Annotated in this window: 211 protein-coding genes (2 of these 211 only partly in view); 153 read left to right on the forward strand and 58 right to left on the reverse strand. The window is 70.8% G+C overall.

Annotated elements, in window-relative coordinates:
* The 3 genes in view from zwf to tkt are tightly spaced (at most 56 nt apart) and all read right to left on the reverse strand, a layout consistent with a single transcriptional unit that may run on beyond the window.
* On the reverse strand, window positions 1-685 hold the start of the coding sequence (zwf, locus tag ABH935_RS11160; protein WP_370377967.1) for a glucose-6-phosphate dehydrogenase. The gene continues 860 nt to the left of window position 1, outside the view; the window shows 685 of its 1,545 coding nt (coding positions 1-685); the start codon lies at window positions 683-685; the stop codon falls past the left edge of the window.
* 56 nt (window positions 686-741) lie between these two features.
* A complete protein-coding gene (tal, locus tag ABH935_RS11165) occupies window positions 742-1,842 on the reverse strand; it encodes a transaldolase (RefSeq protein ID WP_370377758.1) in 1,101 nt (366 codons plus the stop codon).
* A 27-nt stretch (window positions 1,843-1,869) separates the two neighbouring features.
* Window positions 1,870-3,996 (reverse strand): transketolase, encoded by a 2,127-nt coding sequence (tkt, locus tag ABH935_RS11170; protein WP_370377759.1) that lies wholly within the window; start codon window positions 3,994-3,996, stop codon window positions 1,870-1,872.
* A gap of 311 nt (window positions 3,997-4,307) precedes the next feature.
* Here tkt and ABH935_RS11175 point away from each other — a divergent pair, with 311 nt between their 5' ends.
* The 4 genes from ABH935_RS11175 (at window position 4,308) to ABH935_RS11190 (ending at window position 8,092) form a co-directional block, all read left to right on the forward strand.
* Window positions 4,308-5,294 (forward strand): heme o synthase, encoded by a 987-nt coding sequence (locus ABH935_RS11175; protein ID WP_370377760.1) that lies wholly within the window; start codon window positions 4,308-4,310, stop codon window positions 5,292-5,294.
* 32 nt (window positions 5,295-5,326) lie between these two features.
* On the forward strand, window positions 5,327-6,529 hold the full coding sequence (gene manA / locus ABH935_RS11180; protein ID WP_370377761.1) for a mannose-6-phosphate isomerase, class I: 1,203 nt from the start codon (window positions 5,327-5,329) through the stop codon (window positions 6,527-6,529).
* Window positions 6,530-6,629: 100 nt separating this feature from the next.
* Complete coding sequence (locus ABH935_RS11185) at window positions 6,630-7,166, forward strand: SigE family RNA polymerase sigma factor (protein ID WP_370377762.1); 537 nt, start codon at window positions 6,630-6,632, stop codon at window positions 7,164-7,166.
* Complete coding sequence (locus ABH935_RS11190) at window positions 7,163-8,092, forward strand: hypothetical protein (protein ID WP_370377763.1); 930 nt, start codon at window positions 7,163-7,165, stop codon at window positions 8,090-8,092. The genes ABH935_RS11185 and ABH935_RS11190 overlap by 4 nt, the downstream gene beginning before the upstream one ends.
* A 98-nt stretch (window positions 8,093-8,190) precedes the next feature.
* Here ABH935_RS11190 and ABH935_RS11195 read toward each other — a convergent pair whose 3' ends face one another.
* The 5 genes from ABH935_RS11195 to ABH935_RS11215 all read right to left on the reverse strand — a co-directional run bounded on the left by ABH935_RS11195 (window position 8,191) and on the right by ABH935_RS11215 (window position 13,130).
* A complete protein-coding gene (locus ABH935_RS11195; RefSeq protein ID WP_370377764.1) occupies window positions 8,191-9,495 on the reverse strand; it encodes a heme A synthase in 1,305 nt (434 codons plus the stop codon).
* Between the two features lie 7 nt (window positions 9,496-9,502).
* Window positions 9,503-10,222, reverse strand: a complete 720-nt coding sequence (locus tag ABH935_RS11200; protein ID WP_370377968.1) for an ABC transporter permease — start codon at window positions 10,220-10,222, stop codon at window positions 9,503-9,505.
* A 113-nt stretch (window positions 10,223-10,335) separates the two neighbouring features.
* Entirely contained in the window at window positions 10,336-11,262 is a 927-nt protein-coding gene (locus tag ABH935_RS11205) for an ABC transporter ATP-binding protein (protein WP_370377765.1), read from the reverse strand.
* A gap of 70 nt (window positions 11,263-11,332) precedes the next feature.
* Entirely contained in the window at window positions 11,333-11,971 is a 639-nt protein-coding gene (locus ABH935_RS11210; protein WP_370377766.1) for a hypothetical protein, read from the reverse strand.
* A 127-nt stretch (window positions 11,972-12,098) separates the two neighbouring features.
* Entirely contained in the window at window positions 12,099-13,130 is a 1,032-nt protein-coding gene (locus ABH935_RS11215; RefSeq protein WP_370377767.1) for a LacI family DNA-binding transcriptional regulator, read from the reverse strand.
* A 184-nt stretch (window positions 13,131-13,314) separates the two neighbouring features.
* On the opposite strand from ABH935_RS11215, the gene ABH935_RS11220 reads away from it, so the two are divergent.
* The 20 genes from ABH935_RS11220 (at window position 13,315) to ABH935_RS11315 (ending at window position 35,124) form a co-directional block, all read left to right on the forward strand.
* Window positions 13,315-14,613 (forward strand): ABC transporter substrate-binding protein, encoded by a 1,299-nt coding sequence (locus ABH935_RS11220; RefSeq protein ID WP_370377768.1) that lies wholly within the window; start codon window positions 13,315-13,317, stop codon window positions 14,611-14,613.
* A 43-nt stretch (window positions 14,614-14,656) separates the two neighbouring features.
* Window positions 14,657-15,538 (forward strand): carbohydrate ABC transporter permease, encoded by an 882-nt coding sequence (locus tag ABH935_RS11225; RefSeq protein WP_370377769.1) that lies wholly within the window; start codon window positions 14,657-14,659, stop codon window positions 15,536-15,538.
* On the forward strand, window positions 15,535-16,476 hold the full coding sequence (locus tag ABH935_RS11230; protein ID WP_370377770.1) for a carbohydrate ABC transporter permease: 942 nt from the start codon (window positions 15,535-15,537) through the stop codon (window positions 16,474-16,476). The genes ABH935_RS11225 and ABH935_RS11230 overlap by 4 nt, the downstream gene beginning before the upstream one ends.
* A 69-nt stretch (window positions 16,477-16,545) precedes the next feature.
* Entirely contained in the window at window positions 16,546-17,889 is a 1,344-nt protein-coding gene (locus ABH935_RS11235; protein ID WP_370377771.1) for a glycosyl hydrolase, read from the forward strand.
* Between the two features lie 4 nt (window positions 17,890-17,893).
* Window positions 17,894-20,926: an alpha-mannosidase gene (locus ABH935_RS11240; RefSeq protein WP_370377772.1), complete on the forward strand. Its 3,033-nt coding sequence runs from the start codon at window positions 17,894-17,896 to the stop codon at window positions 20,924-20,926.
* A 3-nt stretch (window positions 20,927-20,929) separates the two neighbouring features.
* Window positions 20,930-21,940, forward strand: coding sequence for an L-glyceraldehyde 3-phosphate reductase (gene mgrA, locus ABH935_RS11245; RefSeq protein WP_370377773.1), 1,011 nt, complete (start codon window positions 20,930-20,932; stop codon window positions 21,938-21,940).
* A gap of 139 nt (window positions 21,941-22,079) precedes the next feature.
* On the forward strand, window positions 22,080-22,994 hold the full coding sequence (locus ABH935_RS11250) for an ROK family protein (protein ID WP_370377774.1): 915 nt from the start codon (window positions 22,080-22,082) through the stop codon (window positions 22,992-22,994).
* A gap of 179 nt (window positions 22,995-23,173) precedes the next feature.
* On the forward strand, window positions 23,174-23,842 hold the full coding sequence (locus ABH935_RS11255) for a DUF4328 domain-containing protein (protein ID WP_370377775.1): 669 nt from the start codon (window positions 23,174-23,176) through the stop codon (window positions 23,840-23,842).
* Between the two features lie 84 nt (window positions 23,843-23,926).
* Window positions 23,927-24,670 carry a helix-turn-helix transcriptional regulator gene (locus tag ABH935_RS11260; protein WP_370377969.1) on the forward strand — a complete coding sequence of 248 codons (744 nt, stop codon included), beginning with the start codon at window positions 23,927-23,929 and terminating at the stop codon, window positions 24,668-24,670.
* Window positions 24,667-26,079, forward strand: a complete 1,413-nt coding sequence (gene sufB, locus ABH935_RS11265; RefSeq protein WP_370377776.1) for a Fe-S cluster assembly protein SufB — start codon at window positions 24,667-24,669, stop codon at window positions 26,077-26,079. The genes ABH935_RS11260 and sufB overlap by 4 nt, the downstream gene beginning before the upstream one ends.
* A gap of 72 nt (window positions 26,080-26,151) precedes the next feature.
* The gene (gene sufD, locus ABH935_RS11270) at window positions 26,152-27,393 is read left to right on the forward strand and encodes a Fe-S cluster assembly protein SufD (RefSeq protein ID WP_370377777.1); all 1,242 of its coding nucleotides are present in this window, start codon (window positions 26,152-26,154) and stop codon (window positions 27,391-27,393) included.
* Window positions 27,390-27,716: a non-heme iron oxygenase ferredoxin subunit gene (locus tag ABH935_RS11275; protein WP_370377778.1), complete on the forward strand. Its 327-nt coding sequence runs from the start codon at window positions 27,390-27,392 to the stop codon at window positions 27,714-27,716. The genes sufD and ABH935_RS11275 overlap by 4 nt, the downstream gene beginning before the upstream one ends.
* A gap of 7 nt (window positions 27,717-27,723) precedes the next feature.
* On the forward strand, window positions 27,724-28,482 hold the full coding sequence (gene sufC / locus ABH935_RS11280) for a Fe-S cluster assembly ATPase SufC (RefSeq protein WP_194897643.1): 759 nt from the start codon (window positions 27,724-27,726) through the stop codon (window positions 28,480-28,482).
* Between the two features lie 5 nt (window positions 28,483-28,487).
* Complete coding sequence (locus ABH935_RS11285) at window positions 28,488-29,744, forward strand: cysteine desulfurase (protein WP_370377779.1); 1,257 nt, start codon at window positions 28,488-28,490, stop codon at window positions 29,742-29,744.
* A gap of 19 nt (window positions 29,745-29,763) precedes the next feature.
* A complete protein-coding gene (sufU, locus tag ABH935_RS11290; protein WP_370377780.1) occupies window positions 29,764-30,234 on the forward strand; it encodes a Fe-S cluster assembly sulfur transfer protein SufU in 471 nt (156 codons plus the stop codon).
* Window positions 30,231-30,554 (forward strand): metal-sulfur cluster assembly factor, encoded by a 324-nt coding sequence (locus ABH935_RS11295; RefSeq protein ID WP_012786480.1) that lies wholly within the window; start codon window positions 30,231-30,233, stop codon window positions 30,552-30,554. Before sufU ends, ABH935_RS11295 begins: the two co-directional genes overlap by 4 nt.
* A 221-nt stretch (window positions 30,555-30,775) precedes the next feature.
* On the forward strand, window positions 30,776-31,303 hold the full coding sequence (locus ABH935_RS11300) for an NUDIX domain-containing protein (RefSeq protein ID WP_370377781.1): 528 nt from the start codon (window positions 30,776-30,778) through the stop codon (window positions 31,301-31,303).
* Between the two features lie 90 nt (window positions 31,304-31,393).
* Window positions 31,394-32,992 (forward strand): ABC-F family ATP-binding cassette domain-containing protein, encoded by a 1,599-nt coding sequence (locus tag ABH935_RS11305; RefSeq protein ID WP_370377782.1) that lies wholly within the window; start codon window positions 31,394-31,396, stop codon window positions 32,990-32,992.
* Between the two features lie 909 nt (window positions 32,993-33,901).
* Complete coding sequence (locus ABH935_RS11310) at window positions 33,902-34,120, forward strand: helix-turn-helix domain-containing protein (protein WP_012786483.1); 219 nt, start codon at window positions 33,902-33,904, stop codon at window positions 34,118-34,120.
* A gap of 227 nt (window positions 34,121-34,347) precedes the next feature.
* The gene (locus ABH935_RS11315) at window positions 34,348-35,124 is read left to right on the forward strand and encodes an enoyl-CoA hydratase/isomerase family protein (RefSeq protein WP_370377783.1); all 777 of its coding nucleotides are present in this window, start codon (window positions 34,348-34,350) and stop codon (window positions 35,122-35,124) included.
* A 1,288-nt stretch (window positions 35,125-36,412) separates the two neighbouring features.
* Here ABH935_RS11315 and ABH935_RS11320 read toward each other — a convergent pair.
* The gene (locus ABH935_RS11320; protein ID WP_370377784.1) at window positions 36,413-37,216 is read right to left on the reverse strand and encodes an SGNH/GDSL hydrolase family protein; all 804 of its coding nucleotides are present in this window, start codon (window positions 37,214-37,216) and stop codon (window positions 36,413-36,415) included.
* Window positions 37,217-37,221: 5 nt separating this feature from the next.
* Window positions 37,222-37,362: a hypothetical protein gene (locus ABH935_RS11325; protein WP_370377785.1), complete on the reverse strand. Its 141-nt coding sequence runs from the start codon at window positions 37,360-37,362 to the stop codon at window positions 37,222-37,224.
* Between the two features lie 87 nt (window positions 37,363-37,449).
* Here ABH935_RS11325 and ABH935_RS11330 point away from each other — a divergent pair, with 87 nt between their 5' ends.
* A complete protein-coding gene (locus ABH935_RS11330) occupies window positions 37,450-39,402 on the forward strand; it encodes an ABC transporter ATP-binding protein (protein WP_370377970.1) in 1,953 nt (650 codons plus the stop codon).
* A 65-nt stretch (window positions 39,403-39,467) separates the two neighbouring features.
* Here ABH935_RS11330 and ABH935_RS11335 read toward each other — a convergent pair whose 3' ends face one another.
* A complete protein-coding gene (locus ABH935_RS11335) occupies window positions 39,468-40,043 on the reverse strand; it encodes a transposase (protein ID WP_370377786.1) in 576 nt (191 codons plus the stop codon).
* Window positions 40,044-40,340: 297 nt separating this feature from the next.
* On the opposite strand from ABH935_RS11335, the gene ABH935_RS11340 reads away from it, so the two are divergent.
* A complete protein-coding gene (locus tag ABH935_RS11340) occupies window positions 40,341-41,312 on the forward strand; it encodes a hypothetical protein (protein WP_370377787.1) in 972 nt (323 codons plus the stop codon).
* On the opposite strand, the gene ABH935_RS11345 is transcribed toward ABH935_RS11340, so the two are convergent.
* Both ABH935_RS11345 and ABH935_RS11350 read right to left on the reverse strand, forming a co-directional pair.
* The gene (locus ABH935_RS11345) at window positions 41,293-42,198 is read right to left on the reverse strand and encodes an SURF1 family protein (RefSeq protein WP_370377788.1); all 906 of its coding nucleotides are present in this window, start codon (window positions 42,196-42,198) and stop codon (window positions 41,293-41,295) included. The genes ABH935_RS11340 and ABH935_RS11345 overlap by 20 nt on opposite strands.
* A gap of 61 nt (window positions 42,199-42,259) precedes the next feature.
* Window positions 42,260-43,255: a DMT family transporter gene (locus tag ABH935_RS11350; protein ID WP_370377789.1), complete on the reverse strand. Its 996-nt coding sequence runs from the start codon at window positions 43,253-43,255 to the stop codon at window positions 42,260-42,262.
* 70 nt (window positions 43,256-43,325) lie between these two features.
* Here ABH935_RS11350 and ABH935_RS11355 point away from each other — a divergent pair, with 70 nt between their 5' ends.
* Complete coding sequence (locus ABH935_RS11355) at window positions 43,326-44,699, forward strand: PLP-dependent aminotransferase family protein (RefSeq protein WP_370377790.1); 1,374 nt, start codon at window positions 43,326-43,328, stop codon at window positions 44,697-44,699.
* Window positions 44,700-44,751: 52 nt separating this feature from the next.
* On the opposite strand, the gene ABH935_RS11360 is transcribed toward ABH935_RS11355, so the two are convergent.
* On the reverse strand, window positions 44,752-45,606 hold the full coding sequence (locus ABH935_RS11360) for an SDR family NAD(P)-dependent oxidoreductase (protein WP_370377791.1): 855 nt from the start codon (window positions 45,604-45,606) through the stop codon (window positions 44,752-44,754).
* A 129-nt stretch (window positions 45,607-45,735) separates the two neighbouring features.
* On the opposite strand from ABH935_RS11360, the gene ABH935_RS11365 reads away from it, so the two are divergent.
* Entirely contained in the window at window positions 45,736-46,359 is a 624-nt protein-coding gene (locus tag ABH935_RS11365; protein ID WP_370377792.1) for a PadR family transcriptional regulator, read from the forward strand.
* A gap of 40 nt (window positions 46,360-46,399) precedes the next feature.
* Here ABH935_RS11365 and ABH935_RS11370 read toward each other — a convergent pair whose 3' ends face one another.
* From ABH935_RS11370 to ABH935_RS11390, 5 genes are all read right to left on the reverse strand, one after another.
* Window positions 46,400-46,681, reverse strand: coding sequence for a hypothetical protein (locus ABH935_RS11370; RefSeq protein ID WP_194916051.1), 282 nt, complete (start codon window positions 46,679-46,681; stop codon window positions 46,400-46,402).
* 108 nt (window positions 46,682-46,789) lie between these two features.
* A complete protein-coding gene (locus tag ABH935_RS11375) occupies window positions 46,790-48,109 on the reverse strand; it encodes a hypothetical protein (protein WP_370377793.1) in 1,320 nt (439 codons plus the stop codon).
* 239 nt (window positions 48,110-48,348) lie between these two features.
* Complete coding sequence (locus ABH935_RS11380; RefSeq protein WP_370377794.1) at window positions 48,349-49,302, reverse strand: GNAT family N-acetyltransferase; 954 nt, start codon at window positions 49,300-49,302, stop codon at window positions 48,349-48,351.
* Window positions 49,303-49,387: 85 nt separating this feature from the next.
* Complete coding sequence (locus tag ABH935_RS11385) at window positions 49,388-50,134, reverse strand: cyclopropane-fatty-acyl-phospholipid synthase family protein (RefSeq protein ID WP_370377795.1); 747 nt, start codon at window positions 50,132-50,134, stop codon at window positions 49,388-49,390.
* A 51-nt stretch (window positions 50,135-50,185) separates the two neighbouring features.
* Window positions 50,186-50,866 (reverse strand): TetR/AcrR family transcriptional regulator, encoded by a 681-nt coding sequence (locus ABH935_RS11390; RefSeq protein ID WP_370377796.1) that lies wholly within the window; start codon window positions 50,864-50,866, stop codon window positions 50,186-50,188.
* 89 nt (window positions 50,867-50,955) lie between these two features.
* Here ABH935_RS11390 and ABH935_RS11395 point away from each other — a divergent pair, with 89 nt between their 5' ends.
* The 7 genes from ABH935_RS11395 (at window position 50,956) to ABH935_RS11425 (ending at window position 57,835) form a co-directional block, all read left to right on the forward strand.
* Entirely contained in the window at window positions 50,956-51,756 is an 801-nt protein-coding gene (locus ABH935_RS11395; RefSeq protein WP_370377797.1) for an acetoacetate decarboxylase family protein, read from the forward strand.
* Window positions 51,746-52,642, forward strand: coding sequence for an SDR family NAD(P)-dependent oxidoreductase (locus tag ABH935_RS11400; protein WP_370377798.1), 897 nt, complete (start codon window positions 51,746-51,748; stop codon window positions 52,640-52,642). Before ABH935_RS11395 ends, ABH935_RS11400 begins: the two co-directional genes overlap by 11 nt.
* Window positions 52,643-52,652: 10 nt before the next feature.
* A complete protein-coding gene (locus ABH935_RS11405) occupies window positions 52,653-53,978 on the forward strand; it encodes an amidohydrolase family protein (RefSeq protein WP_370377799.1) in 1,326 nt (441 codons plus the stop codon).
* Window positions 53,978-55,240, forward strand: coding sequence for an amidohydrolase family protein (locus ABH935_RS11410; protein WP_370377800.1), 1,263 nt, complete (start codon window positions 53,978-53,980; stop codon window positions 55,238-55,240). Before ABH935_RS11405 ends, ABH935_RS11410 begins: the two co-directional genes overlap by 1 nt.
* A 337-nt stretch (window positions 55,241-55,577) precedes the next feature.
* Window positions 55,578-56,666 (forward strand): serine protease, encoded by a 1,089-nt coding sequence (locus tag ABH935_RS11415; protein ID WP_370377801.1) that lies wholly within the window; start codon window positions 55,578-55,580, stop codon window positions 56,664-56,666.
* Between the two features lie 116 nt (window positions 56,667-56,782).
* On the forward strand, window positions 56,783-57,214 hold the full coding sequence (gene mscL, locus ABH935_RS11420) for a large conductance mechanosensitive channel protein MscL (RefSeq protein WP_370377802.1): 432 nt from the start codon (window positions 56,783-56,785) through the stop codon (window positions 57,212-57,214).
* 126 nt (window positions 57,215-57,340) lie between these two features.
* A complete protein-coding gene (locus ABH935_RS11425; RefSeq protein ID WP_370377803.1) occupies window positions 57,341-57,835 on the forward strand; it encodes a DUF1003 domain-containing protein in 495 nt (164 codons plus the stop codon).
* 8 nt (window positions 57,836-57,843) lie between these two features.
* On the opposite strand, the gene ABH935_RS11430 is transcribed toward ABH935_RS11425, so the two are convergent.
* Entirely contained in the window at window positions 57,844-58,728 is an 885-nt protein-coding gene (locus ABH935_RS11430; RefSeq protein WP_370377804.1) for a D-alanyl-D-alanine carboxypeptidase family protein, read from the reverse strand.
* A 71-nt stretch (window positions 58,729-58,799) separates the two neighbouring features.
* Entirely contained in the window at window positions 58,800-59,573 is a 774-nt protein-coding gene (locus ABH935_RS11435; protein ID WP_370377805.1) for a LuxR C-terminal-related transcriptional regulator, read from the reverse strand.
* Window positions 59,574-59,812: 239 nt separating this feature from the next.
* Here ABH935_RS11435 and moaA point away from each other — a divergent pair, with 239 nt between their 5' ends.
* Together moaA and ABH935_RS11445 are read left to right on the forward strand one after the other, a co-directional pair.
* On the forward strand, window positions 59,813-60,802 hold the full coding sequence (gene moaA, locus ABH935_RS11440; RefSeq protein ID WP_370377806.1) for a GTP 3',8-cyclase MoaA: 990 nt from the start codon (window positions 59,813-59,815) through the stop codon (window positions 60,800-60,802).
* A gap of 127 nt (window positions 60,803-60,929) precedes the next feature.
* The gene (locus tag ABH935_RS11445) at window positions 60,930-61,736 is read left to right on the forward strand and encodes an isocitrate lyase/phosphoenolpyruvate mutase family protein (RefSeq protein ID WP_370377807.1); all 807 of its coding nucleotides are present in this window, start codon (window positions 60,930-60,932) and stop codon (window positions 61,734-61,736) included.
* A gap of 62 nt (window positions 61,737-61,798) precedes the next feature.
* Here ABH935_RS11445 and ABH935_RS11450 read toward each other — a convergent pair whose 3' ends face one another.
* From ABH935_RS11450 to ABH935_RS11465, 4 genes are all read right to left on the reverse strand, one after another.
* Window positions 61,799-62,023 carry a hypothetical protein gene (locus tag ABH935_RS11450; protein ID WP_370377808.1) on the reverse strand — a complete coding sequence of 75 codons (225 nt, stop codon included), beginning with the start codon at window positions 62,021-62,023 and terminating at the stop codon, window positions 61,799-61,801.
* 201 nt (window positions 62,024-62,224) lie between these two features.
* Window positions 62,225-62,641, reverse strand: coding sequence for a DUF3099 domain-containing protein (locus ABH935_RS11455; RefSeq protein WP_370377809.1), 417 nt, complete (start codon window positions 62,639-62,641; stop codon window positions 62,225-62,227).
* Between the two features lie 97 nt (window positions 62,642-62,738).
* Window positions 62,739-64,172 (reverse strand): metallopeptidase TldD-related protein, encoded by a 1,434-nt coding sequence (locus ABH935_RS11460; protein WP_370377810.1) that lies wholly within the window; start codon window positions 64,170-64,172, stop codon window positions 62,739-62,741.
* Window positions 64,169-65,680, reverse strand: coding sequence for a TldD/PmbA family protein (locus ABH935_RS11465; RefSeq protein ID WP_370377811.1), 1,512 nt, complete (start codon window positions 65,678-65,680; stop codon window positions 64,169-64,171). The genes ABH935_RS11460 and ABH935_RS11465 overlap by 4 nt, the downstream gene beginning before the upstream one ends.
* 157 nt (window positions 65,681-65,837) lie before the next feature.
* Here ABH935_RS11465 and fabG point away from each other — a divergent pair, with 157 nt between their 5' ends.
* The 8 genes from fabG to ABH935_RS11505 all read left to right on the forward strand — a co-directional run bounded on the left by fabG (window position 65,838) and on the right by ABH935_RS11505 (window position 73,810).
* Window positions 65,838-66,542: a 3-oxoacyl-[acyl-carrier-protein] reductase gene (gene fabG / locus ABH935_RS11470; protein WP_370377812.1), complete on the forward strand. Its 705-nt coding sequence runs from the start codon at window positions 65,838-65,840 to the stop codon at window positions 66,540-66,542.
* A gap of 2 nt (window positions 66,543-66,544) precedes the next feature.
* Entirely contained in the window at window positions 66,545-67,315 is a 771-nt protein-coding gene (gene fabI / locus ABH935_RS11475) for an enoyl-ACP reductase FabI (protein ID WP_370377813.1), read from the forward strand.
* Window positions 67,316-67,651: 336 nt separating this feature from the next.
* Window positions 67,652-69,202, forward strand: a complete 1,551-nt coding sequence (locus tag ABH935_RS11480; protein ID WP_370377814.1) for an MFS transporter — start codon at window positions 67,652-67,654, stop codon at window positions 69,200-69,202.
* Between the two features lie 303 nt (window positions 69,203-69,505).
* Complete coding sequence (locus ABH935_RS11485) at window positions 69,506-70,327, forward strand: MerR family transcriptional regulator (RefSeq protein ID WP_370377815.1); 822 nt, start codon at window positions 69,506-69,508, stop codon at window positions 70,325-70,327.
* A 299-nt stretch (window positions 70,328-70,626) separates the two neighbouring features.
* Window positions 70,627-72,375 carry an MFS transporter gene (locus tag ABH935_RS11490; RefSeq protein WP_370377816.1) on the forward strand — a complete coding sequence of 583 codons (1,749 nt, stop codon included), beginning with the start codon at window positions 70,627-70,629 and terminating at the stop codon, window positions 72,373-72,375.
* Between the two features lie 186 nt (window positions 72,376-72,561).
* Window positions 72,562-73,017, forward strand: coding sequence for a MarR family winged helix-turn-helix transcriptional regulator (locus ABH935_RS11495; protein ID WP_370377817.1), 456 nt, complete (start codon window positions 72,562-72,564; stop codon window positions 73,015-73,017).
* 80 nt (window positions 73,018-73,097) lie between these two features.
* Window positions 73,098-73,304 carry a hypothetical protein gene (locus ABH935_RS11500; protein ID WP_370377818.1) on the forward strand — a complete coding sequence of 69 codons (207 nt, stop codon included), beginning with the start codon at window positions 73,098-73,100 and terminating at the stop codon, window positions 73,302-73,304.
* Complete coding sequence (locus tag ABH935_RS11505) at window positions 73,304-73,810, forward strand: histidine phosphatase family protein (RefSeq protein ID WP_370377819.1); 507 nt, start codon at window positions 73,304-73,306, stop codon at window positions 73,808-73,810. Before ABH935_RS11500 ends, ABH935_RS11505 begins: the two co-directional genes overlap by 1 nt.
* A 6-nt stretch (window positions 73,811-73,816) precedes the next feature.
* Here ABH935_RS11505 and serB read toward each other — a convergent pair whose 3' ends face one another.
* Window positions 73,817-75,130, reverse strand: a complete 1,314-nt coding sequence (gene serB, locus ABH935_RS11510; RefSeq protein WP_370377820.1) for a phosphoserine phosphatase SerB — start codon at window positions 75,128-75,130, stop codon at window positions 73,817-73,819.
* Between the two features lie 134 nt (window positions 75,131-75,264).
* Between serB and ABH935_RS11515 the strand changes: the two genes are divergently transcribed.
* Window positions 75,265-75,714, forward strand: a complete 450-nt coding sequence (locus ABH935_RS11515) for a DUF3592 domain-containing protein (protein ID WP_370377821.1) — start codon at window positions 75,265-75,267, stop codon at window positions 75,712-75,714.
* An 8-nt stretch (window positions 75,715-75,722) separates the two neighbouring features.
* Here the strand turns inward: ABH935_RS11515 and ABH935_RS11520 are convergent, their stop codons facing one another.
* Window positions 75,723-76,499 (reverse strand): hypothetical protein, encoded by a 777-nt coding sequence (locus ABH935_RS11520; protein WP_370377822.1) that lies wholly within the window; start codon window positions 76,497-76,499, stop codon window positions 75,723-75,725.
* A 144-nt stretch (window positions 76,500-76,643) separates the two neighbouring features.
* On the opposite strand from ABH935_RS11520, the gene ABH935_RS11525 reads away from it, so the two are divergent.
* The 3 genes from ABH935_RS11525 to ABH935_RS11535 all read left to right on the forward strand — a co-directional run bounded on the left by ABH935_RS11525 (window position 76,644) and on the right by ABH935_RS11535 (window position 79,196).
* Window positions 76,644-77,483: an ABC transporter ATP-binding protein gene (locus tag ABH935_RS11525; RefSeq protein WP_370377823.1), complete on the forward strand. Its 840-nt coding sequence runs from the start codon at window positions 76,644-76,646 to the stop codon at window positions 77,481-77,483.
* A gap of 68 nt (window positions 77,484-77,551) precedes the next feature.
* On the forward strand, window positions 77,552-77,971 hold the full coding sequence (locus ABH935_RS11530; protein ID WP_194918469.1) for an NfeD family protein: 420 nt from the start codon (window positions 77,552-77,554) through the stop codon (window positions 77,969-77,971).
* A gap of 172 nt (window positions 77,972-78,143) precedes the next feature.
* Window positions 78,144-79,196, forward strand: a complete 1,053-nt coding sequence (locus ABH935_RS11535) for an SPFH domain-containing protein (RefSeq protein WP_370377824.1) — start codon at window positions 78,144-78,146, stop codon at window positions 79,194-79,196.
* Window positions 79,197-79,993: 797 nt separating this feature from the next.
* On the opposite strand, the gene ABH935_RS11540 is transcribed toward ABH935_RS11535, so the two are convergent.
* Window positions 79,994-80,962, reverse strand: coding sequence for a DMT family transporter (locus tag ABH935_RS11540; RefSeq protein ID WP_370377825.1), 969 nt, complete (start codon window positions 80,960-80,962; stop codon window positions 79,994-79,996).
* Between the two features lie 307 nt (window positions 80,963-81,269).
* Between ABH935_RS11540 and ABH935_RS11545 the strand changes: the two genes are divergently transcribed.
* From ABH935_RS11545 to ABH935_RS11585, 9 genes are all read left to right on the forward strand, one after another.
* Window positions 81,270-82,085: a sulfite exporter TauE/SafE family protein gene (locus ABH935_RS11545; protein WP_370377826.1), complete on the forward strand. Its 816-nt coding sequence runs from the start codon at window positions 81,270-81,272 to the stop codon at window positions 82,083-82,085.
* 370 nt (window positions 82,086-82,455) lie between these two features.
* The gene (locus ABH935_RS11550) at window positions 82,456-82,890 is read left to right on the forward strand and encodes a GNAT family N-acetyltransferase (protein ID WP_194918475.1); all 435 of its coding nucleotides are present in this window, start codon (window positions 82,456-82,458) and stop codon (window positions 82,888-82,890) included.
* Window positions 82,891-83,145: 255 nt separating this feature from the next.
* The gene (locus ABH935_RS11555; RefSeq protein ID WP_370377827.1) at window positions 83,146-84,432 is read left to right on the forward strand and encodes a precorrin-6Y C5,15-methyltransferase (decarboxylating) subunit CbiT; all 1,287 of its coding nucleotides are present in this window, start codon (window positions 83,146-83,148) and stop codon (window positions 84,430-84,432) included.
* Between the two features lie 842 nt (window positions 84,433-85,274).
* Window positions 85,275-88,952, forward strand: a complete 3,678-nt coding sequence (gene cobT / locus ABH935_RS11560; protein ID WP_370377828.1) for a nicotinate-nucleotide--dimethylbenzimidazole phosphoribosyltransferase — start codon at window positions 85,275-85,277, stop codon at window positions 88,950-88,952.
* Between the two features lie 58 nt (window positions 88,953-89,010).
* The gene (gene cobA, locus ABH935_RS11565) at window positions 89,011-90,228 is read left to right on the forward strand and encodes a uroporphyrinogen-III C-methyltransferase (protein WP_370377829.1); all 1,218 of its coding nucleotides are present in this window, start codon (window positions 89,011-89,013) and stop codon (window positions 90,226-90,228) included.
* A 121-nt stretch (window positions 90,229-90,349) separates the two neighbouring features.
* Window positions 90,350-91,024: a hypothetical protein gene (locus tag ABH935_RS11570; protein WP_370377830.1), complete on the forward strand. Its 675-nt coding sequence runs from the start codon at window positions 90,350-90,352 to the stop codon at window positions 91,022-91,024.
* An 81-nt stretch (window positions 91,025-91,105) separates the two neighbouring features.
* Window positions 91,106-92,119 (forward strand): aldo/keto reductase, encoded by a 1,014-nt coding sequence (locus ABH935_RS11575; RefSeq protein WP_370377831.1) that lies wholly within the window; start codon window positions 91,106-91,108, stop codon window positions 92,117-92,119.
* 9 nt (window positions 92,120-92,128) lie between these two features.
* Window positions 92,129-92,734 (forward strand): TetR/AcrR family transcriptional regulator, encoded by a 606-nt coding sequence (locus tag ABH935_RS11580; protein WP_370377832.1) that lies wholly within the window; start codon window positions 92,129-92,131, stop codon window positions 92,732-92,734.
* Between the two features lie 16 nt (window positions 92,735-92,750).
* On the forward strand, window positions 92,751-93,557 hold the full coding sequence (locus ABH935_RS11585; protein WP_370377833.1) for a TrmH family RNA methyltransferase: 807 nt from the start codon (window positions 92,751-92,753) through the stop codon (window positions 93,555-93,557).
* A gap of 321 nt (window positions 93,558-93,878) precedes the next feature.
* Here ABH935_RS11585 and ABH935_RS11590 read toward each other — a convergent pair whose 3' ends face one another.
* On the reverse strand, window positions 93,879-94,331 hold the full coding sequence (locus ABH935_RS11590; protein WP_370377834.1) for a WhiB family transcriptional regulator: 453 nt from the start codon (window positions 94,329-94,331) through the stop codon (window positions 93,879-93,881).
* A 1,124-nt stretch (window positions 94,332-95,455) separates the two neighbouring features.
* Here ABH935_RS11590 and ABH935_RS11595 point away from each other — a divergent pair.
* From ABH935_RS11595 to ABH935_RS11605, 3 genes are all read left to right on the forward strand, one after another.
* Window positions 95,456-96,511, forward strand: coding sequence for a transcriptional regulator (locus tag ABH935_RS11595; protein ID WP_370377835.1), 1,056 nt, complete (start codon window positions 95,456-95,458; stop codon window positions 96,509-96,511).
* Between the two features lie 164 nt (window positions 96,512-96,675).
* A complete protein-coding gene (locus tag ABH935_RS11600) occupies window positions 96,676-98,163 on the forward strand; it encodes an FAD-dependent oxidoreductase (RefSeq protein ID WP_370377836.1) in 1,488 nt (495 codons plus the stop codon).
* 4 nt (window positions 98,164-98,167) lie between these two features.
* Complete coding sequence (locus ABH935_RS11605) at window positions 98,168-99,115, forward strand: TIGR03621 family F420-dependent LLM class oxidoreductase (protein WP_370377837.1); 948 nt, start codon at window positions 98,168-98,170, stop codon at window positions 99,113-99,115.
* A gap of 99 nt (window positions 99,116-99,214) precedes the next feature.
* Here the strand turns inward: ABH935_RS11605 and ABH935_RS11610 are convergent, their stop codons facing one another.
* Complete coding sequence (locus ABH935_RS11610) at window positions 99,215-101,410, reverse strand: MMPL family transporter (RefSeq protein WP_370377838.1); 2,196 nt, start codon at window positions 101,408-101,410, stop codon at window positions 99,215-99,217.
* A 139-nt stretch (window positions 101,411-101,549) separates the two neighbouring features.
* Here ABH935_RS11610 and ABH935_RS11615 point away from each other — a divergent pair, with 139 nt between their 5' ends.
* The 4 genes from ABH935_RS11615 to ABH935_RS11630 all read left to right on the forward strand — a co-directional run bounded on the left by ABH935_RS11615 (window position 101,550) and on the right by ABH935_RS11630 (window position 106,411).
* Entirely contained in the window at window positions 101,550-102,293 is a 744-nt protein-coding gene (locus ABH935_RS11615) for a trans-aconitate 2-methyltransferase (protein WP_370377839.1), read from the forward strand.
* Window positions 102,294-102,355: 62 nt separating this feature from the next.
* Window positions 102,356-102,862 carry a nucleoside-diphosphate kinase gene (locus tag ABH935_RS11620; protein WP_370377840.1) on the forward strand — a complete coding sequence of 169 codons (507 nt, stop codon included), beginning with the start codon at window positions 102,356-102,358 and terminating at the stop codon, window positions 102,860-102,862.
* 244 nt (window positions 102,863-103,106) lie between these two features.
* Window positions 103,107-105,608, forward strand: a complete 2,502-nt coding sequence (locus ABH935_RS11625) for a Tex family protein (RefSeq protein WP_370377841.1) — start codon at window positions 103,107-103,109, stop codon at window positions 105,606-105,608.
* Between the two features lie 167 nt (window positions 105,609-105,775).
* On the forward strand, window positions 105,776-106,411 hold the full coding sequence (locus ABH935_RS11630; protein WP_370377842.1) for a class I SAM-dependent methyltransferase: 636 nt from the start codon (window positions 105,776-105,778) through the stop codon (window positions 106,409-106,411).
* A gap of 3 nt (window positions 106,412-106,414) precedes the next feature.
* Here the strand turns inward: ABH935_RS11630 and ABH935_RS11635 are convergent, their stop codons facing one another.
* Together ABH935_RS11635 and ABH935_RS11640 are read right to left on the reverse strand one after the other, a co-directional pair.
* The gene (locus ABH935_RS11635) at window positions 106,415-107,257 is read right to left on the reverse strand and encodes a site-2 protease family protein (protein ID WP_370377843.1); all 843 of its coding nucleotides are present in this window, start codon (window positions 107,255-107,257) and stop codon (window positions 106,415-106,417) included.
* 169 nt (window positions 107,258-107,426) lie between these two features.
* Window positions 107,427-109,964 (reverse strand): DEAD/DEAH box helicase, encoded by a 2,538-nt coding sequence (locus ABH935_RS11640; protein WP_370377844.1) that lies wholly within the window; start codon window positions 109,962-109,964, stop codon window positions 107,427-107,429.
* 82 nt (window positions 109,965-110,046) lie between these two features.
* Between ABH935_RS11640 and ABH935_RS11645 the strand changes: the two genes are divergently transcribed.
* Window positions 110,047-110,625 carry an HIT domain-containing protein gene (locus tag ABH935_RS11645; protein WP_370377845.1) on the forward strand — a complete coding sequence of 193 codons (579 nt, stop codon included), beginning with the start codon at window positions 110,047-110,049 and terminating at the stop codon, window positions 110,623-110,625.
* 4 nt (window positions 110,626-110,629) lie between these two features.
* On the forward strand, window positions 110,630-111,034 hold the full coding sequence (locus ABH935_RS11650; RefSeq protein WP_370377846.1) for a thiol-disulfide oxidoreductase DCC family protein: 405 nt from the start codon (window positions 110,630-110,632) through the stop codon (window positions 111,032-111,034).
* An 82-nt stretch (window positions 111,035-111,116) separates the two neighbouring features.
* On the opposite strand, the gene ABH935_RS11655 is transcribed toward ABH935_RS11650, so the two are convergent.
* Both ABH935_RS11655 and ABH935_RS11660 read right to left on the reverse strand, forming a co-directional pair.
* On the reverse strand, window positions 111,117-113,306 hold the full coding sequence (locus ABH935_RS11655) for an elongation factor G-like protein EF-G2 (protein WP_370377847.1): 2,190 nt from the start codon (window positions 113,304-113,306) through the stop codon (window positions 111,117-111,119).
* 191 nt (window positions 113,307-113,497) lie between these two features.
* On the reverse strand, window positions 113,498-114,178 hold the full coding sequence (locus tag ABH935_RS11660) for a FadR/GntR family transcriptional regulator (RefSeq protein ID WP_370377848.1): 681 nt from the start codon (window positions 114,176-114,178) through the stop codon (window positions 113,498-113,500).
* 93 nt (window positions 114,179-114,271) lie between these two features.
* Here ABH935_RS11660 and leuA point away from each other — a divergent pair, with 93 nt between their 5' ends.
* The 5 genes from leuA (at window position 114,272) to ABH935_RS11685 (ending at window position 120,073) form a co-directional block, all read left to right on the forward strand.
* Window positions 114,272-116,059 carry a 2-isopropylmalate synthase gene (gene leuA / locus ABH935_RS11665; RefSeq protein WP_370377849.1) on the forward strand — a complete coding sequence of 596 codons (1,788 nt, stop codon included), beginning with the start codon at window positions 114,272-114,274 and terminating at the stop codon, window positions 116,057-116,059.
* Window positions 116,060-116,206: 147 nt separating this feature from the next.
* Window positions 116,207-116,824, forward strand: coding sequence for a phosphatidylinositol phosphate synthase (gene pgsA, locus ABH935_RS11670; protein ID WP_370377850.1), 618 nt, complete (start codon window positions 116,207-116,209; stop codon window positions 116,822-116,824).
* Window positions 116,825-116,907: 83 nt separating this feature from the next.
* Window positions 116,908-117,870: a phosphatidylinositol mannoside acyltransferase gene (locus ABH935_RS11675; RefSeq protein WP_370377971.1), complete on the forward strand. Its 963-nt coding sequence runs from the start codon at window positions 116,908-116,910 to the stop codon at window positions 117,868-117,870.
* On the forward strand, window positions 117,867-119,054 hold the full coding sequence (locus ABH935_RS11680; protein ID WP_370377851.1) for a glycosyltransferase family 4 protein: 1,188 nt from the start codon (window positions 117,867-117,869) through the stop codon (window positions 119,052-119,054). Before ABH935_RS11675 ends, ABH935_RS11680 begins: the two co-directional genes overlap by 4 nt.
* Window positions 119,055-119,056: 2 nt before the next feature.
* Window positions 119,057-120,073, forward strand: coding sequence for a protein kinase family protein (locus tag ABH935_RS11685; RefSeq protein ID WP_370377852.1), 1,017 nt, complete (start codon window positions 119,057-119,059; stop codon window positions 120,071-120,073).
* A gap of 18 nt (window positions 120,074-120,091) precedes the next feature.
* Here the strand turns inward: ABH935_RS11685 and ABH935_RS11690 are convergent, their stop codons facing one another.
* Window positions 120,092-120,799, reverse strand: a complete 708-nt coding sequence (locus ABH935_RS11690; RefSeq protein WP_370377853.1) for a hypothetical protein — start codon at window positions 120,797-120,799, stop codon at window positions 120,092-120,094.
* 37 nt (window positions 120,800-120,836) lie between these two features.
* On the opposite strand from ABH935_RS11690, the gene ABH935_RS11695 reads away from it, so the two are divergent.
* From ABH935_RS11695 to ABH935_RS11760, 14 genes are all read left to right on the forward strand, one after another.
* On the forward strand, window positions 120,837-121,358 hold the full coding sequence (locus ABH935_RS11695; protein ID WP_370377854.1) for a CGNR zinc finger domain-containing protein: 522 nt from the start codon (window positions 120,837-120,839) through the stop codon (window positions 121,356-121,358).
* Window positions 121,359-121,411: 53 nt separating this feature from the next.
* Window positions 121,412-121,954 carry a hypothetical protein gene (locus ABH935_RS11700; protein ID WP_370354623.1) on the forward strand — a complete coding sequence of 181 codons (543 nt, stop codon included), beginning with the start codon at window positions 121,412-121,414 and terminating at the stop codon, window positions 121,952-121,954.
* A 207-nt stretch (window positions 121,955-122,161) separates the two neighbouring features.
* A complete protein-coding gene (gene pdxS, locus ABH935_RS11705) occupies window positions 122,162-123,073 on the forward strand; it encodes a pyridoxal 5'-phosphate synthase lyase subunit PdxS (RefSeq protein ID WP_370354622.1) in 912 nt (303 codons plus the stop codon).
* Between the two features lie 3 nt (window positions 123,074-123,076).
* On the forward strand, window positions 123,077-123,685 hold the full coding sequence (gene pdxT, locus ABH935_RS11710) for a pyridoxal 5'-phosphate synthase glutaminase subunit PdxT (RefSeq protein WP_370377855.1): 609 nt from the start codon (window positions 123,077-123,079) through the stop codon (window positions 123,683-123,685).
* Between the two features lie 28 nt (window positions 123,686-123,713).
* A complete protein-coding gene (locus ABH935_RS11715; RefSeq protein ID WP_370377856.1) occupies window positions 123,714-124,469 on the forward strand; it encodes a YebC/PmpR family DNA-binding transcriptional regulator in 756 nt (251 codons plus the stop codon).
* 125 nt (window positions 124,470-124,594) lie between these two features.
* On the forward strand, window positions 124,595-125,107 hold the full coding sequence (gene ruvC, locus ABH935_RS11720) for a crossover junction endodeoxyribonuclease RuvC (RefSeq protein WP_370377857.1): 513 nt from the start codon (window positions 124,595-124,597) through the stop codon (window positions 125,105-125,107).
* A gap of 99 nt (window positions 125,108-125,206) precedes the next feature.
* The gene (gene ruvA / locus ABH935_RS11725) at window positions 125,207-125,833 is read left to right on the forward strand and encodes a Holliday junction branch migration protein RuvA (protein ID WP_370377858.1); all 627 of its coding nucleotides are present in this window, start codon (window positions 125,207-125,209) and stop codon (window positions 125,831-125,833) included.
* Window positions 125,834-125,839: 6 nt separating this feature from the next.
* Window positions 125,840-126,853 (forward strand): Holliday junction branch migration DNA helicase RuvB, encoded by a 1,014-nt coding sequence (ruvB, locus tag ABH935_RS11730; protein WP_370377859.1) that lies wholly within the window; start codon window positions 125,840-125,842, stop codon window positions 126,851-126,853.
* A 294-nt stretch (window positions 126,854-127,147) separates the two neighbouring features.
* Entirely contained in the window at window positions 127,148-127,669 is a 522-nt protein-coding gene (yajC, locus tag ABH935_RS11735) for a preprotein translocase subunit YajC (RefSeq protein WP_370377860.1), read from the forward strand.
* 169 nt (window positions 127,670-127,838) lie between these two features.
* Window positions 127,839-129,779 (forward strand): protein translocase subunit SecD, encoded by a 1,941-nt coding sequence (gene secD, locus ABH935_RS11740; protein WP_370377861.1) that lies wholly within the window; start codon window positions 127,839-127,841, stop codon window positions 129,777-129,779.
* Window positions 129,779-130,951 (forward strand): protein translocase subunit SecF, encoded by a 1,173-nt coding sequence (gene secF / locus ABH935_RS11745; RefSeq protein WP_370377862.1) that lies wholly within the window; start codon window positions 129,779-129,781, stop codon window positions 130,949-130,951. Before secD ends, secF begins: the two co-directional genes overlap by 1 nt.
* A 71-nt stretch (window positions 130,952-131,022) precedes the next feature.
* On the forward strand, window positions 131,023-131,595 hold the full coding sequence (locus ABH935_RS11750; protein WP_370377863.1) for an adenine phosphoribosyltransferase: 573 nt from the start codon (window positions 131,023-131,025) through the stop codon (window positions 131,593-131,595).
* 441 nt (window positions 131,596-132,036) lie between these two features.
* Window positions 132,037-134,730, forward strand: a complete 2,694-nt coding sequence (locus ABH935_RS11755) for a bifunctional (p)ppGpp synthetase/guanosine-3',5'-bis(diphosphate) 3'-pyrophosphohydrolase (RefSeq protein ID WP_370377972.1) — start codon at window positions 132,037-132,039, stop codon at window positions 134,728-134,730.
* A gap of 371 nt (window positions 134,731-135,101) precedes the next feature.
* Window positions 135,102-135,659, forward strand: a complete 558-nt coding sequence (locus ABH935_RS11760; RefSeq protein ID WP_370377864.1) for a DUF3592 domain-containing protein — start codon at window positions 135,102-135,104, stop codon at window positions 135,657-135,659.
* A gap of 158 nt (window positions 135,660-135,817) precedes the next feature.
* On the opposite strand, the gene ABH935_RS11765 is transcribed toward ABH935_RS11760, so the two are convergent.
* A complete protein-coding gene (locus tag ABH935_RS11765) occupies window positions 135,818-137,062 on the reverse strand; it encodes a DUF349 domain-containing protein (RefSeq protein ID WP_370377865.1) in 1,245 nt (414 codons plus the stop codon).
* A gap of 252 nt (window positions 137,063-137,314) precedes the next feature.
* Window positions 137,315-138,130 carry a peptidylprolyl isomerase gene (locus ABH935_RS11770; RefSeq protein WP_370377866.1) on the reverse strand — a complete coding sequence of 272 codons (816 nt, stop codon included), beginning with the start codon at window positions 138,128-138,130 and terminating at the stop codon, window positions 137,315-137,317.
* Between the two features lie 208 nt (window positions 138,131-138,338).
* Between ABH935_RS11770 and ABH935_RS11775 the strand changes: the two genes are divergently transcribed.
* The 5 genes from ABH935_RS11775 (at window position 138,339) to ABH935_RS11795 (ending at window position 143,474) form a co-directional block, all read left to right on the forward strand.
* The gene (locus ABH935_RS11775) at window positions 138,339-139,034 is read left to right on the forward strand and encodes an MBL fold metallo-hydrolase (RefSeq protein ID WP_370377867.1); all 696 of its coding nucleotides are present in this window, start codon (window positions 138,339-138,341) and stop codon (window positions 139,032-139,034) included.
* A gap of 17 nt (window positions 139,035-139,051) precedes the next feature.
* On the forward strand, window positions 139,052-140,314 hold the full coding sequence (gene hisS / locus ABH935_RS11780) for a histidine--tRNA ligase (protein ID WP_370377868.1): 1,263 nt from the start codon (window positions 139,052-139,054) through the stop codon (window positions 140,312-140,314).
* Window positions 140,311-142,125: an aspartate--tRNA ligase gene (gene aspS, locus ABH935_RS11785; RefSeq protein WP_370377869.1), complete on the forward strand. Its 1,815-nt coding sequence runs from the start codon at window positions 140,311-140,313 to the stop codon at window positions 142,123-142,125. Before hisS ends, aspS begins: the two co-directional genes overlap by 4 nt.
* 92 nt (window positions 142,126-142,217) lie before the next feature.
* Window positions 142,218-142,976: a hypothetical protein gene (locus ABH935_RS11790; protein ID WP_370377870.1), complete on the forward strand. Its 759-nt coding sequence runs from the start codon at window positions 142,218-142,220 to the stop codon at window positions 142,974-142,976.
* A gap of 27 nt (window positions 142,977-143,003) precedes the next feature.
* Complete coding sequence (locus tag ABH935_RS11795) at window positions 143,004-143,474, forward strand: pyridoxamine 5'-phosphate oxidase family protein (RefSeq protein WP_370377871.1); 471 nt, start codon at window positions 143,004-143,006, stop codon at window positions 143,472-143,474.
* A 79-nt stretch (window positions 143,475-143,553) separates the two neighbouring features.
* On the opposite strand, the gene ABH935_RS11800 is transcribed toward ABH935_RS11795, so the two are convergent.
* A complete protein-coding gene (locus ABH935_RS11800; protein WP_370377872.1) occupies window positions 143,554-144,381 on the reverse strand; it encodes a YitT family protein in 828 nt (275 codons plus the stop codon).
* Between the two features lie 93 nt (window positions 144,382-144,474).
* On the opposite strand from ABH935_RS11800, the gene ABH935_RS11805 reads away from it, so the two are divergent.
* Window positions 144,475-146,037: a PLP-dependent aminotransferase family protein gene (locus ABH935_RS11805; RefSeq protein WP_370377873.1), complete on the forward strand. Its 1,563-nt coding sequence runs from the start codon at window positions 144,475-144,477 to the stop codon at window positions 146,035-146,037.
* 25 nt (window positions 146,038-146,062) lie between these two features.
* Complete coding sequence (locus ABH935_RS11810; RefSeq protein ID WP_370377874.1) at window positions 146,063-146,620, forward strand: GNAT family N-acetyltransferase; 558 nt, start codon at window positions 146,063-146,065, stop codon at window positions 146,618-146,620.
* A 40-nt stretch (window positions 146,621-146,660) separates the two neighbouring features.
* On the opposite strand, the gene ABH935_RS11815 is transcribed toward ABH935_RS11810, so the two are convergent.
* Both ABH935_RS11815 and fetB read right to left on the reverse strand, forming a co-directional pair.
* Window positions 146,661-147,332 (reverse strand): hypothetical protein, encoded by a 672-nt coding sequence (locus tag ABH935_RS11815; RefSeq protein ID WP_370377875.1) that lies wholly within the window; start codon window positions 147,330-147,332, stop codon window positions 146,661-146,663.
* Window positions 147,333-147,465: 133 nt separating this feature from the next.
* Window positions 147,466-148,227, reverse strand: coding sequence for an iron export ABC transporter permease subunit FetB (gene fetB / locus ABH935_RS11820; RefSeq protein ID WP_370377876.1), 762 nt, complete (start codon window positions 148,225-148,227; stop codon window positions 147,466-147,468).
* 145 nt (window positions 148,228-148,372) lie between these two features.
* On the opposite strand from fetB, the gene ABH935_RS11825 reads away from it, so the two are divergent.
* Window positions 148,373-148,693, forward strand: a complete 321-nt coding sequence (locus ABH935_RS11825; RefSeq protein ID WP_370377877.1) for a cupin domain-containing protein — start codon at window positions 148,373-148,375, stop codon at window positions 148,691-148,693.
* Here the strand turns inward: ABH935_RS11825 and ABH935_RS11830 are convergent.
* Window positions 148,690-149,361 (reverse strand): ATP-binding cassette domain-containing protein, encoded by a 672-nt coding sequence (locus ABH935_RS11830; protein WP_370377878.1) that lies wholly within the window; start codon window positions 149,359-149,361, stop codon window positions 148,690-148,692. The two genes, ABH935_RS11825 and ABH935_RS11830, sit on opposite strands and share 4 nt — an antisense overlap.
* A complete protein-coding gene (locus ABH935_RS11835) occupies window positions 149,358-150,143 on the reverse strand; it encodes a GNAT family N-acetyltransferase (protein ID WP_370377879.1) in 786 nt (261 codons plus the stop codon). The genes ABH935_RS11830 and ABH935_RS11835 overlap by 4 nt, the downstream gene beginning before the upstream one ends.
* A 65-nt stretch (window positions 150,144-150,208) precedes the next feature.
* Between ABH935_RS11835 and ABH935_RS11840 the strand changes: the two genes are divergently transcribed.
* From ABH935_RS11840 to ABH935_RS11870, 7 genes are all read left to right on the forward strand, one after another.
* Window positions 150,209-151,600 carry a replication-associated recombination protein A gene (locus ABH935_RS11840; RefSeq protein WP_370377880.1) on the forward strand — a complete coding sequence of 464 codons (1,392 nt, stop codon included), beginning with the start codon at window positions 150,209-150,211 and terminating at the stop codon, window positions 151,598-151,600.
* Window positions 151,601-151,720: 120 nt separating this feature from the next.
* A complete protein-coding gene (locus tag ABH935_RS11845; protein WP_194907910.1) occupies window positions 151,721-152,146 on the forward strand; it encodes a DUF948 domain-containing protein in 426 nt (141 codons plus the stop codon).
* Between the two features lie 8 nt (window positions 152,147-152,154).
* Window positions 152,155-152,457: a hypothetical protein gene (locus ABH935_RS11850; RefSeq protein WP_370377881.1), complete on the forward strand. Its 303-nt coding sequence runs from the start codon at window positions 152,155-152,157 to the stop codon at window positions 152,455-152,457.
* A gap of 114 nt (window positions 152,458-152,571) precedes the next feature.
* On the forward strand, window positions 152,572-155,241 hold the full coding sequence (gene alaS / locus ABH935_RS11855) for an alanine--tRNA ligase (protein WP_370377882.1): 2,670 nt from the start codon (window positions 152,572-152,574) through the stop codon (window positions 155,239-155,241).
* Window positions 155,242-155,478: 237 nt separating this feature from the next.
* The gene (gene ruvX / locus ABH935_RS11860) at window positions 155,479-156,006 is read left to right on the forward strand and encodes a Holliday junction resolvase RuvX (protein ID WP_370377883.1); all 528 of its coding nucleotides are present in this window, start codon (window positions 155,479-155,481) and stop codon (window positions 156,004-156,006) included.
* A complete protein-coding gene (locus ABH935_RS11865; protein ID WP_370377884.1) occupies window positions 156,006-158,051 on the forward strand; it encodes an endolytic transglycosylase MltG in 2,046 nt (681 codons plus the stop codon). Before ruvX ends, ABH935_RS11865 begins: the two co-directional genes overlap by 1 nt.
* 10 nt (window positions 158,052-158,061) lie before the next feature.
* Complete coding sequence (locus tag ABH935_RS11870) at window positions 158,062-158,883, forward strand: shikimate dehydrogenase (RefSeq protein WP_370377973.1); 822 nt, start codon at window positions 158,062-158,064, stop codon at window positions 158,881-158,883.
* Between the two features lie 41 nt (window positions 158,884-158,924).
* Here ABH935_RS11870 and ABH935_RS11875 read toward each other — a convergent pair whose 3' ends face one another.
* The gene (locus tag ABH935_RS11875; RefSeq protein WP_370377885.1) at window positions 158,925-159,782 is read right to left on the reverse strand and encodes a class I SAM-dependent methyltransferase; all 858 of its coding nucleotides are present in this window, start codon (window positions 159,780-159,782) and stop codon (window positions 158,925-158,927) included.
* Between the two features lie 49 nt (window positions 159,783-159,831).
* Between ABH935_RS11875 and ABH935_RS11880 the strand changes: the two genes are divergently transcribed.
* Window positions 159,832-160,413, forward strand: coding sequence for a TetR/AcrR family transcriptional regulator (locus ABH935_RS11880; RefSeq protein WP_370377886.1), 582 nt, complete (start codon window positions 159,832-159,834; stop codon window positions 160,411-160,413).
* A 1-nt stretch (window position 160,414) separates the two neighbouring features.
* Here the strand turns inward: ABH935_RS11880 and ABH935_RS11885 are convergent, their stop codons facing one another.
* The 4 genes from ABH935_RS11885 to ABH935_RS11900 all read right to left on the reverse strand — a co-directional run bounded on the left by ABH935_RS11885 (window position 160,415) and on the right by ABH935_RS11900 (window position 165,021).
* Complete coding sequence (locus ABH935_RS11885) at window positions 160,415-162,331, reverse strand: serine/threonine-protein kinase (RefSeq protein WP_370377887.1); 1,917 nt, start codon at window positions 162,329-162,331, stop codon at window positions 160,415-160,417.
* Window positions 162,332-162,393: 62 nt separating this feature from the next.
* A complete protein-coding gene (locus ABH935_RS11890; protein ID WP_370377888.1) occupies window positions 162,394-163,374 on the reverse strand; it encodes an ATP-binding cassette domain-containing protein in 981 nt (326 codons plus the stop codon).
* 5 nt (window positions 163,375-163,379) lie between these two features.
* Entirely contained in the window at window positions 163,380-164,171 is a 792-nt protein-coding gene (locus ABH935_RS11895; RefSeq protein ID WP_370377889.1) for an ABC transporter permease, read from the reverse strand.
* Between the two features lie 55 nt (window positions 164,172-164,226).
* Complete coding sequence (locus ABH935_RS11900) at window positions 164,227-165,021, reverse strand: ABC transporter permease (RefSeq protein ID WP_370377890.1); 795 nt, start codon at window positions 165,019-165,021, stop codon at window positions 164,227-164,229.
* A gap of 140 nt (window positions 165,022-165,161) precedes the next feature.
* On the opposite strand from ABH935_RS11900, the gene aroC reads away from it, so the two are divergent.
* The 7 genes from aroC (at window position 165,162) to nusB (ending at window position 170,693) form a co-directional block, all read left to right on the forward strand.
* Window positions 165,162-166,391, forward strand: a complete 1,230-nt coding sequence (gene aroC / locus ABH935_RS11905; RefSeq protein WP_370377891.1) for a chorismate synthase — start codon at window positions 165,162-165,164, stop codon at window positions 166,389-166,391.
* On the forward strand, window positions 166,388-166,888 hold the full coding sequence (locus ABH935_RS11910) for a shikimate kinase (protein WP_370377892.1): 501 nt from the start codon (window positions 166,388-166,390) through the stop codon (window positions 166,886-166,888). The genes aroC and ABH935_RS11910 overlap by 4 nt, the downstream gene beginning before the upstream one ends.
* Window positions 166,885-168,000, forward strand: a complete 1,116-nt coding sequence (gene aroB / locus ABH935_RS11915; protein WP_370377893.1) for a 3-dehydroquinate synthase — start codon at window positions 166,885-166,887, stop codon at window positions 167,998-168,000. Before ABH935_RS11910 ends, aroB begins: the two co-directional genes overlap by 4 nt.
* A complete protein-coding gene (gene aroQ, locus ABH935_RS11920; protein ID WP_370377894.1) occupies window positions 167,997-168,467 on the forward strand; it encodes a type II 3-dehydroquinate dehydratase in 471 nt (156 codons plus the stop codon). Before aroB ends, aroQ begins: the two co-directional genes overlap by 4 nt.
* A gap of 24 nt (window positions 168,468-168,491) precedes the next feature.
* A complete protein-coding gene (locus ABH935_RS11925; protein WP_194907958.1) occupies window positions 168,492-169,631 on the forward strand; it encodes an aminopeptidase P family protein in 1,140 nt (379 codons plus the stop codon).
* 61 nt (window positions 169,632-169,692) lie between these two features.
* Complete coding sequence (efp, locus tag ABH935_RS11930; protein ID WP_370377895.1) at window positions 169,693-170,256, forward strand: elongation factor P; 564 nt, start codon at window positions 169,693-169,695, stop codon at window positions 170,254-170,256.
* Window positions 170,256-170,693 (forward strand): transcription antitermination factor NusB, encoded by a 438-nt coding sequence (gene nusB / locus ABH935_RS11935; RefSeq protein WP_370377896.1) that lies wholly within the window; start codon window positions 170,256-170,258, stop codon window positions 170,691-170,693. Before efp ends, nusB begins: the two co-directional genes overlap by 1 nt.
* 69 nt (window positions 170,694-170,762) lie before the next feature.
* Here nusB and ABH935_RS11940 read toward each other — a convergent pair whose 3' ends face one another.
* Window positions 170,763-171,686: a phosphotriesterase gene (locus ABH935_RS11940; RefSeq protein ID WP_370377897.1), complete on the reverse strand. Its 924-nt coding sequence runs from the start codon at window positions 171,684-171,686 to the stop codon at window positions 170,763-170,765.
* Entirely contained in the window at window positions 171,683-172,099 is a 417-nt protein-coding gene (locus ABH935_RS11945) for a carboxymuconolactone decarboxylase family protein (RefSeq protein WP_370377898.1), read from the reverse strand. Before ABH935_RS11945 ends, ABH935_RS11940 begins: the two co-directional genes overlap by 4 nt.
* Before the next feature lie 87 nt (window positions 172,100-172,186).
* Here ABH935_RS11945 and ABH935_RS11950 point away from each other — a divergent pair, with 87 nt between their 5' ends.
* Window positions 172,187-172,753: an ABATE domain-containing protein gene (locus ABH935_RS11950; protein ID WP_370377899.1), complete on the forward strand. Its 567-nt coding sequence runs from the start codon at window positions 172,187-172,189 to the stop codon at window positions 172,751-172,753.
* Window positions 172,754-172,872: 119 nt separating this feature from the next.
* Window positions 172,873-173,763 (forward strand): alpha/beta fold hydrolase, encoded by an 891-nt coding sequence (locus ABH935_RS11955; protein ID WP_370377900.1) that lies wholly within the window; start codon window positions 172,873-172,875, stop codon window positions 173,761-173,763.
* 744 nt (window positions 173,764-174,507) lie between these two features.
* On the opposite strand, the gene ABH935_RS11960 is transcribed toward ABH935_RS11955, so the two are convergent.
* Entirely contained in the window at window positions 174,508-175,062 is a 555-nt protein-coding gene (locus tag ABH935_RS11960; protein WP_370377901.1) for a transcriptional regulator, read from the reverse strand.
* 332 nt (window positions 175,063-175,394) lie between these two features.
* On the opposite strand from ABH935_RS11960, the gene pyrR reads away from it, so the two are divergent.
* The 8 genes from pyrR to pyrF all read left to right on the forward strand — a co-directional run bounded on the left by pyrR (window position 175,395) and on the right by pyrF (window position 185,366).
* Window positions 175,395-175,964, forward strand: coding sequence for a bifunctional pyr operon transcriptional regulator/uracil phosphoribosyltransferase PyrR (gene pyrR / locus ABH935_RS11965; RefSeq protein ID WP_370377902.1), 570 nt, complete (start codon window positions 175,395-175,397; stop codon window positions 175,962-175,964).
* The gene (locus ABH935_RS11970) at window positions 175,961-176,983 is read left to right on the forward strand and encodes an aspartate carbamoyltransferase catalytic subunit (RefSeq protein WP_370377903.1); all 1,023 of its coding nucleotides are present in this window, start codon (window positions 175,961-175,963) and stop codon (window positions 176,981-176,983) included. Before pyrR ends, ABH935_RS11970 begins: the two co-directional genes overlap by 4 nt.
* Complete coding sequence (locus ABH935_RS11975; RefSeq protein WP_370377904.1) at window positions 176,980-178,272, forward strand: dihydroorotase; 1,293 nt, start codon at window positions 176,980-176,982, stop codon at window positions 178,270-178,272. Before ABH935_RS11970 ends, ABH935_RS11975 begins: the two co-directional genes overlap by 4 nt.
* Window positions 178,269-178,823 (forward strand): hypothetical protein, encoded by a 555-nt coding sequence (locus tag ABH935_RS11980; RefSeq protein WP_370377905.1) that lies wholly within the window; start codon window positions 178,269-178,271, stop codon window positions 178,821-178,823. Before ABH935_RS11975 ends, ABH935_RS11980 begins: the two co-directional genes overlap by 4 nt.
* A complete protein-coding gene (gene carA, locus ABH935_RS11985) occupies window positions 178,820-179,968 on the forward strand; it encodes a glutamine-hydrolyzing carbamoyl-phosphate synthase small subunit (RefSeq protein WP_370377906.1) in 1,149 nt (382 codons plus the stop codon). Before ABH935_RS11980 ends, carA begins: the two co-directional genes overlap by 4 nt.
* Window position 179,969: 1 nt before the next feature.
* Window positions 179,970-183,275, forward strand: coding sequence for a carbamoyl-phosphate synthase large subunit (carB, locus tag ABH935_RS11990; RefSeq protein ID WP_370377907.1), 3,306 nt, complete (start codon window positions 179,970-179,972; stop codon window positions 183,273-183,275).
* 90 nt (window positions 183,276-183,365) lie between these two features.
* Window positions 183,366-184,496 (forward strand): quinone-dependent dihydroorotate dehydrogenase, encoded by a 1,131-nt coding sequence (locus ABH935_RS11995; protein ID WP_370377908.1) that lies wholly within the window; start codon window positions 183,366-183,368, stop codon window positions 184,494-184,496.
* Between the two features lie 24 nt (window positions 184,497-184,520).
* Entirely contained in the window at window positions 184,521-185,366 is an 846-nt protein-coding gene (gene pyrF / locus ABH935_RS12000; RefSeq protein WP_370377909.1) for an orotidine-5'-phosphate decarboxylase, read from the forward strand.
* 54 nt (window positions 185,367-185,420) lie between these two features.
* Here the strand turns inward: pyrF and ABH935_RS12005 are convergent, their stop codons facing one another.
* Entirely contained in the window at window positions 185,421-185,852 is a 432-nt protein-coding gene (locus tag ABH935_RS12005; protein ID WP_370377910.1) for an SRPBCC family protein, read from the reverse strand.
* Window positions 185,845-186,210 carry an MmcQ/YjbR family DNA-binding protein gene (locus tag ABH935_RS12010; protein ID WP_370377974.1) on the reverse strand — a complete coding sequence of 122 codons (366 nt, stop codon included), beginning with the start codon at window positions 186,208-186,210 and terminating at the stop codon, window positions 185,845-185,847. Before ABH935_RS12010 ends, ABH935_RS12005 begins: the two co-directional genes overlap by 8 nt.
* 157 nt (window positions 186,211-186,367) lie before the next feature.
* Between ABH935_RS12010 and ABH935_RS12015 the strand changes: the two genes are divergently transcribed.
* A complete protein-coding gene (locus ABH935_RS12015) occupies window positions 186,368-187,012 on the forward strand; it encodes a TetR/AcrR family transcriptional regulator (protein WP_370377911.1) in 645 nt (214 codons plus the stop codon).
* Between the two features lie 96 nt (window positions 187,013-187,108).
* Here ABH935_RS12015 and ABH935_RS12020 read toward each other — a convergent pair whose 3' ends face one another.
* Window positions 187,109-187,606 carry a dCMP deaminase gene (locus ABH935_RS12020; protein WP_370377912.1) on the reverse strand — a complete coding sequence of 166 codons (498 nt, stop codon included), beginning with the start codon at window positions 187,604-187,606 and terminating at the stop codon, window positions 187,109-187,111.
* Window positions 187,607-187,932: 326 nt separating this feature from the next.
* Here ABH935_RS12020 and ABH935_RS12025 point away from each other — a divergent pair, with 326 nt between their 5' ends.
* Complete coding sequence (locus tag ABH935_RS12025) at window positions 187,933-188,613, forward strand: HAD family hydrolase (RefSeq protein ID WP_370377913.1); 681 nt, start codon at window positions 187,933-187,935, stop codon at window positions 188,611-188,613.
* Window positions 188,614-189,237: 624 nt separating this feature from the next.
* Here the strand turns inward: ABH935_RS12025 and ABH935_RS12030 are convergent.
* The gene (locus ABH935_RS12030) at window positions 189,238-190,197 is read right to left on the reverse strand and encodes a RecB family exonuclease (RefSeq protein ID WP_370377914.1); all 960 of its coding nucleotides are present in this window, start codon (window positions 190,195-190,197) and stop codon (window positions 189,238-189,240) included.
* 134 nt (window positions 190,198-190,331) lie between these two features.
* Here ABH935_RS12030 and ABH935_RS12035 point away from each other — a divergent pair, with 134 nt between their 5' ends.
* The 7 genes from ABH935_RS12035 to ABH935_RS12065 all read left to right on the forward strand — a co-directional run bounded on the left by ABH935_RS12035 (window position 190,332) and on the right by ABH935_RS12065 (window position 198,819).
* Window positions 190,332-191,618, forward strand: coding sequence for a site-2 protease family protein (locus ABH935_RS12035; RefSeq protein ID WP_370377915.1), 1,287 nt, complete (start codon window positions 190,332-190,334; stop codon window positions 191,616-191,618).
* Window positions 191,619-191,627: 9 nt separating this feature from the next.
* Window positions 191,628-192,737: a tRNA (adenine-N1)-methyltransferase gene (locus tag ABH935_RS12040; protein WP_370377916.1), complete on the forward strand. Its 1,110-nt coding sequence runs from the start codon at window positions 191,628-191,630 to the stop codon at window positions 192,735-192,737.
* Between the two features lie 749 nt (window positions 192,738-193,486).
* A complete protein-coding gene (locus ABH935_RS12045) occupies window positions 193,487-194,446 on the forward strand; it encodes a carbohydrate ABC transporter permease (RefSeq protein WP_370377917.1) in 960 nt (319 codons plus the stop codon).
* An 86-nt stretch (window positions 194,447-194,532) separates the two neighbouring features.
* Window positions 194,533-195,876, forward strand: a complete 1,344-nt coding sequence (locus ABH935_RS12050) for an extracellular solute-binding protein (RefSeq protein ID WP_370377918.1) — start codon at window positions 194,533-194,535, stop codon at window positions 195,874-195,876.
* The gene (locus ABH935_RS12055; RefSeq protein WP_370377919.1) at window positions 195,873-196,745 is read left to right on the forward strand and encodes a carbohydrate ABC transporter permease; all 873 of its coding nucleotides are present in this window, start codon (window positions 195,873-195,875) and stop codon (window positions 196,743-196,745) included. The genes ABH935_RS12050 and ABH935_RS12055 overlap by 4 nt, the downstream gene beginning before the upstream one ends.
* The gene (locus ABH935_RS12060) at window positions 196,738-197,499 is read left to right on the forward strand and encodes an HAD family hydrolase (RefSeq protein WP_370377920.1); all 762 of its coding nucleotides are present in this window, start codon (window positions 196,738-196,740) and stop codon (window positions 197,497-197,499) included. Before ABH935_RS12055 ends, ABH935_RS12060 begins: the two co-directional genes overlap by 8 nt.
* Before the next feature lie 27 nt (window positions 197,500-197,526).
* Window positions 197,527-198,819, forward strand: coding sequence for an MBL fold metallo-hydrolase (locus ABH935_RS12065; protein WP_370377921.1), 1,293 nt, complete (start codon window positions 197,527-197,529; stop codon window positions 198,817-198,819).
* A gap of 168 nt (window positions 198,820-198,987) precedes the next feature.
* On the opposite strand, the gene ABH935_RS12070 is transcribed toward ABH935_RS12065, so the two are convergent.
* Entirely contained in the window at window positions 198,988-199,290 is a 303-nt protein-coding gene (locus ABH935_RS12070) for a ferredoxin (protein ID WP_370377922.1), read from the reverse strand.
* 334 nt (window positions 199,291-199,624) lie between these two features.
* On the opposite strand from ABH935_RS12070, the gene arc reads away from it, so the two are divergent.
* The 9 genes from arc to ABH935_RS12115 all read left to right on the forward strand — a co-directional run bounded on the left by arc (window position 199,625) and on the right by ABH935_RS12115 (window position 209,462).
* Entirely contained in the window at window positions 199,625-201,409 is a 1,785-nt protein-coding gene (gene arc, locus ABH935_RS12075; RefSeq protein ID WP_370377923.1) for a proteasome ATPase, read from the forward strand.
* Between the two features lie 208 nt (window positions 201,410-201,617).
* Window positions 201,618-203,129: a depupylase/deamidase Dop gene (gene dop, locus ABH935_RS12080; RefSeq protein WP_370377924.1), complete on the forward strand. Its 1,512-nt coding sequence runs from the start codon at window positions 201,618-201,620 to the stop codon at window positions 203,127-203,129.
* Between the two features lie 171 nt (window positions 203,130-203,300).
* Window positions 203,301-203,510 (forward strand): ubiquitin-like protein Pup, encoded by a 210-nt coding sequence (locus ABH935_RS12085; RefSeq protein ID WP_370354493.1) that lies wholly within the window; start codon window positions 203,301-203,303, stop codon window positions 203,508-203,510.
* A gap of 75 nt (window positions 203,511-203,585) precedes the next feature.
* Complete coding sequence (prcB, locus tag ABH935_RS12090) at window positions 203,586-204,452, forward strand: proteasome subunit beta (protein ID WP_370377925.1); 867 nt, start codon at window positions 203,586-203,588, stop codon at window positions 204,450-204,452.
* Between the two features lie 66 nt (window positions 204,453-204,518).
* A complete protein-coding gene (gene prcA, locus ABH935_RS12095; protein WP_370377926.1) occupies window positions 204,519-205,379 on the forward strand; it encodes a proteasome subunit alpha in 861 nt (286 codons plus the stop codon).
* A gap of 81 nt (window positions 205,380-205,460) precedes the next feature.
* Complete coding sequence (gene pafA / locus ABH935_RS12100; RefSeq protein WP_370377927.1) at window positions 205,461-206,822, forward strand: Pup--protein ligase; 1,362 nt, start codon at window positions 205,461-205,463, stop codon at window positions 206,820-206,822.
* A gap of 341 nt (window positions 206,823-207,163) precedes the next feature.
* Window positions 207,164-208,165, forward strand: coding sequence for an FKBP-type peptidyl-prolyl cis-trans isomerase (locus tag ABH935_RS12105; RefSeq protein ID WP_370377928.1), 1,002 nt, complete (start codon window positions 207,164-207,166; stop codon window positions 208,163-208,165).
* A 78-nt stretch (window positions 208,166-208,243) separates the two neighbouring features.
* Window positions 208,244-208,618, forward strand: coding sequence for an FKBP-type peptidyl-prolyl cis-trans isomerase (locus ABH935_RS12110; protein WP_370377929.1), 375 nt, complete (start codon window positions 208,244-208,246; stop codon window positions 208,616-208,618).
* Window positions 208,619-208,832: 214 nt separating this feature from the next.
* Entirely contained in the window at window positions 208,833-209,462 is a 630-nt protein-coding gene (locus tag ABH935_RS12115; protein ID WP_370377930.1) for a LysE family transporter, read from the forward strand.
* A gap of 45 nt (window positions 209,463-209,507) precedes the next feature.
* Here the strand turns inward: ABH935_RS12115 and ABH935_RS12120 are convergent, their stop codons facing one another.
* Both ABH935_RS12120 and ABH935_RS12125 read right to left on the reverse strand, forming a co-directional pair.
* Complete coding sequence (locus ABH935_RS12120; protein WP_370377931.1) at window positions 209,508-210,104, reverse strand: anti-sigma factor domain-containing protein; 597 nt, start codon at window positions 210,102-210,104, stop codon at window positions 209,508-209,510.
* A 73-nt stretch (window positions 210,105-210,177) separates the two neighbouring features.
* Entirely contained in the window at window positions 210,178-211,227 is a 1,050-nt protein-coding gene (locus tag ABH935_RS12125; protein WP_370377932.1) for a DUF3866 family protein, read from the reverse strand.
* Between the two features lie 143 nt (window positions 211,228-211,370).
* Between ABH935_RS12125 and ABH935_RS12130 the strand changes: the two genes are divergently transcribed.
* The 8 genes from ABH935_RS12130 (at window position 211,371) to ABH935_RS12165 (ending at window position 219,765) form a co-directional block, all read left to right on the forward strand.
* On the forward strand, window positions 211,371-212,486 hold the full coding sequence (locus tag ABH935_RS12130; RefSeq protein WP_370377933.1) for a helix-turn-helix transcriptional regulator: 1,116 nt from the start codon (window positions 211,371-211,373) through the stop codon (window positions 212,484-212,486).
* Complete coding sequence (locus ABH935_RS12135; protein WP_370377934.1) at window positions 212,483-213,454, forward strand: helix-turn-helix transcriptional regulator; 972 nt, start codon at window positions 212,483-212,485, stop codon at window positions 213,452-213,454. The genes ABH935_RS12130 and ABH935_RS12135 overlap by 4 nt, the downstream gene beginning before the upstream one ends.
* Window positions 213,451-214,329 carry a hypothetical protein gene (locus ABH935_RS12140; RefSeq protein ID WP_370377935.1) on the forward strand — a complete coding sequence of 293 codons (879 nt, stop codon included), beginning with the start codon at window positions 213,451-213,453 and terminating at the stop codon, window positions 214,327-214,329. Before ABH935_RS12135 ends, ABH935_RS12140 begins: the two co-directional genes overlap by 4 nt.
* A gap of 8 nt (window positions 214,330-214,337) precedes the next feature.
* Window positions 214,338-214,547 carry a hypothetical protein gene (locus tag ABH935_RS12145; RefSeq protein ID WP_370354504.1) on the forward strand — a complete coding sequence of 70 codons (210 nt, stop codon included), beginning with the start codon at window positions 214,338-214,340 and terminating at the stop codon, window positions 214,545-214,547.
* 75 nt (window positions 214,548-214,622) lie between these two features.
* Window positions 214,623-214,847, forward strand: a complete 225-nt coding sequence (locus ABH935_RS12150) for a translocase (RefSeq protein WP_370354505.1) — start codon at window positions 214,623-214,625, stop codon at window positions 214,845-214,847.
* Between the two features lie 15 nt (window positions 214,848-214,862).
* Entirely contained in the window at window positions 214,863-215,828 is a 966-nt protein-coding gene (tatC, locus tag ABH935_RS12155; protein WP_370377936.1) for a twin-arginine translocase subunit TatC, read from the forward strand.
* Between the two features lie 78 nt (window positions 215,829-215,906).
* Window positions 215,907-216,845 carry a diacylglycerol kinase gene (locus tag ABH935_RS12160; RefSeq protein WP_370377937.1) on the forward strand — a complete coding sequence of 313 codons (939 nt, stop codon included), beginning with the start codon at window positions 215,907-215,909 and terminating at the stop codon, window positions 216,843-216,845.
* Between the two features lie 64 nt (window positions 216,846-216,909).
* Window positions 216,910-219,765 carry a DEAD/DEAH box helicase gene (locus ABH935_RS12165; RefSeq protein ID WP_370377938.1) on the forward strand — a complete coding sequence of 952 codons (2,856 nt, stop codon included), beginning with the start codon at window positions 216,910-216,912 and terminating at the stop codon, window positions 219,763-219,765.
* Between the two features lie 261 nt (window positions 219,766-220,026).
* Here the strand turns inward: ABH935_RS12165 and ABH935_RS12170 are convergent, their stop codons facing one another.
* Window positions 220,027-220,950, reverse strand: a complete 924-nt coding sequence (locus ABH935_RS12170) for a 5'-3' exonuclease H3TH domain-containing protein (protein ID WP_370377975.1) — start codon at window positions 220,948-220,950, stop codon at window positions 220,027-220,029.
* 151 nt (window positions 220,951-221,101) lie between these two features.
* Between ABH935_RS12170 and ABH935_RS12175 the strand changes: the two genes are divergently transcribed.
* The 8 genes from ABH935_RS12175 to ABH935_RS12210 form a co-directional block, all read left to right on the forward strand.
* Window positions 221,102-221,257: a hypothetical protein gene (locus ABH935_RS12175; RefSeq protein WP_370377939.1), complete on the forward strand. Its 156-nt coding sequence runs from the start codon at window positions 221,102-221,104 to the stop codon at window positions 221,255-221,257.
* Window positions 221,258-221,428: 171 nt separating this feature from the next.
* Window positions 221,429-222,616 (forward strand): ABC transporter substrate-binding protein, encoded by a 1,188-nt coding sequence (locus ABH935_RS12180; RefSeq protein WP_370377940.1) that lies wholly within the window; start codon window positions 221,429-221,431, stop codon window positions 222,614-222,616.
* Entirely contained in the window at window positions 222,613-226,050 is a 3,438-nt protein-coding gene (locus tag ABH935_RS12185; protein ID WP_370377941.1) for an ATP-binding protein, read from the forward strand. The genes ABH935_RS12180 and ABH935_RS12185 overlap by 4 nt, the downstream gene beginning before the upstream one ends.
* Before the next feature lie 13 nt (window positions 226,051-226,063).
* Entirely contained in the window at window positions 226,064-226,561 is a 498-nt protein-coding gene (locus ABH935_RS12190) for a roadblock/LC7 domain-containing protein (protein WP_370377942.1), read from the forward strand.
* Window positions 226,558-226,983: a DUF742 domain-containing protein gene (locus ABH935_RS12195; RefSeq protein WP_370377943.1), complete on the forward strand. Its 426-nt coding sequence runs from the start codon at window positions 226,558-226,560 to the stop codon at window positions 226,981-226,983. Before ABH935_RS12190 ends, ABH935_RS12195 begins: the two co-directional genes overlap by 4 nt.
* Window positions 226,976-227,560, forward strand: coding sequence for an ATP/GTP-binding protein (locus tag ABH935_RS12200; RefSeq protein WP_370377944.1), 585 nt, complete (start codon window positions 226,976-226,978; stop codon window positions 227,558-227,560). The genes ABH935_RS12195 and ABH935_RS12200 overlap by 8 nt, the downstream gene beginning before the upstream one ends.
* 107 nt (window positions 227,561-227,667) lie before the next feature.
* The gene (locus tag ABH935_RS12205; RefSeq protein ID WP_370377945.1) at window positions 227,668-228,237 is read left to right on the forward strand and encodes a hypothetical protein; all 570 of its coding nucleotides are present in this window, start codon (window positions 227,668-227,670) and stop codon (window positions 228,235-228,237) included.
* A 189-nt stretch (window positions 228,238-228,426) separates the two neighbouring features.
* Window positions 228,427-229,566, forward strand: partial view of an RtcB family protein gene (locus tag ABH935_RS12210; protein WP_370377946.1) — the 5' portion only. Its footprint extends 69 nt past the window's final position; the window shows 1,140 of its 1,209 coding nt (coding positions 1-1,140); its start codon is at window positions 228,427-228,429; its stop codon lies beyond the right edge, outside the window.

Below are 229,566 nucleotides of genomic sequence, written 5' to 3' on the forward strand. Positions count from 1 at the left end.
TCGGCTCGAACATCTCGTTGGCGAACCGCAGCGCCAGGATGTTCTGGACCGTCTCCTTGCCCAGGTAGTGGTCGATCCGGAAGACCGACTTGGGCGGGAACACCGAGTCCACGATGGCGTTCAGCTCGCGGGCCGAGGCCAGGTCGTGGCCGAACGGCTTCTCGATGATGACCCGGCGCCAGGAGCCCTCCGGGCCCTGGTCCAGGCCGACCTCGTGCAGCTGCTCGACCACGCCGGGGAAGAACTTCGGCGGGACCGACAGGTAGAACGCGTGGTTGCCGTTGGTGCCGCGCTCGGCGTCCAGCTTGTCGATGGTCGCCTTCAGCTCCAGGAAGGCCTGCTTGTCGCCGAACTCGCCGGAGACGAAGCGGAAGCCCTCGGAGAGCTGGCTCCAGACCTCTTCGCGGTACGGGGTCCGCGCGTGCTCCTTGACCGCCAGGTGGACCTCCTCGGCGAAGTCCTGGTCGGCCCAGTCCCGGCGGGCGAACCCGACCAGGGCGAAGCCCGGGGGCAGCAGCCCCCGGTTCGCCAGGTCGTAGATCGCCGGCATCAGCTTCTTGCGGGACAGGTCGCCGGTGACGCCGAACATCACCAGGCCGCAGGGCCCGGCGATGCGCGGCAGGCGGCGGTCGGCGGCGTCGCGCAGCGGGTTCGCCGTGCCGTCGCCGGCCTGCTCGTGCGACAGCAGCGCCTTCTCGGCTTGGGAGAGCTGGTAGCCCTGGTGGCTGTTGCTCTTGTCACTCACCGGAGCTTGTCCAATTCGCCCTGGACCGAGTCGAGGAGTTCCTTCCAGGAGACCTCGAACTTGTCGACGCCCTCGTCCTCCAGCAGCTGGACGACGTCGTCGTAGGAGACGCCGGCGGCGGCCAGGTCCTCAAGGACCTTGTGGGACTCGGCGTAGTGCGCGCGGATCGAGTCCTCGGACGGCTTGCCGTGGTCGGCCTCGGCGTCCAGGGTCGCCTCCGGCATGGTGTTCACCACGCCGCGGGTGATCAGGTCGTCCACGTACATGGTGTCCACGTACGCCGGGTCCTTCACGCCGGTGGAGGCCCACAGCGGACGCTGCGGCTTGGCGCCGGCGGCGGCCAGGGCCGTCCAGCGGTCCGAGGAGAAGACCTCCTCGTAGGCCTCGAAGGCCAGGCGGGCGTTCGCGACGCCGGCCTTGCCCTTGAGTTCGGTCTTTCCGAGCTTCTCCAGGCGCTTGTCGATCTCGGTGTCCACGCGGCTCACGAAGAACGACGCGACCGAGGCGATCTTGGTCAGGTCGTGGCCGTTCGCCTTCGCCTGCTCGATCCCGGCCAGGAACGCGTCCATCACCTCGCGGTAGCGCTCCAGCGAGAAGATCAGCGTCACGTTCACGCTGATGCCTGCGCCGAGCACCGCGGTGATGGCCGGCAGGCCCTCGCGGGTCGCCGGGATCTTGATGAACAGGTTCTCCCGGTCCACCAGCCACCACAGCTGCTTGGCCTCGGCCACGGTCGGCGCGCTCTGGTGCGCCAGGCGCGGGTCGACCTCGATCGAGACCCGGCCGTCCTGCAGGTCGGAGGCGTCGTAGGCGGGGCGCAGCACGTCGGCCGCCGCGCGCACGTCGGCGGTGGTGATCATGCGGATCGCCTCGTCGACGGTGACCCCGCGGACCGCGAGGTCTGTGAGCTGCTCGGTGTAGACCTCGGAGCCGACGATGGCCTTCTGGAAGATCGTCGGGTTGGTGGTCACGCCGACCACGTTCTTCTCGGCCATCAGCGAGGCCAGGTTGCCGGACTGCAGGCGCGCGCGGGACAGGTCGTCCAGCCAGATCGCGACCCCGGCTCCGGACAGCGTGTCCAGATTCTTGTTCGTCATCTCGTCTTCTCCCTCTTCACCTAAAAATCAAGCGCCTGCGGCGGCCAGGGATTCCCGGGCCGCGGCCTCGACGGCCTCGGCCGTGATGCCGAACTCGCGGTACAGGGTCTTGTAGTCCGCGGAGGCACCGAAGTGCTCCAGCGAGACGCTGCGGCCGGCGTCGCCGACGTACTGCTTCCAGCCGGCGCCGACCCCGGCCTCGACCGAGACGCGGGCCTTCACGGCCGTCGGCAGGACCGACTCCTTGTAGGCGGCGTCCTGCTCCTCGAACCACTCGGTGGAGGGCATCGAGACCACGCGGGTCGGGATGCCGTCGGCCTCCAGCGCCTCGCGGGCCTGGATCGCCAGCTGCACCTCCGAGCCGGTGCCGATGAGGATCACCTTCGGCGCGCCGCCGCTGGCCTCGGCCAGCACGTAGCCGCCCTTGGCGGTGCCCTCGATCGCGTCCAGCGAGGAGTTCAGCGCCTCGTGGTCGTAGGTCGGGATGCCCTGGCGGGTCAGCGCGATGCCGACCGGGCCGTGGTCGTCGGTGCCGGTGTGCTTCTCCATCAGGGCCTTCCAGGCGCCGACGGTCTCGTTCGCGTCGCCCGGGCGGACCACGGTCATGCCCGGGATCAGCCGCAGCGCGGCGACGTGCTCGACCGGCTGGTGGGTCGGGCCGTCCTCGCCCAGGCCGATCGAGTCGTGCGTCCAGACGTAGGTGACCGGCAGCTTCATCAGCGCGGCCAGGCGCACCGCCGGGCGCATGTAGTCGGAGAACACCAGGAAGGTGCCGCCGAACGGCAGCGTGTTGCCGTGCACCGCGATGCCGTTGAGGATCGAGCCCATCGCGTGCTCGCGGATGCCGAAGTGCAGGATGCGGCCGTAGGGGCTGGACTCGCCGAACTCGGTCTCGCCGTAGACCGCGGGCAGGAACGACTTGCCGCCCTTGATCGTGGTCAGGTTCGACTCCGCGAGGTCGGCCGAGCCGCCCCACAGCTCCGGCACCGACTCGGCGATCGCCTGGATGATGGCCTCCGACGCCTTGCGGGTCGGGACGTCCTTGCCCGGCTCGAAGGTCGGGAGCTTCTCGGCCCAGCCGGCCGGCAGCTCGCGCTTGGCGATGCGGTCGAACTCGCTGGCGCGCTCCGGGTTCTTGCCGCGCCAGGCGGCGAACTCGGTGTCCCAGGCCTTGTGCTCGGCCGCGCCGCGCTCGCCGACCTTCCGGGCGTGCGCCAGGACGTCGGCCGGGACGTCGAAGGTCTTGTCCGGGTCCATGCCCATGACCTTCTTGGTGGCCGCGACCTCGGCCTCGCCGAGCGCGGCGCCGTGCGCCTTGCCGGAGTTCTGCAGGTTCGGGGCCGGCCAGCCGATGATGGTGCGCAGCCGGATGATCGAGGGGCGGTCGGTCTCCGCCTCGGCCGCCAACAGCGCCTGGTGCAGTTCCTCGACGTTCTCGTGGTACTCGCCGCCGGCCAGCCAGTCCACGTGCTGCACGTGCCAGCCGTAGGCCTCGTAGCGGTGCAGCACGTCCTCGCCGAAGGCCACCTTGGTGTCGCCCTCGATGGAGATGTGGTTGTCGTCGTAGACCACCACGAGGTTGCCGAGCTTCTGGTGGCCGGCGATCGAGGAGGCCTCGGAGGTGACGCCCTCCTCCAGGTCGCCGTCGGAGGCGAAGACGTAGATGTTGTGGTCGAACGGCGAGTCGCCCGCCGGCGCGTCCGGGTCGAACAGACCCCGCTCGTAGCGCGCGGCCATCGCCATGCCGACCGCGTTCGACAGGCCCTGGCCCAGCGGGCCGGTGGTGACCTCGATGCCCTTGGTGTGGCCGTACTCCGGGTGGCCGGGGGTGAGCGAGCCCCACTGGCGGAAGTGCTTGAGGTCCTCCAGCTCCAGGCCGAGGCCCGAGTAGTACAGCTGGATGTACTGGGTCAGCGAGGAGTGTCCGCACGAGAGCACGAAACGATCCCGGCCGGCCCAGTGCGGGTCGGCCGGGTCGAAGCGAAGGTGCCGCTGGAAGAGCAGGTAGGCCGCCGGGGCCAGGGACATCGCGGTACCGGGGTGGCCGTTACCGGTGTTCTGGACCGCGTCCATGGCCAGGGCTCGGACGGTGTCCACAGCGCGCTTGTCCAAGTCGGTCCACTCGAACGGGGTTGCGGTGCTTGCGGTGCTCACCGGAAGCGCTCCTTCGCAGTTCACGCGCCGAGGCCCCACGCTCGGGTACAGCCGGTGGGACCCCTGCGCAACATGATTCAGATCTCGTTTCGCCAGCCTACTCGGACCTCAGAGGCATCGCGTTCCCAGTCAGCAGGTGGACGCGTACGCCCGGGCTAACCCTTAGTGAACAGCAGTGGTGGAGTCCTCATATACCTGCGCGGCGTATTTGATCTACGACGCTTGGACGACTCAATGCGCGATAAGGCGACCCGGCGCGAAAGCTGCGAGGGCGACGGTCTAAAGTTGCGTGTTGTCCGAATCAGGCATCCATGGAGGACGGGCTTTTGACCACGGTCGAGACTCCCCCGGCCACGGCTCCGTCCCGGACCGTCACTCCCTCTGTGGAGCCGGTGGGGGCAGACCGCGGCGGGCACACGATGGCGGTCGTCAAGGCCTACGTCGCCCTGACCAAGCCGCGCATCATCGAGCTGCTGCTGGTCACCACCATCCCGGTGATGTTCCTGGCGCTGCGCCACGTGCCGGCGCTGTGGCCGGTGATCGCCGTGACGATCGGCGGCTACCTGTCCGCCGGCAGCGCCAACGCGCTGAACTGCTACGTGGACCGCGACATCGACGCCGAGATGCGCCGCACCCGGCGCCGCCCGGTGCCGGCCGCGTCGGTGACGCCGAAGAACGCTCTGGTGTTCGGGCTCGTGCTCGGCGTGGTGTCCACGCTCTGGCTCGGGTTCGCGGTCAACTGGCTGTCCTCGGGCCTGGCGCTCGCGGCGAACGCCTTCTACGTGCTCGTCTACACGATGCTGCTCAAGCGGCGCACGCCGCAGAACATCGTCTGGGGCGGCGCGGCCGGCTGCTTCCCGGCGCTGATCGGCTGGACCGCGGCGACGGACCGGCTGGCGTGGGCGCCGGTGGTGCTGTTCATGGTCGTGTTCCTGTGGACGCCGCCGCACTTCTGGGCGCTGGCCATCCGTTACCGCGAGGACTACGCGGCGGCGAACGTGCCGATGCTGCCGGTGGTGGCCCCGGCCCGCGAGGTGACCAAGCAGATCGTCTGGTACTCCTACGCGACCGTGGCCTGCTCGCTGCTGCTGTGGCCGATCGGGCACACCGGCCTGGTCTACCCGATCGCGGCGGCCGTGCTCGGCGTGGTGTTCCTGGTCGAGGCGCACCGCCTGGACCTGCGGGCGCGCTCGGGCAAGGACGGCGTGGCGCTGCTGCCGATGCGGCTGTTCCACTTCTCGAACATGTATCTGGCGCTGCTGTTCGTGGCCGCGGCCGTGAGCCCGCTCGTTCACTGAGGGTTCACTGAGGCACCTGTACCCTTTCCAGGGTGTATCGGCTCACCAACACCACGCAGCACTACGCCTGGGGATCGCCCAGCGCCATCAGCGAACTGCTAGGCCGCGAGCCCTCCGGGCAGCCGGAGGCCGAGCTGTGGATGGGCGCGCACCCGACGGCGCCGTCCCGCATCGACGGCGGTGAGGCCACGCTCCTCGACTTCGTCTCCGCCGACCCGGTGGGGATGCTCGGCCCGCAGGTCGCGGCCAGGTTCAAGAACCGGCTGCCGTTCCTGCTCAAGGTGCTGTCGTCGGCGAAGGCGCTGTCCATCCAGACGCACCCCACACGCGCGCAGGCCGAGGCCGGCTACGCCGCCGAGCAGGAGCGCGGGCTGCCGGCCGGCGACCCGAACCGCAACTACGTGGACGACTGGCCCAAGCCGGAGATCCTGATGGCGCTCACCGCATTCGAGGCGCTGGCCGGCTGCCGCACCGCCGAGGACGCGGAGCGCGTGCTCGCCGAGCTCGTCGAGCTGGGCGCCGACGCGCTGGACCCGGTGCGGGCGGCGCTGGCGGACCGGCCGGAGCCGGCCACCGTGGCCGCCGCCATCGGCCGGCTGCTGGAGTGGCCCGCGGACACCCGCGAGGTCCTGGTGGCGGGCGTCGTCGAGGCCTGCCGGGTCGGGGCGGACAAGGGCGGCGAGCTCGCGGAGGATTTCGCGGCCGTGCTGCGCGTCGCCGAGGACTTCCCCGGCGACATCGGCCTGGTGGCGATGCTGCTGATGAACCGGGTCGTCCTCAAGCCCGGCGAGGCCATCTTCCTGGAGGCCGGCGGGCTGCACGCGTACCTGCACGGCACCGGGATCGAGCTGCTCGCCAACTCCGACAACGTGCTGCGCGCCGGGCTGACGCCCAAGCACATCGACGTCGCGGAGCTGCTGCGGGTGATGGACGCCTCGGTCCCGGTCCCGGTGCGCCACGGCACGGCGATCGCCACGGGCGTCGAGGAGTTCGACACCCCGGCGCCGGAGTTCCGTCTCTACCGGGCCACCCTGGACACCGGCACCACGCTGCGCGCGGAGATCCCCGGCACCGGCCCGCGGATCGTGCTGGCGCTGTCCGGCGAGGTCGAGCTACGCGGGACTCGGGGGGCGCTGACGCTTACTCAGGGTGAGTCGTGCTTCGTGCCGGCGCGCGAGGGGCGGGTCGAGGCCTCCGGGATCGCGGAGCTCGTGGTGGCGGCGCCCGGCGTGTAGGAGTCGGCCGGAAAAAGTTCCCAGCCCGAGCAACCCCGCGCTCGGGCCGACCCCTCAAGGACCGGTGACAGAAGTTTGAGTCGGTCGGAGGGGACAACCCATGGCGCGGGGAGACAAGGCGGCCGTCGAGGAGGAACTTGAGCACTTCGTCCAGGGACGGTATCTGGCGCTGCGCCGCACGGCGTACCTGCTGTGCGGGGACTGGCATCGGGCCGAGGACCTCGTCCAGGGGACGCTGGTCAAGGTGGTGGTGGCCGCGCGGCGGCGCCATGTGGAGAGCCTGGACGCCTACTCCCGGCAGGTACTGTTGCGGACTTTCCTGGAGGAGAACCGCCGGTTGTGGCGGCGGCGGGAAAAGTCGTGGGCGGAACCGCTGGAGGTCGTGGACGGTGCCGGCGGGGACAGCGATCTCAAGCTCACGGTGCTCTCGGCATTACGCGGACTCGCCCCCCGGCAGCGGGCGGCGGTGGTGCTCCGCTACTGGGAGGACCGAAGCGTCGAGGAGACCGCGGCCCTGCTCGGCGTCTCACCGGGGACGGTGAAGAGCCAGAGCGCCAGGGCTCTCGCCGCGCTGCGCGTGGCGCTCCAGGATGACCGGCTCGGACTCGGGATCGGCTCGGAAGGAGCCATGGAATGAACGAGAACGAGATCAGGGATGTGCTGGGTGCGGGGATCGGCGAGGAACCGCCTGTCGTCGGCGGGCCGACGGCGGTGTTCGCCGCCGCGCGCTCGCGGGTGGTGCGGACCCGGGCAGTCACCGGGACGCTGAGCGTGGCGGCGGTGCTGGGCGTGGCGGCCGGAGCCGTGGCGCTCAGCGGCGGGTCCGGCGGGGCATCGGAGCGGACGAATACAGCCGGCGGCGGGGCGTCGGCGGCGTCGCGGCCGGGGACCGGCGTGCCGAAGACGGATCAGTGCCCGACCAGTGGGACCGGCGACGTCCCGGCGCTGTCTGCGGGGGCGAATCCGGCGCGGGAACCCGAGGGCCAGGTGCCGCTGGACCCGCGGTCGGTGACCGAACTGCTGAAGACGGCTCTGCCCTGCGGGACGCCGACGGCGTACGTCGGGGAGGACCACGCGTCGCCGGGGCAGGACGGCGTCGACCTGTACGGCGCGGTGGAGGTGACCGACCGAGCCGGAGTGGGGTCGGTGTCGGTCTCGGTGGTGCAACACAGCCAGGACCAGAAGCGGCTGCTGGAGTGCGGGGTCCGGCGGTCCGCGGACCGTGCGACCGTGTGCGAGAACACCGTCACCCAGGACGGCACCACCATCGTGCTGGAGGAGGCGCCTGACAAGGAACGGGGCGGGCTCGTGCGCACAGCGACGCTGCTGTTCGCCGACGGCCATGAGGTGATGATCGAGGCGCAGAACAGGAACCTGAAATTCTTCCAGAAGGCCGGGACGTCGGCGACCCGTGCGGTGCCGCCGCTGACCCTGGACCAGGTCCGGGCGCTCGCGGTCGACACGGCCTGGCCGCTGACCGTGTCGCGGGACTTCGCGGAGCACGCGAAGAAGGATCTGGTCGGCTACGTCGATGGCAATACGGTCCGGCCACCGGTCGGCTGAAGCGCCCTGACCGCATAGGAATCGGATCAAGAGAGAAAGTGTCCCCGGCCCGCGAGAATCGGGCCGGGGACACTGCTGTACAGGCTATACGGGCTCCGTCAGGCCACCGCCGGGGCAGCCTTGCGCTCGCGCATCGCGAGCAGCACCCGCCAGGTCCCGGCCCAGACGATCGCCGCGCCGAACATGTGGATGCCGACCAGCAGCACCGGCAGGTGCGTGAAGTACTGGACGTAGCCGATCACGCCCTGCGCCATCAGCAGCAGGAACAGGTCGCGGACCGCGGTGAGGACGCGGGGCCCGGCGCCGGTCGCCTTCAGTCCGAACCACAGCGCCACGGTCAGGCCCACGACCAGGAAGACCAGGTCGGCGTGCAGCTGCGTGGCGTTGGCGGGGCTGAGCGGGAAGCGCTTGTTGCCCGGGTCGCCGAGCTTGGCGCCGGAGTGCGGGCCGCTGCCGGTGACGATGGTGCCGGCGATCAGCAGTGCGCCGACGCCGACGGTGAGGACGTAGCCGAGCTGGCGCAGGACGGGCTGGACGGTCGGGATGGGCTCGTTGTCGTTGGGCTCGCGGCTGCGGACCCACAGGACGTAGGACAGCGCGACCATGCCCAGCGAGACCAGCATGTGCAGGGAGACCCAGATCGGGGCCAGGTGCGTGCGCACCGAGATGCCGCCGATGACCGCCTGCACCACGACGCCGACGAAGAGCGTCCAGGACAGCTTGTTCAGCACCGCGCGGCGCGGGTGCCAGCGCATGCACGCGATGATCGCGGCGCCGACGGCCACCGACACCGCGAAGGTCAGCATGCGGTTGGTGAACTCCACGACGCCGTACGCGCCGAGCCGGCTGGTCGGCACCAGGCTGCCGTCGGTGCAGGTGGGCCAGGTCGGGCAGCCCAGGCCGGAGTCGGTGAGGCGGACCGCGCCGCCGGTGACGATGATGCCGATGTTGGCGACCAGCGCGGCGAAGCAGGTCCAGGTCAGGATCGCCGGGGTGGTGCGCCAGGCGATGATCCGGGCCAGGAGGTTGGTGGGGGCCGGGGCGGCGGGGCGCGAGGCGGTGGCCGATGGCTCGCCGGGCGCCCGGGCGGCCGTGCGTGAGGTGCTCGCTGGCTCGGCGGTCGCAGACTCGGCCGGGGCTGCGGAGCGTGAGGCGGCGGATGCGGGCGCCGGGGCCGGAGCGGCGGTGTCGGCGGCGGCGAGGTCGGCCGGGGTAGCGGTGCGCGAGGTGCTCGCCGGCTCGGCGGTCGCGGACTCGGCCGGGGCTGCGGCGGCGCTCAGAGTGCCGGTCGTGTCTGCGGGGGCGGCGGAGTCGGCGCCGGCACGCTCAGCCTGAGCCGGCACCTTCGCCTCGCCAGCCGGGGCCGTGCTGCCGGCCGGGGCGTCCCCGGCGGTCTGCGTCATCGTCCTGCTACTCCCACTTGAAGGTGCGGGCGGCCACCGCGATCGCGGCCACCGCCCACGCGGCGAGGATACCGACGTTCGCCCAGGGCAGCGTGGCGCCGTGCTGGAGCACGTCGCGCAGGCCGTTGGTGAGGGCGCTGATCGGGAGGGCGTCGAGTACGTGGCGGACGCCCGACGGGAACTTGGACAGTGGGATGATCACTCCGCCGCCGGCCAGCAGCAGCAGGAACACGAAGTTCGCCAGGCCCAGTGTGGCCTCGGCGCGCAGGGTGCCGGCCATGAGCATGGCCAGGCCGGCGAAGGTGCCGGTGGCCAGGACGATCAGGAGCGCCACCGCCAGGGGGTTGCCGTGCGGCTTCCAGCCCATGGCCAGGGCGATCGCCGACAGCAGCGCGATCTGGATCACCTCGACGCACAGCACGCACAGCGCCTTGGCCACGATCAGCCCCCAGCGCGGCAGTGGCGTGGCGCCCATGCGCTTGAGTACGCCGTAGCGGCGTTCGAAGCCGGTGGCGATGGCCAGCCCTGTGAACGCCGTGGACAGCACCGCCGCGCCGAACAGGCCCGGGGCGTAGAAGTCGATGCGCTTGCCCGGGCCGGTGGTCGCGACCAGCGACTCCCCGGAGAACAGGACCATCATCAGGGCCGGGATCACTATGGTCAGCAGCAGCTGCTCGGGGTTGCGGAGCATCAGGCGGACCTCGTGCGCGGCCTGCGCGAGGATCATGCGGGAGGCCGGGGCGGCGCCCGGCTTCGGCGTGAAGCTCAGGGCCGCGGCCCGGCGGGTGCCGTGCACGGCGCCGGTGTCGTCGGCCGTGTCGTCGGCGGAGGCGGTGGTCGTCAACGGAGGTCCCGTCCGGTGAGATCGAGGAAGACGTCTTCGAGGGTACGGCGTCCCACGCTCAGTCCCTGCGGCATCACGTCCTTGGCGGCGCACCACGCGGTCACCTTCGCCAGCACGTCGGGGGTGATGTCCCCGGCGACGGTGTAGCCGCCGGGCGGCTGCTCGACGGCGGTCAGGCCGGCCGGCAGCAGATCGAGCAGCCCGGCCAGGTCCAGGCCGGGCGGTGCGGTGAAGCGGATCGCGGTGTCCGCGGTGCCGTTCGCCGCGGCCAGGCCCGCCGGGGTGTCGTGCGCGATCACCCGGCCGGAGTCCACGATCGCCACCGTGTCGGCCAGCCGTTCGGCCTCGTCCAGCAGGTGCGTGGTGAGCACCACGGTGACGCCGTCGCGCCGCAGCTGCTCGATCAGCTCCCAGGTGGCGTGCCGGGCCTGCACGTCCAGGCCGGCCGTGGGCTCGTCCAGGAACACCAGCTCCGGCCGCCCGACCACCGCCAGCGCCAGCGAGAGCCGCTGCTGCTGGCCGCCGGACAGCCGCCGGAACGTGGTCCGGCCGGCCGAGCCCAGGCCCAGGCGCTCGATCAGCGCGTCGGTGTCCAGGGGGTTCGCGTAGAGCTTCGCGGTGTGCTTCAGCATCTCCGCGGCGCGCACGCTGGGATAGATGCCGCCGGACTGCAGCATCACGCCGATCCGCGGCCGCAGCCGCTCACCCTCGGTGACCGGGTCCAGCCCGAGCACGCGGACGGTGCCGCCGTCGGGACGGCGGTACCCCTCGCAGCACTCGATCGTCGAGGTCTTGCCGGCCCCGTTCGGGCCGAGCACGGCGGTGATGGTCCCGGTCTGCACGCGCAGGTCCAGGCCGTCCACCGCGGTCTTGGAGCCGTACCTCTTGACCAGGCCGGTCACTTCTACGGCTGGTTGTCCCATAGCGGTGATTCTACGAAGCCGACCTGTGGTCCTTCGTGCCGGGTCTTGCTGTTAAGTGCGCCACACGCTCTCAGGTCCCGGGCCGCTTGATCGGGTTGGACGTCGGCAGGTCGAGCTCCACGACCTCGAACTCCTCCAGCGCGATCAGCTGGACACCCTCCTTCATCTGCTCGAACGCCGCCTTCCGGATGGCGGCCTGCGGGCCGCGCGAGGCCGCGAGCGCGTCCATGTCCTGGAAGATCGTGCTGACGCCGGCCATGCCTCGGGCCCGGTCCAGGAGCAGAGCTGCGCCCTGGAAGCCGTCGAGGGACTGCAACCGGGGCAGGCCGATCTCCTTGAACGCCTGGACGAGCCGGTCGGCATGGTCCGGGGTGAACGCCATGCGCTGGAGCCGGAAGCCGCCGCTGGTCGCCGAGGCCGGCCGGCTGTAGGCCGCGGCTTCCAGGTTCGTGGTGGTGATCGTCGAGACGAACCGCGCCAGCATGTCCGTGCGGCGGTCGCGGAGCTGCTCGTCGCTGTCCTTGAGGGCTTGTTCGGTCTCCCACCAGGAGCCGGTGAGGATCTTGCCGAGCGTGCGGTCGGCGAAGATCCCGATGCCGTCGAACCCGGGCTGCTCGGCCATCATCCCCGGGACCGCTTTGGCGATCACGTCCAGGGCCGGGCCGACGTCCGTCGGGTCGCAGGTGATGTAGAGGCTGCGGACGAACATGATCGTCCTCCCATCCTGTTCCGATAACAGCGCAGTCCAGGCGGGGTCTGCGCGCAAGCGGGCGTGGGCTGTTCGTGGGAGCTCACCGGCTGTTACTGAACCGGTTCACCAGGTTCGCTGAACCGGTTCATGCCCTCCGCTCGGTGTAAGGGGCGCGAGTGCTCTCCCGCACCGTGAGCCGGGGCGTGGCGCTCTGCACGTCGCGCACCGAGCCCGGCTCGTCGACCGCGGCCAGCAGCATCGCCGCGACCTGCCCGCCGAGTGCGAACGTGTCCCGGTGCAGCGCGGTGATCCCCGGGTGCACGATGCGGGTGAGCAGGGAGTCCTCGAAGGAGACCACCGACAGGCCGGCCGGCACGGCCACCCCCATCTCGGCGGCCACCGCGAGCCCGGCGACCGCCATCACGTCCGAGTCGAAGATCAGGGCGCTGGGCCGGTCCGGGCTGCTCAGCAGTGCGCGGGTGGCCGAGGCACCCTGGGCGTCGCTGAAGTCGGTGGGGACCGAGACCGCGTCCACCAGGTGCAGGCGGCGGGCGGCGTCCTTCAGCGCGCGGATGCGGCGGCGGGTGTGGTGGAACGCCTCGTCGCCGGCGACGTGCGCGATACGTCGGTGGCCCAGCGCCGCGAGGTAGTCGACCAGGGACAGCATCGCCTCGCGGTCGTCGGCCCACAGGCTGGGCAGCGTGCCGTGGCCGCCGGGGCCGCCGATCACCACCGCCGGGACGCCGAGGTCTTCCAGCACCGGCACGCGCTTGTCGCGGTGCTGCAGGTCGACCAGCACGAAGCCGTCCACGTGCCGCTCGGAGGTCCAGCGCCGGTAGACCTCGATCTCGGCGGCGGTGTCCTCGACGATCATCAGGTGCAGCGCCACCGAGCGCGCCGACAGCCCGGCCTGGAGCCCGGCCAGCAGCAGGCCGAAGAACGGCTCGGCGCCGATGGTCTGCGCCGGGCGCGCGACCACCAGCCCGACCGCGTCGGCGCGGGCGCCGCCGAGCGCGCGCGCCGCCTTGTGCGGCCGCCAGTTCATCTCCGAGGCGACGCGAAGGATTCGCTCCCGCGTGGCGGGGCTTACGCCAGGGCGGTCGTTCAGCGCGAACGATACAGCGCTCTTCGACACCCCGGCGCTTCGCGCGATGTCATCGATGGTGGGCCTGGTCACGGTTCGGTATCCCTTCCCCGGTGGGGGTCGTCTCGCCCCTTGACACCCCGGATGACCAAGAGCATAGTCCCATTCCACTAGAGCGGTTTAGTAAAACTCTCGTGAACGAGAGAGCACTCCCTGAACGAAGCCAGTACCGATCCCCAACACCGATCCCTCACACGGAAAGCCGGGAGTCATGAGCATGCGCAGGACCACAGCGGTATCCGCCATAGCCGTCGCCGCGACGCTGCTGGCCGGCTGCGGCGTCGGAAGCAAGTCCTCGTCCACGGACGCGAACAAGACCGTCTCCACCACGGCCGCGCTGTCCGGCAGCATCACGTTCCAGACCTGGTCGCTGAAGAACGACAAGTTCACGCCGTACTTCACCAAGCTGATCGCCGACTTCAAGGCGGCGCACCCGGGCACCGACGTCAACTGGATCGACCAGCCCGGCGACGGCTACCCGACCAAGGTGGCCAGCCAGGTCTCCACCGGCAGCCTGCCGGACGTGATCAACCTGCCGCCGGACATCGCGCACGCCGTGGCCAAGACCGGCAACCTGCTGGACCTGAAGCAGAACGTCCCGACGCTGGCGACGGACTACGTCAAGAGCGGCCTGGCCGCCTACAACTACCAGGACATCTCCGGCGGCTCCCAGGACTTCGGCTTCCCGTGGTACCTCGGCACGGACGTCAGCTACTGGAACAAGACGATGATGGCCAAGGACGGCCTGGACGCGAGCAACCCGCCGAAAACCTTCGACGACCTGGTCGCGCAGGCGAAGACCATGCACGACAAGTCCGGTGGCAAGGACTACCTGATGTCCCGCGCGCCGGGGCTGTCCGACATCGCCAACACCGGCACCAAGCTGCTCACCGCCGACGGCACGAAGTTCGCCTTCAACACCGCGCCGGCCGAGGCGATGCTGGACAAGTACACCGCCGCCTACAAGGCCGGGTACCTCCCGTCGAACGTCCTGGACAACAGCTACGAGGGCAACTCCGCGCTGTTCAGCAAGCAGCAGGTGGCCTGGACCACCGGCGGCGGCAACCTGATCACCAGCCTGAAGCAGGACAACCCGACGCTGGCCCCGAACGTGCTCCCGTCCCCGGCGCTGGACACCGCGCCGCTGTACGTGCAGGGGCTGTCGGTCGCCAGCAAGAGCAAGAACCTCCCGCTGGCGCTGGCCTTCGCCGAGTTCGTGACGAACAACGAGAACCAGGTCGCCTTCATCAAGCTGGCCCCGGGCTTCCTGCCGGGCTCGGCCGCCTCGGCGAACGACCCGCAGTACAGCAAGAGCGACGGCACGCCGCAGGGCGACGCCGCGGTGATCGCGTACAAGGACATGCAGACCGCGGTGAACTTCACGCCGCCGATCTGGACCGACGCGATGAACACGATCCTGAACCAGGAGATCGCCAAGGCGATGACCGGCAAGGAGAGCTCGAAGCAGGCCCTGGACAACACGGTGAACCAGGCGAACGCGCTGCTCACGCAGTGACGTGTGTCCCGTAGGCCTGAGATAGGAAGCAGCGAGGAAACCGATGAGGTCCCACCGGTTCTACACCCCATGGCTGTTGATGCTGCCGGCGCTGGTATGGCTCGCGCTGTTCAGCGTGTGGCCGGCGATCAACACCGTCACGTTGTCGTTCACCAACGTGCACCAGCTCACCGGTGGGCACTTCATCGGTCTCAAGAACTACTGGCTGCTGTGGCACGACCCGCACATCCGGGACGCGGTGATCAACACCATCGTCTTCATGGTGATCTGCGTCCCGCTGCTCACCCTGCTTCCGCTGCTGCTGGCCATGCTGGTGCAGCGGAACATCCGCGGCATCGCCTTCTTCCGGACCGCGTTCTACTTCCCGGTCATCGCCTCGGCCGTGACCGTGGCGCTGATCTGGAAGTGGATGCTGGACGACCGCGGCCTGTTCAACAACCTGCTGCAGACCATGGGCGTGGTCCACAAGACCGTCCCGTTCCTCACCGACCGGTGGCTGCTGCTGCTCAGCGCCATCGCGCTGACGGTGTGGAAGGGCCTGGGCTACTACATGCTCCTGTACATGTCCGCGCTGGGCAGCGTGCGGCGGGAGCTGCACGAGGCCGCCGCCGTGGACGGCGCCGGGTCGGTGCGCCGGTTCTGGAGCGTCACCGTCCCCGGGGTGCGCGGCACCATGATCCTGATCGCGGTGCTGATCGCGGTGAACGCCATGCGGGTGTTCAGCGAGCTCTACATCCTCGGCGGCGCCACCGGCGGCGTCGGGGGCCAGGACGTGTCGATCGTGATGCTGGTGCAGCAGGCCGCCTCCGGCAGCGACGGCCGGCTCGGCTACGCCAGCGCGATCAGCGTGTTCCTGTTCTTCCTCACCGCCATCCCGCTGTTGTTCCTGACCCGCCTGAACAAGAACAGCCAGGAGGAGTCGTGACCGCGACCACCGCCGAGGACAGCCGCGAGCGCGAGACGCGCGGGAAGCGGCCGGCGCGCCGTGGCACCGCGGTCCGGCATCCGGACCGCAAGGGGCGCTCGCCCATCTTCGACGCGCCGACGCCGCACGGGCTGGTCCTGCGCTACACCGCGCTGGTCATCGTGCTGCTGATCTCGATCGGCCCGATGCTGTGGGAGCTGTCGACCTCGCTGAAGAGCAAGGCCGAGGACGTCTACACGCAGAACATCCAGCTGCTGCCGCACCACCCGACGCTCGGCAACTACGGCGAGGTGCAGAACACCATCCCGGTGTGGCACTTCGCGGTGAACTCGCTGACCGTGGCCGTCATCAACGTCACCGGCAACGTCATCGGCGCCACGCTGGCCGGCTACGTGCTGGCCCGGCTCAAGTTCAAGGGCCGCAAGCTGCTGCTCGGGGTGTTCGTCGCGACGCTGATCCTGCCGGCCGAGGTGACGATCATCTCCAAGTTCCAGATGATCACCAGCATGGGCCTGGGCGACTCGATCCTCGGGGTCTGCCTGCCGGACATGATCGCCATGACCAACGTGCTGCTCATGCGCAACGCGTTCATGGCGCTGCCCAAGGAGGTCGAGGAGGCCGCGATCATCGACGGCGCCACCGTCCTGCAGCGGATGCGCTACGTCGGCCTGCCGTCGGTCAAGGGCACGCTGAGCGTGATCTCGATCTTCGCCTTCATCGGCGCCTGGGACGACTTCCTGTGGCCGCTGCTGGTGTTGCAGAGCCCGAACAAGCTCACCCTCACCGTCGGCCTGTCCTACCTGAACGGCCAGTGGTCGCACGACCCGCGCACCATCGCCGCCGGAACCATGATGGCGCTGCTGCCGATCCTCGCGCTGTTCCTGATCTTGCAACGGTACTTCTTCCGAGGCGTCGCGGAGGGCGCCATCAAGGGGTGACGCCCTCCTGGTCCGAAGACATCTGACTTGCCACCGCACGCCCCGCACACACGAGGACCCGCTCCGGCCATGACCGTAGTTCCGCCCCGTCCGCCGTCCCCGCAGCTCCCGACAACGCACACCGAGCCGACGCACCCACAGTCGGCGCACTCCCAGTCAGCGCACTCCCAGCCGGCGCCCCGCTTCGGCGTCAACTACACCCCCAGCGTTGGCTGGTTCCACCACTGGCTCGACTTCGACCTGGACGAGGTGCGCGCCGACCTGGACTCGATCGCCGGGCTGGGCCTGGACCACGTGCGGGTCTTCCCGTTGTGGCCGGTGTTCCAGCCCAACCGGACGCTGATCCGCCCGCGCGCCGTCGAGCAGTTGGTGGCGCTCGCCGACGCCGCCGGCGAGCGCGGGCTGGACGTCAACGTCGACGGTCTGCAGGGCCACCTGTCCAGCTTCGACTTCCAGCCGGCCTGGGTCAGCACCTGGCACCGCCGGAACATGTTCACGGACCCCGACGTGGTCGCCGGCGAGGCCGAGTACCTGCGCACGCTGGCCTCCGCGCTGGCCGACCGCCCGAACTTCATCGGCATGACGCTCGGCAACGAGACCAACCAGTTCTCCGGCGACCCGCATCCGGATCCGGACCGCATCACCCCCGCGCAGGCCGCCGCCTGGCTGGACCGGCTGCTCGCGGCCTGTGAAGAAGGCGCGCCGGGCAAGCTGCACCTGCACTGCTCCTACGACGCCGCCTGGTACCTCGACGACCACCCCTTCACCCCGGGGCACGCCGCGCGCCAGGGCGCCGCGACCGCGATCCACTCCTGGGTCTTCAACGGCACGCAGCAGCGCTACGGCACGGACTCCACAGCCGTGGCGCACCACGCCGAGTACATGATCGAGCTGTCCAAGGCCTGGGCCACCGAGGCGCACCGGCCGGTGTGGCTGCAGGAGGTCGGCGCTCCGCAGCCGCACATACCGGCTGACAAAGCCGCCGATTTCACCCGGGCGACGGTAGCGAACGCGCTTGACTGCCCGGACCTGTGGGGCGTCACGTGGTGGTGCTCGCACGACGTGAGCAAGGACCTGGCCGACTTCCCCGAGCTCGAATACCGCCTCGGGCTGCTCACCAATTCCCGCGAGCCCAAGCCGGCCGGACTGGAGCTGGCGAAGATCGTCGGCGAGGTCCGGGAGCACTGGGCGCCGCCCGCGCCGCGGGCCGTCGGCCTGGTCGTGGACCTGCCGGAGGAGGTCACGGCACGGGCCACATGCGGTCCCGGCGGACGCTACTACGAAGCCTTCATGCATTTATTAGCAGAAGGTGCGCGGCCCACAGCTGTACTGGCCGGGCTCGCGGGGGATAAGAATCACTTGACTGCGCGCGGCATCACCGAGGTGCTGGCCGTCGAGGACGTTTGGAGCTAAAGCGATGCACGATAACCGGTCCTTGGTGGAACACCGCCTGAAGCGCGTCCTGGAGGAGCGCATCACCCCGGCGATCTACCCGGAGTCGGTGCCGTTGACGGGGTCGATCTGGGTGGCGCCCGGCGAACCGGTGCCGGTGGCCGAAGGCCTCGCCGCGCCGCGCGAGCCGGTCGCGGTCGGCGACCGCTGGGGCGCGCCGTGGGGGACGAGCTGGCTGACGGTCGCCGGGACGGTGCCCGCGGAGTGGGCGGGCAAGACCGTCGAGGCGATCATCGACCTCGGATTCGACAAGAACATGCCCGGCTTCCAGTGCGAGGGGCTGGTCTACCGGCCCGACGGCTCGCCGGTGAAGGGCCTGAACCCGCGCAACCAGTGGGTGCGCGTGGCGGACCGGGCGGCCGGCGGCGAGGACGTGCTGCTGCACGTCGAGGCGGCCTCGAACCCGGTGATCCTGGACTACCACCCCTTCCTGCCGACGCTGCTCGGCGAGAAGGAGACGGCCGGCGACGAGCCGCAGTACCGGCTGGAGAAGCTGGAGCTGGCGGTCTTCGACGAGACGGTCTGGAACCTGGTCGCCGACCTGGAGGTGCTCGGCGAGCTGATGGCCGAGCTGCCGGAGGACTCGGCGCGGCGCTACGAGATCGTGCGGGCCGTGGAGCGCGCGCTGGACGCCGTCGACCTGCAGAACGTGAACGCCACCGCGGCCGCCGCGCGCGAGCGGCTGGCCGAGGTGCTGGCCAAGCCGGCCGTGCCCTCGGCCCACCAGATCTCCGCGGTGGGCCACGCGCACATCGACTCCGCGTGGCTGTGGCCGCTGCGGGAGACGGTCCGCAAGGTCGCGCGCACCACCGCGAACATGACCAACCTGCTGGACTCCGAGCCCGAGTTCATCTACACGATGTCCCAGGCCGCGCAGTACGACTTCATCAAGACCCACCGCCCCGAGGTCTACGAGAAGGTCAAGAAGGCGGTCGCGGACGGCCGCTTCGTGCCGGCCGGCGGCATGTGGGTGGAGTCGGACACGAACATGCCCGGCTCGGAGGCGATGGCCCGGCAGTTCGTGCACGGCAAGCGCTTCTTCCTGGACGAGTTCGGCGTCGAGAACGACGAGGCCTGGCTGCCGGACACCTTCGGCTTCGCCGGCGGCCTGCCGCAGATCATCAAGGCGGCGGGCTCGAAGTGGCTGCTGACCCAGAAGATCTCCTGGAGCCAGGTCAACAAGTTCCCGCACCACACCTTCCTGTGGGAGGGCATCGACGGCACCCGGATCTTCACGCACTTCCCGCCGATCGACACCTACAACTGCTCGATGAAGGGCAGCGAGATCGCGCACGCCGCGCGCAACTTCAAGGACAAGGGCCGCGCCTCGGTGTCGCTGGCCCCGACCGGCTGGGGCGACGGCGGCGGCGGGACCACGCGCGAGATGGTCGCCAAGGCCAGGCGGATGAAGGACCTGGAGGGGTCGGCGAAGGTCGCGTGGGAGAAGCCCGCCGACTTCTTCGCGAAGGCGGAGGCCGAGTACAAGAACCCGCCGGTGTGGGTGGGGGAGCTGTACCTGGAGCTGCACCGGGCCACGCTGACCAGCCAGGCCGGGACCAAGCAGGGGAACCGGCGCAGCGAGCAGCTGCTGCGGGAGGCCGAGCTGTGGGCCGCGACCGCGGCGGTGCGGAACGCCTTCGAGTACCCCTACGCCGCGCTGGACCGGATCTGGAAGACGGTGCTGCTGCACCAGTTCCACGACATCCTGCCGGGGTCGTCGATCGCGTGGGTGCACCGCGAGGCGGAGAAGACCTATGCGGCGGTGGCGGACGAGCTCGACAAGGTCATCCGGGACGCGCTGGCCGCGCTGGCCGGCGAGGGCGACCGCGAGGTCGTGTTCAACTCCGCGCCGCACGGGCGGTGGGCGACTCCCGCCGGCGGTGCAAGAATCGCCGCCGAGCCCGACGCCCGCGTGGCGCCGACGGCCCGCGAGGGCGGCGGGTTCGTCCTGGACAACGGCGTGGTGCGGGCCGAGATCGACGGGCGCGGCCTGCTGGTGTCGGTGGTCGACATCGAGAACGGCCGCGAGACCGTCGCCCCCGGTTCCCCGGCCAACCTGCTGCAGATCCACCCCGATTTCCCCAACATGTGGGACGCCTGGGACGTCGACGAGTTCTACCGCAACACGGTCACTGATCTGACTGAGGTCGACGAGCTCAAGGCTCTGTCCGGTGGAGTGCAGGTCAGCAGGAGTTTCGGAGCTTCGCGCGTGGTTCAGCAGCTGTCGCTGGCCCCGGGTTCGAGGCGGCTGGACATCAGCACCGAGGTCGACTGGCACGAGACCGAGAAATTCCTCAAGCTGGCCTTCCCACTGGACGTCCACGCCGATCGCTACGCCTCGGAGACCCAGTTCGGCCACATCTTCCGTCCGACCCACACCAACACCTCGTGGGAGGCCGCGAAGTTCGAGGCCTGCAACCACAAGTTCGTGCACTTCGAGGAGCCGGGCTGGGGTGTGGCGCTGGTCAGCGCCTCGACCTACGGCCACGACGTGACGCGCACGGTCCGTGCGGACGGCGGTACCACCACGACCGCGCGGATCTCGCTGCTGCGCGCGCCGCGGTTCCCCGACCCCGAGACCGACCAGGGCAAGCACTACTTCCACCACTCGCTCGTGCCGGGCGCGTCGATCGGCGACGCGGTGCGTGAGGGCTATGCGCTCCCCACGAACCGCCGTGCGGTGGAGGGCGGCGAGCGCGACGTCACCCCCCTGTTCACCATCGACGACGACGCCGTCGTGGCCTCCGCGATCAAGCTCGCGGACGACCGCAGCGGCGACGTGATCCTGCGCGTCTACGAATCGCACGGTGGCCGGGCCTCGGCGCGCGTCACGCCGGGCTTCGGTTTCTCGGGCTTTGAGATCTGCGATTTGCTTGAGCGGCCGATCACCCGAGAGGGTGTGAGCGTGGCCACAGACAACGATGGACTCCGTCTGGATCTGCGGCCGTTCCAGCTCGTCACGCTCCGCTTCGCCCGCACGACCGGTTCGGAGGCCTGAACCATGAACGTCCTTCCCACGTACGCCGCCGACCCGGAGCGCTACGACGACCGGATGCCCTATCGGCGCAGCGGGGCCAGCGGGCTGAAGCTGCCGCTGGTCTCGCTCGGGCTGTGGCACAACTTCGGGGACGGCAAGCCGATCGAGGACCAGCGCGCGGTGCTGCGGCGGGCCTTCGACCTCGGCGTGACGCACTTCGACCTGGCGAACAACTACGGGCCGCCCTACGGCTCGGCCGAGACCAACTTCGGGCACGTGTTCGCGCAGGACTTCCGGCCGTACCGGGACGAGCTGGTGATCTCCACCAAGGCCGGGTACGACATGTGGCCCGGGCCGTACGGCGAGTGGGGCTCGCGCAAGTACCTGCTGGCCTCCCTCGACCAGTCGCTGACCCGAATGGGCCTGGACTACGTCGACATCTTCTACTCGCACCGCTTCGACCCGGAGACTCCGCTGGAGGAGACGATGGGCGCGCTGGCCTCGGCGGTGCAGCAGGGGAAGGCGCTGTACGTCGGCATCTCCTCCTACAACTCCGAGCAGACCCGCGAGGCCGCGGCGCTGCTGCGCGGCATGGGGGTGCGGGCGCTGATCCATCAGCCCTCGTACTCGATCCTGAACCGCTGGATCGAGGAGGACTCGCTGCTCGACGCGACCGCCGAGACCGGGATGGGCTGCATCGCGTTCAGCCCGCTGCAGCAGGGGCTGCTGACCTCGCGGTACCTGGACGGGACCATCCCGGCCGGCTCGCGGGCGTCGATCGGCCGCTTCCTGTCCAAGGACAACCTGACGCCGGAGGTCCTGACCAAGCTGCGCGGCCTCAACGAGCTGGCCGGCAAGCGCGGGCAGAGCTTGGCGCAGATGGCCACGCAGTGGGTGGTCCGCGACCCGCGGATGACCTCGGCGCTGATCGGCGCCTCGTCGGTGGCGCAGCTGGAGGAGAACGTGGCCGCGGTGTCGGGGCCGGAGTTCACCGCCGAGGAACTCGCCGCGATCGACGAGCTGGCGCTGAGCTAGCAGTCGGCCGCCGAGACCTCAGCGGTTTTGCAAGCCGCCGCCGAGCCGGGGATCCTGAGCCCCCGGCTCGGCGGTTCGTCCGTCCAGCAGGCCGATCCGTGCAGCTGGCCAAAACGTTTTCCGACCCACCGGAGGAAGTGTGTACGCGGCCATCGACATCGGCGGCACCAAGATCGCGGCAGGGCTGGTCGACGCCGCGGGCGAGCTGCTGGCCCGGCACGAGCGGCCGACTCCCGCCACCGAGCCGATGACGGCGGTCGACGACCTCCTGGCGGCCCTGACGGCCGAGCCCGCCTGGGCCGAGGCCGTGGCCGTGGGCATCGGCAGCGCCGGACCCATCGACGCCGCCAAGGGCACCGTCAGCCCCCTGAACATCCACGCCTGGCGGGACTTCCCGCTGGCGGCACGGGTCGCGGACCGCACCGGCCTGCCGGTCACCCTGGCCGGCGACGGCGTCGCCATGGCCGCCGGCGAGCACTGGCGCGGCGCCGCGAAAGGCCGCGAGAACGTGCTGTGCATGGTGGTCTCGACCGGCGTCGGCGGCGGCCTGATCCTCGGTGGTCGACTGCGCCCCGGCCCGAGCGGCAACGCCGGCCACGTCGGCCACATGTGCGTGGAGCTGGACGGCCCGCCGTGCCCGTGCGGCGCCCGCGGCTGCGTGGAGGTCATCGCCAGCGGCACCGCGATCGCGGCGCGCGCGGTCAGCGAGGGCTGGCAGCGCCCCGGCGGCGGCCCCGCGTCGGAGGCCACGGCCGCCGAGGTGGCGGACTCCGCCCGGGCCGGCGACCCGATCGCCCTGGCCTCGTTCGACCGCTCGGCCAAGGCCCTCGCCGCCGCCATCGCCGGCACCGCCGCGCTGGTGGACATGGAGGCCGCTGTGATCGGCGGCGGCGTGGCGAAGTCGGGGGAGCTGCTGTTCGGGCCGCTGCGCGAGCACCTGAAGGAGTACGCGCGGCTGTCGTTCACCCGCGACGTGACGGTGCACCCGGCCGCGCTCGGCGGGGACGCGGGACTGATCGGTGCGGCGGCTTTGGTGCGGGACGTGGAGGTCTAGGGGATTCAGCGCCGTTCGACTGCGCAACGGGGATCGACAAGCGGGTCGGCTGCTGCTTAGGATTCAGCGCTCATCATCGCCTTTCGACCTGCGGAGACAAGAGAATCGTGAACTGCCCGGCTTGTGAGCTTGCTGCCCCCGCGGGCGCGGTCGAATGCTCCCGTTGCGGAGGTCGGCTGGTGCCGTCCCCCGCCGAGTTCGCGACTCCGCATCCCGGGTATGGCCTGAATCCCGGGTATGGCCTGAATCCCGGGTACGGCGCGCCCTACCAGCAGGCGCCGTCCCCGGTGAGCGGTCTGGGGAGGGTCCTGACAGGGTTGCTTTTCATCTCGGCCATCGGTCAGGCGGCGCTGGTCGCCCTCACCGGGACCAGCGGCGCCAGGCAATTGGTGACGGTTCTCAACCTGCTTCTCTTCACAGGGATAGCAGTGGTGTTCCTCGTTTGGTTCTACCGTGTCCGTAAGAACGCGGGCATGTGGGGGCCACAGAGCCGCTCGCAGGGCTGGACGATAGGTGCCTGGTTCACCCCGGTGGTCGGCCTGTGGTTCCCGGTGCAGATCATGCGGGACGTCTGGCGCGCCTCCAGCGTCGCACCGGGCGACGGCGTCGCCGTGTCCCGGCTCGCCGCCGGCTGGTGGGCGTGCTGGATACTGGCCTGGCCGACCGGCTACCACACCTACACTCTCCACAGCACGGGAGCGGACGGCTCCGAAACGGTCACCCACCAGGTGAGCTTCTTCCTGGACAGCACCTTCGCCAGCGCGCTGTGCCTGGGCGTCGGGGCGATCCTGATGGAGCGGATGATCACGAAGATCACCGCGATGCAGACCGCGCGCGGGGTCGCGTGAATTTGGTCACATCCCCGTGACTTATTAGGTCTCCCTTACTTGGTACCGGGGAACGAATAAAGGCACACTGGTGTTGTGGAAAGCGTGCAGAACCCGAGCGTGAGTGCGTCGTCGTCCGCCGACGACGCTTCTGACGTGCACGTCGGCACGCGTAACCGGGTCGCCCGCAGCATCCTGGCCAACGGGCCCTCGACCGCGGTGGATCTCGGCAAGCGGCTCAAGATGACGCCCGCCGGTGTGCGGCGTCACCTGGATGCGCTGTTGGCCGAGAATCTTGTCGAGGCGCGGCAGCAGCGGACGTACGGGCAGCGGGGACGCGGCCGGCCGGCCAAGGTCTTCGCGCTCACCGATCGCGGCCGGGGTGTCTTCTACCAGGCGTACGACCAGCTGGCCGTCGACGCGCTGAAGTTCCTCGCCGACAGTGCGGGGTCCGCGGCGGTCGAGGCGTTCGCGCGCAAGCGCGTGGCGGAGTTGGCCGACCGGTTCCGGGAGCGGATGGAATCCGTGCCCGCCGAGGAGCGGCCGGCCCTGCTGGCGAAGCTTCTCACCGAGGACGGCTACGCCGCGGGCCTGCGGGAGACCGGCATGGCGCCCGCCGCCGGCGAGCAGCTGTGCCAGCACCACTGCCCGGTGGCGCACGTCGCCGAGCAGTTCCCCCAGCTGTGCGAGGCGGAGACCGAGGTCTTCGCCGAACTGCTGGGCACGCATGTCCAACGACTCGCGACCATCGCCCACGGCGACGGCGTGTGCACGACCTTCATCCCGATGACCGTCTCAGCCACCGGGACCAGCAAGAGCATTGAGGTTTCCGGAGGGAACGCGCTATGACCACCACCTCGCACGAGCAGCTCGAAGGCCTCGGTACCTACGAGTACGGCTGGGCCGACTCCGACGTCGCCGGGTCCACCGCGCGCCGCGGCCTGAACGAGGACGTCGTCCGCGACATCTCCGCGAAGAAGAACGAGCCGGAGTGGATGCTTGAGATGCGGCTGCGCGGTCTGCGGCTGTTCGAGAAGAAGCCCATGCCGGTGTGGGGCGCGGACCTCGGCGGGATCGACTTCGACAACATCAAGTACTTCGTGCGCTCCACCGAGAAGCAGGCGGAGTCCTGGGACGACCTGCCGGCGGACATCAAGAACACCTACGACAAGCTGGGCATCCCGGAGGCCGAGAAGCAGCGGCTGATCTCCGGTGTGGCGGCGCAGTACGAGTCCGAGGTCGTCTACCACCAGATCAACAAGGAGCTGGAGGAGCAGGGCGTCATCTTCCTGGACACGGACACCGCCCTGAAGGAGTACCCGGAGCTGTTCCGCGAGCACTTCGCGACCGTGATCCCCACCGGTGACAACAAGTTCTCCGCGCTGAACACCGCGGTGTGGTCCGGCGGGTCCTTCATCTACGTCCCCAAGGGCGTGCACGTCCAGATCCCGCTGCAGGCCTACTTCCGCATCAACACCGAGAACATGGGCCAGTTCGAGCGGACGCTGATCATCGCCGACGAGGACTCCTACGTCCACTACGTCGAGGGCTGCACCGCGCCGATCTACTCCTCGGACTCGCTGCACTCGGCGGTCGTGGAGATCGTGGTGAAGAAGAACGCCCGCGTGCGCTACACCACCATCCAGAACTGGTCGAACAACGTCTACAACCTGGTCACCAAGCGCGCAGCCGCGCAGGCCGGCGCCACCATGGAATGGATCGACGGCAACATCGGCTCCAAGGTCACCATGAAGTACCCGGCCGTCTGGCTGCTCGGCGAGCACGCCAAGGGCGAGACGCTGTCCGTCGCCTTCGCCGGCGAGGGCCAGCACCAGGACGCCGGCGCCAAGATGGTGCACGCCGCCCCGCACACCTCCTCGACCATCATCTCCAAGTCGGTGGCCCGCGGCGGCGGCCGCACCTCCTACCGCGGCCTGGTCCAGGTGCAGGAGGGCGCGCACCACAGCAAGTCCACCGTGAAGTGCGACGCGCTGCTGGTCGACACCATCTCCCGCTCGGACACCTACCCCTACGTGGACGTCCGCGAGGACGACGTGGCCATGGGCCACGAGGCGACCGTGTCCAAGGTCAGCGAGGACCAGCTGTTCTACCTGATGAGCCGCGGGATGACCGAGGACGAGGCGATGGCGATGATCGTGCGCGGCTTCGTCGAGCCGATCGCCCGCGAGCTGCCGATGGAGTACGCGCTGGAGCTCAACCGGCTGATCGAGCTGCAGATGGAGGGCGCGGTCGGCTGACGCCGGCGGCCGCCCAGATCCTTCTTCAGCACAGACCTTTCACGAATCACTAGCCACGAGTACGGGACATCGATGTCTGATCCGCAGAATTTGATGGGCGCACAGAACCAGGTCGGCTCCAAGACCGCCGCAGCAGTGACGGTGAACGAGCCCGGCGCCGGCAACCGCCTCGCCGGCCCGGGCACCGGCCGCGCCGTGAGCCAGCCGACCGACGCGCGCGTGGAGCGCCACACGTCCTTCGACCCCGCGGACTTCCCGGCCCTGACCGGCCGCGAGGAGGACTGGCGCTTCACCCCGCTGAAACGGCTGCGCGGGCTGCACGAGTCCCCGACCGCCGACGGCAAGGTCGCGGTCGACGTGGTGGCGAGCGAGCCGGTCGTGGTGGAGACCGTGGGCCGGGACGACGCCCGGCTCGGCAAGGCCGGCCTCCCGGTGGACCGCACCTCGGCGCTGGCGTGGGCCGGGTTCACCGAAGCGACCGTCATCACCGTCCCGCAGGAGGCCGAGGTCGCCGAGCCGGTGCGCGTGACGTTCACCGGCACCGGCGGCACCGTGTTCGGCAACGTGCTGGTGGACGTGAAGCCGTTCGCCAAGGCCGTCGTGGTCCTGGACTACCAGGGCAGCGCGACCTACTCGGAGAACGTGCAGATCCTGGTCGGCGACAGCGCCGACCTGACCGTCATCGCGCTCCAGGACTGGGCCGACGACGCCGTGCACCTGTCACAGCAGCAGGCCCGGCTGGGCCGGGACGCGCGCCTGCAGTCCATCAACGTCAGCTTCGGCGGCGACCTGGTGCGGCTCACCCCGCGGGTGGCGTACACCGCGCCCGGCGGCGACGCCGAACTGCTCGGCGTGTACTTCGCCGACGCCGGCCAGCACCTGGAGGCCCGGCTGCTGGTCGACCACAGCGCCACGCACTGCAAGTCCCGCGTGACCTACAAGGGCGCCCTGCAGGGCAAGGACGCGCACACGGTCTGGGTCGGCGACGTCCTGATCCGCGCGGAGGCCGAGCAGACCGACACCTACGAGCTGAACCGCAACCTGGTCCTGACCGACGGGGCGCGCGCCGACTCGGTGCCGAACCTGGAGATCGAGACCGGCGAGATCGTCGGCGCCGGGCACGCCAGCGCGACCGGCCGCTTCGACGACGAGCAGCTGTTCTACCTGCAGGCCCGCGGCATCCGCGAGGACGAGGCCCGCCGCCTGGTGGTCCGCGGCTTCTTCGCCGACGTGATCGGCCGGATCGGCATCCCGGACGTCCAGGAGCGGCTGATGGCGAAGGTGGAGACGGAGCTCGCCGGAGCCGTCGCATGAGCCAGACCGAGACCTGGACGCGCGTGTGCGGCGTCTCGGAGGTGACCCCGGACCAGCCCAAGGCGGTCGTGGCCGGCGACGTCCCGGTGGCCGTGGTGCTGCACGACGGCGAGTTCTACGCGATCCACGACGTGTGCTCGCACGCCAACGTGGCCCTGTCCGAGGGCGAGGTCGTGGACTGCGAGATCGAGTGCTGGCTGCACGGCTCGATGTTCGACCTGAAGACCGGCAAGCCCTCCAGCCTGCCGGCCACCGAGCCGGTGCCGGTGTACCCCGTGAAGATCGAAGGCGATGACCTGTACGTCGCCGTCAAGGAGGCGTAGAGAAGTCATGGCGACTTTGGAAATCAAGGACCTGCACGTCACTGTCGAAGGCGAGAACGGCCCGCGCGAGATCCTGCGCGGCGTCAACCTGACGGTCAAGGAGGGTGAGACGCACGCCATCATGGGCCCCAACGGCTCCGGCAAGTCCACCCTGGCCTACTCGATCGCCGGCCACCCGAAGTACACCATCACCTCCGGCACCGTCACCCTGGACGGCGAGGACGTCCTGGCGATGACCGTGGACGAGCGGGCCCGCGCCGGCATGTTCCTGGCCATGCAGTACCCGGTGGAGATCCCCGGCGTCACGGTCTCGAACTTCCTGCGCACCGCGGCCACCGCGATCCGCGGCGAGGCCCCGAAGCTGCGCACCTGGGTCAAGGAAGTCAACGGCGCCATGGAAGCCATCCAGATGGACAAGGCCATGGCCGAGCGCAACGTCAACGAGGGCTTCTCGGGCGGTGAGAAGAAGCGCCACGAGATCCTGCAGATGGAGCTCCTGAAGCCGAAGATCGCGATCCTCGACGAGACCGACTCCGGTCTGGACGTGGACGCGCTGAAGACCGTCTCCGAGGGTGTGAACCGGGTCCGCGAGTCCGGCGAGGTCGGCACGCTGCTGATCACGCACTACACGCGGATCCTGCGCTACATCAAGCCGGACTACGTCCACGTCTTCTCCGACGGCCGCATCGTGGAATCGGGTGGTCCGGAACTGGCTGACAAGCTGGAATCTGAGGGCTACGAAAGCTACGCCAAGGCTGGAGCCTGATCCTCATGGGCATTGACGCTCAGTTCCTCGACACGGACGCGATCCGCAAGGACTTCCCGATCCTGCAGCGCCTGGTGCACGGCGACAAGCCGCTCGTGTACCTGGACAACGCGGCGACCTCGCAGTCGCCGCAGCAGGTGATCGACACCATCGTCGAGTACTACTCGCTGCACAACGCCAACGTGCACCGCGGCATCCACGTGCTGGCCGAGGAGGCCACGGCGCTGTACGAGGGCGCCCGCGACAAGGTGGCGGCCTTCATCAACGCCCCGCGCGAGGAGGTCGTCTTCACGAAGAACTCCTCCGAGGCGCTGAACCTCGTGGCCAACGTGCTCGGCTGGGCCGGCGAGCCCTACGGCATCCGCCCCGGCGACGAGATCGTCATCTCGGAGATGGAGCACCACTCCAACATCGTGCCGTGGCAGCTCACCGCCGAGCGCGTCGGCGCGAAGCTGCGCTGGTTCGGGATCACCGACGAGGGCCGCCTGGACCTGTCGAACCTGAACGAGCTGATCACCGAGCGCACCAAGGTGGTCTCGCTGGTCCACATCTCCAACATCCTGGGCACGGTCAACCCGGTCGAGACCATCGTCAAGCGCGCGCACGAGGTCGGCGCGCTGGTGGTCCTGGACGCCTCGCAGTCCGCACCGCACCTGCCGCTGGACGTGCAGGCGCTCGGCGCCGACTTCGTCGCCTTCACCGGCCACAAGATGCTCGGCCCGACCGGCGTCGGCGTGCTGTGGGGCCGCCGGGACCTGCTGGAGGAGCTGCCGCCCTTCCTCGGCGGCGGCGAGATGATCCAGACGGTCACCATGGAGAAGTCCACGTACGCGGGCCTGCCGCACAAGTACGAGGCCGGCACCCCGCCGATCGCCGAGGTGATCGCGCTGGGCACCGCCGTGGACTACCTCAACGGCATCGGCATGGACAAGGTCGCCGCGCACGAGCACGCCATCACGGAGTACGCGCTCAAGCGCCTCCAGGAGGTCGAGGGTCTGCGGATCATCGGCCCGGCCACGAACGAGGACCGCGGCGCGGCCATCTCGTTCACGCTCGGCGACATCCACCCGCACGACGTGGGCCAGGTGCTCGACGAGCACGGCATCGCGGTGCGCGTCGGCCACCACTGCGCGCGGCCGGTCTGCGTGCGGTTCGGAATTCCTGCGACCACGCGGGCGTCGTTCTATCTGTACTCCACGCCGGCCGAGGTCGACGCCCTCGTCGAGGGCCTGGACCAGGTGAAGCGGTTCTTCGGAGTCTGAAGGCGTAAGGGAGCAGGAGATGCAGCTGGAATCGATGTACCAGGAGATCATCCTGGACCACTACCGCCACCCGCACCACAAGGGTCTGCGCGAGCCGTTCGCGACCCAGGTGCACCACGTCAACCCGACGTGCGGTGACGAGGTGACCATGCGCGTCGACCTCGACGGCGACGTGATCAGCGACATCTCCTACGAGTCCCAGGGCTGCTCGATCAGTCAGGCCTCGGCGTCGCTGATGGCGGACCTGCTCATCGGCAAGTCCGTCGAGCAGGCGCGCGAGGTGCAGGAGACCTTCCTGCGGCTGATGCAGTCCAAGCTGGACGGCCCGGAGTTCGCCGAGGAGCACGAGGAGGTGCTGGAGGACGCGGTGGCGTTCGCCGGCGTCGCCAAGTACCCGGGGCGCGTGAAGTGCGCGCTGCTGTCGTGGATGGCGTGGAAAGACGCGACCGCGCAGGCATTGGACGACACAGAGAGTGGTGTGAAGGCATGAGCACGACCGAACTGGCGCCGGTCGAGGACGTCACCGAGGCGCTGCGCGACGTGGTGGACCCCGAGCTCGGGATCAACGTCGTCGATCTGGGCCTGGTCTACGGGCTCACGGTCGACGACGCCAACATCGCCGTCGTCGACATGACGCTCACCTCGGCGGCCTGCCCGCTGCAGGACGTCATCGAGGACCAGATGCGCATGGCCCTGGACGGCCTGGTCGCGGACTTCCGGGTGAACTGGGTGTGGATGCCGCCGTGGGGTCCGGACAAGATCACCGACGACGGCCGCGAGCAGCTGCGGGCCCTCGGCTTCAACGTCTGATATCAGCGGGCTGCGTTAACGGCGCGTAAAAACTGGCCGCCCGATTCTTCTGGAATCGGGCGGCTTTTTCCGTGTATCGCAGGCCTTTCCTCTGCTGCCTTCTGCGGATGCATGTGCATTCGCAGGCGCGGAAGTCTTGCGTAAACGACGGTACGTGTGGGTAGGTTGGTACCTGTTACAAGTAACGGGATGGTCAAGACCCGCGTACTAAGGGGGAGCCTGTGTCCGGGATCCGGAAGGCGACTGACAAGGGCCGTGAGTCGTGCCTGCTCGCCGTGCACCTCATTCTTCAGCGGCCCGACGACGAGCGCGTGCTCCTGGGGCTGCGCAAGGGTGCCGTGTGGGGTTCCGGCCGCTGGCACGTGCCCGCCGGCCACGTCGAGCCCGGCGAGGACGCCGTGCAGGCCCTGGTGCGCGAGGCGCGCGAGGAACTCGGCGTCCGCATCGACCCCGGCGACCTGGAGCACGCGGTGACGGTCCACCACCGCGAGGCCGACGGCGAGCCGCGCATGCAGCTCTTCTTCGCGGCCAGCCGCTGGTCCGGCGGCCCGGTGAACGCCGAGCCCACCAAGTGCGAGAAGCTCGGCTGGTTCACGGTCGACGACCTGCCCTCGGCCACGGTCGGCTACACGCGCACGGCGCTGAGCTCCTGGCACGCGGGCCGCTCCTTCGCGGTCTGCTGGCGCGACAGCAAGCGCGTGGACCGCGGTTTGGGCTCGCGCCTGATCGCGGGCCTGCAGGCGATCTGACCCACTTCACCGGTTCCATAAGCGATCCGGGTCACAGCGCACAAAAACGCGTTCATAGACAGTGCTCCCCGCACCGTAAAATGGTGCGTTGTGATCACCGCAACCGACGTCGAGCTCCGGGCCGGCAGCCGCATCCTGATCGAGAAGGCCTCCTTCCGAGTGGGTCCCGGCGACCGCATCGGCCTGGTAGGCCGCAACGGCGCCGGCAAGACCACGCTCACCAAGACCCTGGCCGGTGAGACCATCCCGGCCGCCGGCACCATCAGCCGCTCCGGTCCCGTCGGCTACCTCCCCCAGGACCCCCGCACCGGCGACCTCGACGTGATCGCCCGCGACCGCATCCTCTCCGCCCGCGGCCTGGACGACATCCTCCGCCGCATGCGCGAGAACGAGAAGCGCATGGCCTCCGTCGACCCGGCCACCCACGAAAAGGCGATGCGCCGCTACGCCCGCCTGGAGGACGAGTTCATCGCTGCCGGCGGCTACGCCGCCGAATCCGAGGCCGCGACCATCGCCTCCGCCCTGGGCCTCCCGGACCGCGTGATGAACCAGCCCCTGCACACCCTCTCCGGCGGCCAGCGCCGCCGCGTCGAACTGTCCCGAATCCTCTTCGGCGACAACGAGGTCCTCCTCCTCGACGAGCCGACCAACCACCTCGACGCCGACTCGATCGTCTGGCTGCGCGAGTTCCTGAAGACCTACAAGGGCGGCTTCATCGTCATCTCCCACGACGTGAACCTGGTCGAATCCTGCGTGAACAAGGTCTTCCACCTAGACGCCAACCGCGCCGCCATCGACTACTACAACATGGGCTGGAAGCTCTACCTCAAGCAGCGCGAGGACGACGAACGCCGCCGCAAGCGCGAACGCGCCAACGTCGAGAAGAAGGCCGCAGTCCTGAACGCGCAGGCCGACAAGATGCGCGCCTCGGCGACCAAGACCGTCGCAGCCCAGAACATGGCCCGCCGCGCCAACCGCATGCTGGCCGGCCTGGAGGAGGTCCGCCAGTCAGACAAGGTGGCCAAGCTCCGCTTCCCCACCCCAGCCCCGTGCGGCAAGACCCCCCTGTTCGCCACCGGCCTGTCGAAGTCCTACGGCTCACTGGAGGTCTTCACCGACGTCGACCTAGCCGTCGACCGCGGCTCCAAGGTCGTCATCCTCGGCCTGAACGGCGCCGGCAAGACCACCCTCCTGCGCCTACTCGGCGGCGTCGAGAAGCCGGACACCGGCCAGGTCGAGGAGGGGCACGGCCTCAAACTCGGCTACTACGCCCAGGAGCACGAGACCCTGGACCCAGAGCGCACGGTCCTGGAGAACATGCGCAGCGCGGCACCGGACCTGGACCTGATCGCCGTCCGCAAGACGCTGGGCTCATTCCTGTTCTCCGGCGACGACGTCGACAAGCCAGCCGGCGTACTGTCCGGCGGCGAGAAGACCCGACTGGCGCTGGCCACCCTGGTGGTCTCGACGGCGAACGTCCTCCTCCTCGATGAGCCCACCAACAACCTGGACCCAGCCTCCCGCGCGGAGATCCTCGGCGCCCTCGGGACATACGAGGGCGCCGTGATCATGGTGACCCACGACGAGGGCGCGGTACAGGCACTGAACCCGGAGCGGGTGATCCTGCTACCGGACGGCGACGAGGACCTCTGGAGCGAGCAGTACCTGGACCTGGTGTCGCTGGCCTAGCACACGGCGACGGACCCACCACACAACGCGACCGGCAGGCGCCAGCCGAGCACGTCCTTCGTCGTGTCCGACCGGACCACGCGGGGTGTTGGTTCTGGGTCCCTCGCCGCGTCGGCGGGCGAAGCCAACCTGGCCGGTTTGGCGGTGTCCAGCCGGACGGAGCCGGACCACAGCAGGTGTGATCCGGCTTGACGCCGCCGAACCGGGCTGGTTCCGTAAGGCGACGACGTGGCGAGGGGCACAGAACCCTGGTGACCACAAGCAGCGACCGCCAGCAGTCAGCGCGGCGCAGGCAACAGCGGACAAGAAGCCGACCAGTCGCGGGCCGCCGCCGAAGTGCCGGACGCTCGGGTCGCCCCCTCGCTGTAGAGCGCCCGCCGGAGGCCTCAAGGTGCCCACCACGCCCGACGATTGCCGCCTACGACATGCGCAGTGACTCGGACCGACGCGCGGTCGTGAACACGAAAACCGGCAGCCGCCAGCGCAACATGCGGGGCACCACCGAACTGCGCCACCCCGCGAGGCCATCAAACCCTGTGCGAAGCCGTAAAAAGCCTCTAAAACCACAAACCAAACCGCCGCCGTCCCCCATCACCGCCAGTGCCTCCAACGCCGCCGCCCCCACTACCGCCGCCGCCCCAGCACCCCGCCTCCCACCCCCAACCCTCCCCACCCAGGCCCACCACCCCCACCCAACCCCCCCACCCCCCCACCCCGGGACCTTTCATCGTGGGCTGATTCATCCCGAGATCCGAATCCCCCGATAACCCCACAAACCACCATGATCTACTAGTCACATCGAGCGACGTGACATTGATGTTATGGGCAACATCGCCGAATCGGTGGCCAAGAGCGCTGCGAGGGGTGATCATGTGTACCTAGAGCGCACATCCACTCCAGGAGGCACGTGTGGCCGAGACTCTCAAGAAGGGCAGCCGGGTGACCGGCGACGCGCGGTCGCAGCTCGCGACCGACCTCAAGGCGAAGTACGAGGCGGGCGAGTCCATTCGCGCCCTCGCCCAGTCCACCGGGCGTTCGTACGGGTTCGTGCACCGGATGCTCAGCGAATCCGGTGTGACGCTTCGGGGCCGGGGCGGCGCGACGCGCGGCAAGGCGAAGACCGCCTGACCAGGTCGTATTGGCCGGGCGGAGGTCGGGCAGCCGACCGGTGACGAAGGGGCGGGGTGCGTGATGGGCACCCCGCCCTCTTCTGTGTCCGCGCCGTCCTTCTTCCTCGCTCCAGGCCGAGTCCGGACGCGGCGGACACCTCTATTGTCGGGTACTCCGCTGGCGCAACAAGTTACCCGCGAGTAGTCTCGCTCTTCGGCACCGTTCGCACGGATTCGGGAGAGCGCATGAGCTGGGAAGACACCGCACGTCAGGCCGCCGAGGCGGGCATCGACGTGCTGCTGGAGGGCGAGGCCGCGACGGTCGCCCTGAACCGGCCGGACAAGCGCAACTCGCAGACCCCTGAGTTCTGGGCCGCGCTGGCCGCGATCGGCGCCGCTCTGCCGGGCACCGTGCGCGTCGTGGTGCTGCGTTCCGAGGGCAAGTCCTTCTCCGCAGGCCTGGACCGCTCGATGTTCGAGAACTTCGCCACCTTCGCCGCGGCCTCCGACGAGGAGGTGGACCGCACCATCGAGGGGTATCAGGAGGCGTTCACCTGGTGGCGTCGCACCGACCTGGTCACCGTCGCCGCGGTCCAGGGGCACGCCATCGGCGCCGGCTTCCAGCTCGCGCTGGCCTGCGACATCCGCGTCGTCGCCGACGACGTCCTGTTCTCCATGAAGGAGCCGGCCCTCGGCCTGGTGCCGGACCTGGCCGGGACGCAGCCGCTGGTCGACGCCGTCGGCTACTCGCGCGCCCTGGAGATCGTGGCCACCGCGCGCTACGTCGACGCCGAGGAGTCCCTGCGCATCGGCCTGGCCAACCACGTCGTCCCGCGCGGCGAACTGCACGCCGCCGCGGCGAAGCTCGCCGCCGACCTGCTGGCCAACCCGCGCGGCGCGGTCACGGAGTCGAAGGCTCTGCTGCGGTCAGCGGCGGGGCGTCCGTATGACGAGCAGCGGGCTGCGGAGCGGGCGGCTCAGACCCGGCGCTTCCGGGACCTGGCCGGGACGGGAGAGTCCTGACCACCCACTGCCGCGACCGCCAGAAGTCCGCGACCAGCATCAACGCCATCGGGTACATCGGCACGAAGTAGCGCAGCGAGGTGCGCCCGGTGGCGTCCAGGATGCTCAGGAACGCGCAGGCCAGCGCCGAGCCGACGACCATGGCCGCGTAGACGTTCCGGAACCGCCACACGATGCCGGCCGCGGTCAGCAGCCACAGCACCTGCAGACCGTGGTCGCCGGCGAACGCGCCCCGGAACTCCCGCGCGAACATGTCCACGACCAGGCCCGGGACCTTGCCCAGGGTCTGGCTCAGGTGCGCCTGGACGTAGGCGGTGTTCCCGAGGTGGTTCACCTCGGAGTAGTGCCGCAGCTCGTTGAACGGGAACAGCGCGGTCACCAGGCCCACGGCGACCACCCCGACGCCGCCGGCGACCAGCGCCGGCCGGCTCCAGACGTTCGCCTTCCCCCAGCTCTTGGTACCGATCGCGGTCCACAGATACGCGAACACGATGGCCGCGGCCGGCACCGGCACGCTCTGCCGGGTGAAGGCCAGCACCAGCAGCAGGACCCCGATCCAGATCAGGTCGCTGCGCGAGGTCTGCCGCTCCAGCGGGAGCCGGGTGACGATCAGGACGATGAGAAGCGCGGCCAGAGACTCGGTGTAGATGCCGGTCTGGAAGAACCAGAAGGCGTACGCGATCTGGTACAGCACCAGCATCGCCAGCGCGAGCTGCGCCCCGAACAGCCGGGTCAGCAGCCGCATCGTGACGAACAGGAACGCCGCCGCGCACAGCCACGACATCACCCAGATGCCCTTCGCGCCGAACATCCAGACGAACGGCACCGCCAGCGCCGAGTAGAAGAAGCGCGGCGCCTCCAGGTCGTACTCCCCGGCGCCCGGCTGCCCGGCGACGCCGGTGAGCGTGCCGCGGATCCGCCCGACGGTGCCCTCCTGGTGGAAGAACACGCCGGTGAGCCGCAGCGCGTCGTCGGTGGAGTGCCCGGCGAACTTCAGCGCGGCGGCGACGTAGTAGAGCGCGTCGCCGTCCCACAGCGTCACCCGGCTGTGCCACCACCAGTACTCGGTGACGAACACCGCCAGCAGGATCAGCCACGCGGCGGTGGGGACGTCGCCGCGGGCCCGCAGGCCGAGCCGCCGGAGCGTGGCTGTGTCCATGGGAGGGGCCTGCCAGTCGGTCGCGGTGGGGAGCGGACCGGGCCATCTTTGTGGACGGCGCGGGTCCGGCACAACTCCGTGGCCTGAGTCGGCCGGTCCGGCAGAACTCCGTGCCCTGAGCCGCACCGCCTACGCCTGCGAGCCCTCCACCACCAGCGTCGGCTCGGGCCGCTTGGCCGTCCGGCCGTCCCCCGAGGACTTCCCGGTGATCCGGCGCCCGATCCACGGCAGCAGGTAGATCCGTATCCACCGCAGGTCCTGGCGCCGGGCCTGGAGCCACGGCTTGGGCCGGGCCGGCGGAAGCGCCGCGCGCCAGTCGAAGCTCGGCTCCGCGCCCAGCGCCTGCAGCACGGCCTCGGCGACCCGCCGGTGGCCCTCGGGGGAGAAGTGCAGCCGGTCCTCGGCCCACATCCGCGGGTCGTCGAAGACCCGGGCCGTGAACAGGTCCACGACCACCGCGCCGTGCGACTCGCCGAACGCGTCGACCAGCTCGATCAGCCGGTTGACGGCGGGCATCAGGCGCTGCGAGCCGCGCATCCGGCGGCGCGGGTCGGTCGGGCGGAACAGGACGATCGTGGCCTTGGTGGTGGCGAGCTGCGCGAAGCAGGACCGGACGCTGGCCTCGACCGCCGCCATGTCGCAGCGCGGCCGCAGCACGTCGTTCAGCCCGCCGGCCAGCGTGATGAGGTCGGCGTTCATCGTCGCCGCGACCGGGATCTGGTCCCGCTCGATCTGCCCGATCAGCTTGCCGCGGACCGCGAGGTTCGCGTACCGCAGATGCGGGTCGTCGGCGGCCAGCCGCTCGGCCACCCGGTCGGCCCAGCCCCGGAACGAGCCGTCCGGGAGCGTGTCGTCGCACATGCCCTCGGTGAAGGAGTCCCCGACCGAGACCATGACCTTGCCCTGGTGGGCGCTCAGTGTCGTGAAGTCCATGGTGGCTAGATCCTAGCGGCGGTAGTTTCCAGTCCGGCGAGGGTGTCCACCGGGGTGGAAGGCAGCCCCGCCACCTGCACCTCCGAGCTGTTCGCCGACAGCGCACGCAGCTCGTCTTCAGAAAACGAGTCCGGAGGGTTCACCATGGCTGAAGGCTATGGGAATGGCCGTGCCGCCTCACGGCATTTATGCCTGACGGGGATTCACGACTTTAGGGAGCTGCACGCGTGTCGATGGGTGGTGGGATGGGCTCGCCGGGCATGATGATGATGCGCGGGGCCCGTGGCCGGAACGACAAAGAGATCCTGAACCACAAGCTCGCGCCGGGGACCATCAAGCGGATCTTCAAGATCGCCCGGCCGTACCGGGTGCTGATCAGTGTCTTCCTGGCGATCACGATCGTCGACGCGGTGCTGGTGGTGCTGCCGCCGCTGCTGGCGCAGAAGTTGGTCGACAGCGGTGTGCTCAAGGGCGACCGGGCCGTGGTCACGAAGCTGGCGCTGATCATCGCCGTGGTCGCGGTGGGGGACGCGGTGGCCTCGCTGGTGAACCGGTTCCTGTCCTCGCGCATCGGCGAGGGGCTCATCTACGACCTGCGGACCCGGGTGTTCGCGCACGTCCAGCGCATGCCGATCGCCTTCTTCACCCGCACCCAGACCGGCGCGCTGATCTCCCGGCTGAACAGCGACGTCATCGGCGCGCAGCAGGCCTTCACCTCGGTGCTGTCCAGCGTGCTGTCGAACGTCATCAGCCTGGTCCTGGTCGCCGGGACCATGTTCTACCTGTCCTGGCAGATCACCGTGCTCTCGCTGGCCCTGCTGCCGGTCTTCCTGATCCCGGCCCGCCGCGTCGGCAAGCGGATGCAGGGCCAGGTCCGGCGCCAGATGCAGCTGAACGCCGACATGTCGGCGATGATGACCGAGCGCTTCAACGTCTCCGGCGCGCTGCTGGCCAAGCTGTTCGGCCGGCCCGCCGAGGAGGACGCGGAGTTCGCCGAGAAGGCCGCCGGGGTGCGCAACGCCGGCGTCAGCATCGCGCTGACCGGCGCGTTCTTCAGCACGGCGCTGAGCCTGGTCGCCGCCCTGGCCACCGCGCTGACCTACCTGATCGGCGGCCACCTCGCGATCAGCCACTCCATCACGCTGGGCACGCTGATCGCCCTGGCCGCGCTGCTCGGCCGGCTCTACGGCCCGCTGACCGCGCTGACCAACGTCCGCATCACGGTGATGTCCACGCTGGTGTCCTTCGACCGGGTCTTCGAGGTCCTGGACCTGGAGCCGATGATCAAGGAGAAGCCGGACGCCGGCGTGCTGCCGACCGGGCCGGTCGCGGTCGAGTTCGACGACGTCGCCTTCCGCTACCCGACCGCCGAGGAGGTCTCCCTGGCCTCCCTGGAGTCGGTGGCCCGCCTGGACCAGGCGCCCTCGGCGCAGGTGCTGGCCGGCGTGACCTTCACCGCGGCGGCGGGGGAGATGGTGGCCCTGGTCGGCCCCAGCGGCGCCGGCAAGACCACGATCACCTCCCTGGCGAACCGCCTCTACGACCCGCAGTCGGGCGCGGTCCGCATCGGCGGCACGGACATCCGCGACGTCACGCTGGAGTCGCTGCACGCCACGGTCGGCACGGTGACGCAGGACGCGCACATGTTCCACACCACGATCCGCGCCAACCTCCTCTACGCCCGCCCCACCGCCACCGACGAGGAACTGACCGACGCCCTGCGCGACGCCCAGATCCTGGACCTGGTCCACAGCCTGCCCGACGGCCTGGACACCGTGGTCGGCGACCGCGGCTACCGCCTGTCCGGCGGCGAGAAGCAGCGCCTGGCGATCGCCCGCCTGCTGCTGAAGGCACCGAGCGTCGTCGTCCTCGACGAAGCCACCGCGCACCTGGACAGCGAGAACGAGGCCGCGGTCCAGCGCGCGCTGGCGCGGGCGCTGCGGGGCCGGACGTCGCTGGTGATCGCGCACCGGCTGTCGACCGTGCGCGACGCCGACCAGATTCTGGTGGTGGACGGCGGGCGGATCGTCGAGCAGGGGCGGCACGAGGAGCTGCTGGCTGCGGATGGGCTGTATGCGGAGTTGTACCGGGTGCAGTTCCAGGGGCAGGAGGGCATGCGGGGTGGGGAGGCGGAGGCTGATGCTGAGGCCGAGCCCGCGCCGGAGGTGGCTGCGGCTGCGGGGTGATGGTGGCGGCGGCTTGACCGCGGGCTTCGGCGCGGCGGTGGCGCCGCGTGAAACGAGCCCACCCCCTACCGGCTCTTCCTCAGCGCCGTGAACCCGAACTCCATCGCCACCGGCGAGGGCTGCCGGATCAGCGTCGTCGACCGCGGCCGTCGCGCGACTCGCGTCTCGCCCTCTGCGGCGCCGGGGCCGCCGTTGGTGATCACTCGGTCGAAGTCGATGCGGCGCGCTTCGGGGATCTCCTCGCGGAGGACCTGGGCGATGTCCGTCCAGATGCCCGCTCGCTGCCAGTCGCGTAGGCGGCGCCAGCATGTCATTCCGCTGCCGTACTCCAGTTCCTGGGGTAGCTTCTCGAAGCCGATGCGGCGGCCGAGGACCACCAGGATGCCGTTCAGGACCGCGCGGTCGTCCAGGGGTTTGCGGCCCGGGTTTCGGCGGCGGCGGGGGCGCTCGGGGAGTAGGGCGCTGATGCGCTCCCACGCGCGGTCGGTGACCATCGGGTCTTCGGGGGCGGTGCGGCGCAGGCGTGTCAGCGTGTTGTTGCCGCCGGGGGCGGTGGCGGGGTCGCGGCGTGGGGCCGGAACCCCCAGGAGCACCGCGCTGTGGACATCCGGCGGTTCAGTGCGCGGCGCGTTGTGGGGCACGTATCGCCCAACGCGGTCGAAACAGCAGACGTCACGCTTTCGGGTCGCTTGTCACCCATTGGAGGCAGACGGAAGCGCCCCGTGGCGTTACCCTGTCCGATGGTCCACTCGATGAGAGACCTGAAGGGATACCTGGCGCTTATACGCCGAAAGGACTAGGTGGGGACTAGATCGGTACGGTTCGGCAACCGAAGAGCCCGGGCTTTCGTCAAAATATTGAGTGCGGGGAGCGATCGCGGGTAGCCGGGGGCTGCTTCGCAATCCGGTACGACGACTCTCTCTTGGGGGGATCCGCAGGTGGGAACGAACGGACGCCACGCCGCCGAGGCTCGTAGGAGCTGGCCGGAAGGGGACCCGGTGGCGGTGGCGATGGTCGGCCTGCTCGACGTGGAGCTGCGCCGTCGCGGCTGCGCGTGGTCGATCGTGGAGGAGGGGCTGATCGAGGTCTACGGCCCGCACCGCGGCCGCTGGCCGCTGGCCGCCCTCAAGCGCCGGATGGAGGTGGCCGAGAAGGCCGACTGGCCGGAGATGGTCGAGGAACTGGTGCTGACCCGCGTGGACCCCTCAGGGTTCTACGCCAGTTCGGTGTCCCTCACCGGCGACCACGACTCGGAGTGGGCCTCGGTCCGCGGCCGGATCCGGGCCCGGCTGTTCGGCGGCGACGACGCCGACTCCGCGGCGCTGGCCGGGATAGAGCACCGGTTCTGCGCCGACGGCCTGGTGGAGGTCCTGGAGCTGGTCCCGCCCTCGCCGCTGCGCGACCCGCTGGGCGCCGGCGTGCGCTGGTACCGGCCCGAGGAGGGCCCGGTCGCGTACGGGGATCTGGCGCGCTGGAAAGTGACCGCGCGCGAGGCGTACCGGACGGCGCGGGAGAACGTGCGCCGCGAGGGCCTGCTGGAGACCCGGCTGCTGGAGGCGGAGGGCGTCAGCATCACGGTGGTGCGCGGCGGCTCCGGCTACGCGCCGACGCACTCCTTCTGGCTCCCCGACTACGTGTCCGTCGACAGCAACGGCGCGCTGGTGGTGATACCGAACCGCGGACTGTTCGCGGCGCACCCGGTGCGCGGACCGGAGGCGGTGGCCGCCGCCGAGGGCATGCTGCGCCTGGCGCGGCGGCAGTACGAGACCGGGCCGGGCCCGGTGAGCGATCAGCTGTTCTGGTGGCGGGACGGAGTGCTGTACCGGCAGGGCTCGCGCCGGGCCGAGGACGGGATCCGGTTCGAGCCGACGCAGGAGCTGGCGGACGTCCTCAGGGCGCTGGCGCGGTAGCGGGGGCGGCGGGCGCGTCGGCGTCTTCCGCCTCCTCGTCTTCTTCCTCGGCGTCCCCGGCGTCCTCGTCGTAGTCGTCGTAGTCGTCCTCTTCAGCCGCCTCGGCGGCCTCCCGGTCCCGGTGCTGGGCCTCGCGCCGGATGATCGTCACCCAGCCTCCGGCCGCGATCACACAGAACAGCCACCACTGGAACCAGTAGGACAAATACGGGCCCTCGTCCAGCGACGGTGCGTCCACCGGCGTGATCTGTACCCCTGCGGAATTCGTCGCGGAGTCAGCCGGCTTGGAGGTGATCACCTCGGCGTACCCGCCGCGCAGCTGGAGCCCGGTCTTGGCGGCCAGCGCGTCGGTGTTGATCAGGCTGATCTGCCCGGCCGGCAGGCCCGAGGTGACGTCCCGGATGCCGGTGTTGCCCTTGGTCTCGGACTGCTGCAGCCGTCCGGTGACGGTGACCGTGCCGGCCGGCGGCGCCGGGATCGCCGGCGACTGCTGCTCATCGGAGTCGACGGTCGGGATCCAGCCCCGGTTGACCAGGACGGACGTGCCGTCCGCGAGCGTCATCGGGGTGATCACCCAGAAGCCCGGGTTGCCGTTCTCCTGGTGGTTGCGGGCCAGGAACTGGTGCGCGGTGTCGAAGGTCCCGACCAGCGTGAGCTGCTTCCAGCGGGCCTTCTGCGGCACCGGGGCGCCCACCGCGTCGGTGTCCTCGATCGGCACCGGCGGGGCGTTCATCGCGGTCCTGATGACGGCGTTCTCCGCGGTGCGCTCGTGGTAGCGGCTTCGCTGCCACATCCCCAGGCCGATGAAGGAGGGGATGAGGATCAGCCAGATCAGGACATGAAGGCGGATCCAGCGCCAGGAGAAGACGAAACGGTACCGAGACACAGCCTGACGCTACCCGACGTCCCCAAGCGTGCCGGAGGCAGGTCGCACTCACCTTCCGGCCTCAACTCTTCGCCAATCCGACGACGATCCCCGCCACCACGACCGCCACCCCCGCCAGCTGCGCGATCCCCGGCGTCCCCACGCCGAGCGCGGCGCTGGCGGCGCAGGCCGCGACCGGCACCGTGCCGATCAGCAGGCCGGCGCGCTGCGGCCCGAGGCCGTTGAGCGAGCGGTACCAGAGCAGGAACGCGCCGACGGTCAGCGGGAGCGCGAGGTACAGCAGCGCGGCGGTCTCGGTGAGCGTGGGCACCCGCAGCATCGCGGTGCCGTCGGTGGCCAGACTCGCGACCAGCAGCGTCGGGACGGCGATGACGGTGACGTAGGCCGAGACCCGCAGCTCGCCGAACTTCGGCAGCAGCGGCACCGCCAGCAGCGAGAACAGCGCCTCGCAGGCCAGCGTCAGGACGGCGAACACGATCCCGGCCGCGCTGCCCGGCCCGAAGCCCTGGACCATCGCGCTCCCGGCGACCACCAGCCCCGCCGCGCCGATCGCCGGCCCCTTGCGCAGCCGGTGGCCGTGGCCGCCCTTGGTGACCAGCGGCCCGGCGAGCGCCAGCACCAGCGGCGAGCACGCCACGACGCTGCCGAGCGTGGCGGCGTCGGTGTGCTGGAGCGCGGCCAGGACGAACACGTTGAACAGGACCAGGCCGGTCGCCGACAGCAGGGTCAGCTGAAGCCACTCGCGGGCGGTCGGCCGCGGGCGGGGCGGGCCGCCGCGGCGCACGATGACGGCGAAGACCGCGGCGGCGAGGGTGTAGCGCAGGGCCTGGCCGCCGAGGACCGGGTAGCGGGTGAGGTGGGCGCTGACCGCGGTGGAGGCTCCGAGGACTGACATGGCCAGGGCGCCTTGGAGGACGTGGCGGGTGGCGGGGCGGGGGCGCCGCGCCGGGGATTGAGTGCTGCCGGTGGTGGCGGTGGCGGGGCGCGCCGGGGCCGGAGCTTGGGCTTGGGCGCCGGTGCCGCTCCCCGCACCCACCTCACCTGTGATCGTGGACATGCTGCGAGGCTAGGATCGGATTGGTCTGCGAGTAAGAACCAATCGGCGGCGCGAAAAGGGGACCAATCCGGTGGCCGAGATCCTGGTGACCGTCGACCGCACCGCCGGCCGCCTGGTCGAGCAGCTGGTCGTCGGCCTGCGCGACGGCATCCGCGCGGGCCGCATCGCCGGCGGCACGGTCCTGCCGCCGAGTCGGCAGCTGGCGGCGGAGCTGCGGTTGTCGCGCGGGCTGGTGGTCGAGGCGTACCAGCAGCTGGTCGCGGAGGGGTACCTGCTCAGCCGCACCGGCGCCGGGACGTGGGTCGCGGCCGGGCACGCGGTGGGGGAGCGGGCCGCGGCGCCGCAGGACGCGGCCGAGGCGGAGCCGGAGTTCGACCTGACGCCGGGGCGGCCGGACCTCGGGGCGTTCCCACGCACGGCGTGGGTCGCGGCGCAGCGCCGGGTGCTCAGCGACCTGCCGCACGCCGGCCTCGGCTACGGCGATCCCGGCGGCGTGCTGCGCTTCCGCGAGGAGATCGCGGCCTACCTGCGGCGGGTGCGCGCCGCCGATGCCACGCCCGAGCGCGTGGTCGCCATCAACGGCTCGGCCCAGGGTCTCGCGCTCGGCCTCCAGGCCCTGCACGAGCTCGGACACCGGGTGCTGGCGGTCGAGGACCCGTCGGCGGACCGTCCGCGCCGGCTGCTGGCCGCCTCGGGGATGACGCTGGTCGGAGTCCCGGTGGACGAGGCGGGCCTGGTCGTCGCGGAGCTGCGGCGGACCTCCGCGACGGTCGTCTTCGCCGGCCCGGCGCACCAGTACCCGACCGGCGTGGTCCTGGCCCCGGCCCGCCGCGCGGAGCTGATCGCCTGGGCCCGCGCCGCCGACGGCCTGGTCATCGAGGACGACTACGACGCCGAGTTCCGCTACGACCGCGACCCGGTCGGCTGCCTGCAGGGCATGGCCCCGGACCGCGTGCTGTACCTGGGGACGACGAGCAAGTCCCTGGCCCCCGCGCTCCGCCTCGGCTGGGCCGTGGCCCCGCAGCCGCTGGCGGACCGGATCCGAGACATCCGCCTGCACAGCGACCTCGGCGGCTCGGTCCTGGACCACCTGGCGATGGCGCACCTGATCGCCACCGGCGCCTACGACCGCCACCTGCGCACCGTCCGCCGCCGCTACCGGACCCGCCGCGACGCGCTGGTGACGTCCCTGGCCGCGGAACTGCCGGAGTGGAAGGTGCGCGGCGTGGCAGCGGGCCTGCACGTGCTGGTGGACCTGCCGCCGGGCAGCGACGAGGACGCGCTCGCCGCAGCGGCGGACGCGCAGGGCGTGCGCGTCCAGCCGCTGGCGCCGATGCGGTTCGCGCCGGGGCCGCCCGGGCTGGTGCTCGGCTACGCCGGGCTGACGCCGGGGCGGCTGGCGGAGGCGGGACGGCGGCTGGGGGTGGCGGCGCGGCGGGTCTAGCCGGGCCCGGTGCGCTGTTTGCGTGGCGTGGCGTGGCGTTCGGCGTTCGCGCCTATTGCGCCGCGGGGACCTTGTTCAGGCCCATGACTCCCGCCAGCAGCCGATCCCGCGTCCGCAGCGGCAGCCGCGCCAGTAGCCCGAGCATGCGCGTGTCGGGTCCGACGGTGTAGCGCGGCTTGGGCTTGCGCGCGGTCAGTGCCCTGATCACGGCATCGGCCACGATCGTCGGCGAGGCGGCCTTGGACTTGGCCAGCGCACCGTCCACGGCCTGAAGCTGCGCCTCGTAGAGGGCCCGTTCGGCAGGTGTCAGGGCGGCCTTCGCCTTCGCCGTGGCCTGCGCCGCCTTGGTGAAGATCGTGGTGTCTATGAAGCCCGGCTCGACCACGACCACTGGCAGGCCCCAGTGCGCGAGCTCCAGGCGCTGGGCGTCGGACAGCGACTGCAGCGCCGCCTTGCTCGCCGAAATCGGCCCGAAGAAGGGCCCTGCGACCCGCGCCGTGGCGGCGGTGATGTTGACCAGCCGTCCGCGGCCGGCGCGCAGCAGTGGCAGGAACGCCTGGGTGACCGCGACAGCGCCGAAGACGTTGACGTCGAACTGATGCCGCAGGTCCTGCGCGGTGACCAGTTCCAGCGGGCCCTGCACGATGATGCCGGCGTTGTTGACGATGCCGTGCAGCGCGGTGCAGCCGTCGGCCCGGACGTGGGTCACGGCGTCGGCCACGCTGGCGGGATCGGTGACGTCCAGCCGGAAGGTCCGGACATCAGGGTGCTCCAGAAACTCCCCGCCCGATTCGCGCACCGTCGCGTAGACGCGGAACCCGCGCTCGACCAGCGCCTGTGTCGCAGCACGTCCCACGCCGCCGCCTGCGCCGGTCAACAACACCGCGCGCTTCTGCTCGCCGTCCATGACAGTCCTCCCCATACGTCTTACTCAACATGTCTGCCTGTACATGTCATCGTCTACATGTCCGCGCCGATGTGTCAAGATGGACAGTCAGCCGCCGACTGCCACCGATCCGCCAGGAGGACCCCGCCGATGTCGCTGCGCCACGGCCTGCTCGGCCTGCTCGCCGAAGGCCCGGCCAGCGGCTACGACCTCGCCCGCCGCTTCTCCGAGGCCCTCGGCTCGGTGTGGCCGGCGCAGCACCCGCAGATCTACTCGGAGCTGGCACGCCTGGAGACCGCGGGCCTGATCGAGGTGGAGAGCACCGGCCCGCGCCGGCGCAAGGCGTACCGCATCACCGACGAGGGCCTGGCCGAGGTGCGCCGCTGGCTCGCCGAGGTGGAGGTGGACCACACGTTCCGGATGGAGACGCTGTTCCGCGCGTACTTCTTCTGGCTGATGGACCCCGAGGACCTGAAGACGCATCTGGCATCCGAGCAGGCGTTCTTCGCCGAGACCGCGGCGGCCCTACGCGGCTACGCCGAGACCAAGGACCGCGGCGACTGGGGCACGAGCGCGCAGACGCGGGCGATGCGGATCGCGCTGGAGGCGGGGATCCGGATAAACGAAGCGTTGGCGGGCTGGGCCCAGTGGGCGCACGAGACGGATCTCATGACCGCCGAGGACTTCGGCACGGCGAAGCCGAAGGAAGGCGCTGACTCACTCGACGCCGGCTCACCCGACGCCAACGCCAACGCCGACGCCGACGAGCGCTGACCGGCTCCCCGGCGTCAAAATCGGCCCGCGCTAGGCGCGGTCACGCACCCCCGCCGGCGGCGATCAGGTGCCCGGGGTGCGACGCGTGGTCGACGTGGTCGGCGATCCCGTTCGCCCCGGCCGACTTCGCGCAGTGCGCACAGCAGTAGAACTTGCCGTCCGCCTCCACCCCGTGCCCGACGATCCGGCACCGGCAGTGCTCACACGTCGGCGCCATCCGGTGAATCGCGCACTCGAACGAGTCGAAGGTGTGCTTCACGCCGGCGGCGACGACGTCGAACGACATGTAGTAGTCGTTGCCACAAACCTCACACACGGCCATTTCCGACTCCCGGGTCACGGTGACAGGACGTGGCGGCCTCTCCCGCCGAGAGCGGCCTACCCGGGGTCGTCGGGCGGTAGTCGGTCGCTAGGCCATGCGGGCGGGTGCCTACTTCGGCTTGCTGGGGCGCAGGCTGTCGATCACCTTGTTGGTGATGTCGAGGTTCGTCTTGAACTCCGGGTCGACGACCACGAGGAGTTTGACGACGATGTAGCCGAAGCTCAGCGACACGATGGCGCCCGAGTACGGCTGCTTGACCGGAAGGTAGTGCTCCGTGCACACGACCATGGCGGCAACCGCGATCAGGACCGACACCGCCTGACGGACCGTCCTCCACAGCCACGCGGGGACGGCCGCGCGGCGCGTGTGCCCCTTGATCATCAGGTCGCTCCAGGGGCCGTCGACGAATGTGCCGGCGGCCTTGGCGAACTTCCGGTACCCGTCGTCCGCTGTGATATCGCCCATTGCGATACATTTCTGTATTCGCAACAGTTCCGCTGAGACCCCGCTGCCGAGGAAGGCGGCGTCCCGGCGGGTGCCCTGATGACTGTTCCTGATGGATCGGGTCCACGCGGTGCGCGCGAATTTGGCGAGGACGCACAGGTAGCGGGAAATGGCTGTTCGTTTCCTCGTGCGGATGTCGGCGACCTTCAGCTCGCGCAGCGGCCGGCCGGCGCGGGTCGTCTCCCGAGGCTGGTCCCGCTCGCGCCGGAAGGTGACCGCGATGTCGACCAGCCCGAGCAGGAACAGGCTCGACGCCTCGTCTTCCCGCGACGCGCCCAAGCCGTGTTTTCTGTGCATCATCATGAGTAGCGTGCGCGGCGTGACGACGGCCAGCAGCCACAGCGAGACCAGTTGGACCAGTCCGGTCGCGCTGTGAGCCACGTGGTACCAGTTGACGACTTCCGTCGCCTTCCCGTCGGCCCACGCTGGGAGCCGGATGTCCGCCGACGTCAGGTCCGAGGATAACGAGATGTGCCGCAGCACAGTCAGCCCGCCGATGACGGTCGCGAACAGCGCGGGGTGGTGCATCGTCCGAACCCGGAATCTGAGCTGATTGAGACCCCTGACCAGAAGCGCCGCGAGGATGATCTCGAATCCCGCGGTGCTGAAGCGGTCGTGGCGCATGTCGGCGAACGGCGTGGTGAAGCCGATGACGGCCAGACCGGCCGTCGCGGCGTACTGCAGGGCGATCAGGAGCGGGCTCGCCTGGACCAGGCTGTGGATGCTGTCGCGGGCCGATTCCTCGGCGAAGATGTTGAGCGTGCCGGCCTCTACCGCGTCCTGCACCTTCTTCGTTTGTTCCGCAGACAGCACATCAGCGAAGTCGGCGGCCTTGGCCTGCCGGTGGATCTCGGCTTCGAGGTCCTTGATGCTGGTGCCGGGAAGCTCCAGGACGCGCGACGTCCTGCGGCGGAGAAAGGCCACCGTCCTCGTGGCTGTACGTCTCGCCGCCGCCGGGATCGACGGCTTCGCACTGCCATGCCAGCCACTGCCTGCCATCACGGTAGGTCAGGTTAGCGGTGTATCAGACTCCTGTATTAGGAATCGGAAACTGCGGGGATGTCCCTGAGTGCTGCGACTCCCTTCCCGCCGCCGCGGAGCCGGGTGCCGTGCGGACCAACGTCGCAGAAGCCTGATCCGCCTGCTCCGGCTCCGGCTGCCGCCTATGGCTCCCGGGGCAGTATGTGCACGACCTCGATCTGCTCCATGACGATCTGCGCCGTCAGCACCTGCGGCTCGCTCTCCTCGTCGTCGAAGGCGCCGTCGGCGAACTTCTCCCGGGCCTCCTGTTCGGCGTCGGCGTGCTGCTGTTCCTCGGACTCCGGCGGAGTCGGCACGCCCAGCACCGGCTCCTCGGGGCCGCCCTCGAACGAGACGGTCGTCGGCGTCGGCGCGCCTCCAACGCCGCCGCCGGCTGCGGGCTTGCTGAAGGCGTCGAAGCCCTCGACGGCGTCCGCAGCCTCGCCGGGAGCCGCAGCCTCAGCCGGAACGCCGGACGCAGCTTCAGCCGCCCCGGCATCTCCCGCCGCACCAGCGGCCCCAGCAGCGTGCGCCCCGCCGCGGCCGCCGCCGCGCCACTCGGGCATGGTGATGGCGTACATCGCCCGGTCCTGCCAATGGCCGGCGACCAGGAAGCGGTCCAGCAGCACGCCTTCCGGCCGCATCTTCACGTGCTCCGCCACCCGCATCCCCGCGGTGTTGCGCGGGTCCACGGTGGTCTGCACGCGGTGCAGTTCCAGGCGGGAGAACGCCAGCTCCAGCAGGAGGCGCGAGGCCTCCGTTCCCAGGCCCTCGGCCCAGCGGTCGGGGCGGAGGTAGACGCCGATCTCGCCCTGGCGGTGCGGGAAGCTGAGGATGTCCAGCGTCGCCGAGCCGATCAGGTCCCCGTACTGCTCGACCGCCAGGTAGAAGCTACGGCGGGGCTGGAGCTGCGCCATGCGCGCGGTCTCGGACAGCCACGCGCCGGTGGTGTCCGGGGTCGCCAGGGCAGGCCACGGGGTGTGCGCGGCGACCCGTGGATCGCCGGCTATGCGCTGCCAGGCCAGAAGGTCGTCGGGGCGGAACTCGCGCAGGGACAGGCGAGGGCCCCTCGGGTACTCAAGGAGCGGTGAAGACACGGCAGAACGTTATGCGATCGCCGGGCTCGCGTCAGCCCGAAAGCGACAATGCTTTGAGGGCATCAGTGCTCGGTCAAGGCCTGTACTACCCGGGAACACCCAGTGTGAGCATGGCGAATCCGAAGTAATCGCGGTGTCCGCGCAGCCAGATGCTCCGCTTGCTGTCTAGTTCGTCACGAACCGCCGCGGCGTCTGGATGGTCCGGATTGGCCAGCAGCCACTCCTCGGCGTCCATCGTCTCCAGCGATTCGTAGTCGTCCCACTCCGCGCGGGTCGAAGACTCGATGCGCAGCGGACGGAACCCGGCCGCGACGGCGTGGTCGGCCAGATCCGCCAGCAGCTCATAGCTTCCGGCGGTGGTCCCGGGCCACATCTCGGCCAGCCGCTCCGGCGGCGGCACCGTCTCCCAGTGCTCGACGCCGAAGAACAGCCGTCCGCCGGGATTCACCAACGGACGCAAGGTTTCCAGCGCCCGCGTCACGTTCCTGCCGAGCGCCTGCCACGCCCCGCTGCTGATCACCACGTCCGCCGGCCGCGCGTTCTCCCGCGCCGGTCCCTCGACGAACTCCACCCGGTCCCCGAGCCCGCGCGCCGCGGCGTTGGCGCGAGCGCGCGCGAGTTCCCGCCCGGACAGGTCCACGCCGTAGCCCCGCGCCGCCGGCGCCAGCGCCAGGACCCGCAGCAGCAGCTCACCCCAGCCGCACGCGTAGTCGGCGACCGTCGCCGGCTCGGTGGCTGCCAGGTCCGCGGCGATGCGGTTCGCGCGCTCCTCGCTCATCGGCGAGTAGAACACCATGCGTGTGGCCGGACCGACGATCTCCTCGACTGTCATGCCGACCAAGGTAGGCGGGACGCCGATCGCAGGCTACTGACCCGCGAGCAGCTACTGATCCGTGAGCGGCTGATCCGTAAGCGCCTGATCCGCGAGCAGCGACCGCACCAGCGCCTTGGTCGCCACCGCGAACAGCCGGTCGGCGTCCACCGGCGTGGCCAGCGCACCGGCCAGGTCCGCGTCCGGGGCCGGCTCCGCCTGCCACAGCTCCTCGGCCGACGGACGCTGCTCCGGCGAGCGGTCGGTGTGCCGTTCGACGAGGATGAACCCGATCACGTGGTACTGCACGGCGCGCACCGCCTCGGCGGCCCGCGCGCCACGCAGCCCGGCGGCCGAGATCTCGGCGATCAGGGCCCGCTGCGAGGGCAGGAACATCGCCGGAGTCAGCCCGCGCTCGTTGACCAGCCCGATCAGGTGCGGATGGTCCCGCAGCACCCGGCGCAGCTCCACCGCGAGCGACAGCACGCGCGCCGTCGGCGTCGTGCCGTGCGCCGGCAGCGTGTCCAGGCCGTGCACCATCTCCTGCACCAGTTCGTCGAGCAGCGCCTCGCGGTTGCCGACGTGCCAGTAGATCGACGTGACCGCGACCCCCAGCTCGGCCGCGAGCTTGCGCATCGATAGCCCAGCCACGCCCTGCTGCTCGACCAGGCGCGTCGCGGCGTCCAGCACGGCACGCCGGGTCACCGCCGGCGCGCGGCTCGGCTTCGCCGTCCCCTGGCTTCGACCGGTCACGGTGCCATCCTCTCGCCACCGATGGCTCTTTACCCTTCACGCGCACGGGTGTAACGGTGTTACAGAAGGCTTATGACGAGGAGTCAGATATGCCCAGAGTGCGCTACGGCCCCCGCGACCTCGAAGCCGTCGCCGCGGCCCGCGAATCCGCCTCGAAACTGCCCGACCTGTGGTCCACCGGAGTGCACGCCGTCTGGGAGACCGACCCCGACGCCCTGGCGCAGGTGCTGCCCCCGCCCCTGAAGCCGACCGCCAAACCGTACGTGCGCGCCACGATCAACCAGGTCGACATCTTCGGAACGCCGCTCGGTGCCGCGGCCATCTCCGTGGCCTGCGCGCACGGCGACGAAGAAGGCTGGTACAGCCTGGTCATGCCGATGACCACCGAGCGCTCGCTGATCGGCGGCCGCGAGGTGTTCGGCGAACCGAAGAAGCTGGCCGAGGTCGTGGTGGACCGGGACGGCGAGCAGGTGGCCGGCACGGTCACCCGGCACAGCGTCACCTTCGCCGAGATCCGTGGCCGGATCACCGGCGCCCTGGAACCCCCGGCGCCCTACGTCAAGGTCGACTGGTATCTCAAGTTCCTGCCGGCGGTGGACGGCTCCGGCTTCGACGCCGACCCGCTGCTCGTGCGCTGCGTCCGGAACGAGAAGACCCGAGCCCTGAACGCGGTCGAGGGGGAGGTCATCCTCCGCGAGTCCGCACTCGACCCGATCGCCGACCTCCCGGTGCTCCGGCTGGTCGAGATCACCTTCGGCGAGAAGACCTCCGACCAGCGCGGCGAGGTCGTGGCGCGGCTGGATCCGAAGGAGATCCTGCCCTACGTGCACCAGCGCTACGACGACCCGGCGCAGATCCATGACTCCGTGGAGGCTCCCGATGCTGGCTGACCTGCCCGGCAAGACCGCGGTCGTCACCGGCGCGGCCAGCGGCATCGGCCTGGCGATGGCCCGGCTGTTCGCGGCCGAAGGCATGAACGTGGTGCTCGCCGACGTCGAGGAGCCCGCGCTCGACAAGGCCGTCGCCGAGGTGGGTCAGCAAGCGGCCCAGGGCGCGCGGGCACTCGGCGTGGTCACCGACGTCTCGCTGCCGGAATCGGTGGAAGCGTTGGCCGACAAGGCTTTCGCCACCTTCCCCAGCGTCGACGTCCTCTGCAACAACGCCGGTGTCGGCTCCGGCGCCGAGGGCCCGATGTGGCAGCACGAGCGCACCGACTGGCAGTGGGCCTTCGCGGTCAACGTCTGGGGCGTCTTCCACGGGATCCAGGCCTTCCTACCGCGCATGATCGCCCAGGACAGCCCCGGCCACGTCGTCAACACCAGCTCCCCGGACGGCGGCATCGCCCCGCTGCCCACGGCCAGCGTCTACGCGGTGACGAAAGCCTCGATCGTCACCATGACCGAGGCCCTCTACGCGCAGCTGAAGCAGGCTGACGCCAAGATCGGCGCCTCGGTGCTCTTCCCCGGCCCGCACATGGTGCGCACCGGCCTCTGGGAGAGCTACCGCAACCGTCCCGAGCGCTACGCGAAGTCCAAGCCGCGGCAGAGCCCGTATCCCACCCTCGAAGGCTGGGAGCAGGCGATGAAGGACGCCGGGCTGGAAGCGAAGATGACGGAGCCCGAAGAGGTCGCGGCACACGCGCTGGAGGGGATCCGGACCGGGAGCTTCTGGATCCTGCCGAAGGGCGGCAGTTCCGACGACATGATCCGGCGGCGCTCGCAATCGATGCTGGAGCGCGCGAACCCGGGATACCTCGAAGAGTTCATCCTGGACTGAGGAGAAAGCCATGCCAGAGCTCGACAACAGCCCCTACGTCGTCATCTCCTCCGACTGCCACGCCGGCCTGCCGACCGAGGAGTACCGCACCTACATCGAGGCCAAGTACCACCCGGCCTTCGACGACTTCCTCGCCGAACAGGCCGCCCGCGTCGAGGCCGCGACCAAGCTCGGCGTCCGCAACCCCGAGTTCGCCCGGAACTGGTTCGAGGAACACGAAGAAGGTCTGCGCGGCGGCTGGGACTCCGCGCAGCGCGACAAGGAGCTCGACGCCGACGGCGTGACCGCCGAAGTGATTTTTCCCGACGCCGATGCTGTCGAGTCCACCACCGCCGCACCCTTCGGCGTCGGCCTGACCTTCTCCGGCGGCCTGGACCAGGAGCTGGCGCTGGTCGGCGCCCGCGCGCACAACCGCTGGCTGGCCGAGCTGTGCGCGCACTCGCCGGAGCGGCGCCGCGGCGTGGCGCTGGTGCCGATCACCGGCGACGTGGACGCCGCGGTCGCCGAGATCCGCCGGGCCAAGGACTCCGGGCTCGGGGCGGTGATGATCCCGGCGATGTGGGAGGACAAGGCGCCGTACCACGACCGCCGCTACGACCCGGTCTGGGCGGCCTGCGAAGAGCTCCAGATGCCGGTCGCGACCCACTCCGGCGTGGCGCCGCGCGACGAGTACGGCGACCACCTGGGCATCTACGTCTCCGAAGTGACCTGGTGGCCGGCCCGGCCGATCTGGTTCCTGATCTGGTCCGGGGTGTTCGAGCGCTTCCCGCATCTGCTGTTCAGCGTCACCGAGGCCGGCTGCTGGTGGGCGCCGAACCTGCTCTGGTTCATGGACCGGCTCTTCCTCGGCGCGCACGCCGCCGCCAAGCTCACGCCGTTCGAGGAGGTGAAGCGGCCGCCGAGCGAGTACTTCGACCGCAACTGCTTCATCGGCGCCTCGAACACCAAGCGCCGCGAGCTCGCGCACCGGTACGAGATCGGCGTCGACAACATGCTGTGGGGCAACGACTTCCCGCATCCGGAGGGGACCTGGCCGAACACTCGCAAGTGGCTCAGGACCACGTTCCACGACATCCCGGTCGACGAGACCCGGCGGATGATCGGCCTGGCCGCCGCCGAGGTGTACGGGTTCGACGTCGACAAGCTGGCGCCGGTCGCCGAGCGGATCAACCTGCGGCCCAGCGATCTCGGTCAGAGCGGCGGGGAGGCGGCCGGCTGGGCGGCGGCGCGCGAGGTCGGCCGGCACTGGCTGACCGGGCACGACTTCCCGGTCATCGGCTACGGCGCCACCCTCGGCGGGCACCACACCGACGGCGTCGGACCGGAGGTGTCGTGATGACCGGGAACACCGATGGCGCAGCGCGGTACACCGTCATCTCCGCCGACGGCCACGCCGGCGCCGACCTGCTGGACTACCGGCCGTATCTGGAGTCGAGGTACCACGACGAGTTCGACGCGTGGGCCGCGACGTACGTGAACCCCTACGAAGACCTCCTGCACGGTGACGCAGAGCGCAACTGGGACTCCGCGCGCCGCCAGGCCGACCTGGAGCGCGACGGCATCGTCGCCGAGGTGCTGTTCCCCAACACCATCCCGCCCTTCTACCCGAGCATGTCGCTCGGCGCGCAGCAGCCGAGCGCCGAAGAGTACGAACTCCGCTGGGCCGGCCTGCGCGCCCACAACCGCTGGATGGCCGACTTCTGCTCCCGGACCCCCGGCCGCCGCGCCGGCACCTGCCAGGTCCTGCTCGGCGACATGGACGACGCGGTCGCCGAGGTCCGCTGGGCCCGCGAGCACGGCCTGTTCGGCGGCGTCCTGCTGCCCGGCACCCCGCCGGGGACGTCGGTCCCGCAGCTGTACTCGGACGTGTACGAACCGCTGTGGGCGGTCTGCGAAGAGCTCGACATGCCGATCAACCACCACGCCGGCTCGGCGTCCCCGGAGATCGGCCAGGAGCCGGCGGCGCGCGCGGTGTTCATGATGGAGATCACCTGGTTCGCGCACCGCGCGCTGTGGCACCTGATCTACGGCGGCGCCTTCAAACGGCACCCGCGCCTGAAGTTCGTGCTCACCGAACAGGGCTCCGGCTGGGTGCCGGGCGTCCTGGAGATGCTCGACTACTACCACCGGGCGCTGGTGCGCCGCATGAGCTCGGCGATGGACGACGCCGGCGCGGTCACCGCCGAGAGCCGGTTCGGCGCCGGGATCGCCGAGGCGGTAGGCCTGGCGCCGAGCGAGTACTGGAAGCGGAACTTCTACCTCGGCGCCTCCTTCATGCGGCCCGACGAGGTGCCGCTGCGGCACGCCATCGGTCTGGAGAAGCTGATGTGGGGCGGCGACTACCCGCACGACGAGGGCACTTTCCCGTACTCGCGCGAGGCGCTGCGCAACTCCTTCGCCGGCCTGCCGCACGCGGAGATCACCGCGATCCTCGGCGGCAACGCGGCGCGGGTCTACGGGTTCGACCTCGCCGGGCTCGACCCGATCGCCGCTGTGGTGGGCCCGACCACCGCGGAGATCGACGAGCCGCTGAAGCAGGCGCCCTCGGACGCCACCTCGCCGACCTTCGGCACCGACAGCGTGATCCGGGTGTGGTGAGGCTGCGGGTGGCTGACCTGACCGGTACCTGCACGACGTCTCCGCTTAAGGAGGAAGTCGCTGGGCATACGTGATCTCGTGGAACACGGCACACGGCACACGGCGATCCGCCACCGTCACTCGGTCGGCGGATCGCTTCACGTTCGGCGCAGTCCGGGCAGTCCTTCATCACTTGCTCAGGTGCTGGAGGTTCATTGGTCGGACCGGAGCTGGGACGCGGCGACCGCTGCGCTTTCATGGTGATCTATATCTGTGGCTTACACGCCGGGCGGCAGAGTGACACCGGAACGGCCGCTCGGCCGGCGGACGGGTCGGAGGTGAGCGGAGGGTGACGCCGATGGAGGTTCCCGACCGGCTGTCGCGGGTCGCGCGCATGCGCCGGCGCGCCCAGGCCCGCAAGCGTGCCCGAGCCCGCCGCGCGGCCCTGGCCGCCGGAGCGGCCGGGATCGTGGTGATCGCTGGGATGCTCGGCACCGCGTTCAGCACGCCGGAGTCGGCCGGGGCGGCGACCGCCGAAGGGGCCGTGGAGTCCGCGCCTTCGCCGGCGGCCGCGACCAGCAGTCCCTCGACCTCGACGACCACCGACGCCGGTGCCGCCGCGGCCGCGGCCGTGCCACCGGCGGCAGCGGCGGTGACCAGCGTGACCAGCACGGCCCAGCCCGGCAGCGTCACCCCCGAGCCGACCACCGGCACCTCGACGACCAAGGCCGCGGCGGCCGCGGCCGCCGGGCCCGGCTCCACGGTCGACAGCACGGACGAGTCGTCGAGCTCGCCGAGCGGGAAGCCGTTCGGCGGCACCGCGGTGGCAGGGGTCCTGTACCAGCCGAGTTCCGGCGTTTCCAGCCACTTCTGCAGCGCCTCCGTGGTGCACAGCTCCGCCGGGAACCTGGTCATCACCGCAGCGCACTGCGTGTACAGCGACGGTCCCAAATCGGACATCGCGTTCGCGCCCGGCTTCCACGACGGCCAGCTGCCCTACGGCTCCTGGACCGTCACCAAGGTCGTGGTCTCCCAGAACTGGCAGAGCTCCAACGACCCGGACGAGGACGTGGCGTTCCTGCAGGTGGCGCCGAACTCCAGCGGCGCCTCGCTGGAGTCGGTGACCGGGGCCGACCAGATCGCCTTCGACCAGGGCTTCGGGATGCCGGTCACGGTCCCGGCCTACCCGCAGGGCTCGGACACCCCGATCACGTGCGTGGCGCCGGCGAAGAAGTACAGCGCGACGCAGACCGAGTGGGACTGCCGCGGCTATCCGGACGGCACCTCCGGCGCGCCGTTCCTGACGAAGGTGGACTCCAGCGGGGAGAAGGGGACTGTCATCGGCGTGATAGGCGGCTACCAGCAGGGTGGCGACACTCCGGACATCTCCTACAGCGCCTACTTCGGCTCGGCCGTGCAGGCGCTGTATCAGAGCGCGTCGTCATAATCGGTCAGTTTCGCCGGATTCAATCCTGTCGGGTCAGATAACATGTGACTCATCCGTACCAGCCCCTTGATCGCGTTCGGTACGCTTTAGCCTCCCCCCGAAGCGGCGGCCCCGTCGTGCGGCCGCCGACCCCCCCTCGTGGAAGGCTCCCGATCTTGTTCTCCGGCTTCAAGAAGTTCCTGATGCGTGGCAACGTCGTCGACCTCGCGGTCGCCGTGGTCATGGGCGGTGCGTTCAGCGCCATCGTCAACTCGCTGGTCAAGGACATCATCATGCCGTTGATCACGGCGATCTTCGGCAAGCAGGACTACACGAAGCTGAAGGTGACGATCAACAAGTCGGAGTTCGCGTACGGCGACCTGCTGACCAACGTCATCACCTTCGTGAGCGTCGCCGCCGCGGTGTACTTCCTCATCGTCATGCCGATCAACCGCATCAACGAGCGGCGCAAGGCCCGCCTGGGGATCCCGGAGCAGGCCACGGCGACCGAGAAGGAGCTGCTGGCGGAGATCCGCGACCTGCTCGCGGCGCAGCGGAACGGTCGCTGACTCCTCGCCGGCGCCGCTCCCCGTACGCCCTGCTCACGGGACTCTCACGGACCCGGCCGACCGAGTTGGTAAAGAGTTCCAAGGTCAGCGACAAATCTGTGACTTCGCTCTGCGACACTCGCTCGCATGACCGCACAAGCCCAGCTGAAGTCCTCCATGAAGTCCGCCGTGAAGCACATAGCGCCGGGGAGCTGGCGCCGGCACCCCGGCGTCCGCACCGGCGATCAGCTCACCCGGGGCGAGCGTGCCGCGGACAAGATGCGCAACGGCATGGGCTCGTGGATGTTCGTCTTCGTCTCGTTGGTGTTCCTGGCCGTCTGGATGACGCTCAACATCGTCCTGGACAAGTCGACCGGACACACCTTCGACGCGTACCCGTTCATCCTGCTCAACCTGGTGCTCTCCTGCGTGGCGGCGCTGCAGGGCGCGATCCTGCTGATCGCCGCCAAGCGCTCGGACCAGGTGTCCAGTGAGCTGGCGGAGCACGACTACGAGGCGGACTGTCAGTCGCGCGAGATGCTGCACGTGCTGACCGAGGAATTCGCGGCGCTGCGCAGCCAGCACGCGGAACAGAGCCGGCAGCTGGCCGAGCTGATCTCCCGGCTGCCTCAGGCGGAGTAGCGGCTCTGCTACGGATGCGGCAGCAGCGACGGGCACCCCTGCGTCTTGTACCGGGGCTGGTACTCGAAGTGCCACGTCTCGTCCTGGTACCGGCGGCACAGCCCGTACTTCCCGGCCGTCGACTCCAGCCAGGCGGCGGCGGACGGCGGGGCGATGTCCATCGCGTAGCCCTGCACGTGGGCCGACTCGCTCGGCGGGAGCGCGTACTGGCGGGCGGCCTGCGGGGAGCCCAGCTGCTTGACCCAGCAGTCGAAGATGCGTTGCTGGTAGGCAGCGGAGCGATAGCCGGAGTTGAGCGTGAAGGTCAGGCCGGTGGCCTGCGCGGCCTTCTGCGCGGTCAGGAACGCCTGCTGCGTGCCGCGGGTCATGCCGGTGAACTTCGTCGCATCGTCGGCGGCGGTGTCGTGGCTTGTGGTCTCGCAGTCGCCGTTCTCGCCGTTCGCCGGCGGGGCGGCGCTCTTGCTCGGCGACGTCGGCGAGGTCGGTGAGGTCGGCGAGGTCTTCGGGGACGACGACGGGGTCTTGGCGTCGGATGTCGGCGGCAGGGTGCTGGTGCCCGTTGCGGAGCCGCTCGTCGTGCCGTCGGTGCTCGGGGTGTCCGGCGCGGAGGTCTGCCCGGGCGTCGGGCCGGGCGTGGAGCTCGACGCGGCGGCGTTCAGCGCGGTGTCGTGCGAGGTGGAGTGCGAGCCGCCGGTGAGGGCCGCGGTGGTGCCGGCCACGGCCAGCGCCGCGATCGCTACGCCGCCGACAATGAACCAGCGCTTCGGCCGGCGTCCGGTCGGTTCGCCGGAGGCGGGACCGCTCTCGTATTCGCCGGCCCGGGCCGCCGCCTCCGCCGCGGCGCGGCCGATGTCCTCACCCGGCTCCGGCGGCGTGTGATCGCGCTGTTCCATGACTGGAAAGACGTGCGAAGGGCGCTTTTCGTTGCTGCCCGCGGTGTCTCGGTTGAGTCACGACCGCCGAGTCACGACCGCCAGCGGGTGGCGGCCTGCACGCGGCACCGGACGCCGAGCTTCACGTACGCGTGCTCCAGATGCTTGTCGACGGTCCGCGGGCTGATCCCCAACCGCGTGGCGATCTGCCGGTCGGTCAGCCCCCGGCACAGCAGGTCCAGCACGTCCGCCTCGCGCGGCGACACCTTCTCCCGCCGCGGGCCCGGACCGCCGAACGGGGCCAGCGCGCGGCCGATGCGCGGCCGGACCGCCTCGGCGACGGCCACGTCGTGCGGTGTGAAGTCGGGCGCGGCGCGGTTGAAGAGCACGACCACCCGCCGCTGCTCGTCCGGCCGTACCGCCATCACCAGCTGGCGCCGCGCGCCCAGCGGAGCGAACAGTGCGGAGAACACCGGGAGCCGGTGGAACTCCGGGTCGGTCTGCAGGTCCGAGCGCCGGGTCGCGGTGCCGGGGCCGTGCCAGGCCGCCGCCAGCAGCGGGTCGTCGGTGTGCGCGGCCAGCAGCGCGGCCTGCTCGGCGCTGACCGACCCGGCCGGCTCGGCGCGCCAGGTCGCCGGATGCCGCCGGTCGGAGGCCAGCCACAGCACGGTGTCGGCCGGGACCGCGCGCCGCAGCACCGGCAACAGCCGGTCCACCAGCTCGACCTCGTCGACCGCGCCGAGCAGGACGTCCGCGACGGCCAGGATCCGGCACAACCCGACCTCGCCGGGAGTCGGGATGCGGGCCGGCGAAGCCGGCCGCGGCGTGGGGGCGAGCTGGGGTGGAGACGTGAGCTGAACCGGCATGCGGATCACCTGCGATCGCGACGTGTGCGGCGGCTGCGGTATCGGGCGGACCTTGGTGGCTCTGCGTGGCGGGATTCTGCCTGAGGGTGGAACACCATGCAGCCTAGCGAGCCTCAGCAACCTCGGATATGCCCTTGCGCATCGAGTCTTCGCACTGTGGACGGGAACAACGGGGGGTTCTGAGAAGCTGGGAAGGTAAAGCGGGATCTTCGGCGAGGCTTGGCGGAAAGAGGGGCACGATGCTGGTCGACACGTTCGGCAGAACGGCGACGGACTTGCGGGTGTCCCTGACCGACCGCTGCAACCTGCGGTGCACCTACTGCATGCCCGCCGAGGGGCTGCCCTGGCTGCCCAAGGCGGAGCTGCTCACGGACGCGGAGATCCTGCGCCTGATCAGCATCGCGGTCCACCTGCTCGGCGTGGACCAGGTGCGCTTCACCGGCGGCGAACCGCTGGTCCGGCCGGGCCTGGCCACCCTGGTGGCGCAGGTGGCGGAGCTGCGCCCGCGCCCCCGCATCTCGCTGACCACCAACGCCCTCGGCCTGGCCCGCCTGGCCCCGACGCTGAAGGACGCCGGCCTGGACCGGGTGAACGTCTCGCTGGACACGCTGGACCCGGCGGTCTTCCGCGAGCTGACCCGCCGCGACCGCTTCGCCGACGTGGTGGCCGGCCTGGAGGCGGCGGCCGAGGCCGGGCTGACCCCGGTGAAGGTGAACAGCGTCCTGATGCGCGGCGTCAACGACGCCGAGGCCCCGGCCCTGCTCAGGTGGTGCCTGGAGCGCGGCTACGAGCTGCGCTTCATCGAGCAGATGCCGCTGGACGCCCAGCACGGCTGGGACCGCGCGCAGATGGTCACGGCCGACGAGATCCTGGCGGCCCTGGAGACCGAGTTCAAGCTGACCCCCGAGGGCGCGGCGGTCCGCGGCGCGGCCCCGGCGGAGACCTGGCTGGTGGACGGCGGCCCGGGCCGGGTCGGCGTGATCGCCAGCGTGACCCGCCCGTTCTGCGGCGCCTGCGACCGGGTCCGCCTGACCGCCGACGGCCAGGTCCGCACCTGCCTGTTCGCCCGCGAGGAGTCGGACCTGCGCGGCGCGCTGCGCGACGGCGCGAGCGACGAGGAACTGGCCCAGCGCTGGCGCGTGGCGATGCTCGGGAAGAAGCGGGCGGCGGGGATCGGGGAGCCGGGGTTCGTGCAGCCTGAGCGGCCGATGTCGGCTATCGGGGGCTGAGCGGGCGGTCGGCCTGACGCTCGGCACAACGCTCGACTTTCGGCGCGGCCGACCGCACGCCGCCCCGACGGATTCACCTCCCGCCGAATCAGATGCGACCGTGGGCGCGGTCTGATTCGCTGTCGGCATGACATCTCAGCACGACAAGGCCACCCGGTTCCACGCCCTCCACGTCCCCGGCACCCCGCTCGCCCTCGCCAACGCGTGGGACGGTGCCAGCGCCCGCATCGTTGCCTCCACCGGCGCGCCCGCGGTGGCGACCACCAGTGCCGGCGTCGCGTGGGGGCTCGGCTCGGCCGACGGCGGCCACCTCGACCGGGACCGCGCGGTGGCGCTGATCCGGCGGGTCGTGGACACCGTCGAGGTGCCGGTCACCGCCGACGTCGAGGACGGCTTCGGGCCGGACGCGGACGCGGTGGCCGAGACCGTCGCGCAGGTGATCGGGGCCGGTGCGGTGGGGGTCAACATCGAGGACGGGCCGCGCGATCCGGCCGAGCTCGCCGCGCGGATCACCGCGGCGCGCCGGGCTGCGGACAACGCAGGCATCCCGCTGTTCATCAACGCCCGGATCGACGTGTTCCTGTTCGGGCTCGGCGCCGCCGAGGACCGCCTCGGCGAGACGCTGACGCGGGCCGAGCGCTACCTGGCCGCCGGGGCCAGCGGGATCTTCGTACCCGGGGTGGCCGCCCCGGAGACCATCGCTGAGCTGGTCAAGGGCATCGAAGCGCCGCTGAACGTGATGGTCGGCCCCGGGGCGCCGACGGTCGCGGAGCTCGCCGCGCTCGGGGTGGCGCGGGTCAGCCTGGGCGCCGCCGTGGCCGAGGCGGCCTATGGGCTGGTCCGCCGCGCCGCCGAGGAACTGGCCAAAAGCGGCACCTACACGACGGTCGAGGGCGGGCTGCCGTATCCGGAACTCAATAGTCTGATGAGCTGATCGCTCCGTGCTGAGGAACTTGAGGCATCCGCTGTTTTCCGCCAAGAGCGGCGGGTGCTTTCTCAGTCCTGCGGCGCGCCGGGCGTGAAGGGCTCCACCTCGATGAGGAAGCCCCGGAGGTCCAGGAAGTCCGCCAGGTGCTGCCGGTGCTCCTCGCAGGCCAGCCACACTTTCCGCCGCTCCGGGGTGTGCAGCTTGGGGTTGTTCCACACCACGCTCCAGACCGCTCGCGTGCGGCAGCCTTTTGCCGAGCAGACGGCGGTCGTGGAGGAGTCTTCCGAGGTCACAAAGCCACTGTAGAACAGCTTCGCCGGGAAGAGAGACGCGGCGTCGAACGGCCACGGGGGGAGCCGCTCGACGCCGCAAGTGGCGCCCCGACGGGGGTTCAGGGCGCAGGTAAGAAGTATGACATGCGTAGACCCGCTAAGGGAATGGGCCCCTTACTTTTCGCCAACCGGGGCGGGCACGCCGCTCGACCAGCGGCGGGCTCAGTCGTCGTCGCCGACGATCCGCCCGACGATGGGCTCCTCCGGTGCCGAGCCATCGTTGTCTCGGGGGTCTCCGGGGCGGTCCGACGCCGCGTTCCGACCGCTTTGTCCGGGCAGTAGCGCCTGCCGCTCGGCGTGCGTGAACGGGGAGTCCGCACCCGGCTCCGGCTCGCGTCCGCCGTTGGCGTACACCACCGCGACGTACGGCAGCACCAGCGCCAGCACCGCCAGCCCGATCTTCCACGGCCAGGCGATCGGCAGGATCACGATCAGCAGGAACGCCGCGATCCTTATCCCCATCGCCATCAAGTACTTCGACTCCCGGGACCGGATGTCCTGGCTGAGCGGCTTGGGGGCGTCGGTGATCCCGTGTACGACGTCCTGCCGATGTCCGCTCTTGTCCCGCCCGATCCGCATACTCCCAGGCTACGCCCGCCGTCCCGGCCCATGACAGGACCCCGCCGACATCGTTTCGGCGGGGTCCTGATAGTGCGGCCGGGCTGTGCGGCGCGGACTACGAGGCCGGGCTCACCGAGGACATGTTGAAGTCCGGGATCCGCAGCGCCGGCATCGCGGTCCGGTTGAAGTACTCGCCCCACTCCCGGGAGAACGTCCGCTCGGTCCGCCCGGCCTCGGCGATCCGCGAGAGCAGCGATACCGGCGACTCGTTGAACCGGAAGTTGTTCACCTCGCCGACCACCTCGCCGCCCTCGACCTTGTAGACGCCGTCCCGGGTCAGCCCGGTCAGCAGCAGCGTCTGCGGGTCCACCTCGCGGATGTACCACATGCTGGTCAGTAGCAGGCCGTCGCCGGTGGCCCCGGTCATGGCGCCCAGCGTCGGACCGGTCCCGCCGGGCGCCGCGTCCAGGATCAGGTTGTCGATGAACGGAGTCGTCGGCAGCTGCGCCGCCGCCGCGGTCTGCCGCGTGCTGACCAGCGAGGAGAGGCGGCCGTCCTTGATCCACGAGGTCGGGCCGAGGGGGAGGCCGTTGTCGAACACCGACTCCGAGGCGTTGGAGGAGTACGCCGCCGCGTAAGGAGCGCACTCCAGCCCCGGCGCGTTCGGGTCGCTGCGTAGCGTCGCCTTGATCGCCGAGGAGCCCGCCACGCTCTCTCCGAGCCTGGACCCGCCGCCGCTCTTGCTGTACACCGAGCGGCCGTCGAGGGCGTCGCGCAGCGCGCCGGCCCAGTAGGCGTAGATCATCAGGTCGGCGACCGAGCTCGGCGGCAGGATCGTCTCGTAGCGGCCGGCCGGCAGGTCGATCCTGCGCTTGGCCCATTCCAGACGCTGCGCCAAATCCCGACCGACGGCCACGACGTCCACGTCGGAGAAGTCCGCGGTCGGCACGCCGGCCCAAGCCGAGCGGGACCGGTCGCCGGACTTGGCGTTCAGCTGCACCGAGCCGGTCGGCTGCGCGTGCCGCAGCCGCAGGCCGGTCGAAGAACCCAGATACTGCGTGCTCATGCTGTGCTCGGCGTAGCCGAACAGCAGGTTGCCCTCGGCGCGTGCGGCCGCGAGGGTGTCGCCGAGCGCCGGGGCGAACGCGGAGAACACCGAGATGTCGGTCCGGGCCGGCGCCTCGTCCCAGTCCGCCGACACCCGGCCGGGGACCAGCTCGGCGGCGTCGTCGGCGGGCCCGGACTCCTCGGCGGCCTTCTCGCTGGCCCGGACCAGGTCCTCGACGGTGGACAGGTCCACGCCCGAGCGGCCGACCACGCCGACCGCGGCCGAGGCCGCGCCGGTCCCGCCGTTCTTCGTCGAGATGACCGTGACCTGCTGGCCGGCCGTGACACCGTTGGTGGTCAGGGTGTTGTTGGCCCAGCGCAGGTTGGCGTCGGTCGCGGTGTCCACGAGCACCAGGGCGCCGTCCGCGCGGGAGAGCTCCAGGGCCTTCTCGACCAGCTGCTGCGGAGTGGCTTGCCTCGACTGAGAGAACACAGTGCTCACTGACCGGCCTCCTGGACCGTGTTGAGGATGCGGATGCCGCGGAACAGCGCGGTCGGCGCGCCGTGGCTGACCGGCGCGACCTGCCCGGGCTGCCCCTTGCCGCACTGGAACGAGCCGCCGACGACGTAGGTCTGCGGGCCGCCGACCGCCTCCATGGCGCCCCAGAAGTCGGTGGTCGTGGCCTGATAGGCGAAGTCCTTCACCTGGCCCTTGAGCTCGCCGTCCTCGATCAGGAAGGCGCGCTGCCCGGTGAATTGAAAATTGTACCTTTGCATATCAATAGACCATGATTTGTCACCGATGATGTACAGCCCGCGCCGTACGCGCGAGATCAGCTCCTGGGCGGTGGGGCCGTCCGGGGCGGGCTGGAGCGAGACGTTGGCCATGCGCTGGATCGGGACGTGCGCGGCGGAGTCGGCGAAGGCGCAGCCGTTGGAGCGGCCGCCGTTCAGGCCCTTGAGCTGCGCGATGCGCCGGTCGAGCTGGTAGCCGGCCAGGACGCCGTCCTTGACGATGTCCCACTGCTGCGTCCGCACGCCCTCGTCGTCGAACCCGACGGTGCCCAGGCCGTGCTCGGACACCCGGTCGCCGGTGACGTTCATCACGGGGGAGCCGTATCTCAGGGTGCCGAGTTTGTCGAGCGTGGCGAAGGAGGTGCCGGCGTAGGCGGCCTCGTAGCCGAGCGCGCGGTCCAGCTCGGTGGCGTGGCCGATGGACTCGTGGATGGTCAGCCACAGGTTCGAGGGGTCGATGACGAGGTCGTACTCGCCGGGCTCCACCGACGGCGCGGCGAGCTTGTCCCGCAGCAGGCCCGGGAGCGCGTCGAGCTCGGCGTCCCAGTCGTGGACCTCGTTGCCGGTGAAGAACTCCCAGCCGCGCCCGACCGGCGGGGCGACGGTGCGCATGGTCTCGAACGCGCCGGTCTCCTCGTCGACGGCGACCGCGGTCAGCGCGCCCTCGGTCCGGACCCGCTGCTGGGTGAGGCGGTTGCCGGCCAGGTCGGCGAAGTACTTGCACTCCTGGACGGCCTGGAACTCGGCGTCCACGTGCGCCACGCCGTCCGCTGCGAGCAGCCGCTCGGACCAGCGCTGGAAGTGGCCGATCTTCTCGGTGTCCGGGACGTCGAAGGGGTTGACCTCGTAGCTGGAGACCCAGACCTGCTCGCCGTGCGGCGGCTCCGGCGCCAGCACCACCGGCTCGGAGTTCACCGGCTTGGACACCCTGGCCACCTCGACGGCCTGCTCGGCCAGCGCCGCGGCGGTTTCAGCGGTCAGCGCCACGCCGGCGGCGAATCCCCAGGTACCGTCGTACACGACACGCACGCTCAAGCCGCTGTCGGAGGAGTCGCTGACGCCGTCGACCTTGCCGTCGCGCAGGTTGATGTTCTGGGATCGGACGGTCTCGACGCGGAAGTCGGCGTGCTCGGCGCCCAGGTCGCGGGCCCGGGACAGGGCCGCCTCGGCGAGATCGCCCAAGGGGAGCGAGGTGAAGGACTCGTCTACGGTCATACCGCCCAACCTAACGGGAAGTCGGCGGCGAGGGCCGGTTGTGGAGGTCCTACAAAGCCAACGCCCGACGATCTATGCCCACCGTGGTTGCGGCTACCGCCGGGTAGCCCGATAGCTTGGCAGCGACGTCTTGAAGAACAAGAACAGAGGTGCTGAATTGAGCCGGTCCGTACTGGTCACGGGGGGAAACCGGGGAATTGGCCTGGCCATCGCGAAGGCCTTCGCGGCGAGCGGGGACAAGGTCGCGATCACCTACCGCTCGGGCGAGGTCCCCGAGGGGCTGTTCGGCGTGAAGTGCGACGTGACCTCGGCCGAGGACGTGGAGCGCGCGTTCGTCGAGGTCGAGGCCCAGCAGGGCCCGGTCGAGGTGCTGGTGGCCAACGCCGGCATCACCCGCGACACCCTGCTGCTCCGGATGAGCGACGAGGACTTCGGCGCGGTGCTGGAGACCAACCTGGTCGGCTCCTTCCGCGTCGCCAAGCGCGCCAGCAAGGGCATGCTGCGGCTCAAGCGCGGCCGCATCGTCCTGATCTCCTCGGTGGTCGGGCTGTCCGGCTCGGCCGGGCAGGCCAACTACGCGGCCAGCAAGGCCGGCCTGGTCGGCTTCGCGCGCTCGGTGGCCCGCGAGATCGGCTCGCGCGGCATCACGTGCAACGTGGTCGCGCCGGGGTTCGTCGAGACCGACATGACCGCGGTGCTCACCGACGACCGTAAGAAAGAGATCCTCAAGCAGGTGCCGCTGAACCGGTACGCGTCCGTCGACGAGGTCGCCGGCGTCGTGCGGTTCCTGGCCTCCGAGGACGCCGCGTACATCACTGGAGCCGTCATCCCGGTTGACGGCGGACTGGGAATGGGGCACTGAGCATGGGAATCCTCGAAGGCAAGCGCATCGTCGTCACCGGTGTGCTCACCGACGCCTCGATCGCCTTCCACGCCGCGCGCATCGCGCAGGAGGAGGGCGCGCAGGTGGTGCTCACCGCGTTCCCGCGGCCCTCGCTGACCCAGCGGATCGCCAAGAAGCTGCCCAACGGCGACGCGCCGGTGATCGAGCTCGACGTGACCAACGAGGAGCAGCTCGCCTCGCTGGCCGACAACGTGAAGCAGTACATGGACGGCGTCGACGGGATCGTGCACAGCATCGCGTTCGGCCCGCAGGACGCGCTCGGCGGCAACTTCCTGAACACCCCGTGGGAGTCGGTGGCGACCGCGGTGCACGTCTCGGCCTACTCGCTGAAGTCGGTCGCGATGGCGCTGCTGCCGCTGTTCCCGGAGACCGGCGGCTCGATCGTCGGGCTCGACTTCGACGCCCAGGTGGCCTGGCCCGGCTACGACTGGATGGGCGTGGCGAAGGCGGCGCTGGAGTCCACCTCCCGCTACCTGGCCCGCGAGCTCGGTCCGCACGGCATCCGCAGCAACCTGATCTCGGCCGGCCCGCTCAAGACCATGGCCGCCAAGTCGATCCCGGGCTTCGAGAAGTTCGACGGCGTGTGGGACGAGCGGGCGCCGATCGGCTGGGACCTGACCGACATGGACCCGGCCGCGCGCGGCATCGTCGCGCTGCTGTCGGACTGGTTCCCGCGGACGACCGGCGAGGTCATCCACGTGGACGGCGGCGTGCACGCGATGGGTGCGTGAGGCGCTCGCGGCTCCACCAGCTCAACCAGCTCAACCAGCTCCACCGGCTCTGAACCAGGCGGCCGGGTCCGGTACCGAGAGGTATCCGGGCCCGGCCGCTTCTCGATTCGTGCCGTTTCCACGGGGGCGGTCCGCACGCCGCCATATTCAGGCGAAACCTGTCAGTGGTCTCGGATAAAAAGGAGTCGTACCCACCGCGGAGGGTGGGGACACCATCAATCTGAGGTCGTCGGACCCGGCGAGATTCGCGATATAGCTTGACAGTCGCAGCACGCGCTATATCGTGTGCTGCGAGCGAATTCGACGCTGGGCCCGCGGTCGGCGCGGAGGGGAATCATGAGTGAGGCGGTGAGCGGTACCCAGGACGTGGTCGTCCCGGCTGCCGGCGCGGTGCCCGAGGACGGGGCGTCCGCGAAGAAGAAGGACAAGAGCGCCTCGGCGCTCCCCAAGGGCGCGTGGGCGGTGATGTTCACCGTGCTCGGCGCCTCGATGATGGACCTGCTGGACGCCACGGTGATGAACGTCGCGGCGCCCTCGATCCGCAACGGGCTCGGCGCGTCGAACACCGAGTACCAGTGGATCAGCACCGGTTACGTGCTGTCCTTCTCGGTGCTGCTGATCGCCGGCGGACGCCTCGGCGACATCGCCGGCCGGCGCCGGATGTTCCTGATCGGCCTGACCGGCTTCACGATCATGTCCGCGGTCTGCGCCGTCGCGCAGAACCCGGGCGAGCTGATCGCGGCCCGGCTGCTGCAGGGCAGCGCCTCGGCCATGATGATCCCGCAGGGGATCGGCATGATCCGGGAGAAGTTCGGCCGGGAGAACAGCCAGAAGGCGTTCGCGATCTTCGGGCCCTTCATGGGCCTGTCCGCCGCCCTGGGCCCGGTGCTCGGCGGCGCGCTGATCACCTACGCGTCGTGGCGCTGGGTGTTCGTGATCAACCTGCCGGTCGGCGTGATCGCGCTCTACTTCGCCGCCAAGGTGCTGCCGAAGGTGCACCACAGCGAGGGCGAGCGTCCGAAGCTGGACTACATCGGCCTGGTGCTGTGCTCGATCGCGGTCGGCCTGCTGGTCTACCCGGTCATCCAGGGCCGCGAGCACCACTGGGACGCCGGGATCTGGCTGATGCTGGCCGGGTCTGCCGTGGTGATGGTGCTGTTCGCGGTCTACGCCCGGGCCCGGCACAAGAGGAACCTGGACCCGTTCCTGGAGACCAGCCTGTTCCGCAAGCGCGCCTTCACCACCGGGACCATGACCATCTTCCTGTTCTTCGGCGCGTGCGCGGCGGCCTTCACCGTCAGCCCGCTGCTGCTGCAGGTGTCCCTCGGCTGGTCGCCGCTGCGGGCCGGGCTCACCGGCGCGTGGTGGTCGCTGGGGACGATCATCTCGATGGGCGCCGGCCAGGCCTTCGTGAAGAAGACGCCGCGCCGGGTCCTGCACGCCGGGCTGCTGACGCTGGCCGTCGGCATGGCGCTGAGCGCGTTCATCATCAAGCACTACGCGGGCACCTCCTTCACGCTGAACGCCGAGCACCAGCCGATCTGGCACAGCGGCGTGACCAGCTGGAACCTGGCGCCGGCGCTGCTGGTGTCGGGGATCGGCATGGGCCTGGTGTTCGCGCCGTTCTTCGGCCTGGTGCTGGCCGCGGTGGACGACCACGAGCTGGGCTCGGCGAACGGCGTGATCAGCTCGTTCAACCAGCTCGGGAACGCGGTCGCGGCGGCGCTGTTCAGCACGCTGTTCTTCAACCGGGTCGAGAGCGGCGGCTCGCCGTTCCCGGCGGCCGAGCTGGTGTACTGGCTGGCCGCGGGGATCCTGGTGCTGACCTGGCTGCTGGCGTTCACGGTGCCGAAGACGGCGCGGAGCGAGGACGAGATCATGGTGTGACGCCTCGCCGGCGTCTCAAGGACTGCGGGGGATCGGGGGATCCAGGGGGATCCGCGGGGACTGCGGGGGAGTTGGAGGGGAGCGGGGAATCGGGGGGACCGGCGTCCGGGATCTGGGGAGGTCCGAGGGGGATCCGGGGAAGGCGGCTCGGCGTGCGTTTCGTGCGCCGGGCCGCCTCGTCTTCTTCCTCTTCTTCCTCGCTCCGATAGCTTGACCTCGCCCTTGGGGCAGGCCTGAGGCTTGATCCCGAGCCGCCCGGCGAACCGGACGGCCGTACCGATCCGATGAGGACACCGAATCGCGATGCCCGACGACGAACTGCTGACCAGCGGCGAGTTCAGCCGCCGCGCACGGCTCTCGCCCAAGGCGCTCCGCCTGTACGAGCAGCAGGGCGTGCTGGTCCCCGACGAGGTCGACGCCGCCAACCGCTACCGCCGCTACCGCGTGAGCACCCTGGCCGACGCCCGCCTGATCGTCTGGCTCCGCCGCCTGGACATGCCGCTGCCCGACGTGGCGCGCGTCCTGGCGGCCCCGCCGGCCGAGCGCGAGGCACTGGTCGCGGCGTACTGGGACGCGGCGGAGGCGAAGTTCGCCGCCCAGCGCTGGCTGGCGGCGCGCGTCCGCGAAACGGTGTCCGGCCACGAAGGAGGCCTGACCATGACCCAGGAAATCCACACCCGCGACGTCCCGGCCCAACTGGTCCTGACGGAGCAACGCCACCTCACCCCCGAAGAACTCCCCACCTGGATCGGCCAGGCGATGATGCGCCTCCTGACCGCCGCCGGCCCCGTGGGCGGCCCCGCGGGGAACCCCTTCGTCGTCTACCACGGCGAAATCAACCACGACAGCGACGGCCCCGCAGAAGTCTGCATCCCGGTGGACCCGGCCCGCGCCGCCACCCTGACCACCCCGACCCGCGAGGAGCCGGCCCACCGCGAGGCCTACCTGCGCATCACGAAGGCCCAGGTCGCCTTCCCGCAGATCCTGTCAGCCTTCGACGCCGTAGCCCGCTGGGTCGCCACCAACGACCACACCGCCACCCTGCCCCCGCGCGAGGTCTACTTCACCGAATGGGACGCGGCGGGCCCGGACGACGAGGTGTGCGACATCGCCTACCCGATCTAGGAGCGGGGCGGCCGATCGCGGAGGGGGCGGTCGGCCGCCGACTGCTGTGCTGTGCGCGATGGGATTCGCTACCGTGCCGTCGCCAAGTTGCCGAGCCGCCGAGTTCGCACATCAGAGGGGCCGAGTCCCACGTTGTCGCGGCCCTCGCCCGAGCGAGGTTCGGCCCAGCCTGCCGCCGGCCCCGCCCCACCGCGCGCCTCATCCGCACCGCTAGTCGTCAGACCTCTCTTGCCAGCCATCCTGTCTACCCATAAACTTAGCGTGCCTAAACTATGTAAATGACAAAAGGGCGGGGCGGTATGACTGCGACACAAGCTTCCAGCGCGACTGGGAAGGCCGTGCGCGGGCCCGACCATCCGCACTACAAGTGGGTGGCGCTGTCCAACACCACGTTGGGCATGCTGATCGCGACCATCAACTCCTCCATAGTCCTGATCTCGCTGCCTGCGATCTTCAACGGCATCAAGCTTGATCCGCTGCAGCCGTCGAACGTCAGTTACCTGCTGTGGATGCTGATGGGCTACATGCTCGTCACCGCTGTGTTCGTGGTGGCGCTGGGGCGGCTCGGGGACATGTTCGGGCGGGTGAAGATCTACAACTCCGGGTTCCTGGTCTTCACCGTCTGCTCGATCGCGTTGTCGCTCGACCCGTTCCATGGTGCGGCCGGGGCGTTGTGGCTCATCGGGTGGCGGGTCTTCCAGGCCATCGGTGGGGCGATGCTGATGGCGAACTCGGCGGCGATCATCACCGACGCGTTCCCGGCGGCGCAGCGCGGCATGGCGCTGGGCATCAACATCGTCGCCGCGATCGCCGGCTCGTTCATCGGCCTGGTGCTCGGTGGTGCGCTGTCGGAGTGGAACTGGCGCACCGTGTTCTGGGTGAACGTGCCCATCGGCCTGATCGGCACCGTCTGGGCCTACAAGTCGCTGCACGACACCGGCGTCCGACAAAAGGCCCGCATCGACTGGTGGGGCAACCTCACCTTCGCCGCGGGCCTGACCTCGCTGCTCGCCGGCATCACCTACGGCATCCAGCCCTACGGCGGCCACACCCAGGGCTGGACCAACCCCTGGGTCGACGCCGGGCTGATCGGCGGCGTCGCCCTGATCGTCGTGTTCTGCGTCATCGAGGCCAAGATCTCCGATCCGATGCTGCCGATGACGTTGTTCAAGAACCGCGACTTCAGTACCGGCAACCTCGCCAACCTGCTCGGCGCCATCGCGCGCGGCGGCCTGCAGTTCATGCTGATCATCTGGCTGCAGGGCATCTGGCTGCCGCTGCACGGCTACGACTACAAGGACACGCCGCTGTGGGCGGGCATCTACATGATCCCGCTGACGCTCGGCTTCCTCGCCGCCGGGCCGATCGCCGGGCACCTGTCCGACAAGTTCGGGCCGCGGGTGTTCGCCGCCGGGGGTCTGGTGGCGATGGCGGTCTCGTTCGCCGGCCTGCTGCTGATCCCCACGGACTTCTCCTACTGGGTGTTCGCCCTGCTCATATTCCTCAACGGCATCGGCGGCGGCCTGTTCTCCGCGCCGAACACGTCGCTGATCATGTCCAGCGTGCCGACGCGGATGCGCGGGGCGGCCTCCGGGGCGCGGGCGACGTTCATGAACGCCGGCATGGTGCTGTCCATGGGCATCTTCTTCTCGCTCATGGTCGCCGGACTGTCCAGTTCGCTGCCACACACCCTGTCCAGCGGCCTGACCGCGCAGGGGGTGCCGGCCGGGACCGCGACGCAGATCTCGCACCTGCCACCGGTGGCGACCCTGTTCGCCGCGTTCCTCGGCTACAACCCCATGCAGCAACTCCTCGGCCCCTCGACGCTGCACGCCTTGCCCGCCGCCAACGCGCAGACCCTGACCGGCCGGGAGTTCTTCCCCCACCTCATCTCCGGCCCCTTCCACGACGGCCTGATGGTCGTGTTCTGGCTCGCCATCGCGATGGCGGTGATCGGGGCGGTGGCCTCGGCGCTGCCCGGGAAGGCGAAGCGGGAGGAAGAGGAAGAGGAGACGGCCGCCGGACAGAGCGCGGCGGCGACCGTCTGAGGCCGGGTCCCGCGCCGGGTCGAGTCGGGTCCCACGTGGGACCCGCGGCGTGGGACCGGCCTGGGACGCCGGGGGTCGGTAGATTGTGAGTCGGGCAATGTGTTTCACTGTGCCCCACTTCCGCCTCACCGCACCGACACCCATCCGACGTCGCCGGCTCAGTCCCGCGCTCCTGTGAAGGACCCGATGAACTCTTCGCCGACCCAGCCCGACACCGAGGTAGCCGCCCGCCTGCGGGTGGCGCTGGGGCGTCTGAACAGGCAGCTGCTGCAGCGCCAGTCCGAGGCGAGCTTCGCCCAGCTGTCCGCGCTCTTCGTGATCGAGAAGTGGGGCCCGATCCGGATCGGGGACCTGGCGCAGCGCGAGAAGGTGGCCGCGCCGTCGATGACCCGCACGCTCAGCGGCCTGGTCGCGGCCGGCTGGGTGCAGCGCGAGCCGGACCCGGAGGACGGCCGCTCCTTCATGGTCACCCTGACGCCCGGCGGCGAGGCGCTGATCACGAAGGTGCGCAAGCAGCGGACCGCGGCGCTCGTGCAGGGCATGGAGCGGCTGACCGGCGCGCAGCTGGAGGCGCTGCAGGCCGCAGTGCCGGTGCTGGAGCAGCTGGCCGACGAGGTCGAGCCGAAGCAGCGCCTGAGCTGAAGCAGCGAAGCGGGGACGAACCGCGCCACGACGGGGACCCCGCAGGCGCCGGCCCGGACAACGATGCGACACTGGGCAGCATGACGGCAGCAAGTGACGAGCCCATGGTCTCCGGTCCCGAGATCCTCGTGCCCGAGACGCCGGCTGAGGCCGAGTGGCCGCCGCGCGAGTGGCGCGAGGCCCGGCGCGGCTCCGGCGCGGCCAGCATGTACCGGCTCCTGGGCCTGATCGCTCTGATCATGGTGATCCTGGTGATCTTGTCCTTCTGGGGCCTGGCCAACGGCTGATGCGGCACACCCTCATCCTGCTCCGGCACGCCAAATCCGACTGGCCCGACGGCGTCGCCGACCACGACCGTCCGCTCACCGCGCGCGGCCGCTGCGACGCGCCGCGCACCGGCGCGTGGCTGGTGGAGCACGGCCGCGTCCCGGACCGAGCAGCGGTCTCGACCGCCCTGCGCACGCAGCAGACCTACGAGCTCGCGGCGGAGGCGTTCCCGGTCAGCCCGGAAGTGCTTCTGCGGGACGACCTCTACGCCGCCTCGGCGGGCGAGATGCTGGAAGTGATCCGCCAGACGCCCGAGGGCATCGGCACCCTGATGATCGTCTCGCACAACCCCGGGACCCAGTACCTAGCGCTGGCGCTCGCCGACGACGCGAACCCGGAGCTGGTCATGAAGGCCCACGCCGGCTACCCGACCAACACGCTGACCGTGCTGGAGTTCGACGGCGCCTGGGCCGCGCTGGACCCGGCCGGGGCGTCGATCGTGGCGGTGGAGTCCCCGCGCGGCTGAGTGCGCTCAGGCCGCCGGCTGCACCCGGGCCGACGCTGACGCCGATGCCGAGCCCGACGCCGAGCCCGACGCGGAAACCGCCTCCGAAGGCGCGGTCTCTATCGCCTCCTCCGAAGCGTCCGCGACCTCGACCTCCTCGCGGGTGATCCCCAGCAGATACAGGATCGTGTCCAGGAACGGCACGTTCACCGCCGTGTCCGCCTGCTCCCGCACCACCGGCTTGGCGTTGAACGCCACCCCGAGCCCGGCGGCGGCCAGCATGTCCAGGTCGTTGGCCCCGTCGCCGATCGCCACGGTGTCGGTCACCGGGATCCCGGCCGACGCCGCGAACTCCCGCAGCGCCGCGGCCTTGCCCGCGCGGTCCACGATCGCCCCGACCACCCGGCCGGTCAGCCGGCCGTCGGCGCCGATCTCCAGGGTGTTGGCCAGCGCGAAGTCCAGGCCGAGCTCGTCCCGCAGCGAGTCGGTGACGTGCGTGAACCCGCCGGAGACGATGCCGACCAGATAGCCCAGCCGCTTCAGCGTGCGGACCAGCGTGCGGGCGCCGGGCATCAGCCGGACCGAGGCGCGCACGTCCTCCAGCGCGCCGGCGTCGAGCCCTTCGAGCAGGGCCACGCGCTCGCGCAGCGACCCGGCGAAGTCCAGTTCCCCGCGCATCGCCCGCTGCGTGATCCCGGCGACCGCGTCCAGGCATCCGGCGCGGGCCGCCAGCTCCTCGATGACCTCGCCCTCGATGAGCGTGGAGTCGACGTCCATCACCACCAGCCGCTTGGCGCGCCGGCTCAAGCCGGCCGGCTGCACCGCGATGTCCGCGTGCTGCTCGGCGGCGACCCGAGCGAGCCGCTCGCGCAGCAGGTCGGGGTCGGCGCCGGAGACGTCCAGCTCGATCGCGGTCACCGGGTACTTGGCCAGCCGCACGATGCGGTCGATGTTGCCGCGGCACTCGGCGATCTCGTGCGCCAGCGCCTCCATCGCGGCCGCCTTCAGCGGGGCGCCCAGGACGGTCACGTGGGTGCGGCCCTCGCGGCGCTTGCGGTTGTCGCCGAGGCCGGTGACCACCTCGACGTCCAGCTTCTCCGCGGCGGCCCACTTGTGCAGGGCCAGCCGCAGCGCGGTGGGGCCGTCGGACCCCGTCGGCGCGCCGACCAGGACGGCCAGCACCAGGCGTCCGCGCACCACCACCTGTTCCACGTCCACGACCGGGACGTCGAACGGTTCCAGCGCGGCGAACAGGCTCGCGGTGACCCCGGGACGGTCGGCGCCGTACACGGTGACCAGGACGGTTGCGGCAGGCGGCGGCAGGGCGAGCGCGGTGTTCATGGTGTGATCCACGGTACCCGCCGGTGTCGGAACGGCCGAGGAGTGTCCGGGTGGTGGGCGGTCCGGTATCCCATACGGGTGATGTCTGGTCTCTCAACAGGTTCACCCCGGGGTGACAGACCTAGCATGGAATCATGGCCGCGGACGACCTGTCCTTCGTCGCCGGGTTCCTCGCCGCGTCCGGGTTGTTCTGGACCGGGGGCGGGGTGCTCTGGCTGTCCGTCTGCGCCCGCAGACTCGCGCGGCTGCGGCTCCGGCTGGTCGGGGTGCCGACCCGGGGCGAGGTGATCGGGATGGTCGTGTCCTGTGACGCCTCAGGGGCGGTGCGCAACGCGCCGCGGGTCCGCTACTTCGCGCCGACCGGGCCGCCGGTGGTCACCCGCGCCTACGGCTACCGGCCGCATCAGCGTCAGAGTATGGCGACCGGGGCGCAGGTGCGGCTCTGGTACGACCCGCTGCGGCCGGAGCGGATCCTGGTCTCGCGCTTCGACCTGAGGCTGCGCGACTGGGTGGACCTGCTCGGGGCGCTGGTGGTGCTGGCCATCGGGGTGGCGATGGAGTTCGCCGCGATGACCATGGGCTGAGCCGGCGATCAGTGGCCGCCGGGCTCCAGGATCGAGTGGTACGCCGCGAGCTGCGCCCGCCGCGTCACCCGCTCCAGGCCGACCAGCGCCGAGGCCCGCAGCCGCGACTCCAGCGCCGTGACGCTGCCGCCCTCGTCCTGCTTGGCCAGGTCCGCGATCGCCGCCAGGCGCTGCGCCTGGGTCAGGACCTTGACGGCGCGCGGCGGATAGCCCGGCGCCAGCACCGCCTCCGGCGCGCGGCCGTGGCCGCGGATCGCGGCCAGCGACTCGGCCAGCTCCGGGCGCCAGCGCGCCACGTCGAGCCGGGCCAGCTCCTCGGCCGCCTCGCGCAGTGCCGCGTTCAGCTCGCGTTCGGCCTCTGACAGCGTCGGCACCGGGGCCGCGCCGCTCTCCACCGGCGACACCGTCCAGCGCACCGCGTGCCCGCGGTCGCCGTCCGGGCCGTAGCCGGCCACCGACGGCACGATGCCCAGCGCCGGCCCGTCGGTCAGCACCGCCTCGCCGACTTCGATCGCCGCCTGGTTGAAGGCCGCCGGCCCCTTCAAGCCCAGCGGGTCGCCGGGCCGGGGCAGCGCGAGCCGCAAGCCCGTGACGCCGGCGGCGCGCAGCCGGCCCAGCGCGACGGTCCAGCTCACCTCGGCGTCCTCGCCGGGCACGCCGGCCACCCGGTGCGGCTCGTCGCCGTCCGCCCGGACCTGTTCGGCGGCCGAGTCCAGGCTGGTGTGCCCGGACAGCCACGCGTTCCCCCACGCGACGAGGCGCCCAGACCGGTGTTCGCTCAGCATGACCACCAGGGTACGTCGCGGCGCCCACGCGGTGATCCGGCGCACATGCCGCGGGCCGACCGCGGGCCCGGAGCGGACACGTCGGTGGCCTAAGCTAGGCGCGCGAAGATCGAGGCCTGCAGCGTGAGGAAACTGGTGCCGAACATGACCACCGATGCCCTGTCCGTCGACCCCGACAGCGTCCTCGACCTCGACAGTGTTCTCCAGTTGGTGGACGTATCCGTGGTCCGCGAGGGCCGCAAGCTGCTGGACGCCGTGAACTGGACCGTCGGCGAGGGCGAGCGCTGGGTGGTGCTCGGGCCGAACGGCGCCGGCAAGACCACGGTGCTGAACATCGCGGCCACCTCGATGTTCCCGACCGCCGGCACGGTGGGCGTCCTCGGTGAGCGGATGGGCGCGGTCGACGTCTTCGAGCTCCGTCCGCGCATCGGCTACTCCTCGGCCGCCGTCTCCGAGCGCCTGCCGCGCGGCGAGACGGTGCGCGACGTGGTGATGACCGCCTCCTACGGCATGGTCGGCCGCTGGCGCGAGAAGTACGACGAGGCCGACGCCCAGCGCGCCGACGACCTGCTCGCCTGGTGGGGCATGGCCGAGTTCGGCAAGCGCACCTTCGGCACGCTGTCCGAGGGCGAGCGCAAGCGCGCCCTGATCGCCCGCGCGCTGATGGCCGACCCGGAGCTGCTGCTGCTCGACGAGCCGGCCGCGGGCCTGGACCTCGGCGGCCGCGAGGACCTGGTGCGCCGGCTGTCCCGGCTGGCCGCGGACCCGTACGCGCCGGTCACGATTCTGGTCACGCACCACGTCGAGGAGATTCCGCCGGGCTTCTCGCACATCCTGCTGGTGCGCGCCGGCGCGGTGGTGGCGGCCGGGCCGATCGAGACCTCGCTCACCTCGGAGAACCTGACCACTACCTTCGGTTTGCCGCTGAGCGTGGAGCGCTACCAGACCCCCTCCGGCGACCGCTGGTACGCGCGCGCGGTCTGAACGTTCGCCACGCTCGCGCCCTCTGACAGGGGTTTGATAGCCGCTTCGGCTTCCGTAGCATGGGGTCCATGCACGCGATGGTGTGGGCGATCGTTGCGGCCGTACTGATCCTCTTGGAGCTGACCACGACCACCTTGGTGTTCGTGATGCTCGGGATCGGGGCGGCGGCCGCCGCGATCGCCGCCGGAGCCGGCGGGAACGTGGTCGTGCAGTTCGCGGCCTTCGGCGCGGTCTCCATCGCCACGCTGGTCTTCGCCCGCCCCACCGCGATGAAGCGGCTGCACGGCGGGCCCGAGCACCGCCAGGGCACCGACACGCTGATCGGCCGCGAAGCCGTCGTCGTCGAGAAGGTCGACGCGCACGACGGCCGGGTGCGGATATCCGGCGAGATCTGGAGTGCCCGCGCCTACGACGGGCAGACTGAATACGAGGTCGGAGATCGCGTCGACGTCGCGCAGATCGAAGGGGCGACCGCGCTCGTTCTCTAAGCGGCGCCTGGGATTCCGCGTACCTATACGCGGGCAGGACTGTTCTCGACGGAGCTCGACCGAACTGTGTGTGCGTCATGCCTTCCCGGGCCTAAGATCGAGCACTGTCACCGGGGGTGCTCGCCGCTCCCCGCCTGCCGGACATCGATGTTGTTATGGAGGAGGAGTCGACATGGTCGCCACGATCGTCGTCCTCGTCGTGATCGCCGCGGTCATCGCGGCGAGCTTGTTCCAGTCCGTGCGCATAGTCGGGCAGGGGACCGTCGCCGTCATCGAGCGCTTCGGCCGCTACACCCGCACGCTGACGCCCGGCCTGCGGATCCTGATGCCGGTGGTGGACCGGGTGCGCGCCATCATCGACGTGCGTGAGCAGGTCGTGCCGTTCCCCCCGCAGCCGGTGATCACCCAGGACAACCTGACGGTCTCGATCGACACCGTCATCTACTTCCAGGTCACCGACGCCCGAGCGGCGGTCTACCAGATCACCAACTACATCCAGGCGATAGAACAGCTGACGGTCACCACACTCCGCAACATCGTCGGCGGCATGGACCTGGAGCGCACCCTGACCAGCCGCGACTACATCAACAACGAGCTCCGCGGCGTCCTGGACCAGGTGACCGGCAACTGGGGCATCCGCGTCTCCCGGGTCGAGCTGAAGGCGGTCGAGCCGCCGGCCTCAATCCAGGACTCGATGGAGAAGCAGATGCGCGCCGACCGCGACCGCCGCGCCGCGATCCTGTCGGCCGAGGGCTTCAAGCAGTCGCAGATCCTCACCGCCGAAGGCGAGAAGCAGGCCGCGGTCCTCCGCGCCGAAGGCGAGGCCAAGGCCCGCGCCCTCCAGGCCGAGGGCGAGGCGGCGGCGATCCGCAAGGTCTTCGACGCCATCCACGAGGGCAACGCCGACAACCAGGTGATGGCCTACCAGTACCTCCAGCAGCTACCCAAGATCGCCTCCGGCGACAGCAACAAGCTCTGGATCATCCCCAGCGAATTCGGCAAGGCCCTGGAGAACGTCGGCGGCGCCCTAGGCCGCTTCGGCCAGGCGCAGACCATGCCCGGCATGCCGGCCGCGGAACCGGTAGCCGCCAACGGCAACGCCCTGACCCCGCCCACCGACGCGCCCCCGAAGAACCCGGCGCCGCGCCAGGACCGCCCCCCGCGCCAGCGGGGGACATCGAGCCCGGCGGACGACGTGTTCTTCAACCAGGAGGACGAGGACTGAGGTAGCTGAGAGGCGCGGGGCCGGTCTGATGACCGGCCCCGCGCTTTTCTGCGGTTCGCCGCGCGTGGCGCCCCCCCGGCGACAGGCTAGCGCGGGCCGGCCCCGTGGTTCGTCGTGTCCGACCGGACCATGCGGGGTGTTGGTTCTGTGCCCCTCGCCGCGTCGGCGGGCTCTGCCAACCTGGCCGGTCCGGTGGTGTCAAGCCGGACGAAACCGGACCACAGCAGGTGTGATCCGGCTTTACACCACCGGACCGGCCAGGTTCCGTTTACGGCGACGACGCGGCGAGGGGCACAGAACCTCGGCGACCATAAGCAACACCGCCAGCAGACAGCGCGGCGCACCACGAGCGTAAAGAAAGCCGAGCAGTCGCGGGCCGCCGCCAAACAGCAGGTCGCGCGGGTCGCCCCCTCGCTGTAGAGCGCCCGCCGGAGGCCTCAAGGTGCCCACCACGCCCAACGATTGCCGCCTACGCAACGCATGCGCAGTGACTCGGACCGGCGCGCGATCGTGCACACGAACACCGCCAGCCGCCAACGCACCGCCACAGATACCTGAACCGCCGCGTGGTCGTGTTCGCCACAACCGCCGGCCGCCAGCGCGAAACGAGTCGCACAACCGAACTGCGTCCCCCTGCGAGGCCATCAACCCCTGCGCGAAGCCGTAAAAATCGCCTTTACCACTAAAGGTCAGCCGCACATATAAGCAAGCGCGGGGCCACCTCCGCAATCTGAATCGGCAGCCCCGCACATCGCACGCCCGCCCCTAACCCGCCCCCAACCACCCGCTCGCCACCCCTAACCACCCGCCCCCGTCCGCCCCCGCCACGTCTCAGCCCCGACCGACACCCCAAGCAGCGCCGCACCAACCATCCCGATCACCGTGACCCGGTCCCCAAGCACCGCCACCGCCAGCACCGTCCCGGTCAGCGGCTCCAGCAGCGCCGTGACGGTGCCGGTGCTCGCCGCCGCCTCGCGCAGGCCGATGAAGTAGCAGCCGTAGGCGATGGCGGTCGGGACGAGGCCGAAGAGCACCAGGAGGCCGATCGCGGCGGGGCGTGGCGTGAATCCGGCGCCGGTGGTGATTTCCGCGGTGCCGAGCAGTACCAGGCCGCCGAGGGTGAAGCTGTAGCCGGTCATCGTGATCTCGTCCAGGCCCGCGACCGGGTCCTTGCCGAGCAGGCTGATCGCCGAGAACCCGCCAGCGCTGGCGATCGCGCACAACGCACCGAGGGCGAGATGCGCCGTCGTGATGCCGTGCGGCGGTTCGCCGACCAGCAGGCCGAGGCCGGCCACCGCCAGCGAGACCGTGCCTGCGACCCGGACGTCCAGCCGCCGCCGGCCGGTCGCCTGCTCGAAGGCGACGACCAGCACCGGGGCGGCGCCGATGGTGAGGAGTGTGGCCAGGCTGACGTCGGTCAGCGCGGCCGCCGCGAAGTAGCACGCCTGGAAGCCCGCGGACAGCGCGCCGAGAACGCCGACGCGGATCCAGGCCGCCCGGCCCCGGACGAGTCCGGAACGGCCGCCTCCGGAACGGCCGCCTCCGGAGCGGCCGCCTCCGGAGCGGCCGCCTCCGGAGCGGCTCGCTCCGGCACTCGGCAGCCGACGGCCTCCAGTGGCGGCCGCGAACAGCACGAGCAGCGCGCCGCCGATCGACAGCCGGTAGCCGGCCACGGCAGCGGGAGACAGGTGCGCGTGCAGCGCGAGCAGCCGGCCGGTGAGACCGCCGCTGCCCCAGAGCACGCCGGAAAAGACAAGGTAGATCAAGGGATCGCTCCTGCGACGAAGGAAAACAGGAATCAGTCGCGGGAAGCGGGGACGTGCCACTCACACCGGTCGGCTCAACACGCCGACCGGCGGTTCCTAGAGATCAGGTCGACCCCGCTTCAGGATCCCGGCGGCGGGGTGACCGGGAACAACCGGTGCACGATTAGCGATCCTAACTACTGGACGGCGCGTAGCCAACCGATCTTTCCCCGCTACGCTCGATCACCGGCCGGAGCGGGGTCGGCCGGAGCGGGTCGGCCAAGCCGGGTCGGCCAGAGAGTGTCGGCCAGGCGCGAAGGAGGCAGCGGTGGGCATCGGCGAGGTGGCGGCGCTGCTGGGCGTGGGCATGGCGGCCGGCACGATCAACACGGTCGTCGGCTCCGGCACTCTCGTGACCTTCCCAACCCTGCTCGCCTTCGGTTACACCCCGGTCGTCGCGAACGTCACCAATACCGTCGGTTTGGTGCCCGGTTCGCTGTCCGGAATCCACGGCTACCGCGCGGAGATCGCGGAGTTCCGGGCCGTCGGCGGACGCCGCCTGACGCGCCTGGTGCTCGCCTCCCTGCTCGGCGCCTCGATCGGCGCGCTGCTGCTGTTCCTGCTGCCCGCCAAAGCGTTCAAGGCGATCGTGCCCGCGCTGATCGCACTCGCGTTGGTGCTGATCATCGTGCAGCCGAGGCTGGCGAAGCGGATCGCGGCGCGTCGGGCGGCGCGGGAGAGCGCGGGCGTGGCGGAAGGCGTCCCCCAGGGCTGGGGCGTCCTGCTGGCCGTGTTCGGCAGCGGCATGTACGGCGGCTACTTCGGCGCCGCGCAGGGCGTGCTGCTGATGGCGATTCTCGGCCTGACCTACGGCGACCGCCTGCAGGTGCTCAACGGCGTGAAGAACGTCCTGGCCTGTGTGGTGAACGCGATCGCGGCGGTGGTGTTCATCACGGTCGGCGCGCTCGGTCTCGGCGGCTCCCAGCATCCGTCGGTGCGCTGGGGCGCGGCCCTGGCGATCGCGGTCGGCGCGCTGGTCGGCGGGAAGATCGGGGCGAGCGTGGGCCGGCGGCTGCCGCCGCGGGTGCTCAGGGGCCTGATCATCGTGGTGGGACTGGTCGCCATCGGATCGATGGTGCTCTGAACTGGTTCGGCACTGGTTCGGCACTGATGCATAACCACACAACAGGCCGCACTTCGACGCATAGGTGATCTTCACCGAATTGGCAGTGTATCCAGCTGATACTACCTATGCTGGAGGCGGTACCGGCGGCGTGCCGCACGTGCATGGCGTCCGTGCACCTGGGTCAGTATTCTGCCCGTGACGGGGGTCACGGGTCTGACAGTTCGGGGGCGGGACCACCGGGGATCGCGAACAGGATCGACACAAGTCTTCAAAGACCGATACAGATCTTCAAAGACCGATACAGAACGGCACCAACGGCGCGGCGGCTCGCCGCGTCACCACTCCATCCGGTGCTCCGGCGCCGGCAGGCCCGTTTCGGAGATTCGTCTTGGGCAAGGTCTCCTACCGCTACGCGCACATCGAGGATCTCGACGCGCCGACCATCTATGCCCTGCTGCGGCTGCGGCAGGAGGTCTTCATCGTCGAGTGGGGCAGCTCGCACCTGGACATCGACGGCCGGGACACCGAGCCGTCCAGCGTGCACCTGTGGGCCGAGCGCGACGGAGACGTGCTGGCCGCCCTGCGCGTGGTTCAGGAGTCCGACGACACCCTGCGGATAGAACGCCTCGCCACCCGCTTCGGCGCGCGCGGCCGCGGCATCGCCGGACGGCTGCTGGACTACGCGGTGAAGATGGCCGGCGAGCGCAGGCTGCTGATCGACGTCCCGACCGCCCTGGAGCCGTGGGCCGAGCGCTTCGGCTTCGCCAGGGCCGGCGACCCCTTCATCGCCGAGGGTGTCCAGCAGGTGACCATGGCTCACTGATGCACGTGCCTTTGCACGTGCGCCACCGGTCCCGGCGCGGGGGCCGGCGCGAGATGAGATCCGCGCCACGGCCGAACGGGGATGTTCGCTCCCCTGATTCGCCCCGATTCGCCGGATTCGCCGCCTCACTTGTGGAACAGGCGGTGTTAGTGTGCGTTGACGTTCCTACAGTCGTAATGCGGAGGACCACTCCATGGCCGATCCACGGCGCGTCCCCAGCTCCGCCGTGCCTGTTGTGTCGGCCGAGGGTCCGGCGTGACCGCCGGCCGGCACGGGGCTGCGGGGCCGGCGATAGCCCAGGCCGCGGCGGCCGTCGCGGTCGTCGGCTACGACGGATCGCTGCCGGGGCCGGTGGTCCGCCGGGTGCTGGAATCCTCCGAACTGGTCGTGGGCGTCGCGCGCCATCTCGACGGCATCGGGGTGCCCGAGCACGTGCGGCGGATCCTGCTGGGCGATGACAACCGCCTGGCCTACGCCCGCCTCACCGCGCACCTGGGCGATCCCAAGGCCGGTCCGGCCGTCGTGGTGACGGCCGGCGACCCCGGGTTCTTCGGGGTGCTGCGCGATCTGCGGGAATCAGGCTTCGAAGTCGTCGGCTACCCGGCGCCCGGCCCGGTGGCCGCGACGCTGGGCCGGCTCGGGATGCCGTGGGACGACGCGGTCGTGGTCTGCGTGACCGACGACCGCTCGCTGCGGCGCGCCGCCAACACCGCCCGCGCGCACCCGAAGGTGGCCATCGTGGCCTCCCCGGAGTTCACGCCGAACCGGGTCGCGGCGGCCCTGCGCGGGGCCGAGCGGGTCTTCATCGTGGCCCAGCACCTCGGCGAGGCCGACGAGCGCATCGAGCGGCTCTCGCCGACCGAGGCGGCCGGCCGCGTGGTCTGGGGCGCCGCCGACGCGATCCTGGTGCTGGACGAGGACCGGCTGAGCCCGGACTCGCCGCACGACCCGCGCTGGGGCGCGGGCTGGGTGTCGGCGTGGGCCGGGCCCTCGTCGGGCTGGGCGGTGCCGGACAACGCGTTCGTGGCCCGCGGCCCGCAGGTGCTCCCCGCCGAAGTAAGGGCCTTGATATTGGCGCGGCTGGCCCCGCGGCTGGGCGCGATGATCTGGGAGGTCGCGGCCGGGGCCGGGGCGCTGGCCGTGGAGTGCGCGCGGCTGGGCGCCGCGGTGATCGCGGTGGACCGCGATCCGGACGCCTGCGAGCGGATATCGCTGAACGCGGTGATGCACGGCGTGGACGTCGAGGTGGTCAGCGGACCGGCGCCGACCGCGCTGGCCACGCTGCCCCGGCCGGACGCGGTCTTCGTGGGCACCGAGCGCGCCGACATCGTGCGCGCCTGCGCCACCACCGGCGCGCGCACCGTCGTCACCGCGGTCACCGCCCTGGACCGGCTGCCGGCCATCCGGCAGGCGCTGCAGCTGGGCGATCGCCGGGTGGACGGCGTGCAGTTGCAGGCCTCGCGTCTGGCCCCCCGGCCGGGGGACGCGCTCCGCTTGGCCCCGGCGGCGCCGGTATTCGTTCTTTGGGGTGAGCTTGGGTGACGGACCGGGCTTTTTAGTCAACCCGATCAGGGGCTGCGTATGCTCTTCCGGGCCGCGCGCGGCCGTTCACAAGCAATACTTGGCAGCGCCCACGCGAACGCAAACCCCCGCTGACAAGGGGGACACGGGGAAACGGGAGCGGGATACGAACCATGGTATGGAACGACAGGATCGAGGAACCCACGGTGACCGGTGCCGACGATTTCGGCCGTGATGGCTCCGGGAGGCCGCCGTTCGAGGGCGAATTCCCTCCCGGCGCCGGGCCCTACGACGACAACGCGCCGACCACCGAGTTCAGCAGGCTGGTGTTCGACGACGACGGTGCCGGCGATTTCCCGGGGCCGCGTAACGGTTCCGCGGGACCGGGTGGGCTTAACGGGCCTGGCGGGCCCGGTGGGCCCGGGGGCCCCGGCGGCGGTCGCGGTGGCGGCCAGGGCGGGCCCGGTGGTCCGGCCGGACCCGGTGGGCCCGGTGGACCTGGTGGTCTTGGTGCGCCCGGAAGCGGCATGCGGATGCGCGACGGTCAGGAACCGCGCGGCGCGTTCGGCGGACCGGAGCAGGGTGGTCGGCGCGGGGGTGGCGGTCCTGGCGGACCCGGTGGCGTTTCCGGCGGTCCTGGCGGTACTGGCGGACCCGGTGGTCCCGGCGGACCGCAGGGTCCGGATTCGGCGAATCGTCCGACGCGTCCGATCCGTCCGCGTCCGGCCGGTGCGCCGGGCGGGCCCGCGGCGCCGCCCGGATCGGTGTTCCGCGACCAGCCGCCGGCCGGCCCGCGCGGTCCGGTCGACGGCGCGCGCGGCCAGGGCGACCCCGGCCGTCCTCAGCGTCCGATGATGCCCTCGATGCAGCCGCCGCCCGGCCGCGGCCCGCAGCCCGGCCCCCGGAATCAGGGTTCTGAGAACCGGGGCGGCTTCGGCGTGCCCCAGCAGCGCGACTCCAACGCCGACTCGGGCCCCACGCCCCGCCGCTCCCCGGGCGCCCGCGGCGCCGAGGCGCTGCGCCAGGCCCAGCAGTTCGACGTGTTCCGCCGCGACCCGGTGGTCCCGCAGCAGGCGTCCCCGGCCGACGGCAACGACTTCGACGAGGCCGCCGACCGCACCGCCCTGCCGCGCGACGACCGCGATCCGCGCGACCTGCGGGACCTGCGCGACCCCCGCGACCCCCGAGGCCAGGTCGACATCAGCGTCTTCGACGCCCCGGAGGCCCCCGAGCGCCCCGGCTTCGACCTGCGCGCCCCGCTGCGCGGCCCGGCCTCCTACGACCAGCCGACGGACATCATCCCGGCGGTCCTCGACGACCCCGGCCACGACTCCTTCGGCCAGCACCCCGGCTCCCCGAACAACCCAAACGGGCAGAACGCCGACTTCCCCGCCGACGAGGCACCCGGCGGCTTCGGCACGCCCCAGGGCTTCCCGCCAGGGCCGCAGGGATTCGCGGCACCGCAGGTCGAGGAGCAGGCATTCGGCGAGCAGGGTTTCCCGCCCGGACCGCAGGGCTTTGCCGGACCGCAGGGCTACGGCGCGCCCCAGGGCGACGAGCAGGCCTTTGGCGAGCAGGGTTTCGCGCCTGGACCGCAGGGCTACGGCGCGCCGCAGGGCGACGAGCAAGCGTTCGGCGAGCAGGGCTTCCCGCCTGCGCCGCAGGGCTTCGGCCTGCCGCAGGGTGAAGAGCAAGCGTTCGGCGAGCAGGGCTTCCCACCGGTGAACAACGCCGGATTCGGTACCCCGCAAGGCTTCCCGTCGGCCGGCGCACCCGCTTTCGGCGCCGAGGGCGAGGACGCGTTCGGTGGTCATGGCTTCGGCGCGGAGGGCGCGGAGGCCGGTTTCGGCGCGCCGCAAGGGTTCCCGCCCGCCGGTGGTACCCAGGGCTTCCCGCCGGTCGGTGGTTTCGGTGCGGACGAGGCTGTTTTCGATGGGCCGCAAGGCTTCGGTGCCGAGTCCGGGCACCCGCCCTTCCCGCCGGGCCAGCCGGTCTTCGACGCTCGCCAGGGCTTCCCGCCCGCTCCGAGCTTCGGTGAGGCCGAGGAGCCCGGTACCGAGCCCAGCTTCGGTTCGCGCCCGCAGGGCTTCCCGCCAGCCGCCGACGAACCCGTCTTCCCCCCGGCGCAGGACGCGCACTCCGCGGGCATCGACCCGCAGGCGACGTTCGGCGGCCCGCAGGCGTTCGCGCCGCAGGCCGGCAACGATCCGTCGTTCGGGGCCCGGCCGGGCGGCGAGCCGTCGTTCGGTGCGAGTCCTGTCGACGAGCCCGTGTTCGGCGCCGCCGCCGAAGCCGCAGCGTCTGCCCAGTCCGCGCCGCCGACCCCGGTCTTCGGCGCGCCGGAGGGCGGCATGCCCTCCTTCGGCGACCGTCCGCTGACCCCCAACACCGGCCCCGACTACGGTCTTGGCGCCGAGGCCCAGGCCGAGCCACCGCTCGGCGCGCACCTCGACCCGCCGCGCTTCGAGCCGGCGCCGCCGGTGTTCGACGACCCGGCCGAGGGCGTCGAGTTCGGCGGTGCGGGAGAGGAGCCCGGACCGGTGTTCGCGACCCCGACCGTGGCCATCGCGCCGGTCGAGGACGCGGCGCTGGACGAGGACGCCGACGTAGACGCCGAGCCCGAGATGCTGGTCCCGTGGGCCGCCACCGCCGGGCCGGAGTCCGCCGAGGCCGAGGCCGCCGAGTTCGAAGGCCAGGTCCAAGGCCCGGTTCCGGTCCCGGCCCCGGTCCAGGCCGTCGACGACGACCTCTACGACACCGACGGCGAGCCCTACGACGACGTCCCCCGCGTCCCCCCGTACGACGACGCCGAACTCGCCGCCGTGCACCGCGTCATCCGCGAGCGCCGCGACGTGCGCTCCACGTTCCTCGCCGACCCGATCCCGGACGAGGTCCTCACCCGGGTCCTGGAGGCCGCGCACACCGCGCCGAGCGTCGGCTTCTCCCAGCCGTGGGACTTCCTCGTGCTGCGCAGCCGTGAGACCCGGCAGGCCGTGCACGACCTGGCGGCGCGCCAGCGCGACGCCTACTCCGCCTCGCTGCCCAAGGCCCGGCAGAAGGCGTTCAAGGACCTGAAGATCGAGGCCATCCTCGACACCCCGGTCAACATCGTCGTGACCTGCGACCCGACCCGCGGCGGCCGGCACACGCTGGGCCGGCACTCGCAGCCGCAGATGGCGCCGTACAGCGCCGCGCTGGCGGTGGAGAACCTGTGGCTCGCCGCGCGGGCCGAGGGGCTGGGCGTGGGCTGGGTGTCGTTCTTCGACGAGCGCGAGCTCACCCGGACCCTGGACCTGCCGGACCACCTGTCGGTGGTGGCGTACTTGTGCGTCGGCTTCGTCCACGAGTTCCCGGGCGAGCCGGAGCTCTCCGGCGCCGGCTGGGCCAAGCGGCGGCCGCTGGCCTGGGCCGTGCACGACGAGCAGTACGGCCGGCGCGCGCTGCCCGGCAGCAGCCCGGTGTCGCTGCTGGAGGAGACCCTGGCCGCGATCGGCCCGCTGGATGAGGCCGCCCGCGACGCCGCGGTGGCCCGCCAGGAGGTGATGACCAAGCCGGCCGGGTCGCTGGGCGTCCTGGAGGACGTCTCCATCCAGCTCACCGGGCTGGCCGGGGTGTTCCCGCCGCCGATTCCGGAGCCCGCGGCGGTCGCGATCTTCGCCGCCGACCACGGCGTGCACGCGCAGGGAGTCACGCCCTGGCCGCAGGAGGTCACCGCGCAGATGGTGCTCAACTTCCTGTCCGGCGGGGCCGTGGTCAACGCCTTCGCGCACCAGATCGGCGCCGAGGTGTGCGTGGTGGACGTCGGCGTCAACGCCGACCTGCCGCAGCAGACCGGGCTGGTGCCGCGCAAGATCCGCTACGGCACCGCGGACCTGGCCGAGGGACCGGCGATGACGCGCGAGGAGGCGCTGACCGCGCTGGAGGTCGGCGTCGAGACCGCGCGGGACCTGGTCGCGGCCGGCAACAAGGTGCTGCTGACCGGCGACATGGGCATCGCTAACACCACCGCGAGCGCGGCGCTGATCGCCGCGTTCACCGGCGCCTCGCCGACCCAGGTCACCGGGTACGGCACCGGGATAGACGAGCAGACCTACGCGCACAAGGTCGACGTCGTGCGCCGGGCCCTGGACCTGCACCGGCCGGACCCGGCGGACCCGCTGGGCGTGCTGGCCGCGGTCGGCGGCCTGGAGCACGCGGCGCTGGCCGGCTTCATCCTGGGCGCGGCGAGCCTGCGGATCCCGGTGATCCTGGACGGCGTGATCGCCGGCGCCGCGGCGCTGGTGGCCCAGGCCCTGGCCCCGGACGCCACCGCGGCCATGGTCGCCGGACACCGCTCGGCGGAGTCCGGACACCAGCTCGCGCTGGAGGCCCTGGGCGTGGTCCCGCTGATCGATCTCGAATTGCGGTTGGGAGAGGGCAGCGGAGCCGTGCTGGCTCTACCGTTGGTGCAGGCGGCGGTGCGCGCGCTGCGGGACGTGGCGACCTTCGAGTCGGCCGGCGTCGCCGAGCGCGCGGACGAGGACGACGAGAACGCCGCCTAGGCGACCCGCCGACCAGCTGAGCTCCACGCGACCGACCGACACAGGAACCCCACGACACATGAGCACCATGACCGACCCCGCCTCTGTCTACCCCGCCGCGCTGCGGCTGGCCGGCCGGCCGGTGGTGGTGGTCGGTGCCGGCCCGGTGGCCCAGCGCCGGGTGCTCGGGCTGCTGGACGCCCGCGCCGACGTGCTGGTGATCGCCCCCGAGGCGACGCCGGCCGTGGAGGCGCTGGCCGACGGCGGCGAGATCGTCTGGGAGCGGCGGCCCTACCGGGACGGCGACCTCGCCGCGGCCTGGTACGTCGTGGCCGCCGCCAACGATCCGGCGGTGAACGGCGCGGTGGCGCGCGAGGCCGAGGCCGGCCGGGTGTTCTGCTCGCGGGCCGACTCGGCCGAGGACTCCACGGCGTGGACCCCGGCCGTCGGGCGGCACGACGGCGTCACCGTCGCGGTGATCGGCGGCGGCGACCCCCGGCGGGCCGTGGACGTCCGCGACGGCGTCCTGGAGGGCCTGCGCGACGGCACCCTGGCCGCCCCGCACCACCGCGGCCGCACCCCGGGGGTGGCGCTGGTCGGCGGCGGGCCCGGCGACCCGGACCTGATCACCGTGCGCGGCCGCCGGCTGCTGGCCGAGGCCGACGTGGTGGTGGCCGACCGGCTCGGGCCGCGCGGGCTGCTGGACGAGTTGGCGCCGGACGTGGAGATCATCGACGCGTCGAAGATCCCTTACGGCCGCGCGCTGGCCCAGGACGCGATCAACGAGATCCTCATCGACCGCGCGAAGGCCGGCAAGTCCGTGGTCCGGCTCAAGGGCGGCGACCCGTTCGTCTTCGGCCGCGGCTTCGAAGAGGTGCTGGCCTGCGCCGAGGCCGGCGTGCCGTGCTCGGTGGTGCCCGGCATCACCAGCTCGATCTCGGTCCCGGCGCTGGCCGGGATCCCGGTGACGCACCGCGGCGTCGCGCACGAGTTCACCGTGGTCTCCGGCCACGTCGCCCCGGACCACCCGAAGTCCCTGGTGGACTGGGCCGCGCTGGGCCGGATGACCGGCACGCTGGTGATCCTGATGGGCATCGAGCGGATAGGCGCGATCTCCGCCGCCCTGCTGGCCAACGGCCGCGACCCGCAGACGCCGGTCGCGGTGATCCAGGAGGGCACGATGCCCGGGGAGCGCCGGGTGCAGACCACGCTCGCGCTGGTCGAGTCCGCGGTCGCCGAGGCCGGGATCCGGCCGCCGGCGATCGTCGTGGTGGGGCCGGTCGTCGCGCTCACCTGAGCGGAGCGGCCCGGGTGCGTCGTCACGGCGCACCCGATGACCCGCCGCCGATGAAATCGAGCGTTTCCTTACATCGGGCTTATTGACCACCGGCTTATGCGCCCGCGGTTGTAATACCGCTATGAGCCAGGATCAGGACCCGATCGACGAGACCCGGCAGTTCGAGCCGGTGGACCCATACAACATCCCGGGTTATGAGCAGCCGCAGCAGCCCTTCGAGCAGCAGCCCTACGGCGCTCCCCAGCCGCAACGGCAGGGCTTCAAGCAGCGTCTGACCCGGCTCGGCCCGCTGAAGCTGGCCGTGCTCGGCACCGCCGGCGTGATCGTGCTCGGCGGGGCGGCCTGGGGCACCACCGCGGCGCTCCAGTCGGGCTCGTCCTCGTCGACGACCGCGGCGTCCGCGCCGGCCACGAGCCAGGACCCGAACCAGGACCCGAACCAGGCGCCCGGCGCCGGGGCCACGACCGGCGCGACCGGCCGGCACGCCAAGGCCCCGAAACTCGCCCGGATCAAGATCACCCAGCTCGGGACCGGCTCGTTCTCCGGGCTGGAGGCCAAGGGCAAGGCGGTCACCGTCGACTACGACGCCAAGACCCGGTTCGGGACCAAGGCGCACCCGCTCACCTCGTCCGACCTGCAGGTCGGCATGACCGTGACGGTGGCCGGGCCGCTCCAGGGCGACACGATCACGGCCACCGTCGTGGCGGTCCCGGCCAGGGCGGCGAAGGCCCCGGCCACGCCGGGGGACACCGCGAGCCCGACCGACCCGGCGAGTCCGGTGGGCGGCGCCGCCTGACCGAGCGCGGCCGGACACGGCTGACAACTCAATGAATGACAAAACTTGAAATCTGTCAGCTGTCAGTCGTATCGTGGAGCCATGACGACGACTGACAACCCCTTCACCGCCCGCCGGCTCGGCGCCGAGGGCCCCCAGGTCTTCCCCCTCGGCCTCGGGGCCATGGGTATGTCCGCCCTCTACGGGCCGGCCGACCGCGACGAGTCCATCGCCACCGTGCACGCCGCGCTGGACGCCGGGATCACCCTGATCGACACCGGCGACTTCTACGGCATGGGCGACAACGAGCTCCTGCTGGCCGACGCCCTGCGCGGCGTGGACCGCGACCGCTACCAGCTGAGCGTGAAGTTCGGCGCGCAGCGCGACCCGTCCGGAGCCTTCATCGGTTACGACACCAGCCCCAACGCCCTGAAGACGGCGCTGTCGTATTCGCTGCGCCGGCTCGGCGTGGACCACGTCGACGTCTACCGCCCGGCCCGGCTGGACCCGAAGGTCCCGATCGAGGAGACCGTCGGCGGGCTGGCCGAGATGGTGCAGGCCGGCTACGTCCGGTACATCGGCCTGTCCGAGGTCGGCGCGGACACGCTGCGCCGGGCCTCGGCCGTGCACCCGATCTCGGACCTGCAGATCGAGTACTCGCTGATCTCCCGCGGCATCGAGGGCACGATCCTGCCGACCGCCCGCGAGCTGGGCATCGGGATCACCGCCTATGGCGTGCTGTCCCGCGGCCTGATCAGCGGCCACTGGAGCAAGGACCGCTCGGCCGAGGGCGACTTCCGCTCGGCCTCGCCGCGGTTCCAGGGCGAGAACCTGGACCACAACCTGGCGCTGGTCGAGACGCTGCGTGCGCTCGCCGTGCAGAAGAACGCCAGCGTGGCACAGCTCGCGATCGCCTGGGTCGCGGCGCAGGGCACGGACATCGTGCCGCTGGTCGGTGCCCGCACTCGAAACCGCCTTGAGGAGTCGCTGGGCTCTCTCGGCGTCACGTTGACCGCCGACGACCTGGCCGAGATCGAGAAGGCGGTGCCCGCCGGCGCGGCGGCCGGGGACCGGTACGTCGCCGAGCAGATGGCTCACCTCGACTCGGAGAAATAGAGTGCAGCGGTGAGCACCAGTATTAGTGGACCTCTGACGCCTGAGCGCATTCTGGAGGCGGCGGAGGAGACCCTGCGCCGCTTCGGCCCGGCCAAGACCAGCGTGGTCGACGTCGCGCGGGCGCTCGGGGTCAGCCACGGCTCGGTGTACCGGCACTTCCCGACCAAGGCCGACCTGCGCGACGCCGTGGTCGATCGCTGGTTGGAACGGATGCACCCCGCGCTGGCGGAGATCGCCGACGGCGCGGGGGACACCGTCGAGCGCGTGCGGCTGCTGCTGTGGACGCTGGCGGAGACGAAATGGACCCGGGCGCAGGACGACCCGGAGTTCTTCGCGGCGTTCGCCGAACTCGCCGAAGAGGCGCGCACGCCGGTGGTCGCGCACATCGACTTCGTCGTGGAACAGCTGACGAAGGTGATCGTCGAGGGCGTGGCGCGCGGGGAGATAGCGGCGGCGGACCCGAAGACCACGGCGCTCGCGGTGTTCGACGCCATGGCCAAGTTCCACAACCCGGCGGCGCGCGCGGAGTGGGTGCGGCCGGCCATCGACGAGTCCTTCGCCAACGTCTGGGCGCTGCTGCGCGACGGTCTGCTGCCCGGCAGGAGCTCCAGATAGGGCAAGATCTAGCGGCGTGGGAACCCTGATCGAAGTCACCGACCCGTCCGACCCGCGCCTGCACGACTACTCCGGCCTCACCGACGTCGAGCTGCGCAAGGTCCGCGAACCCGCCGAGGGCTTGTTCCTGGCCGAGGGCGAGAAGGTGATCCGCCGCGCGCTGGCCGCCGGCTACCCGATGCGCTCGACGCTGCTGTCGCCGAAGTGGGTCGAGGCGATGCGGCCGCTGATCGACGACGTCGACGCCCCGGTCTACGTCGGCAGCGAACCGTTGCTGGAGGCGGTGACCGGCTTCCACGTCCACCGCGGCGCCCTGGCCTCGATGCAGCGCACACCGGTGCCGGACGCCGGGGCGGTGCTGGCGAAGGCGCGGCGCGTCGTGGTGATGGAGGACATCGTCAACCACACCAACCTCGGTGCGATCTTCCGCAGCGCGGCGGCGCTGGGGATGGACGCGGCGGTGCTGACGCCGAGCTGCGCCGACCCGCTGTACCGGCGCTCGGTCCGGGTGTCGATGGGGACGGTCTTCGCGCTGCCCTACGCCCGGCTGGACTCCTGGCCCGGCGGTCTCACGACGCTGGACGAGCACGGCTTCCGGACGATCGCGCTGACCCCGGGCCCGACCGCGATCGACCTGCGGGACCTGCGTTTCGGGCCGGAGGACAAGGTGGCGCTGCTGCTGGGGACCGAGGGCGACGGTTTGTCGGATCCGGCAATGGCGGCCGCGGAATTGCGGGTGCGGATTCCCATGGCGGCCGGCGTGGATTCGCTGAATGTGGCGGCCGCGGCGGCGGTCGCTTGTTATGCGATCGCCGTGAGCTGATTCGCGCTGATTTCTCGCTGGCGGGCGCTTGCATTTTTCAGATGTCGGCGCCGATATCCCATACCGGCGCATACTGACCTGTCGAGCTGGTGTGGGAGACGCCGGGAAAAACCCAGCGCCGGGCGGCCTCCCCGGCCCACCCGGCGCTTGGTTCGTCCAGAGGCTGCACTCTCATGTTCGGGCGAACGCTGTGCTGGTAAAACTGTGCTGTGCGGTAAAGCTGCGTTGTGCGTTAAAGCTGTGTTGTGCGTTAAAGCTGTGTTGTGCGTTAGAGCTGCGTTGTACGGTGAAGCCGCGTCGTGCGGTGAATCCCAGCGGCGCTCACGCCGCCACTTCGGTCCCCTCCCTGGCCGCCGCCTGCGCGTCGGCGAACCCCCGGTCGCGCTGCGTGCCGATCCGGATCGGCACCACCACCGGGCGCGCACCGGTCGCGGCGCCGCGGCGGCGCCGGGACTCCTCGGCCCGCTCCAACTCCGTCAGTCCGCCCCAGATGCCGAACTGTTCCGGCAGCGCCAGCGCGTGCTCCAGGCACTGCTGGCGGACCGGGCAGTCGTCGCACACCCGCTTGGCGGACGCCTCCCGCTTCTCCCGCTCCCGGATCCGCTCCGAGTCCGGGGCGAAGAACACCGTCGCGTCCCCGGACTGGCACAGTCCGCGCTCCTGCCAGCCGAGCTTGAGCTCGGCGATCGGCGGAATCCGGGCCGCCGTCCGGGCGGACGACGAGCGAACCGGTATCGGTCCGACGGCTCCTCGTACCGTGGTCTGCTGAGCCATTTTCCGGCTCACCCCCTCCATCTACGTTCCCGCGCACCTGCCAAGACCCACCCGGCTACTCGCACCGCCTCTCAGCTGGCGCCGTCAGCGGCAATGCCGGGTTACGGGTGTAACGGATCACGGGCTTCCCGTGTTCCCGCCGAACGAGGCGAAATCTTCTCAGCTCGTTTCGATGAACGGCACGGGGCGAACGCGTCACGGCACATGCACGCGCGGTTGCACGAGCATCGGCGGATTCACTCAAGAAGGCGGTCTGTGGGCCTGACGGGGTTCAGACCGCGGCCCCGGGATAAACCTTCCAGTGGCCGAGAATTCTTCGCACGATCTTATAGAGGGCTCGATAGGCCGTCTGGCCGCATGACGTCGCCGTCCGTGTCGCCACGGCCCCGGAACGGCATTTTCGCGCGGCAGGGTCGCACCGCACTGCCGCTGAGCGTGGAAGAAGGAGATTTTTTGGCGGAGCATCCTCAAGATCGCAGAGCCCTGATCGGCCTGATCGCTGTTTTCGCAGGTATTCGCCATAGTCCTTTCGGGTGGTTGTACTACCATTGGAGGCTTGTTCGGGTCTAACGTCTGAACCAGCCCTCTGCGACGGCCGGCCACCAGGTCGCCGCCGAGCCGGGCTGCGGTCGGCGCGGGGCCGGGCGCTCCAAGCGCATGGACCGAAGGGTTCAGCCATGCAGGTGGATTCAGGCTCTTCCCCGGGTAAGAAGCCGGCAGGCAACACGGCCTTGAAGGCCTTGCGGCTGTCCCGGCACTGGACGCAGGCGGAATTCGCTGCGGAGTTCGAGAAAGCCTCCCGCGCGCTTGGTAAGGTGCTGTCACTGTCCGTCCGGCAGGTCCGCCGGTGGGAGAGTGAGGATCCGCCGTGTCCGCTACCGGCGTACCAGCGGGTCCTGGAAGAGGTCTTCGGCGTCTCCGTCGCGCAGATGGGGTTCCAGGTCGGATGGTCGGTGCCGTGGGCGCCGCGACCGGAATCGTCACAGCCACCGACCGCCGCCACTGGGCGTGCTTCGGAAGTGGGGCCCGAGGACGACGGTGCAGCTGGGGGAGTCACGCAACACGGACGGATGGCAGGGCTGTGCCGCACGCGGCCCGCCGACCGATCTGGAGGGCACGACCCAGTGAAGCGCCGAGAATTCGTCACCAGCGCCGCCGCGGCGCTGACCGTCGCCGGGGCGGGTGAGACCGCGTACGGGGCCGAGGCCTCCGAACGGCTCCCGGCCGCGGCCGACCCGGCCGGCCGCGCGGTCCCGTTCGACCGGCAGATGGTGGACGGCTATGAGTTCATCACCAGCCAGCAGCGATCCCTGTACTACACCGTCCCCCCGGCCCGCATGTACTCCCCGGCCGTGGCGCACGCCCAGCTCGGGGCCGCGCTGCTGAGCGGGACCGGCCCGCAGACCCAGCGCTCCCGGCTGGCCGGCTCGCTGGCCGAGGCCTCGCTGCTGGCCGCGCGCCTGGCGTTCTTCGACCTGAAGAAGGCCGAACCGGCCCGCATGCACTACCGCAACGCCCTGGTCGCCGCCCGCGAGGCCGACGACCACCAGCTCGGCTCGGCGATCCTGGCGCACCTGGCCTTCATCCCGGCCTGGGACGGCAAGGCCGGCGAGTCCCGCGACCTGATGCGCGCCGCCTACGCCCACGCCGCGCGCGGCGTCAGCGCCGTCCAGCGCTCCTGGCTGCACGCGGTGGACGCCGAGATCGAGGCGCGCCTGGGCGACCACAAGCGCGCGGTGGACCTGATCGGCCGGGCGGAGGAGGCCCTGTCGGACGCCGACCGCTCCGCCGTCCCGGACCCCGAATGGCTGGACTACTTCGACGCCACCCGCCTCAACGGCTTCAAGGGTTTCTGCCACATCAACGGCGGCAGCCCGGAACTCGCGCAGGAAGCACTGCTGTGCTCGCTGATGGCGCTCAAGCCCAACGAGGCCAAGCAGCGCACGATCGTCCTGGCGGACATGGCTGACATCCATGTGCGCACCAAGGAGATCGAGCAGGCCTGCGTGACCCTGGAGCGGGCCCTGGTGAACCTGGACAAGCACTGGTACGGCATCGGCTGGGACCGGATCTACAACGTTCGCCGCAAGATGGACAACTTCGAGGACACCCGCTCGGTTCGCGAACTGGATATGCGGATGAACTCCTCATGGGGCGCGACGATGCGCTTGGCGACCTGAGCCCGGAGGGCCGGGGGCTCGGATCTTCTTATTACCAGGGGGTCCGCCGGACCGATGACCGTGGGGTCGTCCGGCGGGTTCCCTTGAGTTCCGGGCTGTTCTAGGCTGTGCAGTCGGCGTCCGGAGTCTGGACTGGAAGCGGTTCAGAACGCTACGTTCCAGGCGTGTCCGAGCATATTGATAAGAGTGTTGACAGTCGCGGCGTTGTCGTCGTCGGAGCCGGTCCCACCGGCCTGTTGCTGGCGGGGGACCTGGCCGAGTCCGGGGTCCCGGTGACGTTGCTGGAGCGGCGGCCTCCCGGGTTGTCCAATCTGAGCCGTGCCCTGGTGGTGCACGCGACGACTTTGGAGGCTTTCGACGCCCGCGGCATCGCGGCGCCGCTGATCGAGCGCGGCGCGCCGGTGCAGTCGTTGCGGTTGTTCGACACCGCGGTGGTGGACGTCTCGGATCTGCCGACGCCGTATCCGTACCTGCTGGTGGTGCCGCAATATGAGACCGAGGCCGTGCTGTACGAGCGCCTGGAACGGCTCGGGGTCCGGATCCGGTACGGCACCGAAGTCGTCGGGCTGCGGCAGGACGCGGACGGCGTGACCGTCACGGCGCGCGACGCCTCCGGCACCCGCGAGGAGCGCGCGGCGTATGTGGTCGGCACCGACGGCAGCCGCAGCGCGGTGCGCTCGCTGCTCGGCGTGGAGTTCCCCGGCCATACCGTCGTCGCCTCGGTGATGCTGGTGGACGCGCGGTTGTCGCAGCCGCCGCAGGCGCGCATCGCGACGAACACCGACGGCGACAAGTTCGCCTTCGTCGCCCCGTTCAAGGACGGTTACCACCGCATCATCTGCTGGGACCAGAAGCACGCGAAGGCCGAGACCGAGCCGGTCGAGCTCAGCGAGGTCCGCGAGATCCTGCGCGAGACCCTCGGCACCGACTTCGGCATGGGGGAGCCGCGCTGGTCCAGCCGCTTCCACAGCGACGAGCGGCAGGCCGAGCACTACCGCGTCGGGCGTGTGTTCCTGGCCGGCGACGCCGCGCACACCCACAGCCCGGCCGGCGGGCAGGGGATGAACACCGGGCTGCTCGACGCGGCGAACCTGTCGTGGAAGCTGGTCGCCGTGTTGCGCGGACGTGCCGACGACGCGCTGCTCGACACCTACGAGTCCGAGCGCTATCCCGTCGGCAGCGCGGTGATCAGGGGCTCGGGCCTGTTGCTGCGCGCGGCGGAGATCAAGATGACCCCGGCCCGCAAGGCCCGGAACCTGGCCATGCACTTCGCGCTGGCGCGTCCGGCGGTGAACCGCCGGATCGGTTATGCCTTGTCGGGACTGTGGATCAGCTATCCCGCGCCGCACGGCGCGCATCCGCTGACCGGGCACCGGGCGGGGGACGTCGCACTGGACGGCACCCCCTCGCGACTGCTCGAAGCACTGCGCGGCGGCGGATTCGTCCTGCTGGCCCCGGCGGACCTGCACGAAGCAGCGACGAAAGCCGGAGTGCGGGCGCCCGGAGTGCGGACGGCGGTGCCGGCCGACGGAGGGCCGGTCCGCCTGGTCCGCCCCGATGGCTACATCGCCTGGGCCGCCGACGCCCCGACCGCCGAGGACGTCGCGAAGGCGATCGCCGCCGCCACAGACCGCCGCCGTCCGGAAAGATGACAGGATGCGTCCTTTCCGGTTCCTCGCGGCCGTCGCCGACGACGAGGAGTTCGCCGACCTGATTCCTCTGGCCCGCAAGGCGGAGGCGATGGGCTATTCGAGCTTCGTGCTCTCCGACCACCTCATGAGCTACGCCCCGCTGCTGCCGTTGGCGCAGGTCGCGACGGTGACCGAGCAGCTGCGCGTCGGCACGTTCGTGCTCAACAACAACCTGCGGCACCCGGCCGTGCTGGCCCAGGAACTGGCCACGCTCGACCAGTTGTCGGGCGGCCGGCTCGACATCGGGATCGGCGCCGGCTGGAACAAGCCCGAGTACGACGCGATCGGCATCCCCTTCGAGTCGGTCGGTGTGCGGATCAAGCAGCTGACCGAGGCGATCGCGATCCTCAAGGGCTGTTTCGCCGAGGGGCCGTTCTCCTTCGCCGGCGAGCACTACACGATCACCGACTTCGACTCCCTGCCGCTGCCCGTGCAGCGGCCGCACCCGCCGTTCTTCCTCGGCGGAGGCGGCAAGCGGTTCCTGACGCTGGCCGCGCGTGAGGCCCAGGTCATCGGGCTGGCGCCGCGCCTGATCACGGTCAACGGCAAGCCGGTCTCCGACCCGCGCACCATCACCGCGGCGGCGACCGAGGAGAAGCTCGGCTGGATCCGGGAGGCCGCGGGGGACCGGTTTGCCGAGATCGAGTTCAACACCTACCCGGTCACCGGGCCGATCGTCGTCACCAACGAACCGCGGGTCGAGGCCCAGCGGCGCATCGACCGCGTCCGCGACCGGACCGGCTTCGAGCTGACGATCGACGAGCTGCTGGAGTCGCCGCACACCTACATCGGCAGCCCGAAGGACCTGATCGCCAAGTTCCTGGAGCTGCGCGAGCGGTTCGGGATCAGCTCGTTCCTGATCGACGACCTGGACGCCATGGCCCCGGTCGTGGAGGCGCTCGCCGGGCAGTAGAACGTCGAAAGAACGTCGAAAGCGATGGGGAGGCTCCCGGGTGGGAGCCTCCCCATCGCTGTTGACCAGCTGTCTTGCTGTGTCCTACCTACCGCCGCGTCACACCAGCACGCTGTCGTCCGCGGCCCGCGCGGCGTCCAGCGAACCGCCGTCGGGCTCGTCGGCCTTGGACAGCCGCGACGGCCACCACATCCGCTTGCCGATGTCCAGGGTCAGCGCGGTGACCAGGACCGAGCGCACGATCATGGTGTCCAGCAGCACGCCGAGCGAGACCGCGAAGCCGATCTCGGCGAACGGCACGATCGGCAGCGTGGCCAGGACCCCGAAGGTGGCGGCCAGGACCAGGCCGGCCCAGGTGATCACGCCGCCGGTGGCGGACAGGCCGACCAGCGCGCCGCGCCGGGTGCCGCGCCGCACCGACTCCTCCCTGATGCGGGTCATCAGGAAGATGTTGTAGTCGATGCCCAGCGCCACCAGGAAGACGAAGCCGAACAGCGGCATCCCGATGTCCACGCCGTGCCAGCCCAGGCCCTTGAACACCAGGGCGCTGATGCCCAGCGAGGCGCCGAAGGACAGGATCACCGTCAGGATCAGCAGCAGCGGAGCCATGAAGGCGCGCAGCAGCAGGCCCAGGATGATGAACACCGCCAACAGGATCAGCGGGATGATCAGCTTGCTGTCGTGGCTGGAGGCGCGGGCGATGTCCAGCGTCACCGCCGGGCCGCCGCCGACCACCGCGTTGGCCCCCGGAACCGAGTGCACCGCGGCGCGGACCCGGTCGACCGTGTTCTGCGCGGCCTTGGAGTCCGGGGCGTCGGTCAGCGCCGCCTCGACGTAGAAGTGTCCGTTGACCACCGCGCTCTTGATGGTCTTGGGGACGCCGACGCCGTTCGGGTCGACCCCCGGGACCGTCTTGAGCTTCGCCGTGACCGCGTCGACCTGCGAGGCGTCGCCGATGACGCTCAGCGGCTGCCCGGAGTTGTCCGGGAAGTACTGGGCCTGCACCTCGGCTCCGGTCACGGAGGCGGGCTTGGTGACGAACTGCTCGGCCACCGTCTGCTGGTGCGCGTTGAGCTCGGTGATCCCGCCGGCCAGCGCGATCAGGACCACGGCGGTGCCCACCCACACGGCGCGCGGACGGATCGCGATCCGCTTGCCCATGCGGGCCCAGACGCCGTGCTGCGTCGGCTCGTCGGAGCCGAAGGTCGGGCGGACCGGCCAGAACACCCAGCGGCCGAAGATCACCAGCAGCGCCGGCATCAGGGTCAGCATCGCGGCCAGCGCGATGATCACGCCGATGGCCAGGACCGGGCCCATGCCCTTGGTCGAGTTCATCTCGGCGACCAGCAGGATCAGCATGCTGACGGCCACCGTGGCGGAGCTGGCGACCAGCGCGGGCCCGGCTCGGTGCACGGCGTGCGCCATCGCCTCGTGCCGGTCCTCGTACCGCCTGAGCTCTTCTCGATATCTCGCGATGAGCAACAGTGCGTAGTCGGTGCCGGCGCCGAACACCAAGACGATCAAGATGAACGCCGCTTGGCCGTTCACCGTCAGTCCCGCGTGTTTGGCCAGCAGATAGATCACCGACTCGGCCACCGTCAGAGCGCCGCCGCCGACCGTGAGCAGCGGCAGCAGCCACAGGATCGGGCTGCGGTAGGCGATCAGCAGGATGATGATCACGGCGAACGCGGTGAAGTAGGTCAGCGAGCCGTTGATCTTCTTGAAGGCGTCGGCCTCGTCGCCGGCTTCACCCATCGGCCCGGTGACGTACGTCTGCAGGCCTGCGCTCGGTGTGCCCAGCGCGGCCTTCATGGCTTTGATGGTGTCCGGGAACTTGTTCCAGCCCGCGCTGCCGGGGTTCACCGGCACGAGGATCTGGATCGCCTTCCCGGCGTTCGGGCCCGTGGTCAGCGGGATGACCTGGACGGCGCTGTGCACCACGAGGTCCAGGTTCTTCGCCGGCGGGTCCTGTTCCATGATCGCCGCGGCGTTCTGAGCCTGCGCCTTGTCGGCGTCGGTCAGGCCGGTCGACCGGGCGTACAGCAGGATCGCCGGGTACCAGTTCGGGTGGAAGTCACCCTCGATCTTCAGTTCCTTCGTGGATTCGGCGCTCTTGGGCAGCCACGACGTGGTGTCGTTCTTCTGGGCGTCGTTCAGCTTCGTCGCGAAGCTGCCCAGGCTGAAGATCACCAGGATCCAGACGGCGAACACCACCCATTTGGACTTGCGCCCGGAGACGACCCGGGCGAAGACGCCCGGTTCCGAATCCGCGTTGGTCAACGCGTTACCACTCACGAAAGAGCCCCCTCAGGCTATCGCGACCTCCGTCCGCTGACGGTTGCCCACCCCATGTGCGGGTCCGACTCGCGGACTCGTTACCGAGCTATTGTGACACGCGATACAACGCGTTTTTGCAACGAGGGGAAGAACTTTTTTGCGCGAGCACGCCTTCACCGACGACGACGCGGCGTTGATGTACGACATCGAGAACATCTGGGACCGCGTCGACTTCCCTCCGGACCGCTTCTACTCCGACGCCGTGGCCGCTGCCGCATCAGTGCTCGACGTCGGCTGCGGCACCGGGAGCATGCTGCACGCCGCACGCGAGGAGGGCCACACCGGCCGCCTGGCCGGCGTCGATCCGGACGCCTCGATGCTGGCCCGGGCCCGGCGGCGGGACGACATCGAGTGGGTCCGCGCGAGCGCCGCCGAGATGACCTACGACGGCGAGTTCGACCTCGCGGTCATGGCCAGCAACGCCTTCCAGTGCTTCGTCACGGATACCGAACTGCGCGCCTCGCTGGCCGCGATCCGCCGGGCGCTGACCGACGGCGGCGCGTTCGTCTTCGGCACCCGCCACCTCCAGGCCCGCGCCTGGGAGGCCTGGAACCCCTCGAACGCCGGGAACCTCACGCTGCCCGACGGCCGCGAGATCCGCGGCTGGTACGAGGTGCGGAGCGTCGAGTGTCCGCTGGTGACCTTCACCGAGACCAACGCCCTCCCGGACGGCACGCCGCTGCGGGTGGCCGGCACCACGCTGCGCTTCCACACCCCCGAGGCCCTGAACCCGTTCCTGGTCGAGGCCGGTTTCCGGATCGAGTCCCAGTACGGCGACTGGCACCGGGGGCCGCTGGACGCCGGCAGCCGCGACATCATCACGGTCGCGCGCGCCCAATAAGATGCTCATAGCAGTCCCCGGAACACCCTGAAACGATCGTCGAACAGCGAAGGACCACGCATATGACCGACACCGGCGCCCCCGTCGAGCGGACGCTCGTCCTGCTCAAGCCCGACGCCGTGGCGCGCGGCACCATGGGGCGGGTCCTGACCAGGTTCGAGGACGCGCTGCTGAAGGTGGTCGGCTCCAAGATGGTGTGGATGGACGCCGACCTGACCCGCAAGCACTACTTCGACCTTGAGGAGCGCTTCGGCGCCGGCGTCTACAACGCCACCGCGGCCTTCATGCAGTCCGGCCCGGTCCTGGCCCTGGTGCTGGAGGGCATCGACGCGGTCAAGACGGTCCGCAAGCTGGTCGGCTCCACCTACCCCAACGAGGCCGCCCCGGGCACCATCCGCGGCGACTTCGCGCACCAGAACAAGGCCTACGCCACGGCCAACGGCATCGCGGTGGCCAACCTGGTGCACGCCTCGGGCAACGTCGACGAGGCGAAGCAGGAAGTCGCGCTGTGGTTCTCCGACGAAGAACTCTTCGAGTACTCCACGGTCGCCGAGAAGTTCGTGCTCTAGTCGCTGATGACCGCTGCGAAACTGCGCCGCGCGAAACAGCTGATCAGCTGCGCCTGGCGGCGCCGGACGACCAGCCACAGCCAACCAGGATGAGGCAGGCCGTCCGTCTTGCCATGCTTGCTGCTGAGCTGTTTCGCTAGTCAGCCTGTCGGGTGCGGTCAGGTTAGCGCCGCAATTTCGCAGCGGTCATCTAGGATCGCTCCTGCGAGTTAAGCAGGCTTTTCACCTGGCGGGAGTACCACGCGTGGCAGCGACAGCAGCGTCCATCCACCTGCGCATCGCCGAGGAGCTCGGCGTCACCGAACGGCAAGTCCGGGCGGCCGTCGAGCTCCTGGACGGCGGCGCGACCGTGCCGTTCGTCGCGCGGTACCGCAAGGAGGTGACCGAGGGGCTGGACGACGCGCAGCTGCGCACGCTGGAGGAGCGGCTGCGCTACCTGCGCGAGTTGGAGGAGCGCCGGGAGGCGATCCTGGAGTCCATCCGCAGCCAGGGCAAGCTCGACGAGGCCCTGGAGGCGCAGATCCTCGCCGCGGACTCCAAGTCCCGGCTGGAGGACATCTACCTGCCGTTCAAGCCCAAGCGGCGCACCAAGGCGATGATCGCGCGCGAGGCCGGGCTGGAGCCGCTGGCCGACGCGCTGCTCGGCGACGCCGCGCTGGACCCGACGGCGACTGCCGCGGACTATGTGGACGCCGACAGGGGCGTCGCGGACGCCGCCGCGGCCCTGGACGGCGCGCGCTCGATCCTGGTCGAGCGCTTCGGCGAGGACGCGGACCTGATCGGCGCGCTGCGTGAGCGCATGTGGGGCAGCGGGCGGATCACCTCCAAGGTCCGCGAGGGCAAGGAGGAGGCCGGCGCGAAGTTCTCCGACTACTTCGACTTCGCGGAGCCCTTCACCGCGCTGCCGTCGCACCGCATCCTGGCACTGCTGCGGGGCGAGAAGGAGGAGGTCCTCGACCTCACCTTCGACCCCGAGGACTCCGATCCGGACCCCGGCGCGCCGGTCACGCAGAGCGGGTACGAGGTACGGATCGCCAAGACCTTCGGCATCCCTTCGCCGACCACCCCGGGCGCCGGCGTGAAGTGGCTGAACGACACCGTCCGCTGGGCCTGGCGCACCCGGATCCTGGTCCGCCTGGCCGTGGACATCCGCATGCAGCTGTGGACGCTGGCCGAGGACGAGGCGGTCCGCGTGTTCGCCGCGAACCTGCGCGACCTGCTCCTGGCCGCCCCGGCCGGCACCCGCGCCACCATGGGCCTGGACCCCGGCTACCGCACCGGCGTGAAGGTCGCGGTCGTGGACGCCACCGGCAAGGTCGTCGCCACCGACGTGATCTACCCGCACGTCCCGCAGAACAAGTGGAACGAGGCCCTGGCGAAGCTGGCCTCCCTGGTCAAGGTGCACAAGGTCGAGCTGATCGCGTTCGGCAACGGCACCGCCTCCCGCGAGACCGACAAGCTGGCCCAGGAACTGGTCGCCAACCTGCCGGAGCTGAAGCTGACGAAGATCATGGTCTCCGAGGCCGGCGCGTCGGTGTACTCGGCGTCGGCGTTCGCCTCGCAGGAACTGCCGGACATGGACGTCTCGCTGCGCGGCGCGGTGTCGATCGCCCGGCGCCTGCAGGACCCGCTGGCCGAGCTGGTGAAGATCGACCCGAAGTCGATCGGCGTCGGCCAGTACCAGCACGACCTGGCCGAGGGCAAGCTGTCGCGCTCGCTGGACGCGGTGGTCGAGGACTGCGTGAACGCGGTCGGCGTGGACGTGAACACCGCCTCGGCCCCGCTGCTGACGCGGGTGTCGGGCATCGGCTCGTCCCTGGCGGACAACATCGTCGCGCACCGCGACGCCAACGGCCCCTTCGCCACGCGCAGCTCCATCAAGAACGTCCCCCGCCTCGGCGCGAAGGCCTTCGAGCAGTGCGCGGGCTTCCTCCGCATCCCCGGCGGCGACGACCCCCTGGACGCCTCCTCGGTCCACCCCGAGGCCTACCCGGTGGTCCGCCGCATCCTGGCCACCACCGGCACCGGCATCAAGGAACTGATCGGCGACACCAAGACGCTGCGCGCGCTGAAGCCGGCGGAGTTCGCCGACGACACCTTCGGCGTCCCGACCGTCACCGACATCCTGGCCGAACTGGAGAAGCCGGGCCGCGACCCCCGCCCCGCCTTCAAGACCGCGACCTTCAAGGAGGGCGTGGAGAAGATCGGCGACCTCCAGCCCGGCATGGTCCTGGAGGGGGTGGTCACGAACGTCGCGGCCTTCGGCGCCTTCGTCGACGTCGGCGTCCACCAGGACGGCCTGGTGCACATCTCGGCCCTGTCGAAGACCTTCGTGAAGGACCCGCGCGACGTGGTGAAGCCCGGCGACGTGGTCCGGGTGAAGGTGCTCGACGTGGACCCGGTGCGCAAGCGCATCGCGCTGACGCTCCGCCTCGACGACGAGGCGGGCTCGGGATCGGGCTCCGGTGGCCCGGGGCGCCAGCGCCAGTCCGGCGAGAACGCCGGCGGTGGCGGCGGTCGCGGGCGCGACGGCCGCGGCGGCGGCGGTGGCGGCGACCGGCGGGGCGGCGGCAACGGCGGCGGTGGTGGCGGAGGCGGCCAGGGCGGCGACCGGCGCGGTGGTGGCGGTGGTGGTGGCGGTGGCCAGGGCGGCGGCGGAGGTCGCGGCGGCGACCGCCGAGGCGGCGGCAGCAGCGAGCCGCAGGGCGCGCTGGCCGACGCGCTGCGGCGCGCCGGGCTGGCGTAGCAGCGGCCTTGGACAGAAGACAGCACTCGGCGCCCGCCCCGGACTTCGGTCCACGGCGGGCGCTTTGCCGTGCCGACGCGCGTGAGTGAGTCTCCTGATCTGTGTGCGACCCGCGACTCCTGTTGCCGTCACAGGCGCTGTCGTCCGCAGCCGATACGGTGCCACGCGTGAGCGACTCCCCTGATCTCCGCGCGACCCGAGACTCCTACGACACCGTCGCCGCCAGCTACGCCGAACTGGTCTCCCTGAACCTCGACCGCATGCCCTACGACCGCATGATGCTCGGGCGGTTCGTGGAACTCGTCCGCGGGTCCGGGCCCGTCGCCGACATCGGCTGCGGACCCGGACACCTGACGGCGTACCTGGACGCGTCAGGCGTGCCCGCGTTCGGGATCGACCTCTCGCCGGGCATGATCGAGGTCGCCCGGGCCGGGAACCCGGCGCTCCGCTTCGAGGTCGGCTCGATGACCGGGCTGGACCTGGCCGACGGCGGGCTCGGCGGCGTCGTCTCCTGGTACTCGATCGTCCACATGCCGCTGGAGATGCTCCCGACGGTGTTCGCGGAGTTCTTCCGCGTCCTCGCGCCGGCCGGACATCTGCTGCTGGCCTTCAAGGCGGGCACGAGGAAGTCCCCGCTGAACCACGCTTACGGGCACGACGTATCGCTCACGGTCTACTGGCAGTCGCCCGACCGCGTCGCCGAACTGCTGGAAGAGGCCGGGTTCACGGTCCAGGCGCGCCTGATCCGGGCGCCGGGCGAGCTGGACAAGGGACCGCAGGCGTTCGTGCTGGCGCGCAAGTGAGCGCTAGCCGTTGACGCTGCCCCAGAACTTGAACAGGTTGTACCCGTAGAAATAGCCGTTGGGCGGCGAATTCGGGTCCAGGATGTCATGCGCCCACCGCGCGATGAAGTTCCGGTCGGGCCCGAGCGCGTACAGCAGCGCGAACACGATCAGGATCCCGTACGGCGCGATCTGCGCGCCGATCCGCCGCCAGTCCGCGCTCAGGAAGGGCTCGATGATCCCGTAGCCGTCCAGGCCGGGGATCGGCAGCAGGTTCAATATCGCGCTGGCGATCTGGATGTACGCCAGGAACGTCAGCGCCGACCACAGCGCGGCGTGGTCCGGGACGGTCGGCGTGAAGATCCAGTGCGGCCCCCACGTGTTCAGCACCACGAGGAGCACGATCGAGAACACCACGTTCACCGCCGGACCGGCCGCCGACACCAGCGAGTCCTTCCACTTCCCGCGCAGCCGGTGCGACTCGATCGCCACCGCGCCGCCGGGCAGCGGCAGTCCGCCGACCAGCAGGAAGAACAGCGGCAGTACGAACGTCAGCACCGGGTGCCCGTACACCCGCGGGTCCAGGCGCAGGTACCCCTTCCGCGCCACGGTGTGGTCGCCGCCCCAGTACGCCGCGGCGGCGTGCATGAACTCGTGCAGGCACAGCGAGATCAGCCAGCCGCAGAGCACGAAGATGAACACCCCGGCGCGGTTGCTGCCATACCCCTTGTACAGCGCGAAACCGCTGGCCGCGAAGCCGGCCACGAGCGCCAGGAAGATCGGCGAGACGCCGCCGCCGCGCGCCGACTGCGACCAGTCGGGCCGGTACTCGCCGGGCTTGATCAGGCGCAGGTTCTTGCGGGCCATCGGGTCACTCACCTCGGGTTCGGCAGGGTCTTCGTCTCATCGCGGGCATCGCGGGCCGGTCGTCGTCATGGCTCGGTCGTCATCGTCGACGCGCCATCGTAGGTCCTCCAACCGACCAACGATGAAGTGTCGCCGAACGATCCCCGCGCCCCACCGACGATCCGCACCCCTACAGCTGACTCACATCCGTCACCGTCACCACCGCGGTCCCCGCCTCGTCACTGGCGGCCAGGTCCACCTCGGCGCTGATGCCCCAGTCGTGGTAGCTCTCGGGGTCGTCGAAGATCTGACGGACCAGCCAGAAGCCCGGCCGCCCCTCCGGCTGCTCGTCGACGACCAGCAGCTTCGGGCCGCGCGCGTCCGGGCCGGTGTCGAGCTCGTCGTGGGTGTCGAAGTAGTCCTCGATCGCGTAGTACCACTTCTCCGAGTCCCAGCCGGCGGCCGCGTCCAGTTCGCCGAGATCGTCGTACTTCCGCAGCGCGAACAGCTCGACGCGGTGGAACAGCTCGTTGCGCACCATGACGCGGAACGCGCGGGCGTTCGCGGTGACCGGCGGCGGGCGCTCGTCGAAGTTGTGTGGGGAGACGGCTGCGGTTTCTTCGCCCGGGTTGACCAGTTCCTCCCACTCGTCGAGCAGCGAGGAGTCGACCTGGCGCACCATCTCGCCGAGCCACTCGATGAGGTCGTCGACCTCGTCGTTGCGCATCTCCTCGGGCATCGTGTGCTTCAGCGCCTTATAGGCGTCCGCGAGGTAGCGCAGAAGGAGTCCCTCAGAGCGCGGCAGCGTATAGAAGCTCACGTACTCCGCGAACGTCATAGCGCGCTCGAACATGTCCCGCGCCACGGACTTCGGAGCGACTTCGTAGTCCGCGACCCAGGGAGAGCTGCGCTTGTAGACGTCGTAAGCCGCCTGAAGCATCTCGTCCAGAGGCTTCGGATACGTGACCCTCTCCAGGAGCTCCATCCGCTCCTCGTACTCGATCCCGTCCGCCTTCATCTCCGCGACCGCCTCGCCGCGCGCCTTGTTCTGCTGCGCGGACAGGACCTGCCGGGGGTTGTCCAGCGTCGACTCGATGACCGACAGTGCGTCCAACGCATAGGTCGGCGATTCCGGCTCCAGCAACTCCAGCGTCGCCAGAGCGAACGGCGACAGCGGCTGGTTCAGCGCGAAGTCGAACTGCAGGTCCTTGGTCAGCCGCACGGTCCGGCCCTGCTCATCCGCCTGGTCGAGCTGCTCGACGATGCCGGCGGCCAGCAGCGCGCGGTAGATGGCGATCGCCTTGCGGATCAGCTTCAGCTGCGACTTGCGGTCCTCGTGATTGTCCTCCAGCAGGTGCCGCATCGCGTCGAAGGCGTCGCCGGGCCGGCTGATGACGTTCAGCAGCATCGCGTGGCTCACCTGGAAGCTGGACGTCAGCGGCTCCGGCTCGGCCGCGACCATCCGCTCGAAGCTCGGCTTGCCCCAGGACACGAAGCCCTCCGGCGCCTTCACACGCACCACGCGCGACAGCTTCTTCTTGTCGCCGCCGGCCTTGGCCACGCGCTTGGCGTTCTCCACCTCGTGCTCGGGCGCCTGCGCCACCACGTACCCGGCGCTGTCGTAGCCGGCCCGGCCGGCCCGCCCGGCGATCTGGTGGAACTCGCGCGCCTTGAGCTGGCGGGTCCGCACGCCGTCGTACTTGGTCAGGCCGGTGAACAGCACGGTCCGGATCGGCACGTTGATCCCGACGCCGAGGGTGTCGGTCCCGCAGATCACCTTCAGCAGCCCGGCCTGCGCCAGCAGCTCCACCAGGCGCCGGTACTTCGGCAGCATGCCCGCGTGGTGCACGCCGATCCCGTGCCGGACCAGCCGGGACAGCGTCTTGCCGAAGCCCGCGGTGAACCGGAAGTTGCCGATCATGTCGGCGATCTTGGCCTTCTCCTCCTTGGTGCACACGTTGACGCTCATCAGCGCCTGCGCGCGCTCGATGGCCGCGGCCTGGGTGAAGTGCACGACGTAGATCGGCGCCTGGTTGGTCTGCAGAAGCTCTTCCAGAGTCTCGTGCAGCGGCGTCTCGGAGTAGGAGTAGTACAGCGGCACGGGTCGCTGCCCCGAGGAAACCACCGCGGTCGGTCGGCCGGTGCGCCGGGTGAGGTCCTTCTCGAAGCGCGTGACGTCACCGAGCGTCGCCGACATCAGCACGAACTGCGCCCGCGGCAGCTCCAGGATCGGCACCTGCCAGGCCCAGCCCCGGTCCGGCTCGGCGTAGAAGTGGAACTCGTCCATCACGACCTGGCCGATGTCGGCCTCGGTGCCCTCGCGCAGCGCGTGGTTGGCCAGCACCTCGGCGGTGCAGCAGATGATCGGCGCGTTCGGGTTCACGCTGGCGTCGCCGGTGAGCATCCCGACCTTGTCGGCCCCGAAGATGGCGCACAGCGAGAAGAACTTCTCGCTCACCAGCGCCTTGATCGGCGCGGTGTAGAAGGTGCGCTGCCGGGGGTCCTCGCGGTAGCGGGCCAGCGCGGCGAAGTGCGCGCCGGCGGCGACCAGCGACTTGCCGGAGCCGGTGGGTGTGGACAAGATCAGGTTGGCCCCGGTGACCACCTCCAGCAGCGCCTCCTCCTGCGCCGGATAGAGGGTGATCCCCTGCTCGCCGGCCCACGCGCTGAAGGCGTCGAACAGGGCGTCGGGGTCGTCGGTGGCGGGCAGGCGATCGGTGAGGGTCATAGTGGCTTCAACAATATGCGGTCGCCGACGGTCCTCAGGGCGCTATTCCGTCCCGAAAGCGGCACCGCCTAAGCTTCGTGTCATGACCATGCCCGATTCGCCCAGCGACCCGAACCAGGCGCCCGACCTTCGGGCGCAGGACGGCGTGGGGGAGCCGGACGGCTTCCGGCGGTTGTGGACACCGCACCGCATGGCGTACATCAAGGGCGAGAACAAGCCGACCGGTCCGGCGGCCGGGGAGGACCCGTTCTGCCGCATCCCGTCGCTGAGCGACGAGGACGGACTGATCATCGCCCGCGGCGAGCTGGTCTACGCGGTGCTGAACCTGTACCCCTACAACGGCGGGCACCTGATGGTCGTCCCGTACCGGCATGTGGCGGACTACACAGACCTGACCCTCCCGGAGACCGCCGAGCTCGCGGACTTCACGAAGCGCGCGATGACCGCGGTGCGCGCGGCCTCCGGCGCGCAGGGCTTCAACATCGGCATGAACCAGGGCGACGTCGCAGGTGCGGGCATCGCCGCGCACCTGCATCAGCACGTGGTCCCACGCTGGGGCGGGGACACGAACTTCATGCCGGTCGTCGGGCACACGAAGGTGCTGCCGCAGCTGTTAGGGGAAACCCGCAAGCTGTTGGCGGATGAGTGGCCCGTAGACTGAGGGTATGGACGAGGGCAGCTTCCCCAAGCCGGTTCTAATCTTCGACGGAGACTGTGGCTTCTGCACGCGCTCGGTCAACGTCCTCAAGCGCCTCCCGATAAAAGCGGAGGTGACGGCTTACCAGTTCACAGACCTCGCGTCATACGGGACAACCGCGGAGCGGGCCAACCACGAACTATTGTTGGTGGACCCGACAGGGCGGATCCATGGAGGCGCGCAGGCGGTTGCGCGCCTTTTGCTTACCGCCGGCGGGATCTACGCCGCGGCGGGCTGGGCGCTGCGCATGCCGCCGATCCGCTGGGTCGCGGCCGGTGTGTACCGCCTGATCGCGAACAACCGCCAGCGGATGCCCGGAGGCACGGCTGCTTGCGCGCTGCCGCCGGCGCCGCGTGAGAGCGCGTCGGTCTGAGACGCCACACAACCCTGAAGAGCCCCGCCGGGAAAGTTCCGGCGGGGCTCTTTTGTCCTCACGGAGTCGGACGACAGAGTCCTCACTCCTCCTGTTCGACCTCCGCCTTCACCTTCGTCGCCAGCTGCGGCGGCATCGGCTCGTGCCCCAGGTAGTTGCGGGTGAACGTCCCGGTCCCGTGCGACAGCGAGCGCAACTCGATCGCGTAGCGCGCGATCTCCACCTCCGGGGCGTCGGCGCGGATCACCGTCCGGCCGTTGTCGCCGGGCTCGGAGCCCGACACCCGGCCGCGCCGCGACGACAGGTCGCCCATGATCGCGCCCACGTACTCGTCGGCGACCTGGATCTCCAGGCTGTCCACCGGCTCCAGCAGCAGGATGCTGGTCTTGGCCGCGGCGTCCTTCAGGGCCAGCGCGCCGGCGGTCTGGAAGGCCATGTCGCTGGAGTCCACCGAGTGGGCCTTGCCGTCGTACAGCGTCACGCGCAGGTCGATCACCGGATAGCCGGCCGCCACGCCGCGCTCCATCTGCGCCCGCACGCCCTTCTCCACCGACGGGATGAAGTTGCGGGGGACGGCACCGCCGACCACCTTGTCCACGAACTCGAAGCCGCTGCCGGACGGGAGCGGGGTGACCTCGATGTCGCAGATGGCGTACTGGCCGTGGCCGCCGGACTGCTTGACGTGCCGGCCGTGGCCCTTGGCCGCGCCGCCGAAGGTCTCGCGCAGCGAGATGCGGTGCGAGACGGTGTCCACGGCCACGCCGAACTTGTTCTTCAGCCGGTCCAGGACCAGGTCCATGTGCGCCTCGCCCATGCACCACAGCACCAGCTGCCGGGTCTCGGGGTTCATCTCCAGGCGCAGCGTGGCGTCCTCGGCGACCAGCCGGGACAGCGACTGCGACAGCTTGTCCTCGTCGCTCTTGGCGTGCGCGCGGATCGCGATCGGCAGCAGCGGGTCCGGCATCAGCCACTGCTCGATCAGCATCGGGTCGTCCTTGCCGGACAGCGTGTCGCCGCTCTCGGCGTGCAGCAGCTTGGCCACCGCGACGATGTCCCCGGCGATCCCGGCGTCGATCCCGCGCTGCACCTTGCCCAGCGGGCTGGACAGCGCGCCGACGCGCTCGTCGACGTCGTGGTCGGCGTGGCCGCGGGCCTCCTGGCCGTGCCCGGAGACGTGCACCGGGACGTCGGGGCGCAGCGTGCCGGAGAACACCCGCACCAGGCTGATCCGCCCGACATAGGGGTCGGTCGAGGTCTTCACCACCTCGGCCACCAGCGGCCCCTCCGGGTCGCAGGCCAGCGGCCCCTTCGGCTTGCCCTCCGGCGTGGTCACCGGCGGCACCTCGTGCTCCAGCGGCGAGGGGAACGCCTTGGTCATCAGCTCCAGCAGCTCGATCGAGCCCAGCGCCGGGGGCGTGGCGACGGTCCCGGAGGCGATCGCCGAGTAGGGGAGCACCGGGTAGAACGAGCCGCGGGCCACCGCCTTCTCCAGGTCGTCGATCAGCACGTCGACGTCCAGGTCCTCGCCGCCCAGATAGCGGTCCATGAGGGTCTCGTCCTCGCTCTCGGCGATGATCCCCTCGATCAGGGCGTTGCGGGCGTTCTCCACGCCCTCGCGGTGCGCCTCCTCCGCGTCCCGCTCGGTGCGCTCGCCGTCGGCGTACTCGAAGATCCGCTGGGACAGCAGCCCGATGACGCCGCCGACGTGCTCCTCGTCGTCCAGCAGCGGCAGGTAGAGCGGCTGCACGCCGTCGCCGAAGATGCGCTGGCAGATCAGCACCATCTCGTCGAAGTCGGCGCGCGCCGAGTCCAGCTTGGTCACGACCACGGCGCGCGGCATCCCGACCGCCGCGCACTCCTCCCACAGCAGGCGCGTGGAGCCGTCGACTCCGTCGGCGGCCGACACGACGAACAGCGCGGCGTCCGCGGCCCGCAGTCCGGCGCGCAGGTCGCCGACGAAGTCGGCGTAGCCCGGGGCGTCCAGCAGGTTGATCTTGATCCCCTCGAACTCCACCGGGGCCAGCGCCAGCGCGACCGAGCGCTGCTGCCGCTGCTCGACCTCGTCGAAGTCGGTGACGGTGGTGCCCTCCTCGACCCGGCCGGGGCGGTTCACCGCGCCGGTGGCGGCCAACAGCGACTCGGCGAGGGTGGTCTTGCCGGCCCCGGTGTGGCCGACCAGGACCACGTTCCGGATCTGCTCGGGCCGGGAGGGCGTCGTCACCCTGCCGGCGGCCCCGGCGTGGCCGCCCTGTCCGCCTGATTTGTCTGCCATCGAGCGTGCTCCTTTTCCTGTGTCAGGGCGGCTCTTCTCTGAGCCGGAGCCGATCTTGTCATGACACTGGGGTAGCGGTTGTACCAGCTGTACATACTTCGTTACCCGGCTGTTCCTTGCAGCCAACTCCTATATGCGACATGCCACAAGGGGGCGGGGCCCGAGCGGTTCACGGGCTGCTCACGGCTTGCTCAGAGGACCCGGCGCAGGGGAGTCGAGGCGATCTCCTCGGAGACCACGGTCTCGGCACGGTCCGGGTTGCCCTCGGCGACCGCGGCGACCAGGGCGGCGTGCGCGGCGTGCCCGAGGTTCTCGTCGGCGCGGCCGCTGCGCCGCACCAGGTCGGCCAGTGCTTCGCGCAGGGTCGGGACGAACTGCTCGAACAGGGCGGTGAGCACCGGGTTCCCGGCCGCCGCCACGACAGCCGTGTGCAGGGCGACGTCGGCCTCGACGAACTCCTCGTCCGACCGTCGGGCGGCCCGCGTCCGGCGCTCCAGCGCGGCCTCCAGCGCGGCGGCGTCGGCCGGGGTGCGGCGTTCGGCGGCCAGGCGCGCGGCGCGCGTCTCGATCATCATCCGGACCTCGTAGAGGTCGGCCAGCGAGGCTTTGCGCAGGTGGTCGGCCAGGTCCGTCCGCGACTCGGTGGCCAGGACGAACACCCCGGCACCCTGCCGCGGCTGGAGCAGCCCCTCGCCGGCCAGCGCACGGATCGCCTCGCGGACCGTGGAGCGGCCGACGCCGAGCGAGGCGGCCAGCGTGGTCTCGCCGGGGAGTTTGGTGCCGACCGGCCAGGCCCCGCCGGTGATCTGCTCGCGCAGCTGCGCGGCGGCCTGCTCGACGAGCGGGGTGGGCTGGATCGATCGGAGGGTCACGGGGCCAGTTCTACCACCGCTGTGCCGAGACCCCGGGCTCCGCTCTGCAACTCAGGTGCTCAGCTTGTCTGAGGAGTGCTAGCCTTCCGAGGCATGACGACCCCAGCTCGGCCGACGCCGTGGAACCCGCAGCAGCCCAGCCCGATGCCCTCGCACCGCTACCGGAGCGTCTTCGAGCGGGTTGAAGTCCCGCTCACCGAACGCACGTGGCCCGACCGCCGATTCGAAGCCGCGCCGCTCTGGGTCCCGGTGGACCTGCGCGACGGCAACCAGGCGCTGGCCGAGCCGATGGACACCGAGCGCAAGACCAAGATGTTCGACCTCTTCCTGCGCATGGGCTACAAGGAGATCGAGGTCGCCTACCCCTCATCCAGTCAGACCGACTTCGATTTCGTGCGTTCGCTGGCCGCCCGGTATCAGGAGGGAGCCATCCCCGAGGACGTCACGATCTCCGTCTTCACCCCGGCCAAGCCCGAGCTGATCGAACGGACGTTCGCCTCGGTCGAGGGCCTGCCGAACGTGCTGGTCCACCTCTACACCGCGACCGCTCCCGCCTGGCGTGACCTGGTGCTGCGCGGAAGCCGCGGCGAGGTCAGGGCGCTGATCGAGGACGCCGCCGAGCTGGTCGCGAAGCTCGCGGACCAGCGTGGTCCGGCTGCCGGAAGGACGCGCTTCGAGTTCTCGCCCGAGGTGTTCAACCTGACCGAGCCCGACTACGTCATCGAGGTCTGCGACCGCGTCACCGAGATCTGGGACGCCTGCGCCGACCGTCCGGTGGTGCACAACCTGCCGGCCACGGTCGAGGTCGCCACCCCGAACGTCTACGCCGACCAGATCGAGTACATGAGCCGCCACCTGGCCCGCCGCGAGCACGTCATCCTCTCCGTGCACCCGCACAACGACCGCGGCACCGGCGTGGCCTGCGCCGAGCTGGCCGTGCTGGCCGGGGCGCAGCGCGTCGAGGGCTGCCTGCTCGGCAACGGCGAGCGCACCGGCAACGTCGACCTGGTCACGCTGGGGCTGAACCTGCACGCGCAGGGCGTGGACCCGATGGTCGACTTCTCCGACATCGACGCGATCCGGGCCGTGGTCGAGGAGTGCAACCGCCTCCCGGTCCACATCCGGCACCCCTACGTCGGCGACCTCGTCTACACCGCGTTCTCCGGCACCCACCAGGACGCCATCAGCAAGGGCATGGCGCACCACGCCGCGCAGGCCGCGGAGCTGGGGGTGCCGGAGAGCCGGGCGCCGTGGGACGTGCCCTACCTGCCGATCGACCCGGCCGACGTCGGGCGCGGCTACAAGGGCGTGATCCGGGTCAACAGCCAGTCCGGCAAGGGCGGGATGGCCTACCTGCTGCGCACGCACTACGGCGTCGACCTGCCGCGGGACTTCCGGCCGGGCTTCTCGGAGGTGGTGCAGCGGGCCACCGACGAGCACGGCCGCGAGATGTCGCCGCAGGACCTGTGGGAGCTGTTCCGGACGACATATGTGGTGCCGGGGGAGGACGGCGCGTGGAAGCTGACCGAGCCGGCGTTCGCCGAGCTCGCCGACGGCGGCCACCGGGTCGCGGCGACGGTGGTCACCGCGGACGGATCCGTGATCCCGGTGTCGGGGTCCGGGAACGGGCCGCTGTCGGCGCTGACTGTGGCGTGGGGCAAGGCGGGGATCGGCTTCGACATCCTCGACTACTCCGAACACGCGGTCTCCGAGGGCGCCGACGCGGTGGCGGCCTGCTACCTCCGCTGCCGGGTCGACGGCCGCGAGGTCTGGGGCGTCGGAATGGACACCTCGGTGCTCACGGCGATGGTGCGGGCCACTGTCTCAGCGCTCAACCAGGCCCTGGATCGGGGTGGTGAGACGGGGTCCGACCAGGGGTGATGACCTGTTGCGGGGACCCGGGTACAAAGAAACCAACCGGGCCACCGAGGGTCGGTGGGAGCGGCCGGACCCCTATGATGGCCTCGCGGTCGGCTGGCCGCGGAACAGACGCCCCACCGACCCCACGTACCCGATTTTTGGACGGTCATGCTCAACCGTTACGCGCGTGCCTTCTTCACCGCCGTCTTCACCCCGACTGCGAAGTTCTTCCTGAAGATCGGGATCAGTCCGGACGCGGTGACGCTGGTCGGCACGCTCGGCGTGATCGCCGGTGCGCTGTGCTTCTATCCGCGTGGCTCCTTCTTCGTCGGGACGGTGGTCATCACCGCCTTCGTGTTCTCGGACCTGGTCGACGGCACCATGGCGCGCATCCTGGAGCGCACCGACAAGTTCGGGGCGTTCTGGGACTCCACGCTGGACCGGCTCGGGGACGCCGCGATCTTCGGCGGCCTCGCGTACTGGTTCGCCCGGGGCGGGAACCAGCCGGTGATGTTCGGGCTCTGTCTCGCGATCATGGCGCTGGGCGCGGTGGTGTCCTACGCGCGGGCCCGCGCCGAGGGGCTCGGGGTGAACGCCAACGTCGGCTATGTCGAGCGCAGCGAGCGGCTGGTCGGGTCGCTGGTGGCGACTGGGCTGTCGGGGCTGGGCGTGCCGTACATCCAGGCGGTCACGCTCTGGGCCATCGCCATCGGGTCGTTGGTCACGCTGGTGCAGCGGGTGCTGCTGGTTCGCAAGGTACTGCTCAAGGGGGAGGCGGTCGCGTGAGCTCAGGCAGCGCGGGTAACGCGGGGAGTGTGAAGGACCGGGTCGTCAGCTGGGGCTACGGCGCGGCGTGGGCGATAGTGAAGATGCTGCCGGAGCGCACCGCGTACCGGCTGTTCGACTTCATCGCCGACCGTCTGTGGTCCCGGCAGGGCAGGCAGGTGCGGCAGCTGGAGAAGAACCTGCTGCGCGTGCTCGGCAAGGACACGCCGGAGGCGCAGCTGCGCGCGGTGTCGCGCCGGGCGGTGCGCTCGGCGTTGCGGCAGTACTGCGAACAGTTCCGCATCCCGACGTGGAGCCGTGCGCGGATCATGGACAGCGTCGACTTCCCGCCCGAGGACATAGGGCGTTTGAAGGAGGCCCTGGCCTCCGGGCGCGGCGTGATCATGGCGCTGGGGCACACCGGCAACTACGACCACGCCGGGGTGTGGCTGGTGAACTTCATGGGCGAGGGCTTCACCACCGTCGCCGAGCACCTGAAGCCGGAGTCGGTCGCGGAGAAGTTCCTGGACTACCGGCGCGGCCTGGGCATGGAGGTGCTGCCGCACGACGGCGGCCCGTCGGTGTTCGGCACGCTGGCCCGGCGGCTGCGGGCCGGCAAGGGCGTCGCGCTGGTCGCCGACCGCGACCTGAGCGCCAACGGCGCGCAGGTGACGATGTTCGGCGAGGCCACGCGGATCGCGGCGGGGCCGGCGGCGCTCGCGGTGCAGACCGGGGCGGTGCTGCTGCCGGTGCAGCTGTGGTACCCGTCGTATGGACGGATGAGCATAAGGGTGCGGCCGGAGATTCCGGTTCCGGAGGACGGGAAGCGGCCGGAGAAGGTGGCCGTCATGTGCCAGCAGCTCGCGGACAACTACGCCGAGGGGATCGCGGCGCATCCGGCGGACTGGCACATGATGCAGAAGTTCTTCCTCGCCGATCTGGACCCGGCGAAGGCGCCGAAGCCGAAGCCGGCCGAGTCGTCGGCTTCTGAGTCCTCTGAATCGACTGACTCGACCCCTGAACCGCCCTCTGAATCCTCTGCGTCCTCTTCCGAGGAGGCGTCGTGAAGATCGGCGTGGTCTGCCCCTACGCGTGGGACATCCCCGGCGGCGTGCAGAACCACGTCCGGGACCTGGCCGTGCACCTGATCCGGCTGGGCCACGAGGTCTCGGTGCTGGCCCCGGCCGACGACGAGGCCTCGCTGCCGGAGTACGTCACGCACGCCGGGCGCGCGGTGCCGGTGCCGTACAACGGCTCGGTGGCGCGCGTGAACTTCGGCTTCCTGTCCGCCGCGCGGGTGCGGCGCTGGCTGCACGACGGGGCGTTCGACGTGCTGCACGTCCACGAGCCGTCCTCGCCGAGCCTGTCGATGCTGGCGTGCTGGGCCGGGTCCGGCCCCATCGTCGCCACCTTCCACACGGCCAACCCGCGCTCGCGCGCGATGACGGTCGCGTACCCGATCCTGCAGCCGACGCTGGAGAAGATCAGCGCCCGCATCGCCGTGTCCGAATACGCGCGCCGCACCCTGGTGGAGCACCTGGGCGGCGACGCGGTGGTGATCCCGAACGGCGTGGACGTCGGCTTCTACGAGCGCGCCGAGCCCAAGGCGGAGTGGCAGACGCAGCCCGGCCAGGGCGGCACGCTGGCCTTCATCGGGCGCATCAACGAGTCCCGCAAGGGCCTGGCGACGCTGCTGGAGGCGTTCCCGGAGATCGCCGCCGCCCGCCCCGGAGTCCGCCTGCTGGTCCTCGGCGGCGGCGACATCGACGAGGTCGCGGCCTTCCTGCCGGACGCGGTCCGCGGCCAGGTGGAGTTCCTGGGCCGCCTCTCCGACGAGGACAAGGCCCGGCTGCTGTCGAGTGTGGACGTCTACGTGGCCCCCAACCTCGGCGGCGAGAGCTTCGGCATCATCCTGGTCGAGGCGATGTCCGCCGGAGCCCCGGTCCTGGCCAGCGACCTGGACGCGTTCGGGCTGGTCCTGCAGGGCGGCGCCCTGGGCCGGCTGTTCCCGACCGGCGACGCGCACGCACTGGCGAAGGACGCGATCGAACTCCTCGACGACGCCACCGAGCGCGCCCGCCTGTCGGAGGCCGCGGCGCTGGCGGTGCGCCGGTACGACTGGTCGGTGGTCGCAGCGGACCTGCTGGCGGTGTACGAGATGGTGACGACCGACGCGGCTTCGCTGGCGCGGGCCGCGGAGGCGGAGGCGGCGGTCGAGGCTTTGGGGGCGCGCGAGGTGCTGGAGCCCTGAGGGTGTCCCTCGCCGCGCGGTCGGCCGCGTACTCTGCCGTCTCGACATCCCTGGCGCGGCTCAGCGACCGGGAGTTGCAGCGGGCCTTGGACGCGGCGGCGCCGATCGGGGCGGGTATCGGCGGGAAGACGGTGCGGCTGGAGGTCGCCGGGACGCCGGTGTTCGTCAAGCGGGTGCCGCTGACCGATCTGGAACGGCGGCCCGAGAACGTCCGGTCCACGGCGAACCTGTTCGAGCTGCCGCCGTTCTGCCACTACGGCATCGGCGGTCCGGGCTTCGGGGCGTGGCGGGAGCTGGCCGTGCAGGAGATGACCACCGACTGGGTACTCGCCGGTGACTACGAAGGCTTCCCGCTGATGTACCACTGGCGGATTTTGCCCGATTCGGCGCCGCTGCCTGAGGAACTGGCCGATGTCGACGCCACCGTCGCTTTCTGGGGCGGCGGATCGCAGGTGCGGCGTCGCGTCGAGGAACTGCGGGACGCCTCTGCGAGCATCGCGCTGTTTCTGGAGCACATCCCGCAGAACGTGTTCCAGTGGCTCCGCGAGCGGATGGGCGCCGGGGGCGAGACCGCCGATCAGGCCTGCGCGATGGTGGAGCGGGTCCTGGAGGAGGGCCTGGCGTTCATGAACAGCCGCGGCCTGTTGCACTTCGACGCCCATTTTCAGAACATCCTCACCGACGGCCGGCGCCTGTTCTTCGCGGACTACGGGCTGGCGGTCTCCTCCCGGTTCGAGCTGTCGCGGGAGGAGTCCGCGTTCTTCGAGCGGCACCAGGACTACGACCGGCGGTATGCGGCTATGTATATGGCGCAGTGGCTGGTCGCCGAGCTTTTCGGGTCATGGCGAGAAGGCGAGCCCAGGCTGCGCGCTTACGCTCGGGGCGAGGAGGTTCCTGCCGGGATCCCCAAGACGGCCGCCGCGATCCTCACCCGCAACGCGCCGGTCGCGGTCGCGATGGTGGACTTTCTTCAGGCGCTCCAGAACGAGAGCAGGCAGACGCCGTATCCGGTGTGGTGAGGTCGCAACACCCGTCCGTCAGTCTTCGAAGTCCTCGGTGCTCCCGGTCCGGCCGCCGAGCAGCCACGGGATCCGCATCTCCTCGGCCGCCGCGAGGTAGATCTCGATCAGCTCGGCGCGCTCGGGGTCGTCCTCGGGCAGCTCGGATGCCAGGGTGGCCTGCGCTGCGGCGACGTACGGCCGGGCCGCCAGTGCGGCGCGCAGGTTCAGCGAACGTCGCAGCATCCGGATCCGCTCGGCCGGCTCCTTGTGCGCCGCCAGGTGGCGGATTGCGATCGACTCCAGGGCCGCGTCGCCGTGCTTGACGCTGAATTCGAGCGCTGTCTCGAAGTGCGGGACGGCGGCGTCCGCGTTCCCGTCGATGTTGTCGAGCAGGCAGCCCCAGTGGAACTCCGCCCAGGCGCGCGTGGCGTCGTCGCCGTCGCACACGGCGTCGCGGTAGCCGGCCTCGGCGGCAGCGCGGTCGTCGGGGCGGGGGTCGCGGTTGAAGAGCAGGCGGCTGTAGGCCAGGCGGGCGCGCAGAAGGTGGGCTGTCGGCGTGTTCTGGTCGAGGGCCGCGACGGCCTGTTCGGCCTCGTCGTGGCCGGTCCACTGGAACAGCCAGCGCTCGACGGCGATCTCGGCGCGCAGCTCGGGCTCGGCGTCCGGGGCCGGCACCGCGAGCGCGGCGTCCCACTCCCCGAGCAGCTGCAGACGGCGGGCTATGTAGGCGGTGTCAGTTATCATGGCGCCTACAGTAGGAATCGATGATGTAGGCGGTCAAGTGCAATACGGTGACTACATAGGGAACGTGACCCGGCTGGCCGTCGAGCTGGCCAACACCGGCACCCTGGACCAGGACGGCGAACTGGTCGCGGCCTTCTTCGAAGAACACGAGGTCACACCCCCGCCCGACGGCACCTACGGCGGCCTGCCGAACCTGGTCGCCACGGCGCTGGCCCAACTCGTCGACGGCACCGCCCCCGACGCGGTCCACCAACTCCTGCGCGACTACCCGCCGGAGATGCACCTCTCCGACCACGACGGCCTCGGCGCCTGGCACATCCACTTCAGCCGCAACGGCACCCCCGCCGAACGCTGGCTCGGCCAACTCGTCGCCGCCAAGCTGGCCCTGGTCGCCGCCGGCGACCCGGCCGTCACCCTCGGACGCTGCGCCGCAGCCGGCTGCGGCAACCACTTCGTGGACCAGTCGCGCAACCGCACGCGGCGCTTCTGCAGCAACGCCTGCGCGAGCCGCACGACGGTGGCCGCGTATCGGGCCCGGGCCGGGGCCGCGCAGGATTGAGGGAACGACGCGCACCCACCCCAGACCCCCCGCGCCCACTAGGCTGACCCACCGTGTCCGTCCTCGTCTACGCCGCAGCGGTGGTCCTGCTCATCGGCGTCTACCTCAGCTGGACCGCCAACCGGCTGGACCGCCTGCACACCCGCCGCGACGCCGCGTGGGCCGCGCTCGACGCGCAGCTCGTCCGGCGCGCTTCGGTGTCGCTGGACCTCGCGGCCTCGCGGCTGCTGGATCCGGCCGCTTCGATCCTGCTCGACGATGCCGCGCACACCGCGCGGGATGCCGCCGCCGACTCGCGCGACCTCGCTGAGACCAACCTGACGCGGGTGTTGCGCGACGTCTTCGAAGACCCCAAGGAGAGCCTCGCGCTCAAGGAGCGGCCCGGCGGGGGCGCGCTGCTGGTCGAGCTCGACTCCTCCTGCCGGCGCGTGCAGTTGGCGCGGCACTTCTACAACGACGCCGTGCGCGTCACGTGGGTGCTGCGGCGGCAGCGGCTTGTGCGGTGGTTCCGGCTGGCCGGGCACGCGCCGTTCCCGGACACCTTCGAGATGGACGACGAGGAGCCCGTCGGTCTACGAGGGATGGCCTCCACCTAGCGGTAAGGTGTAAGGGATGCGTTGCGTGTAAGGGGCGTCACCTACGTGCGATGATGACGTGCCCCATCCGGCGCAAGCCGCCTCACCGTCCACTCGCGCATCCTGACCTGGCCACATTGTCAGGTGGATCACACTTGCGCGCCCTCTAGGATGGTGCTGGGGGAAACAGTCCGCTCATCCGATAATCCTTTCCTTGTGAGGTCATCCGTGTCCGTGAACGAGAACACCGCGCAGGCTCCGGAGATCGGTACCGCCCGCGTCAAGCGCGGCATGGCCGAGATGCTCAAGGGCGGCGTGATCATGGACGTCGTCACGCCGGAGCAGGCCCGGATCGCCGAGGACGCCGGCGCGGTCGCGGTCATGGCGCTGGAGCGGGTGCCCGCCGACATCCGCAAGGACGGCGGCGTGGCCCGGATGAGCGACCCGGACATGATCGACGGCATCATCGCCGAGGTCTCGATCCCGGTCATGGCCAAGGCCCGGATCGGCCACTTCGTCGAGGCCCAGGTGCTGCAGGCGCTCGGCGTGGACTACATCGACGAGTCCGAGGTGCTCACCCCGGCCGATGAGACCCACCACATCGACAAGTGGGCGTTCACCGTCCCCTTCGTCTGCGGCGCCACCAACCTCGGCGAGGCCCTGCGCCGGATCGCCGAGGGCGCGGCGATGATCCGCTCCAAGGGCGAGGCCGGCACCGGCAACGTCGTGGAGGCCACCCGGCACATGCGCCAGCTGCGCGCCGACATGAAGCGGCTGACCACGCTCGACGAGTCCGAGCTGTTCCTCGCCGCCAAGAACCACCAGGCGCCGTACGAGCTGGTCAAGGAGGTCGCGCGCACCGGCAAGCTGCCGGTCGTGCTGTTCACTGCCGGCGGCATCGCCACCCCGGCCGACGCCGCGATGATGATGCAGCTCGGCGCCGAGGGCGTGTTCGTCGGATCCGGCATCTTCAAGTCCGGCGACCCGGAGAAGCGCGCCAAGGCGATCGTGGAGGCCACCACGAACTTCGACGACCCGGACGTGATCGCCAAGGTCTCCCGCAACCTCGGCGAGGCGATCGTCGGCATCAACCTCGACACGCTGCCGGCCGAGCAGCGCTACGCCTCGCGCGGCTGGTAACGCATGGCGGCGACCAAGACGATCGGCGTGCTCGCGCTGCAGGGCGACTTCCGCGAGCACGTCGCGTCGCTGAAGGCGATCGGCGCGACCACCGCCCTGGTGCGCCGCCCGGCGGATCTGGACGCGGTCGACGCGCTGGTCGTGCCCGGCGGGGAGTCCACCGCGATGTGGAAGCTCGCCACCACGGCCGAGCTGTTCGTCCCGGCGCGCAAGCGGATCGCCGACGGCATGCCGGCCTTCGGCACCTGCGCCGGGATGATCATGCTGGCCGACCGGATCACCGACGCCGCCGCCGGTCAGGAGACCTTCGGCGGGCTGCCGATCACGGTGCGGCGCAACGCCTTCGGGCGGCAGACCGAGTCCTTCGAGGAGCCCATCGGCTTCGACGGAATCGGAGAACTGACCGGCGTCTTCATCCGCGCGCCGTGGGTGGAGGAGCTCGACGAGGGTGTCGAGGTGCTGGCACGCGTCACCAGTGGCCCGGCTATCGGTAGGATCGTCGCGGTCCGGCAGGGAAACCTGCTGGCGACGTCCTTCCATCCGGAGCTGACCGCGGACCACCGGGTCCACGAGTACTTCGTGGCCATGGTGAACGACCGCGACGCAGCCTGAATGAATTCGTAGTTAGGGAGCAGGGGTAATGTCCGGCCACTCCAAATGGGCGACCACCAAGCACAAGAAGGCGGTCATCGACGCCAAGCGCGGCAAGCTGTTCGCCCGGCTGATCAAGAACATCGAAGTCGCCGCCAAGACCGGCGGCGGAGATGTGACGGGTAACCCCACGCTCTTCGACGCGGTGCAGAAGGCCAAGAAGAACTCGGTCCCGGCCGACAACATCGACCGCGCCGTCAAGCGCGGGTCCGGTGCCGAGGCCGGCGGCGCCGACTGGCAGACCATCATGTACGAGGGCTACGCGCCGAACGGCGTGGCGGTGCTGATCGAGTGCCTGACCGACAACCGCAACCGCGCCGCCTCCGAGGTCCGGGTGGCCATGACCCGCAACGGCGGCTCGATGGCCGACCCGGGCTCGGTGTCGTACATGTTCACCCGCAAGGGTGTCGTGATCGTCCCCAAGGCCGGCGACCTGACCGAGGACGACATCCTGCTGGCGGTGCTGGAGGCCGGCGCCGAGGAGGTCAACGACCTCGGCGAGTCCTTCGAGGTGGTCAGCGAGGCCGGGGACCTGATCCCGGTGCGCACCGCGCTGCAGGGCGCTGGGATCGACTACGAGTCGGCCGAGTCCTCCTTCCTGCCCTCGGTGCAGGTGGAGCTGGACGAGGACGGCGCGCGCAAGGTGTTCCGCCTCATCGAGGCGCTGGAGGACAGCGACGACGTGCAGAACGTCTACGCCAACTTCGACGTCTCCGACGAGGTCATGGAGAAGATCGACGCCTGAGAAGGCGGCAGCCGCAGGGAGCCGGATCCGCGTGCGTGGGCCCGGCTCCCTCATTGTGTCCCCCCGCGCCACTAGGCTTCCCTGAACAAGAGAACTGCTGTTTCAGGAGACGAGGTCGGTCGCGCGTGCGGGTGCTGGGGGTCGATCCGGGACTGACGCGGTGCGGCGTGGGGGTCGTCGAGGGCACGCCCGGGCGGCCGCTGACGCTGGTCGGGGTCGGCGTCATCCGCACCCCGGCGGCCATGGACCTCTCGCGGCGGCTGCTGGCCATCGAGGAAGGGCTGGAGGCGTGGCTCGCCGAGCACCGCCCCGAGGCGGTCGCGGTCGAGCGGGTCTTCAGCCAGCACAACGTGAGCACCGTGATGGGCACCGCGCAGGCCAGCGCGGTCGCGATGCTGGTGGCCGCGCGGCACGGGCTGCCGGTGGCGCTGCACACGCCCAGCGAGGTGAAGGCGGCGATCAGCGGATCCGGACGCGCTGACAAGGACCAGGTGGCGACGATGGTGGCGCGGGTGCTGCGGCTGGCCGAGCCGCCGAAGCCGGCCGACGCCGCCGACGCCGCGGCGCTGGCGATCTGCCACATCTGGCGGGGGACGGCGCAGAACCGGCTGGCCGCGGCGATCGCGAAGCAGCGGTGAGCAATAGTGAGCAGCGGTGAGCAGTGATGAGTAGCGGCGAGCACACTCAGCAGTGAGCACACTTATGAGCTATGAGCACAGCACAGTGAGGAGTGGCGCGTGATCGCCTTCGTGTCCGGCCCGGTGGCCGCGGTGAACCCGGCCAGCGCCGTGGTCGAGGTCGGCGGCGTCGGCATGCTCGTGCACTGCGGCCCCGGCACGCTGGCGGCCCTGAGCGTCGGCGAGAAGGCCAAGCTCTTCACCGCCATGGTGGTCCGCGAGGACTCGCTGACCCTCTACGGCTTCGCCACCGACGACGAGCGCGCCACCTTCGAGCTCTTGCAGACCGCCAGCGGCATCGGCCCGAAGGTGGCCCAGGCGATGCTGTCGGTGCACGCCCCCGACACGCTCCGGACCATCTTCATGACCGGCGACGAGGCGGCCCTGACGCAGGTCCCGGGCATCGGCAAGAAGGGCGCGCAGCGTCTGCTGCTGGAACTCAAGGAGCGCCTGGGCCCGCCGACGGGCGCGGTGCCGGGCCAGGCGCAGAACGGCTGGAGCCGCGCGGGCCTGGGCTCCTGGCGCATCCAGCTGTTGGAGGCGCTGACCGGCCTGGGCTGGTCGGCGCGCGAGGCCGACGACGCGGTCACCGCGGTCAGCCCGCTGGCCGCCGAGCAGGAGGCGGCCGGGCAGACGGTGCAGCTCGGACCGCTGCTGAAGGCGGCCCTGCGGACGATGAAGAAGTAGGTAGTCGTGGAACAGGAAACCGAACGCCTCGTCTCCGGCGCCGCCGTCACCGGCGACGTCGAGGAGCAGGCGGCCGACGCGGCGCTGCGGCCCAAGCGGCTGGCCGAGTTCGTCGGGCAGCCGAAGGTGCGCGACCAGCTGTCGCTGGTGCTGGACGCGGCGCGGATGCGGGAGGCGGCTCCCGACCACATCCTGCTGTCCGGACCGCCCGGGCTGGGCAAGACCACGCTGTCGATGATCATCGCCAACGAGCTCCAGGTGCCGATCCGGATCACCTCCGGGCCGGCCATCCAGCACGCCGGCGACCTGGCGGCGATCCTGTCCTCGCTGGCCGACGGCGAGGTGCTGTTCGTCGACGAGATCCACCGCATGTCCCGGCCGGCCGAGGAGATGCTCTACATGGCGATGGAGGACTTCCGGGTCGACGTCATCGTCGGCAAGGGTCCCGGGGCCACCGCCATCCCGCTGGAGCTGCCGCCGTTCACGCTCGTCGGCGCCACCACGCGCTCCGGGCTGCTGCCGGCGCCGCTGCGCGACCGCTTCGGCTTCACCGCGCACCTGGAGTTCTACGACGCCGCCGACCTGGAGCACGTCGTCAACCGCTCGGCCCGGCTGCTGAACGTGCGCATCGACGCCGACGGCGCCAAGGAGCTCGCAGGGCGCTCGCGCGGGACCCCGCGTATCGCCAACCGCCTGCTGCGGCGGGTCCGGGACTACGCCGAGGTGAAGGCCGACGGCGCGGTCAACCTGGAGATCGCCAAGGCCGCGCTGGACGTCTACGAGGTCGACGAGCGCGGCCTGGACCGGCTGGACCGCGCGGTGCTGCACGCGCTGCTCAAGCTCTTCGGCGGCGGGCCGGTCGGGTTGTCCACGCTCGCCGTGGCGGTGGGGGAGGAGTCCGAGACGGTCGAGGAGGTCGCCGAGCCGTTCCTGGTGCGCGAGGGCCTGCTGGCGCGGACGCCGCGGGGGCGGATCGCGACCGCCGCCGCGTGGGCGCATTTCGGGCTCAGTGCACCCTGATCCGGCGGCTGCCGTCAATACCCGTTTGATATCGGGCATATCACGCGAACCGGCGGCACATCACCGGTCTCATCGTCCCCACCAGGCGACTTGTGACCCTGGGGACTCCCGTGGTTCACAAGTTCCGGATGATTTCGACTACGTTGGGTCACGGGAACCGGCCGTAGGCCCCGGACCGTTGTTCGGGGCGTATCCGCTCGCATAAACTCCCGCGAGTCGGGCGGTGCCCCCCACCGCCCATCAGCGACCTCCCGGCCCGGCGCCGGCGGTCTTCAACAAGGACCAGCGACACCTATGGGATTTCCCGTTTTCCTGATCTGGATCGTCCTGATCGGGGCCATGTTCTACTTCATGATGATCCGTCCGCAGAAGCGAGCGCGGTCGCAGCAGTCCGACATGCTGCAGCACCTGCAGCCCGGCGCGCAGGTGCGGACCACGGCCCAGATCATGGGCACCATCGTCGAGGTCGGTGACGACTGGGCCATCGTGGAGACCACCCCGGGGACGCGCATCAAGTTCGGCAAGCCCGCCATCGTCGGCATCATCCTGGACGACGAGGACGCGACCGAGGACGAGGACGCCGAGGACGCGCCGACCCCCGGAGGCATCGGCGACGCCCCGCACGGCGTGCAGGACGCCGTCCCGGTCCAGGACGCCATCCCGGCGCAGGACGCGAAGCCGGCCGACGCCGACGGCGCCGAGAAGGCCGAGACCGGCGAGTCCGAGACCGCGAAGTCCGAGAAGTCCGACACCGAGCCGGCCGCTTCCGAGGACTCCGCCGAGGAGGTCAAGGACGCCGAGCCGGCGAAGTCGTGACCCCGGTCCCGATTTGGCTCGCCAACGCAAAAGGTTTCCTCACCGAAAACCTGTAAGGTCGCACCGCCGCCACGGACCGTGAACCCCGGTCCGGGTGGCGGGGCGGCGTGGGGTGTGACCGACGCGCCGTCGCCGGACACGACACGACACGAAGAGACGGACGAATCCCTTGGCCGGATCGAAGGCTCCGCGGTCCCGGAACCGCAAGACGAGCCCATGGACCCCCCTGACGGCGCTGGCCGCCGTCATCATGGCGCTGGTCGGCACCATGATCGGCACCGGGCACCGCACGCCCCAGCTCGGCATCGACCTCGCCGGCGGCACCACGATGACCATGACCGCCCAGGGCAAGACCCCGGCTTCCGGAGACATGGACACGGCGCTGCAGATCATGCGGAACCGCGTCAACGGCCAGGGCGTGTCCGAGGCCCAGGTGACCAAGCAGGGCAACAACTCGATCGAGATCGACCTGCCCGGCAAGAACTCCTCGGACCTGCTCAAGGAGCTCGGCCAGACCGCGAAGCTGTACTTCCGTGTGGTGGTCTCCGACCCCACCCAGTACGGGGTCCCGCTGCGGCAGAGCCTGACGCCGAACACCCCGCAGACCTCCACGCCGAGCCCGTCCGGGTCCGGCACGCCGTCCGGGTCCGGCTCCAAGGCGTCCAGCACGCCCTCGTCCAAGAGCAGCAGCAGCGGCGCCACGCCGTCGAAGTCGAGCACGCCCTCGACCCCGTCCTCGCCGACCGGCACCTCGACGTCCACCCAGCACCGGGTCGCCGACTCCGGGCTGAAGGACGCCACCCCCAGCACCACCCCGAGCTCCCCGAGCGGCACCGCGACCGCGACCGCCAGCTCGAAGAGCTCGGCGTCCACGCCCTCGACCCCGCCGTCGAACCCGTCCTCGGGCGCCCCGTCCGCGCCGAGCGCGTCCCCGAGCGCCCCGGCCACCGCGCCGGACGGCACGGTCAAGCAGACCACCCCGGACCAGAACACGCTGTTCCTGTACGAGACCATCGACTGCACCAAGCCGCCGTCGAACCTGGGCAGCATGTTCCCCGCCAACGCGTTCGCGGTCGGCTGTGACTTCACCAGCCACGTGCCGTACCTGCTCCAGCCGGCGGACGTGGACGGCAAGGACCTGACGAGCGCCTCGGCCAACGCGGTCACCGCCGGCGGCCAGAACGCGTTCCTGACCGGCCAGTGGGAAGTGGACCTGTCCTTCAACGGCAAGGGCGCCGCGGACTTCGGCCGCGTCACCACGCTGCTGAACGGCAACGGCGGCGAGTTCGCCGTGGACCTGGACGGCGTCGTCTACAGCGCGGCCACGGTGACGACCCCGATCACCGACGGCAACGCGCGCATCACCGGCACCTTCACCCAGAAGCAGGCCGAGAACCTGGCCAACGTGCTGAAGTACGGCGCGCTGCCGATCACCTTCGACCAGGGCGACGTCTCGCAGATCTCGGCCTCGCTGGCCGGCAACCAGCTCACCGCCGGCCTGGTCGCCGGCGGGATCGGCCTGGTGCTGGTCGTCGCCTACCTGATCGCCTACTACCGCGGTCTGTCGCTGGTCGCCGTGGCCTCCCTGCTGATCTCCGGGATCCTCACCTACTCGCTGGCGAGCCTGCTCGGCCCGGCGATGGGCTTCCGGCTCTCGCTGGCCGGCGTCGCGGGTCTGGTGGTCGCGATCGGCATCACCGCGGACTCGTTCGTCATCTTCTTCGAACGACTCCGCGACGAAGTCCGTGAGGGCAGAACCCTGCGAACGGCCGTGGACCACGGCTGGGTCCGGGCCCGGCGCACCATCATCTCCTCGGACTTCGTGTCCTTCCTGGCCGCCTTCGTGCTGTACGAGGTCTCGGTCGGCACGGTGAAGGGCTTCGCCTTCACCCTGGGTCTGACCACCCTCCTGGACATCGTGGTGGTCTTCACCTTCACCAAGCCGATCGTCACGCTGCTGGCCCGCCGCAGGTTCTTCAACGACGGCCACCCCTGGTCCGGGCTGGACCCCAACCGCCTGGGCGTGAAGAAGTCGCCGGGCATCCGCCAGACGATCGTCGACCGCCGTGCCGCCGCCCGTCGGGGCTCCGCGGAAGGGAATGAAGCCTGATGTCCGCCCACAACAGCTGGGGCAACCGCCTGTACCGCGGCGAGGTCGCCTACGACTTCATCGGCAAGCAGAAGCGCTGGTACACCATCTCCGGCGCCCTGCTGCTCATCTCGGTCGTGTCCCTGGTGGTCTTCGGGCTGAACTTCACCCTGGACTTCCGGGGCGGGTCGCAGTTCGACATCAAGTCGTCCACGGCCAGCACCCAGACCATCACCGACCACGTCGGCGCCATCGTGAAAGACCCGCAGGTCTACACCTCGAACAGCGCCGACGGCCGGCACGTGGTGGTCAAGACCACGCCGCTGAGCAGCGACCAGCTGGCCAAGGTGCGCGAGGCGATCGCGACCGACGCCGGCCAGAAGGACAAGCCCGACGCGGTCACGGTGCAGCTGGTCTCCGGCTCCTGGGGCCACGAGATCACGCAGAAGGCGATCGAGGGTCTGATCGTCTTCGTGGCGCTGGTGATGCTGTACCTGGCGGTCTTCTACGAGTGGAAGATGGCGCTGTCAGGCATCATCGCCCTGATCCACGACCTGGTGATCACCGCCGGCATCTACGCCCTGATCGGCTTCGAGGTCTCCCCGGCCACGGTCATCGGCTTCCTGACGATCCTGGGCTACTCGCTGTACGACACCGTCGTGGTGTTCGACAAGGTCCGGGAGAACACCAAGGGCCTGGGCACGACCAAGACCGACCAGAGCTACACGCAGGCAGCCAACCTGGCCGTCAACCAGACCCTGATCCGCTCGCTGAACACCTCGCTGATCGCGCTGATCCCGGTGGCGGCGCTGCTGTTCGCCGGCACGGTGGTCAGCGGCGGCGCGGGCGTGCTCCAGGACCTGGCGCTGGCCCTGCTGGTCGGTATCGCGGTCGGCACCTACTCCTCGATCTTCATCGCGACGCCGATCCTGGCCGACCTGAAGGAGCGCGAGCCGGAGATGCGCACGCTGAAGCGCAAGGCGTCCGGGACGCAGGCGAAGGCCGCGGCGCGGGCCGAGCGCAGCGCCGTGCCGTCGCAGGACGACCGGCTGGGTGCGGAGTACCCGGGCGACCCCGAGGACTTCGAGGCGGCCGGCGCCGGCGAGCCGGCGCGGGACGTGCCGCGCGGTCCGCGCAACCAGCCGGTGCGTGGGGATCGGGGCCGGAACCGGCCCAGCGGCAAGCGGCGCTGACCCGCGCTCACCTGCCTGCGCCTCCTCGGCGCCGGGCCGGGAGCGGTGATCGCAGAGGGTAAGCTCACCCGGTGAGCTTCCCCGAATCCTCCGGTGGCGGGGACCTGTCTGAACTTTCAGAGGTCCTCGCCACTCGCATTCTCGACGTCCCCGACTTCCCGAACCCGGGGGTCGTGTTCAAGGACATCACCCCGCTCCTCGCCGACCCGGAGGCGTTCGCGGTGGTGGTCGGGGCGATGGCTGAGCTGGTGCGCGCGGCCGGGGCCACCCGCGTCGCGGGGCTGGAGGCGCGCGGCTTCATCCTGGCGGCCCCGGTGGCGCTGGCGGCGGGCGTCGGGTTCGTGCCGGTGCGCAAGGCGGGCAAGCTGCCACGCGAGACGTACCATGAGGACTACCAGCTGGAATACGGAACCGCGGCCATAGAGGTGCACCGCGACGCCTTCCAACCCGGCGAACGCGTGATGGTCGTGGACGACATCCTGGCCACCGGCGGCACCGCGGTCGCGGCGGCGAACCTGGTGCGCGACGCGGGCGCGGAGCCGGTGGGACTGGCGGTGCTGATGGAGCTGGCCTTCCTGCACGGCCGCGAGCGCTTCGCCACGGCCGTCCCGAACGCCGGGATCCACCCGCTTCTGGTGGTCTGATCTGGTGGTCTGACCTGGCAGTTCCGCCGACCGGGAAACAATGCCCGGGCAGCGGTCGTTACACTGGGCGAACCCACTAGGCGAGAGGGGTCGCGCTTGGCGACGAAGGAGCAGGTCGGGACGACGGCCGGGTCCGGCGCGACCGGCGGCGGCGACGCCGCGGCGAACGGGAGCGCGAACGGAACGGCCGCCACAGGGAACGACGCTGCTGCGAAGTCGGGGAAGACCGGCCGGGGTAAGGGCTCCGGCTCCGGTGGCGCGGGCAAGACCGCGGCGCCCGCGGCTGCTGCTGCGGCTCAGAACGGCACCACGGCGGCTGCCGGGGAGCCGCAGGGCTCGGGGCCGGGGAAGCCGCAGGGTCGGGCTCCCAAGGCCGCTACGGCTCCGGGTGGGGCTGCGGCTGCGGCGGCTTCGTCTGGCAAGGCGACTGTTCCCGCGCCGATGGTGCCTGCACCCGCCGCCACTGCTGCTTCTGCGCCGAGCACGCCGCTTTCTTCCGCGCCAGCGCCCGCAGCTCCCTCCGCGCCGACCGTGCCTACGTCGGCCGCCACCGCAGCTTCTGCGCCCGCGACTGCAGCTCCCTCCGGGCCGACGGTGCCTGCACCTGCAGCTGCCTCCTCGTCAACAGCGCCGTCTTCGTCCGCGCCGACAGCTGCTTCTGCGGCGGCCCCCGTGCCGACTCCGCCGGCTGGATCGGCGCCGCGTGCCAAGGCGGCCCCGGCAGCCGCCACCCCGGCCGCGCCCACGCCGGCTTCCGTCGCCCCCGCGCGCCTCAGCTCCGCCGCCCTCCCCGCCGCGCCGCCGGTCCCGGCCGCCGCGGCCGGTGTCAAGTCCGGCACCTCGTCCCGTCCCAGCTCCAGCCGTGTTCGCGCGCGGCTCGCGCGCCTGGGTTCCGCGCGCAGTGGCGGTCCGCCGGTGGTGCTGGAGCCGCTTTTCAAGATCATCCGGGCCAACCATCCGAAGGCCGACCTGAAGCCGGTCGAGCAGGCCTATGCCGTCGCCGAGCGCCACCACCGCGGTCAGCGGCGCAAGAGCGGGGATCCGTACATCACGCACCCGCTGGCCGTCACCACGATCCTGGCCGAGCTCGGCATGGACGTGCCGACGCTGTGCGCCGGGCTGCTGCACGACACCGTCGAGGACACCGACTACACCCTCGACATGCTGCGTGGCGACTTCGGGGACACCGTCGCGCTGCTCGTGGACGGCGTCACCAAGCTGGACAAGGTCAAGCTCGGCGAGGCCACGCAGGCCGAGACCGTGCGCAAGATGGTCGTGGCCATGGCCCGGGACATCCGCGTGCTGGTCATCAAGCTCGCCGACCGGCTGCACAACATGCGCACCATGCGCTACATGAAGCGGGAGAAGCAGGAGAGCAAGTCCCGCGAGACGCTGGAGATCTACGCCCCGCTGGCGCACCGGCTGGGCATGAACACGATCAAGTGGGAGCTGGAGGACCTGGCGTTCGCCATCCTCTACCCGAAGATGTACGACGAGATCGTGCGCCTGGTCTCCGAGCGCGCGCCCAAGCGCGAGGAGTACCTGAGCCAGGTCATCGACGCGGTGCACGGTGACCTGCGCGAGGCCAAGATCCGCGCCACCGTCACCGGCCGGCCGAAGCACTACTACTCGGTCTACCAGAAGATGATCGTGCGCGGCCGCGACTTCGCCGACATCTACGACCTGGTCGGCATCCGGGTCCTGGTGGACTCGGTGCGCGACTGCTACGCGGCGCTCGGCGCCATCCACGCGCGGTGGAACCCGGTCCCCGGCCGGTTCAAGGACTACATCGCGATGCCGAAGTTCAACATGTACCAGTCCTTGCACACCACGGTGATCGGGCCCGGCGGCAAGGCCGTGGAGCTGCAGATCCGCACCTTCGCGATGCACCGCCGCGCGGAGTACGGCGTCGCGGCGCACTGGAAGTACAAGGAGGACGCGGTCGAGGGCGTCCGCAAGCCGACCAACGGTGCCGGGACCGCGAACCCCGGCGGCGACATGGCGTGGCTGCGGCAGCTGCTGGACTGGCAGAAGGAGACCGCGGACCCGAACGAGTTCCTGGACGCGCTGCGCTTCGACCTGTCCACCGCCGAGGTCTACGTCTTCACGCCCAAGGGCATGGTGATGGCGCTGCCGTCCGGCTCGACCCCGGTCGACTTCGCCTACGCGGTGCACACCGAGGTCGGCCACCACACCATCGGCGCCCGCGTCAACGGCCGCCTGGTCCCGCTGGACAGCAAGCTGGACAACGGCGACGTGGTGGAGATCTTCACCTCCAAGGCCCCGAACTCCGGGCCCTCGCGCGACTGGCTGGGCTTCGTGGCGTCCCCGCGCGCCCGCAACAAGATCCGCCAGTGGTACACCAAGGAGCGCCGCGAGGAGGCGGTCGAGCAGGGCAAGGACCAGCTCGCCAAGGCCATGCGCAAGCAGGGGCTGCCGCTCCAGCGCCTGATGACCTCCGAGTCCCTGGCGACCGTGGCGCACGACCTCCGCCACGCCGACATCAGCGCCCTGTACGCCGCGATCGGCGAAGGCCACGTCTCGGCGCAGCACGTGGTCCACCGCCTGCTGCACCTCCTCGGCGGCGAAGAAGGCGCGACCGAGGACCTGGCCGAAGCGACCGTCCCGGGCAACATCGAGAAGCTGTCCCGCCGCGGCCAGGCCAGGCCCGCGGGCGACCCCGGCGTCCTGGTGAAGGGCGCGGACGACATCTGGGTGAAGCTGGCCCGCTGCTGCACCCCGGTCCCCGGCGACGACATCGTCGGCTTCATCACCCGAGCCTCCGGCGTCAGCGTCCACCGCGCGGACTGCACCAACATCGAATCGCTGGCCGCCCAGCCCGAACGGATGGTGGAGGTGTCATGGTCGCCCGGAGGGGCGTCCATGTTTCTCGTCGCGATCCAAGTCGAGGCGCTAGACCGGTCCAGGCTCCTCTCGGACGTCACCCGCGTCCTGTCGGACCAGCACGTCAACATCCTGTCGGCCTCGGTGACCACCAGCCGCGACCGCGTCGCGATCTCGCGCTTCACGTTCGAGATGGCCGACCCCGCGCATTTGGGGGCGGTGCTGAAGGCGGTCAAGGGTGTTGAAGGGGTGTTCGACGTCTATCGCGTGACCAGCGCCAAGCAAGCGTGAGTTTGTTCGCACTCTTTCGGTCGTAGCCGCGCTGACCTGCGCTTGCGTCCGGCCAGGCGAACCCGGCCGGCGCTAAACCTCAACCAGCGAACCTCAAGTCCCGAACCTCAACTGCCGAACGCCACGTCCGCGGACCCGACCCCGCCCGTCAGTCCGCGCGGGTGCCGGCGATCGCGGCGGCGGTGGCGAGGCCGGGCGACCGTGCCGGTCGTGCCGGCCGTACCGGTCGTGTTCCCAGTCATGCGTCGTGAGCTGCGCCTGCCTGGAAGACAACGCATTATGCCGGCGCGGCGTTTCGGGCGTTCGCAACGTTTTGGGCAAGCGCACGATTCGGGCTACAACCGGGACGCCGTGATCGCTAGGGTGTGCGGGTGCGGAGTCGAGTCCCGGCGCGGATGACGTTGTCCCCTGCGCGCAAGGGGTTGATCGCCATGGCCGCGGCGCACCTGGCGGCGTTGCTCGGTCTGCTGATCGCAGGGCTTTGGGACCGGGCCGCGCAGTGGGCGGTCGCCGGCGGCTTCGGGGTGCTCGCCGTCGGGCTGCCGTGGATGCTGATCGCGCTGTGTGCGGACTACGTCGTGGACCCGGCCGCTTGGCGCCGCACGATCGTGGTGGAGGGTTTCGTGACCAGCGAGGGCTACACGGTGCCGCCGCACCCCTCGGACGAGAGCTATGTCCTGCACCGTGTCTACGAGTTCACGACGCTGCGCGGTGAGACCCGCCGCGCCGGCAGCCGCGCCACGTTCCCCGAGGCGCCGGACGGCCGCATCCGGCTGCGCTACGACCCCCGGCACCCGAACCGGATCTGGCCGGCCCGGATCGCCCCGGGGACGGCCGCGGCCGGGGCCGTCGTCGCGGTGTTGATGCTCACCGCGTCCGCCTTCGCGTTGGCCGGCGCCGTCGGGTTCGGGCTGTCGACCTGGACGTAGGAGGTTGGACGTAGCAGAGACGAACCGCGAGCGCGCTCAGCGGCGATGAGCCTGTTACGGGACAACCCCTAAAGCCGCCGAAACCGTTGCCCCACAAGCGATCCGGGCGCCCTCCCGAAGGAAGACGCCCGGATCGACAGAACTCGCGGATACCACCCTCAGGCCGTGAACTCCGCCAGCGCCTTCTCCGCCTCGGCCAGCCACTCCTGCCGGGCCGCGATCGAGGCCTCGGCCTCCGCGGCCTTCTTCTCCTGCCCGGCCGCGCGCGCCTTGTCGGCCTGTACCCGCAGCTTCTCCAGCGCGGTGCGCAGCTGCTCGACCGTGGCCTCGGCGCGGGCGCGCTTCTCCGGGTCCTTGCGGGAGTGCTCGGCGGCCTCGGCGTCGGCGATGGCGCGGTCCACCGTGTGCAGGCGGCCCTCGATGCGCTGGCGGGCGTCGCGCGGGACCGGGCCGATGGCCTCCCAGCGCTCGTTCAGCGAACGCAGCGCGACGCGGGCCGCGCGGTGGTCGGTGATCGGGAGCAGGGCCTCGGCCTCGACCACCAGGATCTCCTTGGCGGCCAGGTTCTCGCGCTCGGCGCCGCTGCGCTCGTCCAGGACCGCGTTGCGGGCCGCGAAGAAGGTGTCCTGGGCGGCCTTGAAGCGCTTCCAGAGCTCGTCCTCGACGTCGCGCTGGGCCCGGCCGGCGGTCTTCCACTCGCTCATCAGGTCGCGGAAGCGGCCGGCGGTGGGGTTCCAGTCGGTGGAGTCCTGCAGGGCCTCGGCCTCGGCGATCAGGCGCTCCTTGTGCGCGCGGATCTCCACGCGCTGGGCGTCGAGCTCGGCGAAGTGCTGCTTGCGGCGCTTGGCGAACGCCGAGCGGGCCTGGGACAGCCGGTGCCACAGCTCGTCGTCGGTCTTGCGGTCCAGGCGCGGGGCGGCCTTCCACTCGTCCAGCAGCACCTTCATCCGGTCCCCGGCGACCCGCCACTCGGAGGACACGGCCAGCCGCTCGGCCTCCTCGGCCAGCGCCTGCTTGGCGCCGCGGGCCTCGGCCTGCTGCTGCTCGCGCACCGCGCGGTGCTCGGCCTTGCGCTGCTCGGCCAGCTCCACCAGGCCGTCCAGCCGGGCCAGCAGGCCGTCCAGGTCGCCCACGGCGTTGGCGCCGGAGATGGACTCCCGGAGCTTGCCGATCTTGTCCAGGGCGTCCTTGGGGGACGGCGCGGACGGACCGCTCTGCTTGAGCCGGTTGGCGATCAGGTCCACCTCGACCTTCAGGCCGTCGAACTTGCGCTGGTAGTACGCCAGCGCCTCGTCCGGGGACCCGGCCGCCCACGAGCCGACCTGCCGCTCGCCGTCGGCGGTCCGGACGTAGACGGTGCCGTCCTCGGCGACCCGGCCCCAAGCCTCGGTTGCCTCGCCCACGATGAGCCTCCAAGTTCTGCTGGACCGGGGTGTCTGAGGACCGGTCCGCCACAATTAAGCTGCACGGATCCGGGTTCCGGTCGTCCAGTGGGACACAATAGCGCGGACCGTCCCGGTGAGGGGACGGCCCGCGTCACGTTCCGGAATCGAACCGCTGTTCCGCCGGGGCGTCCCGGGCATGCCGGAAAAGCAGCGCGGCGACGCCGCAGGAACGCTTGAGAAGCACCGCGGCGACGCCGGTCCGCCCCTTGTTTACTTGATCGTCACGCTCTTGATGGTGACCGTCTGCTTCGGCTTGCCGTCGCCCTGGCCGTTCGAGTCGTCCTCGCCGGCCGCGGCGATCTTGGTCACCACGTCCATGCCGGCGGTCACCTTGCCCCAGGGGGTGTAGTTCGCCGGCAGCGGGGAGTCCTTGAAGACGATGAAGAACTGGCTGCCGTTGGTGCCCGGGCCCGCGTTCGCCATCGCGATGGTGCCGGCCGGGTAGGTGGCGCCGGTCAGGTTCTCGTCCTGGAACTGGTAGCCCGGGCCGCCGGAGCCGGTGCCGCTCGGGTCGCCGCACTGCAGCACGTAGATTCCCGAGGTCACCAGGCGGTGGCAGGTGGTGTTGGTGAAGTAGCCCTTGCCGGCCAGGTACTTGAAGGAGTACGTGGTGTACGGCGCCTTCGTGGTCAGCGCGTCGAAGGACAGGTCGCCGGAGTTGAAGCTGATCGTGGCGCTGTACGGCTTGGCCGCGTCGGCCGCGTTGTAGGTCGGCACGCCGACGTCCTTGGACGCGTTGCCGGTCTTCGTGTAGCCGATCTTCTCCGGGCTGGAGCTGGTGGGCGCGGGCGACGTCGGGGCGCTTGAGGACGGGGTCGTCGGCGAGGAGCTGGCCGTGGTGTCGGTCTTGTTGCCGCCGCTGGTCGCGATCGCGACGCCGACTCCTATCCCGACCACCGCGACCGCGGCCACGGCGGCTGTGATCTTGTTGCGCTTCTTGGCGGCCGCCTGCTGCTGGGCCAAGCGGGCCTGGACGCGCTCGTAGCGGGCGCGCTCCAGCTCTCGCTGACGGTCCTTGCTGGTCACCGATTCGCCTCCGGATAGTGGGTCGACCCTGGCGGCCGAGGTCATAGCAGATCCACGGTGTGATCCGAGCTTCCAGCGGCACAGTGTACGGTGCGTTCCCTAGAAATCACCTGTGAGCTTCCAATGAGTTCGCGAAGGGACCGGGGCCGCCGGTAACCTGCGTAGGGAAATCTCCAACCGCATCGACCGAACTGAGTGTGGGGCGCGCGTGCTTGTCGCCGGATTCCCAGCCGGAAGCCTGGGTGCGAACTGCTATCTCGTGGCGCCCGGCGCCGGTGAGCAGTGCGTGATCATCGATCCCGGTGAGGACGCCGCCGCCGGGGTCGAGGAGGTGGTCCGGGAGCACGGGCTGCAGCCGGTGGCCGTCCTGCTGACCCATGGCCACGTCGACCACACGATGAGCGTCATCCCGGTCTGCGGCGACTACGGCGTCCCGGCCTACGTCCACCCCGGCGACCGCGGGATGCTGACCGACCCGCAGAGCTGGCTCGGCATCGCGCCGGGCACGCCGATCTTCGGGCAGTCGACGTTCGTCGAGCCGGACGAGGTCCGGGAGCTCACCGACGGCGTCGTGCTGAGCCTGGCCGGTCTGGAGATAACCGTCGACCACGCCCCGGGCCATACCAAGGGCTCAGTGACGTTCCGGACTCCCGAGCAGCAGGACATCCCGCAGGTGCTCTTCACCGGGGACCTCCTGTTCGCCGGAGCGGTCGGCCGCTGGGACCTCCCCGGCGGCGACCGCGACGAGTTGCTGGCGTCACTGGCCCGCGTCTGCCTGCCGCTGCCGGACGAGACCGTCGTCCTGTCCGGCCACGGCCCCCAGACCACGATCGGCCGCGAGCGCGCCACGAACCCGTTCTTGACGGAGGCCGCGCCGCAGCAGATCACCCCCCGCGGCTTGTAGGGACATTCACGACCATCATGACCAGATTCCAGAACGCCCCCGGCACCTTCGACCTGCTCCCGCCGGACTCGGCCGGCTACCTCGGTGTGCGCGAGGCGATGTCCGCGCCGCTGCGCCGGGCCGGCTACGGCTACATCGAGACGCCCGCCTTCGAGTCGACCGCGATGTTCAAGCGCGGCGTCGGCGAGAGCACGGACATCGTGACCAAGGAGATGTACTCCTTCACCACCCGCGGCGGCGACGACATCACGCTGCGGCCGGAGGGCACGGCCTCGGTGCTGCGCGCCGCGCTCCAGGCGAACCTGATCCGCGGCAGCCTGCCGGTGAAGCTGTGGTACTCGGGCTCCTTCTACCGCTACGAGAAGCAGCAGCGCGGCCGCTACCGCCACTTCTCCCAGGTCGGCGCCGAGGCGCTCGGTTCGGAGGACCCGGCGCTGGACGCCGAGCTGCTGATCATCGGCGACGACATCTACAAGGGCCTCGGCCTGACCGAGTACACCTTGCTGTTGAACTCCCTCGGCGATCAGAAGTGCCGGCCGGCCTACCGGGAGAAGCTCCAGGAGTTCCTGCGCGGGCTGGACCTCGACGAGGAGACCCGCAAGCGCGCGGAGATCAATCCGCTGCGCGTGCTGGACGACAAGCGCGAGGCGGTGCAGAAGCAGCTCACCGACGTGCCGCTGATGAGCGACAACCTCTGCGACGAGTGCAAGGCGTACCACGAAGAGGTCCGCCGCCTGCTCGCCAAGGCGGGCGTCGCCTTTGTCGACGATCCGAAGCTGGTCCGAGGCCTGGACTACTACACGCGCACCACCTTCGAGTTCGTGCACAGCGGCATCACCGGCTCGCCGACCGCGATCGGCGCCGGCGGCCGCTACGACGGGCTGTCCGAGGACCTCGGCGGGCCCAACCTGCCGAGCGTCGGCTGGGCGCTCGGCGTGGACCGGACCGTCCTGGCGTTGCAGGCCGAGGGCCGGACGGTGCCCGGCGGCGAGCAGCTGGACGTCTTCGCGGTGCCGCTCGGCGACGAGGCCCGCGAGCTGCTGTTCGAGCTGGTCACCACGCTGCGCCGGTCCGGTGTCGCCGCCGACTTCGGCTACGGCAGCAAGGGCATGAAGGCCGCGATGAAGGCCGCCGACCGTTCCGGCGCGAAGTACGCGCTGATCCTCGGCGAGCGCGATATCGCAGAGAACGTCATTCAGATCAAGGAACTGGCGACCGGTGAGCAGGAGCCGAGCTCCCTGACCGACATCGTCACGACGATTCAGGAGAAGCTGAAGTGATCCGCACCCACGAGGCGGGGACGCTCCGAGCGTCCGACGCCGGTACGACCGTCACGCTGGCCGGGTGGGTCGCCCGGCGGCGCGATCACGGGGGCGTCACCTTCCTGGACCTGCGTGACGCGTCCGGCTTCGTGCAGGTCGTGGTCCGCGAGAGCGAGTCCGTGCACGACCTGCGCAACGAGTACTGCGTCGTGGCCACCGGCGAGGTGCGGGTGCGCCCCGACGGGAACGAGAACCCGGACCTGCCGACCGGGCAGATCGAGGTCGTCGTCGACACCGTCGAGGTGCTCTCGCCGGCCGCGCCGCTGCCGTTCCCGATCGACGAGCACAAGAGCTCGAACATCAACGAGGAGATGCGGCTGAAGTACCGCTACCTCGACATCCGGCGCGAGCCGATGGCCCGGGCGCTGCGCATGCGGTCCAAGGCCACCAAGGTCATCCGGGACGTCATGGAGGAGCACGGCTTCCTCGACGTCGAGACCCCGACGCTGACCCGCTCCACCCCCGAGGGCGCGCGCGACTTCCTGGTGCCGGTCCGGCTGCAGCCGGGCACCTGGTACGCGCTGCCGCAATCCCCGCAGCTGTTCAAGCAGCTGCTGATGGTCGCCGGCCTGGAGCGCTACTACCAGATCGCGCGCTGCTACCGGGATGAGGACTTCCGCGCCGACCGGCAGCCGGAGTTCACGCAGCTGGACGTCGAGGCCTCGTTCGTGGACCAGGAGGATATCCTCAAGGTCGGCGAGGCGATCGTGGCCGCGGTGTGGAAGGAGACGCTGGGCGTCGAGATCCCGCTGCCGCTGCCGCGGATGAAGTACCACGAGGCGATGGACCGCTTCGGCTCGGACAAGCCGGACCTGCGCTTCGGCCAGGAGCTCACCGAGCTGACCGAGTACTTCGCCGGCACCGAGTTCCGGGTCTTCCAGGCGCCTTACGTCGGCGCCGTGGTGATGCCCGGCGGCGCGGCCCAGACCCGCAAGGAGCTGGACACCTGGCAGGACTGGGCCAAGGCGCGCGGCGCGCGCGGCCTGGCCTACGTGGTCATCGACGCCGAGACCGGCGAGCTGCGCGGCCCGGTGGCCAAGAACCTGTCCGAGGCGCACCTGTCCGGTCTGGCCGACAAGGTCGGCGCCAAGCCCGGCGACGCGGTGTTCTTCGCCGCCGGCAAGCGCACCGCCTCCCAGGAATTGTTGGGTGCTGCTCGCCTGGAGATCGGCAAGCGCGGCGAGCTGATCGACGAGAGCGCCTGGAAGTTCCTGTGGGTCGTGGACTTCCCGATGTTCGAGCCGATCGAGGACGCGGCCGGCGAGCAGACCGGCTGGCACGCGGTGCACCACCCGTTCACCGCGCCCACGGCCGAGAGCCTGGACACCTTCGACAAGGACCCGGGCTCGGCCCTGTCCAACGCTTACGACATCGTGCTCAACGGCACCGAGCTGGGCGGCGGGTCGATCCGTATCCACCGCAAGGACGTGCAGGAGCGCGCGTTCACCGCGATCGGGCTCTCGCAGGAGGAGGCGCAGTCGCAGTTCGGCTTCCTGCTGGAGGCCTTCAACTACGGCCCGCCGCCGCACGGCGGGATCGCGTTCGGGCTGGACCGGCTGGTCGCGCTGCTGACCGGCGCGGACACCATCCGCGACGTGATGGCCTTCCCGAAGACCGCCACCGGCGGCGACCCGCTGACCGGGGCGCCGACGCCGATCACGCCGGCGCAGCGCAAGGAGGCCGGGGTGGACGCGGTGTACGAGCCCAGGGGCCAGGCCAAGGACGGCAAGGACGCCAAGGACGCAGCCGCGGCCGCGGCGAAGGCATGATCGCAAACGCCTGAGAAGCGTACGGAGGGCGGGCCGGGAGTGATCCGGGCCCGCCCTTGTCGCGTGTCGGCGAACCCTGATTGACTGGTCCCATGGCTGCGGTGACCGGGGTTCTGACCGATTACGCGCGCGGGGAGGCGTCGGAGAGCGACGTGGTACGCGCCTTGCTCGCCCACGACGGGTGGTACGCCCCGATGATGTGGCTCGACGAGGTGTTCCCGGACCGCAGGGTCTACGACAGCATGATCCCGACCCCGGCCCTCGGCCAGGCGCCGGCTCCGGGCCGGCTGTGGGTGTTCACCGACGCCGAGCAGGTGAACGCCGCGATCGAGGCAGGTTCGGCGTTCGCCGCGGCCGGCGGCCCGGTGCGCGGCGTGGAGCTGTTCGGGGCGCTCGGCACCGGCGTGTCGGAGATCCAGGTGAACCCGGCCGGGGCCGTCGAGCACGGCTGGTCGCTCGGCATCGACGACGCGGTCCTGGACTTCCTGGCCCGCTGGATCGCCGCGCTGGAGGTCGAGACGGCGCTCACCGACAGCGGCGAGGACCTCGGCGAACGGCTGGCCGGCTTCGAGCACTACGTGGTCCCGGTCGACGACACCGGCCGGCCGCGGGTCGTGGCGCTGCTGAAGCCGCCGGGCAACTACGTCATGGCGTTCACCGCGCCGGACCTGTACGCGGCACACCAGCAGCGTGATCCCGGTGTGACCGGAGCCGCCGACATGGCCGCCTCGGCGCTGTTCCGGCTGGCCGACTACGACGGCGTCGACGGCGTGGTCCTCGACATGAACGAGTCGGACTCCTTCATCCTGCCGAGGGACCTCTGCGACGCTGTGCTCAAGCTGATCGCATAGTGGTCGGCCGCTGTTTATCTTGGCCCCATGAATGATGCCGCTGGTGCCCATGTCCTCCCGGACCCCGCCACCGAGTTCGGCCGGACCGTCCGCCGCCGCCTGGCCGAGGAAGAGATCGTCTGGCTGGTCACCGTCAACTCCGCCGGCGTCCCGCAGCCGAACCCGGTGTGGTTTCTGTGGGTCCCGGACGAGGACGGCGAGTGGGGCGACGGCAGCTTCCTGATCTACCACTCCGACACCGCGGCCCGGCTGCGCTCCATGAAGGAGCGGCCGACGGTCGCGCTGCATTTCGACGGCGGCGTGAACGACCTGGAGGTGCAGGTCTTCACCGGGGACGTCGAGATCCTGGAGGGCCACCCGACGATCGGCGAGATCCCGGAGTTCGTGGCGAAGTACACGGACCGGGCCGCGCGCTACTTCGGCAAGACGGTCGCGGAGGCCATGGAGAAGTACTCGGTGGCGACGCGGATCCGGCCGCGCAAGGTGCGGGGGTTCTGACCGCGCTTCCGCCAGACAAAACCGGAGCGCGTCCCCCAAGGCCCCACCAAGGAAGACGCGCTCCGGAGTCCGGTATCTCTCAGCAGTTCTCTGATGCCAGGCTTCCGGCGGCGACCAGGCGGCGCTTCTCCGGCTTCGGCGTCCGCTCCGCCACGCCGTCCTTCGCCTTGATCGCCAGCAGCGGGATGAACCGGTGCGCCAGCGGCCCGATCAGCAGCGCGTAGGCCGCGGTGCCGATGCCCACCGTGCCGCCCAGGAGCCAGCCGCCGGCCAGCACCGTGAGCTCCATCGAGGTGCGGACCACGCGGACGGAGTGGCCGCGTGCGGCGTAGCCGGTCATCACGCCGTCGCGCGGGCCGGGGCCCATGCCGGCTCCGATGTACGCGCCGGTCGCCACGCCGTTCAGCACCACCCCGGCGAGCATTTCGCCCCAGCGCAGCCACCAGGCGTGCGGGGACGGCATCCAGGCCATCGCGCCGTCCATCGCCAGGCCGACCACGACCACGTTGCTCAGCGTCCCGAAGCCGGGCTTCTGCCGCAGCGGGATCCAGAACAGCATCACCGCGACGCCCACCAGGATCACCGTCGTGCCGACCTGCAGGCCTATGTGCTTGGCCAGGCCCTGGTGGAACACGTCCCAGGGGTTGGCGCCGAGGCCGGACATCAGGATCATGCCGTCGCTGACGCCGTAGAGGATCAGCCCGAGTTGGAGCTGGACCATGCGGTGCGCGCGGCGGTCGCGCGGAATCAGCGCCGAGAGCCAGGCCAATGCGGCTCGGACCAGGTCACCGATCGGCAGCGGCTCCGAGATCCGCTGCTCGTGGCGCCCGAGTAGGGCGCGCTCGGCCCGGTCGCCCGCCACCTCGGCGGTCTGGGACACGTGCTCCGCCGGCACAGTGCTGGTCATGCTGGCCTCCCTCAGGATTGCCCTTGCGGGCCACTTCCATCAGGATGGAGGTCAAGTGGCCCGCTTATGTAGGGCCAATCAAGGGAGGGTGGCATGACAGCTCCGCTGGAACTGGCGACGACCGACCGCACGGTGGGCAGCACGCGCCTGGCGCGCCTGGTCCGCGAGGTCTCGCACCTGGGCACCGCCGCCGCGACCGGCTCGACCGGCTCGACTGGCTCGATCGGCTCAGCCGGCTCGGCCGCCGAGTCGGAGCGCCGCCCGGCCTACCGCGCGCTCGCGCACAGTGTCCGGGCCCTGATCCTGGACGGCCGCATCGCGCTGCGCACCCGGGTCCCGGCCGAGCGCGACCTGGCCGCCGCCCTGGGGATGAGCCGGACCACCGTCACCGCCGCCTACGACCTGCTGCGCGAGGACGGCTTCCTGGAGAGCCGGCGCGGCTCGGGCACCTGGACCACGCTGCCGCCGGGCGCCGGCCCGAACGTCTCCGGCGGCTGGCTGATGCCCAGCCAGCCCGGCGCCGCGGACGTCGCGATCGACCTGTCCTGCGCCTCCTTCGGCATGCCCGGCGAGCTGATCGCCGAGATGCTGGCCGAGATCGCGCCGACCATCACCGGCCTCACCGCGGACACCGGCTACTACCACGCCGGGTGGCCGGAGCTGCGCGAGCTCATCGCCGAGCGCTACATCGAGCGCGGCCTGCCGACCACGCCGGACCAGATCGTCATCACCTCCGGGGCGCAGCACGGCAACGTGCTGGCGCTGGGGCTGCTGTGCGGGCCGGGGGACCGGGTCGTGGTGGAGAGCCCGACCTACCCGAACAGCGTCGAGGCCATGCGGCGGGCCCGGCTGCGGCCGGTGCCGGTGCCGGTCGGCGAGGACGGCATCGAGTCCGACGTGCTGGCCGCGCAGCTGCGGCAGGCCGCGCCGCGGGTGGCGTACCTGATCCCGGACTTCCAGAACCCGACCGGCACGCTGATGTCCGCCGAGCGCCGGGCCGAGGCCGCGGACGCGGCGCGCGCCGCCGGCACCTGGATCATCAACGACGAGACGGTCTCGGACATGGCCCTGGACGTCCCGGCCCCGGTGCCGTTCCCGGCCTCGGTCTCGCGGGCCGCGGCCGAGCAGGTGATCAGCGTCGGCTCGATGTCCAAGAGCCACTGGGGCGGCCTGCGGATCGGCTGGATCCGGACCACCCCGCGGATGGCCACCGAGCTGGCCGGGCAGCGGATGGCCTCGGACATGGCCGGCTCGGTGCTGGACCAGATCATCGCCGCGGCGCTGTTGCGGCGCGGCTGGGGCTTCGTCGAGCAGCGGCGGGAGCTGCTGCGGCGGCAGCGGGCCGCGCTGGAGGAGGCGCTGGCCGCGGAGCTGCCGGAGTGGTCGTGGCGCCGGCCGCCGGGCGGCCTGTCGCTGTGGGTGGACCTCGGCGAGCCGTCGTCCTCGGAGCTGGCCGACCGGGCCGCGGCGTTCGGGGTGCGGCTGGTCGGCGGACCGCAGTTCGGGGTGGACCCGGGGACGTTCGAGCACCGGGTGCGGATCCCCTACACGCTGCCGGAGCAGACGCTGCGGGACGCGGTGCGGCGGCTGGCCGCGGCGTTCCGGTGCGAGGCCGCGCTGCCGCCGGTATCGGAGGAAAACCGCTGGGTGGCCTGACCGCTCCTGGGCGATGATCGGCGCTGTGGATACCTACCTTGAGACCGAGCGGCTGGTCCTGCGTCCCTTCACCGCCGACGACGCCGAGCTGCTGATCGAGCTGGACAGCGATCCGGCGGTGATGCGTTATCTGAGCGGCGGGAAGCCGACCGCGCCGGAGGAGATCCGGGAGCGGGTGCTGCCGAGGATCATCGCGGGCGTGGAGAAGTGGGACCACAAGCTGGGCTTGTTCGCCGCGCAGGAGAAGGACGGCGGCGCGTTCGTCGGGTGGTTCTGCCTGCGGCCCAAGGCCGACGGTCCGTTGGACGAGGCAGAGCTCGGGTACCGGCTGCGGCAGGCGGCGTGGGGCAAGGGCTATGCCACCGAGGTCTCGCAGGCGTTGGCGCGCAAGGCGTTCACCGAACTCGGGGTGCGGCTCATGTGGGCCGAGACGATGTTCGTGAACCGCGGGTCGCGCAACGTGATGGAGAAGCTGGGGATGCGGCACGTGGCGACGTACTTCCCCGAGCTGGAGCCGATCGAGGGCTCCGAGCACGGGGAAGTCCGCTACGAGCTGACCGCGGACGAGTGGGCCGGGAGGTAGCGGGGCTGCGTCTTGGATACTGCCCCGGGTACCGGTCCGGTCACTGGCCGCTGCTGCTGCCGGAGCCGGCCGGGACGGTGATGGTGCCGGTGAAGACGTCGAAGTAGATCGCCGCCGACACCCCGAGGCCGACGATGCCGAGCGCCAGGGCGCCCCAGGTCAGGGCGCGCACCCAGGTAGGCGCCGGGTGCTTGGCGAAGAACTCGCCGACGAACAGCGTCCCGGCGGCGACCAGCATGGCGGCCACCGCGAACCAGATGCCGACCAGCGCGGTCTTGTGCCACGGCTCGGTGTAGCGCTGCTTGATGATCGCGTCGGCGGCGGAGTTGGCGGTGTTGATCTGCCCGATCAGCTGCTGGCGCTGGGACAGGATGTCGCCCACCCAGCTGCCGCCCATCGAGGTCAGGGCCAGGCCCGCGGCGACGATCGCGCCGGCGCCGGCGGCGATGGCGGAGCCGCTCTTCGCCTCCTCCAGGGCGACGTCGTCCCGGTCGAGGTAGTCGTCCTCGTCCTCGACGAGCTCGGGGACGATCTCGTCGGCGACGGGGGCGATCTCGTCGGCGGCGGACGGGGCCTTGGCGTCGGCCTTGGACTCGGTCTCGGCCTCGGTCACGGTGTCGGCCTTGGCGTCGGTCTTGGCGTCGGTCTCGACCTCCAGGACGGCGTCGCCGTCGGCGGCTTCGACGCTGTCGGTGCTGCTTGGCGTAGTCATGGGAGTGGAGCTTAGGCATACCAGCCTGAGAGCGCGATTAACGGACGGCCGCCATTGAGCATCGGGCTGTGTTCGAATCCCGCCCGCCGCCGCCCGAAAACCGCCTGACCTGCACTCCCGTGCTCCGCCGGACTCAGCGCAATTGCTGGGCCGGAGTGAACAACATCCGCTGCCCGAGCTCGGCGGCGGCCAGCGCGGCCATCACCGCGGCGGCGAGCAGCATGTACATCACGACGATCTGGTAGCGGATGGCCACCTCCGGCGACACCCCGGCCAGGATCAGCCCGGTCATCGCCCCGGGCAGGCTGATCAGCCCGACCACCTTCGTGGAGTCCAGCGTCGGGATCAGCGCGGTCCGCAGCAGCTCCCGCCGATGCGGCGCGAACGCGGCGGTGGCACTGAGCCCGAGCGACAACCGCGCCTCGATGGCGGCACGCTGCCCCTTCGCCTCGGCCACCATGCGCGCCAGCGTCACCCCGGTCGCCGCCATCGCCCCGCTCACCACCATCCCCCCGACCGGCACCACGACCCGCGGCGTGGTCTGGATGACGCCGAACGCCATCAGCACCCCCATCGTCACCGCGGCGGCGACCGCCACGGACGCGGTGGCGACATACCGGGAGTGCCGCAACCCCTTGCCCCGCCGCCCGGCCACCTGCCCCGCGATGATCACCATCACGGCGAGCCACGCGAACCCGCCGGGCAGCCCCGCGTGCTTGAACAGGAACAGCAGCACGGCCCCGACCAGGAACAGCTGCACCCCGGCCCGCACCGCGGCGACCACGACCTCGCGCGCCAGGCCCAGGCGCTGGCGCCAGGCGATGAGGACCGCGAGGCCGACCAGGCTGACGGAGAGGGCGACTCCGGTCCATTCGGGTACTGCGGGGCTGCTCATGCGGCGATCTTAGGGGGCGGGGGCGACAGGTTGGACAAGCCGGGGGTCGGCGCGGGCGGCCGCACGGGGCTGGAAGTTTCACGCCGCGCGGGTCCACTCGCCGCGGATTGGCCGGGGCGCGGCGGACACCAACGGCGCGCTGACCGTGATCGAGGGCGTATTGCCCGCCGGCCATCCGGGCCCCGCACCGCACATCCACGATGGCCACGACGAATGCTTCGTCCTGCTCGAAGGCCGCATGCGCTTCCGCCTGGACGCCGGATACCGCACAGCCGCCGCCGGCGACACCGTGTTCGCCGGCCGGGGGCTCGCCCACGGCTCCGCCAACCGAGCTCGCAGCCCGGATCGCCGACATCGGACAGATGCCCGACCCGGACTGGACGGCGTCGCTCATGGCTCGGTATTCAACGCGGCCGGTGCCGGTAGTGGCCGATATCGACCCGGCCTAATAACCCGATCTACCTAAGCATCCCCGTTCACATACTCGACCCCTGCGACCGGCCCGCTCTCCACCAGCTGCCCCTTCCGCAGCACCAGCGCGTCGTCGGCCATCCGCCGCACCTGCGCCGCGCTGTGGCTCACCAGAATCGCGGTCAGCCCACCGCCCAGCAGCCCGCACAACGTCTCCTCCACCGCCGCCGCGGCCTCCGGGTCCAGCGCGGACGTCGGTTCGTCCAGCAGCAGTACCTCCGGGCCCACCGCCAGCGTCCGGGCCAGGCACACGCGCTGGCCCTCGCCGCCGGACAGGCCCTCGGTCGGCCGGTCGTAGAACTCCTCGGCCAGCCCGACCCGCTTCAGCAGCCCCAGCGCCTCGTCGTCGGTCAGCGTGGGGGCGCCGACGCGCAGCTCCGCCGGCACCGTCGTCGTCACCAGCACCGGACGCTGCCCGACCAGCCCCACTCGCCGCCGCAGTTCCAGCACGTCCAGCGTCTCCAGCGGCGCGCCGTCCAGCAGCATCGTGCCGCCGCTCGGGTCGTCGAGGCGGTTGAACAGCCGCAGCAGCGTCGTCTTGCCCGCGCCGCTGGGGCCGACCAGGGCCGTGCAGCGCCCCGGGGCGATGGTCGCCGTCACCCGGTCGATGATCACGTGCCCCTCGCGCTCGACGGACACCTCGCGCAGATCGAACCGGCTCACGCCTCGAACCTCCCGCTCATCATCTGGTGTGTGGTGCGGAATCCGAGGCGGGCGTAGACCCGGCGGGCCGGCTCGTTCGGGTGCCAGTGGCCGAGGGCGCAGAAGCCGTCACCGTTGGCCAGCGAACGCCGGGTCAGCCACGCCGACACCGCCGCGCCGAGCCCCCGGCCGCGCGCCTCCGGCCGGGTCCCGATCGACGCCAGGTAGCCGTTGCCGCCGTCGCGCCGGCAGTACGCGCCGCACGCCAGCAGCGCCCCCTCCGCGTCGCGCACCACGCCCCAGGCCTGGATCGCCTCCCAGCCCGGCTTCGCCGAGTGCGAGGGGTTCGCGACCTTCAGGAAGCCGGCGATCTCGGCGTCGGCCGCGGGGGAGGGCAGCATCTCCGTCACGCGTTCCTCGCCGGGGATCGCCGGCAGCTCGACGCCCCAGGCCGGGTCGAACGCCATGAAGTCCCACGTCTCCGGCTCTGAGAAGTCGAACACCGCCATGTCTGTGCCGCGCGGCACAGAGAAGCCGTACGGCCGCCGCGGCAGCGACGCCAGCGCCTGCCGCAGCAGTGCGCCGGCCGTCTCCGGCGTGCCGATCACGGTCAGCCAGTCGACCAGGCCGGGGCCGTCCGCCGACCCGCCGAAGGCGAAACCGCCGTCGGTCGCGACCCAGGCCACACCCTGCTGCTCCAGCGACTCCTCCGGGGCGGCGTCCGAGCGCAGCAGGTAGTCGCCCCCGGCGACCGCGAACAACTCCTCGGCCGACTCCGCGCGCCGTATCACGGGTTCCGTCATGGCGATCATTGTGACGGACCGCTCTGACGGACGGCTCTGTCAGACCGGGGCGCTAAGGTCATGACGTGGAGCAGCTGGACTTGTTCGAGGAGGCGGGCACCGAGAAGGCCAGGATCGCGGCCCCGCTCGCGGTGCGCATGCGCCCCCGCGTGCTCGACGAGATCGTCGGGCAGAAGCACCTGCTGCGCGCCGGCTCCCCGCTGTGGCGCCTGGTCAAGGCCGGTGACGGGGTCACCGTGCCGTCGTCCATCCTGCTCTGGGGCCCGCCCGGCACCGGCAAGACCACGCTGGCCTACGTCCTGGCCAACGCCACCGACCGCACCTTCGCCGAGCTGTCCGCGATCAACGCGGGCGTCAAGGAGGTCCGGGCCGTGGTGGACCGGGCCAAGCGCGAGCTCGGCATGTACGGCCGCGAGACGCTGCTGTTCCTCGACGAGATCCACCGCTTCTCCAAAGCGCAGCAGGACTCCCTGCTGCCCGCCGTGGAGAACCGCTGGGTCACCCTGGTCGCCGCGACCACCGAGAACCCGCACTTCTCGATCATCTCCCCGCTGCTGTCCCGGTCGTTGCTGCTGACGTTGCAGCCGCTCACCGAGGACGACGTCCGCGAGGTCGTCCACCGCGCGCTGGCGGACGAGCGCGGCCTGGCCGGCAAGGTCACGCTCCCGGAGGACTCCGAGATCCACCTGCTCCGCATCGCCGGCGGCGACGCCCGGCGCGCGCTGACCGCCCTGGAAGCCGGCGCGGCCGGGGCGCTCGCGGCGGCCAAGGGCGAGGTCCCCGCCGAGCTCACGCTGGAGATCCTGGAGCAGGCGGTCGACCGGGCCGCGGTCCGCTACGACCGCGACGGCGACCAGCACTACGACGTCGCCAGCGCCTTCATCAAGTCCGTGCGCGGCAGCGACGTCGACGCCGCGCTGCACTACCTGGCGCGCATGGTCGACGCCGGCGAGGACCCGCGCTTCATCGCGCGCCGCCTGGTGATCTCCGCCAGCGAGGACATCGGCATGGCCGATCCCAGCTCGCTCCAGGTCGCCGTGGCCGCCATGCAGGCCGTCTCCTTCATCGGCTGGCCCGAGGCACAGATCACGTTGGCGCACGCGGTCATCCATCTGGCCCTGGCGCCGAAGTCGAACTCCGCCGTGAAGGCCATCGGCGCCGCGCTGGGGGACGTGCACAAGGGCCTGGCCGGCCCGGTGCCGCCGCATCTGCGTGACGCTCATTACTCCGGAGCCCAGTCCCTCGGGCACGGGAAGGGCTACGTCTACGCCCACGACGTCCCCGGCGGCGTGGCCGCGCAGCAGTACGCGCCCGACGCCGTGAAGGACCGCCGCTACTACGAGCCCACCAGGCACGGCGCGGAGGCCCGCTACTCCGACGTCTACGACCGTGTCAGGGCGTTGCTGGACGGCACCGACTCCGACAGCCACCCCGCCCCCGGCGGCGAAGCCTCCTGACACGCCGACGGGGCGACGCCGTCGAGCCCCGTGCCGCAGAGCTCCCACCGCGCGATAGGGTGCTGTCTCCAAACGTAAAGCGTTTCGTCAATACCTATAACAAACTTCAGGGAGTCCCTGGTGTCCGCTGGCGCGATTGTCGGACTGGTGTTCGCGATCTTCTTCGCGATCGGAGTGTGCTTCTTCGCCTTCGTCCTGGTCCGCGTGGCCGAGGTGCTGAAGGAGACGACCAAGCTGGTCGCCGGCATCACCCAGGAGACCGTCCCGCTGTTGAACGAGATCACCGACACCGTCAAGAACGGCAACGCCCAGCTGGTGAAGGTCGACCACATCACCGACAACGTCGAGACGATGTCGAAGAACGTCTCCGGGCTGGTCTCCACCGCCACCTCGGCGATCGGCGGGCCGCTGGTGAAGGTGGCCTCCTTCAGTTATGGGGTGCGCGCGGCCATCACCTCGCGCAAGAATGAGGATGTGGCCAAGCGGGTCAAGGCCGAGCTGAAGGCGGACCGCAAGGCCCGTCGCGCCGACAAGAAGAAGGGATGACGCCTCCGATGTTCACAGGAACTGTGCGCCGCCTCTTCTGGGTGTCCATGGGCGCGACCGCGGGTGTGCTGGTGTTCCGCAAGGTCACCGCGACCGCGAAGGAGCTGACCCCGGCGGGCCTCGCCGACCGGGCCGCGGTCTCCGGCGGCGGTCTGCTGGACTCGGTCAAGGAGTTCTTCGAGGACGTGCGCGAGCGGGCGCACGACCGCGAGGAGGAGCTGAACGTCGCACTCGGCATCGACGTGCCCCCGACCACGACAGACCGTGACCCGGAAGGTGACGGTTCCTCCAAGAAGGCGCGAGCTATCTAGGGCCGGTCGCCGCCCTGCTCGGCCGAACCGGCCCACCCCGACGCCCCGTCAATACTCGCGGCGCCAGGGTCGTTGCCCGACTCGCGCCGCATTTCCTAGAAGGCTGACAAGCTCATGGAATCCGCGGAGATCCACCGCCGCTGGCTCGACTTCTTCCAGAAGAAGGGCCACACGGTCGTCCCGTCGGCGTCGCTCATCTCGAACGACCCGACCACCCTGCTCACCATCGCGGGCATGGCCCCGTTCAAGCCGTACTTCCTCGGTGAGCAGCCGGCGCCCTGGCCGCGCGCGACCTCGGTCCAGAAGTGCGTGCGCACGCTGGACATCGAGGAGGTCGGCAAGACCACCCGGCACGGCTCGTTCTTCCAGATGTGCGGCAACTTCTCCTTCGGGGACTACTTCAAGGAGACCGCCATCCCGATGGCGTGGGAGCTGTGCACCACGCCGGTCTCCGAGGGCGGCTTCGGCCTGGACCCGGACAAGATCTGGGTCACCGTCTACCTCGACGACGACGAGGCGGAGGAGATCTGGAAGAAGGCGGGCTTCCCGGCCGAGCGCATCCAGCGTCTCGGGATGAAGGAGAACTACTGGTCGATGGGCGTGCCCGGGCCCTGCGGCCCGTGCTCGGAGCTCTTCTACGACCGGGGCCCGGAGTTCGGCGAGGCCGGCGGCCCCGCGGTCAACGACGAGCGCTACATGGAGTTCTGGAACCTGGTCTTCATGCAGTTCGAGCGCGGCGCGGGCGGCGACAAGACCGGCTTCCCGATCCTCGGCGAGCTCCCCAGCAAGTCCATCGACACCGGCCTCGGCCTGGAGCGCCTGGCGACCATCCTGCAGGGCGTCAACAACCTCTACGAGATCGACACCTCGCGCGCGATCCTGGACAAGGCGGCGTCCATCGCGGGCGTCACCTATGGCCGGGACACCAAGAACGACGTCTCGCTGCGCGTGGTCACCGACCACGTGAAGACCGCGACGATGATGATCGGCGACGGCATCACGCCGGGCAACGAGGGCCGCGGCTACGTGCTGCGCCGCCTGATGCGCCGCGCGATCCGCAACATGCGGCTGCTCGGTGCGCACGGCGCGACGATCAAGGACCTGACCGAGACCACCATCGAGGCGATGGGCCCGGCCTACCCCGAGCTGATCGCGGACTCCTCGCGCATCGTCGCGGTGGCGGTCGCGGAGGAGACCTCCTTCCTGCAGACGCTGCGCACCGGCTCGGCGATGTTCGAGACGGTCGCGGACGAGGCGAAGAAGTCCGGCAGCACCGTGTTCTCCGGCGACCAGGCGTTCAAGCTGCACGACACCTTCGGCTTCCCGATCGACCTGACCCTGGAGATGGCGTCCGAGGCGGGCCTGAGCGTCGACGAAGAGGGCTTCCGCCGCCTGATGAAGGAGCAGCGGGACCAGGCGAAGGCGGACGCGCGGGCGAAGAAGACCGGCCACGCGGACATGTCGGCGTACCGGGAGCTGCTGGACGCGGCGGGCCCGTCGGCGTTCACCGGCTACCACGAGGTGAAGTCCGAGGGCCTGCTGAAGGCGATGCTGGTCAACGGCCAGGTCGGCAGCTCGGCGCAGCCCGGCGACGAGGTGGAGCTGGTCCTGGACCGCACCCCCTTCTACGCGGAGGGCGGCGGCCAGCTCGCGGACCACGGCCTGATCCGGCTCGGCAACGGCGCGCTGGTCGAGGTCGTGGACGTGCAGAAGCCGGTCGGCGATCTGATCGCGCACCGGGCGATCGTGCGCGACGGCGAGGTCGTGCTCGGCACCGAGGCGTGGGGCGAGGTGGACACCGCGCGGCGCGCGGCGATCTCCCGCGCGCACACCGCGACACACATGGTTCACAAGGCGTTCCGCGAACTGCTCGGCGAGACCGCGACCCAGGCGGGCTCGGAGAACTCGCCCGGCCGCTTCCGCTTCGACTTCGCGTCCCCGGGCGCGGTGCCGCACTCGGTGCTGGCGGACGTCGAGCAGCGGGTCAACGAGCTGCTGATCGACGACCTCACGGTCACCGCGCAGGTGATGAGCCAGCCCGAGGCCAAGGCGATGGGCGCGATGGCGCTGTTCGGCGAGAAGTACGGCGACCGGGTCCGTGTGGTCTCGGTCGGCGAGTGGGCGCACGAGCTCTGCGGCGGCACGCACGTGGACAACACCGGCCGCCTCGGCCTGGTGAAGCTGCTCTCCGAGTCCTCCATCGGCTCCGGCGTGCGCCGCGTGGAGGCGCTGGTCGGCACCGACGCGTACAACTTCCTGGCGCGCGAGCACGTCCTGGTGGCGCAGCTCGCGGAGGTCGTGAAGGCGCGGCCGGAGGAGCTGGTCGAGCGGGTCGGCGGCATCATGACCAAGCTGCGCGACGCGGAGAAGGAGATCTCCGCGCTCAAGGCGGGGCAGCTGCTGCAGATCGCGGGCTCGCTGGCGGACGGCGCGACCGACGTGCACGGCGTCGCGGTGGTCACGCACCAGGCGCCGGACGGCGCGTCCGCGGACGATCTGCGCAAGCTGGTGCTGGACGTGCGCGGCCGGCTCGGCACGCGCCCGGCGGTGGTCGCGGTGGCGGCGAGCGCGGGGGAGCGGCCGGTCGTGGTCATCGCGACCAACGAGGGCTCGCGCGGGCTCGGCCTGAAGGCGGGCGAGCTGGTCCGCTCGGCGGCGAAGACCCTCGGCGGCGGCGGAGGCGGCAAGGACGACGTCGCGCAGGGCGGCGGCACCGACGTCACGGCGATCCCGGCGGCGCTGGAGGGCGTCGGCCGCGCGGTGGCGGAGAAGGTGGCCGCGTAAGGACGTGTGAGGGCGCGTCCGACGCGTACGCCGCGTACGTCTTTCGGACGGCTTTCGGACCCGGGACCGGTCTTCGGTCCCGGGTCCTGTCACGGATGGTGATCCGTGCCTTGTCATACTGTGTCCGACAATTCGGGTATCGCCGCCGGGGGCGACAGCGGAGGCCGGAACCGGGTACGGTCACGGACGCGTCACGGTTGGCGTGAGCCGCACCCGGACGGAAGGAGACCGCGGATCATGGAGCTGCCACACGTGCCGGACCCGTCCCCGGATCCCTCCCCGCAGCGCGAGATGCGCCGCGGCGTGCGGCTGGGGGTGGACGTCGGCACCGTCCGGATCGGCGTCGCCTCCTGCGACCGCGACGGCCTGCTTGCCACCCCGGTGGAGACAGTGAAGGCCGAGCCGCGCCGGGGGTCCCTGGACCGCCTGGCGGCCCTGGCGGCCGAGTACGAGGCCTTCGAGATCGTGGTCGGCCTGCCGCGCTCGCTGTCCGGCGGCGAGGGCCCGGCCGCGGCCAAGATCCGGGGCTACGCCCGCGATCTGGCCCGCCGCCTGGGCCCGCGGCGGCCGGTCCGCCTGGTCGACGAGCGGCTCTCCACGGTCACCGCGACACAGGGTCTGCGCGCTTCGGGCGTCAAGGCCAAGAAGGGCAGATCGGTGGTAGACCAAGCGGCCGCCGTGGTTATCTTGCAGAACGCACTTGATGCCGAACGGATGTCCGGACGTCCGCCCGGCACGATGGTCCAGCTGGAGGACGGCAACTGATGAGCGACGGCGATTGGCGATACGGGGGCGACGCGCCTCAGGGGCGGGGCCGCCGGAGGGCCGATGCACAGCCGTCGGATCCGTATGGCCAGGATCCGTCGTCGTACGACCAGGAGCAGGGCCAGCAGGGCCAGCAACAGTCGGGTTACGACCGCGGCTACGGGCAGCAGCAGGGTTCGTACGGTCAGCAGGGGTACGGACAGCAACAGCAGGGTGCTTACGGCCAGCAGTCAGGCTACGGGCAGCCGGGCCAGCCGGGCCAGCAGGCCCCGCAGGCGCCGCAGGGCCAGGCCGGCCAGCAGCGCGGCTACGGCCAGCAGCAGCGCGGGTACGGCCAGCCGGACCAGCAGGCCGCGCCGATCCCGGGCCAGCAGGCGCAGCCCAGCGGCGGCACCCGCGGCTACGGCCAGCCGCCGCAGCAGGGGCAGTACAGCCAGCCGGGGCAGTCTCCGCAGGGCTACGGCGAGCCGGGGCAGTACAGCCAGCAGGCTCAGCAGGGCTACCAGCAGCCCGGCTACGCCCAGCAGGCGCCGCAGGGCTACGGCCAGCCGGCCGCGCCGCCGGACGCCGGGGCCCCGCGCGGCGGCCGGCGCGCCGCCCGCCCGGGCCCGAAGGTCGTGCAGAGCGAGGTCATCGACCCCTACGCGCAGCCGTCGCAGGACCCTTACGGCGCCGGCCGGGCCACCACGACCGCGGCGGACCCCTACACCGACGACGGCTGGGGTGACACCGGCACCTCGGCCCCCGCCCAGGACGCCTACGCCGAGCACGGCAGCGAGGGCTGGGACGACGGCGGCCGGGCGAGCCGCTCGCGCGGACGCCGGGGCGGCCGGGGCCGCCGCGGAGCGGACGCCGAGGAGGCGTACGACCAGAGCGGCTACGAGCAGGGCTACGACCAGGGCGGCGGCGACTGGGGCGACCAGGATGGCTTCTTCGAGGGCCAGTACCCGCGCCGGCGCGGCGGCAAGCTGCGCGCCTGGGCGCCGCTGTTCGTGCTCGTCGGCATCCTGAGCCTGTTCGGCGGCTGCATGTACGCCGGCTACTCGTATTACAAGGGCAAGTACGGCCCGGCTCCCGACTACACCGCCGCGGCGACCTGCGCGGACGCCGCGAAGGTCCCGGTCGACATCCCCCGCGGCGCGACCGGCTCGCAGATAGCGAACGCGCTGTTCTCCGCCGGCGTGGTCAAGAGCGCGCGGGCCTACGTCAACGCGGCCAACCAGAACCAGGGCTCCTCGGGCATCACCGCCGGGACCTACTCCATCTGCCCGTCGATCTCCGGCACCAACGCCGTGCTGGAGCTGTTGAAGAAGTCGAACCTGTCCGGCGCCTCGCAGATAATCGTCACCTCCCACGAGTGGGGCAAGGACGTCGTCGCGAGCCTGATCGACAAGCGCAAGTGGAAGTCGGCCGACTTCGACGCGGCGATCTCGGGCAACACGATCGGCCTGCCGCCGTGGGCGGTGGACTCCACCACCCACAAGCCCACGATCGAGGGCATGCTGGAGCCGGGCACGTACTCGCTGACGGCGTCCGACACGCCGAAGAGCGTGCTGACCCAGATGGTCGCGAACCGCATGGCGTACCTGAACAGCATCGGCTTCGTGGCCAAGGCCGCGACGCTGACCTGCGGTACCGTCAAGTGCACGCCGGAGCAGGTGCTGACCGTCGCCTCGATCGCCGAGGGCGAGGTCACCGACCCGACCGACGGCGCCCGGGTCGCCGAGGGCGTCTACGCGCGCCTGAAGGCCAACGACTACCTGGGCGTCGACTCCACCGCGCTGTTCATGATCGGCCACCTCCAACCCGGCAAGCTCCCGAGCGCGGCCCAGGTCCAGGACCCGAACAACCCGTACTCGACGTACTCGCCGCACCACGGCCTGCCGCCGACGCCGGTCTACCTCACGTCGGACGACATGATCAAGGCCGCGCTGGCACCGACGCACGACGGCGACTACTACTGGTGCGTCACCGCCACCGGCACGAACTTCTACACCAAGTACCAGCAGAAGCAACGCGACAAGGCCTGCTCTACTTCGCAGTGAGGAACCCGACCTGATCAGCCACGCCGCCGTCCTGGGCAGCCCGATCGCGCACTCGCTGTCCCCGGTCCTGCACCGGGCCGCGTACGCCGCCCTCGGGCTGACCGCCTGGACCTACGACGCGCACGAGGTCGACGAGGCGTCGCTCCCGGACTTCCTGTCCGGCCTCGACGCCTCCTGGGCCGGCCTGTCCCTGACCATGCCGCTCAAGCGCGCGGTGATCCCGCTGCTCGACGAGGTGAGCGCGACGGCGCGCGCCGTCGAGGCGGTGAACACGGTGCTCTTCGCCCCGGACGGCGCGCGGACCGGCACCAACACCGACGTGCCGGGCCTGGTCAACGCCCTGGCCGAGCGCGGCGTGACCGAGGCGGCGTCGGCCGCGGTGCTCGGTGCCGGGGCGACGGCGTCCTCGGCCCTGTCGGCGCTGTCCGGCATCGCCAAGGGCGAGGTCGAGGTCTACATCCGCAACCACGCCCGCGACGCCGAGGTCCACGCGATCGCCGAAGCGGTCGGCACCGCGGTGCGCATCCGCGACTGGGACGAGGCCGCCGCGGCGTTCGGGTGCGCACTCGTCATCAGCACCACCCCGGTCGGCGCGACCGACGGCCTCGCGGCGGCGGTCCCGGCGACCCCCGGCACGCTGTTCGACGTGCTCTACCACCCGTGGCCGACTCCGCTTGCCGCAGCCTGGACGGCGCGCGGCGGCGCGGTGCTGGGCGGCCTGGATCTGCTGGTGCACCAGGCGGTGCTGCAGGTGGAGCTGATGACCGGCCGGGCGCCGGCGCCGCTGGCGGCTATGCGCGCTGCGGGGGAAGCGGCGCTGTCAGCTCGCTGAGAGCCGATCCCGAGGGCGGCTGCGCACGTTGTGTGCCTGCCTTAGCTGTCGGCCCGCACCGCGGTCACCGTGACGGTCGCGTACTCCACCCCGAACTCCCCGCCGACCGCGTCCACCTCCGCGCCGATCGCCTCCTGCAGCGCGGCCACTTTCTCGCGCGGCAGCAGCGCGTGGCCGCCGAACGTCGGGAACAGGTCCAGCCACTCAGTGCGCGTGTACGTGCGCTGCCACTCGTCGCGCCACTGCTCGGCGGGATCGAAGCCGACTTCGTGCAGACGCTTGGCGGTGCCGGCCAGCAGCGGCGCGTAGATGTCCTTGCCGGCCCGGGCGCCGTGCTGGTACATCGGGTGGTCCGGCAAGATCTCGGCGTAGACCTTCGCGAACGCCTTCGCGAGGTCCGGCGGCAACTGGAAGGCGTTCCAGAACAGCGCGATCCGTCCGCCGGGCCGCACGACGCGCGCCGCCTGTGCGGCGCCCGCCACCGGATCGACCCAGTGCCACGTCATGCCGGCGGTCAGGGTGTCGAAGGCGCGGCCGGCCGGGTCCCAGTCCTCGAACTTCGCGATTTCGACGTGCAGGCCGCGCTCGGCTGCGAACGCCGCCATGCGCTCGTCCGGCTCGACGCCGGTGACCTCGCAGCCGGCGGCCTGGAACTGCCGGGCGGCGATGCCGGTGCCGCAGCCGACGTCCAGCACGCTGCGACCCGGCCGCCCGGCCACGATGCGGTCGATCAGCTCGCGCGGATAGTCCGGCCGGGCGCGGTTGTAGCGCTCGGGGTCGTCGCCGAAGGATTCGGCGATCGGCTTGTCGGCGGTGGGTTGGTCGCCGATCGGCTTGTCTGCCTGCGGAACCGGATCGCGGGGCTGCTCAGGCGGGGTGTCCCGGGCTATAGTGGTCATGCGCCCACTCTAATGGGCGCCTGCCCACTCGTCCAGAAAGGACCCGCCGTTGCCCACCGGCATCGCCATCCGCGACCCCCGCCAGCAGCTCTTCGACGCCGCCGAACGGGTCCTGCTCAGCGCCGGCCCGGCCGCGCTGACCAGCCGCGCGGTCACCGACGAGGCCGGCGTGGCCAAGGGCGTCCTGCACCGGCACTTCGCCGACTTCGACGCCTTCCTCGCCGATTACCTCATCGAGTGCGCGCGCCGGGTCACCGACCGGGACGAGCGCCTGCGGGCCCGCGCCGGGCAGGGCGATCTCGCCGACAACCTGGCCGAGGCGCTGACCGACTTCTTCGGCTCGGTGGCGCAGCACGTGCTGGCGCTGGTGACCTTCCGCGATGGGCTCAGGGCCCGGCTGCGCGCGGCCGGCGTTCCCGGCCTGCCGGTACTGACCGAGGGCACGCGCATGGTCGTCGGCTACCTGGAGGCCGAGCGGGACCTGGGCCGGCTGCCCGCCGGGTTCGATCCCGAGCTCAAGACCCTGATGCTGGTCGGGTCGACGCAGCTGGCCGCCGCCGGACGCGACGACGGACCGCCGTCCTTCAGCGAGGTCCGGCGGTTCGTCGTCGAGGCGTTGGGCCTGGGGTAGTTCAGCTTGTGGTGCCGGTGGTGCTACCGGTCGAGCTGGTGGGACCGGTCCCGGTCCCGCCGCCGCTCGGCGTACAGGTGATGTCGACGGATCCGGCACTGGCCGTGCCTCCGGACGTGCCCGGCGCGCTCCAGGTGATCTCGACCGTGCCGGACAGCCCTTTCTGGGCGCGCTGGTCGTCCCAAACCTTGAACTGATCCGTCACAGAGCCGTCGTGCGCGGTCACCGTCGCGCCGCCCCCGACCGTCCCACCAGCGGCGCCGCCGGCTCCGCCGCCGACCACGTGCCAGTGGTACGTGATCGGCACCGTGCCGCCGGCCGGCAGCCCGGCGACGGTGAACGTCACCGTCCCGGTCGGCAGATCAGCGGGCGGACATGGCCCGCTGTACTTGCCGTTCGCCATGGTCGCGCCGGCCGAGACCGTCACCGCGGCGCTCGGCGGCGTCGTCGGCCCGGTGCCGCCGGGCGGCGTGCTCGGAACCGTCGTCGACGGGGGCGGCGGATAGCTGGGGCCCGGCCCGGTCGGGCCCAGGCTCGACAACGGCAGGCCGATCGGCGTCGCCGACGACGGCGGCGCTGTGCCCCCCGAGGTCGCGGACGTCGGCGTGGTCGGGCCGCCGGTCGCCGACTTCGCCGAGGAACTGCCGTCCGCGCTGCTCGAACCCGGCGTCGGCACGCCTCCCGCCGCCAGCCCCGGCGACGAGTCGTCGGTCACCGACGAGGAGTCGGTCGGCGTCACGACGAGTTGCCCCGACGGTCCGGTGGCCGCCGCCGCGTGCTTCCCGGGGGAGAACGCCACGGCCGCCACCACCGCGCCGATCACCGCGATCGCGGCTGCGGCGAGCCCGGCCTTGGTCCCGCGCCCCATCCCCTCGCCGTCGTCGCCGGGGGAGTTCGGCGAGTGCGGCGAACCGTCTTCCCGGTACCAGATGGTCCGACCGTCCGATGCCCCCGCGACCGCGGCAGTTCCAGCCGCGACTCCGGCCCCGGCCCCAGCCGCAACCGCAGCCGCAGCCCCAGCCACCACCGGCAGCACGCTCGTCGCCGCCTCGGCCACGGCGTCTTCCTCCGGAAGCGCCGCCACCAGCGCGGCCAACTCCCGCCGCCCACGCTCCTCCCACTCCATCCCGAACTCCACGACCGCGGCCGCTTCCAACTCGGCGAGGAAGTCCGTCGTGTCGGCCGGCCGCTCCACCGGAGTCTTGGCCAGCCCCTGCGCCAGCAACGGCCGCAACGCCGCGGGCACGTCGGCCACGGGTATCGGCGCCGCGCGGTGCAGCGTCTGCAGCTCGAACACGGAATCCGCCGCGTACGGCACCCGCCCCGTCAGGCACTCATAGAAGGTCGCCGTGACGGCGTACATGTCTGTCACCGACCGCGGCGTCGCCCCCTCCCACAGCTCCGGCGCCATATAAGAAGGCGTACCGGCCGCCGGCATCATCGCCTCGGTCCGCGCGGCGAGGCCGAAGCCGGCCACCCTGCCGACGCCGTCGGGAGTGATCACCACGTTCGACGGCTGGTAGTCCCGGTGCACGACGCCGACCTCCTGCGCGGCACCGAGCCCGAACAGCGACGCCTTCATGACCGCGAGCGCCGCCTCCGGCGTCAGCGGCGCCGAGGTCGCGAGCACCCTCCGCAGTGCCGCGCCCTCCACCGCCTCGCTGATCAGTGCGATCGCGGTGGCGGTCTCCACCGGCTCGCGGACCCGCACCACGTTCGGGTGCTCCAGCCCCGCGAGCCGCGCCGCCTCGTCGCGGAGGCGTTCCCGGAACGCCGGGTCCGAGCACAGCTTGGCGCCCGGATACGTGATCGTGACCCGGTCGCCGCTCGCGTCGTGCACGGCCTCGACGACCCGGCCGGTCTCCCCAGTGCCGAGTACCCGGGTTTCGGTGTACCCGGGAACCGTCCATCCGGCCAACGCGCCTCCCAGTTGAATCGCCGCAGTTCACCAGCCACGCCCGAGATTGCGCGGTTACCGTATCAGCCTGTGTACAGGTTGCGAATAACTTCTTCGATGTCTGCGTCCCGGATGGAGACATCGAGCAACTCGTAGCGCGCCGCGATCGCGGCCACCAGAGCCGCCGCGTTCGCCTCGGCGGGGAACGCCAGCCACTGCCGCGGGCCGTCCACGCGCGTCACCTTCGCCCCCGGCACGTCGATCGCCGGGCCCGGCGCGGCCAGGTCGACGACCAGCGTCCGGTCCGGGGCCACCCGGGCCCGCAGCGCGGTCAGCTCGCCGTCGTAGGCGACGGTCCCGTGGTCGATGACCACCACCCGGCGGCACAGGCGCTCGATGTCGTCCAGGTCGTGGGTGGTGAGCACGATCGTCGTGCCCTGCTCCCGGTTCAGCTCGGCCAGGAACTCGCGGACGACGGCCTTGCTGGTCACGTCCAGCCCGATCGTCGGCTCGTCCAGGTAGAGCACGGCCGGGTCGTGCAGCAGCGCCGCGGTCAGGTCGCCGCGCATGCGCTGGCCGAGGCTGAGCTGGCGCACCGGGGTGTCGAGCAGCGGCTCCAGTTCGAGCAGGTCGACGTAGCGCTTGAGGTTCGCGGCGAAGCGTGCGTCCGGGACGGAGTACATGCGGTGCAGCAGCGCGAAGGAGTCGCGCAGCGGCAGGTCCCACCACAGCGTGGTGCGCTGCCCGAAGACCACGCCGATGCGCCGCGCCAACTGCTTGCGGTCCCGGATCGGCTCCAGCCCCGCGACGTGCAGCTTCCCGGCCGAGGGCGACAGGATGCCGGTGAACATCTTGATGGAGGTGGACTTGCCCGCGCCGTTGGGCCCGATGTAGCCCAGCAGCTCGCCCTCGGCGACGGACAGGTTCAGGTCGCGGACCGCCTCGACGGTGGTCCGCTCCCGTTTCAGGCGGCCGGCCTTCTTGCGCAGCGTGTAGGTCTTCGACAGGTTCTCGGCTTCGATGATCGGTTGGGAAGTGATGGTTGGCTGGGAAACACGGCTCACGGCGGTCAGCTCCCGGTGGATCGGTGGTGGCGCAGGGCGGCGCGCCAGGCGAGCAGAGCCAGGCCCCACAGGGCGGCGGCGAACAGCGGTCCGGCGAAGCGCAGGAACGAGGGCGTGCCGAGCGGGTCGGCGTGGCCCAGGACGTAGAGCGTGGGCTGCCAGTTCACGTAGGCCAGCGGGAGGCCGAAGGTCAGGAACAGCATCAGGTTCCGGCCGTAGAGGGACAAGGGATAGGAGGTCATGAACTGGCCGCCGTAGGTGACGCTGTTCATCACCTCCGAGGCGTCCGCCGCGACGATCTGGAAGGCGCCGACCAGGATCCAGACCGCCCCGAAGACGGCCACCCCGATCAGCAGCGTGTAGGGCACCATCGCGACGCGCAGCAGCGTCCAGTGCACCGGCGCCTTGGCCACACCGATCGCCAGCGCGGCGTACGCCGGGACCAACGGTGCCAGGCGCCGCGGTGTGAACTGGTCGGCGAACACCTGCGGCAGGACCCCGACCGGCCGGACCAGCAGGCTGTCGAAGGTGCCCAGGCGGATGCGGTCGGCCAGATACTCGGTCCCGGTGAACAGCAGGTCGCTGGTGAAGAACGCGGCCTGCGCGGTCCCGTAGAGGTACAGGGCCTCCGACAGTGAGAAACCGCCGATCGAGCTGACGTTGCCGAACACGACCAGGATGCCGAGCAGCTCCAGGCTGGCGGTGGCGCCGGAGGTCACCATCGTCAGCACCATCGACGCCCGGTACTGGAGCGCGGAGCGGGCCCACATGCGCGCGGTCAACATATAGGTCGCCACGACCCCAGGCGGTTTCTGCTCGAAGCGGGCTTCGAAGCGCGGTTCAAGGCGCGGCTCAGCCACCCTGGACCACCACCCGGTGCCGAGCCCGCCGCGTGACCAACCGCCCCGCCAGCAGCAGCGCCACCGCCCACCCGGCCTCGAACAGGTACGCCCCGCCCACCGCGGCTCCGGTCCGCTTGCCGAGGAACACGTCCGCCGGCAGCTGCACCAGCGAGGCCCACGGCAGCATCCGCGCCAGGTGCCCCAGCCATGCGGGGAAGAGCACCAGCGGCACGATCATGCCGCCGAGGAAGGAGGTGAGGACGTTGGAGAGTCCGGTCACGCCCTTCTCGTCGAGCAGCCAGAAGGCGGACATCGCCGCGAGGTAGCGCAGCGCGAAGCTGACGACCGTCCCGAGGAACACCGCCACCAGGAACGCGGCCCACACCCGCGGGTCCTTGGGAACGTGCAGACGGAACAGCAGCCCACCGATCGCGAAGGGCACGACGCTGCGCCCGAGGAGCGCGAACCCCGCCCGCCCCAGATCGGTGGCCAACCAGTAGTTCTGGAAGTCGACGGGCCGGAACAGGTCGGTCCCGATGTCCCCGGACCGCACCCGAGCGGGGATGTCGAGCCCGTTGGTGAGCAACGACATCGGCCCGATCATCGCCTGCGCGAGGAAGACAAAGGTGAGCGCGTCGGCCAGGCCGTAGCCGCCGATGGTCGACCGCTGACGCCACACAGCGGTCATGATGAAGGCCTTGATGACACCGAACACGGTGTTGGCGAGCACGCCGCCGAACAACGCGCCGCGGTAGGTGAGGTAGCGCCGGAAAGCTTGTCGGGTGATCAGGGCATAGACGACCAAGGGTCCTGTCCTTCCGGGGGCGAACTTGGCACTGTGCCAGCGGGCGGCTGCGCTGCGCAACGGGATATGCGGGGAACCACCCGCCGTCCACTCCCCGAACCCCGTCCGGCTCGCCAGGCGAGACGTGGAAGAATCGGGCCATGTCGCTACGCTGGCTCACCGCAGGTGAATCCCACGGCCCCGCCCTCACCGCGGTCCTCGAAGGACTCCCGGCCGGAGTCCAGACCTCCACCAAGGCCATCGCCGACGCCCTCGCGCGCCGCCGCCTCGGCTACGGCCGCGGCGCCCGCATGAAGTTCGAGCAGGACCAGGTGACCATTCTCGGCGGCGTGCGCCACGGCCTCACCCAGGGCGGCCCCGTGGCGATCCAGGTCGGCAACACCGAGTGGCCCAAGTGGGAGACGGTCATGGCCGCCGACGCGGTCGACCCCGAGGTGCTGGACGCGCAGGCGCGCAACGCGCCGCTGACCCGGCCGCGCCCCGGGCACGCCGACCTCGCCGGGATGCAGAAGTACGGCTTCGACGACGCCCGCCCCGTCCTGGAACGCGCCTCCGCGCGCGAGACCGCGGCCCGCGTCGCGCTCGGCGAGGTCGCGCGCGAGTTCCTGCGCCAGGCCATCGGCGCGGAGATCGTCTCGCACGTCGTCGGCATCGGCGGCGCCGAGTCCCCGCGCGACGCCGTCCTGCCGCTCCCGTCCGACGTCGAGAAGCTCGACGCCTCCCCGGTCCGCTGCCTGGACCCCGGCGCCGAGGCGGCGATGATCGCCGAGATCGACCAGGCGCACAAGGACGGCGACACCCTCGGCGGCGTCGTCGAGGTGGTCGTCTACGGCCTCCCGCCGGGCCTGGGCTCGTACGTGCAGTCCGACCGCCGCCTGGACGCCAGGCTGGCAGGCGTGATCATGGGCATCCAGGCCATCAAGGGCGTGGAGATCGGCGACGGCTTCCTGCTGGCGCGCACCCCCGGCTCGCAGGCGCACGACGAGATGGAAGCGGTCGCCAACGACCCTCTGGCCGTCCGCCGCCGCACCGGCCACAGCGGCGGCACCGAGGGCGGCATGTCCACCGGCGAGCTGTTGCGCGTCCGCGCCGCGATGAAGCCGATCGCCACCGTCCCGCGCGCGCTGGGCACCGTCGACACCGCCACCGGCGAGTCGGCCGTGGCCCACCACCAGCGCTCGGATGTCTGTGCGGTTCCGGCGGCCGGCGTCGTCGCCGAGGCGATGGTCGCGCTGGTGCTGGCCGACGCGGTGCTGGAGAAGTTCGGCGGCGACTCCGTCCGCGAGACCCGCCGCAACTACGAGTCCTACCTCGCGAACCTGCCGGTGCAGATCGCGGGCCCGCAGCACGGACCGGGGGCGCAGGCATGAGCCCGGTCGTCGTCCTGGTCGGGGCCCCGGGCTCCGGCAAGTCCACCGTCGGCCGCCTGGTCGCCGACCGGCTCGGCGTCGCCTTCCGGGACTCCGACGAGGACATCGAGACCGCGGCCGGTCAGAAGATCTCGGACATCTTCATCGAGCATGGGGAGCCGCACTTCCGCGCGCTGGAGAAGGCGGCCGTCAGGGAGGCGCTGGCCACGCATGACGGCGTGCTGGCCCTCGGCGGCGGCGCAGTGCTCGACGCCGACACCCGCGTCCTGCTCAAGGAGCACCGTGTCGCGTTCCTCGAAGTGACGCTCGCGGACGCCGCCAGCCGCGTAGGCCTCAACCGTGACCGTCCGCTGCTGCTGGGCAACGTCCGCGGCACCCTTCTGAAGCTGATGGATGAGCGCCGCCCCTTCTATGAGGAAGTCGCCGTCCTGACAGTCCGCACCGACCGCGAGCCCGAAGAGATCGCGGCCGAAATCGTCGAAAGCCTGAAGAAGTGACCGCTACCGAAACCCGCATCAAGGTCGCCGGCGAGGTGCCCTACGACGTCGTCGTCGGCCACAGCCTGCTCGGCGAGCTGCCCGGCATGATCGGCCCCAAGGCCGCGCGGGTGGCGATCGTGCACCCGCGCGCGCTGGCGGCCACCGCCGAGGCGGTCCGGGACGACCTCATCGAGCACGGCGGCTACCAGGCCCTGACCATCGAGGTCCCGGACGCCGAGGAGGCCAAGTCGGTCGAGGTCCTGGCTTACGTATGGGAAGTGCTCGGCAAGTCCAACTTCACCCGCACCGACGCCGTCGTCGGCCTCGGCGGCGGCGCCACCACCGACCTGGCCGGCTTCGCCGCCGCGACCTGGCTGCGCGGCGTCCGGGTGGTGCAGATCCCGACCACGCTGCTGGGCATGGTGGACGCCGCGGTCGGCGGCAAGACCGGCATCAACACCGCCGAGGGCAAGAACCTGGTCGGCGCCTTCCACCCGCCGGCCGGCGTGCTGTGCGACCTGGACACGCTGCGGACGCTGCCCGCCAACGACTTCGTCGCGGGCCTGGCCGAGATCGTCAAGTGCGGCTTCATCGCCGACCCGGAGATCCTGCGCCTGGTCGAGTCCGACATCGAGGGCGCCAAGCGCTTCGACGGCCCGCACACCCGCGAGCTGATCGAGCGCGCCGTCGCGGTCAAGGCCGACGTGGTCTCCTCGGACCTGAAGGAAGCCGGCCGCCGCGAGATCCTGAACTACGGCCACACCCTGGGCCACGCCATCGAACGCAACGAGCGCTACCGCTGGCGCCACGGCGCGGCGATCAGCGTCGGCATGGTCTTCGCCGCCGAACTCGGCCGCGTCGCCGGCCGCCTCGACGACGCCACCGCCGACCGCCACCGCGAGATCCTCACCGCCCTCGGCCTGCCGACCACCTACGACGGCCACGCCTGGCCGAAGCTGCTGGAGACCATGCGCGTGGACAAGAAGTCGCGCGCGGACATGCTGCGCTTCATCGTGCTCGACGGCCTGGCCAAGCCCGGCGTGCTGGAGGGCCCGGACCCGGCGCTGCTGGTCGCGGCCTACAGCGAGGTCGCCGAGGAGCAGAGCGCCGGGGGAGTGGTGGACCTGTGAGCGAGCCGAACGCGCGACACGAGCCGAACCAGCTCCGCAAAGTCCTGGTCCTCAACGGCCCCAACCTCGGCCGCCTCGGCAGCCGCGAGCCCGACGTCTACGGCTCGGTGTCCTACGCCGGTCTGGTCAAGGCCTGCGAGGCGGCCGGCGCGGAGCTCGGCTTCGCCGTGGAGGTGCGCGAGACCAACGACGAGGGCGAGATCGTGCGCTGGCTGCACGAGGCCGCCGACGGCCGGCTGCCGGTCGTCATCAACCCCGGCGCGTTCACGCACTACTCCTACGCCATGCGCGACGCCGCCGCGCAGCGCACCGCGCCGCTGATCGAGGTGCACATCTCGAACCCGTACGCGCGCGAGGCCTTCCGGCACACGAGCGTCATCGCGCCGGTGGCCAGCGGGACCATCGCCGGGTTCGGGATCAACTCCTATCTTCTGGCGCTAAGAGCCCTGTCTGAGCTGCCGGAGTGAACGGAGCTTCGTAGTGTAGGGGGCATGACCGCTGACCGTACCGCCGCCGGACCCGCCGCCATCGCACCCGAGGCCTACGCCACCCGCCGCGAGCGGCTGCGGGCCCGGCTGGAGGCGGTGGACGCGGACGCCGCACTGGTCACCAAGCTGGTGAACGTGCGCTACCTGACCGGCTTCACCGGGTCCAACGGCGCGGTGCTGGTCACCCGCGGCGGCGCGGTGTTCTGCACGGACTTCCGCTACGACACCCAGGCCGCCTCCGAGGTGCCGGACGTGGAGCGGATCATCGTCCGGCACTGCGCCCCGGCGCTGGTCGAGCGGGCGGCCAAGGACGGGCTGCGGCGGATCGCGGTGGAGGAGCACGAGATCACCGTCGAGGAGCACCGGCAGCTGTCCGCCGAGCTCACCGCGGCGGCGCCGAGTGCGCGGCTGGTCGGGCTCGGTCACGCGGTGGAGGAGCTGCGCCGGGTCAAGGACGAGAGTGAGATCGCGCTCATCCGCGAGGCCTGCGCCATCTCCGACCGGGCGCTGGCCGAGCTCACCGAGTCCATCCTGATCGGGCGCACCGAGCGGCACATCGCGCAGGAGCTGGAGCGCCGGATGACCGACCACGGCGCCGACGGCCGAGCCTTCGACACCATCGTGGCCTGCGGACCGAATTCCGCGGTCCCGCACCACCGGCCCGGGGAGCGCCGAGTCGGAGAGGGTGAGTTCCTCAAGATCGACTTCGGCGCGCTCTACCAGGGCTACCACGCCGACATGACCCGCACCTTCGTGGTCGGCCGGGCCCCGGCGGACTGGCAGGTCGAGGTCTACGACCTGGTGTTCGCCGCGCAGAAGGCCGGCCGGCAGGCGCTGGCGCCGGGCGCGCGGTGCGCCGACGTGGACGCCGCGGCGCGCGCCGTGATCGAGGCCGCCGGCTACGGCGAGTACTTCGGGCACGGGCTCGGACACGGCGTCGGCCTGGAGATCCATGAGGACCCGAGGCTGGGCGCGGGTCTGCCGGGTACACTGGATGATCGCACTCCGGTGACCGTCGAACCCGGGGTCTATCTGCCGGGCCGCGGCGGTGTCCGCATCGAGGACACCCTGGTGGTCCGGCCGAAGGCCGAGGGCGGTCCGGAGCTGCTCACCATTACCACCAAGGAACTGCTGGTGCTGTAGGCCGCTGGAAGCGGTCTGACTCGCCGGGGCCGGCAGTCGGGAAGCAGGAGTACACACCGACGTGGCGTCCACAAACGATCTCAAGAACGGCATGGTCCTCAAGATCGACAACCAGCTCTGGTCTGTCGTGGAGTTCCAGCATGTCAAGCCCGGCAAGGGCCCCGCCTTCGTGCGCACGAAGCTTAAGGCCGTGCTCTCGGGCAAGGTGGTCGACCGGACCTTCAACGCCGGCATCAAGGTCGAGACGGCCAACGTCGACCGCCGTGACATGCAGTACCTCTACCAGGAGGGCACCGACTTCGTGTTCATGGACATGGACACGTACGACCAGCTCTACGTCTCCGCCGACACCGTCGGGGACGCGGCCAACTACATGCTTGAGGGCACCATGGCCCTGGTCGCCACGAACGAGGGCACGCCCCTGTACGTGGAGCTCCCGGCCGCGGTCGAGCTCGTCATCGAGTACACCGAGCCGGGTCTGCAGGGCGACCGCTCCACCGGCGGCACCAAGCCCGCCAAGCTGGAGACCGGCCACGAGATCCAGGTCCCGCTGTTCCTGACCACCGGCGAGAAGGTCAAGGTCGACACCCGCGACGGTTCCTACCTCGGTCGCGTCAGCGGCTGATGGCCTCACCGCGGAGCAAGGCCCGCCAGCGGGCGCTGGAGATCCTCTTCGAGGCGGATCTGCGGGGCGTCGACCCACGCACGGTCCTGGCCGACACCCTGGCGCGCATCCGCGCCCAGGGGCCCGAGGGCACGATCCCGCAGGTGCAGCCGTACGCGGCGACCCTGGTCGAGGGCGTGCTGGAGCACGTGGACAAGATCGACGACCTGCTCGACGAGCACAGCGAGGGCTGGGCTCTGGACCGCATGCCGACCGTGGACCGCAACGTCCTGCGGATCGGCGTGTACGAGCTGCTCTGGCAGGCCGACGTGCCCGACGCGGTGGTCCTGGACGAGGCGGTCTCGCTGGCGCGGCTGATGTCGACCGACGAGTCGCCGCAGTTCGTCAACGGGCTGCTCGCGCGGATAGCCGAGGTCAAGGACAGCTTGAAGCGGTAGGCAGGTTATGCCGCCGGAACGATGAAGGGCCCGTCTCGCGAACGTCGCGAGACGGGCCCTTCCGTGATTTCAGACACGCCAGTCGGCGTCGAAGGCGCGCGCCGGGTTGCGGCCGAAGACGGCCTCGGCTACGTCCGGGCCGAAGTCGCGGAGCACGCGGGCCCTGACATCGGTGAGCAGATAGGGGATGCCCGGTCCGCCGCCGCTGGCGGCGCGGGCCGCCGCGGTGGTGGTGTCGCCGCCGAGCAGGACCCGGTCGGCGTGACCGGCCTCGACCAGCGCGGCGAGGCAGTCGAACAGGCGCCAGTCGGTGGCGTGGTTGGCGCGCGAGGGGCCGTCGAAGCCGAGGAAGGCCCCTGCTTCGGCGGCCTCGCGGTGCGGTCCGAGGTCGGGGAAGCGGTTCAGGTGGCCCAGAATGATCGATGAGGCGGGGACGCCGTCCAGTGCCTTCAGTACGCCGAGCGGATGCGTGCCGCCTTCCAAGTGCACTGCGATCGTGGAGCCGGTGGCGTGGTGCGCCGCAGCCGCCGCCTCGAAGGTCGCGGATGCGTGCCGGTCCAGCTGGTGGAAGTCTCCGGCCACCTTGATCAGGCCGGCTCGGGCCGGCAGCGGCGGGCCGTCCGGCTCGTCGTCCTGCCGAAGCCCCTCGCTGAGCTCTGCGATGAACCGCTCGGCCAGGCCGTCGAGGAGGCGCCGCAGGTTCTCCGGCTGGTAGTGCCCTGCCTGGTGCAGCCCGGTGGCGGCGATGATGTGGACGCCGGCGGCCTTGGACAGCGCCGACAGCGCTTCTGCGTGCCGTCCCAGCCCGATCGGCGTCCACTGGGCCAGTGCCTGCCCGCCGGCCTCGGCGAACGCGCGCAGCTCGTCCTCGGCCGCCGCCACGTCGTCCAGCTCCTGTCCGGGGAGCTTGGCCGAGGCGAAGAACAGGTGGTCGTGCGAGTCGGTGACGCCGAGCGTGTCGGCCGCGATGTCGCCGAGGACCGTGCGGATCACTTGTCGGCCGCCTCGGAATCCGCCTCGATATTCGCCTCGAACGCTGCGCCGACGGCCCGCAGCCCGGCCAGCGCCTTCGGCACGCCGACGTACGGCGCCAGGTGGACGAAGACTTCCACGATCTCCTCGCGGCTCATGCCGATCCGCTCGCTGGTCTTCACGTGCCCGACCAGCTGCGGCTCCACGCCGCCCAGCGCCGTCAGCGCGGCCAGGTTCGCGATCTGCCGTTCCCGCAGGCCCAGCGCGGGGCGCTGGTAGGTGCCGCCGAACAGCGCCGTCACGATCCAGTCGGTGAAGCCCGGCGCCAGCTTCTCCAGGCCCGGCAGCGCGGCGTTCTGCGTCGCCTCGTCCTGGAGCACGTCGAGCAGGGCGTAGCCGGCCTCGCGGTCGAGAGTGGCTGCTTCGAAGTCCATGGGTGGTCCTCCCGAATTCATGTAACGTCTCAAGCGTTACTTGAGCACGGTAGCAGCTGTAACGGTGAGAGCGTTACACTTCTCGGCATGGAGATCGCCCCCTTCCGCCTCGACACCGGCGCGACGTGGCTGAACCTGCTCGCCACGCGCGGCAGCGCCTTCGGCCGCCATCCGGAGGAGCGCATCCCCACGCCGGAGCGTTTGGCGGACTGGCTGGCGGCCGTGGAGCTGGCGCCGGAGCCGCCGGTCACCGCCGCCGATCTGGAGCTGGCGTGGCAGTTGCGGGAGACGCTGCGTCCGCTGGCCCTGTCCGCCGCCACCGGCGAGGGCCCGTCCCCCGAGGCCGCAGCAGGGCTGATCGCCTTCCTGCAGGCCCACGACGAGCCGCTGACCCTGGCCGGCTCCGCCGAGCCGCCGGGGCTGGCCCGGGTGGCGCCCGGGGACGCCGCCGCCGCCCTCGGCCGTGTCGCACGCCAGGCCGCCGATCACCTCACCGGGCCCGAGCGGCACGCGCTGAAGTCGTGCCCGGAGTCCGACTGCCGCGGCGTCTTCGCCGATCCGGACGGCCGCCGCCGCTGGTGCCCGTCGCCGGCCTGCGCCAGCCGCGGCCGGGTGCGGGCACACCGGGCCCGCAAGGCGTCCGCGGCCGAGTAACCGCTGAGCAGCCCTGACGAGGCGCTGTCAGCGGCTCGTCAGCGGTCTGCCAGCCGCCGGCGCGAGGCTGTGGCCGTGGGACGGGAATCCGTCCGGCGAGCGGAGCGAGGGGAGCTGCCATGGGCGCGTACGTGGACGTCGACGGCCTGAATATGTACTACGAGGTCGTGGGAGAGGGCGAACCGGTGGTGCTGGTCCACGGCACCGGCGGCTTCGCCGACAGCTGGGCCGCGCAACGCGACCTGCTCCCCGACTGGTACCAGCTCTTCATGCCGGAGTGCCGGGGCCACGGCCGCACCGCGGACGTCGAGGGCCCGTACACCTACGAGAACTTCGCCGACGACCTCGCCGGCTTCATCGAGGCACTCGCCCTCGAACCGGTCCGCCTGGTCGGCTGGAGCAACGGCGCCAGCGTCGTCCTCCGCCTGGCGCTCCAGCGCCCGGACCTGGTGCACCGCCTGGTCCTACTCAGCGGCGGCGTCCTGCACCCCGCCGGCCAAACCGCCGCCGCCACCGCACTGTCGGTAGACCCCGGCCGCTCCCGGCTCGCCGAAACCTGGCGCCCACTCTACGAAGCCCTGTCCCCAGACGGCCCCGACCACTTCCCGGTGGTCGAGGAGAAGCTGAACCGCATGTGGCGCGAGGCCACACCGGTCACACGAGACCAGATCGCAGCCCTACCGATGCCCCTCCTGGTCCTCCAAGGCGACGACGACTGCATCGAACTAGCCCACGCAGCAGCCCTCGCCGGCACGGCCCCAGACGGCCGCCTGGCCGTGGTCCCCGGCACCTCGCACATCTCACCGGTGGAGAAGCCGGAGCTGGTCAACCTGATCCTGCTCGACTTCTTCGAGGACAAGCCCGCCGCCCGACTCTTCCCACTGGGCTCCCTGCGCTCGGCGGCGGCAGCAGCCGCCACAGCCGAGGCGAACAAGGCGAACAGCCCAGCCACTGCGGCGGCCGCTTCCGGCGCGGCGAACGTATCCGCTGCGGGCGGCAGGCGCTTCTAGCGCTGCGGCTGCGCGCGCGGCCGACGCGAGCAACGCCGGTGCTGCGCGGGTACCTGCCGCGGCGGATGCTCCCGGCGCGGCTACCAGGTCTGTCGCGCAGCTTGCAGGCATCCCGGAGGCTTCTGGATCTGCGGCTGCGGCCGGCGCGAGCAATGCGGGTGCTGCGCAGGTACCTGCCGCGGCGAGTGCTTCCAGCGTGGCTGCCGGGTCTCTTGCGCAGCTTGCAGGCCTCGCGGAGGCTTCTGGATCTGCGGCTGCGGCTGCGGCCGGCGCGAGCAATGCGGGTGCTGCGCGGGTACCTGCCTCGGCGAGTGCTTCCGGCGCGGCTACCGGGTCCGTCGCGCAGCCAGCAAGCATCCCGGAGGCTTCTGGATTTGCGGCTGCGGCCGGCGTCAGCAATGCGGGTGCTGCGCGGGTGCCTGTCGCGGCCGCTCCCGGCGCGGCTACCGGGTCTGTCGCGCAGCCGACAAGCCTCCCGCAGGCTCCCGGATCTGCGGCCGCTCCCGAAGCGCCGGCCGTCAAGGCCGACACGCCCGCCGCATCCACCGCGCCGCCCGCCGCCCCGCCCGCCGGCTCCGAACCCGGCCGCGTCCCGCGCGCAGCCTGAGAAAAATGCCTTACCCGCGCCCAGATTCTTAGCTTTCACCTTCGTCCGAACAGCCTAAAGCCCGCCGCGCATCACAGCGTGGCGGGCGCTTAGAGCTGTATGAAGGTGTGTGAGGCTGTCAGGGCCGTGAAGCCCGCTCAGACCTCGTCGTCCTCGGCGAAGCCGCCGGGGAAGGCACCGGCTTCGCCGTCGCCCTCCTCGTCGTTGTACGGGCGCGCCGCGGCCGGGTTCAGGACGTCCCATTCGGTGAGCATCTTGACCAGCTCCGACGGGGCCATCTCGTAGATGACGCCGAGGGTGCGCAGGTCCTCGCCGCGGATCGTCATGACGCGGCCGTTCCAGTCGCCGCGCTGGCTCTGGATGCTGCCGACATAGCGCAGCAGCGGGCCGGCCTGGTCGACCGGGAGGGACTTCAGCCGCTCCAGGTCGAGGACCAGCTTGCCGCCCTGCTCGTGCGCCGACGCCGGGGCGCCGGTGCCGGGCAGCAGTTCGTGGACCGGCACGCCGTAGAACTCGGCGAGCTCGGACAGACGCTGCACGGTGACAGCGCGGTCGCCGCGCTCGTACGAGCCGACGACGACGGCCTTCCAGCGCCCCTGCGACTTCTGCTCGACGCCGTGCAGGGACAGGCCCTGCTGGGACCGGATGGCGCGCAGTCGGACGCCCAGCGCTTTCGCGTACTCGGTGGACATGTAGCTCCCCATAGACACAACTGCGGCCTCACGTGTTCCCCTCGCCACACGGCTTGGCCCAGTTCAGCGGATCGGCAGTTTTCTCGTATGACCCGTTGGTGACTTAGCGTGACGGTACGCGCAGCAGAGATTCTGCGCAAGTCCCGTCGTTGTCAAGGAAACCGATGACTGCCGGTGGTCTGGTCCAATCAGCTTATGTCACTCACAGCAGTGCTCCGCACTCGGATGGCGGAGCGCCCGTGACGATCATGGGTGATCGTCCTGGTAGAGTCGTTGCCGACCGAGTCCTTTAACGATCTGTCCCGTGAGGCAGAGAAGGGGGTCTTTTTCGTATGCCTGCAATACCGCAAGGTGCGCGGTCGGTGCTGGACGAGGCCGACATCTCCCGGGCGCTGACCCGGATAGCGCACGAGATCCTCGAACGCGCCAAGGGCGCCGAGGACGTCATGCTGCTGGGCATCCCCACCCGCGGCGCCACGCTCGCCAAGCGCCTGGCCGCCCGCATCGCCGACGTCGAGGGCACCACCGTCCCGGTCGGCTTCCTGGACGTCACCATGTACCGCGACGACCTGCGCCTGAAGCCGGCCCGCGCGCTGGAGCGCACCGAGATCCCCGACGAGGGCGTCGACGGCCGCCTGATCGTCCTGGTCGACGACGTCCTGTACTCCGGCCGCACCATCCGCGCCGCACTGGACGCCCTGAACGACCTCGGCCGCCCGCGCGCCGTGCAGCTGGCGGTCCTGGTCGACCGCGGCCACCGCGAACTGCCGATCCGCGCCGACTACGTCGGTAAGAACCTGCCGACCTCCCAGCGCGAGAGCGTCAAGGTCCGGCTGCGCGAGCACGACGGTGTGCAGCATGATGCCGTCTACCTGGGGATTGAGAGCGAGACGGCCATATGAAGCGCCACCTGTTGTCCACCGCCGACCTCTCCCGCGACGACGCGGTGCTGATCCTGGACACCGCCGAGGAGATCGCCCGGCTGGCGGCCCGCCCGATCAAGAAGCTGCCGACGCTGCGCGGCCGCACCGTGGTCAACCTCTTCTTCGAGGACTCCACCCGCACCCGGACGTCCTTCGAGGTCGCGGCCAAGCGCCTGAGCGCCGATGTGATCAATTTCTCGGCCAAGGGCTCCAGCGTCTCCAAGGGCGAGTCGCTGAAGGACACCGCGCTCACCCTGGAGGCCATGGGCGCCGACGCGGTCGTCGTCCGGCACAGCGCCTCCGGCGCGGCCTACCGCCTCGCGAACGCCGGCTGGAGCTCCAGCCACGTGGTCAACGCCGGCGACGGCACCCACGAGCACCCCACGCAGGCCCTGCTGGACGCCTTCACCATGCGCCGCCACCTCGGCGGCTTCGACGGCCGCCGGGTCACCGTGGTCGGCGACGTCCTGCACTCCCGGGTCGCGCGCTCCAACGTGCGCCTGCTGGCCACCCTCGGCGCCCGGGTGACCCTGGTCGCCCCGCCGACCCTGCTCCCGGTCGGCGTCGAGAGCTGGCCCTGTGACGTCTCCTACGACCTGGACGCCGCGATCCCCGGCAGCGACGCGATCATGATGCTGCGGGTCCAGCGCGAGCGGATGAACGGCGGCTTCTTCCCCACCCAGCGCGAGTACAGCCGCCGCTACGGCCTGGACGCGCAGCGCATGGCCAAGCTGCCGGACAAGGCCATCGTCATGCACCCGGGGCCCATGGTCCGCGGTATGGAGATCTCGGCCGCGGTCGCCGACTCCGACCGCTCGGTCATCGTCGAGCAGGTCGCCAACGGCGTCAGCGTCCGGATGGCCGTGCTCTACCTGCTGCTCAGCGGCAGCGAGTCCGCGATCGGCAGCGACGAGGGCCAGGCTCAGGGCCACGCTCAGGGTCAGGGTCAGGGCCAGAACCAGCACCAGAACACCGAACCGAAGGGCGCCGCCGCGTGAGCACCACCTACCTGATCAAGAACGCGAGCGTCCTGGGCGGTGACCCGCAGGACCTGCTCCTGCGTGACGGCATCATCGCCGAAGCCGGAGCCCTGGGCCCGGTCCCGGGCACCGTGGTGATCGACGCCGGCGGCCTGATCGCCCTGCCCGGCCTGGTCGACCTGCACACCCACCTGCGCGAGCCGGGCCGCGAGGACGCCGAGACTGTCGACACCGGCACCCAGGCCGCGGCGCTCGGCGGCTTCACCGCCGTGCACGCCATGGCCAACACCGACCCGGTCGCCGACACCGCCGGCGTGGTCGAGCAGGTCTGGCGCCTGGGCCGCGAGGCCGGGCACTGCGACGTGTTCCCGATCGGCGCGGTCACCGTGGGTCTGGCCGGCGAGCGGCTGGCCGAGCTCGGCGCGATGGCCGACTCCGCGGCCCGGGTGCGGGTCTTCTCCGACGACGGCAAGTGCGTCTCCGACGCGAACCTGATGCGGCGCGCGCTGGAGTACGTGAAGGCCTTCGACGGCGTCATCGCCCAGCACGCGCAGGAGCCCCGCCTCACCGAGGGCGCGCAGATGAACGAGGGCGAGCTGTCCGGGGTCCTGGGCCTGACCGGCTGGCCGGCGGTCGCCGAGGAGGCGATCATCGCCCGCGACATCCTGCTGGCCGCGCACACCAAGTCCCGCCTGCACGTCTGCCACGTCTCCACGGCCGGCTCGGTCGAGCTGATCCGCTGGGCCAAGTCCAAGGGCTACCCGGTCACCGCCGAGGTCACCCCGCACCACCTGATCCTCACCGAGGACCTGGTGAGGAGCTACGACCCGATCTACAAGGTGAACCCGCCCCTGCGCACCGCCGCGGACGTCGAGGCGCTGCGCGCCGGGCTGGCGGACGGCACCATCGACGCCGTCGCCACCGACCACGCCCCGCACCCGCAGGAGGACAAGGACTGCGAGTGGGCCGCGGCCGCCATGGGCATGCTCGGCCTGGAGACCGCGCTGTCCGTGGTGCAGCGGACCATGGTCGACAGCGGCCTGATGAGCTGGGCCGACGTCGCCGACCGGATGTCGGTGCGCCCCGCCGCGATCGGCCAGGTCGACGACCTGCACGGCCGCCCGCTGGCGGTCGGCGAGCCGGCGAACCTGGTCCTGGTCGACCCGAACGCGAAGCGCACCGTGGACCGCACGGGGCTGGCCTCGCTGTCGCAGAACACCCCGTATCAGGGCATGGAGCTGCCGGGCGCGGTCGTGGCGACGTTCCTGCGCGGGACCGCCACCGTGCTGGACGGGAAGCTCGCATGAACAACCTGATCTTTGCCGCCGCTGAGCACTCCGCCCCGGTCACGCACATCGGCCAGCGCATCGTCTGGACCGTCGTCACGCTGGCCGCGATGGGCGGTATCTACCTGCTGATGTGGCGCGGCTGGAAGAAGCGCAAGGCCCGGCAGTCCGACCTGCTGCCGCTGAACGAGGTCCCGGCCGGGGTCTTCTCCGGCGAGGGCTTCGAGACGGTCTACGTGTCGACCACCTCCGAGGGCGACTGGCTGGACCGGATCGCCGTGCACGGCCTCGGCCGGCGCAGCAACGCGCAGGTGCACGTCGCCGAGGAGGGCGTGCTCATCGAGCGCGACCCGACGGCCGTCTTCATCCCGGCCGCCGCGATCCGCGGCATCCGTCTGGCCTCCGGGATGGCCGGCAAGTATCTCCGCGATGAAGGCCTGGTGGTGATCACCTGGCAGCACGGTGACCGCACGCTGGACACCGGCGTCGATCCCCGCCACGGGACTGATGAACTGATGTCGGCCCTGGAGGCCCACTTCGCAGTAAGCGCAACAGAAAGGCCGTCCGCATGAGCAATCGACCCCCGGCGATCCTCGTCCTGGAGGACGGACGGACCTTCCGCGGCGACGCCTACGGCGCGCTCGGCGAGACCTACGGCGAGGCCGTGTTCACCACCGGCATGACCGGCTACCAGGAGACCCTCACCGACCCCTCCTACCACCGCCAGGTGGTCGTGATGACGGCCCCGCACATCGGCAACACCGGCGTCAACGACGAGGACCCCGAGTCCCGGCAGATCTGGGTCGCCGGCTACGTGGTCCGCGACCCCAGCCGCGTGGCCTCCAACTGGCGCTCGCAGCGCACGCTGGACGAGGAACTGACCGCGCAGGGCATCGTCGGCGTCTCCGGCGTCGACACCCGCGCCATCACCCGGCACCTGCGCGAGCGCGGCGCGATGCGCTGCGGCGTGTTCTCCGGCGACCTGGCCGCCCTGGACCCGGCCGCGCTGGTCGAGAAGGTCAAGGCGAGCCCGGAGATGGCCGGCGCGGACCTGGTCGGCGACGTCACCACCAAGCAGGGCTACGTGGTCGAGCCGATCGGCGAGCACAAGTTCACCGTCGCGGCCTACGACCTCGGTATCAAGTCCATGACACCGCACCGGATGGCCGAGCGCGGCGCCCGGGTGCACGTGCTGTCCGCCTCCGCGACCCTGGAGGACGTCCTGGCGCTGGCGCCGGACGGCTTCTTCATGAGCAACGGGCCCGGCGACCCGGAGACCACCGAGGAGACGATGGTCCCGATCGTCCAGGCGGTCCTGGACCGCAGGATCCCGGTCTTCGGGATCTGTTTCGGCAACCAGATCCTCGGCCGGGCCTTAGGCTTCGGCACCTACAAGCTCAAGTACGGCCACCGCGGCATCAACCAGCCGGTGCAGGACCGCGCGACCGGCAAGGTCGAGGTCACCGCGCACAACCACGGGTTCGCCGTGGACGCGCCGCTGGACAAGGTCAGCGACACCAAGTACGGCCGGGTCGAGGTCAGCCACGTCTGCCTGAACGACGACGTGGTCGAGGGCCTGCGGGCGCTGGACGTCCCGGCCTTCAGCGTGCAGTACCACCCTGAGGCGGCGGCCGGCCCGCACGACGCGGCTTACCTGTTCGACCGATTCGCGGATCTCATGGCTGAGACGAAGAACAAGCAGAAGAGCGAGGCCTGAGATGCCGAAGCGTGAAGATCTGAAGTCCGTCCTCGTCGTCGGCTCCGGCCCGATCGTCATCGGCCAGGCCGCGGAGTTCGACTACTCCGGCACCCAGGCCTGCCGCGTGCTGCGCAGCGAGGGCCTGCGGGTCATCCTGGTGAACTCGAACCCGGCGACGATCATGACCGACCCCGAGGTCGCCGACGCCACCTACGTCGAGCCGATCACCCCGGAGTTCGTCGAGAAGATCATCGCCAAGGAGCGCCCGGACGCGCTGCTGCCCACGCTGGGCGGCCAGACCGCGCTGAACACCGCGGTCGCGCTGGCCGAGAACGGCGTCCTGGACAAGTACAACGTCGAGCTGATCGGCGCCAACATCGCCGCGATCCAGTCCGGCGAGGACCGCGAGAAGTTCAAGCGCATCGTCGAGACCATCGGCGCCGAATCCGCGCGCTCGGTGATCTGCCACTCGATGGAGGACTGCCTGGCCGGCGTCGACGAGCTCGGCGGCTACCCGGTCGTGGTCCGGCCCTCCTTCACCATGGGCGGCGCCGGCTCCGGCTTCGCGCATGACGAGGAGGAGCTGCGCCGCATCGCCGGCACCGGCCTCGCGCTCTCGCCGACCACCGAGGTGCTCCTGGAGGAGTCCATCCTCGGCTGGAAGGAGTACGAGCTGGAGCTGATGCGCGACAAGCACGACAACGTCGTCGTGGTCTGCTCCATCGAGAACTTCGACCCGATGGGCGTGCACACCGGCGACTCGATCACCGTCGCCCCGGCGATGACCCTGACCGACCGCGAGTACCAGGAGCTGCGCGACATCGGCATCGCGGTGATCCGCGCGGTCGGCGTCGACACCGGCGGCTGCAACATCCAGTTCGCGGTGAACCCGGCTGACGGCCGGATCATCGTGATCGAGATGAACCCGCGGGTCTCCCGCTCCTCGGCGCTGGCCTCCAAGGCCACCGGCTTCCCGATCGCCAAGATCGCCGCGCGCCTGGCCGTCGGCTACACGCTGGACGAGATCCCGAACGACATCACGCAGGAGACGCCGGCGTCCTTCGAGCCGGCCCTCGACTACGTCGTGGTGAAGGTGCCTCGGTTCGCCTTCGAGAAGTTCCCGGCCGCCGACAGCACCCTGACCACGACGATGAAGTCGGTCGGCGAGGCCATGGCCATCGGCCGCTCCTTCCCCGAGGCTCTGCAGAAGGCTCTGCGTTCTCTGGAGAAGAAGGGCTCGGAGTTCACCTGGGTCGGGCCGGTCCGCGACAAGGCGACCGTGCTGACCGAGGCCGCGCGTCCCACCGACGGCCGGATCAACCTGCTGGTCGAGGCCTACCGGGCCGGTGCCTCGATCTCCGAGCTGCACGAGGCCACCAAGATCGACCCCTGGTTCCTGGACCAGGTGCTGCTGGTCCACGAGACCGCCTGCGAGCTGCGCGACGCCGAGCGGCTCTCGCCGGAGCTGCTGCACCGGGTCAAGCGGACCGGCTTCTCTGACAAGCAGATCGCCGACATCCGCAGCCTGACCGAGCCGGTGGTGCGCGAGCTGCGGCACTCCCTGGGCGTGCGGCCGGTCTACAAGACCGTCGACACCTGCGCCGCCGAGTTCGCCGCGCGCACGCCGTACCACTACTCGTCCTACGACGAGGAGACCGAGGTCGAGCCGCGCGACAAGGAGGCCGTGATCATCCTGGGCTCCGGTCCCAACCGGATCGGGCAGGGCATCGAGTTCGACTACTCCTGCGTGCACGCCTCGTTCGCGCTGCGGGACGCCGGCTACGAGACCGTGATGGTCAACTGCAACCCGGAGACCGTCTCCACCGACTACGACACCTCAGACCGGCTGTACTTCGAGCCGCTGACGCTGGAGGACGTGCTGGAGATCGTGGACGCCGAGCGCGCCGCGGGCCCGGTGGCCGGCGTCATCGTGCAGCTCGGCGGCCAGACGCCGCTGGGCTTGGCGCAGTCGCTGAAGGACGCCGGCGTGCCGGTGGTCGGCACCTCGCCGGAGGCCATCCACCTGGCCGAGGACCGCGGCGCCTTCGGGCGGGTGCTGGCCGAGGCCGGGCTGCCGGCCCCGAAGCACGGGACGGCGTTCTCCTTCGCCGAGGCCAAGGCCATCGCCGACGAGATCGGCTACCCGGTGCTGGTCCGGCCCTCCTACGTGCTCGGCGGCCGGGGCATGGAGATCGTCTACGACGAGGCCATGCTCCACGACTACATCGAGCGCGCCACGCAGATCTCGCCGGAGCACCCGGTGCTGGTCGACCGGTTCCTGGACGACGCGATCGAGATCGACGTGGACGCCCTGTTCGACGGCGAGGAGCTCTACCTCGGCGGCGTGATGGAGCACATCGAGGAGGCCGGCATCCACTCCGGCGACTCGGCGTGCGCGCTGCCGCCGATCACCCTCGGCGGGCACGACATCAAGCGGCTGCGCGCCTCCACCGAGGCGATCGCGCGCGGTGTGGGAGTGCGGGGCCTGATCAACATCCAGTACGCGCTGGCCGGCGACATCCTGTACGTGTTGGAGGCCAACCCGCGCGCCTCGCGCACGGTGCCGTTCGTGGCCAAGGCCACCGCGGTCCCGCTGGCCAAGGCCGCGGCGCGCATCGGCATGGGCGCCACGGTCGCCCAGCTGCGCGCCGAGGGACTGCTGCCCAAGGAGGGCGACGGCGGCACGCTGCCCCCGGACTCGCCGATCTCGGTCAAGGAAGCGGTCATGCCGTGGTCCCGGTTCCGGACTCCGGACGGCCAGGGCGTGGACGTCATCCTCGGCCCGGAGATGCGCTCCACCGGCGAGGTGATGGGCATCGACGCGGACTTCGGCAAGGCGTTCGCCAAGTCCCAGGCCGGGGCTTACGGCTCGCTGCCGCTGAAGGGCCGGGCGTTCGTCTCGGTGGCCAACCGGGACAAGCGCTCGATGGTGTTCCCGGTCAAGGCGCTGCACGACCTGGGCTTCGAGATCCTGGCCACCGACGGCACCGCCGACGTGCTGCGCCGCAACGGGATCCCGGCGACGACCGTGCGCAAGCTGTCGCAGGGGACCGGGCCGAACGGCGAGCCGACGATCGTGCAGATGATCGTCGACGGCGCGATCGACCTGATCGTGAACACGCCCTTCGGGGTCGGCTCGCGGCTGGACGGCTACGAGATCCGGACCGCGGCGGTGCAGGCCGGCAAGCCGTGCATCACCACGGTCCAGGGCTTCGCGGCGGCCGTGCACGGGATCGAGGCGCTGCAGCGCGGCGAGATCGGGATCGGCTCGCTGCAGGAGTACGCGGACAAGATCAACGCCTCGCGCGCCGCGGCTGAGGGCTGAGGGCTGAGGGTCCGGTGCCCCGGCCTGGCCGCCGGCCCCGGCTCCGGCTCCGAAGCCGATGATCATGTCCCACTGAGGAAGGTGCCTGCCATGCGGATCTATCCGAAACTGTTCAACCTGGTGTTCCGTCGGATGGACGCCGAGCAGGCCCACCGCCTCGGCTTCGGCGCGATCAAGGCGGTCGGCGCGCTGCCCGCCGGGACCGGTCTGGCGCTGTTGGAGCGGCTGTTCCCGGTGCACGATCCGGTGCTGAAGCAGACCGTGTTCGGCGTGGAGTTCCCGGCGCCCTTCGGCTTGGCCGCCGGCTTCGACAAGAACGCCGAGGGCATCGACGCGCTGGCCGCCCTGGGCTTCGGCTCGGTGGAGATCGGCACGGTCACCGGCCAGGGCCAGCCCGGCAACGAGCAGCCGCGGCTGGCCCGGCTGATCGCCGACCGCGCGGTGGTGAACCGCATGGGCTTCAACAACGGCGGCGCCGAGGAGGTCGCGCGGCGGCTCAAGCGGCGGGTGGCCAAGCCCGAGCGCTGGGACAAGGTGCCGCCGGTGGTCGGCGTCAACATCGGCAAGACGAAGATGGTGCCGGAGGACGAGGCCGCGACCGACTACGTGGTGTCGACCAAGCTGCTGGCGCCGTACGCGGACTACCTGGTGGTCAACGTCTCCTCGCCGAACACCCCGGGGCTGCGCAACCTGCAGGCCGTGGAGGTGCTGCGGCCGCTGCTGAGGGCGGTGCGCGCGGCGGCCGACGAGGCGGTGCCGGGACGGCACGTCCCGCTGCTGGTGAAGATCGCTCCGGACCTGGCCGACGCGGACGTGGACGCGGTCGCCGATCTCGCGGTGGACCTGCACCTGGACGGCATCATCGCGACCAACACGACGATCAGCCGCTCGGGGCTGAAGTCCTCCGAGGAGAAGGTCTCGGCCGCCGGCGGCGGTGGCCTGTCGGGCGCGCCGCTGAAGACGCGGTCGCTGGAGGTGCTGCGCCGGCTGCGCGCACGGACCGGGGGCAAGCTGGTGCTGATCTCGGTCGGCGGCGTGGAGACCGTGAACGACGCCTGGCAGCGTCTGGTCGCCGGCGCCGACCTGGTGCAGGGCTACACCGGGTTCATCTACGAGGGGCCGGGCTGGGCCTCGCGGATCAATCGCGGGCTCGCCGAGAAGGTGCGGGCCGGCGGATACACGAGCTTGCGCGACGCCGTCGAGGCGGCACGCGTTTCTTAGGACTCATATATAAGGAGAGTTGTCATGGCTGCTCGACCGGATTCCCCGTTCGGCGCACGGTTGCGGACCGCTCTCGACGAGCGGGGCCCGCTGTGCGCCGGCGTCGACCCGCACACCGCGCTGCTGGCGCAGTGGGGTCTCGACGACGACGTCGCGGGGCTGGAGCGGTTCTCGTACACGGTGGTCGAGGCGCTGGCCGACCGGGTCGCCGTCCTGAAGCCGCAGTCGGCCTTCTTCGAACGCTACGGCAGCCGCGGCATCGCGGTCCTGGAGCGCGTCGTCGACGACGCCCGCTCGGCCGGCACCCTGGTGATCATGGACGCCAAGCGCGGCGACATCGGCTCCACGGTCGCGGCCTACGCCGACGCCTACCTGGAGCCCTCCTCGCCGCTGTTCTCGGACGCACTGACGGCGAACCCGTACCTGGGCTTCGGGTCCCTGGAGCCGCTGTACACGCTGGCGGAGAAGAACAACGCCGGGGTGTTCGTGCTCGGACTGACCTCGAACCCCGAGGGCGCACAGGTCCAGGGCGCGGTCGGGGCTTCGGGACGCACCGTCGCGGAGGAGATCATCGGCGCCGCGGCCGCCCGCAACGCCGGAGCCTCGCCGATGGGGCCGATCGGCGTGGTGGTCGGCGGCACCGTCGAGACGCCGAGCTTCGACCTGGAGCGGCTGAACGGCCCGTACCTGGTGCCCGGCATCGGCGCCCAGGGCGCGACCGCGGAGGACGTGAAGCGGATCTTCGGGGCCGGGGCCCGGAACGTGGTCCCGTCGAGCAGCCGCGAGATCCTGCGCGGCGGCCCTTCGGTCGCAGGCCTGCGGGATGCGGCTGCTCGGACGGTGGACGAGCTGCGGGGGATCTTGGACTAGGCGCGTTTGGGTCGGGCCCTGTCCGCCCTATCCACCGCGTCGTGCGGCGGGCGATCAGCCTGTCTCAAGAACGCGCTTGAGCCGCCCGAGCGAGACCTTGAAGAAGAGCCTGGTCGTCGGCCCGATGGCCAGCCAGCCGATCTTCCCCAGCACGCCGAACGGCAGGTCCACCCGCTCCCACCAGGTGACCCGGCACCGATCCTCGCCGCGCGCCGCCACCTCGAACCCGCCGGTGCCGCGCACCACGTGCCCGGTGTGCAGCACCACGCAGCTGCGCGGCGGGTCCCACTCGGTGACCGTCATCGTGTCCAGGAAGCCCAGCGGGCCGATCCCGGTCCAGCCCTCCAGCTTCTCGCCGACCGCGCTCGCCGTCCCGCGCACCCGCGTCGCGACCATCCACGTGCCCTGCGACGGCCAGTCGGCGAGCGCCGCCCAGGCCTGCTCCGCCGGGACCGTGACGTCGACCGACACCCTCAGCTCAGTCAAGGCGCGCCGCCAGCGTCTTGGGCGCCACCTTCCGGTACGCGTCCCGCACGATCTCCTCGACGTCTTCCCAGTCCGGGTCGTCGTCGAGGTTCACGCCGAGCCAGCCCCGGACGCCCACGTACGGCGGGCTGTAGAACGTGTCGGGGTCCTGCTCGATCCGCAGCTCCTGCACGCCGTCGGCGGCCGGGCACCAGAAGCCCAGGCGCTTGCCGTGGTGGTGGTTGCAGAACATCACGAACGTGCGCTTGCCGCGGATGAACCAGGTCGGCTCGCCGTGGCTCAACCGCTCCTCGACCTCGGGCAGGGCCAGGCAGATGCCGCGGAGTTCTTCGAGCGCGACGATCTCTTCGGGCAGCATGGTTTCTTCCGGCGGCACGGCTTCTTCCGGTGGCATGGCCTTCTCGCGCGGCATGGCTCCATCCTCACGGTTCGCACTGACAGCGTCGAGCCGGGCCCGGCCGCCGGCGTTGAGCGAGCGCTCAACGAACCCTTGTGCGATCCGGTAGCGTCGCGGCATGAGCACCGACACCCGGGACCGGCTCCTGCAGGGCACGATCGACGCGCTGCGGACCCAGGGCATCGCCGGGGTGTCGGCCCGCACCATCGGCGCGGCCGCCGGGGTGAACCAGGCGCTGGTGTTCTACCACTTCGGCAGCGTCGACGAGCTGCTGGCCGCGGCCGCGATGTGGTCGACCGAGCGGCAGGTCGCCGAATACCGGGAGCGGTTCGAGCGGGTGCGCTCGCTGCGGGAGCTGCAGAAGGTGGGCCGGGACCTGCACGCGCGGGAGAGCGCCGCGGGCAACGTCACGGTGCTGGGCCAGATGCTCGCCGGGGCGCAGACGAACCCGGCGTTCGCGACGGCCACGCGGGACGCGCTGGCGCTGTGGACCGTGGAGATCGAGCGGGTGCTGAGCCGGGTGCTGGCGGACTCGCCGCTGGGGGAGGTGGCCGACGTGCCGGGGCTGGCGCGCGCGGTGACGGCCTCGTTCATCGGGATGGAGCTGCTGGCCGCCGTCGACCCCGAGGGCGACAAGGCGGCGTTCCGCGCCCTGGACCAGCTCGGCGCGCTGCTGGAGTATCTGGACGATCTGGGCCCGGCAGCGAGGGCGGCGGCGCGTCGTGCGGTGCGGACCGCGGTGCGGCGGTCGGTGCGCGCTTAGGGCGGTGCGCAGTGCGCGAATATGCCTTTCGATGTGCGCGTAGGCGGCGGCGCGGAAGCGGAGCCGCCCAAACGTTTCGCCGATGCGGCGTACGGGTCAGGCGTCGCCGAACAGGTGCGCGTTCGCGGCCTTGACCATCGGCTCGAACTCGGGCATCTCCACGACCTCGATCCCGGCGTCCCGGAGCAGCTCGGCGCCCTGGCAGTCCTCGACCAGCAGCGAGGGCTCGCGCCAGGCGAACACCACGCGCCGGATGCCGGCGGCGATGATCAGCTGCGTGCAGGTGGCCGGCCGGGACTTGCGGATCGAGCAGGGCTCCAGCGAGGAGTAGATGGTCGCGCCGGGCAGCCGCGGGTGGTTCGGGGCCAGGCGGGCCAGCGCGGATTCCTCGGCGTGCACGTGCTCGTCGGTGTCGCGGGACCAGCCGCGGGAGAGCTCGCGGTCGTCGGCGTCGATGATCAGCGCCCCGACGTTGAACGCGCGCGGCGACGGCGGGCAGCGCCAGGCGAGGTCGACGGCGGTGCTGAGCCATTCGCGGTCTTCCCCGCGGGTGCGGTTGGAGAAATAGGCGGAGGCGGCGTCGGTGGTGGTCACTTTCCAAAGCCCTCGGTTCTGATCGGGTCCGGCGGGTGGGTGGTGCGCGCACGGTGCCAGTGGCACTGCCGCGTCGCCGGAGCGGGGGAGGCACGCAGGGTGGGGGAGGCGGGACGGGCCGGGCGGTCCGGACGGCGGAGGAGCCCGCGACGTCCGGGGCGGTCCAGGGTGACCGCGACCGTCCCGCGGCGACGAGCGGAGCCGGAACTGTCTGTGGTCACAAGTCCCAACAGTAGTCGCGGCGGGCCGACGTTTCTCGGGTTCGCCGCCAAGCCGCCGATCGAAGGGGGGAAAGAGCCCCCGCGCGGGTTGGTATCTTGATCGGCATGCTCCACCCCATACCGCCGGCCGCTGTGTTCTTCGACATGGACGGTCTGCTCATCGACTCCGAGCCCACCTGGTTCCAAGCCGAAAAGGACATGCTCGCCGGTTACGGGTACACCCTGGGACCCGAGCACTATCCCCACGTGCTGGGCAAGCCGATAGAGGTCTCGACGGCGTACCTGCTGGAACTCACCGGCCACCCGGTCACCGCGGAGCAGTTCGCCGACGGCATCGAGACGGCGATGGTCGAGCGCCTCCGCGACGGCGTCCCCATGATGCCGGGCGCGAAGGACCTCCTGGTGGAACTGGAGGCGGCGGGCATACCACTGGCCCTGGTCTCGGCCTCCTCCCGCCGCATCGTGGAGGCGTGCCTGCCGCTGATCGGCCGCGACCACTTCCGCGTCACGGTCTCCGGCGACGACGTCGAGCACAGCAAGCCGAACCCGGACCCCTACCTGCTGGCCGCCCAGCACCTGGCCGTCGACCCGGCCCAGTGCGTGGTCCTGGAGGACTCCCCGACCGGCACCACGGCCGGCCACGCGGCGGGCTGCCGCGTGATCGCCGTCCCGCACGCGGCGGAGGTGCCAGTGCGGGAGCGGGTGACGGTCGTGGACTCGCTGCAGCGGGTGAACCTGGCCTTCCTGCGGCGGCTGTTCGATGAGCGGACGTTGGACGACAGATAACTGGCCCCACAGAACGGCAGGAACCGGCGCGGGTTTAGTGCCTTCGCCGGGCCAGCCTCGCTTCACCGCAATTCGGCAGGCCGGCGCGGATCTTGGGCTCGCGCCGGACTTGGTACGAGCTCTTGAGTGCTCGTCGGCCTAGCTTGGCTGGCGGGTGCCGAGCAGTTCTTGCGGGATTGTCCCGCCGCACAATGCTCGGGCTCTTGGTCTGCTTGTCGCGGCGGGCCGACAATCTTCCTGGCGCTCGCCGACCTTGCTCCGCTGGCAGGTGCCGAGCAGCTCTTGCGGGACTGTCCCGCCGCACAACGATCGGGCTCTTGGTCTGCTTGTCGCGGCGACCGACAATCTTCCTGGCGCTTGCCGGCCTAGCTTGGCTGGCAGGTGCCGAGCGGATTGTCCCGCTGCACAATGCCGGGCTTTTCGCCTGCTTGTCGCGGCGGGCCACCTTTCTAGCGCCTGCCGAACCAGCTCAGCAGGTCAGCACCGGATATGCCCGAGCGGCCAAAATTTAGCGCCTCTTGCCGGACTGGTTCGGCGCACAAGCCGCAGGTCCTTGTCTCCTGCTGGCTCAGCTCATCGGGCCGGCAGCGCAGCCGAGCCGAGCGTTGTGGTTCCGCCGCCGAATCAGCCCTCTGCCTCGTCCGAGCCGGCCCCGGCCACCGCCCCCGCCGCAGCCCGCCCCCGCTGCCCCGGCACCGCCTCCGAAGCCTCGACCACCTCCACCGGCCCGAGCGCCGGCGGCGTCCCGCCGTAAGCCGGGCACAGCGCCTTGTGGTCGCACCAGTCGCACAGGCGCGAGGGGTTCGGGCGCCACTCGCCGCGCTCGGCGGCGGCGCGGATCGCGCTCCACAGCGCGGCCAGCTTGCGTTCGGTGGCTCGCAGGTCGCCTTCGTCGGGGTCGTAGGTGACGATCTGGCTCTCGCCGCCGAGGTACATCAGCTGCAGGCGGCGGGGGACCACGCCCCGGGTCTTCCACAGCACCAGGGCGTAGAATTTCATCTGGAACAGGGCTTTGCCTTCGAAGGCCGGTCCCGGCGCGCGCCCCGTTTTGTAGTCCACCACGCGGATCGCGCCGTTCGGGGCCACGTCGAGGCGGTCGACGAAGCCGCGCAGCAGCAGGCCGTCGGTGGTGCGCGCGTGGACGAACAGCTCCCGCTCGGCCGGCTCCAGGCGGTTCGGGTCCTCCAGGCGGAAGTAGCGTTCCAGCAGGTCCACCGCGCCGGCCAGCCAGGCCTCGTCGCCGCCGGCCTCCTCGGCGAGGGCCTTCAGTTCCGGGTCGGCCTGGACCATGCGCTCCCACTCCGGGGACAGCATGCTGCTGGCCGAGGTCGGGGTGCGTTCGCCGGTCGGCAGGTCGAAGAGGTGCTCCAGGACGGCGTGGACCAGGGTGCCTCGGGTCGCGGCCGCGCTCTTGCGCTCCGGGAGCTTGTCGATGACGCGGAAGCGGAACAGCAGCGGGCAGGTCATGAAGTCCGACGCGCGGGACGGCGAGAGCGCCATCGGCAACGTCACCGTCACAGGGCTCGTCGTCGCCGGAACGGGGAGAGCGGTGCCGGGTGCGTCCATCGCGTCCATCGCGTCCATGGGCCTCGACCCTACTCGGCGGTACCGACATCCCCGTCGAGGGGCACGCGGAGGTCCCGTGTGGCGCTCCGTGTGATGAGATCGCCCGCGCGGTGAGTGGTCTTGCAAGTTCGCCTGCGCATAGAGTCGAAGACGTGGCGGACGACGAGGGCAGGCAGAGCACCGGTAGTGGTGGCTCGGAAGGCGACGGCGGCAAGTCCGGCCGGGCGCAGGTCGTCCGTGGCCCCGGCCTGCGGCTGGGCCGGCCGTTCGGCATCCCCCTGTACGTCTCCCCGTCGTGGTTTGTGGTCGCCGCGTTCATCACGGTGCTGCTCGCTCCGCAGTCCGGCGACGTCACGGACCCCTCCAACGACTTCGGCAACGAGCTCGGCGGCTGGCGCTACGTCCTGTCCCTGGCCTACGCGATCTTCCTCTACGCCTCGGTCGTGGTCCACGAACTCGCGCACTCGGCCCTGGCCAAGAAGCTGGGCCTGCCGGTACGCCGCATCGTCATCCATTTTCTCGGCGGCGTCTCGGAGATCGAGAAGGAGTCCGACGCCCCCGGCAAGGCCTTCTGGATCGCCTTCGTCGGCCCGCTGACCTCCGCGGCCCTGGCCGGCATCGGCTTCGCGATCTACGAGATCATCCCGCACGACGACAACGTGAGCCTGACGCAGAAGGTCGCCGCCACCCTGGTCTTCGGCTTCTGGGCATCCAACCTGCTCGTCGCCCTGTTCAATCTGCTCCCGGGCCTGCCCCTGGACGGCGGCCAGATGCTGCGCGCCGCGGTCTGGAAGGCCAGCGGCAAGCCGATGACCGGGACCGTCGCGGCGGCGTGGGCCGGGCGCGTGCTCGCGATCGCGGTGTTCATCGTGATGAACCTGGTCTACGTGCGCAACGGCACCATCCAGCCCTTCGGCCTGGGCCTGGCGGTCTTCATGGCGATGTTCATCTGGTTCGGCGCGACGCAGGCGCTGGTCGTGGCCAAGCTGCGGGAGCGCATCCCGGGCCTGTCGGCGCGCAAGATGACCCGCCGCGCGATCAGCGTCGAGGCCCGCACCCCGCTGGCCGAGGCGCTGCGCCGGGCGCACGAGGTCAACGCCCGCGGCATCGTCCTGGTCGACGGCAACGACAAGCCCACCGGCCTGGTGAACGAGGCCCAGGTGATCGCCACCCCCGAGCAGCGCCGGCCGTGGGTCGAGGCCGGGGACGTGGCGCGCCCGCTGGACGCGAACCTGATAGTCGCCGCCGACCTCACCGGCGAGGACCTGCTGGACGTGCTGCGCGCCAACCCGGCGCCGGAGTACCTGGTGGTCGAGTCCGGCGGCGAGATCGTCGGCGTGCTGGCGGCCTCGGACGTGCAGGCCGCCTTCCTGGGCAAGCCGCCGGGGCCGCCCGGTCCGCCGGTCGCGGCGTCCGGAGGGCCCCAGCAGCGCCGGTAGGCTGGAGGGATGGACAGCACGCCCTCACTGACCGCTTCTGAGTCGATTGCTTCTGAGTCGATCGCGCCCGAGCCGACCGCTCCTGAGCTGACCGCTTCTGAGCTGACCGCTTCTGAGCCGATCGCTCCCGAATCGACCGCTCCCGAGTCGACCGTCCCGACCGGCGCGGAGCACCGTCGCGGCCTCTTCAAGCCGGGTGACCAGGTTCAGCTCACCGACGCCAAGGGCCGGATGAGCACCATCACTCTGCAGACGGGCAAGCAGTACCACACGCACAAGGGCTCCTTCGAGCACGACGAGCTGATCGGCTCCCCCGAGGGCGTGGTCGTGAAGACCTCCGGCGGCAACGAATACCTGGCGCTGCGGCCCCTGCTGTCCGACTTCGTGCTGTCCATGCCGCGCGGCGCCGCCGTGGTCTACCCCAAGGACGCCGGCCAGATCGTGCAGATGGCCGACATCTTCCCCGGCGCCCGCGTCGTGGAGGCCGGCGTCGGCTCCGGCGCGCTGACCTGCTCGCTCCTGCGGGCCGTCGGCGACGCCGGCAGCGTGCACTCCTACGAGCGCCGCGAGGAGTTCGCCGAGATCGCGGCGAAGAACGTGCGCTCCTTCTTCGGCGCCGAGCACCCGGCGTGGGAGCTGACCATCGGCGACCTCGCCGAGAAGCTGGTCGACGAGGAGATCGACCGCGTCGTGCTGGACATGCTGGCGCCCTGGGACTGCGTGGACGCGGTCGCCAAGGCGCTGGTGCCCGGCGGCGTGGTCATCTGCTACGTCGCCACCACCACGCAGCTGTCCCGGACCGTGGAGACCCTGCGCTCGCACGGCGCCTTCACCGAGCCGCAGCCGTGGGAGTCGATGGTGCGTGGCTGGCATGTCGAGGGCCTGGCGGTGCGTCCGGACCATCGGATGATCGGGCACACCGGCTTTCTGGTTACGGCGCGGCGGCTGGCCGACGGGGTTACGCCGCCGGTGCGGCGGCGGCGGCCGTCGAAGGGGGCGTACGCTGCGGATTATGCGGCGGAGGGTGCTACGCCGGCTGCTGGGAGTGTGGCCGATCCGGAGTTTAATGAGGATGGGACTGTGACGACTTCGGCTATGGCTCGGCGGGTGCTGCCTTAGGGGTGCGCCGGCTGCGGTTGGTTTGTGGTTGACAGGCGTTTTTTACGGCTTCGCGCAGGGGTTGATGGGCTCGCGGGGGGACGCAGTTCGGTTGTGCGGCGTGGGTTGCGCTGGCGGCCGCCGGTTGTGTGGGTGCAAGACCACGCATAAGTCCGAGTCACTGCGCACGCGTTGCGTAGGCGGCAATCGTCGTGCGTGGTGGGCGCCTTGAGGCCTCCGGCGGGCGCTCTACAGCGAGGGGGGCGACCCGCGCGACTTGCTTGATGGCGGCGGTCCGCGACTGGTCGGCTTCCTTCACGCTGTTGCCTGCGTCGCGCTGGTCGGCGGCGGTCGCTGCTTGTGGTCGCCGAGGTTCTGTGCCCCTCGCCGCGTCGTCGCCTTACGGAACCAGCCCGGTCCGGTGGTGTAAAGCCGGATCGCTCCTGCTGTGGTCCGGTTTCGTCCGGCTTGACACCACCGGCCCGGTCAGGTTGGCTTCGCCCGCCGACGCGGCGAGGGGCACAGAACCAACACCCCGCATGGTCCTGCCGGGCCCGGGGCGGACCCCGTGGCGCGCGCCGTGGTCGCGGCCGTGACCGTCGTCGTGGTGACGGCGGCGGTCACGGCCGCTGGGTATCGGCCGGTGCACCGGGTTAGGGACTGGCCAACATTCCAGGACATCACAAGATCTCGAATATAAGAAGCCTTGTAGTCTATTGTTCACCGAAACGTCGCGGGAATGACATCCGCGACCGCGACAGTCTCATGCCGTGACCGCAACGACCGACGCCGCCACCGCCGTCGCCGCGCCGCCCGGCTCGGCGCGCCGCAGGAGGCCCGCCCGCGACTTCCGTGCGACCCGCTGGGGGTGGGCGTACTCGGCCCCGGCCGTGCTCGTGTTCCTGGCCTTCGTGATCATTCCGACTGGGTACACGTTCTACGTCTCGCTGTGGAAGTGGAACGCGCTGAATCCGGCGTTGTCCAAGTTCAAGGGGCTGGGCAACTACACGCGGTTGTTCCAGGCGAACCAGCCGACGTTCCTGAGTAGCCTGTGGCACTCGCTGTACTTCACCGGTGCGATGGTGATCGGTGGGACCGCGATCTCGCTGGCGCTGGCGCTGCTGTTGCAGCGCGGTGGGGCGCTGCTGAACGGTACCCGGGTGGCGCTCTTCCTGCCGCATGCGACGCCGGTGATCGCCACGTCGATGATCTGGACTTGGATCTTCAACTACAAGTTCGGGCTGGCCGACTGGATCCTGCACAGCCTGCATCTGCCGACCTCGCAGTGGCTGCAGTCCTCGTCCTCGGCGATGCCTGCGGTGGTGATCTACAGCCTGTGGCATGAGGTCGGCTTCACCACCGTGGTGTTCCTCGGCGGGTTGGCGACGCTGTCCAACGAGCTGTCGGAGGCTGCGCGGGTCGACGGGTGCTCGGGCTGGCAGGAGTTCTGGCACGTCACCTGGCACCAGCTCAAGCCGGTCACCGTGTTCGTCGTCGCCATCACCGCGATCACCTCGCTGCAGGCCTTCACCCAGTTCTACCAGCTGGCCAGCGGTGGCCCGGCGTACGCCACCACGACCCTGAGCTACCTGGTCTACCAGGAGGCCTTCCTGTTCAGCGACACCGGCTACGGGGCGGCGCTGGCCGTGGTCCTGTTCGCCATCACCGTCTTCTTCACGCTCGTCCGGCGCCGTACCGCGGCCAACGGCGAGTCGCACGCTCTCGTCTGATCCGCAGCACCGCACATCTAGCTCCACCTCTCGTTCTAGTTCCGCACTGCCACCGAAACCCCTCAAATCGGGAGACCTGAACCATCATGCGCAAGCGCATCACCGCGGCCGCCGGGCTGGCCGCTCTCGCCCTCGCCACGACGGCGTGCGCCGGCGGCGGCGCCTCCACGCCGAAGTCCGACTCCGGCTCGTCGGGCAAGGCCGGCGGCTCCGGTACCGAGCTCGCCGTGCCCACCGGGCCGGTGACCATCACCTTCGAGGAGGCGATGACCATCGGCACCCTGAAGCCGGCGATGGACAAGCTCGTCTCCGACTTCCAGGCGAAGTACCCGAACATCACCGTCAAGCTCCAGGGCGACCCGGACTACGGCACGATGTACACCAAGGAGAAGGCCGAGGTGCAGGCCGGGAACGCCCCGACGATCGGCCAGGCCTACGAGAGCTGGGCCTCCTACTTCCAGGCCGCTGGGAAGTTGGTCCCGATCAGCGAGCTGGCCGGCACTGACAGCCCGGCTGAGATGTCCACGTTCTACAAGGGCATTCAGGCCGACATGAAGCTGCCGGACGGCAAGACCTGGATGTGGCCGTTCAACAAGAGCGTGCTGATCCTGTTCGCCAACGCCGACCTGCTGGCCAAGGACGGCCAGAGTGCGCCTAAGACCTGGGACGACTACGCCAGCGTGATGAAGGCGGTCTCCACCAACGGCGTCACCGGCTCCACCATCGATCCGGGCTCGGCCACCGGCGCGACTTTCGGCACCCAGTGGTTCGAGATCCTGGCCAAGGCCAACGGCGCCGGCCTCTACGACGCCGACGGTACCCCGCACCTGACCGACCCCGGCGTGGTCAAGGCCCTGCAATACATGAAGGACCTGAAGGACGCCAACGCTCTGGCCACCGGTAAGAACTACCCCGGCGAGACCGCCCTGGGCGCCCAGAAGGGCGTCTTCGACATCTCCTCGGCGGCCGGCTACGGCTTCGAGAACAAGACCGTCGGCGGCAAGTTCAAGCTGGACATCACCGCGCTGCCCACCGGTCCCTCCGGCGCCGTCAACGAGCTGACCGGCACCAACATCGTGATGTTCTCCTCGGCCACCGCCGACCAGAAGGCGGCGGCCTGGGCCTTCATGAAGTTCATCACCAGCCCGGCCGAGCAGGCTCAGTGGGCCTCCACCTCCGGGTACCTGCCGGTGACCAGCCAGGCGCTGAGCGACCCGGTCATGCAGGCCTTCGTGGCGAAGAACCCGTACGAGACCGCGGCGGTCTCCGAGCTGGACACCGCCTTCGCGCTGCCCGGCTTCTCCTGGATCTTCAAGTGCCAGGGTTTTGAGTCCACCGCGATCCAGGAGGCGCTGGAGAACGGCAAGCAGCCAGCCGACGCCCTGAACGCCGCGCAGTCCGGCTGCGCCGCCGCGAAGGCGCAGGGGTGAGCAAGCTTTCGGCATCCCGCGGCATGGCGGGAGGGAGCCGCGCCGGGCGTTGGGCCCGGCGCGCGCTCGCCGCCGCCATCGGGCTGGCGTTCGTCTTCCCGTTCTACTGGACGGTGGTGATCTCGCTTGGGCATCCCGGCGAGTTCAGCAACTTCCCGCCGCTGCTGGTGCCGCACTGGGACTGGTCGAACTGGTCGCGGGCCTGGCACTCGGCGCCGTGGGTGCGGCTGTTCGCGAACACCATCCTGATCGCCTCCTGCACCATGGCGCTGTGTCTGGTGACCTCGCTGCTGGCCGGGTTCGCCTTCGGCGTGCTGCGCTTCCCCGGTCGCAAGGTGCTGACGCTGGTCGTGCTCTCCGTGCTGATGATGCCCGGCACGGTGCTGATCATTCCGGACTACGTGCTGGCCAACGACCTGCACCTGCTGAACACCTACTGGATCCAGATCATCCCGTGGGGCGCCAGCGTGTTCGGGATCTTCCTGGTCCGTCAGTTCTTCCTGACCATGCCCTCGGAGATCCTGGACGCCGCGGCGCTGGACGGCGCCTCGCGGCTGCGCTTCCTGCGCTCGATCGGCGTGCCGATGGTGCGCCCGGCGCTGGTCATCATCGCCATCAACGTGTTCCTGGGCTCCTGGAACTCGTTCCTGTGGCCGGTGATCATGACCAGCTCCAACATGGAGTCCTCCAGTACGGTGCAGCCGGTCGAGGTCGGGCTGTCCACGTTCGCCAACGCCGAGGGCACCGACTTCCCGGGCCTGGCCGCGGCGGTCACCTTCACCACGCTGCCGGTCATGGTGTTCTTCCTGCTGCTGCAGCGGCAGTTCATCCGCGGTGCGCTGTCCGCGGCCGGAGGCGTCCGTGGCTGAGCCGAGAACGGATTTCACTAGGACGGCCTCAACGCCGCCGGACCGCCGCCCGGTCCTGGCCGTGGACTTCGACGGGACCGTCTACCGCGACGACGGCCCGGTCCGCTTCTACGCCGAGCACGCCGCCGGCAGTCTGCCGAACGAGTGGCGCGGCCGGTTCCTGGACCTGTTCGAGGCCTACCTCGAACAGGGCGTGGCCGCCGCGGACCGGGTCGCCGACGAGTCGGCGGCCGCGGTGCTGCGCAGCTCGGTCGACGCCTGGGGCGCCGCGGCCGGGCTCGCGGCGCTGTCCGGGGTGGGCCCGGCGGCGACCGAGCAGGCCTTCCTGGCCAGCCGGCAGTACATGCTGACCGCGTCCTGCCGGGTCACCGCGGTCCCGGCGCTCGTCGAGGCCTTCGAGAAGCTACGCGGTGACGTGCGCATCGTCCTGGCCACCAACAGCCCCGCCGGCGGCCTGGCGCCGCTGCTGGACCGGCTGGGGGTCACCCCGCTGTTCGAGGAGGTCGTCTCCGGAGCGAACAAACCCGAGGGACTGCGGCGCTGGATCGCCGCGGAGCTGGCCGACCGGCCGGCCGCCGAGCTCTTCTCGCTCGGCGACCACTACTTCAACGAGATCGAACCCGCGATGGCGGTCGGCGCCCGTGCCGGCTACATCGACCGGTTCGGCCGCGCCGACGGCCCCGCGACGGTGATCGCCCCGGTGGTCGAGGACATCCTGCCCGGCATCTTCGCCTGGGCCGGAGCAGCGCGTTAATTCAATAGGAAGAGAACACGTATCTCCATGGCAGCATCCGTCGAGTTCTGGGGCGGGGTCGGCGTCATCGGCTCCAGCAAGGTCCTGATCACCGAGGGCGACCACCGCGTCCTGCTCGATTTCGGGCTCGACATCCCCCGAGGCACCGACTTGTTCCGGCCCCCTGTCGTGCCCAGGGAGCACCGCTATCTGGCCGACCGGCTGCGGGTCGGCGCGGCGCCGCGGCTGCCCGGCGTCTACGACCCGGCGATGCTCGAATTGGGGGACTCACTGGGGGAGGAGGGCCCGGCGACGGCGGTCTTCGTCAGCCACGCGCACATCGACCACTGCGGTCTGGTCGGAACCCTCAGGCCGGGAATTGAGGTTCACGCCGCCCCGGAGACCATCGCCGTGATGCGCGCGCTGAGCGCCGCCGGCGACGGCCTGCCCGGCGGCGACCCGGACTGGCGGCCGCTGGCCGACGAGCAGCCGCTGCGTTTCGGCCCGATGACCGTGGAGCGGATCACCGTCGACCACGACGTGCCCGGGGCCAGCGGCTACCTGGTCACCACCTCCGACGGCGTGCTGGCGTTCACCGGCGACATCCGGTTCCACGGCCGCGCGCCGGAGCGGGCCTGGCGGCTGGCCGAGCGCGCCACGGGCTGTGAGATGTTCGTCACCGAGGGTACGGCTCTGGGGCTGCCGGTGTTCCCGGGGCCGGTGCGCACCGAGGACGACGTCGTCCGGGACTTCGCCGCCGTGCTGGACGAGGCGCGCGGGGACCTGGTGCTGCTCGCGATGTACCCGCGCGACCTGGAGCGGGTCCGGGAGTTCGTCGAGGTGGCCGACGCCGCCGGGCGCCGCGTGCTCTGGGGCGACCCGGTCGCGGTCTTCCTGCGCGAGCTCGGGGTCGAGGGCGTGGCGGCCTACTCCGAGGTCGGCCTGGAGGCCGTGAAGGCCGATCCGGGGGCCTTCGTCTACCAGCCGGACCTGCGGGACCTGCGCGGCATCCCGGATCTGGCGGACCTGCCGGTCGGCGAGCGCACCGTGTGGCTGCACGCCAACGGCGAGCCGCTGGGGCCGTTCGAGTCGCGCTGGGCGCTGTTCATGGAGTGGCTGGAGGTCCTGGGCATCCCGCTGCGCCGGATCGGCTCCTTCGGCCACGCCACCGGCGACGACCTGCACACGCTGGTGCACCGGGTCGCGCCGCGGACCGTCGTCCCGATCCACACCGACGCCCCCGAGCGGCTGCATCCGGTGGGCGGCCCGACCCGGCTGATACCGGTGTTCGCCCAGCCGTACGACCTGGGTGGTCACCCGATCGAGCGAACCTGGGCCTGACCGGCAACCTGGACGGGCGGTCATGCGTCTGGGTTAGCGATTGAGGGAAAGGTTCGATCGGGCCGCGAGGAGCACGACGGCGGCCGAGACTGGTGCCGAGCTGGGGCGGAACTGGTCTCCCGCCGTCCAGCTCGCGCGCCTATGCCGCTTCGTCGTCCAGCTCGCGACTCAAGCCGCCTCGGCGTCCGGGCCGGCGACGACCACCTGGTCCGAGGCCCGCCGGACGTGAATACACTCCCCGGGACATTCCCGGGCCGAGTCGATGACCGCCAGCACCAGATCCACCGGGACCGGGACCCGCGCCTCGGGTCCGGTCAGCAACTCCGCGTCCGGTCCGTTCTTCACATAAGCGACACCATCGATGTCGAGTTCGAACACGTCCGGCGCGTACTGGGCGCAGATGCCGTCTCCGGTGCACAGATCGTGATTGATCCATACCTCTAGGGCATCCGTGTCAGTGGTAACCGTCATAGTTTCCAGACGCTACCAAGCCGCCGCCGCGAACGATCCGGGACCCCCGGTCGTTGATCGATTGTCCTCGACAAAGCATCACCTGTGGGCAAGGATCGGGATCACAACTCCGGGCCGGCTCCACATAACCAGCCGAGTGAGGGGGAATCGTGATGACGACAGGCCTTGTTGTTCCTACGAAGAGCACCCGAGTTCCGGATACGCGGGGTGTGCCGTGTCCGGACCCGGTGGCGGCAACTGCACAACATTCAGCGGTTTCAAGAACGCTTCCGCTAGGCAGGACAGCAGCAAGGAAGTTCTTGAGCATCGCAGCTTCCGGCGGGAGGTGAGGACCGTGCCAGCACACGACGACGACATCCGCGAGGGCGCCGGCCGCTCGGCGCGCGGGTCGGATGACCTCTCTGCCCAGGTCACGTACCTGGAGCAGGAGATCGCCGTCCTGCGGCGCAGGCTCCGCGACGCCGCGGACGCCCCGAGGGGCGGCCGGGCCGTGGAGGAGCGGATCAACGAGTTGCAGGCCACTGTGGCCGGGCTCACGAGCCAGAACGAGCGCCTGGTGGCGACGCTGCGCGAAGCGCGCGACCAGATCGTGGCGTTGAAGGAGGAGATCGACCGCCTCGCACAGCCGCCCAGCGGCTTCGGGGTGTTCCTGGAGGACGCCGGCGAGGGCAACGCCGACATCTTCACCGGCGGCCGCAAGATGCGGGTGTCGGTGAGCCCGTCCATCGAGCCCGGCACGCTGCACCCCGGCCAGGAGGTGATGCTGAACGAGGCGCTCAATGTCGTCGCCGCGTTCGGCTTCGAGAGCGTCGGGGAGATCGTCAGCCTCAAGGAGATCCTGGAGGACGGCAGCCGCGCCCTGGTCACCGGGCGGACCGACGAGGAGCACGTGGTGCGCCTGGCCGAGCCGCTGCTGGAACCCGGCGTCAAGCTGCGCCCCGGCGACGCCCTGCTGATGGAGCCGCGCAGCGGCTACGTTTACGAGGTCATCCCCAAGTCCGAGGTCGAAGACCTCGTGCTGGAGGAGGTCCCGGACATCTCCTACCTGGAGATCGGCGGCCTGGACGGCCAGATCGAGCTGATCCGGGACGCCGTCGAGCTCCCGTATCTGCACCCTGACCTGTTCAAGGAGCACAAGCTCCGGCCGCCCAAGGGCGTGCTCCTGTACGGGCCTCCCGGCTGTGGCAAGACCCTGATCGCCAAGGCGGTGGCCAACTCGCTGGCCAAGAAGGTCGCGGAAGTGACCGGCTCGGACAACGTAAAGAGCTACTTCCTCAACATCAAGGGCCCTGAGCTGCTCAACAAGTACGTCGGCGAGACCGAGCGGCACATCCGCCTGGTCTTCCAGCGGGCTCGTGAGAAGGCCAGCGAGGGCGCCCCGGTCATCGTGTTCTTCGACGAGATGGACTCGCTGTTCCGCACCCGCGGCAGCGGCATCAGCTCGGACGTGGAGAACACCATCGTCCCGCAGCTGCTCTCGGAGATCGACGGTGTCGAGGGCCTGGAGAACGTCATCGTCATCGGCGCCTCCAACCGCGAGGACATGATCGACCCGGCGATCCTGCGCCCGGGCCGGCTGGACGTCAAGATCAAGATCGAGCGTCCGGACGCCGAGGCGGCCAAGGACATCTTCGGCAAGTACGTCACCTCCGAGCTCCCGCTGCACGCCGACGACCTCGCCGAGCACCACGGGGACCGGCAGGAGACGGTCACGGCGATGATCCAGGCCACCGTCGAGCGGATGTACAGCGAGATCGACGAGAACCGGTTCCTGGAGGTCACCTACGCCAACGGGGACAAGGAGGTCATGTACTTCCGGGACTTCAACTCCGGCGCGATGATCCAGAACATCGTCGACCGCGCGAAGAAGTCCGCGATCAAGGACTTCCTGGACCACAAGCAGAAGGGCCTGCGCGTCTCCCACCTGCTCGGCGCCTGTGTCGACGAGTTCAAGGAGAACGAGGACCTGCCCAACACCACCAACCCCGACGACTGGGCCCGCATCTCCGGCAAGAAGGGCGAGCGGATCGTGTTCATCCGCACGCTGGTCACCGGCAAGCGGGGCGGTGACACCGGCCGCTCGATCGACACCATCGCGAGCACCGGCCAGTACCTGTAAACCCGTCAAGGCCTGTGCGCCGCCCGCGGGCTGTCGAATGCGACAGCGCGCGGGCGGCGCGTGCTTTGTCCGGGCCTGTAACCCGGCGTCCGCCCACGATTCATTGATCACCCCCCGGGTACACACACCGAGTGGCAACCCATCACCCCAGCAAAAACCGTGCACAAGGCACTGCCACACGTCACCCCCGCGGAATAAGGTGGCCGGTATGAGCGTGTGGCGAATCATGGGCACCGAGACCGAGTACGGCATCTCCGTACCAGGGAACCCCGGCGCCAACGCGATGCTGATCTCTTCTCAAATCGTCAACTCCTACGCGGCGGCCATGCACCGGGCCCGCCGCGCGCGCTGGGACTTCGAGGAAGAGAACCCCCTGCGTGACGCCCGGGGGTTCGACCTGGCCCGAGACATCGCCGATGCCAGCCAGCTCACCGACGAGGACGCGGGCCTGGCCAACGTGATCCTCACCAACGGCGCGCGCCTGTACGTCGACCACGCGCACCCCGAGTACTCCTCGCCGGAGGTCACCAACCCGCGCGACGCGGTGATCTGGGACAAGGCCGGGGAGTGGATCATGGCCGAGGCCTCGCGCCGGGCCGCCGAGATCCCCGGCACCGCGCCGATCAACCTGTACAAGAACAACACCGACAACAAGGGCGCCTCCTACGGCTCGCATGAGAACTACCTCATGCAGCGCACCACCCCGTTCGCCGACATCGTCCGCAACCTGACCCCGTTCTTCGTCTCCCGGCAGGTGGTCACCGGCGCCGGCCGGGTGGGCATCGGCCAGGACGGCCGCGCGCACGGCTTCCAGATCTCCCAGCGCGCCGACTTCTTCGAGGTCGAGGTGGGCCTGGAGACCACGCTCAAGCGCCCGATCATCAACACCCGCGACGAGCCGCACGCCGACCCCGAGCGCTACCGCCGGCTGCACGTCATCATCGGCGACGCCAACCTGGCCGAGATCTCCATCTACCTGAAGATGGGCACCACGGCGCTGGTCCTGGCGATGATCGAGGAGCGTTTCATGTCCACCGACCTGTCGGTGGACTCACCCGTCCGCACCCTGCACCAGGTCAGCCACGACCCGACGCTGCGGCAGCTGGTGACGCTGCGCAGCGGCCGCAAGCTCACCGCGGTGCAGCTGCAGATGGAGTACTGCGAGCAGGCCCGCAAGTTCGTGGAGGACCGCTACGGCGTCGACGTGGACGACGTCACCAAGGACGTGCTGGAGCGCTGGGAGTCGGTGCTCACGCGGCTGGAGTCGGACCCGATGTCGCTGTCCAGGGAGCTGGACTGGGTCGCCAAGTACGAGATCCTGCAGGGCTACCGCAAGCGGGACGGCCTGGAGTGGGACTCCTCGCGGCTGGAGCTGGTCGACCTGCAGTACTCCGACGTCCGTCCGGAGAAGGGCCTGTACCAGCGCCTGGCGGCCCGCGGGCGGTTCGAGCGCATCACCACCGACGCGCGGATCCGGCAGGCGGTGGACCATCCGCCGGAGGACACCCGGGCCTACTTCCGGGGCCGGTGCCTGGACAAGTACGCCGACTCCGTGGCCGCCGCGTCCTGGGACTCGGTGATCTTCGACGTCCCCGGTCGCGAATCGTTGCAAAGGGTGCCGACACTGGAACCGACGCGCGGAACCAAGCAGCACGTCCAAGCGTTGATCGATCGAAGCCGTACCGCGGAGGATCTGGTGCGGGCACTGACCGAGGGCTGAGACGAAACGTTCCGACATTCGGACCAGCGCCGCTTCGGCGCTGGTCCGAAGAATTCCACAAACGTAATTTATTCGCTATCGAGAGCACGCGTGGAATACCTCCGTTCGGGGGAAGTTGAAGCTAGAGTGAGGAAGATCGGCAACCTTGCCGAGGAGTGGGAGAGGGCTGAGATGGCAGCGGACGAACGCGGTGGCCAGCAGCACGCCAGCCGGGACAAGCAAGAGGTCGAGGAAACCGCCACCGAGGCGAGCAGCGACCTGCAGGAGCGCCAGGAGAAGCTCTCCGAGGACGTGGACTCGATGCTGGACGAGATCGACGAGGTGCTGGAGGCCAACTCCGAGGACTTCGTCCGGGGCTTCGTCCAGAAGGGTGGCCAGTGAGGTTCGCGATCTACTAGGGTCGCACCACATCAAGGTCCGATTGCGTACGAACCTTAATAGAAGGGGATTGCTGAAGTGGAATCCAACGCGGACTGGGGCTCTCGGGGCGGTCTGCCGCAGGCGTTCCTCACGCCGGGCATCTCCTCTTTCAGCGAGTTCTTGAAGGGCTTCGCCCCCGAGTTCCTGCCCGGCGGGCGCTCCCTGCCGGCCGGCGCCGCCGGCACGATGTCCGCGCAGGACATCGCGCCGCACGGCACCACCATCGTGGCCATCACCTTCCCCGGCGGCGTGCTGCTGGCCGGCGACCGCCGGGCCACGATGGGCAACTTCATCGCCCAGCGCGACATCGAGAAGGTGTTCCCGGCCGACGAGTTCTCCGCGGTCGGCATCGCCGGCAGCGCCGGGCTGGCCGTGGAAGTGGTCCGGCTGTTCCAGCTGGAGCTGGAGCACTACGAGAAGATCGAGGGCGTCACGCTCTCCACCGACGGCAAGGCCAACCGCCTGGCCACCATGATCCGCGGCAACCTCGCCATGGCGATGCAGGGTCTGGCCGTGGTCCCGCTGTTCACCGGTTACGACGAGGAGACCGGCGAGGGCCGCATCTTCAGCTACGACGTCACCGGCGGCATGTACGAGGAGCACGACTTCTACTCGGTCGGCTCCGGATCGATGTTTGCCCGCGGCGCGCTCAAGAAGCTGTTCCGCCCGGACTTCAGCGCCGAGGACGCCGCGGTCGCGGCCGTGCAGGCGCTCTACGACGCCGCCGACGACGACTCGGCCACCGGCGGCCCCGACCTGTTCCGCAAGATCTATCCGGTCGTCGCGGTGGTCACCGAGGACGGTTACCGGCGGCTGCCGGACGAGGAACTCTCCGCGCTCGTCGAGGGCATCATGGACGCCCGCCGCGCGGTTCCCGACGGTCCCCGCTCCCCGCTGCGATAACTTCGGGTTCGCAGTGCTGAATCAATTATCTTGCAGACCTCGGTCCGAAGTCAGGAGTGACCCGTCGTGACGACGCCGTTCTACGTCTCGCCCGAACAGATCATGAAGGACCGGGCCGAGTATGCCCGTAAGGGCATCTCGCGTGGCCGGTCCGTGGCAGTCATCTTCTATGACAAGGGCATCCTGTTCGTCGGGGAGAACCCGTCGCGGGCCCTGCACAAGATCTCCGAGATCTACGACCGCATCGCCTTCGCCGCGGCCGGCCGCTACAACGAGTACGAGCAGTTGCGCATCGCCGGCGTCCGGCACGCCGACATGCGCGGCTACGTCTACGACCGCCGCGACGTCACCGGCCGGGCCCTGGCGAACACCTACGCGCAGGCCCTGGGCACGATGTTCAGCGAGGGCGCGGGCAAGCCCTACGAGGTGGAGCTGGCCGTGGCCGAGGTCGGCGAGAAGGCCGCCGACGACCAGGGCTACCGGGTCACCTTCGACGGCCAGGTCACCGACATCCGCGGCTTCCAGGTGCTCGGTGGCGCCGCGGACGCGGTGAACCAGGTGCTGGAGTCCTCCTACGAGGAGAACGCCGCGCTGGAGACGGTCCTGAACGCCGCCGTGGACGCCCTGGGCCGGGACGGCACCGAGCCGCGCACCCTGGCCCCGAACCAGCTGGAGGTCGCGGTCCTGGACCGGAACCGCAGCCAGGTGCGCAAGTTCCGGCGGATCACCGGGCCCGCGCTGTCCCGGCTGCTCGGCGTGGACGGCGACGGCGACGGCGCCGACGGTGGCAAGAAGGACGACGAGGGCGCCGGCGACAGCGGCGAGACCGGCACCACGAACCCGCCGGCCGCCAAGTCCGTGCCCGCCGACGACGGCGACGTGCTCGGCGCGGTGGACGACATCCTCGGCGAGGAAGAGGACTCCTGAAGAGTCCTGACAAAGCGGCAGTCGAACAACGACGCAGAGGGCTGACGCAGATTAAGTCTAACGCGGCAAAAGGTGGTCATCATGGACCGGCGGATCTTCGGGCTAGAAAACGAATACGGGGTCACCTGCACGTTCCGCGGACAGCGCCGTCTGTCCCCGGACGAGGTCGCCCGCTACCTGTTCCGCCGCGTCGTGTCCTGGGGGCGCTCCAGCAACGTCTTCCTGCGCAACGGCGCGCGGCTGTACCTGGACGTCGGCTCGCACCCGGAGTACGCCACCCCCGAGTGCGACTCCGTGCGCGAGCTGATCGTCCACGACAAGGCCGGCGAGCGGATCCTGGAGGGGCTGCTGGCCGACGCCGAGCGGCGCCTGCACGAGGAGGGCATCGCCGGGGACGTCTACCTGTTCAAGAACAACACCGACTCGGCCGGCAACTCCTACGGCTGCCACGAGAACTACCTCGTGGGCCGGCACGGCGAGTTCTCCCGCCTGGCCGACGTGCTGATCCCGTTCCTGGTCACCCGGCAGCTGATCTGCGGCGCCGGCAAGGTGCTGGCCACCCCGCGCGGCGCGGTCTACTGCGTCTCGCAGCGCGCCGAGCACATCTGGGAGGGCGTCTCCAGCGCCACCACCCGCTCCCGCCCGATCATCAACACCCGCGACGAACCGCACGCCGACGCCGAGAAGTACCGCCGGCTGCACGTGATCGTCGGCGACTCGAACATGTCCGAGACCACGATGCTCCTCAAGGTCGGAGCGACCGACCTGGTCCTGCGGATGATCGAGGCCGGCACCACCCTGCGCGACATGACCCTGGAGAACCCGATCCGGGCCATCCGCGAGGTCAGCCACGACATGACCGGCCAGAAGAAGGTCCGCCTGGCCAACGGCCGCGAGATGAGCGCCCTGGAGATACAGGAGGAGTACTTCACCAAGGCCCGTGACTTCGCCGAGAAGCGCGGCCTGCGCACCGGCGCGGTGGACCGCATCCTGGACCTCTGGGAGCGCACCCTGACCGCGGTGAACACCGGCGACCTGGACCTGATCTCCAAGGAGATCGACTGGGTGATCAAGTACAAGCTCATCGAGCGCTATCGCGCCAAGAACAACCTGGCGATGTCCGCGCCCCGCGTGGCCCAACTGGACCTGGCCTACCACGACATCTCCCGCAACCGAGGCCTGTACTACCTGCTGGAGAAGCGCGGCATGGTCGAACGCACCGCCACCGACCTGGAGATCTTCCAGGCCAAGTCGATCCCCCCGCAGACCACCCGCGCGCGCCTGCGCGGCGAGTTCATCAAGCGGGCCCAGGAACAGCGGCGCGACTTCACGGTCGACTGGGTGCACCTGAAGCTCAACGACCAGGCCCAGCGCACCGTGCTGTGCAAGGACCCGTTCCGCTCGGTGGACGAGCGGGTGGAGAAGCTCATTTCGTCGATGTGAGGCCCTGTGACCGGGGCTCGGCTGTGACGGCACGGCTGGGGCCGGCGAGCGTGGTTACGCGCGCCGGCGTCGGTCGTGCCGGTCGCGTTTGAGGCCGGATGTCGGCGGCGACCGGCGGTGCGGCGACTTGGCGGCATGCCCGGTGCCCGTGTCGCCGCGCTCCAGGTGCTGGGCGTCGGCGGCCGGTAGAACGCGCTCTGGGTTCTCGCCCGACCGTCCTGGTTTTGCGTATTCGTGGCCTGCTCCCGGCTCCGGCCGGGCGCGGGCCACGCTAGTGTGGTGCGGTCCATGGACATGTGATCGTCGTATTTCCGTCTCTACGTGCCGATTCGAGGTTTCCCGTGCGCCGTCCCGTGGCCACCCGCCGGACCCAGACCGCCCTCGCCGGGCTCGCCGCCGGCCTGGTGCTGCTGGCCGGCTGCTCGTCGTCGTCGAGCAAGCCCGCCGCGCCGAGCGGTTCCACGACCTCCTCGGGGGCCTCCGGGGCGCCGGTCGCCGATGCCATCGGGGTCCGGCCGACCATCCAGGTGCCGGCCGGGCAGCCGGACGGCAAGCTCGGCGTGAAGGTGAAGATCCCCGGCGACGGCGCCAAGGTCACCGACGGCAGCGCGGTGGTGCTGCACTTCACCGCCAAGCTCTGGCGTGACGGCTCGGACCTGGGCAGCAGCTACGACCAGGGCCAGCATCCGGTGACCGAGGTCGAGGGCCAGGGCCAGATGCTGCCGGGCTGGGAGCAGGGGCTGAAGGGCCAGGCCGCGGGCAGCCGGGTGGAGCTGACCGTCCCGCCGGCGCTCGGCTTCGGCGCCAAGGGCAGCACCGACGGCAAGATCCAGATCACCGGCACCGACACGATCATCTTCGATCTCGACATCATCGGCGTGTACCCGTCGGTCCAGGCCGACATCCCGGCCGGTACCGGCGAGCTGAACGACCCGACGCTGCCGACCGTGGCCACGGCCGTGGGCAAGGACGACCCGAAGGTGACCATCCCGGCCGGCAAGCAGCCGCCGTCCGGAGGCGTCTACAAGTCGGTCATCGTCGGCAAGGGCCCGCAGGTGAAGAAGGGCCAGACCATCGTGGTCCAGTACGAGGGCCTGGTCTGGCGCACCGGCCAGATCTTCGACTCCTCGTTCAGCAAGAGCAAGTCGATCTTCGCTACCCAGATCGGCGTCGGCTCGGTCGTGCAGGGCTGGGACGAGGGCCTGATCGGCCAGACCGTGGGCTCCCGGGTGCTGCTGGTGATCCCGCCGGACAAGGGCTACGGCGCGCAGGGCCAGCCGAACGCCGGGATCCAGGGCACGGACACGATGGTGTTCGTCGTGGACATCCTGGACGCCCGGTGACGCGGCGGTGGCCGCCGAAGACGCCCTGATAGCGTAACGAGAAGTCCATCCCCGAGCAGGATTGGGAACAGCAAGCCCATGAGTCTTGAAAAGCCTGAGATCGACTTCCCCGACTTCCCGGTCCCCGCGGACCTGGTCATCGAGGACATCACCGTCGGCACCGGCGCGGAGGCCACGGCCGGCCAGCAGGTGAAGGTGCACTACGTCGGCGTCGCCTACTCCACCGGAGAAGAGTTCGACGCCTCCTGGAACCGCGGCTCGGCCTTCGAGTTCCCGCTGGGCGGCGGCCGCGTCATCGCCGGCTGGGACCGCGGCGTGGCCGGCATGAAGGTCGGCGGCCGGCGCAAGCTGGTCATCCCGCCGCACCTGGGCTACGGCGACCGCGGCGCCGGCGGCGCGATCAAGCCGGGCGAGACGCTGATCTTCGTGGTCGACCTGCTCGGCGTGAGCTGAGCGAGCCGCCTTCGAGCGATTGGCGAGTGCCATCGATGGCCGTCCCGGGCTCCGGGACGGCCATCGGCGTGTCCGGCGTGTGCGGCGTGTCCGATACGTTCAGTGCGTTCGGTGCGTCCGCCGGCGGCGGGCACCAGGCCAATCCGCGGCGAGTGGCCCGGAACCGGCCCTCCGACCTGCCCCGCAGCGCTCCCCGCATGGCAGTATCGTCGGTATGCCTGTCGCGTCCTTCGCCGCCTTGCTGACCGTCTGGACCCTGGCCCTGCTGATCCCCGGCCCCGACTTCCTCGCCGTCTCCCACGCCTCGGTCGCGCGCTCCCGCCGCGACGCGGTCTTCGTCGGCCTCGGCGTCGCCGCCGCGATGGCCATCTGGGCGACCACCAGTCTGGTCGGCCTGACCGTGCTCCTGGTCCGCTTCCAGCCGGTGTTCGAGGCGGTGCGCGTGGCCGGCGCCGCCTACCTGCTGTGGCTGGCCTTCCAGCTCCTGCGCTCGGCCGCGCGCCGCCGCGTGCACGGCCCGGCCGCAGGCGCCGCGGGCGTCCGTTCCCGGGGCGCCGTGTCCGCCTTCCGGGCCGGCTTCCTGTGCAACATCGGCAACCCGAAGGCCGCCGTCTTCTTCTCCAGCGTCTTCGCCGCGCTGCTCCCACCGCACGTGGACTGGGAGTACCGCACCGCGATCGGCGTGGCGATCCCGGCGATCGGCGTGGCCTGGTACGTGCTCGTGGCGTGCCTGTTCTCCGCCAAGCGCGTCGCGGCGGCCTACGCCCGGGCGCGCCGGGTCGTCGACGCGGTGACCGGGACGCTGTTCGCGGTGCTGGCCGGCGATCTGCTGATCGCCGAGTAGCCGGACCCCGGCCGGGTCGCCTCGGCCGCGACTGACCCGGCGCGGCTAATCCAGCGTCAGCTCGGCGATCGGCGTCCCCAACAGCGTGTGCGTGCCGCCCGAGGACTCGACCGAGACCACCAGCGAGGCGGCGGGCGCCGGGATCGACACCACGACGATGTCGTTCTGCGGCGCGTCGAAGCGCGACGTGCCCGCCTCCTGCGCCGGCTGGCCCGCGCCGGTGCGGTACCAGAACTCGTAGGTCCGCCCCGCCTTGAGCGCGGGGAGGTCGTGGCCGGTGATCGCGAACCGGTGCAGCTTGGGGGAGTAGAACGCGGTCACCGAGCCGCCGCCGAGCGCCGCCTGCTCGGAGGTCTGCAGCCCCGGCGTCCCCAGCAGGAACGCGATCGCCTTCTCGTTCGTCTCCGCCGACACCTGGCGGTCGTGGACGCGCAGCGTCGTCCAGGCGAACGCCGCCGCCGCCAGACCGAACACGACGCAGCTCAGGATGAGGACCGGGACCGCCCGGAGCTTGCGCTCGACCGGCGTCACGAGGTGTTCCTCGTGTCCCTCGCCGACACTGACTTCCCCGATGCTGACTTCCCCGACGCCTTCTTCGGCCTGATCGTCGTCGATCCTGCCTTCTCCGACGCTCTCTTCCACGGACAACGTCCCTCCCGGGTCTCGCCATTCAGGAGTGCAGCATCCCATAGTGCTGACAGACTGGTGCAGGTGGCTAGACCGCCAGTCGGCCCGCGCACGCCGAGGCGAGGAACGCCGCGTAGTCCTCGTCCAAGCCGCGGCCCATGGTGCTCAGCTTTACCGGACAGGAACGCAGAGCCGCGTCCAGCCCGTCGACCGGTACGCGAATGACCGTATGCCTCTGCTCCAGCTCCGCAGTCTGCGAAGCGACGCTGCTCCAGAAGGTGTCGTCAAGGTCCGGCAGCGCTACTTCTGCGCGCGCCAACGCGACCTTTCCATACGCGGTGAGGCTGTGATGACTCAACCCTTGGTGCCGCTCGCGCGCATCCCCTGAGGAGACACGCAGCGCGGCGATGGGTCGGCCGTCGAGAACCCCTGCGGCGTTGATCGCCTCGCCACACGCGACGCCCGAGAATCCCCACTCGGTTCCGGTTCCGAGGTTCCCAGGCCCCTGCGTGACGATCGCGACGTCTGCCTTTAACACGTGGCGCGCCGCGAGGAGTCCGCTGTGCACCGTCACACACTCCAGATCCCCGCCGAACGCCTGCCCGACCGTGACGGTGCCCGCCGCGAGCCACCCTGCCGAGCGCAATGCGTCTACGCTCCGTGAGAACCACAGGGGGAGCGCTCCTCCATCAGTCATCACATAGGCGACGCGCGCAGAGGGACGGTCCGCGCGGATCCCCGCGAGTACGGCAGGAAGAGCCGAGTGCAGATCGGCCACTACTACCGGCATCCCATCCAGGGACGATGCTGTCGCTAGTTCCGGGTAGCGCTCCTCAGCGCCGTCTACAACTGTCTGCAACGGCGTATAGCGCGCCTTGACCATGTGCCCCTGCAGAGGGGTGTCCTCAGGAAGCCGCGCAGGGATCGCTACGACCAGCGCATAGCCGCCGGTCCCCAACCCCAGCTCCAGCGCCGTGACCGACAGCAGTACCTCGTCGCCGACCTCAGGCTGTCCGACCAGCGCCGGATAAGCGAGTGCGCGGAACAACTGTCCGTCCGCAGCCGTTACATCTACCTCTAGAGAACCGCGCCAGGCGCGGCCAACTGCTGCCACCACCCCACGCCGCCACCGGATCACCCGCCCCACGCTACCGGCCCGGTGACCCTTAGTTAGCCGACCCGTCGTCACCCATTCGTGTTCGCCAATGTGTACGACGCTGCGCCACGCCATCGATTAGCGCTACCGTTCACGCGTAGCCGAGTTGTTGTAGGAGAGCGTCGATGCCCGCCACGAAGACCGAGCGGTTGGTGAACCTGGTCATCTGCCTGCTCGCGTCCAAGCAGTACGTGACCAAGGAGCGCCTGCGCGCCACCCTGGAGCCGTATCGGGAGTGCCCCACGGACGACGCTTTCGAGCGTATGTTCGAGCGGGACAAGGACGAGCTCCGCGAGATGGGCATCCCGCTGGAGACCGGTACCAACAGCGCGCTGTTCGAGGACGAGATCGGCTACCGCATCCCCAAGGACTCCTACAACCTGCCCGAGATCCGCCTGGAGCGGGACGAGGCGGCGGTGCTCGGCGTGGCCGCGCGCTTCTGGCAGCAGGCGGTCCTGGCCTCCGACGCCTCTTCGGCGCTGCTCAAGCTCAAGAGCGCGGGCATCGAGGTCGGCGACATCAGCCAGTCCGGGATCGAGCCGCGGGTGCGCACCGAGACCGGCGCCTTCGAGCCGCTGCTGCAGGCCATCTGCGACCGGCGCCCGGTGTCCTTCCGCTACCGCAAGTCCGGCGAGGTGGACCCGGCGCTGCGCAAGGTCGAGCCGTGGGCCATCGACTCCTGGCGCGGGCACTGGTACCTGGCCGGCTACGACCGCGACCGCGGCGCCGACCGCATGTTCCGGCTGGACCGGATCGTCGGGGAGCCGGTGCTGATGGCCGGGCACCTGACCGAGCCGGTGCCCGCCGACATGGACGTGCACGCCAAGGTCGCCGACTTCGCCTGGAAGCAGAACCGCAACGTCGGCACGGCCCGGCTGCGGCTGCGGGCCGAGACCGGCTTCCTGCTCCGCCGCCGCGCCACCGAATGCGAACAGGAACTGCTCGACGGCGAGCCGACCGGCTGGGACGTGCTGACCGTGCCGCGCAACACCGGCATGGCCGGCTGGCTCGCCGAGTTCGGCCCCGACGTGCAGGTTCTGGAGCCCCCGGAGCTGCGCGCCGCGGTGATCAACCGGCTGCGCGCCGCCGTCGCGGGCAACGCGCTGGCCGCCAGCGACGAGATGACGCACCCCGGAGCCCGGATCGGTACCCATTCCGAGATCGGTACCCATTCCAAAATCGGTGCGCAGGCCGGCGCCGACCGCTCCGACACCGGCGAGATGACGGGAGCCACCCGATGAGCGGCGCCGCGGCCCAGGTCCGCCGGCTGTTGAACCTGGTGCCCTACCTGCTGGAGCACGAGGGCGCGAAGCTGACCGAGGTGGCCGGCGAGTTCAACGTCTCCGAGAAGCAGCTCCGCAAGGACCTGGAGACGCTGTGGATGTGCGGGCTGCCCGGCGGCCTGCCGGACGACCTGATGGAAGCGCACATCGGCGAGGGCGGCACCATCCACTTGGAGAACGCCGAGGCCATCGTCCGGCCGCTGCGTTTCTCGGTGCGCGAGGCGGTGGCCCTGCTGGTCGCCCTGCGCGCGCTGGCGCAGCTCCCCGGCGTCGCCGACCGCGACGCCCTGCTGCGCGCCATCGCCAAGCTGGAGGAGGCCGCCGGCGAACGCGGCGCGGAGGCCTCCCAGCGCGTGACGGTCGCCTTCGAGGCGCGCGCCACCGTCCTGGACCGCATCCGCCAGGCCCTGGATTCGGGCCGCCGCCTGCGGCTGGAGTACTTCGTCCCGTCCCGCGACCAGGTCACCGAGCGCGACGTGGACCCGATGCGCGTGATCCTCTCCGACGGCCACGCCTACCTGGAGGGCTGGTGCCGCCGCAGCGAGGCGGTCCGCGTCTTCCGCCTGTCCCGCATAGTCGCCATCGACGTCCTGGACGTCGCCGCCGAGATCCCGGAGTCCGCCGAGCCCCAGGACCTGGACGACGGCGTCCTCCGACCCGCGGCGGACGACCCCCTGGTCACCCTGGAGGTCACCCGCCACGCCCGCTGGGTGGCGGAGAACTACCCCAACGAAGGCGTCGAAGAGCTGCCCGAAGGGGGCCTGCGCATCGCCCTGCGAGCCCCCGACCAGGGCCGCATCCTCCGCCTGGTCCTCCGCCTCGGCGCCGACGGCCGCATCGTCGACCCCCCGGCCCTGGCCGACCAGGTCCGCAAAACCGCCTCCGAGGCGCTGGCCCTGTACGGAGACGCCGAGGACGCGGCGTGAGCGGAGCGGGGGAGCCGCACGACTGGTTCGGGGGCGCTGCGGCTGAGGAGCCGCGGGATCCTCGCGCGGTTGGGGAGGCTTTCGGGCATCTGCGCAGGACGGACGAGGACGCGGCCGGCGAGTCGGACTGGTTCGCCGCGAGCGCCGCGAGTCCTGCCGAACAAGCTCCCCGTGCGAGCGCCGCGAGCCCTGCCGAACTCGCTCCCGCCGCGAGTGTGTCCGCCGAAACCGATGCCTCGCAGCACTCCGCCGCCGGTGCCGCGAGCGCCGCCGAGCGGCCTTCCGCCGCGGGTGTGCCTGCCGAAACCGATGCCTCGCAGCACTCCGCCGCCGGTGCCGCCAGCGCCACTGATCAGCCTCCCGCCGCGAGTGTGCCCGCCGGACTCGCCGAGGTTCCCGCTGCGAGCACGCCGGAGCGCATACCCGCTGCCCCGGCTGCCAGCGCGCTTGGTGACTTTGCCGCCGGTGCCACCGACCCCGAGCCGGCAGCCCCGCCCCCCGCCCCGGAAACCGACCCCCGCGTCCGTCTCCGAGCCCTGACCGGCGGCCTGGCCGACCTCTCCGACGCGATGGCCGCCATCGGTATCGAGTCCGTCGCACTGCGTAGCGGGCCCGAGCGCCCCGCCGCGCCGGCCCCCGCCCCGGTCGCCGACTTTCGTGTCCGCTGTCCGGACTGCGGACCGCAGTACGTCGCCATCGCCGACGTCCGGTTCGTCGAGACCGGCGACGGCGCCGACGCGAACCGCTACCTGTTCACCTGCCCCGCCTGCGGCGCGCGGGTCCGCCGGCCGGCCGGTCCGGAGCTGGCCGAGATCCTGAAATCCGCCGGTGTGGCCACCCTCGCCCTGCGTCGCGGGCCCGGCCAGGCCCTATAGTTTCCAGCATGTACTGGGTCCTGCTGATCACGATCACCGCCGTCGTCGTCCTGGTGATCACCGCCGCGTTCGGCTGGCGGGTGTTCGCCGCGGCCAAGGGTCTGATCCGGGAGCTGAAGAAGACCTCCGCGGTCCTGAACGACGCGAGCGAGACATTGCGCGGTGTTCAGGAAATGGAAGGCGTCAAGGCGATGCGTGCACGGGCCCAGCACGATTAGTCTTCGCATCGTGGCCGTGTTCATATCCGTGACGCCCTTCTGCCCGGGGCGTGTCGCACTGAAGGGGGTCGGCCCGTGTTCATGAGGCTGATCGAGATCGGTCTGATCGTGGTGGCGGCCTGGGCGCTGTTCGGGCGCAAGCGGCTGCCCGATTCGGTGCGCAACATCCGCAAGTCGGCGCAGATCATGAAGTCGGAGATGCAGGCCGCGGCGGATGACGTGGAGCTGCCCGAGGCCAAGGTGATCCCCGGCTCGATCGTCGACGGCGGTGCCAAGCGCGCCGACAACGCCCAGAACTGAAGGACCTCCGAGACCATGACCACGCAGGCCAGCGCCAACGGGACCCGGCCCAAGGGCAAGAGCAAGCCGCCGAAGTCCGTGAAGGTCCCCAAGGACCCCGAGGGCCGGATGCCGCTCGGCGAGCACATCCGCGAGCTGCGCACCCGCCTGTTCCGCTCCTCGGTGGGCATCGCGCTGGGCGCGGTCGCCGGCTGGCTCGTCCACAAGCAGGTCATCCACGCCCTGACCCGCGCGGTCTGCGACACGAACGTCAAGGGCGTCGCCTACAACGTGACGAGCACCTGTAAGAGCGGCGTGCTGACCTCCTCGGGCACCACTTCCGGCATCGCGGTCGACTTCAAGGTCTCGCTGATGGTCGGCATGATCCTGGCCAGCCCGGTCTGGCTGTACCAGCTGTGGGCGTTCATCGCGCCCGGCCTGCACAAGAACGAGAAGAAGTACAGCCTGGGCTTCGTCGCCGTCGCGGTGCCGCTGTTCGCCGGCGGCGCCGCGCTGTGCTATGTGCTCGTCCCGCACGTCATGAGCGTGCTGCTCGGGTTCACCCCGTCCGAGTCGCCCAACGCCATCCCGCTGACCGACTACATCGGCTTCTTCCTGCGGATGGTGCTGGTCTTCGGCGCTTCCATGGAGGTGCCGCTGATCGTCGTGGCCCTGAACCTGACCGGCGTGCTGTCCTCCGAGCGCCTGAAGAAGTCCTGGCGCTACGTCACCTTCGGCATCTTCATCTTCGCGGCCGCCGCGGTCCCGACCGGCGAGCCGCTGGGCATGACCGCCCTGGCCGTCCCGATGTGCCTGCTCTACTACTCGGCCATCGGCATCGCGGTCATGAACGACAAGCGCCGCGCCGCGCGCAACATCAACGCCAACCTGTCCCCGGACGAGGCCTCCGATCTCGATCTGAGCCCGGTCCCGGTGGACCAGGCGCGCCCGGTCGAGCAGGTCCGGCGCAGCTTCGACGACGACTACGACGACCTGACGTGACCGCCCGGCGCACGCCCGGGATAACGCGCCGGTCACGACGCCATGACGGACGGGGCCACGCGCTGCTAGCGTTCGCGCGTGCCTAGCCCTTCCAGCCAACACAGACCCGAGCACGTCGTCGCCCTGATCAACCCCACGTCCGCCAAGGGCGCGGGCGCCGAAGCCGGCCGGCGCGCCGTGGCCGCGCTGCGGGCCGCCGGGATCGAGGTGACCGACATCGTCGGCCGCGACGCCTACGACGGCGAGCAGCGGGCGAGCGACGCGCTGCTGAAGAACCACGAGGCGGCCCTGGTGGTGGTCGGCGGCGACGGCATGGTCTCGGCCGGCCTGCGGCTGCTGACCGACCACCCGGAGACCGTGCTCGGCATCATCCCGGCCGGAACCGGCAACGACACCGCGCGCAGCCTGGGCATCCCGCTGAAGGACCCGGAGGCCGCGGCCCGCGTGATCGCCGCCGGCGAGGTCGGCCGCATCGACCTCGGCGAGGCCACGGTCGGCGCCGGCACCTCCGCCGAGGTGGTCCGCCGCTTCTCCACGGTGATGGCCTGCGGCCTGGACTCCAAGGTCAACGACCGCGCCAACCAGATGCGCTGGCCGCGCGGCAAGCGCCGCTACGACCTGTCGATGCTGCTGGAGCTGCCCCGCTTCAAGGCGCCGCGCTTCGGCATCCGGCTGGACGACCGCGAGCTGACCGACGAGTGCATGCTGATCGCGGTCGGCAACGGCCCCTCCTACGGCGGCGGCATGCTCATCTGCCCCGAGGCCCGCATGGACGACGGCCGCTTCCAGCTCACCGAGGTCCGCAAGATCTCCAAGCCGACCCTGCTGACGATCTTCCCGAAGGTGTTCAAGGGCCGGCACGTGAACCACCCCAAGGTCGACGTGCACCATGCCGCCGAGATCGAGCTGCACGCCGAGGGCGTCAGCTGCTGGGCCGACGGCGAGCGGATCGGCGCGCTGCCGGTGACGCTGCGGACGCTGCCGGCCGCATTGCGCGTCTTTCGTCCCGCGGGGTGAGCACCGTCCGGACCGCCTCACAAACCTGAAGCGCGGCGATCAAGCTTGCGGTTAGGGTGGAGACATGTCATCGCCCGCTGAGCCCCTGCGGGCTCCCGATGTGCCTGCCCTCTCCGAGTTCCAGCGCTTCCGCGGCGGCTACGACTTCGACCTCGACGGGTTCCAGATCGAGGGCTGTCGCGCGCTGGAGGCCGGGGACAGCGTCCTGGTCGCCGCCCCGACCGGTTCGGGCAAGACCGTCGTGGGGGAGTTCGCCGTCCACCTGGCCCTCGCGCAGGGCGTCAAGTGCTTCTACACCACTCCGATCAAGGCGCTGTCCAACCAGAAGTACACCGACCTGGTCGCCCGGCACGGTGCGGCCAACGTCGGCCTGCTGACCGGCGACAACACGGTCAACGGCGAGGCGCCGGTGGTCGTGATGACGACCGAGGTGCTGCGCAACATGCTCTACGCCGGCTCCGGGACCCTGTCCGGACTCGGCTACGTGGTCATGGACGAGGTCCACTACCTCGCCGACCGCTTCCGCGGCGCGGTCTGGGAAGAGGTCATCATCCACCTGCCGGAGTCGGTGCGTCTGGTGGCGCTGTCGGCGACGGTGTCGAACGTGGAGGAGTTCGCCGGCTGGCTACGCACCGTGCGCGGCGACACGAAGTCCATCGTCTGGGAGCACCGGCCGGTCCCGCTGTGGCAGCACGTGCTGTCCGGCAAGCGGATGTTCGACCTGTTCGCCAACGGCGCCGACGGCGAGGCGATGCCCGGCGCCAACGGCCAGGGCGGCATCTCGGCGGCCCGCGAGCTGCGGGTCAACCCCGAGCTCGTGCGCCTGAACCGCGAGGGCTCGGAGTCCATGTACAAGCGGGGCGGCCCGCGCGGCGGAGGCGGTGGCGGCGGCAACCGCGGCCAGCGCGGCCGGGTCAACCGCCGCGGCCGCGGCGGCTGGGTGCCCAGCCGGGTCGACGTGATCGAGAAGCTGGACACCGAGGGCCTGCTCCCGGCCATCACCTTCATCTTCAGCCGGGCCGGCTGCGACGCCGCGGTCCAGCAGTTCCTGCACGCCGGTGTCAGGCTCCTGACCGCCGACGAGCGAGCCCGGGTCAAGACGCACGTGCTGGAGCGGACCGGCAAGATCCCGTCGGAGGACCTCAACGTCCTGGGCTTCCACGACTGGTTCGACGGCCTGCAGCGCGGCGTGGCCGCGCACCACGCGGGCATGCTGCCGACGTTCAAGGAGATCGTCGAAGAGCTCTTCGTCCAGGGCCTGGTCAAGGCGGTGTTCGCGACCGAGACGCTGGCGCTGGGCATCAACATGCCAGCCCGCACCGTGGTCCTGGAGGCGCTGACCAAGTGGAACGGTGAGAACCACGTAGACCTGACCGCCGGGGAGTACACGCAGCTCACCGGCCGGGCGGGCCGCCGCGGCATCGACATCGAGGGGCACGCGGTCGTCATGTGGCGCCCCGACCTGGACGCCAAGGCGCTCGCCGGGCTGGCCGGGACGCGGACGTACCCGCTGCGCTCGTCGTTCAAGCCGTCGTACAACATGGCCGTGAACCTGGTCGGGCAGTTCGGCGCCGAGCGCGCGCGCAACCTGCTGGAGACCTCGTTCGCGCAGTACCAGGCCGACCAGGCCGTCGTCGGCCTGACCCGCCAGGTTCGCAAGAACACCACGGCGCTGGAGGGCTACTCCGAGGCCATAACGTGCCACCTCGGCGACTTCGACGAGTACATGGTGCTGCGTCGCCAGCTCTCCGACCGCGAGGCCGACCTGTCGCGCCAGGGCGCTGCGAACCGCCGCGCCGCCTCTCTGGAGTCCCTGGAGAAGCTCCAGCCGGGCGACATCATCGTGGTCCCGGCCGGCAAGCGCGCCGGCGTCGCCGTGGTCCTGGACCCGGGGATACCGGCCTCGACCGGGGGACGCCCGAAGCAGGTCACCGGCGACGGCCCGCGCCCGGTGGTGCTGACGGTCGACCGGCAGGTCGTGCGGCTGTCCGTGACGGACTTCCCGAGCCCGGCGCAGCCGCTGGACCACATGCGCGTCCCGAAGTCCTTCAACGCCAAGTCCCCGCAGTCTCGCAAGGACCTGGCGGCGGTGCTGCGCAGCAAGGCCGGCGACAAGGAGATCCCGCCCTACCGCAAGACCCGCTACCGCGCCGAGGCGGCGGACGACACGGAGATCAGCCGCCTGCGCAAGGCCATCCGAGCGCACCCCTGCCACGGCTGCCAGGACCGCGAGGACCACGCACGCTGGGCCGAACGCTTCCACAAGCTGGACCGCGAGACCAAGCAGCTGGAACGGCGCGTCGCAGGACGCACCAACAGCATCGCCAAGGTCTTCGACCGCGTCTGCGGCCTCCTGGAGCAGCTGGGCTACCTCGACGGCGACGAGGTCACCCCGATCGGCAAGCGCTTGGGCCGGCTGTACACGGAGCTCGACCTCCTGACCGCGGAAACCCTACGCGCCGGCCTGTGGGAGGGCCTGACCCCGCCGGAACTCGCCGCCTGCGTATCAGCGCTGGTGTACGAGGCCCGCCGCGCCGACGACGCGGGCCCGCCCCGCCTGCCCGGCGGAGCCGTGCCGAAGACGCTGGACGAGATGGTCCGCCTCTGGGCCAAGCTGGAGGAACTGGAGACCGACCACCACCTGGAGTTCCAGCGCGAGCCGGACCTCGGCTTCGCACTGCCGGCGTTCCAGTGGGCCTCCGGCAAGGCACTGGAGGAGGTGCTGTGGGATGTGGAGATGCCCGCAGGCGACTTCGTACGCTGGTGCAAGCAGCTGATCGACCTGCTCGGCCAGGTCGCGAACGCCGCCGCCGAGCTGAAGGCCTCCGGCGGCAAGACGAGCACCGTGCGGGCCGCGGCGCAGGAGGCCATCGACGGGCTGCGGCGCGGCGTGGTCGCGTACTCGATGATGAACGGCTGACGTGACCGAGACCATGGCGACGGTGAACTCCGTCGCCATGGTGCGGAGACGTTCGGCGCACCGGAAAGGCCGGCGGTCCTTCTGATCGCCGGCGCCGGTGGCTCCATGGACACCTGGCCGGCGGTGCCGAACCTGTCGGTGGTCAAAGCTATAACTGTGGATAAGGGGCGATAATGCCCTAACAAAATGCCGCCGCCCCCGCAAACCGCAGGTCCGCCGCCGCCACTGTCCGGCCCGCCAGTCGCGCGAGCGCCACCACCCCTACCGCTCCGCCATCACCCGCGTCACCCGGGCCATGGCCGCCTTCACCCCGAACTTCTCCGCCAGCATCGTCGCCGTGACCGGGTCCTTCGGCTCGCGCGGCAGCACGTCGTCGTGCTCCACCACCGGTGCGTCGCGCACGACGCGCACCACCGTCGGGGCCGCGTCCAGGTATGCCGCCGCCTCCGCGATGCGCTTGCGCTGGGCCGGCTTCAGGGTCGACGTGGGGTCCGTCGCCGCCGCGCGGACGCCTGCGAGGTCGCGGTACTGCGAGATCAGCGCCGCCGCCGTCTTCTCGCCGATGCCCTGGACGCCCGGGAGGCCGTCGCTCGGGTCGCCGCGCAGGGCTGCGAAGTCCGCGTATTCGCCGCCGCTGATGCCGTACTTCTCGCGCAGCACCGCGTCCGTGACCGGCTCCAGCTTGGTCACGCCCTTGCCGATGTTCAGGACGCGGATCTCGCGTGCGTCGTCGACCAGCTGGTACAGGTCGCGGTCCATCGTCACCACGTCCACCGGGCCGCGGCCGTCCCAGCGCTCGGCCAGGGTGGCCAGGACGTCGTCGGCTTCGAAGCCCGGTGCCTCGGCGCGCGCGATGCCCAGGGCGTCCAGCGCCGCCTCGATGACCGGGACCTGCGGGCTCAGCAGGTCCGGGACCTCCTCGACGTCCACGCCCGCGGCGCCCGCCGGTGCCTCCTCCAACACCCGGTGCGCCTTGTACGACGGGATCGCCTCCACCCGGAACGCCGGGCGCCAGTCCGCGTCGAAGCACGCCACCAGCCGGTCCGGCTTGTACGTGGCGATCAGGTAGCTGACGGACTCCAGCGTGCCGCGCACCGCGTTGACCACCATCCCGTCCGGGGAGCGGATGGTGTCGGGCACGCCGAAGAAGGCGCGGAAGTACAGCGTCGGGGTGTCGAGCACCATCAGCCGCTCGGGGTTCTTCGCCATGCGCCGATCCTAGAGGGCCGCGCCGACGCGACCGGCCCGCGACCCGGCCCGGCCCGGCCCACGACCGACCCACAACCCCTACTCGTCTCGCGCAGAGTCCGCTGAGGTCGCGACGAGCATCACGGCCTTGATGAATCAGGCCGCGATCGTGCTGCTCGGCCCCCGCACGTTCGAACCGCCCCGTGACGACGAAGCGGGTGCCGCGCGCGGCGCGGATCCGGCGTTCCACGCCCTCGACAACGCTTACCTGCCAGAACCCCTACGTACTGATGTTTGGGCCTGAGCGGATCCAGCCCTTTTCATACGCTCCCTGATTCTCTACTGACCATACGATCGTGTAGTGTGCAGCGCGTCGCGTACGGTCGCGTGCCGTCCGTGTCCCCCCACGCAAGGCTCTGGCATGACAAGCGACGAGTGACAGAAAGCGCCCCGGTCTATGGCGATAGTGCGGTCGGTGTCCCCTGGACGTCGATACGGGTCCATCACGGCGCGCCTGGCCGCGGTGGTCGCCGCCGTGGCGCTGGTCGCCGGCTGCTCGTCCGGGCCGGGATCCGGCACGGCCGGCGCCTTCGTGCCCCCGCCGGTGCCGATGGCCGAGCCCGGCGCGGTCTCCGAGGGCGACCTCTACATGGTGGTCTGGGACGGCTATGCCGAGCCCCAGTGGGTCCAGCCCTTCGAGCACCAGACCGGCTGCACCGTGCACGCCGAAACCGCCGGCAGCTCCGACGAGATGGTCGCCGACGTCAAGACCGGCCGCTACGATCTGGTCTCCGCCTCCGGTGACGCCAGCCTGCGGATGATAGCCAGCGGAGACGTGGCCCCGGTCGACGTCTCCAAGGTCCCCGACTACGCGCAGATCAACTCCACGCTGGAGAACAAGCGCTGGAACGCGGTGAACGGCGTGCCCTACGGCGTCCCGCAGGGCCGCGGCGCCAACGTCCTGATCTACAACAAGGACAAGGTGGCCGCGCCGACCTCGCTGGGCGCGGTGTTCAACCCCGACCCCTCGGCGGCCGGCCACCTGTCCGTCTACGATTCCCCGATCACCATCGCCGACGCCGCGCTGTACCTCATGCACAGCCAGCCGTCGCTGGGCATCAAGGACCCTTACTCGCTGCACCCGGCCCAGTTCCAGGCCGTCGTCGCCCTGCTGACCAAGCAGCGCGCCGCGGTCGGCGACTACTGGCCGAGCACCGCGGCCCAGCAGTCCGCCTTCGCCAAGGGCGCGGACAGCATCGGCATCGGCTGGCAGGTGGTGGTGAACGGCCTGCAGAAGTCCGGGCACGCCGACATCGCCACGGCCAAGCCGGTCGAGGGCAGCACCGGCTGGTCGGACACCTGGATGGTCACCTCCACGGCGAAGAACCTGAACTGCGCCTACAAGTGGCTGGCCTACATCACTTCCGCCCAGGTCAACGCCCAGGTCGCGGAGTACGTCGGCGAGGCCCCGGCGAACACCCAGGCGTGCACCAAGACCGCCGACCCCGGGTTCTGCGCGACCTACCACGCCGACGACCCGTCGTACTGGGCCGACGTCCACTACTGGGCCACGCCCACCGCGCACTGCCTGGACGGCACCGGCGACGACTGCGCGTCCTACCCGCAGTGGGTCGCGGCTTGGAACCGGATCAAACAGCAATGACCGCTCGGGGCAAGGGAGGCGGTGCGGACGTGACGCAGGGCTCGGGCGCCGATGTCGCCAACACCACGGCTACCACCGCGGCCACGGCCAAGCCGGTGGCGTTCCGCGGCCGGCTGCCGTTCCGCCGCCGCATGGACCTGCTGGTCGTGCTGCCCACCGTGGCCATGGCCGCGCTGATGACCCCGGTGGCGATCCACGAGGTCAACGTGGCCGGACAGTGGAACTCGGCGGCGGACTTCCTGTCCTCCTCCAAGTCCGTCAGCCAGCTGATCCAGGACCTGTCGCTGGAGCGCGACAAGGCGCAGGCGGCGATGAGTGCCGACCCGGACAAGGCCCGCGAGTACCAGGGCGCCATCGCCGCCACCGACGCCCAGGTCGACCAGGTCACCCGGGACTTCGGCCAGACCGCCACGCCGACGCTGAAAGCCGCGCTGGCCGCCGTGTCCGATCTGAGCTACGTGCGTGAGCTGCCGGCCAGCGAGGGCATGTCGCAGAACTATGTGCTGCAGGCGCACGTCCAGCAGCTCGTCGACACCGTGTACGGCGCCATCGACTCGCAGATGGTCTCGGCCCTGGACTTCGGCGGCCACGCCGCCGCCGGGGGACCGGCCGCCTCGCTGGAATCCGAGCTGTCCGCGCTGTACTCCGGCGACATGGCCGAGAGCCAGCGCGAGGCCTCGCTCACCGCGTTCGCCTCCGCCCCCACCGAGTACAACGCCGGCGAGCAGTACGCCACCGCGCTGCGCTGGGACCAGGTCGCGCAGGTGCAGTTCGGGCTGGTGCAGAAGTCCACGGCCGCTTCCGACCGCGACGCCATCGCCGCGCTGCTGGACTCCACGCAGGACCAGGTCTTCCGGAACTACCAGGGCAGGGCCGAGGCCCTCTACGGCCAGGCCTTCGACCCCATCCGCGGCGTCAACGGCAACACCCAGATCAACCTGCAGGACATCCAGACCCTGAGCGACCGCACCTCGCTGACCGCGGCCTTCGAGAGCGCGAGCAACCAGCGGGAGGCCGCCGAGGCCCAGATCACCGACCGCATCATCGGCGTGGCCCGGGACAACGCCCGGCAGGCCGAGGTCACCGTCGGCCTGCTGATCGGGGTCGGCGTGCTGGCCGCCGGGGCGCTGATGGTGCTCTCCGGGCTGATCCGGCGCTCGGTGGTGCGCCCCGTGGTGCAGCTGACCGAGGCCGCCACCCGCGTGGCCCGCGCCGCCGCGGCCGACCTGGAACGCGTCACCGACGAGGACCTCGGCGAGAAGGGCGAGCTGCCGGACTTCGAGGCCATCCCGGTGCCCACCGACGACGAGCTCGGCGACCTGGCGCTGGCGTTCAACAAGGTGCAGGAGACCGCGCTGCTGATGCTGGAGCGGCAGGTCACCATCCGGCGCAACACCGCGGAGATGTTCGGCAACGTCGGGCACCGGATCCACAACCTCACCGGGCGTCAGCTCTCGATCATCGACCAGGTGGAGCGTACTGAGACCGATCCGGTGCTGCTGGACCGGCTGTACCGCATCGACCACCTCGCGGTGCGTCTGCAGCGCGGTGCCGACAGCCTGATCCTGCTCTCCGGCGAGCGCGAGGCGAACATCTCCGGCTCGCCGATGCGCCTGACCGACGTGGTCCGCTCGGCCGTCGGCCGGGTCGAGGGGTACCAGCGCGTGGTGCTGATCGCCGAGGACGACGCCATGGTCGCGCCGTCCGCGGTCGGCGACATGACGCTGATGGTCGCCGAGCTGGTCGAGAACGCGGTGTCGTTCTCCCCGGCCAGCCAGCGGGTGGAGATCGCGGTCGGGCTGTCCGCGCGCGGGTTCGTGATCGAGATCGTGGACCGCGGCATGGGCATGTCCCCGGAGCAGATGGCGCAGGAGAACGCGCGCCTGGTGCGCCGCGAGCGCCTGGACCTGGCACCGACCCGGGTGCTGGGGCTGTTCGTGGTGGGTCGGCTGTCGGTGCGCACCGGCGCGGCCGTGGAGCTGTCGCCGACCACCGGCGGCGGGACGACGGCGCGGGTGTACGTGCCCGGATTCCTGCTGGCCGGGCCGGTCACGGAGTCGGCCGGGACGCGGGCCCCGCGCGGGGACGCCGCCGAGGCCGCCGCGACCGGGGTTCCGGCGGCGGCACCGGCGCCGGCCGCCAACGGGGTGCCGGCGCTGCCGTCCAGCCCGGCGCAGGCGCACGCTCAGGCCCTGGAGATGCGCGGGAGGCCGCCGCTGACGCCGGCGCAGCCGCTGCACGCGCCGCCGCCTTCCCGGCCGCGCGCGAATCCGGGCCCTGCGGCTGCGTTGCCGCCGGGGGCCGAGGGACTGCCGCGCCGGGTGCCGGGCGCGTCGCAGCCGGGGGAGGCTTTCAGTCTGCCGACGCCGACTTCGGAGTTCGACGCTTACGCCACTCCGGGGAGTGCTGCTGGTTCGCCGGCCGCTCCCACCGTGCCCTTCGGGCCCGCCGGATACGCCGCTGACCAGGCGGGGCCGTACACGGCGCCGTCGTATCAGCCTGCTCCCGTCGACCCGGCTGAGGCTGCCGCGGCCGCCGCGGCAGGTGCCGTCGGTTTTGTCGACGGTCAGCCCGGCCAGCCCTCGTTCCAACGCTTCGAGCGCCCGGCGAACCCCGCCGAGGGCCAGCCGACGAAGTCGCCCTCGTTCCAGCAGTTCGACCGGACCCCGAACGCCGCCGAAGGCCAGTTCGCACCGCCGGCGCCGGCGCCCGCAGCGCCGGCCTCGTATCAGCCGCTCCAGCCCCAGGCACCGGCGGGCAACCAGCCCCACGAGCCCCACCAGCCGCCGGCCGCCGGACCGGACGGCTCGTCGCTCCAGGCGTCCGGACTCGACGCGCTCGGCCGGCCCGGCGCGCCGGACGCCTCCGGAGCCCGGTACTCGCTCGGTCCGCTGGCCCCCGTGCCGCCCGAAGGCCTCGGCCGCCGGCGCGCGCTGGCCGGCGGCGAGACGCAGCACCTGCCGCACCAGCCCGTGCCCGAACCGCGCCGGGAGACCGGGATGCTGCCGGTGCGCCGGCCGCCCACGGTCCCGGCGCCGCCGGCGGCACCCGCTCCGGAAGCGCCTGGAATGGTTCCTCCCCACCAGCCGGCGCCGGAGCCGCCGCGGTTCGCCGCCGGCCCCGCTCCGGCCGCCCCGCCCGGCGCCGTCGCGCCGCCGAGCGCCACCACCCCGCAGCCCGCCGACGGGGCCCTGCCCCGCCGGGTCCGCAAGACGCCCTCGCATCCGGACTGGCCCACCAGCCAGATGCCGGTGGTGGGCGCCGACGGGCCGGCCCAGCCGCAGGACGCGCGGGCCGTGCGGGACGCTTTGGAGGACTTCGAAGCGGGAGTGGAACGAGCGAACCGCGACAGCGCCGACCAGATTCCGACCCGACGGCAGGCGGCCCGCCACGCGGGCCCGACCACGCCGGAGCGGGACGGGGAAGACCAATAGGAGGACGACACTCATGATCGGTTCTAACAGTGCCGCCCCGTGGGAGAGCGATGAACAGCGGCTCGCGGCCGACGCCGCGGACTTCACGTGGATGGTCGCCCGCTTCGCCACCGAGACCGCCGGCGTGGTCGACGCCATCGCGGTGTCGTCCGACGGGCTGTTGATCGCCGTCTCGCGCCCGCAGGACCCGGGGTCCTCCGAGCGGCTGGCCGCCGTGGTCTCCGGGATGACCTCGCTGGCCGCCGGCGCCGGCGGCAACTACGGCCTGGGCGCGCTGAACAAGGTCATCATCGACATGGAGGGCGGCTACCTGCTGATCACCAGGATCGGCAACGGAGCCGTGCTCGGCGCGGTCACCACGGCCGACGCCAAGCTGGCCAACGTGGCCTACGAGATGACGCTGTTCGCCAACCGCGTCGGCGCCGTCCTGAGCCCGGCGCTGATCATCGAGCTGAAGAACACCGTCGGCATGGGCGTCCCCGCGCGCAGACCGGGCGGTGGGCAGGGGTGACCGAGGCAGGCGGGGCGGGCCCCGCCGGGCAGCAGCAGAGCGACACCGCCGAGCCGGTCTCGGCGGTGCGCCCGTTCCTGCTCACCGAAGGACGCGTGGTCGCCGAGGAACAGTCGCTGCCGATGGAGACCCAGCTGGTCGCCACCCCCGAGGCGCTGGCCCAGCTGGAGGAGCCGCACCTGGCCTTCGAACGCCGCGCCATCATCGAGACCTGCCGCGTCCCGGTCTCCCTGGCCGAACTGGCCGCCCGGCTGCGCCTGCACCTGAACGTGGTCCGCGTCCTGGTAGGCGACCTGCACACACGACAGCTGCTCACCGTGCACGTCCCCCGCGCGGCCGGCAGCTCGGATCTGGACATCTTGAGAAGGGTGATCGATGGCCTCCGCGCAATCCACACGTCAGGCGGACCCGGCCATGACTGAAGCCGGCACCACGGCGACCGCGACCCGCCCCCCGCAGCCGGTGAAGATGGTGATCTCCGGCGGCTTCGGCGTCGGCAAGACCACCGCCATCGGCGCGGTGAGCGAGATCGAACCGCTGACCACCGAAGCCGCGATCACCGAGGTCGCGGCGGGCGTGGACGACACCACCATGACGCCGCGCAAGACCACCACCACGGTCGCCATGGACTTCGGCTGCCTGACCCTGGACCCCACGCTGAAGCTCTACATCTTCGGCACCCCGGGCCAGGACCGCTTCGGCTTCATGTGGAAGGACGTGACCGCCGGCGCCCTGGGCGCCCTGGTGGTCGTGGACTCCCGCCGACTGGACGAGTGCTTCCCCGCCGTGGACTACTTCGAGCGCGACGGAACCCCGTTCGCGATCGCGGTGAACGCCTTCGACGGCGTCCTGTCGCACTCGCTCCCCGCAGTGCGCTCGGCACTGGACGTCTCCCCGGAGGTCCCGGTCGTGGCTTTCGACGCGCGCAGTGCGGACTCGGTGCGGGAATCGCTGATCGTGGTTCTGGAGCATGCTTTGACGCGGGCTCGGGGGTATTAGGCGCCGGGGCGGTTCGGTCACTCGTTCGGGCGGAAAACCGGCCGTTATGCCCGGTTCGATAGTTTTTCCCCGAACGAGGGGATCGTGGTGCTATGTAGTGTCCGGATATGAGCTTCCGTTGGTACTACGTTGATGATTCCGGCTCACCTCAGAGTGGCTGGATCGTGTACGGGTTCGTCCAGGTCGCGGCTGAGGACTGGTCTGCGGCCCCTGATCACTGGCTCCGGGTTCGCAACTACTTGCTGAGCGCCTACGGCATCGACGCCTACACCGAGCTGCACGCTTATCGCTTCATCAACGGTCGGGGAAATCCCTCGAAAGACCCGGAGTGGAACCGTTGTAAAGCATTGCGACACCAGGTCGCGGTCGAGGTGCTTCAGGCCGTGGCACGGATGCCCGGCGTACGGGTCGGGGCCGTCGCCAGGCACACGGATGCGAGACGTGATGCGTACGCGCGCGAACAGCTGGACGTGTATCGCTGTTTCCTTGACAGCGTCACCGACTGGTTGCGCGCTACAGGCGAGTACGGCACCGTCGTCGTGGAGCGCGCAACGGTACCGGCTCGCGCTACAGAAGGCGCACCGGCAACCGAAACCTCGGCGCCAGATCGTCGACGACCCGGCACATCAGCAAGCTCATCTGAGCTACCTCGTACTCTGCTGGCCTTGTGTCCTTAGCGGCGCAGAATAAAGCCGGGGCAGTCTTTAGGATCCTTGGCTACCCCAGCGAGACAACTGTAGTCAGTACTCTCGAAACCACACAACTCGTATCCCACCCGCAAATCCCGTTGCCCCACCCCCACCACCCATGGCCTCATAGTCTTCGTCTTCCAACGAACACGAATGCGAAAGAGGCAGGGTAGAAGCATGTACACGACAGTTCCCGGATCGACCGAGCAGAGCTCGCCGATCCGGATGTGGGCCGACCCGGAGTCTGTCGAACCGCAGGCGCTGGAGCAGCTCCGAAACGTCGCGGCGCTGCCCTGGACGCATGGCGTGGCCGTGATGCCGGATGTGCACCTCGGGATCGGGGCGACGGTCGGGTCGGTCATCGCGATGAAGGGTGCTGTGTCGCCGGCTGCGGTGGGGGTCGACATCGGCTGTGGCATGTCCGCGGTCAAGACGACTCTCGTGGCCGATCAGCTGCCTGACAACCTCGGCAAGCTGCGGACGCGTATCGAGCAGGCGATTCCGGTCGGGCGGGGTGTGCACCACAAGGACGTGCGCCTCGAAGCCGTGCAGGAGCCCGGTGCCAAGAAGCCGCTGCGGGGGTGGCACGACTTCTGGGAGGGCTTCGACGAGCTTGAGCCCTCTGTCGCCCGAGGCAAGCGGGGCCGGGTTTCCGAGCAGATGGGGACGCTCGGCGGCGGCAACCACTTCCTCGAAGTGAACCTCGACGCGCAGGGCGCCGTCTGGCTCATGCTGCACTCCGGCTCTCGGGGCATCGGCAACCAGCTCGCCGCGCACCACATCGAGGTCGCGCGGACGCTTCCGCAGAACCAGGACCTCCCGGACCCGGACCTCGCGGTCTTCCTCGCGGACACCCCGCAGATGGCGGCCTACCGGCGCGATCTGTTCTGGGCGCAGGAGTACGCGCGGCGCAACCGGGCCGTGATGCTCTGGCTCTTCGCCGAAGTTATACGTAAGGAGTTCCCTAAGGTCGGCTTCGACAAGGCCATCTCCTGCCACCACAACTACGTGGCGGAGGAGACCTACGACGGTGTCGACGTCCTCGTCACCCGCAAGGGTGCGATCCGGGCCGGCGGCGGAGACCTGGGCATCATCCCGGGCTCCATGGGCACCGGCTCCTACATCGTCCGGGGGCTGGGGAACGACGCCGCGTACAACTCCGCCTCGCACGGGGCCGGCCGGCGCATGAGCCGGAACCAGGCGCGCAAGCAGTTCACCGTCGAGGACCTGAAGAAGCAGACCAAGGGCGTCGAGTGCCGGAAGGACCCCGGGGTCGTCGACGAGATCCCCGGCGCCTACAAGGACATCCGGTCGGTC

Source organism: Catenulispora sp. GAS73 (genome assembly GCF_041262085.1).
Lineage (GTDB): Bacteria > Actinomycetota > Actinomycetes > Streptomycetales > Catenulisporaceae > Catenulispora.

Bases quoted from the DNA above. Each gene is read 5' to 3' on its own strand.
- tal (WP_370377758.1), bottom strand. From the start codon at position 1,842: ATGACGAACAAGAATCTGGACACGCTGTCCGGAGCCGGGGTCGCGATC.
- ABH935_RS11175 (WP_370377760.1), top strand. From the start codon at position 4,308: ATGGAGGACGGGCTTTTGACCACGGTCGAGACTCCCCCGGCCACGGCT.
- ABH935_RS11185 (WP_370377762.1), top strand. From the start codon at position 6,630: ATGGCGCGGGGAGACAAGGCGGCCGTCGAGGAGGAACTTGAGCACTTC.
- ABH935_RS11190 (WP_370377763.1), top strand. From the start codon at position 7,163: ATGAACGAGAACGAGATCAGGGATGTGCTGGGTGCGGGGATCGGCGAG.
- ABH935_RS11195 (WP_370377764.1), bottom strand. From the start codon at position 9,495: ATGACGCAGACCGCCGGGGACGCCCCGGCCGGCAGCACGGCCCCGGCT.
- ABH935_RS11200 (WP_370377968.1), bottom strand. From the start codon at position 10,222: ATGATCCTCGCGCAGGCCGCGCACGAGGTCCGCCTGATGCTCCGCAAC.
- ABH935_RS11205 (WP_370377765.1), bottom strand. From the start codon at position 11,262: ATGGGACAACCAGCCGTAGAAGTGACCGGCCTGGTCAAGAGGTACGGC.
- ABH935_RS11210 (WP_370377766.1), bottom strand. From the start codon at position 11,971: ATGTTCGTCCGCAGCCTCTACATCACCTGCGACCCGACGGACGTCGGC.
- ABH935_RS11220 (WP_370377768.1), top strand. From the start codon at position 13,315: ATGCGCAGGACCACAGCGGTATCCGCCATAGCCGTCGCCGCGACGCTG.
- ABH935_RS11225 (WP_370377769.1), top strand. From the start codon at position 14,657: ATGAGGTCCCACCGGTTCTACACCCCATGGCTGTTGATGCTGCCGGCG.
- ABH935_RS11235 (WP_370377771.1), top strand. From the start codon at position 16,546: ATGACCGTAGTTCCGCCCCGTCCGCCGTCCCCGCAGCTCCCGACAACG.
- ABH935_RS11240 (WP_370377772.1), top strand. From the start codon at position 17,894: ATGCACGATAACCGGTCCTTGGTGGAACACCGCCTGAAGCGCGTCCTG.
- mgrA (WP_370377773.1), top strand. From the start codon at position 20,930: ATGAACGTCCTTCCCACGTACGCCGCCGACCCGGAGCGCTACGACGAC.
- sufB (WP_370377776.1), top strand. From the start codon at position 24,667: ATGACCACCACCTCGCACGAGCAGCTCGAAGGCCTCGGTACCTACGAG.
- sufD (WP_370377777.1), top strand. From the start codon at position 26,152: ATGTCTGATCCGCAGAATTTGATGGGCGCACAGAACCAGGTCGGCTCC.
- ABH935_RS11275 (WP_370377778.1), top strand. From the start codon at position 27,390: ATGAGCCAGACCGAGACCTGGACGCGCGTGTGCGGCGTCTCGGAGGTG.
- sufC (WP_194897643.1), top strand. From the start codon at position 27,724: ATGGCGACTTTGGAAATCAAGGACCTGCACGTCACTGTCGAAGGCGAG.
- ABH935_RS11285 (WP_370377779.1), top strand. From the start codon at position 28,488: ATGGGCATTGACGCTCAGTTCCTCGACACGGACGCGATCCGCAAGGAC.
- sufU (WP_370377780.1), top strand. From the start codon at position 29,764: ATGCAGCTGGAATCGATGTACCAGGAGATCATCCTGGACCACTACCGC.
- ABH935_RS11295 (WP_012786480.1), top strand. From the start codon at position 30,231: ATGAGCACGACCGAACTGGCGCCGGTCGAGGACGTCACCGAGGCGCTG.
- ABH935_RS11315 (WP_370377783.1), top strand. From the start codon at position 34,348: ATGAGCTGGGAAGACACCGCACGTCAGGCCGCCGAGGCGGGCATCGAC.
- ABH935_RS11320 (WP_370377784.1), bottom strand. From the start codon at position 37,216: ATGGACTTCACGACACTGAGCGCCCACCAGGGCAAGGTCATGGTCTCG.
- ABH935_RS11325 (WP_370377785.1), bottom strand. From the start codon at position 37,362: ATGGTGAACCCTCCGGACTCGTTTTCTGAAGACGAGCTGCGTGCGCTG.
- ABH935_RS11330 (WP_370377970.1), top strand. From the start codon at position 37,450: ATGGGTGGTGGGATGGGCTCGCCGGGCATGATGATGATGCGCGGGGCC.
- ABH935_RS11350 (WP_370377789.1), bottom strand. From the start codon at position 43,255: ATGTCCACGATCACAGGTGAGGTGGGTGCGGGGAGCGGCACCGGCGCC.
- ABH935_RS11360 (WP_370377791.1), bottom strand. From the start codon at position 45,606: ATGGACGGCGAGCAGAAGCGCGCGGTGTTGTTGACCGGCGCAGGCGGC.
- ABH935_RS11365 (WP_370377792.1), top strand. From the start codon at position 45,736: ATGTCGCTGCGCCACGGCCTGCTCGGCCTGCTCGCCGAAGGCCCGGCC.
- ABH935_RS11370 (WP_194916051.1), bottom strand. From the start codon at position 46,681: ATGGCCGTGTGTGAGGTTTGTGGCAACGACTACTACATGTCGTTCGAC.
- ABH935_RS11385 (WP_370377795.1), bottom strand. From the start codon at position 50,134: ATGACAGTCGAGGAGATCGTCGGTCCGGCCACACGCATGGTGTTCTAC.
- ABH935_RS11395 (WP_370377797.1), top strand. From the start codon at position 50,956: ATGCCCAGAGTGCGCTACGGCCCCCGCGACCTCGAAGCCGTCGCCGCG.
- ABH935_RS11400 (WP_370377798.1), top strand. From the start codon at position 51,746: ATGCTGGCTGACCTGCCCGGCAAGACCGCGGTCGTCACCGGCGCGGCC.
- ABH935_RS11405 (WP_370377799.1), top strand. From the start codon at position 52,653: ATGCCAGAGCTCGACAACAGCCCCTACGTCGTCATCTCCTCCGACTGC.
- ABH935_RS11410 (WP_370377800.1), top strand. From the start codon at position 53,978: ATGACCGGGAACACCGATGGCGCAGCGCGGTACACCGTCATCTCCGCC.
- ABH935_RS11415 (WP_370377801.1), top strand. From the start codon at position 55,578: ATGGAGGTTCCCGACCGGCTGTCGCGGGTCGCGCGCATGCGCCGGCGC.
- ABH935_RS11425 (WP_370377803.1), top strand. From the start codon at position 57,341: ATGACCGCACAAGCCCAGCTGAAGTCCTCCATGAAGTCCGCCGTGAAG.
- ABH935_RS11430 (WP_370377804.1), bottom strand. From the start codon at position 58,728: ATGGAACAGCGCGATCACACGCCGCCGGAGCCGGGTGAGGACATCGGC.
- ABH935_RS11435 (WP_370377805.1), bottom strand. From the start codon at position 59,573: ATGCCGGTTCAGCTCACGTCTCCACCCCAGCTCGCCCCCACGCCGCGG.
- moaA (WP_370377806.1), top strand. From the start codon at position 59,813: ATGCTGGTCGACACGTTCGGCAGAACGGCGACGGACTTGCGGGTGTCC.
- ABH935_RS11445 (WP_370377807.1), top strand. From the start codon at position 60,930: ATGACATCTCAGCACGACAAGGCCACCCGGTTCCACGCCCTCCACGTC.
- ABH935_RS11455 (WP_370377809.1), bottom strand. From the start codon at position 62,641: ATGCGGATCGGGCGGGACAAGAGCGGACATCGGCAGGACGTCGTACAC.
- ABH935_RS11465 (WP_370377811.1), bottom strand. From the start codon at position 65,680: ATGACCGTAGACGAGTCCTTCACCTCGCTCCCCTTGGGCGATCTCGCC.
- fabI (WP_370377813.1), top strand. From the start codon at position 66,545: ATGGGAATCCTCGAAGGCAAGCGCATCGTCGTCACCGGTGTGCTCACC.
- ABH935_RS11480 (WP_370377814.1), top strand. From the start codon at position 67,652: ATGAGTGAGGCGGTGAGCGGTACCCAGGACGTGGTCGTCCCGGCTGCC.
- ABH935_RS11485 (WP_370377815.1), top strand. From the start codon at position 69,506: ATGCCCGACGACGAACTGCTGACCAGCGGCGAGTTCAGCCGCCGCGCA.
- ABH935_RS11490 (WP_370377816.1), top strand. From the start codon at position 70,627: ATGACTGCGACACAAGCTTCCAGCGCGACTGGGAAGGCCGTGCGCGGG.
- ABH935_RS11495 (WP_370377817.1), top strand. From the start codon at position 72,562: ATGAACTCTTCGCCGACCCAGCCCGACACCGAGGTAGCCGCCCGCCTG.
- ABH935_RS11500 (WP_370377818.1), top strand. From the start codon at position 73,098: ATGACGGCAGCAAGTGACGAGCCCATGGTCTCCGGTCCCGAGATCCTC.
- ABH935_RS11505 (WP_370377819.1), top strand. From the start codon at position 73,304: ATGCGGCACACCCTCATCCTGCTCCGGCACGCCAAATCCGACTGGCCC.
- serB (WP_370377820.1), bottom strand. From the start codon at position 75,130: ATGAACACCGCGCTCGCCCTGCCGCCGCCTGCCGCAACCGTCCTGGTC.
- ABH935_RS11515 (WP_370377821.1), top strand. From the start codon at position 75,265: ATGGCCGCGGACGACCTGTCCTTCGTCGCCGGGTTCCTCGCCGCGTCC.
- ABH935_RS11520 (WP_370377822.1), bottom strand. From the start codon at position 76,499: ATGCTGAGCGAACACCGGTCTGGGCGCCTCGTCGCGTGGGGGAACGCG.
- ABH935_RS11525 (WP_370377823.1), top strand. From the start codon at position 76,644: ATGACCACCGATGCCCTGTCCGTCGACCCCGACAGCGTCCTCGACCTC.
- ABH935_RS11530 (WP_194918469.1), top strand. From the start codon at position 77,552: ATGCACGCGATGGTGTGGGCGATCGTTGCGGCCGTACTGATCCTCTTG.
- ABH935_RS11535 (WP_370377824.1), top strand. From the start codon at position 78,144: ATGGTCGCCACGATCGTCGTCCTCGTCGTGATCGCCGCGGTCATCGCG.
- cobT (WP_370377828.1), top strand. From the start codon at position 85,275: ATGCAGCCGCCGCCCGGCCGCGGCCCGCAGCCCGGCCCCCGGAATCAG.
- cobA (WP_370377829.1), top strand. From the start codon at position 89,011: ATGAGCACCATGACCGACCCCGCCTCTGTCTACCCCGCCGCGCTGCGG.
- ABH935_RS11570 (WP_370377830.1), top strand. From the start codon at position 90,350: ATGAGCCAGGATCAGGACCCGATCGACGAGACCCGGCAGTTCGAGCCG.
- ABH935_RS11575 (WP_370377831.1), top strand. From the start codon at position 91,106: ATGACGACGACTGACAACCCCTTCACCGCCCGCCGGCTCGGCGCCGAG.
- ABH935_RS11590 (WP_370377834.1), bottom strand. From the start codon at position 94,331: ATGGCTCAGCAGACCACGGTACGAGGAGCCGTCGGACCGATACCGGTT.
- ABH935_RS11605 (WP_370377837.1), top strand. From the start codon at position 98,168: ATGCGTCCTTTCCGGTTCCTCGCGGCCGTCGCCGACGACGAGGAGTTC.
- ABH935_RS11620 (WP_370377840.1), top strand. From the start codon at position 102,356: ATGACCGACACCGGCGCCCCCGTCGAGCGGACGCTCGTCCTGCTCAAG.
- ABH935_RS11635 (WP_370377843.1), bottom strand. From the start codon at position 107,257: ATGGCCCGCAAGAACCTGCGCCTGATCAAGCCCGGCGAGTACCGGCCC.
- ABH935_RS11640 (WP_370377844.1), bottom strand. From the start codon at position 109,964: ATGACCCTCACCGATCGCCTGCCCGCCACCGACGACCCCGACGCCCTG.
- ABH935_RS11645 (WP_370377845.1), top strand. From the start codon at position 110,047: ATGACCATGCCCGATTCGCCCAGCGACCCGAACCAGGCGCCCGACCTT.
- ABH935_RS11650 (WP_370377846.1), top strand. From the start codon at position 110,630: ATGGACGAGGGCAGCTTCCCCAAGCCGGTTCTAATCTTCGACGGAGAC.
- ABH935_RS11655 (WP_370377847.1), bottom strand. From the start codon at position 113,306: ATGGCAGACAAATCAGGCGGACAGGGCGGCCACGCCGGGGCCGCCGGC.
- leuA (WP_370377849.1), top strand. From the start codon at position 114,272: ATGACGACCCCAGCTCGGCCGACGCCGTGGAACCCGCAGCAGCCCAGC.
- pgsA (WP_370377850.1), top strand. From the start codon at position 116,207: ATGCTCAACCGTTACGCGCGTGCCTTCTTCACCGCCGTCTTCACCCCG.
- ABH935_RS11675 (WP_370377971.1), top strand. From the start codon at position 116,908: ATGCTGCCGGAGCGCACCGCGTACCGGCTGTTCGACTTCATCGCCGAC.
- ABH935_RS11690 (WP_370377853.1), bottom strand. From the start codon at position 120,799: ATGATAACTGACACCGCCTACATAGCCCGCCGTCTGCAGCTGCTCGGG.
- pdxT (WP_370377855.1), top strand. From the start codon at position 123,077: ATGGCGGCGACCAAGACGATCGGCGTGCTCGCGCTGCAGGGCGACTTC.
- ABH935_RS11715 (WP_370377856.1), top strand. From the start codon at position 123,714: ATGTCCGGCCACTCCAAATGGGCGACCACCAAGCACAAGAAGGCGGTC.
- yajC (WP_370377860.1), top strand. From the start codon at position 127,148: ATGGGATTTCCCGTTTTCCTGATCTGGATCGTCCTGATCGGGGCCATG.
- secF (WP_370377862.1), top strand. From the start codon at position 129,779: ATGTCCGCCCACAACAGCTGGGGCAACCGCCTGTACCGCGGCGAGGTC.
- ABH935_RS11755 (WP_370377972.1), top strand. From the start codon at position 132,037: ATGGTGCCTGCACCCGCCGCCACTGCTGCTTCTGCGCCGAGCACGCCG.
- hisS (WP_370377868.1), top strand. From the start codon at position 139,052: ATGACCAGATTCCAGAACGCCCCCGGCACCTTCGACCTGCTCCCGCCG.
- ABH935_RS11790 (WP_370377870.1), top strand. From the start codon at position 142,218: ATGGCTGCGGTGACCGGGGTTCTGACCGATTACGCGCGCGGGGAGGCG.
- ABH935_RS11795 (WP_370377871.1), top strand. From the start codon at position 143,004: ATGAATGATGCCGCTGGTGCCCATGTCCTCCCGGACCCCGCCACCGAG.
- ABH935_RS11800 (WP_370377872.1), bottom strand. From the start codon at position 144,381: ATGACCAGCACTGTGCCGGCGGAGCACGTGTCCCAGACCGCCGAGGTG.
- ABH935_RS11805 (WP_370377873.1), top strand. From the start codon at position 144,475: ATGACAGCTCCGCTGGAACTGGCGACGACCGACCGCACGGTGGGCAGC.
- ABH935_RS11815 (WP_370377875.1), bottom strand. From the start codon at position 147,332: ATGACTACGCCAAGCAGCACCGACAGCGTCGAAGCCGCCGACGGCGAC.
- fetB (WP_370377876.1), bottom strand. From the start codon at position 148,227: ATGAGCAGCCCCGCAGTACCCGAATGGACCGGAGTCGCCCTCTCCGTC.
- ABH935_RS11835 (WP_370377879.1), bottom strand. From the start codon at position 150,143: ATGACGGAACCCGTGATACGGCGCGCGGAGTCGGCCGAGGAGTTGTTC.
- ABH935_RS11850 (WP_370377881.1), top strand. From the start codon at position 152,155: ATGTTCACAGGAACTGTGCGCCGCCTCTTCTGGGTGTCCATGGGCGCG.
- alaS (WP_370377882.1), top strand. From the start codon at position 152,572: ATGGAATCCGCGGAGATCCACCGCCGCTGGCTCGACTTCTTCCAGAAG.
- ruvX (WP_370377883.1), top strand. From the start codon at position 155,479: ATGGAGCTGCCACACGTGCCGGACCCGTCCCCGGATCCCTCCCCGCAG.
- ABH935_RS11865 (WP_370377884.1), top strand. From the start codon at position 156,006: ATGAGCGACGGCGATTGGCGATACGGGGGCGACGCGCCTCAGGGGCGG.
- ABH935_RS11875 (WP_370377885.1), bottom strand. From the start codon at position 159,782: ATGACCACTATAGCCCGGGACACCCCGCCTGAGCAGCCCCGCGATCCG.
- aroC (WP_370377891.1), top strand. From the start codon at position 165,162: ATGTCGCTACGCTGGCTCACCGCAGGTGAATCCCACGGCCCCGCCCTC.
- ABH935_RS11910 (WP_370377892.1), top strand. From the start codon at position 166,388: ATGAGCCCGGTCGTCGTCCTGGTCGGGGCCCCGGGCTCCGGCAAGTCC.
- ABH935_RS11925 (WP_194907958.1), top strand. From the start codon at position 168,492: ATGACCGCTGACCGTACCGCCGCCGGACCCGCCGCCATCGCACCCGAG.
- nusB (WP_370377896.1), top strand. From the start codon at position 170,256: ATGGCCTCACCGCGGAGCAAGGCCCGCCAGCGGGCGCTGGAGATCCTC.
- ABH935_RS11945 (WP_370377898.1), bottom strand. From the start codon at position 172,099: ATGGACTTCGAAGCAGCCACTCTCGACCGCGAGGCCGGCTACGCCCTG.
- ABH935_RS11950 (WP_370377899.1), top strand. From the start codon at position 172,187: ATGGAGATCGCCCCCTTCCGCCTCGACACCGGCGCGACGTGGCTGAAC.
- ABH935_RS11955 (WP_370377900.1), top strand. From the start codon at position 172,873: ATGGGCGCGTACGTGGACGTCGACGGCCTGAATATGTACTACGAGGTC.
- ABH935_RS11960 (WP_370377901.1), bottom strand. From the start codon at position 175,062: ATGTCCACCGAGTACGCGAAAGCGCTGGGCGTCCGACTGCGCGCCATC.
- pyrR (WP_370377902.1), top strand. From the start codon at position 175,395: ATGCCTGCAATACCGCAAGGTGCGCGGTCGGTGCTGGACGAGGCCGAC.
- ABH935_RS11970 (WP_370377903.1), top strand. From the start codon at position 175,961: ATGAAGCGCCACCTGTTGTCCACCGCCGACCTCTCCCGCGACGACGCG.
- ABH935_RS11980 (WP_370377905.1), top strand. From the start codon at position 178,269: ATGAACAACCTGATCTTTGCCGCCGCTGAGCACTCCGCCCCGGTCACG.
- carA (WP_370377906.1), top strand. From the start codon at position 178,820: ATGAGCAATCGACCCCCGGCGATCCTCGTCCTGGAGGACGGACGGACC.
- carB (WP_370377907.1), top strand. From the start codon at position 179,970: ATGCCGAAGCGTGAAGATCTGAAGTCCGTCCTCGTCGTCGGCTCCGGC.
- ABH935_RS11995 (WP_370377908.1), top strand. From the start codon at position 183,366: ATGCGGATCTATCCGAAACTGTTCAACCTGGTGTTCCGTCGGATGGAC.
- pyrF (WP_370377909.1), top strand. From the start codon at position 184,521: ATGGCTGCTCGACCGGATTCCCCGTTCGGCGCACGGTTGCGGACCGCT.
- ABH935_RS12010 (WP_370377974.1), bottom strand. From the start codon at position 186,210: ATGCTGCCCGAAGAGATCGTCGCGCTCGAAGAACTCCGCGGCATCTGC.
- ABH935_RS12015 (WP_370377911.1), top strand. From the start codon at position 186,368: ATGAGCACCGACACCCGGGACCGGCTCCTGCAGGGCACGATCGACGCG.
- ABH935_RS12025 (WP_370377913.1), top strand. From the start codon at position 187,933: ATGCTCCACCCCATACCGCCGGCCGCTGTGTTCTTCGACATGGACGGT.
- ABH935_RS12030 (WP_370377914.1), bottom strand. From the start codon at position 190,197: ATGGACGCGATGGACGCGATGGACGCACCCGGCACCGCTCTCCCCGTT.
- ABH935_RS12040 (WP_370377916.1), top strand. From the start codon at position 191,628: ATGGACAGCACGCCCTCACTGACCGCTTCTGAGTCGATTGCTTCTGAG.
- ABH935_RS12050 (WP_370377918.1), top strand. From the start codon at position 194,533: ATGCGCAAGCGCATCACCGCGGCCGCCGGGCTGGCCGCTCTCGCCCTC.
- ABH935_RS12065 (WP_370377921.1), top strand. From the start codon at position 197,527: ATGGCAGCATCCGTCGAGTTCTGGGGCGGGGTCGGCGTCATCGGCTCC.
- ABH935_RS12070 (WP_370377922.1), bottom strand. From the start codon at position 199,290: ATGACGGTTACCACTGACACGGATGCCCTAGAGGTATGGATCAATCAC.
- dop (WP_370377924.1), top strand. From the start codon at position 201,618: ATGAGCGTGTGGCGAATCATGGGCACCGAGACCGAGTACGGCATCTCC.
- ABH935_RS12085 (WP_370354493.1), top strand. From the start codon at position 203,301: ATGGCAGCGGACGAACGCGGTGGCCAGCAGCACGCCAGCCGGGACAAG.
- pafA (WP_370377927.1), top strand. From the start codon at position 205,461: ATGGACCGGCGGATCTTCGGGCTAGAAAACGAATACGGGGTCACCTGC.
- ABH935_RS12110 (WP_370377929.1), top strand. From the start codon at position 208,244: ATGAGTCTTGAAAAGCCTGAGATCGACTTCCCCGACTTCCCGGTCCCC.
- ABH935_RS12115 (WP_370377930.1), top strand. From the start codon at position 208,833: ATGCCTGTCGCGTCCTTCGCCGCCTTGCTGACCGTCTGGACCCTGGCC.
- ABH935_RS12130 (WP_370377933.1), top strand. From the start codon at position 211,371: ATGCCCGCCACGAAGACCGAGCGGTTGGTGAACCTGGTCATCTGCCTG.
- ABH935_RS12135 (WP_370377934.1), top strand. From the start codon at position 212,483: ATGAGCGGCGCCGCGGCCCAGGTCCGCCGGCTGTTGAACCTGGTGCCC.
- ABH935_RS12145 (WP_370354504.1), top strand. From the start codon at position 214,338: ATGTACTGGGTCCTGCTGATCACGATCACCGCCGTCGTCGTCCTGGTG.
- tatC (WP_370377936.1), top strand. From the start codon at position 214,863: ATGACCACGCAGGCCAGCGCCAACGGGACCCGGCCCAAGGGCAAGAGC.
- ABH935_RS12165 (WP_370377938.1), top strand. From the start codon at position 216,910: ATGTCATCGCCCGCTGAGCCCCTGCGGGCTCCCGATGTGCCTGCCCTC.
- ABH935_RS12170 (WP_370377975.1), bottom strand. From the start codon at position 220,950: ATGGTGCTCGACACCCCGACGCTGTACTTCCGCGCCTTCTTCGGCGTG.
- ABH935_RS12185 (WP_370377941.1), top strand. From the start codon at position 222,613: ATGACCGCTCGGGGCAAGGGAGGCGGTGCGGACGTGACGCAGGGCTCG.
- ABH935_RS12190 (WP_370377942.1), top strand. From the start codon at position 226,064: ATGATCGGTTCTAACAGTGCCGCCCCGTGGGAGAGCGATGAACAGCGG.
- ABH935_RS12200 (WP_370377944.1), top strand. From the start codon at position 226,976: ATGACTGAAGCCGGCACCACGGCGACCGCGACCCGCCCCCCGCAGCCG.
- ABH935_RS12205 (WP_370377945.1), top strand. From the start codon at position 227,668: ATGAGCTTCCGTTGGTACTACGTTGATGATTCCGGCTCACCTCAGAGT.